General features: G+C 73.5%; 177 protein-coding genes and 7 pseudogenes. 101 read left to right on the forward strand and 83 right to left on the reverse strand.

From position 1 onward, the window contains the following. Nucleotides 1-890: 890 nt before the first annotated feature. On the reverse strand, nucleotides 891-1,574 hold the full coding sequence (locus FH609_RS17625) for a response regulator (protein ID WP_139668674.1): 684 nt from the start codon (nucleotides 1,572-1,574) through the stop codon (nucleotides 891-893). Next, on the reverse strand, nucleotides 1,571-2,764 hold the full coding sequence (locus FH609_RS17630; protein ID WP_139668676.1) for a sensor histidine kinase: 1,194 nt from the start codon (nucleotides 2,762-2,764) through the stop codon (nucleotides 1,571-1,573). The genes FH609_RS17625 and FH609_RS17630 overlap by 4 nt, the downstream gene beginning before the upstream one ends. 170 nt (nucleotides 2,765-2,934) lie before the next feature. Between FH609_RS17630 and FH609_RS17635 the strand changes: the two genes are divergently transcribed. After that, nucleotides 2,935-3,690, forward strand: a complete 756-nt coding sequence (locus tag FH609_RS17635; protein WP_226961765.1) for a hypothetical protein — start codon at nucleotides 2,935-2,937, stop codon at nucleotides 3,688-3,690. Between the two features lie 58 nt (nucleotides 3,691-3,748). On the opposite strand, the gene FH609_RS17640 is transcribed toward FH609_RS17635, so the two are convergent. The 3 genes from FH609_RS17640 to FH609_RS17650 all read right to left on the reverse strand — a co-directional run bounded on the left by FH609_RS17640 (nucleotide 3,749) and on the right by FH609_RS17650 (nucleotide 5,970). Next, the gene (locus FH609_RS17640; RefSeq protein ID WP_139668678.1) at nucleotides 3,749-4,321 is read right to left on the reverse strand and encodes a cob(I)yrinic acid a,c-diamide adenosyltransferase; all 573 of its coding nucleotides are present in this window, start codon (nucleotides 4,319-4,321) and stop codon (nucleotides 3,749-3,751) included. 22 nt (nucleotides 4,322-4,343) lie between these two features. After that, nucleotides 4,344-5,099, reverse strand: a complete 756-nt coding sequence (locus tag FH609_RS17645; RefSeq protein ID WP_139668680.1) for an ABC transporter permease — start codon at nucleotides 5,097-5,099, stop codon at nucleotides 4,344-4,346. An 85-nt stretch (nucleotides 5,100-5,184) separates the two neighbouring features. Then, nucleotides 5,185-5,970: an ABC transporter ATP-binding protein gene (locus FH609_RS17650; protein ID WP_139668682.1), complete on the reverse strand. Its 786-nt coding sequence runs from the start codon at nucleotides 5,968-5,970 to the stop codon at nucleotides 5,185-5,187. Nucleotides 5,971-6,052: 82 nt separating this feature from the next. On the opposite strand from FH609_RS17650, the gene FH609_RS17655 reads away from it, so the two are divergent. The 4 genes from FH609_RS17655 to FH609_RS17670 all read left to right on the forward strand — a co-directional run bounded on the left by FH609_RS17655 (nucleotide 6,053) and on the right by FH609_RS17670 (nucleotide 11,114). Continuing rightward, nucleotides 6,053-6,745, forward strand: a complete 693-nt coding sequence (locus FH609_RS17655; RefSeq protein WP_139668684.1) for a TetR/AcrR family transcriptional regulator — start codon at nucleotides 6,053-6,055, stop codon at nucleotides 6,743-6,745. A gap of 166 nt (nucleotides 6,746-6,911) precedes the next feature. Next, complete coding sequence (locus FH609_RS17660) at nucleotides 6,912-7,760, forward strand: 3-hydroxyacyl-CoA dehydrogenase family protein (RefSeq protein WP_139668686.1); 849 nt, start codon at nucleotides 6,912-6,914, stop codon at nucleotides 7,758-7,760. 473 nt (nucleotides 7,761-8,233) lie between these two features. Next, nucleotides 8,234-8,527: an STAS domain-containing protein gene (locus tag FH609_RS17665; RefSeq protein WP_139668688.1), complete on the forward strand. Its 294-nt coding sequence runs from the start codon at nucleotides 8,234-8,236 to the stop codon at nucleotides 8,525-8,527. A 229-nt stretch (nucleotides 8,528-8,756) separates the two neighbouring features. Next, nucleotides 8,757-11,114: an ATP-binding protein gene (locus FH609_RS17670; RefSeq protein WP_139668690.1), complete on the forward strand. Its 2,358-nt coding sequence runs from the start codon at nucleotides 8,757-8,759 to the stop codon at nucleotides 11,112-11,114. An 89-nt stretch (nucleotides 11,115-11,203) separates the two neighbouring features. Here FH609_RS17670 and FH609_RS17675 read toward each other — a convergent pair whose 3' ends face one another. The 3 genes from FH609_RS17675 to FH609_RS17685 all read right to left on the reverse strand — a co-directional run bounded on the left by FH609_RS17675 (nucleotide 11,204) and on the right by FH609_RS17685 (nucleotide 18,117). Beyond that, complete coding sequence (locus FH609_RS17675; RefSeq protein WP_139668695.1) at nucleotides 11,204-14,449, reverse strand: glycoside hydrolase family 78 protein; 3,246 nt, start codon at nucleotides 14,447-14,449, stop codon at nucleotides 11,204-11,206. 1,439 nt (nucleotides 14,450-15,888) lie between these two features. Continuing rightward, nucleotides 15,889-16,563, reverse strand: coding sequence for an endonuclease NucS (gene nucS / locus FH609_RS17680; protein ID WP_139668697.1), 675 nt, complete (start codon nucleotides 16,561-16,563; stop codon nucleotides 15,889-15,891). Nucleotides 16,564-16,614: 51 nt separating this feature from the next. Next, a complete protein-coding gene (locus tag FH609_RS17685; RefSeq protein WP_139668699.1) occupies nucleotides 16,615-18,117 on the reverse strand; it encodes a cation:dicarboxylate symporter family transporter in 1,503 nt (500 codons plus the stop codon). A 248-nt stretch (nucleotides 18,118-18,365) separates the two neighbouring features. On the opposite strand from FH609_RS17685, the gene FH609_RS17690 reads away from it, so the two are divergent. The 3 genes from FH609_RS17690 (at nucleotide 18,366) to FH609_RS17700 (ending at nucleotide 21,405) form a co-directional block, all read left to right on the forward strand. Further along, the gene (locus FH609_RS17690) at nucleotides 18,366-20,045 is read left to right on the forward strand and encodes a sensor histidine kinase (RefSeq protein WP_139668701.1); all 1,680 of its coding nucleotides are present in this window, start codon (nucleotides 18,366-18,368) and stop codon (nucleotides 20,043-20,045) included. Further along, nucleotides 20,042-20,794, forward strand: a complete 753-nt coding sequence (locus tag FH609_RS17695; protein WP_139668703.1) for a response regulator — start codon at nucleotides 20,042-20,044, stop codon at nucleotides 20,792-20,794. The genes FH609_RS17690 and FH609_RS17695 overlap by 4 nt, the downstream gene beginning before the upstream one ends. Before the next feature lie 218 nt (nucleotides 20,795-21,012). Continuing rightward, nucleotides 21,013-21,405 (forward strand): SCO5389 family protein, encoded by a 393-nt coding sequence (locus FH609_RS17700; RefSeq protein WP_139668705.1) that lies wholly within the window; start codon nucleotides 21,013-21,015, stop codon nucleotides 21,403-21,405. Here the strand turns inward: FH609_RS17700 and FH609_RS17705 are convergent. Next, nucleotides 21,366-22,472 carry an LLM class flavin-dependent oxidoreductase gene (locus FH609_RS17705; protein WP_139668985.1) on the reverse strand — a complete coding sequence of 369 codons (1,107 nt, stop codon included), beginning with the start codon at nucleotides 22,470-22,472 and terminating at the stop codon, nucleotides 21,366-21,368. The two genes, FH609_RS17700 and FH609_RS17705, sit on opposite strands and share 40 nt — an antisense overlap. A gap of 334 nt (nucleotides 22,473-22,806) precedes the next feature. On the opposite strand from FH609_RS17705, the gene FH609_RS17710 reads away from it, so the two are divergent. Further along, a complete protein-coding gene (locus tag FH609_RS17710) occupies nucleotides 22,807-23,127 on the forward strand; it encodes an ATP/GTP-binding protein (RefSeq protein WP_139668706.1) in 321 nt (106 codons plus the stop codon). A gap of 29 nt (nucleotides 23,128-23,156) precedes the next feature. On the opposite strand, the gene FH609_RS17715 is transcribed toward FH609_RS17710, so the two are convergent. From FH609_RS17715 to FH609_RS17725, 3 genes are read right to left on the reverse strand one after another with little or no spacing between them, the layout of a single operon-like run. Beyond that, nucleotides 23,157-24,212, reverse strand: a complete 1,056-nt coding sequence (locus tag FH609_RS17715; protein WP_226961766.1) for an ABC transporter permease — start codon at nucleotides 24,210-24,212, stop codon at nucleotides 23,157-23,159. Beyond that, nucleotides 24,209-25,342, reverse strand: coding sequence for an ABC transporter ATP-binding protein (locus FH609_RS17720; RefSeq protein ID WP_139668708.1), 1,134 nt, complete (start codon nucleotides 25,340-25,342; stop codon nucleotides 24,209-24,211). Before FH609_RS17720 ends, FH609_RS17715 begins: the two co-directional genes overlap by 4 nt. A gap of 15 nt (nucleotides 25,343-25,357) precedes the next feature. After that, the gene (locus FH609_RS17725) at nucleotides 25,358-26,467 is read right to left on the reverse strand and encodes a GlxA family transcriptional regulator (protein WP_226961767.1); all 1,110 of its coding nucleotides are present in this window, start codon (nucleotides 26,465-26,467) and stop codon (nucleotides 25,358-25,360) included. A 72-nt stretch (nucleotides 26,468-26,539) separates the two neighbouring features. Here FH609_RS17725 and FH609_RS17730 point away from each other — a divergent pair, with 72 nt between their 5' ends. Further along, nucleotides 26,540-26,890 carry a cupin domain-containing protein gene (locus FH609_RS17730; RefSeq protein WP_139668711.1) on the forward strand — a complete coding sequence of 117 codons (351 nt, stop codon included), beginning with the start codon at nucleotides 26,540-26,542 and terminating at the stop codon, nucleotides 26,888-26,890. 194 nt (nucleotides 26,891-27,084) lie between these two features. Next, entirely contained in the window at nucleotides 27,085-27,414 is a 330-nt protein-coding gene (locus tag FH609_RS17735) for a hypothetical protein (protein ID WP_139668713.1), read from the forward strand. Between the two features lie 308 nt (nucleotides 27,415-27,722). On the opposite strand, the gene FH609_RS17740 is transcribed toward FH609_RS17735, so the two are convergent. From FH609_RS17740 to mce, 5 genes are all read right to left on the reverse strand, one after another. Next, nucleotides 27,723-28,490 (reverse strand): ABC transporter permease, encoded by a 768-nt coding sequence (locus FH609_RS17740; RefSeq protein ID WP_139668715.1) that lies wholly within the window; start codon nucleotides 28,488-28,490, stop codon nucleotides 27,723-27,725. A 3-nt stretch (nucleotides 28,491-28,493) separates the two neighbouring features. Continuing rightward, complete coding sequence (locus FH609_RS17745) at nucleotides 28,494-29,459, reverse strand: ATP-binding cassette domain-containing protein (protein ID WP_139668717.1); 966 nt, start codon at nucleotides 29,457-29,459, stop codon at nucleotides 28,494-28,496. Nucleotides 29,460-29,595: 136 nt separating this feature from the next. After that, nucleotides 29,596-30,546, reverse strand: coding sequence for a cellulose-binding protein (locus tag FH609_RS17750; protein ID WP_139668719.1), 951 nt, complete (start codon nucleotides 30,544-30,546; stop codon nucleotides 29,596-29,598). A 242-nt stretch (nucleotides 30,547-30,788) separates the two neighbouring features. Further along, complete coding sequence (locus FH609_RS17755) at nucleotides 30,789-34,115, reverse strand: hypothetical protein (protein ID WP_139668721.1); 3,327 nt, start codon at nucleotides 34,113-34,115, stop codon at nucleotides 30,789-30,791. A 118-nt stretch (nucleotides 34,116-34,233) separates the two neighbouring features. Then, on the reverse strand, nucleotides 34,234-34,686 hold the full coding sequence (gene mce, locus FH609_RS17760; RefSeq protein ID WP_139668723.1) for a methylmalonyl-CoA epimerase: 453 nt from the start codon (nucleotides 34,684-34,686) through the stop codon (nucleotides 34,234-34,236). A 195-nt stretch (nucleotides 34,687-34,881) separates the two neighbouring features. On the opposite strand from mce, the gene FH609_RS17765 reads away from it, so the two are divergent. Both FH609_RS17765 and meaB read left to right on the forward strand, forming a co-directional pair. Further along, nucleotides 34,882-36,093 (forward strand): acetyl-CoA C-acetyltransferase, encoded by a 1,212-nt coding sequence (locus FH609_RS17765; protein ID WP_139668725.1) that lies wholly within the window; start codon nucleotides 34,882-34,884, stop codon nucleotides 36,091-36,093. Further along, on the forward strand, nucleotides 36,086-37,069 hold the full coding sequence (meaB, locus tag FH609_RS17770; RefSeq protein ID WP_226961768.1) for a methylmalonyl Co-A mutase-associated GTPase MeaB: 984 nt from the start codon (nucleotides 36,086-36,088) through the stop codon (nucleotides 37,067-37,069). The genes FH609_RS17765 and meaB overlap by 8 nt, the downstream gene beginning before the upstream one ends. 54 nt (nucleotides 37,070-37,123) lie before the next feature. On the opposite strand, the gene FH609_RS17775 is transcribed toward meaB, so the two are convergent. Next, nucleotides 37,124-37,906: a PepSY domain-containing protein gene (locus FH609_RS17775; RefSeq protein WP_139668727.1), complete on the reverse strand. Its 783-nt coding sequence runs from the start codon at nucleotides 37,904-37,906 to the stop codon at nucleotides 37,124-37,126. 140 nt (nucleotides 37,907-38,046) lie between these two features. Between FH609_RS17775 and FH609_RS17780 the strand changes: the two genes are divergently transcribed. Beyond that, complete coding sequence (locus FH609_RS17780) at nucleotides 38,047-38,730, forward strand: response regulator transcription factor (protein WP_139668729.1); 684 nt, start codon at nucleotides 38,047-38,049, stop codon at nucleotides 38,728-38,730. Then, complete coding sequence (locus FH609_RS17785) at nucleotides 38,723-40,282, forward strand: sensor histidine kinase (RefSeq protein WP_139668731.1); 1,560 nt, start codon at nucleotides 38,723-38,725, stop codon at nucleotides 40,280-40,282. The genes FH609_RS17780 and FH609_RS17785 overlap by 8 nt, the downstream gene beginning before the upstream one ends. 50 nt (nucleotides 40,283-40,332) lie before the next feature. Here the strand turns inward: FH609_RS17785 and FH609_RS17790 are convergent, their stop codons facing one another. Next, nucleotides 40,333-40,809, reverse strand: a complete 477-nt coding sequence (locus FH609_RS17790) for a MarR family winged helix-turn-helix transcriptional regulator (RefSeq protein WP_139668732.1) — start codon at nucleotides 40,807-40,809, stop codon at nucleotides 40,333-40,335. 133 nt (nucleotides 40,810-40,942) lie between these two features. Between FH609_RS17790 and FH609_RS17795 the strand changes: the two genes are divergently transcribed. The 3 genes from FH609_RS17795 to FH609_RS17805 all read left to right on the forward strand — a co-directional run bounded on the left by FH609_RS17795 (nucleotide 40,943) and on the right by FH609_RS17805 (nucleotide 45,347). Beyond that, nucleotides 40,943-41,287: a DUF3817 domain-containing protein gene (locus FH609_RS17795; protein ID WP_139668734.1), complete on the forward strand. Its 345-nt coding sequence runs from the start codon at nucleotides 40,943-40,945 to the stop codon at nucleotides 41,285-41,287. Nucleotides 41,288-41,499: 212 nt separating this feature from the next. Further along, nucleotides 41,500-43,326: a glycosyltransferase family 2 protein gene (locus tag FH609_RS17800; protein WP_139668736.1), complete on the forward strand. Its 1,827-nt coding sequence runs from the start codon at nucleotides 41,500-41,502 to the stop codon at nucleotides 43,324-43,326. Beyond that, a complete protein-coding gene (locus FH609_RS17805) occupies nucleotides 43,323-45,347 on the forward strand; it encodes a kelch motif-containing protein (protein ID WP_139668738.1) in 2,025 nt (674 codons plus the stop codon). Before FH609_RS17800 ends, FH609_RS17805 begins: the two co-directional genes overlap by 4 nt. Nucleotides 45,348-45,371: 24 nt before the next feature. On the opposite strand, the gene FH609_RS17810 is transcribed toward FH609_RS17805, so the two are convergent. Beyond that, a complete protein-coding gene (locus FH609_RS17810) occupies nucleotides 45,372-46,436 on the reverse strand; it encodes a glycoside hydrolase family 6 protein (RefSeq protein WP_139668740.1) in 1,065 nt (354 codons plus the stop codon). 166 nt (nucleotides 46,437-46,602) lie between these two features. Here FH609_RS17810 and FH609_RS17815 point away from each other — a divergent pair. From FH609_RS17815 to FH609_RS17845, 7 genes and pseudogenes are all read left to right on the forward strand, one after another. After that, nucleotides 46,603-47,109 (forward strand): annotated as a pseudogene (locus FH609_RS17815) (MarR family winged helix-turn-helix transcriptional regulator); the annotation flags it as partial. An 87-nt stretch (nucleotides 47,110-47,196) separates the two neighbouring features. Then, nucleotides 47,197-47,553, forward strand: a complete 357-nt coding sequence (locus FH609_RS17820) for a DUF3817 domain-containing protein (protein ID WP_139668742.1) — start codon at nucleotides 47,197-47,199, stop codon at nucleotides 47,551-47,553. A gap of 80 nt (nucleotides 47,554-47,633) precedes the next feature. Beyond that, nucleotides 47,634-49,343, forward strand: coding sequence for a methylmalonyl-CoA mutase (locus FH609_RS17825; RefSeq protein ID WP_139668745.1), 1,710 nt, complete (start codon nucleotides 47,634-47,636; stop codon nucleotides 49,341-49,343). Nucleotides 49,344-51,085: 1,742 nt separating this feature from the next. Continuing rightward, nucleotides 51,086-52,051 (forward strand): tetratricopeptide repeat protein, encoded by a 966-nt coding sequence (locus tag FH609_RS17830; protein ID WP_139668747.1) that lies wholly within the window; start codon nucleotides 51,086-51,088, stop codon nucleotides 52,049-52,051. 466 nt (nucleotides 52,052-52,517) lie between these two features. After that, a complete protein-coding gene (locus tag FH609_RS17835) occupies nucleotides 52,518-53,132 on the forward strand; it encodes a DUF6230 family protein (RefSeq protein ID WP_139668749.1) in 615 nt (204 codons plus the stop codon). Between the two features lie 107 nt (nucleotides 53,133-53,239). After that, nucleotides 53,240-53,788: a DUF6114 domain-containing protein gene (locus FH609_RS17840; RefSeq protein WP_226961769.1), complete on the forward strand. Its 549-nt coding sequence runs from the start codon at nucleotides 53,240-53,242 to the stop codon at nucleotides 53,786-53,788. Continuing rightward, on the forward strand, nucleotides 53,778-55,229 hold the full coding sequence (locus FH609_RS17845; RefSeq protein ID WP_139668751.1) for a hypothetical protein: 1,452 nt from the start codon (nucleotides 53,778-53,780) through the stop codon (nucleotides 55,227-55,229). The genes FH609_RS17840 and FH609_RS17845 overlap by 11 nt, the downstream gene beginning before the upstream one ends. 128 nt (nucleotides 55,230-55,357) lie before the next feature. Here the strand turns inward: FH609_RS17845 and pyk are convergent, their stop codons facing one another. From pyk to pta, 3 genes are all read right to left on the reverse strand, one after another. After that, a complete protein-coding gene (pyk, locus tag FH609_RS17850) occupies nucleotides 55,358-56,788 on the reverse strand; it encodes a pyruvate kinase (RefSeq protein ID WP_139668754.1) in 1,431 nt (476 codons plus the stop codon). Nucleotides 56,789-56,849: 61 nt separating this feature from the next. After that, nucleotides 56,850-58,076 (reverse strand): acetate kinase, encoded by a 1,227-nt coding sequence (locus tag FH609_RS17855; RefSeq protein WP_139668756.1) that lies wholly within the window; start codon nucleotides 58,074-58,076, stop codon nucleotides 56,850-56,852. Beyond that, nucleotides 58,073-60,241 (reverse strand): phosphate acetyltransferase, encoded by a 2,169-nt coding sequence (gene pta / locus FH609_RS17860; RefSeq protein ID WP_139668758.1) that lies wholly within the window; start codon nucleotides 60,239-60,241, stop codon nucleotides 58,073-58,075. The genes FH609_RS17855 and pta overlap by 4 nt, the downstream gene beginning before the upstream one ends. Nucleotides 60,242-60,491: 250 nt before the next feature. Here pta and FH609_RS17865 point away from each other — a divergent pair, with 250 nt between their 5' ends. Together FH609_RS17865 and FH609_RS17870 are read left to right on the forward strand one after the other, a co-directional pair. Further along, nucleotides 60,492-61,517 carry an ATP-dependent 6-phosphofructokinase gene (locus FH609_RS17865; RefSeq protein WP_122185114.1) on the forward strand — a complete coding sequence of 342 codons (1,026 nt, stop codon included), beginning with the start codon at nucleotides 60,492-60,494 and terminating at the stop codon, nucleotides 61,515-61,517. 150 nt (nucleotides 61,518-61,667) lie between these two features. After that, complete coding sequence (locus FH609_RS17870) at nucleotides 61,668-61,973, forward strand: hypothetical protein (protein WP_139668761.1); 306 nt, start codon at nucleotides 61,668-61,670, stop codon at nucleotides 61,971-61,973. A gap of 25 nt (nucleotides 61,974-61,998) precedes the next feature. On the opposite strand, the gene FH609_RS17875 is transcribed toward FH609_RS17870, so the two are convergent. Both FH609_RS17875 and FH609_RS17880 read right to left on the reverse strand, forming a co-directional pair. Next, on the reverse strand, nucleotides 61,999-62,946 hold the full coding sequence (locus FH609_RS17875; protein WP_139668762.1) for a serine/threonine dehydratase: 948 nt from the start codon (nucleotides 62,944-62,946) through the stop codon (nucleotides 61,999-62,001). Between the two features lie 9 nt (nucleotides 62,947-62,955). Beyond that, nucleotides 62,956-63,555 (reverse strand): Uma2 family endonuclease, encoded by a 600-nt coding sequence (locus FH609_RS17880; RefSeq protein ID WP_139668764.1) that lies wholly within the window; start codon nucleotides 63,553-63,555, stop codon nucleotides 62,956-62,958. Nucleotides 63,556-63,665: 110 nt separating this feature from the next. Here FH609_RS17880 and FH609_RS17885 point away from each other — a divergent pair, with 110 nt between their 5' ends. Then, on the forward strand, nucleotides 63,666-64,895 hold the full coding sequence (locus FH609_RS17885) for an amidohydrolase (RefSeq protein WP_226961770.1): 1,230 nt from the start codon (nucleotides 63,666-63,668) through the stop codon (nucleotides 64,893-64,895). 21 nt (nucleotides 64,896-64,916) lie between these two features. Here FH609_RS17885 and glgB read toward each other — a convergent pair whose 3' ends face one another. From glgB to FH609_RS17910, 6 genes and pseudogenes are all read right to left on the reverse strand, one after another. Next, nucleotides 64,917-67,091, reverse strand: coding sequence for a 1,4-alpha-glucan branching enzyme (gene glgB, locus FH609_RS17890; protein ID WP_139668766.1), 2,175 nt, complete (start codon nucleotides 67,089-67,091; stop codon nucleotides 64,917-64,919). A 97-nt stretch (nucleotides 67,092-67,188) separates the two neighbouring features. Next, nucleotides 67,189-68,694 (reverse strand): maltokinase N-terminal cap-like domain-containing protein, encoded by a 1,506-nt coding sequence (locus FH609_RS17895; protein ID WP_139668768.1) that lies wholly within the window; start codon nucleotides 68,692-68,694, stop codon nucleotides 67,189-67,191. Between the two features lie 214 nt (nucleotides 68,695-68,908). Beyond that, nucleotides 68,909-70,612, reverse strand: a complete 1,704-nt coding sequence (gene treS, locus FH609_RS17900; protein WP_139668770.1) for a maltose alpha-D-glucosyltransferase — start codon at nucleotides 70,610-70,612, stop codon at nucleotides 68,909-68,911. After that, nucleotides 70,599-72,644 (reverse strand): alpha-1,4-glucan--maltose-1-phosphate maltosyltransferase, encoded by a 2,046-nt coding sequence (locus FH609_RS17905; protein WP_139668771.1) that lies wholly within the window; start codon nucleotides 72,642-72,644, stop codon nucleotides 70,599-70,601. Before FH609_RS17905 ends, treS begins: the two co-directional genes overlap by 14 nt. A 503-nt stretch (nucleotides 72,645-73,147) precedes the next feature. After that, nucleotides 73,148-73,891 carry a pectate lyase gene (locus FH609_RS31730; protein WP_226961787.1) on the reverse strand — a complete coding sequence of 248 codons (744 nt, stop codon included), beginning with the start codon at nucleotides 73,889-73,891 and terminating at the stop codon, nucleotides 73,148-73,150. After that, nucleotides 73,889-75,712: pseudogene (locus tag FH609_RS17910) on the reverse strand (rhamnogalacturonan lyase); the annotation flags it as partial. The gene FH609_RS31730 and the pseudogene FH609_RS17910, both read right to left, overlap by 3 nt. 286 nt (nucleotides 75,713-75,998) lie before the next feature. Between FH609_RS17910 and FH609_RS17915 the strand changes: the two are divergent. The 6 genes from FH609_RS17915 (at nucleotide 75,999) to glgP (ending at nucleotide 84,679) form a co-directional block, all read left to right on the forward strand. Then, complete coding sequence (locus tag FH609_RS17915) at nucleotides 75,999-77,669, forward strand: ABC transporter substrate-binding protein (RefSeq protein ID WP_139668775.1); 1,671 nt, start codon at nucleotides 75,999-76,001, stop codon at nucleotides 77,667-77,669. A gap of 104 nt (nucleotides 77,670-77,773) precedes the next feature. Further along, on the forward strand, nucleotides 77,774-78,778 hold the full coding sequence (locus FH609_RS17920; protein WP_122184952.1) for an ABC transporter permease: 1,005 nt from the start codon (nucleotides 77,774-77,776) through the stop codon (nucleotides 78,776-78,778). Next, on the forward strand, nucleotides 78,778-79,731 hold the full coding sequence (locus tag FH609_RS17925) for an ABC transporter permease (protein WP_139668777.1): 954 nt from the start codon (nucleotides 78,778-78,780) through the stop codon (nucleotides 79,729-79,731). Before FH609_RS17920 ends, FH609_RS17925 begins: the two co-directional genes overlap by 1 nt. A 4-nt stretch (nucleotides 79,732-79,735) precedes the next feature. Continuing rightward, on the forward strand, nucleotides 79,736-80,863 hold the full coding sequence (locus FH609_RS17930; protein WP_139668779.1) for an ABC transporter ATP-binding protein: 1,128 nt from the start codon (nucleotides 79,736-79,738) through the stop codon (nucleotides 80,861-80,863). Then, entirely contained in the window at nucleotides 80,860-81,987 is a 1,128-nt protein-coding gene (locus FH609_RS17935) for an ABC transporter ATP-binding protein (protein ID WP_139668781.1), read from the forward strand. Before FH609_RS17930 ends, FH609_RS17935 begins: the two co-directional genes overlap by 4 nt. Before the next feature lie 124 nt (nucleotides 81,988-82,111). Next, nucleotides 82,112-84,679 (forward strand): alpha-glucan family phosphorylase, encoded by a 2,568-nt coding sequence (gene glgP, locus FH609_RS17940; protein ID WP_139668783.1) that lies wholly within the window; start codon nucleotides 82,112-82,114, stop codon nucleotides 84,677-84,679. Nucleotides 84,680-84,841: 162 nt separating this feature from the next. On the opposite strand, the gene FH609_RS17945 is transcribed toward glgP, so the two are convergent. Together FH609_RS17945 and FH609_RS17950 are read right to left on the reverse strand one after the other, a co-directional pair. Further along, complete coding sequence (locus FH609_RS17945) at nucleotides 84,842-85,762, reverse strand: hypothetical protein (protein WP_139668785.1); 921 nt, start codon at nucleotides 85,760-85,762, stop codon at nucleotides 84,842-84,844. Continuing rightward, nucleotides 85,759-86,196, reverse strand: a complete 438-nt coding sequence (locus FH609_RS17950) for a hypothetical protein (protein ID WP_139668787.1) — start codon at nucleotides 86,194-86,196, stop codon at nucleotides 85,759-85,761. The genes FH609_RS17945 and FH609_RS17950 overlap by 4 nt, the downstream gene beginning before the upstream one ends. A 27-nt stretch (nucleotides 86,197-86,223) precedes the next feature. On the opposite strand from FH609_RS17950, the gene FH609_RS17955 reads away from it, so the two are divergent. After that, complete coding sequence (locus tag FH609_RS17955) at nucleotides 86,224-89,391, forward strand: CHAT domain-containing protein (RefSeq protein WP_139668789.1); 3,168 nt, start codon at nucleotides 86,224-86,226, stop codon at nucleotides 89,389-89,391. A gap of 192 nt (nucleotides 89,392-89,583) precedes the next feature. Here the strand turns inward: FH609_RS17955 and FH609_RS17960 are convergent, their stop codons facing one another. Together FH609_RS17960 and FH609_RS17965 are read right to left on the reverse strand one after the other, a co-directional pair. Then, on the reverse strand, nucleotides 89,584-91,491 hold the full coding sequence (locus tag FH609_RS17960) for an ABC transporter ATP-binding protein (RefSeq protein ID WP_139668791.1): 1,908 nt from the start codon (nucleotides 91,489-91,491) through the stop codon (nucleotides 89,584-89,586). 12 nt (nucleotides 91,492-91,503) lie between these two features. Continuing rightward, entirely contained in the window at nucleotides 91,504-93,366 is a 1,863-nt protein-coding gene (locus tag FH609_RS17965) for an ABC transporter ATP-binding protein (RefSeq protein ID WP_139668793.1), read from the reverse strand. A gap of 169 nt (nucleotides 93,367-93,535) precedes the next feature. On the opposite strand from FH609_RS17965, the gene FH609_RS17970 reads away from it, so the two are divergent. After that, nucleotides 93,536-93,844: a hypothetical protein gene (locus FH609_RS17970; RefSeq protein ID WP_193317929.1), complete on the forward strand. Its 309-nt coding sequence runs from the start codon at nucleotides 93,536-93,538 to the stop codon at nucleotides 93,842-93,844. Nucleotides 93,845-93,933: 89 nt separating this feature from the next. Here FH609_RS17970 and FH609_RS17975 read toward each other — a convergent pair whose 3' ends face one another. Beyond that, entirely contained in the window at nucleotides 93,934-94,425 is a 492-nt protein-coding gene (locus FH609_RS17975; protein WP_139668795.1) for an ATP-binding protein, read from the reverse strand. 194 nt (nucleotides 94,426-94,619) lie between these two features. Between FH609_RS17975 and FH609_RS17980 the strand changes: the two genes are divergently transcribed. Beyond that, nucleotides 94,620-95,891: an AAA family ATPase gene (locus FH609_RS17980; protein ID WP_139668797.1), complete on the forward strand. Its 1,272-nt coding sequence runs from the start codon at nucleotides 94,620-94,622 to the stop codon at nucleotides 95,889-95,891. A 28-nt stretch (nucleotides 95,892-95,919) separates the two neighbouring features. Further along, on the forward strand, nucleotides 95,920-97,401 hold the full coding sequence (locus FH609_RS17985; protein ID WP_319789604.1) for a VWA domain-containing protein: 1,482 nt from the start codon (nucleotides 95,920-95,922) through the stop codon (nucleotides 97,399-97,401). A gap of 54 nt (nucleotides 97,402-97,455) precedes the next feature. Here the strand turns inward: FH609_RS17985 and FH609_RS17990 are convergent, their stop codons facing one another. Next, on the reverse strand, nucleotides 97,456-98,658 hold the full coding sequence (locus FH609_RS17990; protein WP_226961771.1) for a L,D-transpeptidase: 1,203 nt from the start codon (nucleotides 98,656-98,658) through the stop codon (nucleotides 97,456-97,458). A gap of 458 nt (nucleotides 98,659-99,116) precedes the next feature. Here FH609_RS17990 and glgX point away from each other — a divergent pair, with 458 nt between their 5' ends. Further along, complete coding sequence (gene glgX, locus FH609_RS17995) at nucleotides 99,117-101,315, forward strand: glycogen debranching protein GlgX (protein WP_226961772.1); 2,199 nt, start codon at nucleotides 99,117-99,119, stop codon at nucleotides 101,313-101,315. 16 nt (nucleotides 101,316-101,331) lie between these two features. Here the strand turns inward: glgX and FH609_RS18000 are convergent, their stop codons facing one another. Genes FH609_RS18000 through FH609_RS18015 form a run of 4 tightly spaced genes read right to left on the reverse strand, consistent with a single transcriptional unit; the run spans nucleotide 101,332 to nucleotide 104,499 of the window. Further along, complete coding sequence (locus FH609_RS18000) at nucleotides 101,332-102,072, reverse strand: ATP-binding cassette domain-containing protein (protein ID WP_139668803.1); 741 nt, start codon at nucleotides 102,070-102,072, stop codon at nucleotides 101,332-101,334. 14 nt (nucleotides 102,073-102,086) lie between these two features. Then, nucleotides 102,087-102,674 (reverse strand): AtpZ/AtpI family protein, encoded by a 588-nt coding sequence (locus FH609_RS18005; RefSeq protein ID WP_139668805.1) that lies wholly within the window; start codon nucleotides 102,672-102,674, stop codon nucleotides 102,087-102,089. Then, nucleotides 102,671-103,942, reverse strand: a complete 1,272-nt coding sequence (locus FH609_RS18010; protein WP_139668807.1) for a hypothetical protein — start codon at nucleotides 103,940-103,942, stop codon at nucleotides 102,671-102,673. The genes FH609_RS18005 and FH609_RS18010 overlap by 4 nt, the downstream gene beginning before the upstream one ends. Further along, nucleotides 103,939-104,499, reverse strand: coding sequence for a MarR family winged helix-turn-helix transcriptional regulator (locus tag FH609_RS18015; RefSeq protein WP_139668809.1), 561 nt, complete (start codon nucleotides 104,497-104,499; stop codon nucleotides 103,939-103,941). Before FH609_RS18015 ends, FH609_RS18010 begins: the two co-directional genes overlap by 4 nt. Nucleotides 104,500-104,548: 49 nt before the next feature. On the opposite strand from FH609_RS18015, the gene FH609_RS18020 reads away from it, so the two are divergent. Both FH609_RS18020 and FH609_RS18025 read left to right on the forward strand, forming a co-directional pair. Beyond that, nucleotides 104,549-106,024 carry an MFS transporter gene (locus tag FH609_RS18020; RefSeq protein ID WP_139668811.1) on the forward strand — a complete coding sequence of 492 codons (1,476 nt, stop codon included), beginning with the start codon at nucleotides 104,549-104,551 and terminating at the stop codon, nucleotides 106,022-106,024. Further along, entirely contained in the window at nucleotides 106,021-106,887 is an 867-nt protein-coding gene (locus FH609_RS18025) for an LLM class flavin-dependent oxidoreductase (protein WP_139668813.1), read from the forward strand. The genes FH609_RS18020 and FH609_RS18025 overlap by 4 nt, the downstream gene beginning before the upstream one ends. Nucleotides 106,888-106,977: 90 nt before the next feature. Here the strand turns inward: FH609_RS18025 and FH609_RS18030 are convergent, their stop codons facing one another. Beyond that, complete coding sequence (locus tag FH609_RS18030) at nucleotides 106,978-107,403, reverse strand: RDD family protein (protein ID WP_139668815.1); 426 nt, start codon at nucleotides 107,401-107,403, stop codon at nucleotides 106,978-106,980. A gap of 229 nt (nucleotides 107,404-107,632) precedes the next feature. Between FH609_RS18030 and FH609_RS18035 the strand changes: the two genes are divergently transcribed. Next, nucleotides 107,633-108,073, forward strand: coding sequence for an SUKH-3 domain-containing protein (locus FH609_RS18035; protein ID WP_193317930.1), 441 nt, complete (start codon nucleotides 107,633-107,635; stop codon nucleotides 108,071-108,073). A 200-nt stretch (nucleotides 108,074-108,273) separates the two neighbouring features. Here the strand turns inward: FH609_RS18035 and FH609_RS18040 are convergent, their stop codons facing one another. The 5 genes from FH609_RS18040 to FH609_RS18060 form a co-directional block, all read right to left on the reverse strand. After that, nucleotides 108,274-110,574: a 3-hydroxyacyl-CoA dehydrogenase NAD-binding domain-containing protein gene (locus FH609_RS18040; RefSeq protein ID WP_139668819.1), complete on the reverse strand. Its 2,301-nt coding sequence runs from the start codon at nucleotides 110,572-110,574 to the stop codon at nucleotides 108,274-108,276. Between the two features lie 83 nt (nucleotides 110,575-110,657). Continuing rightward, nucleotides 110,658-111,872, reverse strand: coding sequence for an acetyl-CoA C-acetyltransferase (locus FH609_RS18045; RefSeq protein WP_139668821.1), 1,215 nt, complete (start codon nucleotides 111,870-111,872; stop codon nucleotides 110,658-110,660). A gap of 77 nt (nucleotides 111,873-111,949) precedes the next feature. Next, nucleotides 111,950-113,092 (reverse strand): acyl-CoA dehydrogenase family protein, encoded by a 1,143-nt coding sequence (locus FH609_RS18050; RefSeq protein ID WP_139668823.1) that lies wholly within the window; start codon nucleotides 113,090-113,092, stop codon nucleotides 111,950-111,952. A gap of 11 nt (nucleotides 113,093-113,103) precedes the next feature. Continuing rightward, entirely contained in the window at nucleotides 113,104-114,417 is a 1,314-nt protein-coding gene (locus tag FH609_RS18055) for a CaiB/BaiF CoA transferase family protein (RefSeq protein WP_193317931.1), read from the reverse strand. 202 nt (nucleotides 114,418-114,619) lie between these two features. Further along, a complete protein-coding gene (locus FH609_RS18060) occupies nucleotides 114,620-115,840 on the reverse strand; it encodes a LacI family DNA-binding transcriptional regulator (protein WP_139668825.1) in 1,221 nt (406 codons plus the stop codon). Between the two features lie 221 nt (nucleotides 115,841-116,061). On the opposite strand from FH609_RS18060, the gene FH609_RS18065 reads away from it, so the two are divergent. From FH609_RS18065 to FH609_RS18080, 4 genes are all read left to right on the forward strand, one after another. Continuing rightward, nucleotides 116,062-117,369 (forward strand): extracellular solute-binding protein, encoded by a 1,308-nt coding sequence (locus FH609_RS18065; protein ID WP_226961773.1) that lies wholly within the window; start codon nucleotides 116,062-116,064, stop codon nucleotides 117,367-117,369. A gap of 66 nt (nucleotides 117,370-117,435) precedes the next feature. After that, nucleotides 117,436-118,338: a carbohydrate ABC transporter permease gene (locus tag FH609_RS18070; protein ID WP_226961788.1), complete on the forward strand. Its 903-nt coding sequence runs from the start codon at nucleotides 117,436-117,438 to the stop codon at nucleotides 118,336-118,338. A 2-nt stretch (nucleotides 118,339-118,340) separates the two neighbouring features. Beyond that, nucleotides 118,341-119,270, forward strand: a complete 930-nt coding sequence (locus tag FH609_RS18075) for a carbohydrate ABC transporter permease (protein WP_405378992.1) — start codon at nucleotides 118,341-118,343, stop codon at nucleotides 119,268-119,270. 131 nt (nucleotides 119,271-119,401) lie between these two features. Then, a complete protein-coding gene (locus FH609_RS18080) occupies nucleotides 119,402-121,225 on the forward strand; it encodes a glycoside hydrolase family 2 protein (protein ID WP_139668829.1) in 1,824 nt (607 codons plus the stop codon). Nucleotides 121,226-121,334: 109 nt separating this feature from the next. Here FH609_RS18080 and FH609_RS18085 read toward each other — a convergent pair whose 3' ends face one another. Further along, entirely contained in the window at nucleotides 121,335-121,727 is a 393-nt protein-coding gene (locus FH609_RS18085; RefSeq protein WP_139668831.1) for a hypothetical protein, read from the reverse strand. A gap of 483 nt (nucleotides 121,728-122,210) precedes the next feature. Here FH609_RS18085 and FH609_RS18090 point away from each other — a divergent pair, with 483 nt between their 5' ends. Beyond that, a complete protein-coding gene (locus tag FH609_RS18090; protein WP_193317933.1) occupies nucleotides 122,211-123,386 on the forward strand; it encodes a methyltransferase domain-containing protein in 1,176 nt (391 codons plus the stop codon). A 2,311-nt stretch (nucleotides 123,387-125,697) separates the two neighbouring features. Here the strand turns inward: FH609_RS18090 and FH609_RS32155 are convergent. Continuing rightward, nucleotides 125,698-129,366: a hypothetical protein gene (locus tag FH609_RS32155; protein WP_139668836.1), complete on the reverse strand. Its 3,669-nt coding sequence runs from the start codon at nucleotides 129,364-129,366 to the stop codon at nucleotides 125,698-125,700. 141 nt (nucleotides 129,367-129,507) lie between these two features. Further along, nucleotides 129,508-130,275, reverse strand: coding sequence for a FadR/GntR family transcriptional regulator (locus FH609_RS18100; protein ID WP_139668837.1), 768 nt, complete (start codon nucleotides 130,273-130,275; stop codon nucleotides 129,508-129,510). Between the two features lie 258 nt (nucleotides 130,276-130,533). Here FH609_RS18100 and FH609_RS18105 point away from each other — a divergent pair, with 258 nt between their 5' ends. The 3 genes from FH609_RS18105 to FH609_RS18115 all read left to right on the forward strand — a co-directional run bounded on the left by FH609_RS18105 (nucleotide 130,534) and on the right by FH609_RS18115 (nucleotide 133,874). After that, entirely contained in the window at nucleotides 130,534-131,427 is an 894-nt protein-coding gene (locus tag FH609_RS18105) for an SMP-30/gluconolactonase/LRE family protein (RefSeq protein ID WP_139668838.1), read from the forward strand. 4 nt (nucleotides 131,428-131,431) lie between these two features. Further along, nucleotides 131,432-132,547 (forward strand): zinc-binding dehydrogenase, encoded by a 1,116-nt coding sequence (locus FH609_RS18110; protein WP_139668839.1) that lies wholly within the window; start codon nucleotides 131,432-131,434, stop codon nucleotides 132,545-132,547. A gap of 94 nt (nucleotides 132,548-132,641) precedes the next feature. Next, complete coding sequence (locus FH609_RS18115; RefSeq protein ID WP_193317934.1) at nucleotides 132,642-133,874, forward strand: mandelate racemase/muconate lactonizing enzyme family protein; 1,233 nt, start codon at nucleotides 132,642-132,644, stop codon at nucleotides 133,872-133,874. A 54-nt stretch (nucleotides 133,875-133,928) separates the two neighbouring features. Here the strand turns inward: FH609_RS18115 and FH609_RS18120 are convergent, their stop codons facing one another. Continuing rightward, entirely contained in the window at nucleotides 133,929-135,401 is a 1,473-nt protein-coding gene (locus FH609_RS18120; protein WP_226961774.1) for a glycosyl hydrolase, read from the reverse strand. A gap of 351 nt (nucleotides 135,402-135,752) precedes the next feature. Between FH609_RS18120 and FH609_RS18125 the strand changes: the two genes are divergently transcribed. The 3 genes from FH609_RS18125 to FH609_RS18135 all read left to right on the forward strand — a co-directional run bounded on the left by FH609_RS18125 (nucleotide 135,753) and on the right by FH609_RS18135 (nucleotide 138,800). Beyond that, the gene (locus FH609_RS18125) at nucleotides 135,753-136,433 is read left to right on the forward strand and encodes a ThuA domain-containing protein (protein WP_139668841.1); all 681 of its coding nucleotides are present in this window, start codon (nucleotides 135,753-135,755) and stop codon (nucleotides 136,431-136,433) included. After that, nucleotides 136,430-137,572, forward strand: coding sequence for a Gfo/Idh/MocA family protein (locus FH609_RS18130; protein ID WP_226961775.1), 1,143 nt, complete (start codon nucleotides 136,430-136,432; stop codon nucleotides 137,570-137,572). Before FH609_RS18125 ends, FH609_RS18130 begins: the two co-directional genes overlap by 4 nt. Before the next feature lie 235 nt (nucleotides 137,573-137,807). Continuing rightward, nucleotides 137,808-138,800, forward strand: a complete 993-nt coding sequence (locus FH609_RS18135) for a glycoside hydrolase family 43 protein (protein WP_139668843.1) — start codon at nucleotides 137,808-137,810, stop codon at nucleotides 138,798-138,800. Between the two features lie 81 nt (nucleotides 138,801-138,881). Here FH609_RS18135 and FH609_RS18140 read toward each other — a convergent pair whose 3' ends face one another. Further along, on the reverse strand, nucleotides 138,882-139,775 hold the full coding sequence (locus FH609_RS18140) for an alpha/beta fold hydrolase (RefSeq protein WP_226961776.1): 894 nt from the start codon (nucleotides 139,773-139,775) through the stop codon (nucleotides 138,882-138,884). A gap of 122 nt (nucleotides 139,776-139,897) precedes the next feature. Between FH609_RS18140 and FH609_RS18145 the strand changes: the two genes are divergently transcribed. Both FH609_RS18145 and FH609_RS18150 read left to right on the forward strand, forming a co-directional pair. Continuing rightward, nucleotides 139,898-141,835 (forward strand): AfsR/SARP family transcriptional regulator, encoded by a 1,938-nt coding sequence (locus tag FH609_RS18145; RefSeq protein WP_139668845.1) that lies wholly within the window; start codon nucleotides 139,898-139,900, stop codon nucleotides 141,833-141,835. A gap of 102 nt (nucleotides 141,836-141,937) precedes the next feature. Next, nucleotides 141,938-142,162 carry a hypothetical protein gene (locus FH609_RS18150; RefSeq protein WP_139668847.1) on the forward strand — a complete coding sequence of 75 codons (225 nt, stop codon included), beginning with the start codon at nucleotides 141,938-141,940 and terminating at the stop codon, nucleotides 142,160-142,162. Nucleotides 142,163-142,214: 52 nt separating this feature from the next. Here FH609_RS18150 and FH609_RS18155 read toward each other — a convergent pair whose 3' ends face one another. Continuing rightward, the gene (locus tag FH609_RS18155) at nucleotides 142,215-143,120 is read right to left on the reverse strand and encodes a siderophore-interacting protein (protein WP_139668849.1); all 906 of its coding nucleotides are present in this window, start codon (nucleotides 143,118-143,120) and stop codon (nucleotides 142,215-142,217) included. After that, nucleotides 143,120-143,257, reverse strand: a complete 138-nt coding sequence (locus tag FH609_RS31140; RefSeq protein ID WP_193317935.1) for a hypothetical protein — start codon at nucleotides 143,255-143,257, stop codon at nucleotides 143,120-143,122. The genes FH609_RS18155 and FH609_RS31140 overlap by 1 nt, the downstream gene beginning before the upstream one ends. Nucleotides 143,258-143,310: 53 nt before the next feature. On the opposite strand from FH609_RS31140, the gene FH609_RS18160 reads away from it, so the two are divergent. Together FH609_RS18160 and FH609_RS18165 are read left to right on the forward strand one after the other, a co-directional pair. Then, nucleotides 143,311-145,152, forward strand: coding sequence for an ABC transporter transmembrane domain-containing protein (locus FH609_RS18160; RefSeq protein ID WP_139668851.1), 1,842 nt, complete (start codon nucleotides 143,311-143,313; stop codon nucleotides 145,150-145,152). After that, complete coding sequence (locus tag FH609_RS18165; RefSeq protein ID WP_226961777.1) at nucleotides 145,149-147,002, forward strand: ABC transporter ATP-binding protein; 1,854 nt, start codon at nucleotides 145,149-145,151, stop codon at nucleotides 147,000-147,002. The genes FH609_RS18160 and FH609_RS18165 overlap by 4 nt, the downstream gene beginning before the upstream one ends. Before the next feature lie 276 nt (nucleotides 147,003-147,278). Here the strand turns inward: FH609_RS18165 and FH609_RS18170 are convergent, their stop codons facing one another. Together FH609_RS18170 and FH609_RS18175 are read right to left on the reverse strand one after the other, a co-directional pair. Further along, nucleotides 147,279-148,079, reverse strand: coding sequence for an SAM-dependent methyltransferase (locus FH609_RS18170; protein ID WP_139668853.1), 801 nt, complete (start codon nucleotides 148,077-148,079; stop codon nucleotides 147,279-147,281). A gap of 114 nt (nucleotides 148,080-148,193) precedes the next feature. Continuing rightward, a complete protein-coding gene (locus FH609_RS18175; protein WP_139668855.1) occupies nucleotides 148,194-148,844 on the reverse strand; it encodes a TetR/AcrR family transcriptional regulator in 651 nt (216 codons plus the stop codon). A 103-nt stretch (nucleotides 148,845-148,947) separates the two neighbouring features. Here FH609_RS18175 and FH609_RS18180 point away from each other — a divergent pair, with 103 nt between their 5' ends. Next, nucleotides 148,948-149,598, forward strand: coding sequence for a class I SAM-dependent methyltransferase (locus FH609_RS18180; RefSeq protein ID WP_139668856.1), 651 nt, complete (start codon nucleotides 148,948-148,950; stop codon nucleotides 149,596-149,598). Nucleotides 149,599-149,669: 71 nt separating this feature from the next. Continuing rightward, nucleotides 149,670-150,044: a VOC family protein gene (locus tag FH609_RS18185; RefSeq protein ID WP_139668858.1), complete on the forward strand. Its 375-nt coding sequence runs from the start codon at nucleotides 149,670-149,672 to the stop codon at nucleotides 150,042-150,044. 48 nt (nucleotides 150,045-150,092) lie between these two features. Here FH609_RS18185 and FH609_RS18190 read toward each other — a convergent pair whose 3' ends face one another. The 5 genes from FH609_RS18190 to FH609_RS18210 all read right to left on the reverse strand — a co-directional run bounded on the left by FH609_RS18190 (nucleotide 150,093) and on the right by FH609_RS18210 (nucleotide 155,424). Beyond that, nucleotides 150,093-150,968: an SMI1/KNR4 family protein gene (locus FH609_RS18190; RefSeq protein WP_139668860.1), complete on the reverse strand. Its 876-nt coding sequence runs from the start codon at nucleotides 150,966-150,968 to the stop codon at nucleotides 150,093-150,095. After that, nucleotides 150,965-151,390 (reverse strand): hypothetical protein, encoded by a 426-nt coding sequence (locus FH609_RS18195; protein ID WP_139668862.1) that lies wholly within the window; start codon nucleotides 151,388-151,390, stop codon nucleotides 150,965-150,967. Before FH609_RS18195 ends, FH609_RS18190 begins: the two co-directional genes overlap by 4 nt. Nucleotides 151,391-151,606: 216 nt before the next feature. After that, nucleotides 151,607-152,626: a glycosyl hydrolase gene (locus tag FH609_RS18200; protein ID WP_139668863.1), complete on the reverse strand. Its 1,020-nt coding sequence runs from the start codon at nucleotides 152,624-152,626 to the stop codon at nucleotides 151,607-151,609. A 93-nt stretch (nucleotides 152,627-152,719) separates the two neighbouring features. Continuing rightward, entirely contained in the window at nucleotides 152,720-153,763 is a 1,044-nt protein-coding gene (locus FH609_RS18205) for a LacI family DNA-binding transcriptional regulator (protein ID WP_139668865.1), read from the reverse strand. A gap of 443 nt (nucleotides 153,764-154,206) precedes the next feature. Further along, on the reverse strand, nucleotides 154,207-155,424 hold the full coding sequence (locus FH609_RS18210) for an RNA-guided endonuclease InsQ/TnpB family protein (protein ID WP_139668867.1): 1,218 nt from the start codon (nucleotides 155,422-155,424) through the stop codon (nucleotides 154,207-154,209). On the opposite strand from FH609_RS18210, the pseudogene FH609_RS32440 reads away from it, so the two are divergent. Next, a pseudogene (locus tag FH609_RS32440) lies at nucleotides 155,385-155,474 on the forward strand (transposase); the annotation flags it as partial. The gene FH609_RS18210 and the pseudogene FH609_RS32440 sit on opposite strands and share 40 nt — an antisense overlap. A 93-nt stretch (nucleotides 155,475-155,567) precedes the next feature. On the opposite strand, the gene FH609_RS18220 reads toward FH609_RS32440, so the two are convergent. Then, a complete protein-coding gene (locus tag FH609_RS18220) occupies nucleotides 155,568-156,350 on the reverse strand; it encodes an SDR family NAD(P)-dependent oxidoreductase (RefSeq protein WP_139668869.1) in 783 nt (260 codons plus the stop codon). Between the two features lie 166 nt (nucleotides 156,351-156,516). Between FH609_RS18220 and FH609_RS18225 the strand changes: the two genes are divergently transcribed. Then, nucleotides 156,517-157,341 (forward strand): helix-turn-helix domain-containing protein, encoded by an 825-nt coding sequence (locus FH609_RS18225; protein WP_139668871.1) that lies wholly within the window; start codon nucleotides 156,517-156,519, stop codon nucleotides 157,339-157,341. A gap of 64 nt (nucleotides 157,342-157,405) precedes the next feature. On the opposite strand, the gene FH609_RS31145 is transcribed toward FH609_RS18225, so the two are convergent. After that, nucleotides 157,406-159,235, reverse strand: coding sequence for a protein kinase domain-containing protein (locus tag FH609_RS31145; RefSeq protein WP_193317936.1), 1,830 nt, complete (start codon nucleotides 159,233-159,235; stop codon nucleotides 157,406-157,408). Between the two features lie 639 nt (nucleotides 159,236-159,874). Here FH609_RS31145 and FH609_RS18245 point away from each other — a divergent pair. The 3 genes from FH609_RS18245 to FH609_RS18255 all read left to right on the forward strand — a co-directional run bounded on the left by FH609_RS18245 (nucleotide 159,875) and on the right by FH609_RS18255 (nucleotide 163,086). Next, nucleotides 159,875-160,123 carry a hypothetical protein gene (locus FH609_RS18245; RefSeq protein WP_139668873.1) on the forward strand — a complete coding sequence of 83 codons (249 nt, stop codon included), beginning with the start codon at nucleotides 159,875-159,877 and terminating at the stop codon, nucleotides 160,121-160,123. A gap of 93 nt (nucleotides 160,124-160,216) precedes the next feature. Beyond that, a complete protein-coding gene (locus FH609_RS18250) occupies nucleotides 160,217-160,960 on the forward strand; it encodes an ABC transporter ATP-binding protein (RefSeq protein ID WP_139668875.1) in 744 nt (247 codons plus the stop codon). Continuing rightward, nucleotides 160,957-163,086, forward strand: a complete 2,130-nt coding sequence (locus FH609_RS18255; protein ID WP_139668877.1) for a hypothetical protein — start codon at nucleotides 160,957-160,959, stop codon at nucleotides 163,084-163,086. Before FH609_RS18250 ends, FH609_RS18255 begins: the two co-directional genes overlap by 4 nt. A gap of 48 nt (nucleotides 163,087-163,134) precedes the next feature. Here the strand turns inward: FH609_RS18255 and FH609_RS18260 are convergent, their stop codons facing one another. Next, the gene (locus FH609_RS18260) at nucleotides 163,135-164,040 is read right to left on the reverse strand and encodes an MBL fold metallo-hydrolase (protein WP_139668879.1); all 906 of its coding nucleotides are present in this window, start codon (nucleotides 164,038-164,040) and stop codon (nucleotides 163,135-163,137) included. A 126-nt stretch (nucleotides 164,041-164,166) separates the two neighbouring features. Here FH609_RS18260 and FH609_RS18265 point away from each other — a divergent pair, with 126 nt between their 5' ends. Next, nucleotides 164,167-165,093 (forward strand): AraC family transcriptional regulator, encoded by a 927-nt coding sequence (locus FH609_RS18265; protein WP_139668881.1) that lies wholly within the window; start codon nucleotides 164,167-164,169, stop codon nucleotides 165,091-165,093. Nucleotides 165,094-166,333: 1,240 nt separating this feature from the next. Here the strand turns inward: FH609_RS18265 and FH609_RS18270 are convergent. From FH609_RS18270 to FH609_RS18280, 3 genes are all read right to left on the reverse strand, one after another. Beyond that, nucleotides 166,334-167,392 carry an ABC transporter permease gene (locus tag FH609_RS18270; protein ID WP_405379004.1) on the reverse strand — a complete coding sequence of 353 codons (1,059 nt, stop codon included), beginning with the start codon at nucleotides 167,390-167,392 and terminating at the stop codon, nucleotides 166,334-166,336. 67 nt (nucleotides 167,393-167,459) lie between these two features. After that, entirely contained in the window at nucleotides 167,460-168,986 is a 1,527-nt protein-coding gene (locus FH609_RS18275; protein ID WP_405379007.1) for a sugar ABC transporter ATP-binding protein, read from the reverse strand. 119 nt (nucleotides 168,987-169,105) lie between these two features. Further along, nucleotides 169,106-170,164 (reverse strand): sugar ABC transporter substrate-binding protein, encoded by a 1,059-nt coding sequence (locus FH609_RS18280; RefSeq protein ID WP_226961778.1) that lies wholly within the window; start codon nucleotides 170,162-170,164, stop codon nucleotides 169,106-169,108. A 501-nt stretch (nucleotides 170,165-170,665) separates the two neighbouring features. Here FH609_RS18280 and FH609_RS18285 point away from each other — a divergent pair. Beyond that, nucleotides 170,666-171,550 (forward strand): glycosyltransferase family 2 protein, encoded by an 885-nt coding sequence (locus FH609_RS18285; RefSeq protein WP_139668885.1) that lies wholly within the window; start codon nucleotides 170,666-170,668, stop codon nucleotides 171,548-171,550. Nucleotides 171,551-171,587: 37 nt separating this feature from the next. On the opposite strand, the gene FH609_RS18290 is transcribed toward FH609_RS18285, so the two are convergent. The 3 genes from FH609_RS18290 to FH609_RS18300 all read right to left on the reverse strand — a co-directional run bounded on the left by FH609_RS18290 (nucleotide 171,588) and on the right by FH609_RS18300 (nucleotide 174,274). Then, nucleotides 171,588-172,892, reverse strand: coding sequence for an MFS transporter (locus FH609_RS18290; protein ID WP_139668887.1), 1,305 nt, complete (start codon nucleotides 172,890-172,892; stop codon nucleotides 171,588-171,590). Nucleotides 172,893-173,031: 139 nt separating this feature from the next. Then, nucleotides 173,032-173,664, reverse strand: a complete 633-nt coding sequence (locus FH609_RS18295; protein WP_139668889.1) for a TetR/AcrR family transcriptional regulator — start codon at nucleotides 173,662-173,664, stop codon at nucleotides 173,032-173,034. 31 nt (nucleotides 173,665-173,695) lie between these two features. Further along, the gene (locus FH609_RS18300) at nucleotides 173,696-174,274 is read right to left on the reverse strand and encodes a sugar O-acetyltransferase (RefSeq protein ID WP_139668891.1); all 579 of its coding nucleotides are present in this window, start codon (nucleotides 174,272-174,274) and stop codon (nucleotides 173,696-173,698) included. Nucleotides 174,275-174,664: 390 nt separating this feature from the next. On the opposite strand from FH609_RS18300, the gene FH609_RS18305 reads away from it, so the two are divergent. The 8 genes and pseudogenes from FH609_RS18305 to FH609_RS18345 all read left to right on the forward strand — a co-directional run bounded on the left by FH609_RS18305 (nucleotide 174,665) and on the right by FH609_RS18345 (nucleotide 183,160). Beyond that, nucleotides 174,665-175,411 (forward strand): alpha/beta fold hydrolase, encoded by a 747-nt coding sequence (locus FH609_RS18305; RefSeq protein WP_405378995.1) that lies wholly within the window; start codon nucleotides 174,665-174,667, stop codon nucleotides 175,409-175,411. 8 nt (nucleotides 175,412-175,419) lie between these two features. After that, nucleotides 175,420-176,049 carry an SDR family oxidoreductase gene (locus FH609_RS18310; protein WP_226961779.1) on the forward strand — a complete coding sequence of 210 codons (630 nt, stop codon included), beginning with the start codon at nucleotides 175,420-175,422 and terminating at the stop codon, nucleotides 176,047-176,049. A 67-nt stretch (nucleotides 176,050-176,116) separates the two neighbouring features. Beyond that, the gene (locus FH609_RS31150) at nucleotides 176,117-176,632 is read left to right on the forward strand and encodes a hypothetical protein (RefSeq protein ID WP_193317937.1); all 516 of its coding nucleotides are present in this window, start codon (nucleotides 176,117-176,119) and stop codon (nucleotides 176,630-176,632) included. 230 nt (nucleotides 176,633-176,862) lie between these two features. Continuing rightward, nucleotides 176,863-178,002, forward strand: a pseudogene (locus FH609_RS18320) (ROK family transcriptional regulator); the annotation flags it as partial. An 851-nt stretch (nucleotides 178,003-178,853) separates the two neighbouring features. Next, nucleotides 178,854-179,783: an ABC transporter permease gene (locus FH609_RS18330; protein ID WP_226961780.1), complete on the forward strand. Its 930-nt coding sequence runs from the start codon at nucleotides 178,854-178,856 to the stop codon at nucleotides 179,781-179,783. Then, nucleotides 179,780-180,595 carry an ABC transporter ATP-binding protein gene (locus FH609_RS18335; protein WP_139668893.1) on the forward strand — a complete coding sequence of 272 codons (816 nt, stop codon included), beginning with the start codon at nucleotides 179,780-179,782 and terminating at the stop codon, nucleotides 180,593-180,595. Before FH609_RS18330 ends, FH609_RS18335 begins: the two co-directional genes overlap by 4 nt. Nucleotides 180,596-180,668: 73 nt before the next feature. Next, complete coding sequence (locus tag FH609_RS18340) at nucleotides 180,669-181,661, forward strand: aliphatic sulfonate ABC transporter substrate-binding protein (RefSeq protein ID WP_139668895.1); 993 nt, start codon at nucleotides 180,669-180,671, stop codon at nucleotides 181,659-181,661. Between the two features lie 26 nt (nucleotides 181,662-181,687). Next, nucleotides 181,688-183,160, forward strand: a complete 1,473-nt coding sequence (locus FH609_RS18345; RefSeq protein ID WP_139668897.1) for a sulfatase-like hydrolase/transferase — start codon at nucleotides 181,688-181,690, stop codon at nucleotides 183,158-183,160. Between the two features lie 27 nt (nucleotides 183,161-183,187). On the opposite strand, the gene FH609_RS18350 is transcribed toward FH609_RS18345, so the two are convergent. After that, nucleotides 183,188-184,096 (reverse strand): aminoglycoside phosphotransferase family protein, encoded by a 909-nt coding sequence (locus tag FH609_RS18350; RefSeq protein WP_139668899.1) that lies wholly within the window; start codon nucleotides 184,094-184,096, stop codon nucleotides 183,188-183,190. Nucleotides 184,097-184,417: 321 nt separating this feature from the next. Between FH609_RS18350 and FH609_RS18355 the strand changes: the two genes are divergently transcribed. Beyond that, nucleotides 184,418-185,314, forward strand: a complete 897-nt coding sequence (locus FH609_RS18355) for an aminoglycoside phosphotransferase family protein (protein ID WP_139668902.1) — start codon at nucleotides 184,418-184,420, stop codon at nucleotides 185,312-185,314. 46 nt (nucleotides 185,315-185,360) lie between these two features. After that, nucleotides 185,361-186,017 carry an aspartate/glutamate racemase family protein gene (locus tag FH609_RS18360; RefSeq protein WP_139668904.1) on the forward strand — a complete coding sequence of 219 codons (657 nt, stop codon included), beginning with the start codon at nucleotides 185,361-185,363 and terminating at the stop codon, nucleotides 186,015-186,017. Nucleotides 186,018-186,075: 58 nt separating this feature from the next. Here FH609_RS18360 and FH609_RS18365 read toward each other — a convergent pair whose 3' ends face one another. Then, on the reverse strand, nucleotides 186,076-186,468 hold the full coding sequence (locus FH609_RS18365) for a MerR family transcriptional regulator (protein WP_139668907.1): 393 nt from the start codon (nucleotides 186,466-186,468) through the stop codon (nucleotides 186,076-186,078). A 79-nt stretch (nucleotides 186,469-186,547) separates the two neighbouring features. Here FH609_RS18365 and FH609_RS18370 point away from each other — a divergent pair, with 79 nt between their 5' ends. Beyond that, nucleotides 186,548-187,660, forward strand: a complete 1,113-nt coding sequence (locus FH609_RS18370; protein WP_139668909.1) for an alkene reductase — start codon at nucleotides 186,548-186,550, stop codon at nucleotides 187,658-187,660. A gap of 177 nt (nucleotides 187,661-187,837) precedes the next feature. On the opposite strand, the gene FH609_RS31745 is transcribed toward FH609_RS18370, so the two are convergent. From FH609_RS31745 to FH609_RS18380, 3 genes are all read right to left on the reverse strand, one after another. Then, nucleotides 187,838-189,955 carry a YhjD/YihY/BrkB family envelope integrity protein gene (locus tag FH609_RS31745; RefSeq protein WP_226961781.1) on the reverse strand — a complete coding sequence of 706 codons (2,118 nt, stop codon included), beginning with the start codon at nucleotides 189,953-189,955 and terminating at the stop codon, nucleotides 187,838-187,840. Between the two features lie 8 nt (nucleotides 189,956-189,963). Further along, nucleotides 189,964-190,137 (reverse strand): hypothetical protein, encoded by a 174-nt coding sequence (locus FH609_RS31155; protein WP_193317938.1) that lies wholly within the window; start codon nucleotides 190,135-190,137, stop codon nucleotides 189,964-189,966. A gap of 92 nt (nucleotides 190,138-190,229) precedes the next feature. Continuing rightward, nucleotides 190,230-190,784 carry an Asp23/Gls24 family envelope stress response protein gene (locus tag FH609_RS18380; RefSeq protein WP_139668911.1) on the reverse strand — a complete coding sequence of 185 codons (555 nt, stop codon included), beginning with the start codon at nucleotides 190,782-190,784 and terminating at the stop codon, nucleotides 190,230-190,232. Nucleotides 190,785-191,077: 293 nt separating this feature from the next. Here FH609_RS18380 and FH609_RS18385 point away from each other — a divergent pair, with 293 nt between their 5' ends. From FH609_RS18385 to FH609_RS18415, 7 genes are all read left to right on the forward strand, one after another. After that, the gene (locus FH609_RS18385) at nucleotides 191,078-191,620 is read left to right on the forward strand and encodes an RNA polymerase sigma factor (protein ID WP_193317946.1); all 543 of its coding nucleotides are present in this window, start codon (nucleotides 191,078-191,080) and stop codon (nucleotides 191,618-191,620) included. Further along, nucleotides 191,611-192,339, forward strand: coding sequence for a hypothetical protein (locus tag FH609_RS18390; protein ID WP_139668913.1), 729 nt, complete (start codon nucleotides 191,611-191,613; stop codon nucleotides 192,337-192,339). The genes FH609_RS18385 and FH609_RS18390 overlap by 10 nt, the downstream gene beginning before the upstream one ends. Then, a complete protein-coding gene (locus tag FH609_RS18395) occupies nucleotides 192,336-192,758 on the forward strand; it encodes a hypothetical protein (protein ID WP_139668915.1) in 423 nt (140 codons plus the stop codon). Before FH609_RS18390 ends, FH609_RS18395 begins: the two co-directional genes overlap by 4 nt. 253 nt (nucleotides 192,759-193,011) lie before the next feature. Beyond that, a complete protein-coding gene (locus FH609_RS18400) occupies nucleotides 193,012-194,634 on the forward strand; it encodes an alkaline phosphatase D family protein (RefSeq protein ID WP_139668917.1) in 1,623 nt (540 codons plus the stop codon). 331 nt (nucleotides 194,635-194,965) lie between these two features. Continuing rightward, nucleotides 194,966-196,345, forward strand: coding sequence for a Bcr/CflA family multidrug efflux MFS transporter (locus FH609_RS18405; RefSeq protein WP_139668919.1), 1,380 nt, complete (start codon nucleotides 194,966-194,968; stop codon nucleotides 196,343-196,345). Then, complete coding sequence (locus FH609_RS18410) at nucleotides 196,342-197,409, forward strand: small ribosomal subunit Rsm22 family protein (RefSeq protein ID WP_226961782.1); 1,068 nt, start codon at nucleotides 196,342-196,344, stop codon at nucleotides 197,407-197,409. Before FH609_RS18405 ends, FH609_RS18410 begins: the two co-directional genes overlap by 4 nt. 1,423 nt (nucleotides 197,410-198,832) lie before the next feature. Beyond that, nucleotides 198,833-199,426: an ADP-ribosyltransferase gene (locus tag FH609_RS18415; RefSeq protein ID WP_139668921.1), complete on the forward strand. Its 594-nt coding sequence runs from the start codon at nucleotides 198,833-198,835 to the stop codon at nucleotides 199,424-199,426. 111 nt (nucleotides 199,427-199,537) lie between these two features. On the opposite strand, the gene FH609_RS18420 is transcribed toward FH609_RS18415, so the two are convergent. Further along, nucleotides 199,538-200,410 (reverse strand): dimethylarginine dimethylaminohydrolase family protein, encoded by an 873-nt coding sequence (locus tag FH609_RS18420; RefSeq protein ID WP_139669024.1) that lies wholly within the window; start codon nucleotides 200,408-200,410, stop codon nucleotides 199,538-199,540. 309 nt (nucleotides 200,411-200,719) lie between these two features. Between FH609_RS18420 and FH609_RS18425 the strand changes: the two genes are divergently transcribed. Then, nucleotides 200,720-201,412 carry a bifunctional DNA primase/polymerase gene (locus FH609_RS18425; protein WP_139668923.1) on the forward strand — a complete coding sequence of 231 codons (693 nt, stop codon included), beginning with the start codon at nucleotides 200,720-200,722 and terminating at the stop codon, nucleotides 201,410-201,412. A 112-nt stretch (nucleotides 201,413-201,524) separates the two neighbouring features. Here FH609_RS18425 and FH609_RS18430 read toward each other — a convergent pair whose 3' ends face one another. Further along, nucleotides 201,525-202,616 carry a hypothetical protein gene (locus FH609_RS18430; RefSeq protein WP_139668924.1) on the reverse strand — a complete coding sequence of 364 codons (1,092 nt, stop codon included), beginning with the start codon at nucleotides 202,614-202,616 and terminating at the stop codon, nucleotides 201,525-201,527. 128 nt (nucleotides 202,617-202,744) lie between these two features. Here FH609_RS18430 and FH609_RS18435 point away from each other — a divergent pair. Then, a pseudogene (locus FH609_RS18435) lies at nucleotides 202,745-203,473 on the forward strand (CDP-alcohol phosphatidyltransferase family protein); the annotation flags it as partial. Here FH609_RS18435 and FH609_RS31750 read toward each other — a convergent pair. Next, complete coding sequence (locus tag FH609_RS31750) at nucleotides 203,416-203,928, reverse strand: adenylyltransferase/cytidyltransferase family protein (RefSeq protein WP_139668926.1); 513 nt, start codon at nucleotides 203,926-203,928, stop codon at nucleotides 203,416-203,418. The pseudogene FH609_RS18435 and the gene FH609_RS31750 overlap by 58 nt on opposite strands. A 691-nt stretch (nucleotides 203,929-204,619) precedes the next feature. Between FH609_RS31750 and FH609_RS18445 the strand changes: the two genes are divergently transcribed. The 6 genes from FH609_RS18445 to FH609_RS18470 all read left to right on the forward strand — a co-directional run bounded on the left by FH609_RS18445 (nucleotide 204,620) and on the right by FH609_RS18470 (nucleotide 211,789). Next, entirely contained in the window at nucleotides 204,620-205,918 is a 1,299-nt protein-coding gene (locus FH609_RS18445) for a glycosyltransferase family 4 protein (RefSeq protein ID WP_226961783.1), read from the forward strand. Beyond that, nucleotides 205,915-207,666 carry a lipopolysaccharide biosynthesis protein gene (locus FH609_RS18450; protein ID WP_139668931.1) on the forward strand — a complete coding sequence of 584 codons (1,752 nt, stop codon included), beginning with the start codon at nucleotides 205,915-205,917 and terminating at the stop codon, nucleotides 207,664-207,666. Before FH609_RS18445 ends, FH609_RS18450 begins: the two co-directional genes overlap by 4 nt. A 224-nt stretch (nucleotides 207,667-207,890) precedes the next feature. Continuing rightward, nucleotides 207,891-209,108, forward strand: a complete 1,218-nt coding sequence (locus FH609_RS18455) for a hypothetical protein (RefSeq protein ID WP_139668933.1) — start codon at nucleotides 207,891-207,893, stop codon at nucleotides 209,106-209,108. Nucleotides 209,109-209,156: 48 nt separating this feature from the next. Further along, on the forward strand, nucleotides 209,157-209,543 hold the full coding sequence (locus FH609_RS18460; RefSeq protein ID WP_139668935.1) for a hypothetical protein: 387 nt from the start codon (nucleotides 209,157-209,159) through the stop codon (nucleotides 209,541-209,543). After that, nucleotides 209,540-210,688, forward strand: coding sequence for a PLP-dependent cysteine synthase family protein (locus FH609_RS18465; RefSeq protein ID WP_139668937.1), 1,149 nt, complete (start codon nucleotides 209,540-209,542; stop codon nucleotides 210,686-210,688). The genes FH609_RS18460 and FH609_RS18465 overlap by 4 nt, the downstream gene beginning before the upstream one ends. 30 nt (nucleotides 210,689-210,718) lie before the next feature. Next, nucleotides 210,719-211,789 carry a protein kinase family protein gene (locus FH609_RS18470; protein WP_139668939.1) on the forward strand — a complete coding sequence of 357 codons (1,071 nt, stop codon included), beginning with the start codon at nucleotides 210,719-210,721 and terminating at the stop codon, nucleotides 211,787-211,789. Here the strand turns inward: FH609_RS18470 and FH609_RS18475 are convergent. Further along, nucleotides 211,762-213,627: a bifunctional serine/threonine-protein kinase/glutamate ABC transporter substrate-binding protein gene (locus FH609_RS18475; RefSeq protein ID WP_139668941.1), complete on the reverse strand. Its 1,866-nt coding sequence runs from the start codon at nucleotides 213,625-213,627 to the stop codon at nucleotides 211,762-211,764. The two genes, FH609_RS18470 and FH609_RS18475, sit on opposite strands and share 28 nt — an antisense overlap. 443 nt (nucleotides 213,628-214,070) lie before the next feature. On the opposite strand from FH609_RS18475, the gene FH609_RS18490 reads away from it, so the two are divergent. The 4 genes from FH609_RS18490 (at nucleotide 214,071) to FH609_RS18505 (ending at nucleotide 221,099) form a co-directional block, all read left to right on the forward strand. After that, the gene (locus FH609_RS18490; protein WP_193317940.1) at nucleotides 214,071-218,786 is read left to right on the forward strand and encodes a DUF6531 domain-containing protein; all 4,716 of its coding nucleotides are present in this window, start codon (nucleotides 214,071-214,073) and stop codon (nucleotides 218,784-218,786) included. Beyond that, nucleotides 218,779-219,660 carry a barstar family protein gene (locus FH609_RS18495; RefSeq protein ID WP_226961784.1) on the forward strand — a complete coding sequence of 294 codons (882 nt, stop codon included), beginning with the start codon at nucleotides 218,779-218,781 and terminating at the stop codon, nucleotides 219,658-219,660. The genes FH609_RS18490 and FH609_RS18495 overlap by 8 nt, the downstream gene beginning before the upstream one ends. 148 nt (nucleotides 219,661-219,808) lie before the next feature. Next, nucleotides 219,809-220,771, forward strand: a complete 963-nt coding sequence (locus tag FH609_RS18500; protein ID WP_139668947.1) for an aminoglycoside phosphotransferase family protein — start codon at nucleotides 219,809-219,811, stop codon at nucleotides 220,769-220,771. A gap of 52 nt (nucleotides 220,772-220,823) precedes the next feature. Next, entirely contained in the window at nucleotides 220,824-221,099 is a 276-nt protein-coding gene (locus FH609_RS18505; protein WP_139668949.1) for a DNA-binding protein, read from the forward strand. An 80-nt stretch (nucleotides 221,100-221,179) separates the two neighbouring features. On the opposite strand, the gene FH609_RS18510 is transcribed toward FH609_RS18505, so the two are convergent. From FH609_RS18510 to FH609_RS18520, 3 genes are read right to left on the reverse strand one after another with little or no spacing between them, the layout of a single operon-like run. Continuing rightward, nucleotides 221,180-221,806: an O-methyltransferase gene (locus tag FH609_RS18510; protein ID WP_139668951.1), complete on the reverse strand. Its 627-nt coding sequence runs from the start codon at nucleotides 221,804-221,806 to the stop codon at nucleotides 221,180-221,182. A 12-nt stretch (nucleotides 221,807-221,818) separates the two neighbouring features. Continuing rightward, complete coding sequence (locus FH609_RS18515; RefSeq protein ID WP_139668953.1) at nucleotides 221,819-222,727, reverse strand: ATP-grasp domain-containing protein; 909 nt, start codon at nucleotides 222,725-222,727, stop codon at nucleotides 221,819-221,821. Between the two features lie 40 nt (nucleotides 222,728-222,767). Continuing rightward, the gene (locus FH609_RS18520; RefSeq protein WP_405378998.1) at nucleotides 222,768-224,411 is read right to left on the reverse strand and encodes a hypothetical protein; all 1,644 of its coding nucleotides are present in this window, start codon (nucleotides 224,409-224,411) and stop codon (nucleotides 222,768-222,770) included. 276 nt (nucleotides 224,412-224,687) lie between these two features. Between FH609_RS18520 and FH609_RS32445 the strand changes: the two are divergent. The 5 genes and pseudogenes from FH609_RS32445 to FH609_RS18540 form a co-directional block, all read left to right on the forward strand. Further along, nucleotides 224,688-224,849, forward strand: a pseudogene (locus tag FH609_RS32445) (hypothetical protein); the annotation flags it as partial. 78 nt (nucleotides 224,850-224,927) lie between these two features. Further along, nucleotides 224,928-225,086 (forward strand): annotated as a pseudogene (locus tag FH609_RS32450) (DapH/DapD/GlmU-related protein); the annotation flags it as partial. Nucleotides 225,087-226,392: 1,306 nt separating this feature from the next. After that, nucleotides 226,393-228,090, forward strand: coding sequence for a serine hydrolase domain-containing protein (locus FH609_RS18530; protein WP_193317941.1), 1,698 nt, complete (start codon nucleotides 226,393-226,395; stop codon nucleotides 228,088-228,090). A 36-nt stretch (nucleotides 228,091-228,126) separates the two neighbouring features. Further along, nucleotides 228,127-228,861 (forward strand): response regulator transcription factor, encoded by a 735-nt coding sequence (locus FH609_RS18535; RefSeq protein ID WP_139668961.1) that lies wholly within the window; start codon nucleotides 228,127-228,129, stop codon nucleotides 228,859-228,861. Continuing rightward, nucleotides 228,858-229,961 carry a sensor histidine kinase gene (locus FH609_RS18540; RefSeq protein ID WP_139668963.1) on the forward strand — a complete coding sequence of 368 codons (1,104 nt, stop codon included), beginning with the start codon at nucleotides 228,858-228,860 and terminating at the stop codon, nucleotides 229,959-229,961. Before FH609_RS18535 ends, FH609_RS18540 begins: the two co-directional genes overlap by 4 nt. Nucleotides 229,962-230,031: 70 nt before the next feature. Here FH609_RS18540 and FH609_RS32305 read toward each other — a convergent pair whose 3' ends face one another. Then, nucleotides 230,032-230,673 carry a winged helix-turn-helix transcriptional regulator gene (locus FH609_RS32305; RefSeq protein ID WP_319789606.1) on the reverse strand — a complete coding sequence of 214 codons (642 nt, stop codon included), beginning with the start codon at nucleotides 230,671-230,673 and terminating at the stop codon, nucleotides 230,032-230,034. Nucleotides 230,674-230,686 lie beyond the last annotated feature (13 nt).

Genomic DNA, 230,686 nt, shown 5'->3' on the forward strand with positions numbered 1-230,686 from the left:
GTTGCGGGACGGCGCCGTCTGCGGGCGGTGCGCCGCCGGCGCCCCGGCTGCGTCCGGCCTGGTCGCCTCTTCCGTTTGCGGAGGCCGGGACGTCGCGGCGTACCGCCGCTCCGATGCCCGGCGTCGACGCCCCCGAACGCCGCGCGACGGCCCGTCCTGCCGCTCGCCCTCCCGCAGTTGACCGGCCGTCGATGCTCACCGTCACGCCCGGGGGCGGGAACGCCGGGGCAGGAACACCGAGGGCGGCCGGCCGCCCCGCCCGTCGGCGGTGCGTGCCCCGCCCCTGCCGAAGTGGCTGCCCGCCCCCACCGACAGACACCCCGCCACCGTCGGTGAGCTGCTGTGGGCCCGGGCCAGGCCGGGGGCCCGGAGGCCTTCCCCGCTGGCGGTCACGCTGCGCGACGCCCCGGGCGTGCCCTAGCTGCCCCGCGTTGACCACGAGTTGGCACGCCTGGCCGAAGCCGGCTGCCGGTCGCCCAGACCCTGTCAGACGCCCAGGCGTTCGTCTCCGCGCAACCGAACTACCACGCCCCAACGCGCCCCGCCGACCCGCCTCTTTGGCTAACCGGCGCGCCCCGGCGGGCGCCCGCGCTCGGCTCGGTGTCTCCCGGCGTGCGTCCCCATGGCGTGCCTGCTTCGCGCGCCCGCGCTGTGTGCCGACGCTCCGCGCCGGGCAGCGGCCCGGCGGCGACCCCCGCACGGCAGCGGCCAGTCCACCCGCCAACTCGGTGCCCCATCCGCCCCGCCCGGGCGCCAGCCCGGGCCCCCGCCGGGCCGCACCGCCTGCCGGGCAGGCACGCCCCGCTGCCCGCGCGCCCGCGCCGCCCCGGCGGCCGGCGCGGCCGGCTGGCGCTCCCGCCCCGGCGGCAAGCCGCATCGCGGGCAGCCGCTCACCGGCTGCCGGGGAGGCGCAGCTCCTGGGCCAGCACGGCGGCCTGCACCCGGTTGGTGAGGGTCAACTTGCCCAGCAGCCGGCTGACATGGGTCTTCACCGTGGCCTCGGCCATGTGGAGTTGGTCGGCGATCTGTGCGTTGGACAGGCCGGCTCCGATCTGCTCGAGCACCTGCCGTTCGCGCGGGGTGAGGCAGGACAGCCGCTCGGCGGCCGGCGATGCGGCGGGCGCTGATGCGGCGGGCGGCGGGGGATCGGACGACTGCCGGGCGAACTCGGCGAACAGCCGGCGGGCGACCGCCGGCGCGACCGTTCCCTCTCCGGCGGCCACCGTGCGCACCGCGTTCAGCAGCGTCTCCATGTCGCTGTCCTTGAGCAGAAAGCCGCCGGCGCCGGCGCGCAGCGCGCCGAAGACGTACTCGTCGAAGTCGAAGGTGGTCAGCACCAGCACCTCCGCCAGCCGTCGTTCGACGATCTGGCGCGTGGCCGAGACGCCGTCGAGTCGGGGCATCTGGATGTCCATCAGTACGAGGTCGGGGCGCAGTTCGGCGGCGAGCCGCACTGCGGCCTCGCCGTCGGCCGCCTCGCCGACCACCTCGATGTCGTCGGCGCTGCGCAGGATCAGTACGAGGCCCTGGCGCACGGCCGCCTGGTCGTCGGCGACCAGCACCCGGATGGTCATGCGGTCGAGTGTCCTTCCACGAGGGGGAGTTCGGCGGCGACCCGCCAACTGCTTGTTCCCGTTGGTTCGTTGACCGGACCGGCGGCGAAGTTGCCATGGAGCAGCTCGACCCGCTCGGCCATGCCCACCAGGCCGCTGCCGGTGCCCGGCGCGCGGGAGGCGGTGTCCTGGCGGTAGGGGCTGGTGACGGTGACCGTCAGCCGTTCGTCCCGGTGGCCGAGGTGCACCTCGACCCGGCCGGGGGCCGCGTGCTTGACGGCGTTGGTGAGGGACTCCTGGACTATTCGGTAGGCGGCCAGCTCGACCGGGGCGGGCAGCCGCAGGTCGGCCTCGCGCTCGTCGCGGCCGACGAAGCTCAGCGCGCCCGAGGCGTCGCCCACGGCAGCGCGCTTCAGCAGGGCGTCGAGGCCGTCGAGCGTGGGGTTGGCCTCGGGGGGCCGCTCGGCGTCCGAGGTGCGGAGCAGCCCTATCAGCCGGCGCATCTCGGTGAGGCCCTGGGTGCTGTTCTCCCTGATCACATGGAGGGCCTCCAGGTTGGTCTCGGGCCTGCCCAGCGAGAGAGCCGCCGTGGAGTGGATGGCTATGGCGGAGAGGTGGTTGGCGACGATGTCGTGCAACTCCCTTGCCATGCGGGCGCGTTCGGTCGCGACCGCCTGCGCTCTGTCCATCTCGGCGAGCAGGGCCGTCTGCTCGGCGCGGAGCCGCTCGGCGGCCGCCTTGTCGCGGTACTCGCGCAGCAGGAGCCCCGTCCAGGACGGGGCCGCCGATATCCCGAAGAGGGCGGCGCCGAGGACGAGCGCCTCGGGCTCGCGCAGCCAGGCGAGGACGGCGACGGCGCCAGCGGCGCTGAACAGGGTGGAGCCGGAGACCACGGCCCGGCCGAACCGGGCGGGGCCGTAGAGCACCGCCGCGTAGATCACGTCGGTGAACATCACCAGCACCGGCAGCGAGCCGCCGGCGAACGCGTCGATCACCAGGGCCGCCGTGGCCACCGCGAGCGCCGTCCTGGGCAGGGTGCGGCGCCACACCTCGGCGGCGCAGATCACCAGCAGCCCGGGGAGGCGCAGCACCTCGGAGGTCTGGTACGGGTTGAACGTGTACAGCTCGAAGAGGATCGCGACCAGCCCCGTGACGAGGCCGGCCAACGCGATCCACAGATCGTGACGGTGCGGTCGCGGTGGTGCTGGCATGGTCTTATTCGAGCACGGACCCGGGCTGAGCGGGACCGTCGTCCGATCTACATCTAAGGATGCAGGGACGGCTGGGGGAATCGTCACTGAGGGTGACGTGCGGTGGGCTGACGGCGGCGATCCTTGAGGGGAACGTCTGTCCGGAGAGTCCGAGGGGGTGTGGGGCGATGATGGTGGGCCTGATCTTGGCCGCCGAGGTGGCCTTCTGGGTGGTGTTGGCCAGCGGCCTGGCGGTGCGTTACCTGCTGCGGATGCGGCGGCTGGGCGGGGCGCTGCTGCTGGGGGTGCCGCTGATCGATGTGCTGTTGCTGACGGCCACGGCCATCGATCTGCGGGGCGGCGGGGAGATGAGCGCCGGGCACGGCCTGGCCGTGTTGTATCTCGGCTTCACCGTTGGCTACGGGCACTATCTGGTCACCTGGGCCGACGGCCATGCCGCGCATCGCCTCGGCGGGGCGGCCAGGCCGGCGAAGCCGCCGAGGTACGGCATGGCCAGGGCGGGACACGAGTGGCGGCTGTGGCGGATGACGTTGGTCTCGGTGCTGATAGTCGTGACGGTCGCGCAGCTGCTGCGGTGGTTCATATCCGAGCCGGAGACGGACCGGGGCATGGTGGCGGTCCAGTTCGCCGCGCTGCGGGTGCTGGGCATCCACACGCTGATCGCTGTGGCCTACACGATCTGGCCCAAGCGACCCAAGCAGGGCGAGGAGTCCGCGCAGCCGGAGATCACCGGGGGGTTCGTGGAGAGCGGCGGCGGCTCCCCGGGCACCATGCGGCCCTCGGCGGGGTCTGTCCCACCCGGGGCGGCCGAGGCGGCCCGGGGCGTTGGGTGGGGGCAACGGCCGGCGGGGGACGCCGGGTTCGGCGGCTCGGCGGGCACCCCGCCGGGAGTGTGGCGGCGGTCGGACGCGGGAGGCGGCGGATGAGCGGGCGGGCCGGCGGGGCCGGCCGCGCGGGACGGCCTCGCCGGGGGATCGCCGGCGCTCAGCGGTTCTCGCCGGGCACCCAGAGCACGTCGCCGGTCTCCTTGTTGGCGGTCCTGGCGAGGATGAAGAGCAGATCGGAGAGTCGGTTGAGATAGGTGGCGGTGAGCGGGTTCATGGACTCGCCGTGTTCGTCGAGGGCGGCCCAGGTGGAGCGCTCGGCCCGGCGGACCACGGTGCAGGCCTGGTGGAGCAGGGCCGCACCGGGGGTTCCGCCGGGGAGGATGAAGCTGCGCAGCTTCTCCAGCGGGGCCAGGAAGCGGTCGCAGTCGGCCTCCAGGCGGTCGACATAGCTCTGCTCCACGCGCAGCGGCGGGTGCTCGGGGTTCTCCACGACGGGGGTGCACAGGTCGGCGCCGACGTCGAAGAGGTCGTTCTGCACCCGCACCAGAACGGTCCTCACGTCGTCGGGGAGTTGGCCGAGCGCCAGGGCCGTGCCGATCGCCGCGTTGGCCTCGTTGGCGTCGGCGTAGGCGGCGATGCGGGAGTCGGTCTTGGCAGTCCGGCTCATGTCGCCCAGCGCGGTGGTGCCGCTGTCTCCGGTACGGGTGTAGATCCGGGTGAGGTTGACCATGCCGGGAGCCTACTGCGCGCGGTCAGGCCCCGGCCGTGCGGAAGAGGCGGGTGCCGAGGGTGAGGGAGACGGCGGCCAGCAGCGCGGAGGCGAGGGCGCCCAGGGCGAGCGAGCCGTCTCCGTAGTCGCCGACGAAGGCGGCGCGGACGCCGTCGACGAGATAGCGGAAGGGGACGAAGTGCGAGACCACGTCCAGCCAGGCGGGGGCGAGGGCCATGGGCAGCAGGATGCCGGAGAGGAGCATGGCGGGCAGGTTGATGGAGTTGATCACGGGGGCGAACTCCTGGGCGGAGTTCACCCGCATCGCGAAGGCATAGGAGAGTGAGGCCAGGGAGAGCGCGAGGACGGCGACGAAGACGAAGCCGATCAACACCCCGAGCACGGGGGCGCGTAGGCCGAAGGCCACGCCGGCCAGCACCAGGACCAGCGACTGGACGAGCAGCATCGCCACGTCGCGCAGGACCCGGCCGAGCAGCAGCGCCGTGCGGCTGACGGGCGTGACCCGCATCCGTTCGACGATGCCGAGCTGCTTCTCGATGAGGATGCCGAAGCCGGCGAACGCCGCGCTGAAGAGGCCGAGTTGGATCAGCAGGCCGGGCACCAGGATCTGCCAGGAGTCGCCCTCGCGGCCCAGCGGGACGTCCTCCAGCAGTGGGCCGAAGAGACCGAGGAAGAGCATGGGTTGCATCAGCCCGAAGATCAGGCTGATGCGGGAGCGGAGGGTCTGGCGCGCATAGCGTTCGAAGATCAGTCGGGAGTCGGCGAGCACGGTGGTCATGGTCGTGTGGGCCTTTCGGCGAAGAGAGGCGGGACGGGATCGGGCCCGGCGTCGGGACGCGGGGGAGTGGTCGCGCGTGGGGCGTTCACACGGCGATCGGTGCGTCCTCCTCCTGGCGCGGTCCGTGGCCGGTGATGGCGATGAAGGTGTCCTGGAGGGACGCGTCGGGTGAGCCGCCGTACTGCTCCTTGAGGGCGGTGGGGGCTCCCTCGGCGACGATCTCGCCGTGGTCGATGATCACCAGTCGGTCGGCCAGCGCGTCCGCCTCGTCGAGGTAGTGGGTGGTCAGGAAGATGGTGGTGCCCTCCTGCCGCCGGATGCGGCGCACCAGTTCCCACAGGTCGGCGCGGCTGCCGGGGTCGAGTCCCGTGGTCGGCTCGTCGAGGAAGAGCAGCGCCGGCCGGTGGGTGAGGGCCATGGCGATGTCCAGGCGCCGTCGTTGGCCGCCGGACAGCTCCGAGCACTTGCGGTCCAGCAGGTCCGTCAGGTCCAGGTCGGTGGCCAGTTCCTCGGCCCTGGCCTCGGCCTCGGTCCGGCTGAGCCGGTAGAGGCGGCCCTGGAGCACGAGTTCGGCCCGGACCCGTTCCTGCGGGTCGAGTCCGCCGGACTGCGCCACATAGCCGATCTTCTGGCGCACCGCGCGGGGTTCGGTGGCCAGGTCGTGCCCGGCGACGGTCGCGCTGCCCCGGGTGGGGGTGAGCAGGGTGGTGAGCATCCGCAGCGTGGTGGTCTTGCCCGCGCCGTTGGGGCCGAGGAAGCCGAGGATCTCACCGTTCTCGATGGACATGTCGATGCCCCGGACAGCCTCGACGAGGCCGTGCTTGGTGGGGAAGGCCAGTGCCAGGTCGTGCGTGCTGAGGATCGGTGCCATGCGGGTCAGAAAACCAGAGAGGCTCAAAAAATGCAATCGCTCCAAGTTTTAAGTGAGCCAAGGCAACGCTACGATGGCGACCATGACCGGGTTGAGGGAACGCAAGAAGCGGCAGACCAGGCAGCACATCTCGGATGTGGCCACGGGCCTGTTCCTGGAGCGTGGTTTCGACGCCGTCACCGTCGCCGAGGTCGCCGAGGCCGCCGAGGTCTCGGTGAACACGGTCTACAACTACTTCCCGGCCAAGGAGGACCTCTTCTTCGACCGCGAGGACGAGATCGTCGACCGGCCGTCGGCCCGGGTGCGCCAGCGGCGCCCCGGCCAGTCCGCCGCCGAGGCGATCTTCGACGGGATGCGCGAGGACATGGACGAGCGCCCGGTCAACCTCGGCATGGTCGAGGGCTTCGAGCACTTCATGTCCGTCGTCACCAACTCCTCTTCGCTGATGGCGCGGCTGATGCGGATGCAGTTCAAGACCGCGTTCCACCTGGGGCGGACCCTGGCCGAGGAGGCCGGCTGCGAGCCCGACGACCCGCTGCCCGAGTTGGTCGCCGCCCAGCTGATGGCGGTGCACGCCAACCTCAACCAGACCGTCCGCCGCTGCGCCATGGCCGGTCGGACCGTTGACGAGGTCAAGGCGGAGCTGAGCCGGAGACTCGACATCAGCGAGCGGCTGCTCGGCCAGGAGGTGCGGGACTTCGCCCGCCGCCCCGCAGGCTCTGGCGCGGCCGCCGCCTCCGGCCCCGAGGCCGCCGGAGGCGATCGCGCCGTCTGACGGGCCGCCAGCGTCACGCGGTGTGGCCGGCGTCACGGCCAACGCCCGCCCGGCGTCCCGCCGGTACCACGCCGCCGTGACGCGTGTCTCTTCTCCCCCCACACCGGCCCCGTGGCGGCTAGGGTCTAGTCTCCCCGGAGTCGCCGTGTATCAAGGGAGATCACTCGTGGCCAGGAAGCTCGCCGTCGTCGGTGCCGGTCTGATGGGCTCCGGCATCGCCCAGGTCGCCGCTCAGGCCGGCTGGGACGTGGTGCTGCGCGACCTCACCGAGGACGCGCTGGCCAAGGGGCGACGGGCCATCGAGACCTCCCTCGCCAAGTTCGTGGAGAAGGAACGCCTCGAACAGGCGGCGGCGGACGCCGCGTTGACCCGGATCAGCACGACCACGGACCTCGACGCCGTGGCCGACGCCGAGCTGGTGGTCGAGGCGGTCTTCGAGGACGTCGACACCAAGCGTGAACTGCTGCGCACCCTGGACGGTCTGGTCAAGGACGAGGCCGTGCTGGCCTCCAACACCTCGGCCATCCCCATCACCAAGCTGGCCGCCGCGACCCGGCGACCCGACCGCGTGGTGGGCACCCACTTCTTCTCGCCGGTTCCCCTCATGGCGCTCTGCGAGTTGGTGCGCGGCCACCTGACCAGCGACCAGACCCTGGCCACGGCCCGGGAGTTCGCCGAGTCGACCGGCAAGACCGTGGTCGTGGTCGAGCGCGACGTGGCCGGCTTCGTCACCACCCGGCTGATCACCGCCCTGGTCATGGAGGCCGTCAGCCTCTACGAGTCGGGCGTCGCCTCGGCCGAGGACATCGACACGGCCTGCCGGTTGGGCTTCGGCCACGCCATGGGCCCGCTGGCCACCGCCGACCTCACCGGCGTGGACGTGCTGCTGCACGCCACGGAGAACATCCACCGCGAGTCCGCCGACGGCAAGTTCGCGCCGCCGGAGATCATGCGGCGGATGGTCGACGCCGGCAGCCTGGGCCGGAAGACCGGCCAGGGCTTCTACAGCCACTAGACCCCCGACGCGGATCTGGTGACAGATCCCGCCCGGGCCCACGCCATCCGCACGGGCCCACGCCACCCGCCCGGTGCGGCCATCCACCCGCCCCGGGAAGCCGAACGGCCGGCCGCCGCACCCCGGTTCGCCATCACCGTTCCGGGACGCGTGGCCCGCCGAACCCCCGCGCCGCACCCCCCACGCCGGGCCCCCACCGGGACCCGGCACCGAAGCCGGCGCCCGAATCCCCCACACCCACAGCGAAGAGCAGCGGAAGAGCCATCGCCACCATCAACGCACTCACCAGCACAGCAAGCACCCTCACCACCACCAGCACGCCCGGGTCCGCCGGCGCGGCCGGGGCCACGGTCACCGGCGGCGGCCGGACCCGGCCGGACGAGCGGAGCCACGGGGAGCGCCACCACGTGAGACGGCGCACCCTGCTGTCCTCCCTGTCGCAACCAGCCGCGCCAGCGAGCGGGGGAACGTACATGCACATCACGGGCGACCACGCCGAGTTGGTCGTCGGCGGGCGGTTGGACGTGCGCAGCGCGGCCGACGCCAGGAGCGCGCTGCACCGCGCCGTCGACTCCGGCGAGGGCGACCTGGTGCTCGACCTCGCCGGACTCGACGCCTGGGACGCGACCGGGCTCGGCGTGATCATGGGCGCCCACCGCAGGGCCGGCCGGGCCGGCCGTCGGCTGGTGCTGCGCGACGTCCCGCCCCGAATGCACCGGGTGCTGGTCGCCGCCCGGCTGCACCGCGTGCTGACCATCGCCCCCTGAACGCCGGGCCGAACGCCGCCACTGAACGCCGCCACTGAACGCTGCCACTGAACGCCGCCCCGCACGCCGGCCGTTCCGGCGGGGGCGGCGAGGGCGGCGCCGGGGCGCCAACGGGTCCCCGTTTCCCGTGAATTCGCCACACCGAGGTTCGTCCTGTCACACCCCACCGGTAGCGTGGGGTCATTCACCAGGCGGCGTCGCCGCACTCACTGCCGAGAGACTCTGACCCATGGACCTCAACCACCCCACGGACCCCGCCGACCGGCCGGCGCAGCGCAGCGGCGCCGGCGAAGGGTCGGGGCGGGCGGCCTGGCTGATCGCGGGCGACTTCCTGCTGACCATCAACCCCATCGACGGCAGCGAGATCGTGCCCTGCCCGCCCGGGCGCCGCCCGCTCGCCCCGCGCCGCGCGCCGGCTGCCGCCGGCGCCCCCGGGGCCGCCGGAGCCGCCGACGCCGAGCCGGGCCCGCCGCTGCTCGACCGCGAGGAGGAACGCGCCCATCTGCGCGCGCTGCTCGCCGGCGGCCGTTCCGTCCGGCTGACCGGCCCCTCGGGGGTGGGCCGCAGCGCGCTGCTGGCCGCCGTCGCCGAGGACTGCGCCACGCTGGCCCCCGACGGGGTGGTCCGGCTCAACGGCCACCGGCGCACCCCGAGGGACCTGCTGCACGAGCTGTACGCGGCCGTTCACCACGTCAGCAACTACCGCCCCGGGCCGACCGAGTTGTCCGCCGCGCTGCGGGAGATCGGCGCCGTGGTGGTGCTGGACGACGTGGAGTTCGGCGGGGCCGCGCTGGACGAGCTGCTCACCGCGACGCCCGAGTGCGCCTTTCTGCTGGCCCAGCGCCCCGAGGCGCCGGCGCCCGGCGCCAGCTCCGGCGTGGTCGACGTTCCGCTCGCCGGCATCGGCCCGGACGCAGGACGCCGGCTGCTGGCGCTGGCCGTCGCCCGCGAGTTGACGCCCGCCGAGGTCGAGTGGGCCGACGAGCTGGGCCGCGCCGGCGGCGGCCTGCCGCTGCACCTCGTGCAGGCCGGCGCGGTGCTGCGGTACCGCGCGCTCGGCGGGCGCGGCCCGCTGCCCTCGGCCGACGGCCTGGTCGGCGCCCTGGCCGCCGCGATATCCGAGGGCGCCAGGGAACTGCTGGTGATTGCCCTGGCGCTCGGCGGCGAGCTGCCCGACCCTGCGGCTCTGCCCGCGCTCACCGGCGACGGCGAAGCCACCGTCGCCTACACGGAGTTGGTCGACTGCGGCCTGCTCACCCGGGTCGGCCCCCGGCGGCGGCTGGCGCCCGGCGCGCTGGCCGCGCTGGAGGGCTCCGAGCTGGCCGCCGACGGCGCGGCCCGGATCGCCTCGCTCACCCGCCACTTCACCTGGTGGCTCAGCGAGGCGCAGGTCGCGGCCGAGGAGGCCGTGGCCCAGGCCGACGTGCTGCTCGCCGCACAACGCGCCGCCCAGCAGGCCGGGTTGGCCGCCGAGGCCACGGAGCTGGTCCGCCGCACCGCGCCCCTGCTGGCCGCCGGGCTGCGCTGGGGCGCCTGGGAACGGGCGCTGCGCACCGGGCAGGAGGCGGCCAGAGAAGCCGGCGCCGTCGCCCAGGAGGCGTACTTCCACCACGAGTTGGGCGTCCTCGCCATCTGCGAGGGCCAACTGGCCCGGGCCCGCGCCGAGTTGGAGGCGTCCACGGCGCTGCGCGGCGTGCTGTCCGACGCCGGCGGCGCCGTCGCCGGCCGCCGCGCGCTGACCCTGGTGGACGACCTGACCAGGCCGCCGTCCGCCCTGCCCGCGCACACCCCGCCCGCCGGCCTGCCCGCCGACCTCACCCAGCAGCCGCCGCCCGAGGTGAACGCGCCGCCCGCCGCCCACGCGCCCGAGCCGCCCGGCTCCACCGAGTTGACCCTGGTCATCCGGGGGCGCTCGCCCGAGGAGTCGGGCGCCACGCTGCGCCAGATGCTCGCCCGGGGGAACCGCCGCAACGCGGTGGCCACCGGCGCTGGCGCGCTGCTGGCCGCCGTGCTCGGCACGGTGGTCGCGCTGGGCCTCACCTCGGGCGACTCGGGGGACGACGCGGAGAACGTCACCCGCGACGACCCGGCCGCCTCGGAGGAGGACGCCCCGGTCACCGAGGAGACCACGCCCGAGGAGTCGGCCACCGAGGAGAGCGAGGAGCCGAGCGAGACGCCCTCGCCGACCGAGGAGACGTCCGAGGCCGAGCCGACCGAGCCCACCGACCAGCCGACCACGCCCGACCCGACCACCCCCCAGCCCACCACGCCGTCGGAGTCCGAGGGCTCGGGCGGGAGTTCGGGCGGCTCCGGAGGTTCCGGCGGCGACAGCGGCGGCGGGGACACCGACCCGCCGACGGACCCCACCGACCCGCCCACCGACCCGACCGACCCGCCGACGGACCCGACCGATCCGCCGACGGACCCCACGGACCCGCCGACCGACCCCACGGACCCGCCGACCGAAGGCGACGACGAGGGCACGGACGCCTCGCCCACCGCCACGGAGGAGGCCACGGAATCCGCCACGGAGCCGGCCACGCCGACGGAGTCCGCCGCACCCGGCGCCAGCGCCACCGCCGGCTGACGCCCCGGCCGCGCCGGACCGACCCACCGCCCGACCCACCGCCCACCGGGCCGCCGTTCAGCGGCGGCCCGGCGGAGCGGCGGCCGGGTTCAGCCCGCCGCCACGGCGAAGCGGTACCGACCCGAGCCCGTGGTGAAGACGGCACAGCCGTCCGCCATCCGCTCGAACGACGCGCCGTCCTGCTCGACCTGCTCACCGGTCTCCGCCGGCACCCACACCTCGGCCGTGGCGTTCACCGGCACCTCGACGTCCAGCGTGAACGTCCCGTCCCCGCCCAGCGCCCAGTGCGTCGCGACGATCCCGTACGGCGAAAGGAACCGCCCCGAGGCCGTGGTCACCCCGCCGCCGGGGCGCGGCCGGACGGTGACCACCCGGAAGCCGGGCGCGCCCGGCGCGATGCCGGCGACGGTGCCGTACAGCCACTCGCCGACCGCGCCATAGGCGTAGTGGTTGAACGAGTTCATGCCCGCCGTCTGGAACCCGCCGTCCGGCGTGATCGAGTCCCAGCGCTCCCACATGGTGGTCGCGCCGTTCGCGATCTGGTACCCCCACGACGGGAAGGCGTCCTGCTCCAGCAGCCGGTAGGCGACGTCGACGCGCCCCGCCTCGGTGAGCGTCGGCAGCAGCCTCGGGGTGCCGAGGAAGCCGGTGGACAGGTGGTCGCCCCGCGCCTCGACCAACTCCACCAGCCGCCCCAGCACCGCCGCCCGCAGCGCGGCACCGGGCAGCAGGTCCATCGAAAGCGCCAGCACGCAGCCGGTCTGGGTGTCGCCGGCGATCCGCCCGTCCGCCGCAACGAAGGCGGCGTTGAACGCGTCCCGCACCCGCGCGAACAGGTCGTCGTAGGGCGCGGGATCGTGCCCCAACACCCGCGCGACACCGGCGACCAGGGCAGCGGCATGGGCGAAGTACGCCGTGCCGATGACGTCCTTGGGCGTCTCGTCCTCGACGTTGAGCCAGTCCCCGTACCCCTCGGCCGGCCGCACCAGCCCCTCGCTGTGCTCGACGAGATAGTCGATCCAGGCGGTCATCGCCGGCCAGTTCTCCGCCAGCACCCGCTCGTCGCCGTAGGCGCGGTGCAGGCTCGTCGGAACGGTCACCCCCGCGTCGCCCCAGCCGGCCACGCCCAGGCCGAGTTCGTCCATGGCCGGCGCCACGTCGGGGAAGCCGCCCCGGTTGGGGCCCTCGGCGGGCTGCCCGTCGCGCAGGTCCGTCAGCCACTTGGTGAGGAACCGCGCGGACGCCATCACATAACAGGCGGTCGGCGCGAAGACGTTGATGTCGCCGGTCCAGCCCAGCCGCTCGTCGCGCGCCGGGGTGTCCGTCGGCACGGACAGGAAGTTGCCGCGCTGGCCCCAGGTGATGTTGCGGTGCAACTGGTTGACCATCTCCAGGTTGGTGGAGAACTCCATGGTGAACGGCGCCGCCGTGTGCGCCACCCGCCCGGTCACCGCCTCGGCGCCCGGGGTGCCGGGCAGGCCGGCGACCTCGACATAGCGGAACCCATGGAAGGTGAACCTGGGTTCGAAGACCTCCTCCCCGCCGCCCGCGAGGGTGAAGACGTCCTGGGCGCGGGCGGTGCGCAGGTTCTCCGTGTAGAGCCGGCCGTCCCGGTCCAGCACCTCGCCATGGCGCAGCGTGACCCGGGTGCCGGCCTCGCCCGTCACCCGCAGCCTGACCCAACCGACCATGTTCTGGCCCAGGTCGAAGAGGTGCACGCCGGGCCGCACCTCGGTGACGCTCACCGCAGGCAGCTCGCTCACCACCCGGGTAGGCTCGTCCACCATCCGGACGACCTCGGGCGTCGCGACCTCCGTCGGGACGACCGGACGCCAGGCTTGGTCGTCGAAGCCGGGCGCGTCCCAGCCGTTCACCTCCCGCCGCGCGTCGTACTCCTCCCCGTGGATCAGGTCCGCGACCAGCCAAGGACCGGTGGCCGCGCGCCAGGTGCCGTCGCTCGCGACTCGTTCCACGCGACCGTCCTGGTAGGTGACCTCAAGGACCGTGAGCAGCGAGGGCAGTTCGCCGTACCGCTGCTGACCGAACCACGCGATGTGCCCCGCGTACCAGCCGGGCGCCAGCGCGAAACCCAGCGCGTTCTCGCCCGCGCGCACCTGCTCCGTGACGTCGTACGCCTGGTAGGCGACCCGGCGGCGGTAGTCCGTCCAGCCGGGGGTGAGCTGGGCGTCGCCGACGCGTTCCCCGTTGAGCCGCGCCTCGTAGAGGCCGAGCGCCGTCGCATAGAGCCGCGCGCCGGCGACCGGGCCGGCGGGGAGCGTGAACGAACGGCGCAGCAGCACCGGCGAGCGCTGGGCGTGTACCTCACCCCAGGGGGCGCCTCCCCAGGGCGCGCGCGCCCGCACCGGCTGCCAGCCGTCCGGCTCGAACTCCGGCGCGCGCCACGCCTCGCCCGGTGGCTCGACGTCGGTGCTCAGCCAGTCGGCCTCGCCGGTGACCAGCCGGCGGCTGGTGCCGGCCCCGGTGGTCACTTCGAGAACGGCCAGCAGCCCCGCGGGGCCCGTCGTCGCGTTGCCGGCCTCGACGGCCAACGCGTTGCGGCCGGCGCGCAGTTCGGCGGTCACGTCGATCCGCGCCGGGTCGCGCCAGGCGTCCTGGCCGGCGACGATCGGGCGGCCGCCGACGGGCACGCCGTTGACCCAGGCGGTGAAGCCGTCGTCGGCGGCCAGCACCAACTCGGCCGCGGTGACCGGCCCGTCGTCGAGGTCGAAGGCGAGCCGCAGCCAACGGGTCGCCGCCGGCGCCTCGTCCGGGTCGCCCGGGAACCACACCCAGTGCGCGTCGCCGAGCGCGGGCGCGGCCCCCACCTCGGCCGGCACGGTGACCCACTCGGCGCCCCAGTCGTCGGCACCGCCGGGCCCGGTCTCCCACCAGGTCGGCTCGCTCCACTCGGAGGCGACGTCGTCGGCGTCCCAGACCCGCACCCACCAGTGGTACCGGCGGCGCGGCTCGGGCGGCGGCCCCGCGTAGGGGACCAGCACGGACTGGTCGGACGGCTGCTGGCCGCTGTCCCAGATGTCCGGGTTGTCGAGCAATGTGGGCGAACTGGCGACGCGGACCTGGTACGCGGTCTGCCGCTGGCCGCGCACGGCCGACTCCAACGTCCAGCTGAGCCGGGGCTGTTCGACGTCGAGGCCGAGGGGGCGGTCGGCGTACTCGGTGGTGGTGGAGGCGACGTGCAGCGGCTGCCCGCCGGGGCGCTGGCCGCTGGGCTCTCGGGGACGGGCGGCCGCCGCCGGGGTGAGCCCCGGCAACGGGGCCGCCGCCGTCGCGGCGGCGGCGGTAGTGGTCGCGAGGATCTGGCGTCTGCTGATCACATGCCCCTCCTGGGCGGATTTCTTGGGCGGAGTTCCTGGGCGGAGGATGGGGTGGCACGGTCTGTTGAAGCCGGTTAAAACGATTCATCCTGGCGTCAGTTGACCGTAGGGAGGGGCTGGGAGGCCGTCAAGGGGGTTCGCCTGCCGGCGGGGTTCGGGAGGTGGCGGGTTCGCCTGGCGGCGGGTTCGCCTGGCGGCGCGCCTCGGGAGGGGGGGCGCCTGCCGGCGGGGTTCGGGAGACGGGGTTCGCCTGGCGGCGGGGTTTGGGAGACGGGGGGTTCGCTTGGCGGCGGGGTTCGGGAGGCAGGGGGTGCGGGGAGCGGTGATGGTTCGGAAAGCCGGGGGCTGGCTTGCCGGCGGGGTGTGGAACGTTGGGCGGTTGGCTGGTGACGCGCCTCGGGAGGTGGCGGGTGCCGCCGAGGTGCGGGAGCGGCGATGGTTCGCGAAGTCGGGGGATTGGCTTGCTGGCGGGGTGTGGAGAGCCGGGTGGTTCGCTGGTAGCGGGTGTCGCCGGGGTGCGCTGGGCGGTTGGCTGGCGGGTTCGGCAGGTGGTGGGAGCCGGAACGGAGTTCATGGGTGGCGGCGGCGCCGGAGGGGCGGTGGATTTCGGGAGACGGGAGGTCGCGGGGGTTGCTCTGGCGGCGCGCCCCGGGAGGCGAGTTCTTCTGCTGACTGGCCGGCGGGTTCGCGGCGAGTGGTGGTGCTGCCGGGCATCGGCGAGGCGACGGTACGCCTGGTGGCGGGAGTTGGGGACTTGGCGTTGAGGGGTGCTCGGTGGTGCCGCACACGGCCAGGCGCGCGACCCGTCCCCGTCGATGCGAAAGCGCCCGCACCGAGGCGGGGCCCGACCCGCAGTGAGGCGGCACCTCCTGGGCGGACGCCTTCGGCAGGTGCTCGCGGCCGGAGGCACCCACCTCGTTGAGAAGTCCGTCGCGGATCGGCTCTCCGTTCGGATGCCGGGGCGGCCAACTCCCGTTCCCGGCCTGGCAAGCGCGTTCGCGTCACCGTTGCGGACGGGCCGCAGGGGAGCCGCGTGGGCGGAGCCTCGCTCGGTGGTGCCCGTTCGCGGGCCCCGCCCGCGCACGAAACGACGCATCGTGACCTGCCTGCGGCGAACCCACGTTCCCCGGGCCGCGCCGCCGGCGCGGTGCTCGGCACGGGGGACCCCAGCCGAGCCCCGGCGTGGCCAGCGCCTCCCCGGCCCGCGCCGCAGGCGCGAGGCCGCGCCCGCCCGCCGGCAGGCGCGGTGCCAAACCCGCGCGCCGCAGACGTGCCCGCCGCAGGCGGGACCCCCGGTACGGACCCGCGCCTCCCCGGCCCGCGCCGCAGGCGCGAGGCCGCGCCCGCCCGCCGGCAGGCGGACCCTCTCCCGGGCCTCGCCCACGGCGAGGCCCGGGCCCGCGCTGTCGCTCCCCGAAGCCCGCCGCAGGCGGGCCGCGTCAGAAGAGGCGCAGCTTGTCGTCCTCGATGCCGCGCAGGGCGTTGTAGTCGAGGGTGACGCAGCGGATGCCCCGGTCCGTGGCGAGGGTCCGGGCCTGGGGCTTGATCTCCTGGGCCGCGAACAGGCCCTGCACCGGCGCGAGATGGGGGTCGCGGTTGAGCAACTCCAGATAGCGGGTGAGCTGCTCCACGCCGTCGATCTCGCCGCGCCGCTTGATCTCGACGGCCACCGTGCCGCCGTCGGCGTCGCGGCCCAGGATGTCCACCGGGCCGATCGCCGTGGGGTACTCGCGGCGGATCAACGTCCAGCCCTCGCCGAGGGTTTCCATCCGGTCGGCGAGCAGTTCCTGGAGGTGAGCCTCGACCCCGTCCTTGATCAGGCCGGGGTCGACGCCGAGTTCGTGGGAGGAGTCGTGGAGAACCTCCTCCATGGTGATGATCAGCTTCTCGCCCGTCTTGTTGACCACCGTCCAGAGCTGGCCGCCGTCCTCCGTCTCCTCCTCCTTGAGGGTGCACGGCGGCGACATCCAGTTCAGCGGCTTGTAGGCGCGGTCGTCCGCGTGGACGGAGACCGAGTTGTCGGCCTTGACCAGGACGAGTCGGGGAGCCATGGGCAGGTGGGCGGTGAGCCGGCCGGCGTAGTCGACCGAGCAGCGGGCGATGACAAGACGCATGGGGGCAGCCTAGAGCCTGTCCCGGGCCGGCCTCGCCGCCCTCCCCGGCCGTCAGCGGGCCGTGGACTCGCCCACGGAGTCCGCCGGTTCGGCCCGTTCGGCCGGCCCGTCGGCCTGCTTGCCCAACCGGCCACCGCCCGCACCGTCGGAACCTCCCGCACCGTCGGAATCTCCCGCACCGTCGGAACCTCCCGCACCGTCCGGGTCCATCGCACCGCCGGAGGCATCCCCGTCGTCGACCATCGTCGACTCGTCGAACGGCAGCCGCCCGGCCAGGACCTCGCCCGCCCGTTGCCGGTCCAGCTCCCCGGTCCAGGTGCCGACCAGCACCGTGGCCACGGCGTTGCCCGCGAAGTTGGTCAGCGCCCTGGCCTCGCTCATGAAGCGGTCGATGCCGACGATCAGCCCGACGCCGTCGACCAGTTCGGGTCGGTGCGACTGGAGGCCGCCGGCCAGGGTCGCGAGGCCGGCGCCGGTGACGCCGGCCGCGCCCTTGGAGGCGATCACCATGAACAGCAGCAGGCTGATCTGTTCGCCCAGCGACAGCGGGTCGCCCATCACCTCCGCGATGAACAGCGAGGCCATCGTCAGATAGATCGCGGTGCCGTCCAGGTTGAACGAGTACCCGGTGGGCACGGTGATGCCGACCACGGGCTTGCTGACGCCCAGGTGTTCCATCTTGGCGATCAGCCGGGGCAGCGCGGACTCCGAGGAGGAGGTCGACAGGATCAGCAGGAACTCGCGGCCCAGGTAGCGCAGCAGGGTGAAGATGTTGACCCGGGCCACCGCCCACAGCAGCACGCCCAGCACCAGCGCCACAAAGATCACGCAGGTCAGGTAGAAGCCGACCATGATGACCGCCAGCGAGCGCAGCGCGTCCGCGCCGGTCTCGCCGATGACGGCGGCCATCGCGCCGAACGCGCCGACCGGCGCCGCCCACATGATCATCGCCAGCACCCGGAAGACCAGCTTCTGGAGGTGCTGCACGCCGCGCAGCAGCGGCTCCCCGGCGCGCCCCATCGTCTGGATCGCGAACCCGGTGAACAGCGCGATCAGCAGCGTCTGGAGCACCTCGCCCTCGGTGAACGCGGAGGCGAACGACGTCGGGATGATGCCCAGCAGGAAGTCCACGGTGGACTCGCTGGCCCCCTCGGCCTGGGCCGCGCCCGCCTCCCTGGCGTCCTGGGTGATGTCGAGCCCGGCGCCCGGCTCCAGGATGTTGCCGACCACCAGGCCGATGACCAGCGCGAACGCCGACATCACCATGAAGTAGCCGAGCGCGAGGCCGCCCACGGCGCCGACCTTGGCGGCCTTGCGGACCGAGCCGATGCCGAGCACGATGGTGCAGAAGATCACGGGCGAGATGATCATCTTGATCAGGTTCACGAAGCCGGTGCCCAGCGGCTTCAGCTCCACCGCGACGCCGGGGGCCACCAGGCCCAGGGTGACGCCGGCGACCACGGCCAGGATCACGAAGATGTAGAGGTAGTGCGTGCGGTCGCGCCGCCTTCTCGGCCCCGGAGGGGCGGGCGCGGGGGAGGACTTGGCAGCCACGGTGGGGGTCTCCTCGTCGTTGTGGAGTCGGCCTGAGGCACTGCGACTATCCAGGGGGACGTGACGCCCGTCACGGTTGCGTTCATTGAGTTCGCGGCGCCGGCGCGCGGAGTCCGCCGCGGCGGAACGGGAGTTCGCGGCGGCGGAACGGGAGTTCGCGGCGGCGGAACGGTGGCCAGCGTCCGGCGGCGCGAGCCGGCGGCGCCCGTGGGTTCCGGTGAACGCCCCGGCTGAGCACACTGTGCGCTATGGCTCTCCCCCGCCCGCGTTCGCTGGCCGGCCAGCTCTTCGCCATGCAGGTGCTGCTGGTGACGCTGGTGGTGGCCGGCTGCGCGGTCTTCACCTATCTCAACACCAGGGAACAGGCCGAGGAGGCGGCGCGCACCGAGGTCACCGTGGTGGCGCGCGCCATCGCGGACGCGCCGTCCGTGTTGGCCGCGCTCCGTTCCGAGGACCCGAGCGCCCGGCTCCAGCCGTATGCGGAACGGGTGCGCCTGGACACCGGGATCACCTTTGTCACGATCATGCGCCCCGACGGGGAGCGGCTGACCCACCCCAACCCGGAGCTGATCGGGCAGACCTTTATCGGCCACACGGAGCCCGCGCTGCGCGGCGAGACCTTCACCGAGTCCTACACCGGCACCCTGGGCCCCTCGATGCGGGTGGTCACGCCCGTCTGGGCGGACGGCGAGATCGTGGCGCTGGTGAGCGCGGGGCTGGCCGTCGAGACCATAGGGCGCCGGGTCGCCGACCAGGTCAGTGGCCTGCTGTTGGTGGCCGGCGGGGCGCTGGCGCTGGGCGCGGTGGGTACCTGGGCGGTCAACGTCCGGCTGCGTCGGCACACCCACGGCATGAACGCGGCCGAATTGAGCCGGATGTACGACTACCACCAGGCGACGCTTCGGGCGGTGCGGGAGGGGCTGCTGCTGCTGGACGGGGATGGCCGAATCGCGCTGGTGAACGACGCCGGTCTCGAACTGCTCGGGCTGCCGGACGAGCCGGTCGGCCGGGCGCTCTCGGAGCTGGATCTCTCGCCCGGTCTGGTGGCGGCGCTGAGCGGCGAACCGCCCGTGGTGGACGAGGTGTTGGTGACCGAGGAGCGGGTGCTGGTGGTCAACGCGGCGCCGGTCTCCGGCGGCAGCCGCCGCGGCACCGTGGTCACGCTCCGCGATCACACGGAACTCCAGGAGTTGGCGGGTGAGTTGGACTCGGCGCTGGCGTTCACCGATGCGCTGCGTGCCCAGGCGCACGAGGCGGCCAACCGGCTGCACGCCGTGGTGGCGCTGATCGAGCTGGGCCGGGCCGAGGAGGCCGTGGAGTTCGCCACCGCCGAGCTGGAGCTGGCGCAGGCCCTCACCGACCGGGTGGTGGACGCGGTGGCCGAACCGGTCCTCGCCGCCCTGCTGTTGGGGAAGGCGGCCCAGGCCAACGAGCGCGGCGTGGAGCTGCTGCTGACCGAGGACAGCAGGATCGACGACGGCGTGCTGCCCAGCGCGCTGCCGCCCAGGGACCTGGTGACCATCCTGGGCAATCTGATCGACAACGCGATGGAGGCGGCCATGGGCGCGGCGGTGCAGTCGGCGACGGGGGCGACGGTGGCGGACCGGGCGGGGGGCGCCGGCGCGCGGGTGGGCGATGTGCGCGCCGGCGCGCGGGTGTGGGTGCGGGCGCGGGCCGACGCGCACGAACTGCTGCTGGAGGTCAGCGACTCCGGCGGCGGCCTGCGCGGCGAGAGCGCCGAGGCTGCCTTCGACTGGGGCTGGACCACCAAGCCGGCGCGGGGCCAGGGTACCGGGGCGCGCGGCGTCGGCCTGGCGCTGGTGCGGCAGGCGGTGCGCCGCAACCGGGGCACGGTCGAGGTGGACCGCGCGGCCGGCGGCGGCGCCCGGTTCACGGTGCGGCTGCCGCTGCGGGTGGGCGTCGCATGACCGGGCCGGGAACGGGCGCCGGATCGGGTGCGGGGCCGGGCCAGGACCCGCCGCCGGTGCGGGTGTTGGTGGTGGAGGACGAGCCGCTGGCCGCCGAGGCGCACCGGGGCTATGTGGAACGGGTCCCCGGCTTCACGGTCTGCGGCACCGCGCGCTCGGGCGCCGAGGCGGCGCGGCTGGTGGCCGGCACCGGGGTGGACCTGCTGCTGCTCGACCTCTACCTGCCCGACGGCCACGGGCTGCGGCTGCTGCGGGCGTTGCGCGGCGCCGGGCACGGCGTGGACGTGATCGCGGTGACCTCCGCGCGCGACCTGACGGTGGTGCGGGAGGGCGTATCGCTGGGCGTCGTTCACTATGTGCTGAAGCCGTTCACCTTCGCAACGCTCCGTGATCGACTGGTGCGTTACGCGGCCTTCCGGCAGGCCGAGGGCGAGGCGGGCGGGCAGGAGGAGGTGGACCGCGCGCTAGCGACGCTGCGTTCGCCGGTGGCCGCCGCGCTGCCCAAGGGCCTGAGCCAGCCCACGCTGGAGGCGGTGATCGAGGCGCTGCGCGCCGCGCCGGAGGGGCTGACCGCCACGGTGGCCGCCGGACAGGTGGGCGTCTCGCGGATCACCGCCCGGCGCTATCTGGAACATCTGGTCACCACCGCCCGCGCCGCGCGCGCCCCCCGTTACGGAGGGGTCGGCCGACCGGAGTTGTGCTACCGCTGGCTGGATGAGGAGGGTGAGCGAGGGGTGGCGGAGTGGTAACCGGGTGAGGTCAGAGGCGTCTGCTATGGGGGAGATTCGCCGGATTCGACAGTGGCCAGTTATGTGCCCAATCCACTGACACCCACCCGTCGCGCGGCCTAACGTGAGCAAGGGGGTTCCACTCGAACGTGCGCACGCGGGTGCGGGGTTGGGGTGGTGGCAACCCCTCGGGCCAGTCCGCGCCAGACCCCGACCGGGGGTCACGAGAGGAGAAACTCATGTCGCTCGACGTCTCACCGGCGTTACTGGAACAGGCCGAGCGGGGCGAGGTGGACGAGAAGGAGTTCGTCGACTGCGTCCGGACGTCCCTGCCCTTCGCCTGGGACATGATCAGCAGTCTGGTGACCCGACTCCAGGTGGACGGCGGTGCGTTCGCCGACAACACGACACCACCACCGGACGAGCACGCGCGCGGGCAACTGCTGCGCGCGTTGGCCAGCGACGCCATCAGGGGTGCCCTGGAGCGGCACTTCGGCGTTCGGCTCGCGTTCCAGAACTGCCACCGGGTCGCCGTCTTCCCGCTCGACGGGTCGAGCGACGAGCGGCTCGCCCGGTTCACCTCGATCCGTGGTCAGATACTCAACCAGTCGCCGGAGTTGCGCGACTGCTGAGTGCCGCCGCCCACGGACGCACCGTTCGCTGCCGCCTTCCCCGCCTGACCGGGGAGGAGCGGCAGCACGTCGTCGGCGAGGCGGCGCACGTTCCGCTCGGTGCCCGCCAGCTCGCCCGAGCCCTCGACCAGCAGCGCGAAGCGGGTGATCCCGGTGCGTTCGCTGGTCAACGCCAGCCGGTCCGCGCAGAGTTGGGGATCGCCCACCGGGTGCAGCTCGCACAGCAGCTCGGTGTAGGCCAGCGGGTCCCGCATGGCGCGGGGCGCGCCGTCCAGCGTCTGGTGCGCGGCCAGCCCCTGCCGCAGCCAGCCCGGCAGCGCGCGGCGGATCGTCTCGACGGCCTCCGAGTGGCTGTCGCCGACCTGCCCCACGCCCGCCGCCACATGGTCGGCCGCCGCCACCGCCTCGGGCGGCACCCCGGCCTGGGCCGCCGACCGGCGCCAGAGCGCCACCATCTCGGCCTTCTCCGCGTCGCCGATGTGCATCCCCAGCAGCATGGGCAGCCCCCGCCTGGCCGCCAGCCGCACCGTATCGGGCGAGGTGCAGGCCACCACGACCGGCGGCGGATCGGCCCCCTCGGCCGAGCTGGGCACCACCGGCACCGAACGGAACCGGTACCGCGCCCCGTTGGCGTCCACCGCCGGCTGGGTCAGCCAGCGCAGCAGCAGGTCGAGTGACTCGGGGAAGTCGCGCTCCAGCGCCTCCCGGCCGGTGCCGAAGACCTCCAGGTCCACCCACGGGCCGCCGCGCCCCACGCCCAGCGTGAACCGCCCGCCCGAGGTCAGGTGGAGCAACGTCGCCTGCTCGCCGAGCGCCACCGGGTGCTGGGTGGACAGCACGCTGATCGCGGTGCCGACCCGGATGCGGCGGGTCCGGCCGAGCAGCAGCGCGGCGAGCGTGGTCGCCGAGGGGCACAACCCGTAGGGCACGAAGTGGTGTTCGGCCAGCCAGACGGTGTCGAGCCCGACCTCGTCGGCGACCTCGGCGGAGCGGACCGCCCGGTCGAGGGCCGCCTGCTGACTCTGCCCCGGGTACTGGCCGGCCAGCACAAATGTCCCTATCCGTATCGTCGACATGGCGTCCGCCCTCCTCGCGGCCCGGTCCGGGCTCGCCGTGACCTGCCTCGTTGCCGTTCTCCCCATGGGCCTTAACGCGTGACACGTGCCAAGGGCACGGGACGGCGGCAGGTTTTTCCGATGATCATCAATGGGCCTGGTCGGGGGCCCGCGTAAACTCGGTTGCGTAGCCGGCTCTCCCGCGCTCCACCGATCCGTCCCGCCGCACCCCCGCACCGGCGTTCTCGCTCCGCCTCGCCGGTCGGCTCCGGCAGTCGGCCCCTCGGCGCGCCACCCGGGCCGGCCACGCCGCAAGCCGAACCGCCGAGCCAGGTCGAGGTGTTCCGTGTCCCCGCGTCGCAACCGCCCGCGCGGTCGTCAACAGCCGCCGTCGGGCGCCGAAGGGCCCCGCGAGTACGGCCTGGAGCGCACCGACGAGTGGCGCGGCGAGGAGTGGGTGGTGCGCGGGATCACCGGGGCCTCGGCCGCCAAGCACTACCGCTGCCCCGGCTGTGACCAGGAGATCCCGCCCGGCGTCCCGCACGTGGTGAGCTGGCCCAGGCTGGGCGCGGTCGAGGACCGCCGGCACTGGCACCGCGCCTGCTGGAACGCGCGGGACCGCAGGGGCGCGCGGCCCCTGCGGTCCCGTAACGCGCCGCGCTACTGAGCCGCGCGGTCTCGTTCCGTTCGGCCGGGTCAGACGTCCGACGTGGTCAGCCGCGCCAGCGCGGCGATCATCGCGGCCGCCGTCACACCGGCCAGCAGCCCCAACATCGGCCAGCCGGTGGCCGTCTCCCCGATCATCGGGATGCGGAACAGCGAGGCCAGCCCGTTGAGCGGCGAGTACTCGATCAGCTTGTCCCGGAAGTCCCGCAGGCTGTCGCCCACCATGAACAGCGCGACCAGCAGCGGCACCAGCACCACGCCCAGCATGGTGGTGATCGCCCCCGCCGAGTGCCGCAGCAGGGTGCCGACGGACAGCGCCAACAGGCCCAGCAGCGCGACATAGAGCGAGGCCCCGACGGTCGCGCCCAGCCAGTGGCCGCCGCTGGCGACGACCTCGCCGTTCTCGATCGAGCCCTCCATATAGGGATCGTCGTAGTCGTAGGAGGGCACCACCTGGTCACTCAGCATCGAGGAGTGAATCAACGCGGTCAGCCCGGTGGCCAACAACGTGACGGAGAAGGCGAGAACGAAGAAGACCAGCGCCTTCGCGATCAACACCCGGGACCGCTGGGGGCAGGCGGTGAGCGTGGTCCTGATCATGCCGGTGCCGTACTCGGATGTGATCACCAGCACGCCCAGCGTGATCACGCACAGCTGCCCGAACATCAGGCCGAAGAAGCCGCCGGCCAGCAGCGGCATCCCCACGTAGTCCTCGGTGCTCAACGCGGCCGCGAAGGCCAGGCCGATGCCGACGGTCAGCAGCACCGTCAGCGCCAGCGTCCATACCGTGGAACGAACGGTCCGGATCTTGGTCCACTCCGAGGCGATGGCGTGCCCGAGGTGGGTGGTCACCACCGGGATCGGCGAACTGTAGCCGGGCCCCAACGGCTGCTGCCCGGGCGTCAACGGTGGCTGCCCCGGCCCGGGCGCCTGCGGCGGCGGGCCCAACGGCGGCTGCTGGGCCGGGAGTTGTCCCGGCGGGCCGGGCAGCTGGCCCTGCTGCGGGTGGGGCGGCGGAACGTGCGGCGGCGGCGTCGCCGGCGCGGACTGCGGGGCCTGCTGGGGCGGCGGGGGCGGAGTGCTCATCGGGCGTCCTCGGGGCGGAACGGGGCGGGGGACGTGGCCTGGTGCGGCACCGGCGGCGGGCCGGCCGGCACCGGGGCGCCCGGCGGGGGCGCGCCCCAGCCGGGTTGCGGCGGGGCGTAGCCGCCCGGCTGGGGCGGCCCGATCCCGACGACCGGCTCCTGGTACCCGCCGTACGGCGGCTGCGGCGGGCCCTGGAGCCCGGCGCGCTGGTCGGCGGTGGAACGGAAGTCGACCGCGCCCTGGGTCATCCGCATATACGCCTCCTCCAGCGAGGCGTGGTGCGGCGACAGCTCCCACAGCCGCACGTCGACCCGGTGCGCCAACTCGCTGATCCGGGGCAGCTCCAGGCCCGTGACCTTCAACGTGCCCTCCGGCTCGGCCACCACCTGCCCGCCGTCCTCGGTGAGCGCCCTGACCAGCAGATCGCGCTGCTCCTCCTCGCCGTCGGGCGTGCGCACCCGGGCGAAGCCGGTGGAGTTCTGCTCGATAAACGCCCGCACCGGCAGGTCGGCCATCAGCTGACCCCGGCCGATCACGATCAGATGATCGGCGGTCTGGGCCATCTCGGACATCAGGTGACTGGAGACGAACACCGTCCGACCCTCACCGGCCAGCCTGCGCATCAACTCGCGCACCCAGCGGATGCCCTCCGGGTCGAGACCGTTCACCGGCTCGTCGAAGAGCAACACCTGGGGGTCGCCCAACAGGGCCGCCGCGATGCCGAGTCGCTGCCCCATGCCCAGCGAGAAGCCCTTGGAACGCTTCCCGCCCACCTGCGTCAGGCCGACCACGTCCAGCACCTCGTCCACCCGGCGGGCCGGAATCCCCGACAGCTGCGCCAGGCACAGCAGATGGGCCCGCGCGTTGCGCCCGCCGTGCTTGGCGTTGGCGTCCAGCAGCGCGCCCACCTGCCGTGGCGCGTTGGGGAGTTGCCGGTACTGGTACCCGCCGATGGTCACCGTCCCGTTGCTGGGGGTGTCCAGGCCCAGAATCATCCGCATCGTCGTGGACTTCCCGGCGCCGTTCGGGCCGAGAAAGCCGGTGACCTTGCCGGGCTGCACCCGGAAGGTCAGGTTGTAGACGGCCGTCTTCGAGCCGAAGCTCTTGGTCAGGCCGGTTGCCTCGATCATCCTGCATTCACCCTGCTACTCGGGGCCCCGCGTCTCGGCCGACCCTAGTGGCAAACGCTCACGGTCCGGCAAAGCCTCTGTCCCAACCCCGCACCAGCCGCCGTCCCGTTCGCCCCCCGGCTCCGCGCGCTCGCCGAACGTCCTCCGGTAGGCACCGGGCGTCACGCCGAACGCGGCACGGAAGCGGCGCCGCAGGTTCACGGCCGAGGAGAGGCCGACCCGCACCGCGACGGCCTCCACCGGGAGGTCGGTCCGCTCCAGCAACGCCCGCGCCGCGTCGAGGCGTTGCCGCAGCAGCCACTGGCCGGGGCTGGTGCCCAGCTGCTCCTCGAACCGGCGCGCCAGCGTGCGCCCCGAGACGCCGGCGCGCGCGCCGAGCCGCTCCAATGACAGGGGCGCGTGCAGGTTGTCGAGCGCCCACTCCAACAACGGCGCCAACGAGGCGGGTGCCGCGCGCCCCTCCGGATACGCCGGCCGGACCGCGTACTGGAGCTGGCTGCCCTCGCGGTGCGGCGGCAGCACCATGCTCCGGGCGACCGCCGCCGCGTGGGCCGAACCGTGGTCGGCGCGCAGCAGATGCAGGCACAGGTCGATGCCGGCGCCGCTGCCGGCGCTGGTCGCGACATCGCCGTGGTCGACATAGAGCACGTCGGCGTCCACCCGCACCCTCGGGTACGCGGCGGCCAGTTGGGCGGTGCGCCGCCAGTGCGTGGTGGCCCGGCGCCCGTCGAGCAGGCCGGCTTGCGCCAGCACGAACGCGCCGGTGCAGATGGACACCACCCGCGCGCCCCGCGCGTGCGCCGCGCGCAACCCGTCCAACACCGCCTCCGGCGCCGTGGCGCCCGCCGGCAGCCAACCGGGCACGAGCACGGTGTCCGCCCCGCGCAACGCGTCCAGGTCCCGCTCGACCAGCACCGCGTGCCCGGCCGTGGTCCGCAGCGGCCCCGGCCGCTCGGCGCAGACCTCGAACGCGTAGCGCCGTGGCAGCCCCTCCCGCGCCGTGCCGAACACCTCGACGGCGCAGGCGAGTTCGAACGGCGAGTGCGGCTCGTTGAGCACCGCCACCACCCGGTGGAGGCGCCCGGCGGGCGCCGGCGCTGCTTGGGACATGGCGGGATCGGACATGGCTGGAATGTATCCAAGGGCGTCAATCACGACACTGCCGGGGCGGCGGCCCTTCGAAGCAGGGTGGACGGCATGAGTCACAGCATGGACAGCGAACCCGGCGACGACGGGCTCAAGAGCACGGTCCTGGTCGAGGACGTCGCCCCCGTCGAGATCGCCCCCGGCATCCTCCGCCGCCCCCTGCCGCGCACCGCGCACGCCGCCGGCTGGCTGATCGACTTCGGCCCCGGCACGGAGTGGCCCGAGGTCGACCACCACGCGACGGAGGAGCGCTACTTCGTCATCAGCGGCGAGATCATCGACGGCGGCGACCGCCACGGCCCCGGCTCCTATGTCGTCTTCGCGCCGGGCAGCAGCCACCGGCCCAGGTCGGAGACGGGCGGCCGGATGCTGGGCGTGACGGTGTTCTCTTCGGGGAGTTGAGCCCCCACCCGCCCGCCCCTTTGCCTGCGGCGCTTCCGGGAGGTTGTCGCTGAGGCGACTGCCGTCCTTTTTGTTCCCACCCGCCCGCCCTTTCCTGCCTGCGGCGCTTCCGGGAGGTTGTCGCGGCGGTGTCCGTTCCCCGTTCGTCTGCCGGAGCTGGCATCCTCGGTAGCGGCGGTGAGGGGGAGAGCATCATGGCACTGGTCCGCAAGGGAGCGCGCCGCATCGTCGTGGACGGCACGGCCTATCGCTGGCGACTGCGGCACCGGCCGAGCTACTGCCAGGGTCTCGCCTGGACGCCCCTGACGTTCGCGGTCGAGCACGCCGAAACGCCCGGGGCCACGCTCGTCGTGACCACGAACCAGCCGCACCCGAGCAACTGGTTCGACCGCGAGGCCCGTCCGGTCCTCCCGTCCGACGTGGCCCGCGCCGTCCAGCAGGCGCTCCGCGCGGGCTGGACCCCGACGGCCCCCGGCGTTCCCTTCCGCCTGGACTGGTCCGACGGGTTTGTGTCGTCGCCGTGAGGGTTTTTCGCCCCACCCACCCGCCCCTTTGCCTGCGGCGCTCCCGGGGGGTTGTGGCGGCGGGTGTCCGCCGTCCCGGTCGCTGCGGCGGTGAACGGTCCGCGTGGCTCGGGTCGTTGACCGCGGTGCGCCGGGGTCAACGCGGCGGCAGCCGGCCGCCGTTGCCGTGCCGCGCCTCGGCAGGGCCGCAGGCAAGAAAGGGTGGGCGGGTGGGAACAAAGACCCCGGCCGCGACGGCAGTCGCCTCGCCGACAACCTCCCGGAAGCGCCGCAGGCAAAGGGGCGGGCGGGTGGGGCGGAAAACCCCGTCACGCATCGCGCCTCCGCAGCACGAACCACCCCGCCGCCACCGCCGCCGCCACCCACGCCAGCATGATCAGCAGCCCGACCCACGGCCCGTACGGCCACCCGCCGTCGTCGATCACGGCCATCACGCGGGAGCCGGCCTGGTCGGGGAGGTAGTCGCCGACCTTCTCGGTCGCGGGCACGTTGGCCAGGATGCTGGAGATCATGAAGAAGAACGGGATCTGCACCCCGAATGACAGCAGCGCGCTGCGCAGCACCCAGGTCAGGCCCATCGCGAAGAGCGCGATCAGCCCCATGTAGAGGCCGGTGCCCAACACGGCCCGCAGCACGCCGGGTTGGCCGAGGTCCGTGCGGTGGTCGCCCAGCATCAGCTGGCCGAGCAGGAACGCCGCGAAGCTGGTCACCATGCCGACCGCCAGGGCCAGCGCCGTCGCCACCACGAGCTTGGCGGCCAGCAGTTCGCCGCGCACCGGCACCGCCGCCAGGGAGGCCCGGATCATGCCGGTGCTGTACTCGTTGGAGACCACCAGGATGCCGAACGCGATCATCGCCAGCTGCCCGAGCGAGGTCCCGGCGAAGCTGATGAACGTCGGGTCGAAGGTCAGCCGGTCCTCCCGGGACAGGTCGTCGAAGCCGCTGTTGAGCAGCGCGCTGATCAACATGCCCAGCGCGACCGTCACCACCAGCGCGCTGGCCAGCGTCCAGACCGTGGCCCGCACGGTGCGGATCTTCGTCCACTCCGACAGCAGCACCCGACGCGCGTGGGACACGGCTCAGCCTCCCCAACCCTGGCGGTTCGCGGCACCCCGGCGCCCCTCGGCGTCGTCGCCCGCCTGGTACTCGACGGACTGGCGGGTCAGCCGCATGAACGCCTCCTCCAACGAGGCCCGGTGGTGGCAGAGTTCGTGCAGGACCAGGCGGCGTTCGGCGGCCAGTTCGCCGACCGCGACGGTCTGGTCGCCCTCCAGGTCCAGCGCGCCGTCCGCGCCGGGCCCGGTCGCGGGAGTGGCGACGAGCCCGACGGAGTTCAGCGCGTCCATCAGCCGTTCCCGGTCGGGGGAGCTGACCCGCGTGTAGGAGCGGGCGTTCTCCTCGATAAAGCCCGCCATGGAGGTGTCGGCCAACAGCTGCCCCTGGCCGATCACGATCAAATGGTCGGCGGTCAGGGCCATTTCGCTCATCAAATGGCTGGAAACAAAGACGGTTCGCCCCTCTGCGGCCAGTCTCCTGATGAGATTGCGCACCCAGTGAATGCCTTCCGGATCAAGTCCGTTCACCGGTTCGTCGAAGATCAGAATGCGCGGATCGCCGAGCAGGGCGCTGGCGATGCCCAGGCGTTGCCCCATACCCAGCGAGAAACCCTTCGGCCGCTTGGCCGCCACCTCGCCGAGCCCCACCAGGTCCAGCACCTGGCCGACCCGCCGCCGGGGAATGCCGTTGCTCTGCGCCAGGCACAGCAGATGGTGGAACGCGGTCCGCCCCGGGTGCACGGCCCGGGCCTCCAGCAGCGCGCCGACCACGGTCAGCGGCTCGGTCAGCCGCGCGTAGGGCCGGCCCTCCACCAGCGCCCGACCGGCCGTCGGGTGGTCCAGGCCCAGGATCATCCGCATCGTGGTGGACTTCCCCGCGCCGTTGGGGCCGAGGAAGCCGGTGACCTGCCCGGGTCTGATCACGCAGGTCAGCTCCCGCACGGCGGTCTTCAGGCCGTACCGCTTGGTCAGTCCCGCCAGCTCGATCACGGTTCCGACGCTAGAACGGGCCGGGGCCCGCCGCCCGGTGGGGACGGCGGGCCCTGGCCCGTTGGGGTGAGCGGCCGCCGCTCAGCGGCGAGCGCGGCTCAGCGTGCGACAGCTCGACGGCTCAGCGGCAAGCGCCTCAGCGGGACTGCTGGGCGGGAACGCCCTGGCTCAGGCCCTCGTCGCCGTCGTCCGTGTCGCCCAGCGACGCGGCCGCCACCTGGGCGCCGGTCAGCGTGGCCAGCATCTCGCGGACGTTGGTCAGCTGGGCGTTGATGCTGTCCCTGCGGTTGGTCAGGGCGGCCAGCTCGCGCTCGGACTCGCTGCGGATGCGGTCGGCCTTGGCGTTGGCGTCCGCCACGATGTCCTCGGCCTGCCGCTGCGCGGTCTCCACCGTCTGACGCGCGCGGCGCTCGGCGTCGGTGCGGAGCTTCTCCGCCTCCAGGCGCAGCTGCTCGGCACGGTGCTCGATCTCCGCCAGCCGCTTCTCGGCCTTGGCCTGACGGGACGCCAGGTCGCGCTCGGACTGCTCGCGGCGCTTGGCCAGGTTGGTCTCGAAGTCGGCCGCCGCCTGGGCCGCCTTGGCGCGGGTGTCCTCGAAGAGGGCGTCCGCCTCCTCGCGCTTGGACTGGGCGTCCTTGTCGGCCTCGGCGCGGGTGGCCTGGGCCTCGCCCTTGGCCTTCTCGATGATCCGCGCGCCGTCCTCCTCGGCCTTCGCCCGGCGCTCCGCCGCATACGCCTCGGCGTCGTTGCGCACCTGCTGGGCCGCGCCCTCCGCCAACTCGCGGTGCTGCTCGGCCGACCTGCGGGCCTCCTCGCGCAGGTCCTTGGCCTCTTCTTCCGCGAGCCGCAGGATCTTCTCGACGCGCGCGCCGAGACCGGCGTAGGACGGCTCGGAGTCGGTGATCTGCGCCTGGGCGTTCTGCGTTTCGAGGTGCAGCTCCTCGATCCGCTTCTCCAGGGAGGTGATGCGCGCCAACGCGCCGTCGCGATCCGCGACGAGCTTGGAGATGCGGTCCTCCACCTGCCCGCGGTCGTAGCCACGCCGAACCAGCTCGAAGCCGAATGGGGAAGAGGAAGTGTCGCTCATGGGGTTCCTGTCGATTCAGACGGGTGAGTGAGTAGGGGATCGGGGCTTGGCGTTCTGCGCTTCGAGGTGTGGCTCCCAAGCATGGTGAATCAACGGTCGATTCGGTACGGGGTCCGTGCCCTCGGAGGCTTCATCCTAGGGGGCTTGCCGGCGTGTCTACGAGCGAATCCCGGCACTCCATGGAGAATGTTCGCCGCTTCCGCCCAATCGTGTGGCCCGAGCCGCACGCGCGATCGTCCGGCTCAGCCGCCCGGGCGTTTCCCGGCGGGCCGGCCCGGGCCGGCGCCGGCGCCGGCCGTGACCGAACCGGGCTGCCCCTTGGGGGACTTGGCGGGCCCGGCCGGTTTGGGCGCCTCGAAGGACTCCAACGCCTCCAACACGTCCTGCACGCGGGAGATCTCGGCGTTGATGTCCTCACGCCTGCGGGCCAGCTGCTCCAGCTCACGCTTGCCCTCCTCCACCATGCGGGTCGCCTCCCGCTCGGCCTGGACGCGGGCCTCCCGCGCCTCGGCCAGGGTGGCCGTCCGCTGTAGCTCCGTCTCCTTCAACAGCGCCTCCGCCTTCCGCACGGCGGCGATCCTGACCTTGCCCGCCTCGGCGTTGGCCTCGGCCATGATCTTGGCGGCGGCCTCCCTGGCCTCCTCGCGCTGCTCCTCGGCCGCGCGCATCAGCTTGTCGACGCGCTCGCCGGCGGCCCGCGCCTGCTCGGCGGACTCGCGCCTGGCCCGGTCGTGCAACTCCTCGACCTCGGCCTCGACCCGGCGGCGCAGCTCCTCGGCGCGCTCCCGGATCGCCGCCGCGTCCCGACGCGCCTCCTCCAGCAGGGTGTTGGCGTCCTCGCGGGAACGCTCCACCAGCTCGCCGCCGGACGCCTTCGCCTCGGCGAGCACCCGGTCCGACTCCTTGCGGGCGGCGGCCACCATGCCGTCGGCCCGCTTCTCCGCCTCGGCGGTGAGCCGCTGGGACTCCTCGGTCGCCCTGGCCACCAGCCGGTCCGCCTGCTCGGCGGCCTCGGTGCGGCGCCTGGCCGCGTCGGCCAGCGCCCCGTCCCGCACCGCCTCGGCGTCGGCCCGCACCCGCGCGGCCTCCTCCTCGGCCGCCCTGCGGGCCGCCTCGGCCTCGGCGATGGCCTCCGTGACGGTCCGTTCGGCGAGCGCGGCGGCGGCCTCCTTCTCCTCCGCCGACTCCCGCAGCACCCGCGCCGCCGCCTGCTCGGCCTCGGCCCGGTGGGTCGCGATCTCGGCCTCGGCCTCCTCGCGCAGCCCGGCCACCGAGTCCCGCACCTGCTGCGCCTTGTGCTCGGCCGCCGAGACCAGCGTCTCGGCCCGCCGCTCCGCCTCGTCGAGGCGGGTGCGCGCGGACGCCAGCAACTCCTCGCTCTGCTCGTGCGCCTGGGAACGCTCCTGGTGCGCGGCGTCCCTGGCCTCGGCCAGGAAGCTGTCGCCCTTGGCCCGCAGCCGGGCCGCCTCCTCCTGCGCCGCCGCCAGCGCCTCGGCCGCCTCGCTCGCCGTCCGCTCGGCCGCCGCCGCCGCGTCGGCCCGCGCCCGGTCGGCCGCCGCCGCGGCCTCCTCGCGCAGCCGGTCCGCCTCGGCCAGCGCCTCGCCGCGCAGCCGAACGGCCAACTCCTCGGCCTCGACCCTGGCCCGCGCCGCGTCCGACGTCGCCTCGGCCCGCAGCTGCTCGGCGGACCGCTCGGCCTGCTCGGTCAGCGACCTGACCCGCTCCGCCGTCTCGGCCCGCAGCGCCTCCGCCGCCTCGTGCGCCTCGGCCCGCAGCCGCTCCGCCTCGGCCCTCGCCTCGGTCAGCGCCTCCTCGGCCGCCGCCAGCCGCTCCCCGGCCTCGGTGCGCAGCCGCTCCAACTCGGCGGCCGCCGCCGCCCGTTCGAGCCGGCCGGCCTCCCTGGCCTCCTCGCGGAGCCGGGCCGCCGCCTCCTTGGCCTCGGCGATGGTCCGCTCGGCGTGGCCGGCCGCCTCCTCGCGCAGCTCCTCGGCCTCGCCGCGCGCCTTGCGGAGCGCCTGCTCGGCCTGGTTCCGCAGGGTGGTGGCGCGTTCGATGGCCTCGGTGCGGACCCGTTCGCTCTCCGCCGTGGCCGCCGAACGCAGCTCCTCGGCGTCCGTCCTGGCCTGCGCCAGCAGCTCCTCGGCGCTGGCCGCCGCCTGCTCGATCTGGGAGACCGTCTCGCGGCGGGCCTCCGCCCTGATCCGCTCGCCCTCCTCCACGGCCTCGGCCCGCAGCTGCTCGGCCTCGCCGCGCAGCCGCCGCGCCTCCTCCTGGAGTTCGACGGTCTTGGCCCGGTACTCCTCGGTGTCGTCCTGGGCGGCGCCGCGCAGCTGCTCGGCCGTCTCGTGCGCCTCGGCCCGCAGCCGGTCCGCCTCGGCCTCCGCCTCGGCGCGCAGCCGCTCGGCCTCCTCGGTGGCGGCCTTCGTCGTGGCCTTGGCCTCGCCCGCCGCCTTGTTCAGCACCTCCTCGGCGGTCCGCGCCGCCTCGGCGAGCTGCGCCGCGTACTCCTCGGCCGACCGGGAACGCGCCTCCTCGGCCGCCTCGGCGAGCAGCTGCTCCGCGCGCGCCTTCGCCTCGTCCAGCGCGTTCTGCGCCTCGGTCCTGCGGCGCTCGGCATCCGCCGTCGCCTCGCTGACCATCCTGGCCACCTCGGCCTTGGCGGTCGCGGTGCGCTGCTGGTAGACGGACTCGGCGTCCGAGCGGCGCTTCTCCGCCTCCTCGGCGGCCTCGGCCCGCAGCCGCTCGGCCTCCTCGCGGGCCAGCCGCAGCGCGGCCTCCGCCTCGCTCGCCCGCTCCTCGGCCTTCCGCACCAGCGCGGCGGCCTCGCGCCGGCCGGCGTCGGTCTCCTCGGCGGTCGAGCTGCGCAGCCGCTCGGCGTGCTCGGTGGCCTCGTCGGCCTGCGCCGAGGCGGCGGTGACCAGCCGTTCGGCGTCGGCGCGTGCCCGGCGCAGCAGCTCCTCGGCCTCGGCCCTGGCGGCCTCGGCGTCGGCCATCAGCCGCTGCCTGGCCTCGTCGGTCAGCCGGGCGGCCTCGGCCCTGGCCTGGCTGACGGTGCGCTCGGCCTCGGCCCTGGTCTCCTCGATCAGCCGCCTGGCCTGCGACTCGCTGCGGGCGCGCAGCTGCTCGGCCCAGGCGACGTTCTCGTTGACGTGGGACTCGACGGTGGAGCGGCGCTGCGCCAGCTCCTCGTCCAGCCGCTGCCGCCGGCCGACCGCCTCCGCGTGCAGCTCGGCCTCCATCCGGGCGCGCTGCTCGGCCTGCTCCTGAAGCACCCGCTGGGTGCGGGCCCGCGCCTCGCGCAGCTCGCGCTCGGCGTCGGCGCGCAGCTGGTCGGCCTGGTGCTGGGCGGAGCGCAGCACCTGCTCGGCGTGCGAGGTGGGGTCGCCGTAGACGGGGCGGACGGCCAGCATCCGGCGGACCTCGTGCAGCTTGGCGCGCAGCACCTCGACCTGGTAGCCGAGGTCGTCGGCGTGGTCGACCGCCTTGTCCCGCTCCTTCTTGAGCCGGTCCATCTCGGCTTCGAGTCGCGAGAGGTGGTCGTCAGCCTGGTAGGCGTCGTAGCCCCGCACCGTGCGGTCCCATCCGTCCCCTGGTCGTGGTAAAGCTGATCCGGTCGTCGGCGAACACGGGACGTGAAATTGCCCCAAAGCCCCGGCTGGGCCACTCTACCGGCCGGGGCGCCATGCGTCAGTGGGCCTCAGGTTCCGCACCGGTCACGGTCGGGGCGGGCGTGACGAGTTCGGTCAGCACGCCGTGGCAGTCCTTGGGGTGGAGGAACGTGATCCGCGAGCCCATCGAGCCGCGCCTGGGCTGCTCGTAGAGCACGCGCACGCCCTTGTCCCTGATCGCCTCGGAGTCGGCGTCCACGTCGGCCGTGCCGAAGGCGATGTGGTGCACCCCCTCGCCGTTCTTGGCCAGCCACTTGGCGACGGGGGAGTCGTCGCGGACCGGTTCGAGCAGCTGAATCCAGGAGGCGCCGCCGTCGTCGGTGCCGTTGATCCTGAGCATGGCCTCGCGAACGCCCTGCTCCTCGTTGACCTCGGAGTGGTACACCTCGAAGCCGTAGGTGGCGCGGTAGAACTCGATGGTGGCGTCCAGGTCGAAGCAGGCGATGCCGATGTGGTCGATGCGCGTCAACATGGTTCCAGTGCACAGGGGTTGGGGGGCGGCGCGCAACGTGCCCACGGTCACAGGTGGGCACCGATGACCCGGTTGGCCGGCGTCGGTAGATTGAGGTGAACAGTCGTTTACGTGGTCCACGGTGGTTGAACGCGGTCCACGCGGTCCACCCGGGGTTCGGCCGCCGCCGGCCCCGCACTGCGCGAGGAGAGCAAGATGACGGCATCCGCACAGCGTCGTTCGGTGATTGTCTCGGGCGCCCGCACCCCGATGGGCCGGCTGCTCGGCTCGCTGTCCGGGTTCTCCGGGGCCGAGCTGGGCTCGATCGCGATCCGGGCCGCGCTGGAGCGCGGCGGCGTCGCGGCCGAACAGGTCGACTACGTGATCATGGGCCAGGTGCTCACGGCGGGCGCCGGGCAGATCCCGGCCCGCCAGGCGGCGGTCGGCGCCGGCATCCCGATGACCACCCCGGCGCTCACGGTCAACAAGGTCTGCCTCTCCGGCCTCGACGCGGTGGCGCTGGCCGACCAGCTGATCAGGGCGGGCGAGTTCGACGTGGTGGTCGCCGGCGGGCAGGAGTCCATGAGCAACGCGCCCCACCTGCTGCCGGGCGGCCGGCGCGGCGTGAAGTACGGCGCGATGCAGGTGCTGGACGCCATGGCCCACGACGGGCTGACCGACCCGTTCGACGGGATCGCGATGGGCGAGTCGACGGAGGCGTTCAACGCCCGGCTCGGCGTGACCCGCGCCGAGCAGGACGCGGTCGCCGCCCTCTCCCACCAGCGGGCCTCGGCCGCGCGGAAGGACGGGCTGCTCGGCGAGGAGATCGTGCCGGTGACCGTCCCGCAGCGGCGCGGCGAGCCGCTGGTCGTCGACGCGGACGAGGGCATCAGGCCGGACACCACCGTGGAGTCCCTGGCCCGGCTGCGGCCCGCGTTCTCCGGGCCCGACGGCGAGGGCACCATCACCGCCGGCTCCTCCTCGCAGATCTCCGACGGCGCCGCCGCGCTGGTGGTCATGGAGCGCTCGCGGGCCGAGGCCCTCGGTCTGACCTGGCTGGCCGAGATCGGGCCGCACGGCAACGTCGCCGGCCCGGACAACTCGCTGCACTCCCAGCCGTCCCGCGCCATCGAGCACGCCCTGGACCGGGCCGGGCTCGCGGTCGACGACCTCGATGTGATCGAGATCAACGAGGCGTTCGCCGCCGTGGTTGTCCAGTCAATGCGCGACCTGGGCATCACCTCCGAACGAGTGAACGTGAACGGTGGCGCGATCGCCCTGGGCCACCCCATCGGCATGTCCGGCGCCCGCCTCGCGCTGCACCTCGCCCACGAGCTGCGCCGCAGGGGCGGCGGCACGGGCGTCGCCGCGCTCTGCGGCGGCGGCGGTCAGGGCGACGCGCTGCTGCTGAGCGCGCCACGTGACTGAGCGGGCCGGCTCCCCGGACGGCTCGTCGGACGAGGTGCGGGAGCTGGTGGCGCGCGCCAGGAGCGGCCAGGCGCGCGCCGTGGCCCGGCTGATCTCGATGGTGGAGAACGAGTCGGACCAACTCCGCGCGGTCATGGCCGCGTTGGCGCCGCACACCGGCAACGCCCGGGTCATCGGCCTGACCGGCTCGCCCGGCGTCGGGAAGTCCACCTGCACCTCGGCCCTGGTCGCCGCCTACCGGCGGGAGGGGCTGCGGGTCGGCGTGCTGGCCGTCGACCCCTCCTCGCCGTTCTCCGGCGGCGCCCTGCTGGGCGACCGGGTGCGGATGAACGACCACGCCCTCGACCCCGGGGTCTATGTGCGTTCCATGGCGACCAGGGGCCACCTCGGCGGTCTCGCCTGGGCCGTCCCGCAGGCGGTCCGGGTGCTGGACGCGGCCGGCTGCGGGGTGATCCTCATCGAGACGGTGGGCGTGGGCCAGTCCGAGGTGGACATCGCGGCCCAGGCCGACACCACGGTGGTGCTGCTGGCGCCCGGGATGGGCGACGGGGTGCAGGCAGCGAAGGCCGGCATCCTGGAGGTCGGCGACCTCTTCGTGGTCAACAAGGCCGACCGCGACGGCGCCGGCACCACCGTCCGCGAACTCCAGCACATGCTGGGGCTGGGCCCGCCCCGGGCGCCCGGCGAGTGGCGGCCTTCCGTGGTCCGCACGGTCGCCGCACGCGGCGAGGGCGTGGACGAGCTGGTCGCCGCGCTGGCCAAGCACCACGGCTGGCTGCTGGAACACGACGCGCTGGCCGCCCGCCGCAGGCGGCGGGCGGCCGGTGAGATCGAGACCATCGCGCTGACCGCGCTCCGTGGGCGGATGGCCGCCCTCAGGGGCGACCAGCGCCTGGGCGCGCTGGCCGCGCGGGTCCACGCCGGAGAGCTCGACCCCTACGCGGCGGCCGACCTGCTGCTGGAGGGGTTGCGTTAGGAGGGGCGGGCGGGTGGGAGACCAGCGAACCCCACGGGCGAGCACCCCGCACGGTCAGTCGTCAGTGCCGTCGTCGTCGCGGTCATCCCGGTCGTCGCGGTCGTCGCGACCGTCGTCGTCCCCGTCGTCGTCCCGGTCGTCGTCGTCGCGCTCGCTCTCCTGCGCCACGATGTCCCCGTTGGCGAGGCTGATGGACAGCTCGTGCTCCGTCCCGTCCTCGCCCCTCAGCTCCAACTCCCAGTGCCCGTCGTCCACGTCCGCCTCGCGGAGCGTCGCGCCGGTGTGCGACTCCGCCGTCGCGATGGCCGTCGCCGCGTCCGTGCTGGCCTCGGCCGCCAGCAGGCTGCGGGCCGCCGCGCGGTCGTCGTCCCCGTCGTCGTCCCGGTCGTCGTCATCGTCGTCCCCGGACCGGCCGGTGCGCTCGTCGAGGACCTCGTTGCCGTCCTCGCTGACCACGATCCGGTGCCAGGTCTCCGACTCGTCGTAGATCTCGATCTCCCAGCCGCGCGGCCCGTCGTCGTCCCGGTCCAGCTCGACCTCCGTGACCACCCCGGGCGCCGCCGACAGCGCCGTGGCCACCGCGCGCAGCGCGGCCGAGTCGCCGGCGGCGTCCCCCGCCTCGGCCCCCGCCTCGGTGGAGCCGTCGTCGCCGTCGTCGCCGTCGTCCGCCCCTTCGAGGCCGAGCGAGCCGCCGTCCCGCACCGACAGGTTGCCGCTGAGCGCCGCCGAGTCCGTCCGCTCCGTGTCGTTCTCCGCGCCCAGCGCGATCCCGGCCAGCGTGCCTCCGCCGATGATGGCTCCGGCAGCGGCCACCGCGACGATCATGTTGCGCTTCATGGTTCGTTCCTCCCCGATCAGGAATGTCCGTCCGCCGACGTTCCTCGCTGTCGACGTGCACCACCGTCGCGCACCGTTGCTGAAGCGGAGCTGAAGGCACCTGAAGAAGTCTTCAGCATCCGTTTGCGAAGCTGGACGACGTGCGCGTGCTGATAGTCGAGGACGAGAAGCGGCTGGCGATATCGCTGGCCCAGGGACTGCGGGCCGAGGGCTTCGCGGTCGACGTGGTGCACACCGGCACCGACGGGCTGCACCGGGCCACCGAGGGCGGCTACGACCTCATCGTGCTCGACATCATGCTGCCCGGCATGAACGGCTACCGCGTCTGCGCCGCGCTCCGCGCCGCCGGGGACGAGACGCCGATCCTGATGCTCACCGCCAAGGACGGCGAGTACGACGAGGCGGAGGGCCTGGACACCGGCGCCGACGACTACCTCACCAAGCCGTTCTCCTATGTGGTGCTGGTCGCCAGGGTCCGCGCCCTGCTGCGCCGGCGCGGCCGGGGCGCGGCGCCCGAGCTGCGGGTCGGGGACCTGGTGGTGGACCGTTCGACGCGCCGGGTCACCCGGGGGGACCGCGAGATCCCGCTGACCGCCAAGGAGTTCACGGTGCTGGAACGGCTCGCCGGGCGGGCGGGCGAGGTGGTCTCCAAGGCCGAGATCCTGGAGCACGGCTGGGACTTCGCCTACCAGGGCGACCCCAACATCGTGGAGGTCTATGTCAGCGCCCTGCGCCGCAAGCTCGGCCCCGGCCTGATCGTCACGGTGCGGGGCGCCGGCTACCGGCTGGTGGCCGGCCGAGGGGACGGCGACGGCCGTGGGTAGCGTCCGGGCGCGGGCGACGATCGGCGCGACGCTGGTGGTGGCGGTCGCGCTGGTCTCGGCCGGGCTGCTGCTGTTGTGGCTGCTGCGGGAGAACCTCCAGGAGCAGGTCGGCCTCCAGGCCGAGGTCACCGGCCGCGACGTCGCCGCGCAACTGGCCACCGGCCGCGCCCTGGACGACCTCGACCTGGACGTCGCCCGGCCGGTGCAGGTGGTGGACCGGGACGACCGGGTCTACCAGGTGAGCGACGACCTGGAGGAGATCACCGGCACCGGCGTCCCCGGCGTCACCCCGAACCCGCCGCCCCGCGACGGCGGCGACCAGACCGGCGGCTCGGACGGTTCGGGCGAGGGCTCCGGCTCCGACGCGGACGCGGACGCGGACGCGGACGCGGATGACGATGACGACTCCGACGACGACGATGACGGCGACGACTCGGCCGAGGACCGGGACGCCGCCGGGAACGACGACTCGTTCCCCGGCCCCGGCGAGCTGGACGAGGAGATCGGCCAGGTCACCGGCACCGCCGTGGTGGACGGCGAACGCGGCGACTACCTCTTCGCCGTCGTCGAGGTGACCACCCCCTGGGACGAGGACCTGATCGTCTACGCCGGCGCCCCGCTGGACGTGGAGCGGGCCGCGATCGACAGCGTGCGGACCTCGATGCTGGCGGGCGTTCCCGCGCTGCTCGCCGTGGTGGCCGGCGTGACCTGGCTGGTCACCCGCAGGGCGCTGCGCCCGGTGGAGGGCATCCGCCGGGGGATGGCGGACATCACCGCCTCCGAGGACCTGAGCCGGCGGGTGCCCGAGCCGGAGGCCAGGGACGAGGTGGGCCGGCTGGCCAGGACGACCAACGAGACGCTGGCCGCGCTGGAGGCGTCCGTCGAGCGGCAGCGCCGCTTCGTCGCCGACGCCTCGCACGAGCTGCGCAGCCCGATCGCCTCGCTCCGCACCCAGCTGGAGGTGGGCGCGGCACACCCCGAGCTGCTGGACCTGCCGGGCGCGGTGCAGGACACCGTTCGGCTCCAGGCGCTCGCCGCCGACCTGCTGCTGTTGGCCCGACTCGACGCCGGGGAACGGCCGTTGGGCTCGGTCGTCGAGCTGGCGCGGTTGGTCGACGAGGCCCTGGCGGAACGGGTCGGCGACCGGCACCCGGTGGTGGTCGCCGAGCTGGCCGACCTGCGGGTGAACGGCTCGCGCGGCCAGCTGGCGCGGGTGCTGGGCAACCTGCTGGACAACGCGCAGCGGCACGCGGCGGGCGGGGTGCGGGTCTCGCTGCGGTCGGCCGGCGGACGGGCGGTGCTGGAGGTGGGCGACGACGGGGAGGGCGTGCCGGAGGCGGACCGGGAGCGGATCTTCGAGCGCTTCGTCCGGCTGGACGACGCGCGCACCAGGGACGAGGGCGGGGCAGGGCTTGGCCTGGCCATCGCCAGGGACGTGGCGCGGCGCCACTCGGGCGAGCTGACGGTCGGCGCGGCGCCCGAGGGCGGGGCGCTCTTCACGTTGAGCCTCCCGCTGACCGAGGACCGCCAGCCGGCGGACGCCGCCGCCTGAGCGTGCCGCCCGGCGGCCCGGCCGGGCCTGGACCGTAGGCCCGGCCGGGCCTACGGTCTGCCGCGCCGCCGGTGCAGGTGCTCGGCGACCGGGCGCAGCGCGCGGTCCAGGGCGGCCAGGTCGCCGGGGGAGAGCAGGTCTATGAAGTGCTGCCGCACCGACTCCACATGGTGCGGGGCGACCTCCCGCATCACCGTCCAGCCCTGCTCGGTGAGGACGGCGAACAGCCCGCGCTTGTCCGAGTCGCAGTGCTCGCGCCGGACCAGCCCGGCCTTCTCCATGCGGGTGATCTGGTGGGACAGCCGGCTCTTGGACTGGAGGGTGGCGGCGGCCAGGTCGCTCATCCGCATCCGGTGGCCGTCCGACTCGGAGAGGTTGACCAGGATCTCGTAGTCGTTCATGGTCAGCCCGAACGGCTGGAGGTCGCGCTCCAGCTGGTGGGTCAACAGCCTGGTGACGTCCAGGTGGGTCCGCCACGCGCGCTGTTCCTCGTCGTTGAGCCAGCGGGTGCCGATGTCGGTGTCCATGGAACCGAACCCTAACCAAAGCCGCCGACCCCCGGCCCTTGATCGTCGAGGGGGCTGCCACAATGGTTTGTGCATCCGTTCACATGGATGGTCCACACCCGTCCCACCCCGGCTTCGAGAGGGCGCCCACCCCATGGACATCAAGACCCTGAAGGCCCTGCACCGGCTGCGCCTGGTGTCGGCCCCCGAGGCCGTCTCCTTCCTGCTGCTGCTGGTCTGTTCGGTGCTCAAGCGCACCACCGACTTCAACGCGGTGCCCGTCATGGGCGCGGTGCACGGGGTGCTGTTCATCGCCTATGTCCTGCTGTGGGCGGACGCGTGGAACCGCGCCAAGTGGTCGCTGGGGACGGCCGCCTGGTACTTCCTGATGTCGGTGATCCCGGTCGGCGGCTTCTTCGCCGAGCGGCGGCTGCGCCGTTCCCAGGACGACGCGGTGATCGCCGCCCGCGCCCGCAAGGAGGGCGTGGTCAACGCCTGAGCCCGGTCCCCCGGACCAGCCCGCCGATTTCCCGACCCGGCGACCGCACGACGGTCGCCGGGTCGCTCGCGTTCCCGGGGGCGCTCGTCGCCGCCGGGTCGCTCGCGGTCGCCCGGGTCGCTCGCTCGGACCGCTCCGGTTCGACAGGGCCCACTTTCTGACGTGTCGTTGATGTGTCGGATGGTGGCACCTGCCCCGAAAAGGAGGGTTCCGTGCGGTCTGAGCGGTATGACTACGAGGCCTACAGCCGCCTCGCCGGCCCGCTCACCGAGCCTGGGCCCGGGTACCGGGTGCGGTACCGGAGCCTGCTCGGGCAGGAGCCCCACCGAATACGCGCCACCCTGCTGATGACGCTGGCGCCGACACTGTCGTTGGTGCTGCTGCTGTGGCTGGTGTGGCCCAGCCACTGGACGGAGCGCAGCAACGCGCCGCTCTGGCTGCTGGTCGCCGACGCGGTGATGCTGGGCTGCATCGCGCTGATCGAGCTGTTCCGGCTGGTCAACGTGGTCTCCGTCGCGCACGCCACGATGGTGGCCAGGGACCCGGTCCCGGTGCTGCCGGAGGCCGGCACCCGGGTGGCGTTCCTCACCACCTTCGTGCCGGGCAAGGAGCCCCTCGCCATGGTGCGGGCGACCCTGGAGGGCGCCGTCCGGCTGCGCCACAGCGGCCCGCTGGACGTGTGGCTGCTCGACGAGGGCGACGCCCCCGAGGCGCGGGAACTCTGCGCCGAGCTGGGCGTTCACCACTTCACCCGGCGCGGCGTCCCGCACTGGAACCAGCCCAGTGGGCCGCACCGTTCGCGGACCAAGCACGGCAACTACAACGCCTGGCTCGACGCGCACGGCGAGGACTACGACTACTTCGCCTCGGTCGACACGGACCACGTTCCGCTGCCCGGCTTCCTGGAGCGGATGCTGGGCTACTTCCGCGACCCCGACGTGGCCTTCGTCGTCGGCCCGCAGGTCTACGGCAACTACGAAGCGCCGGTCACCAAGGCCGCCGAGAGCCAGCAGTTCCTCTTTCACGCGCTGATCCAGCGCGCCGGCAACCGCTACCGCTCGCCGATGTTCGTCGGCACCAACAACGCGGTGCGGATCGCCGCGCTGCGCTCCATCGGCGGGCTGTGCGACTCGGTCACCGAGGACATGGCCACCGGCTTCGAGCTGCACCGCACCGTCAACCCGGACACCGGCAACCGCTGGCGTTCCGTCTACACGCCCGACGTGCTGGCGGTGGGCGAGGGCCCCTCCTCGTGGACGGACTTCTTCAGCCAGCAGCTGCGCTGGTCACGCGGCACCTACGAGACGCTGCTGCGCCAGTACGGGCGCGGGCGCGGCCGGCACCGCCCGGGCAGCCTGCTCAACTACACGCTGATGCTGGCCTTCTACCCGATGGCGGCGATCACCTGGACGCTGGGCGTGCTGGGCTGCGTGCTCTATCTGACGCTGGGCGCCTCCGGCACCCAGGTGTCGTCATCCGTGTGGCTGATGCTCTACAGCGACGTGGCGGCGCTCCAGGTCGGGCTGTACGTCTGGAACCGGCGGCACAACGTCTCGCCGCACGAGCCCGAGGGCTCCTCCGGCACCGCCGGGATGCTGATGTCCGCGCTCTCCGCGCCGGTCTACGCCCGTTCGCTGCTGGACACGGTGCTACGCCGCACCTCCACCTTCGTGGTCACGCCCAAGGGCGGCGAGGCCAGCCCCGACCGGGCCGCGACGTTCCGCTGGCATCTGGGCTGGGCCGGGGCGCTGACCGTCGCGCTGCTGGTCTCCGTGGCGCTGGGCCACACCCATGTGGCCATGCGGACCTGGGCGTTGATCGCGCTGGCGGTCGCCCTGGCGCCGCCGGCCATCTGGGCCTGGACCAGCCGCGAGCCGACGCGCCGCACCCCGGGGCGGCACCGGGCCGCCGGGCCCTGGACCCGCCTGGGCACCGTCCGCCGGCCGCTGCCGGCCGAGCCCGGGCCCGCGACCGGGACCACCCCGACCGACCCCGGCGGTGAACGACCGCCCCGACGCCCCGTGGGAGCCGACGCATGAGCCGTGCACGACGCCGTCACCCCTACCGCCCCAGCCGCCGGCTGCGGAAGCTGGCCCTCGGCAGCGGGGTCACCCTGCTGCTGGTCGGCCTGAACGCGCCCGCCGCCGTGAGCTTCGCCCAGCAGCAGCTCCACGAGTACCGGATATCCCGCCCCGCCTACCAGGCGCGGTACGGCTCCTGGGAGGTGGTGGACGTTCCCGAGGAGTACCGCACCAACGCCATCCACGCGGCCCTGCTGCACACCGGCAAGGTGCTGCTGATCGCCGGCTCCGGCAACAACGAGGACCAGTTCGACGCCGGGACCTTCGACAGCATCCTGTGGGACCCGGAGGACAACACCTTCGAGAAGGTGCCGACCCCCGACGACCTGTTCTGCGCCGGGCACGCCCAACTCCCGGACGGCAAGCTGCTGGTGGCCGGCGGCACCCTGCGCTACGAGGTGCTGGGCGACGCGGTCACCCACGCCGGCGGGCCGATGCTGATCAAGAACGAGGACCCCGACCAGAGCCGCGAGTTCCCCCAGGGCACCCGGCTGCGCGGCCCCAACGGCCAGCTCTACGAGACGACCAACGCGATCACCGTGCCGGCCGCCGACAAGCGGGAGCGGGAACGGGAGCCCGCCGAGGACGCCGAGAGCGACGCCGGGGACGCCGCGAACGCCGAGGACGCCGCGGACGGCGGGGCGGAGATCACCATCACGGCGGGCGAGGAGCGGGTCTTCGTCAGCGCCGTGGAGGAGGGCGAACAGGGCGTCGTCGACGAGCCGGGCCAGTACGAGATCCTGGGCCTTGAGGGCGAGGACGCCCGCAACCTCTACGGCCTGGCCGCCGAACTCACCCTGGACGACCAGGACTTCCAGGGCATCGACGTGGCCTACGAGTTCGACCCGGTCGCCGAGCGCTATGTGCCCGTCGACCCGATGGCCGAGGCGCGCTGGTACCCGACGCTGACCACCCTCCCCGACGGCCGGGTGCTGACCGTCTCCGGGCTCGACGAGGTGGGCGAGGTGGTGCCCGGGATCAACGAGATCTACGACCCGAAGACCAAGACCTGGTCCGAGGCGCCCGAGCGCTACTTCCCGACCTATCCGGCGCTCTTCCTCACCGAGGGCGGCAAGATCTTCTACACCGGCTCCAACGCCGGCTACGGGCCCGCCGACGAGGGCCGGGTGCCGGGCATCTGGGACCTGGAGGACAACTCCTTCGAGGAGGTCGGCGGCCTCTCCGACCCCGACCAACTGGAGACCTCCGCCTCGCTGTTGCTGCCGCCGGCCCAGGACCAGCGGTTCATGGTGCTCGGCGGGGGCGGCGTCGGCGAGTCCGCCAAGTCCACCGAGCGGACCGCCATCGTCGACCTCACCGAGGAGGACCCGACCTACCGCGAGGGCCCCAGCCTGCCGCAGGGCACCCGCTACCTCAGCAGCGTGCTGATGCCGGACGACACCGTCTTCACCTCCGGCGGCTCCACCGACTACCGGGGGCGCGGCAGGAGCGACGTGTTGCGGGCGCAGTTCTACGATCCGGCGAAGGGCGCCTTCGTGCCGGCGGCCGACCCCACCGTGGGCCGCAACTACCACTCCGAGGCGCTGCTGCTGCCCGACGGGCGGGTGGCGACCTTCGGCTCCGACCCGCTCTACGGCGACAAGGACAACACCAGGCCCGGCGAGTTCGAGAAGCGCATCGAGGTCTACACCCCGCCCTATCTCTTCGACGGCCGCGAGGAGACCCGGCCGGCACTGGACGACGGGCCCCAGAGCGCCACGCTCGGCGAGACCGTCACCTTCGACACCGGGGACGCCGACCGGATCGCCACCGCCCGGCTGATGCGGCCCAGCGCCGTCACCCACACCACGGACGTGGAGCAGCGCTCCCTCCAGCTGGAGCTGGAACGCGCCGAAGGCGAGGTGCGGTTGGCGCTGCCCGAGGACCCCTCCCTGGTGCCGCCCGGCTGGTACATGGTCTTCGTCACCGACCGGGAGGGCACCCCGTCCGAGGCGAAGTGGATCAAGGTCGGGCCCTGAGCCCGCCGAACCCCCCACCGTCGCTCACTCCCGGGCGCGCTCGGCCAGCGCCAGCGCGTACTCCGGCCACCAGCGGCCGGGCTCGGGTCCGCCCCGGCACTCGCCGTCGGACTCGCCCGGCCGCTTCACCCACAGATAGGCGTCGACCAGCTCGTCCCCCGTGTCCGTCGTCGGCGGGGTGCCCAGGGCGCGGCCCGGCGGGTTGCACCAGCGCTCGTCGCCGCCCTCCTCCCAGGGCCCGTTGCCGTTGCGGCTGGTGTCGATGACGAAGTGCGCCCCGCCCAGCAGCCCGGACAGCTCCCGGCCGTAGGCCGTACTGGCGTCCGTGGTCTGGAAGTTGGAGACGTTGAGCGCGAAGCCGTCCGCGCGCTCCACGCCGGAGCCGCGCAGCGCCTCGGCGAGCCGGCCGACATCGGTGACCCAGTCCGGGTTCCCCGCGTCGAGGTAGACCCGGGTGCCCGGCTGCTCCCCGAGCCGGTCCACCGCGTCGGAGAGCAGCGCGTACCGGTCCTCGACATACATGGGCGCGGTGCAGCCGTCGAGGGTGTGCGGCACGGCGTCCGGCTCCAGGACGACGACGGCCTTCGCGTCCCCGATGGCGGAGGCGAAGGCGTCGATCCACTCCCGGTAGGCGTCGTCGCTGGCCGCGCCGCCCTCGGAGTACTGGCCGCAGTCGCGGTGCGGGATGTTGTAGGCGACGAGCAGCGCGGTGCGGTCCTCGGCGGTGGCGGCCTCGGTGATCCGCCGCACCTGGGGCCCCGGGTCCTCCTCGCCCGGCGGCCAGTGGGACAGCGGCCGGTCGGCGATTCGGCGCAGGGTGTCGGCGTCCTCGGCCCGCCCCGACTCCTCCCACTGGCGCACCTGTTGGGCGGCGGGGGAGTCGGGATCGACCCAGAACTCCGAGGAGTCCTCGGCGAGCGGGGCGCTCGACTCGCCCTCGCTCCCCGGTCCCGACGGATCGGCGCTGCCGGAGGAGCAGCCGAGGGCGAGCAGGGCGAGGATCAGGGGGAGGATCGGGAAGAGGCGGTTCAGGGCCAACGAGAGGGGCCGGCCGGGCCGGCGACGCGGTGCGGTGGTGGGGCTGGACATGTGCGTCATGGTGCCACGAGGGTCTGACAATCCGTGGTCGTGCGATCACGGAACGCGCCCTACGGTGCCGCCGCCTGTGGTCACCCGCTCGCCCCGGGTCACCGACCTGGGGCGATTCACCACAACGGCCGCACACCGCCCCGGCGTGCCGGGTAGGGTCGCTCCCGTGTCCAAGCCGCTCAGCCTCCCGTTCGACCCCATCGCGCGCGCCGACGACCTGTGGAAGCAGCGATGGGGCTCCGTCCCGTCCATGGCCGCGATCACCTCGATCATGCGGGCCCACCAGATCCTGCTCGCCGAGGTCGACGCCGTGGTCAAGCCGCACGGCCTGACCTTCGCCCGCTACGAGGCGCTGGTGCTGCTCACCTTCAGCCGGGCCGGCGAGCTGCCGATGTCCAAGATCGGCGAACGGCTGATGGTCCACCCCACCTCCGTCACCAACACCGTGGACCGGCTGGTGCGTTCGGGCCTGGTCACCAAGCGGCCCAACCCCAACGACGGCCGGGGCACGCTGGCCTCCATCACCGAGCGCGGCCGCGAGGTCTGCGACGCGGCGACCCGGGACCTGATGGCCGCCGACTTCGGGCTGGGCGCCTACGACGACGAGGAGTGCCGGGAGATCTTCGCCATGCTGCGCCCGCTGCGCGTGGCGGCCCGCGACTTCGAGGCCCCGGGCGAGGTACCGGTGGCCAGGGCCGGCGCCGACCCAGGGGAAGCCCCGCGCGCGGAACGACCGGAATGACCCGATAGGCTCGCCCGCATGAAGCGGAGTGTGCTCACCCGGTACCGGGTCATGGCCTATGTCACTGCGGTGATGCTGCTGGTCCTCGGCACCTGCATGGTCTTCAAGTACGGCTTCGACACCGGCGAGGGCCTGACCCTCGTGGTGTCCCAGGTCCATGGCCTGCTCTACATCATCTACCTGGTCTTCGCCTTCGACCTGGGGCAGAAGGCCCGCTGGCCGTTCGGCAAGCTGCTGTGGGTGCTGGTCGCCGGCTCCATCCCGTTCGCCGCGTTCTTCGTCGAGCCCCGCGTCACCGCCGAGGCGGAGCCGCTGGTGGAGCGCGACGACGACGAGGGCGTCGGAACCGGCGCCGAGGAGACGGCCCGCGCCTGAGCGGCGCGGCCCCCGGCCGGCGGAGACCGGTCGGGGCGCATCCTTGGACAGATAGTTGGACGTCCAAGTAAATTGGCGGTATGGACGCTGACGCCATCGAAGCGGGCCGCCGACGCTGGCAGGCCCGGTACGACGCGGCCCACACCAGGGACGCCGACTTCACCACGCTCTCCGGGGACCCCGTGGAGCCCGTCTACGGCCCCGCGCCCGGGGACAGCTACGCCGGCTTCGAACGGATCGGCTGGCCCGGGGAGTTCCCCTTCACCCGGGGGCTGCACCCCACCGGGTACCGGGGCAGGACGTGGACCATCCGCCAGTTCGCCGGCTTCGGCAACGCCGAGCAGACCAACGAGCGCTACCGCACCATCCTGCGCAACGGCGGCGGCGGGCTCTCCGTCGCCTTCGACATGCCGACCCTGATGGGCCGCGACTCCGACGACCCCAAGGCCCTCGGCGAGGTCGGCCACTGCGGCGTCGCCATCGACTCGGCCGCCGACATGGAGGTCCTCTTCCGGGACATCCCGCTGGGCGAGGTCACCACCTCGATGACCATCTCAGGCCCGGCCGTGCCCGTCTTCTGCATGTATCTGGTCGCGGCCGAACGGCAGGGCGTCGCGATCGAGACGCTCAACGGCACGCTCCAGACCGACATCTTCAAGGAGTACATCGCGCAGAAGGAGTGGCTCTTCCCGCCCGAGCCGCATCTGCGACTGATCGGCGACCTGATGGAGTTCACCGCCGCCCGCATCCCCGCCTACAAGCCGCTGTCGGTCTCCGGCTACCACATCAGGGAGGCCGGGGCGACGGCCGCGCAGGAGCTGGCGTACACCCTCGCCGACGGCTTCGCCTACGTGGAGCTGGGCCTCAGCCGGGGCCTCTCGGTGGACGAGGTGGCGCGCGGGCTGTCGTTCTTCTTCGACGCGCACATCGACTTCTTCGAGGAGATCGCCAAGTTCCGCGCCGCGCGCCGGATCTGGGCCCGCTGGATGCGGGACGTCTACGGCGCCACCAACGAACGCGCCCAGTGGCTCCGCTTCCACACCCAGACCGCCGGCGTCTCGCTGACCGCCCAGCAGCCGTACAACAACGTGGTCCGCACCGCCGTCGAGGCGCTGTCGGCCGTGCTGGGCGGCACCAACTCGCTGCACACCAACGCCCTCGACGAGACCCTGGCGCTGCCCAGCGAACGCGCCGCCGAGATCGCGCTGCGCACCCAGCAGGTGCTGATGGAGGAGACCGGGATCACCTCCGTCGCCGACCCGCTGGGCGGCTCCTGGTACGTGGAGCGGCTGACCGACCGGATCGAGGCCGACGCGGAACGGATCTTCGAGGAGATCGCCGAACGCGGCCGGCGCGCGCTGGCCACCTCGGGCGCGGCCGACCACCCGATCGGTCCGATCACCTCCGGGCTGCTCAGCGGGATCGGGGACGGCTGGTTCACCGGGCAGATCGCGGAGTCCGCGTTCCAGTACCAACAGGCGCTGGAGAAGGGCGACAAGCGGGTGGTCGGCGTCAACTGCCACACCGCTTCGGTGACCGACGAGCTGGAGATCCTGCGGGTCAGCCACGAGGTGGAACGCGAGCAGGTGCGGGTGCTGGCGGCGCGCCGCGCGGCCCGCGACGACGCGGGGGTGCGCTCGGCGCTGGCCGAACTGGTGCGGGTGGCGCGGGGCGAGGGCGACACCATCGCGCCGATGCTCGCGGCGGTGCGGGCGGAGGCGACGCTGGGGGAGATCTGCGAGGCGCTGCGCGAGGTCTGGGGCGGCTACACGGAGCCGGCGGGCTTCTGACGGTGCCCTGCCCTGCCCGGGCGGGTTTCGGGGAGCCGGCGCGGGGCGCGCTGCGCGCGCAGCGCGGGGCGGGGCCGCGGCGCTTCGCGCGCGGCGGGGCGGTGGCGCGGCGCCGCTGCGCGGCGCGTTGCGTGGGGCCCTGGCCGGGCGGGCGGTGCGGGTGCCGTTGCGCGGCGCTTCGCGCGCGGCGAGTTGGGTTGTGGGGCCGTGGGCCGTGGGCCGTTGCGCCTTGGCCGGGCGGAGCTTGCGGTGCGGTGAGGTGGTGCGGCATCCCGTGCGGCGCGTGGTGTGGGTCCCGTTGGGTTGCGCTTCGGGCCCGGCGGGGCCCTTGCCGGCGAGCCCGGCCGAGCGGGCGGTGCGTGTGCCGCGCGGCCGTTGGGGCACCGGTGGTGTCAGCTGCGGGTGGTTGGGGGCGGCACCGTGGTGGCGGCCCCTGGCCGGGGTGCCGGTGGCCCCCCGGGCCGGTGCCGCGCTCACGCGCGGGAGGCGGGGCGCGGGGCCGTTGCCCGTGGCCGGGGGCGCCTGCCGGCCACGGTCAGAGAATGCACCGCCCGGAGGCCGACCGCGCGGTGCCTGTGGCGGGCGCCGCGTCACGGAGTTGCGCCCGCCGGCAGTCGGCCGGCGCGACACTGGTGTCGCGCTCCGCGCGCGGAGTGGGGCGGTGCCCATGGCCCGTGACCCGGTGGCCCGGGTCGAAGACGCACCACCCGGGCGCCGATCGCGCAGTGCCTGTGTCGGGAGCCGCCCTGGTCGGGTGCCGTGCGGAAGCTCGGCAACGGGCGGTGGCGCGGGGGGCGTTGGGTACGTCGGGCCGGCCGGAGTTCGGGAACCGTTCGATCGGCCCGGGCCGCGCCGGAGCTTCCGCGCACGTCGGGTCCCGCAACACGCGGTGCCGCGTGGCACGTTGGGCCACCGGTTCCCCGACGGTGCCCTTCCCGGCCGGGTCACGACCGGTCCCTTTGGCGCGGGGTCCACTGCGGGTGCGGCGAGTTGAGGGCTGCGGTGCGCGTTCGGTCCGAGCCGCGCTCCGGTGGGGAGGGACGGACGACGTGGGTGGCGGCCGGCGGCAACGATGGGCGGATCGAGCGCCCCGCGTCTGGCGACTTCCGAACCCATCCGGGTCCCGGCGGGCGCGGATCTGCGACGCGTGGCTCCCGGCCATGGGGACTGCCCCGTGCGTGGCGCAACGCCGGTGCCGGGCCGGTTGACCTCCGGCCTGTCCGGCTGCCGGCGGGCGCAGCCCGAGGGGCGCAGGTCCGCGAGACGGTACCCGGGCGACGGGCACCTCCGTGCGCGGTGCGGCGCCGCGTTGGCCGGCTTCGGGGCGATGCGCCTTCGGCCCGGGCGCCGGTGGCGCGCCGCGCGCGGGAGTCAGGCGGCGCGCCCATGGGCCGTGAGCCGGTGGCGCCCCGGCCACGGGCCGCCACCCCCGCCCCCCGCGCGTGAGCGCGGCATCCGCGCCGCCCACCCGGCGGAGCCCGCCGCGCAGGGCCCCAACTCGCCGCGCGCACAGCACCGACCCGGCACCCGCACCGCCCGGCCCGCCGCACCGCCAGGCCCCGCCCGGCCGGTGTCCGCCCGGCCAGGGCCCCGCGCAGCGGCACCGGCCTCCGGCCGTTTCCGGTCCGGGCCACCGCCCCCGGTCCCGGCCGGCGGCCCCCCGGGCCGCTCGGCCTTCCCCGAAGGCCCGCCCGGCCAGGGCCTCGTTCCGGAACGCTCGCCGGAGGAGGGAGACTGGTGCCATGCAGCCACGCAACATGTCCATGAGCGGAGCCGTCGATCTCTCCGCGGTCAAGGCCGCGGCCGAGGCCAAGCAGAAGGCCGAGCAGGCCCGCGCCCAGCGGGCGGCCCAGCCGGACGCGCCGGCGGCCGCCGTCTCCCTGGTGATCGACGTCGACGAGGCGACCTTCGAGCAGGAGGTGGTTCAGCGCAGCGCCGAGGTTCCGGTCGTCATCGACTTCTGGGCCGAGTGGTGTGGGCCGTGTAAGCAGCTCAGCCCGGTGCTGGAGCGGCTCACCGAGGAGTACGCGGGGAGGTTCGTCCTCGCCAAGATCGATGTCGACGCCAACCAGCGGCTCTTCCAGCAGTTCGGGGTGCAGGGCATCCCGGCGGTCTTCGCGGTGATCGCCGGTCAGGCCCTGCCGCTCTTCCAGGGCGTGGCCCCCGAGCCCCAGGTGCGGCAGGTGTTGGACCAGTTGATCCAGGCCGCCGAGGAGCGCTTCGGCATCGTGGGTCAGCCCGTCGACCCGGAGGCGGCCGCCGCCGCCAGGGTGGCCGGGCCGGTGGAGCCGCCGGCGGACCCGGCGTTGGCGCACGCGCACGCGGCGCTGGACGCGGGCGACCTGAACGGCGCGATCCAGGCCTACGAGAACATCCTCGCCACCGAGCCGGGCAACACCGAGGCCGCGCTCGGGCTCGGCCAGGCGAAGCTGCTGGCGCGGGTGCAGGGGACGTCGGCCGAGCAGGCGCGGAAGGACGCGGCCGAGCGGCCCGAGGACGTCGAGGCCCAACTGGCCGTCGCCGACCTGGATCTGGTGGGCGGCCATGTCGAGGACGCGTTCAGCCGGTTGATCTCCACCGTGCAGCGCACGGCGGGCGACGACCGGGATGCCGCCCGGGTGCGCCTGTTGGAACTCTTCGACGTGGTGGGGCCCGACGACCCCCGGGTGGTCGCCGCGCGCTCCGCGCTGGCCCGGGTGCTCTTCTGAGCTGAACCCGACTCATCCGACCGACGGCGGCCGCGTTTTACCAAAACTTGGTAAATGTGGCCGCCGTCACATAGGGTGTGGACTCCCGGTAGACCAGGGGCGATTGAGGGGCATTGAGGCGCCTATGGGCGCTTTCTGACCCGACACCCTCCGTGGATGAACGGGCGCGATCCTCCCCGGTCTGCCATATCGCCATTACTGGCAAGTAACGAACCTCTTGTGTCCCGCCGTGAGATAGACCACGATCGGCGGGGCCGACTCGGCCACGCGTCGGCCGTGGTGTGTGACCCACCGCCCCCGCGGCGGGTGTCGTGCCGCGCAACCGAAGGCCGTCTCCCGGCGGCCAGTGGCTGTCACCGGAGCGCTGCTGCCGGGGACAACGCACCTCTCCCCTCCGGAGTTCCCGGGCGGTACACGCATCGACCGCCGGGTCCGAGGGAGATGTTCGTCCGAGAAGGAGGAAGTCATGGAGTCACAGGCTCGCGGCGGCACCAGATGGCGGCGTTTCGGTCTGGTCATGGTGCCGAGCGTGGCCGCTACCGCTGCGATAGGCGTCGCCCTCTCCCAGGGGGCACTCGCCGCCTCGTTCGCCGTGTCGGGGCAGCAGTTCAAGGTCAGCGTCGACCGGCTGGACGGTGAGGGCTTCGTTCAGTACGGGGCCATGGTCACCCCGGCCGGCGGGGAGGAGCGGCCGGTCGCGGTCTCCGCGTTCGACCACGCCACCATCAACAACCTGTGCCAGTCGGTGGTGTTGCCCGTCCCGTTCTTCGGCGACGTCACCGTGCGGATCGGCGCGGGTTCCGACCCGGACAACCCGGTCGAGGCGGACAACCTCTTCATCGACCTGGAGCAGTTGAACGCGGACGCCACCTTCACCAACATCGACATCGGTGTCGCGGCCGACCAGACGACCAAGGGCCCCACGCCCGAGGCCGGCGTGCTGCCGGGGTCGTTCGCGCAGCAGTCCGACCGCGCGGTGTTGAACGACGTGCGCCAGACCGCCTGGGCGACGTCGGCCGGCACCTTCAAGCTCAGCGATCTGAGCCTGTCCCTGCACCGGGGCGCGAACGAGTGCTTCTGACGGTCTGAACCGCTCCTGGGGCAGGGCGGAGGGCCTGTCTCTGCCCCGGAGGGGCACCGCCGTATCGTGCGTCCCGCCACTGAACCGCGCCAAGGGGAGTACGTGCCGTGAGCACCAACATCGATGTCGCACCCACCGAGTCGCTTGTCGCCCGGGGGCGGCTGGCCTTCCGCCGCTTCCGCTGGGGGCGGCCGTTCTGGGCCGGGTTGTTCACCATCGTCGCCGGGCTGCCCATCGCCTATCTCCCGTATGCCAACCTGACGTTGGGGCAGCTGACCATCCGGATGGCCACCACGGCGGGCGCGGGGTCGCTGGTGATCGGCATCCTGCTGGTGGTGTTGGGGCTGACGATCTGGTTCCAGCCGCAGGTGCGCATATTCGCCGGCGTGGCCGCGATCCTGCTGTCGCTGGTCTCGCTGGTCGTGTCCAACTTCGGTGGATTTCTGGTGGGTTTCGTCTTCGGCATGGTGGGCGGTGGCATGAGCATCGCCTGGATGCCGGGCGAGCCCGTGGCCTCGACGACGGACGAGGCGGACACCGCGGACCGGGAGCCTCCGGTCCTGACGCCCGGCACGGGCAGCGCGCTGGCCTCCTTCGAAGGCCCGGCGCGGGCCCACGGGGATGAACCGGGGAAGGGAAACCCACGTGCCGACTGAAGACATATCCGCCGCCGAGGGCGAGGCGGCGGCCCGGCTCGCCGCCTCGCGGCGGTCCCTGCTGCGCCGGCTGCACATGCCGGTCGGCAAGGCGATAGCCCTCGCCGCGATGCCCTCGGCCGCGCTGCTGGGCATGGGGTTCACCTCGCCGCTGGCGAAGGCCGACCCCCAGCCGGAGAACCCGTTCGCCGGGGAGGCGTGCGTGGAGATGCCGGACGAGCCGCCGGCGGGCGTGGAGGCCGAGGAGGCCGAGGAGACCGACGCCTCGTCGGAGGACGAGGGGGCAGCGGAGGCCGGGTCGGAGGAGCCGCCGGCCGAGGAGGCCGGGGGGTCCGAGGAGCCGCCGGTCGCCGAGGAGCCGGCCGAGCCGCCCGCCGACGAGGCTCCGGTGGCGCCGCCCGAGGAAGAGCCCGCGCCGGAGGAGCCGCCGGCCGACGAGGAGCCCGCCGAGCCGCCGGCCGACGAGGAGCCCCAACGGCCCAACCCCTGGGACCCGTTGGGCCTGGGCGAGGGCCTCGCCGAGCTGGGCGAGGGCGTCTGGGACCTGCTGACTCCGGGCGAGCGTGCCGAGTACGAACGGGCGCAGCGCGAGGCCGAGGCGGAGGCCGAGCGGCAGCGCCAGGCGGAAGCGGAAGCAGCGGCCGAGGCGGAGGCCGAACGCGAGGCGGCCGCCCGGGCCGAGGAGGAGGCGGAACGGCAGCGCCGCGAGGAGGAGCAGGCGGCGGCCGAGGAGGCCGAGCGGCAGCGACAGGCGGAGGCCGAAGCGGAAGCCGAGGCCGAACGCGAGGCGGCCGAACGCGAGGAGGCGGAGGCGGCGGAGCGCGAGGCCGAGGAGGCCGCCGAGGCGGAGCGGGAGCGCCGCGAGGAGGAGCGGGCGGCGGCCGAGGACGAGGCCGCCGAGGACGACCGGGAGATCGACGCGGACACGATCCCCGGCGCCGGCGAGCCGTTCCCCTGCCCCGAGGAGCTGCGGGTCCCGGGCGACGACGAGCAGACCGCGTTCACCCTGCCCGACGAGTCCTGGTACCTGGACGCCACCTATCTGACCCTGCGCGGCCTGAGCTACCACGGCGTGGTCAACGTGACGACGGCCAGCGGCAACGTCAAACAGGTGCTCAAGTTCACCGCCGACAAGCTGGACATCGGCGACCTGCACCAGATCGTCGACGCGCCGGGCGGCGTCCGCTACCACGTGGCGACCGCGCCCGGCTCCAACTCGACGTTCCGGGACGGCACGGTGACCATGTACACCGAGCGCCTGGAGGGCAACCTCTTCGGGGTGATCCCGGTGGTCTTCGACGCCGAGCACCAGCCGCCGCTCGACCTGCCGATCGCCCACTTCACCGACGTCTTCGTCACCCAGGCCGGGCAGTTCGGCGGCACCCTCTCGATGCAGGGGATGCACTCCTACACCACCGCGGACGGCCCCACCGTTCCCTGAGAGCCTCGGCCGACAGCCCCGAGGACAGCCCCGAGAGACCGCGACTCCCCGTCCCCACACGGCACATCCCCGCCGGCCCGCACCTCGGGCCGACGGGGATGTGCCGCGCAGGAGAGCGGTGAACGGGCTCAGGCGCCGCCGTGGCCGCCCAGGTGGTGAACCCGGACCATGTTGGTGGTGCCGGGCACGCCGGGGGGCGAACCGGCCGTGATGATCATGGTGTCGCCGGTCTCGTAGCGGTTGAGCCGGGACAGCTCCGCGTCGCACAGCTCGACCATCTCGTCGGTGTGGTTGACCAGCGGAACGACGAAGGTCTCCACGCCCCAGCTGAGCGTCAGCTGGTTGCGGGTCGACGCCTCGGTGGTGAAGGCGAGGATCGGCTGCACCGACCGGTAGCGGGACAGGCGGCGGGCGGTGTCGCCCGACTTGGTGAACGCGATCAGCGCCCGCGCGTCCAGGAAGTCAGCCATCTCGGCCGCCGCCCTGGCCACCGAACCGCCCTGGGTGCGCGGCTTCTTGCCGGCGACCAGCGGCTGGAGGCCGCGCGAGAGCAGCTCGTCCTCGGCGGCCACCACGATCTTCGACATGGTCTTGACGGTCTCGATCGGATAGCGCCCCACCGAGGACTCCGCCGACAGCATCACCGCGTCCGCGCCGTCCAGGATCGCGTTGGCCACGTCGGACGCCTCGGCGCGCGTCGGGCGGGAGTTGGTGATCATCGACTCCATCATCTGGGTCGCCACGATCACCGGCTTGGCGTTGCGGCGACACAGGTCGATCAGCCGCTTCTGCACCATGGGCACCTGCTCCAGCGGGTACTCCACGGCCAGGTCGCCCCGGGCCACCATCACCCCGTCGAAGGCGAGGACGACCTCCTCCATGTTCTCCACGGCCTGCGGCTTCTCGACCTTGGCGATCACCGGAACCCGGCGGCCCACCCGGTCCATCACCCGGTGCACGTCCCGCACGTCGTCCGCGTTCCGCACGAAGGACAGCGCCACCATGTCGGCGCCGAGCCGGAGCGCGAACTCCAGGTCCTCGACGTCCTTGCCGGAGAGGGCCGGCACGTTGACCGCGACGCCGGGCAGGTTGATGCCCTTGTGGTCGGAGATCACGCCGCCCTCGATCACGATGGTGCGGACCCTCGGGCCGTCCACCTCCAGCACCTGGAGGGAGACGTTGCCGTCGTTGATCAGGATCGTCTCGCCCTTGGCCACGTCGCCCGGCAGGCCCTTGTAGGTGGTGCCGCAGATCGAGCGGTCGCCGGGGACGTCCTCGGTGGTGATGGTGAACTCGTCGCCGCGCCGCAGCTCGACGGGTCCGTCGGCGAAGGTCTCCAGGCGGATCTTCGGGCCCTGGAGGTCGGCCAGCACCCCGATGGGGCGGCCCGTCTCCTCGCTGGCCTTGCGGAGTCGGTGGTACCGCTCCTCGTGCTCCTCGTGGCTGCCGTGGCTGAAGTTGAAACGGGCCACGTTCATGCCGGCGTCGATGAGCGCCTTCAGGTTCTCGAAGGAGTCGACGGCGGGGCCCAGGGTGCAGACGATTTTGGAGCGGCGCATGGAAGCGATCCTATCGTTTTGTTCCATGGTGGAATAATTTGCGGGCTCAGGTTAGCGGAGGTCAGGCGTTGACCAGGGCGAATGCCTGGGTGGCGATCTCCAGTTCCTCGTCCGTGGGCACCACGGCGACGGCAACCCGAGCGTACTCCGGCGAGATCAGGCGGGGGCCGCGAACGGCGGCGGTGTTCAGCCGTTCGTCGATCGCGAGCCCCAGGGCGTCCAGGCCGGCGACCGCCGCCGTTCGCACCCGCGTCGCGTTCTCCCCGACGCCGGCCGTGAACGCCACCGCGTCCACCCGGCCCAACACCGCGACATAGGCGCCCAGATACGACCGCAGCCGGTGGATGTACACGTCGAACGCCAGCCGCGCCCGCGTATCCCCGGCGTCCATCCGCCGCACCACCTCCCGCATGTCGTTGTCGCCGCACAACCCCCGCAGCCCGGAACGGGAGTTGAGCAGCTCGTCGATCTCGGCCACCGACATCCCGGCGACCCGGGACAGGTGGAAGACCACCGCCGGGTCGATGTCCCCCGAGCGGGTGCCCATCACCAGCCCCTGAAGCGGCGTCAGCCCCATCGAGGTGTCCACGCACCGCCCGCCGGCCACCGCCGCCGCCGAGGCGCCGTTGCCCAGGTGAAGGGTGATCACGTTCACCTCCTCGGGCCGCCGGCCCAGCAGTTCGGCGGTGCGGCGGGAGACGAAGGCGTGCGAGGTGCCGTGAAAGCCGTAGCGGCGGATGCGGTGCTCCGCCGCGACCTCCGCGTCGATCGCGTAACAGGCCGCGTGGTCCGGGATGGTGGTGTGGAACGCGGTGTCGAAGACCGCCACCTGCGGCACGTCCGGGTTGATCGCCAGCGCGGTGCGGATGCCGGCCAGGTTGGCCGGATTGTGCAGCGGGGCCAGCGGCACCAGCCGCTCGATCTCCGCCAGCACCCGCTCGTCCACCACCGTCGGCTCGGTGAACGTCCGCCCGCCGTGCACCACCCGGTGCCCGATCGCCGCCAGTTCGGGGGAGTCCAGGCCGAGCCCGTCGGCGGCCAGCTCCTCGCCGGCCGCGCGCAGCGCCGCCGCGTGGTCGGGCAGCGGCAGCTCGCGCTCCCTGCGCCCGCTGTCGCCGTCGCCGTCGCCGTTCGTTCCGGCCGGGGTGTGGACCAGCCGGCCCGGGCCGTCCTCGCCGATCCGCTCCACCAGCCCGGTCGCCAGCCGGCGGCCGGCGGGCATGTCCAGCAGCTGGTACTTCAGCGAGGAGGAACCGGAGTTGAGCACCAGCACCTGGGTGGCGTTCACGTTGCCGAGACGTCCTTTCGGGAGCGGGCGGCGGTCCTGGCCGCCGCCTCCTGGGCCTGGACGGCGGTGATCGCCACCGTGTTGACGATGTCCTGCACCAGCGCGCCCCGCGACAGGTCGTTGACCGGCTTGCGCAGCCCCTGGAGCACCGGGCCCACCGCGACCGCGCCGGCGGAGCGCTGCACCGCCTTGTAGGTCGCGTTGCCCGTGTTCAGGTCGGGGAAGACCAGCACCGTGGCCTGGCCCGCGACCTCGGAGCCCGGCAGCTTGGTCGCCGCCACGGACGGCTCCACCGCCGCGTCGTACTGGATCGGCCCCTCCACCAGCAGGTCGGGCCGGGCGGCGCGGACCAGCTCGGTGGCCTCCCGCACCTTGTCCACGTCCGGGCCCGAGCCCGAGGTGCCCGTCGAGTAGGAGAGCATCGCCACCCGGGGCGTGACCCCGAACTCGGCGGCCGTGTGCGCCGACTGGATCGCGATGTCCGCCAGCTGGGCCGCGTTCGGGTCCGGGTTGACCGCGCAGTCCCCGTAGACCAGCACCCGGTCGGCCAGGCACATGAAGAAGACCGAGGAGACGATCGCCGCGTCGGGCTTGGTGCGGATCACCTCGAACGCCGGCCTGATCGTCGCCGCCGTGGAGTGCGCCGCGCCGGAGACCATCCCGTCGGCCAGGCCCTCGCGCACCATCAGCGTGCCGAAGTACGAGACGTCCGAGACCACGTCGAACGCCAGCTCCTCGCTGACGCCCCGGTGCGCCCGCAGCCGCGCGTAGATCTCGGCGAACCGCTCCCGCAGCGGCGAGGTCACCGGGTCGACCACCCGGGCCACCGGGCCCGCGCCGTCGGCCGCGCCGTCGATCGCCTCGTCGGCGCCCAACAGGGCCAGATCCAGGCCCAGTTCGGCCGCCCGGCGGCGCACGGTCGCCTCGTCGCCCAGCAGCGTCAGGTCGCACACCCCGCGCCGCAGCAGCACCTCGGCGGCGCGCAGCACCCGTTCCTCGGTGCCCTCGGGCAGCACCACATGGCGGCGGTCGGTGCGCGCCCGCTCGATCAGGCCGTGCTCGAACATCATCGGCGTCACCCGGTCCCCGCGCGCCACCGACAGCCGCTCGGCCAGGCCCGCCGTGTCCACGTGCGTCTCGAAGAGGCCGAGCGCCAGCTCCGCCTTGCGCGGGGTCGCCGCCGTCAGCTGCCCCTCAAGCCCGGACAGCTCCGTCGCGGTCGCGAACGAGCCGGCCGCGACCGACAGCACCGGCGTTCCCGGCGAGAGGCGGGCGGCCAGCCGCAGCGTCGCCTCGTCCGGCCGGTCGCCCAGCGTCAGCAGCACGCCGGCGATCGGCGGCGAGCCGGCCGAGTGCGCCGCCAGCGCGCCCACCAGCAGGTCGGCCCGGTCGCCCGGGGTGATCACCAGGCAGCCCTCGGTCAGCGCGGCGAGGAACGTCGGCAGCGTCGCCCCGCCGAAGACGTAGTCCCGCACGTCCCTGGCCAGCCCCGCGTGGTCGCCCAACACCACCTCGGCGCCCAGCGCCCTGCTGACCTGCGCCACCGTCGGCGCCGCCAGCGTCGGGTCCTCCGGCAGCACCGAGAACGGAACGGGAAGGTGGCCGGCCAGCGCCGCCACCGTGGCGGGGATCTCGGCGGCCGGCACCCGGTTGGCGATCATCGCCAGCACGTCGCAGCCGAGCGCGGTGAACGCGTTGTGCGCGTTCCGCACCTCGGCCGCCGTCGCCTCGCCGTCCTGCGCCACGCCGGCGACGACGGGCAGCACGGGGGCGCCGAACTCGTTGGCCAGCCGGGCGTTGAGCGTCAGCTCGGCCGGCAGCTGGGTGTCCGCGTAGTCGGTGCCCAGCACCAGGACCACCTCGTAGGCGTCGGCCACCCGGTGGTACCCGCGCACCAGCTCGGTGACCAGCTCGTCCATCCCGCGCTCGGCCAGCAGCGCGGACGCCCGCTGGTAGCCCATGCCGACGATCTCCTCGGGCGGCTGGCCCAGCCGGTAGCGGGCGCGGAGCAGCTCCACCACCTGGTCGGCGCGGCCCTCGTGGGCGAGCGGCCGGAAGAGCCCGACCCGGTCCACGGTCCGCGTCAACAGCTCCATGACACCCAGCTCCACCAGCTGCCGGCCGTCACCCCGGCCGATGCCGGTCACATACACGCTGCCTGGCACAGGTCCCCTCCCGCTCCTTGTCGCTTTTGACCGTAACCCGGTCAGGAACGGACCCGCGCGCCGGGCCCTCGGGGGCTGCTCCGCCGGCCCCTCGGGCGGTGCTCCGCCGGTGCTCGTCGAGCGTTGGTCCGGGGTTCGGCCGGCGTTGGTCGCTGGACAGCCTCTCGTGAAACAATCCCGACGGCCCCGAAGGCGAGGCCGGTCACCCTCACCACCCAACCAGCGTCAAGCGAGGAAAGAGCGGTCCAAAATGCGCATCGGAGTTCTCACTGCGGGCGGCGACTGCCCTGGTCTCAACGCGGTGATCCGGTCGGTTGTGCACCGTGCCGTGGTGGATCGCCAGGACCAGGTGATCGGATTCGAGGACGGGTTCAAGGGCCTGCTCGAAGGTCGCTACCGCACGCTCGACATCAACGAGGTCAGCGGCATCCTGGCCAGGGGCGGCACCATCCTGGGCTCCAGCCGGCTGGAGCGGGCGCGGCTGCGCGAGGCGTGCGACAACGCCGAGCAGTTCCGGCACAAGCTCAGCCTGGACGCCCTGATCCCGATCGGCGGCGAGGGCACCCTGACCGCCGCCAAGATGCTGGCCGACGCCGGCATCCCCGTGGTGGGGGTCCCCAAGACCATCGACAACGACATCTCCGCCACCGACCGCACGTTCGGGTTCGACACCGCCGTCGGCGTGGCCACCGAGGCGATCGACCGGCTGAAGACCACCGCCGAGTCCCACCAGCGCGTCATGGTCGTCGAGGTCATGGGGCGGCACGCCGGCTGGATCGCCCTGGAGGCCGGGATGGCCGGCGGCGCCCACGGCATCTGCGTCCCGGAGCGGCCCTTCGAGGTCGACGCGATGTGCAAGATGATCGAGTCCCGCTTCGAGCGCGGCAAGAAGTTCGCCGTGATCTGCGTCGCCGAGGGCGCCCGGCCGGCCGAGGGCTCGATGCCCTACGAGCGTGGCGAGATCGACCCCTACGGGCACGAGCGGTTCACCGGCATCGGGACCCGGCTCGCCGCCGAGCTGGAGCAGCGGCTCGGCAAGGAGGCCCGGCCGGTGATCCTGGGCCACATCCAGCGCGGCGGCACGCCCACCGCGTACGACCGGGTGCTGGCCACCCGCTTCGGCTGGCACGCGGTGGAGGCCGCGCACCGGGGCGAGTTCGGCATGATGACGGCGCTGCGCGGCACGGACATCGTGATGACCCCGCTGGCCGACGCGACCGCCGAGCTGAAGCGCGTCCCGCAGAACCGGATGGACGAGACCGAGGCCGTCTTCTGACCCGAGGCGGAGTCCGTGCGGCGGGCCGATGGCATCGCACGGGTGTGACACCGAGAACGTGCCAAAAACCGGGAGTTGCCACTCCTTGGCACATCCCGGTTTTCGGCAAGTTTGCCGAGGCCGGGCAGGCTGGTGCGGCTGCTGGCCGACGTGACACCTCTGAGGGAACGGGCCGATCAGACGGACCTGTTCCGTGCCACCCGCCCCCTGGGCGTGATCGCGCCCAACGGAGTGCGAGCCGTGCTCGACGAGCTGACCGGGACCGCCGGAGGCGGTGAACGGGACGTCCTGATCACCGGGTCCTACGCGGCCAAGGCCGTGGCCCCGTCGGCCCGAGCCAACGGGTGTTGGACCGAGCTCGCCGTCCAGGCTCTCGCGGGGGACGTCCCGGAGTCCCGCGTGCGGGCGTTGGCGCCCCGCTATGTCGCCCGGCTGGGCGCCGGATCAGGCGCCTGAGGCCCTGCCCCCGCCACTCCGGCGGTCAGCCCGCCAGGTCCGAGGGGTCCGTGTTCGCGCCGCACAGCACCACGCACACCTCGCCGTCCGGCGGCGGCTTCGGCGCCCCGGCCAGCGCGGTGGCCGCCGCGTGCTCCACCGCGATCCGGTGGTCGAGCCACAGCCGGCGCCGGGTCGCGACGATCTCCTCGTCGGGCACCAACACCGAGCGCACATGCGGCTGTTGGGCCCACCACAGCGCGTCGGCCGAGACCCGGCGGGCGCCGAGGGAGTCGGCGGCCACCGAGGCGACGGGAACGTCCACCACCCGCCCGGCGGCCAGCGCCGCGTGCAGCGCCCGGCAGCGCTCGGGCTCCACGGCCACCACGTCGAGCCCGTGCTCGGCGGCCGCCGCCGCGACGCCCGCCAGCAGCCCGCCGCCGCCCACCGCGACCACCACCGTGGTCACCGAGGGCCGGGCGGCGACGATCTCGTCCACCAGCGTCCCGGCGCCGGCCGCCACCAGCGGCTGGTCGTAGGCGTGCGAGGCCAACGCGCCCCGCTCCGCGACGAACGCGGCGCACGCCTTCTCCGCCTCCGCGTACTCCGCGCCGACCTGCCGCACCTCGGCGCCCAGCGCCCGCAGCCGCGCCACCTTGACCGGCGGCGCCGTGGTCGGCGTGAACACCGTCGCCGGCACCCCCTCGCGCGCCGCCGCCCAGGCGGCGGCCAGGCCCGCGTTGCCGCCGGAGGCGATCGCGACGCCGGCCTCGGGCAGCCGGCCGGCGGCCCGGCGCGCGGTGAGGAAGTTCAGCGCGCCCCGCGCCTTGAACGACCCGGTGTGCTGGAGGAACTCCAGCGCGAACCAGGCCCGTTCACCCGCCGGCGCCAGCGCCACCGGCCGCACCCCGCCGGCGATCCGCTCCCCGGCCGCCCGCACATCCGCGTATCCCAGTGCCTTGTTCTCAGCGTTCCCAGCGTTCTCACCGCTCATCCCGCCAGCCTAGGCGGGCGGCCCCAGCAGGATGTCGGCCCCCACCTCGATCTTCTCGCCGACCGAGCCGACCGGGGCGACCGACTCCGGCAGGACGAAGGTCTCGCCCGGCCGGTAGGTGGACCGCGTCCGGTACTCGCCGTCCCGGGGATCGGTCAACAGACTCACCCGCCGCGCCCGCCGGTCCCCGATCAGATACACGGGAACGCCGGCCCGCGCGTAGGCGAGGGGCTTGGCCACGATGTCGCTGGTGAGGTTGCTTGAGGTGACCTCCACGACCATGCGGAAGACATGGGGTGCGTAGCAGTTGAACGCCACCAGGTGCTCCTTCACGTCCTCCTCCACGACCGCGAGATCGGGGACGACATAGTCGTCGCCGGAGGGGAGCCAGAGCCCGACACTCTGGACCACGTTGACCCCCAGGGTCTCCAGCGGCGCGAGGGCGAGCGTCAGTTGGGTGAGGGCACGCGCGTGCCCGAAGTCCGCGGGGAGATTCACAACCAGTCTTCCTTCGACAACTTCCGGGCGGTAGCCGGGCATGGTCTGGTACACCGTCTCGGCAAGATCCAGCAGCGACATGCTGTTCTTCCTCTCCGGACTCTCGGCCATGGGCCCTACCTCGATCCTGGAAGCGGTCGTTGGCGCCAGAATCGATTCTGCCAGCTCAGCGGGGGCGCGGGCCCGGGGCGCGCGCCGGGGTGGGTATAGGTTCGGGCGGCATGAACAGAGGTGTGGACATAGCGATCAGGTCCGGTTACGTGGTGCCGGTGGACGGCGAACCGATAACGGGCGGCACGGTGCTGGTGGTTGACGGGAGGATCGCGGCCGTGGGGCCGGACGCCGAGGTGGCGGTGCCGGACGGGGTGCGGGTGGTGGACGCCTCGGGCCGCTGGGTGCTGCCGGGCTTCGTCGAGGCGCACGGCCACATCGGGGTGCACGAGGAGGGCGAGGGCTGGGCCGGCGACGACACCAACGAGATGACCGACCCGGTCGGCGCCCGGATGCGGGCGTTGGACGCCATCAACCCGGCCGACCAGGGCTTCGCCGACGCGCTCGCCGGCGGCGTCACCAGCGCGGTGATCAAGCCGGGCTCGGGGAACCCGATCGGCGGCCAGACCGTCGCCGTCAAGTGCTGGGGCCGCACGGTCGACGAGATGCTGGTGCGGCAACCGGTCAGCGTCAAGAGCGCGTTGGGCGAGAACCCGAAGCGGGTCTACGGCGAGAAGAAGCAGCTGCCCTCGACCCGGCAGGGCGTCGCGGCCGTGATCAGGGACGCGTTGACGCGGGCCGACGCCTACCGCGCGCGCCGGGCGCGCGCCGAGGCGGACGGGGAGCCGTTCGAGCGGGACCTGACGCTTGAGGTGCTGGCGCGGGTGTTGGACGGCGAGCTGCCGTGGTGCCAGCACACCCACCGCGCCGACGACATCGCCACCGCGATCCGGCTGGCCGACGAGTTCGGCTACCGGCTGGTGATCAACCACGGCACCGAGGCCCATCTGCTGGCCGACGAGATCGCCCGGCGCGACATCCCGGTGATCAGCGGGCCGCTGTTCACCACGCGCTCCAAGGTCGAGGTGCGGCAGCGGACGTTGGCCAACCCGGGCATCCTGGACCGGGCCGGGGTGCGGGTCGCGATCACCACGGACCACCCGGTGATCCCGATCAACTTCCTGGTCCACCAGGTCACGTTGAGCGTCAAGGAGGGCCTGGACCGGGACCGGGCGCTGGCCACCATCACCACCAACCCGGCGGCCATCCTGGGCCTGGACGACCGGGTGGGCGCGCTCCGCCCCGGCCTGGACGGCGACGTGGTGATCTGGTCCGGCGACCCGCTGGACGTGATGAGCCGCGCGCTGCGGGTCTTCGTCGAGGGCCGCGAGGTCTACGCCTGGGACGAGGAGCGCCGCGCGGGCACGGTCGTCGACCCGTACTACCGCGAGTCCGTCTGACCGAACCCGGAGACGGCCGGCTCAGGCCGGGACGAGCCAGACCGTGGCCAGCGGCGGCAGCGTCGGGGTGACGCTGGCGGGCCGGCCGTGGCTCGGTGCCGTCTCGGCCTTGAGCGGCTCGGGGTTGGTGACCCCGCCGCCGCCGTAGCGGAGTTCGTCGGTGTTGAGGACCTCCCGCCAGGCGTCGGCGAGGCCCGGCACCCCGAGCCGGTAGCCGTGGCGGACCACGGCGGAGAAGTTGCTGACGGCCAGCAGCGGGGAGCCGTCGGCGGCGAACCGGAGGAACGCCAGCACGTTGTCGGTCGCCGCGTCGGCGGTGACCCAGGCGAAGCCGCCCGGGTCGGTGTCGCGCTCCCAGAGCGCGGGGGTGGCGCGGTAGCGCGCGTTGAGGTCGCGCACCAGGTCGCGCACGCCCCGGTGGTCGCCGGCGGCGACATAGTCGTCGGCGAGCACCCACCACTGCGGGCCCTCGGCCTCCGACCACTCGGCGCCCTGGGCGAACTCCTGTCCCATGAACAGGAGTTGCTTGCCCGGGTGGGACCACATGAACGCCAGATAGGCCCGCACGTCGGCCCGGCGGCGCCACCAGTCGCCCGGCGTCTTGGAGACCAGCGCGCCCTTGCCGTGCACCACCTCGTCGTGCGAGATGGGCAGGACGTAGTTCTCCGAGTAGGCGTAGTGCATGGCGAACGTCATCCGGTGGTGGTGCCAGGCCCGGTGCACCGGGTCCTCGCCCAGGTAGAGCAGGGTGTCGTGCATCCAGCCCATGTTCCACTTGAAGCCGAAGCCGAGACCGCCGTGGTCCGTTGCCCGGGTGACGCCGTCCCAGGCGGTTGACTCCTCGGCGACGGTGATCACGCCGGGGCAGCGGCGGTAGACCGTGGCGTTCATCTCCTGGAGGAACGCGACCGCGTCCAGGTTCTCCCGGCCGCCGTGCGCGTTGGGCAGCCACTGGCCGTCCTCGCGGCTGTAGTCCAGGTAGAGCATGGAGGCCACCGCGTCCACCCGCAGCCCGTCCACGTGGTACTCCTCGCACCAGTAAACGGCGTTCGCCACCAGGAAGTTCCGCACCTCGCGGCGGCCGTAGTCGAACTCCAGCGTGCCCCAGTCCGGGTGCTCGGCGCGGCGCGGGTCGGGGTGCTCGTAGCAGGGGGTGCCGTCGAACCTGGCCAGCGCCCACTCGTCCTTGGGGAAGTGCGCCGGCACCCAGTCGATCAACACCCCGATCCCGGCCCGGTGGAGGGCGTCCACCAGGTGCTTGAAGTCGTCGGGGCCGCCGAGCCTGGCGGTGGGGGCGTAGTAGCCGGTCACCTGGTAGCCCCAGGAGCCGCCGAAGGGGTGCTCGGCCGGCGGCATCAGCTCGACATGGGTGAAGCCCAGGTCCCTTACGTAGGCGGGGAGTTGCTCGGCCAGCTCGCGGTAGCCGAGCCCTGGCCGCCAGGAGGCGGGGTGCAGCTCGTAGATCGAGAGCGGCGCTGCGTGCGCCGGGCGCTTCGCGCGGGCGGCCAGCCAGTCGGCGTCGCCCCAGACATAGTCGCTGCGGTGCACGATCGAGGCGTTGGCCGGGGGGCACTCGGTACGGCGCGCGAGGGGGTCGGCGCGCAGGGAGTGCGCGCCGTCGGCGCCGAGCACGTCGTACTTGTAGAGCGCGCCGGCGTCCACGCCGGGCACGAACAGCTCCCACACGCCGCTGGAGCCGAGCGAGCGCATGGGCAGCTGGGTCGGGTCCCAGTGAGTGAAGTCGCCGGTGACGCGCACCCCGCGCGCGTTGGGCGCCCAGACGGTGAACCGGGTGCCGGCCACGCCCTGGTGGGTCATCGGGCAGGCGCCCAGTGCCTCCCACAGCCGCTCGTGCCGGCCCTCGGCGATCAGGTGCAGATCGAGTTCGCCGAGCGCGGGCAGGAAGCGGTACGGGTCGTCCGCCACCACCTCGGTGCCGTCCGGGTAGGCGACCACCAGCTGGTACGCCTCGGGCGCCGGGCCCGCGAGCAGCCCGGCGAAGAACCCGTCGCCCAGGTCTTCCAACGGAACGTCGACGCCGCCGGCGCGCACCGCGACCCGGCGCGCGAGCGGGCGCAGGGCGCGCACGAGGGTCCCGCCCTCGACCGGATGCGCCCCCAACAGCGCGTGCGGGTCGTAGTGCGCCCCGTCGAGCAACAGGGCGCGGTCCTGGGCCGAGAGCTTCACGGTGGGGATCTCCTTTGCGGCGGGCGGCCGTTGGGGGCGGGAGCGGGCGGAACGGGGCGGAACGCGCGGTACGGAAGGAACGAGGGGAGCGCGACGGCCGGCGGGGTCAGGCGTCGGCCTCGGCCAGCCGCCGGATGGCCATCATCGGCACCGGCAGCCAGGACGGCCGGTGCCGCGCCTCGTAGAGCACCTCGTAGATCGCCTTGTCCGTCTCGTAGGCCAGCAGCAGCTCCCGCTCGGCCAGCGGGTTCTCGCCGCCGGCCGCCGCGTAGCCGGCGCAGAACGCCGCCCGGTTGGCGCGCGACCACTCGGCCGCGCCGGCGCGCCCGCGCACCCGGTGCTGGCAGGCCGCGTAGTCGAAGGACCGCAGCATCCCCGCCACGTCGCGCACCGGCGGCCCCGGCTCCCTGCGGTCGGCCAGCGGCCTGGCCGGCTCGCCCTCGAAGTCGATCACCGTCCAGTGGGTGCCCGCCGGCTGCCCCGGCCGGTCGGCGGTGAGCACCTGGCCCAGGTGCAGGTCGCCGTGGAGCCGCTGGACCCGCGCCCGTCCGCCGCGCGCGGCGTGGTCGGCCAGCGCGGTGTAGCCCCGGCGCAGGCCCTCGCGGTAGGGGCGCAGCGCGGAGACCGCCTCGACGGCGTGGTCGAGCCGTTCGATCATGCCCAGCGCCAGGCCCTCCAGGCGGCGCCCGGTGAGCAGGTCGGTGGGCAGCGCCTCGGCGAGCGCCGCGTGCACCTCGGCCGTCGCCCGGCCCAGCGCGTGCGCGGCCGGGGTGAAGTCGGTGCGCTCGGCGAGCGAGCGCTGGGCGAGCTGCCAGCCGTCGGTCGAGCCGGCGAGGAACGGCTGGAGCACGCCCAGGGTCAGCGGCTCGTCGGGGGCGTCGGGCAGGATGGCCTCGAACCAGGCGGCCGGCGCCGGCACCCGGGCGCAGCCGGCGCCGGCCAGCGCGCGCGGCAGTTCCAGGTCCGGGTTGATGCCGGGGGAGACCCGGCGGAAGAGCTTGAGGATGTGGGCGTCGCCGAAGACCACGGAGGAGTTGGTCTGTTCGCCGGTGAGCACCCGGGCCGGCAGGCCCGAGGGGATCACGGTCCCCTGGGCGCGGCCGAAGGAGAGGCAGCCCAGCCGGCCCGGGGTGCGCAGCCGCTCCAGCAGCAGCCCGGCCAACCGCGGGTCGTGGAGCGCCTCGTAGACCGCGCGCCCGCGTAGCGGCCCCTCGGTGGGGCGGCCGACGAGGGCCGGGTGGAGCGCGTCGGGCAGCGCGGGCCGCACGCCCAGCAGCAGTTGGTAGCAGTCGCCCGTCGGGGGCGCGGCGTGCCCGGCGCCCGCCGGCGCGGACGCGTCGTCGCGCGCCGGTCGTGCGCCGGCGCGCACCAGCAGATGGAGCAGCCCAGGGCCGGGGCCTGAGCTGCCGCAGGGCAGCAGCTCGGTCGCCGAGATCAGCGTCAGCTCCCCGATGGGGCGGCCCTTGCCGGCGAACCAGCGTTGTTCGGGAAGCCAGTTGGCGAGCAGCCCGGTGAGGGAACGCAACAGCGCGCTGCCCTGTGCCTGCTGGGCGCGCGCCTGGCCTTGGGAGACGGATGCCTGAGCGGTCCGGGGGGCGGAACTATCCGACATGTCGTCCTTTCCCCGGGCATGAGATATGTCACGAAGTGTCCCGGATTGAGGCCTGAGTTGCCTGGTCGTGCGGGACGTGTCGTGCAGGAACGACCGTGCGGGTGAGGGCCCCACATCGGGCCCTCACTCAACGGTAGGCCCTGGCCAATGCCCTGCCAGGGAAAGGCTTCCCCCAGCAGGCTGGGGGTAAGCCCGTCCGGCGCCCTTCTACGCCTTATGACTCGGAGGCTTTACGCAGCCGAAACCAGTAGAAACCGTGACCCGCCAGGGTCAGCAGATACGGGAGTTCACCGATGGGCGGGAACCGCACCCCGCCGATCAGCTCCACCGGCACCCGGCCCGTCCAGGGCCTCAGATCCAGCTCGGTCGGCTGCGAGAACCGGGAGAAGTTGTTGACGCACATCACCAGGTCGTCGCCGTGCTCCCGCAGATACGCGAGCACCGCCGGGTTGGACGACGGCAGCTCGGTGTAGCTGCCGAGCCCGAACGCCGGGTTCTGCTTGCGGATCTCCACCATCCGCCGCGTCCAGTGCAGCAGCGAGGCCGGGGAACTCATCGCCGCCTCGACGTTGGTCACCTGGTACCCGTAGACCGGGTCCATGATCGTCGGCAGGAAGAGCCGCCCCGGATCGCAGGACGAGAAGCCGGCGTTGCGGTCCGGCGTCCACTGCATCGGGGTGCGGACCGCGTCCCGGTCGCCGAGCCAGATGTTGTCGCCCATCCCGATCTCGTCGCCGTAGTACAGGATCGGCGAGCCGGGCAGCGACAGCAGCAGCGCCGTGAACAGCTCGATCTGGTTGCGGTCGTTGTCGAGGAGCGAGGCCAGCCGCCGCCGGATGCCGATGTTGGCACGCATCCGCGGGTCCTTGGCGTACTCCGCGTACATGTAGTCGCGTTCCTCGTCGGTGACCATCTCCAGGGTCAGCTCGTCGTGGTTCCGCAGGAAGATCCCCCACTGGCAGCCGGCGGGGATCTGCGGGGTCTTGGCGAGGATTTCCGAGACCGGATAGCGGGACTCGCGGCGCACGGCCATGAAGATCCGTGGCATCACCGGGAAGTGGAACGCCATGTGGCACTCGTCGCCGCCCTTGTCGTAGTCGCCGAAGTAGTCGACGACGTCCTCCGGCCACTGGTTGGCCTCGGCGAGCAGCACGGTGTCGGGGTAGTGGGCGTCGATCTCCGCGCGCACCCGCCTGAGGAACGCGTGGGTGGCAGGAAGGTTTTCGCAGTTGGTGCCCTCCTCCGCGTAGAGGTAGGGCACCGCGTCCAGCCGGAACCCGTCGATGCCCAGGTCCAGCCAGAACTTGAGCGCCGAGATCATCTCCTCCTGGACCGCCGGGGACTCGTAGTTGAGGTCCGGCTGGTGGGAGAAGAACCGGTGGAAGTAGTACTGCTTGCGGACCGGGTCGAAGGCCCAGTTGGAGGACTCGGTGTCGACGAAGATGATCCGGGCGTCCCCGTACCCCTTGTCGTCGTCGGCCCAGACGTAGTAGTCGCCGTAGGGTCCTTCGGGGTCCCGGCGGGACTCCTGGAACCAGCGGTGCTGATCGCTGGTGTGGTTCATCACGAAGTCGATGATGACCCGCATCCCCCGCTGGTGTGCGGCGTCCACGAACTCCACGAAGTCCGCCAGGTCACCGAACTCGGGCAGCACGTCGGTGTAGTCGGAGACGTCGTATCCGCCGTCGCGCAGCGGGGACTTGAAGAAGGGCGGCAGCCACAGGCAGTCCACGCCGAGCCACTGAAGGTAGTCAAGCCTCGCGGTGATCCCCTTCAGATCACCGACACCGTCACCGTTGCTGTCCTGGAAGGAGCGGACGAGGACCTCGTAGAAGACCGCGCGCTTGAACCACTCGGGATCACGGTCGCGGGCTGGCGTGTCCTCGAAGGTGTCGAGGACCGGCTCATTGACGCTCATCGTTGGGTGACCCTCCGGTCTGTGAGGACGGTCGCAGGGCCAAGATGTGAGCTGACGAGGCGTACGCATCCGCACGGCCCGGCTCAAGCCGCACATAGTTGTCCCTGCCCCAGTAGTAGGTCGTCCCGGTGAGCTGGTCGCACACCGGGAAGGGCTCGGCGCCACCTTCCTGCGCGGGCGTGAGGCCGCACCCCTGGAGTTGCTCCATATCCAACGAGACCGTCGCTTCGTGGGTGTGGTGTGGATCGAGGTTGACCACGATCAGCACGCAGTCGGCCTGAGGTGTCCGCGTCCGCTTGGAGTAGGCCAGGATGTGCTCGTTGTTCGTGCGGTGAAAGTGAAGATTCCGAAGCTGCCGCAGCGCGGGGTGGCGCCGCCGGAGCGCGTTGAGCAACGAGACGAGCCCCGTGATGCTCTCCCCCCGCTCCTCCGCGCCGGCCCAGTCGCGGGGGCGCAGCTGGTACTTCTCCGAGTCGGCGTACTCCTCGCTGCCGGGCGCCGCCGGCGCGTTCTCGCACAGCTCGTAGCCGGCGTACATGCCCCAGGTGGGGGAGAGCGTCGCCGCCAGCACGGCCCTGGTCTGGAACGCCGGCCGGCCGCCCTCCTGGAGATAGGCGTGCAGGATGTCCGGCGTGTTCACGAAGAAGTTGGGCCGCATATACGAGGCGGCGGGACCGCTGAGTTCCGTGAGGTACTCGGTGAGTTCCTCCTTCGTGTTGCGCCAGGTGAAATACGTGTAGGACTGCTGGAAACCGATCTGCGCCAGCGTGTGCATCATCGCCGGCCGGGTGAACGCCTCGGCCAGGAAAAGCACGTCCGGATCGGTCCTGTTGATCTCCGTGATCACCTTCTCCCAGAACACCACCGGCTTGGTGTGCGGGTTGTCCACCCGGAAGATCCGCACGCCGTGCGCCATCCAGAACCGGAGAACGCGCAGCGTCTCCGTGACCAGGCCACGGAAGTCCTGCTCGAAGGAGATCGGGTAGATGTCCTGGTACTTCTTCGGCGGGTTCTCGGCGAACGCGATCGTGCCGTCGGCGCGCCGCGCGAACCACTCCGGGTGCTCCTTCACCCACGGGTGGTCCGGGCTGCACTGGAGCGCGAAGTCCAGCGCCACCTCCAACTCCAGCTCCCTGGCCCGCGCCACGAAGGCGTCGAAGTCGTCCAGGGTGCCCAGGTCCGGGTGGACCGCGTCGTGCCCGCCGTCCGGCGAGCCGATCGCCCAGGGGGAGCCCACGTCGTCGGTGCGCGCCGACAGCGCGCCCCCGCGCCCCTTGCGGAACGCCGTGCCGATCGGGTGGACCGGCGGCAGATAGACCACGTCGAAGCCCATCTGCGCGATGGCGGGCAGCCGTTCGGCCGCCGTGCGGAACGTGCCGGAGACCGGCGGCTGGTGCGGGCGCACCCGGGCGCCCTCGGAGCGCGGGAACATCTCGTACCAGGAGCCGAAGAGCGCCCGCTCCCGCTCCACCACCAGCGGCATCGGCCGCGAGGCGCTGACCAGTTCGCGCAGCGGATGGGCCGTCAACACCTCGACGACCTCGGCCGACTGCGCCGCCGCCAGCCGGGTGGCCGGCGGCAGTTCGGCGTCCACCAGCGTGTCGGCCGCCAGCAGCACCGCCTCGCGCCCGTCGTTCTTGGGCACGCCGGTCGCCGCGCGCCGCAGCAGCTCCGCGCCCTCCAGCAGGGTCAGCTCCACGTCGACGCCGGCCGGGACCTTGATGGCGGCCCGCTGCCGCCAGCTGGTGACCGGGTCGCCCCACGCCTCGACGGCGAACGTCCAGCGGCCCTCGCGGTCCGGGGTCACCTCGGCGCCCCAGCGGTCGAGCCCCGGCTGGAGTTCGCGCATCGGCAGCCAGGGGCCGCCGCGCCCGCCCGGGTCGCGCAGCACGACGTTGGCCCCGACCGCGTCGGGTCCCTCGCGGAAGACGGTCGCCGAGACCAGGAAGGTCTCGCCCGGGACGGCCTTGACGGGGCGGCGCCCGCAGTCAACGCGCGGCTGGACGTCAAGGACAGGGATACGACCGATCATGTGGGGATCACCTGGATGCGTCGGGGGCGGGCTTTTTCCCTCGCCGGGAGGGAACTTCGTCCTTTGTATCTGCTGGACCGCTGAATGGCGGGTTTCGGGCATGGCCGCTCCGGTGCGCGTTCACTCGTGTGGGGGGTGCCGTGTGGCAAGCCTGCCCACCCTGGGGGCCCGAACAATCCGCTCTTCGATGACCGGCGCGTATCCACTCGTTAAATCTCTGGGAACTGGCCCGAAGATCAGTTGATGTCGGCTACACGGGGTGGCATTGCGGGCGGAACAAAGGCCGGGGCGAAACGTGCGACGAAACATGCGACAAGAGCTGCGACAAAACGTGGGAGACGCGCCCACGGGACGCCCTTCACCGAACGTGAAAAAACCGGCCCCCACCTGCGGGAAACAGGCGGGGGCCGGCGTGGGAGCGATTCCGCGAACGGGCCCGGGGCACATTCCCCCGGTTTACCCGGGGTAACGCGCCGGGGGCCGCGCGGGCGGTCGCGGCCGGGTCACTGGTAGGAGATGTCGGACTCCGAGTAGCGGCAGTACGTCCCGTCGGGCCCGTCGCCTGACTCCTCCGGCTCGTCGCCCGAGTCGTTGCCGATGTACCGCTGACAGGGCACCAGGTCCCCGTCGTCGCCGATGACCGTGATGGCGCGGAGGGTGGCGGTGTCGCCGTAGTTCTCGTTGATCCCCACCAGCCGGGAGGCCGGCGCGGTCACCTCGACGCCGTCCAGCACCACCGAGCGCTGGTACTGGCTGGAGCAGTTGCCGCACGAGCGGTAGAGGGTGGTGAAGTCCTCGGCGGCGAAGTCGGTGACGGTCAGTTCGCCGCCGCCGTTGTGCTGGAACACCTTGTCGTCGCCGCCGCGCGCGGCCCCGCCCGAGACGGTGAACGTCGAGCCCTCGCCGCCCCGGAACGTGGCGGCGTCCTCGCCGATGTCCTCCCACCAGACGCGGTTCAGCGCGCAGCTGCCCGCGCAGTGCACGCCGTCGGCGCCGGGCGAGCCGATGATCACGTCGTTGAGCGAGCCGCCCTCGGCCACCTCGAAGACCGGCAGCTGGTCCTCGCCCTGCCCGCCGTCGCCCAGCCCGGGGCCCGGGACGTAGCGGGCGTTGCCGCCGTCGAAGTCGCCGTCCACCTCGATGGTCTCGTTGACCTCGATCTCCTCGGTGGCCTCCGGCCAGTCGACGGCCGAGGCGCCCGTTTCCGTGCTCGCCTGGGTCCGGGCGTCGGCCGCCGCCGCGTCCAGCGCGAAGCTGGGGTGCGGGGGCTGGTTGTAGGCGGTGTTCTGCCACGCGACGCCGGTCCGGTACTGGCGGTCCTCCATCAGCGAGGGGAACGTCAGGTCCGTGGGGATGTCGGTGGAGTAGATCCGTAGCGCGTTGTTGTCCGAGGTGCGCCAGATGACCTCCTCGCGCCAGTCGCCCAGAATGTCGGCCGACAGGACCGGGGTGGCCTTGGTGCCGTTGTTGGACGAGACGCCCTCGGCGGTCAGCAGCCGCTCGTCGCCCTCGGGGCTGTACTTGTCGATGTGGGTGCCGTCCAGCAGTTCGCGGGTGGCGTCACCGTCCCACCAGACCAGGAAGTTGGTGCTGGAGGGCTTGGGCCCTATCTCGTCGCCCGCGAGGTTCCGCAGCCCGCCGACCGAGCTGGACCAGAACTCGGCGCCCGGGTTGTCCGCCCAGATGTCGCCCGCGACGCCGCGCCCGTTGTCGGCGCCCGCTTCGGTCTCCCACTGGACCTCGCCGTTGGCCGGGTCGATCAGCAGCGAGGACGGCTGGCTGCTGGACTCGGAGACCTTGAAGTACTCCAGGCCCTCGTTGGTCGGGTCGAAGTCGCCCAGGTGCTGGGCGTCGCCGTGCCCGGTGCCGGTGGACCACATCGGGCTGCCGTCGTCGTCGACGGCCATCGCGCCGTAGACGATCTCGTCGTTGCCGTCGAGGTCGACGTCGCCGACGGACAGGCTGTGCGAACCCTGCCCGGCGTACTGGTTGCCCGCCTCGTCGCTGTCGAAGTACCAGCGCTGGGTCAGCGACTGGCCGTCGAAGTCCCAGGCGGCCAGCGTGGAACGGGTGTAGTAGCCGCGCGCCATCACCACCGACGGGTTCTCGCCGTCGCCGCCGAGGTGGGCGGTGCCGGCCAGGAAGCGGTCCACGCGGTTGCCGTAGTCGTCGCCCCAGTCCGCGACGTTGCCGCGCGGCGGTGCGTAGTCCACGGTGTCCACGGCCGCGCCCGTCGCGCCGTTGAACATCGTCAGGAACTCGGGGCCGGCCAGGATGTAGCCGCCGGAGTTGCGGTGGTCGGCGCCCGCGTCGCCGATGACGGTGCCCTCGCCGTCCACGGTGCCGTCGGCCGTCTTCACGGCCACCTCGGCCGCGCCGTCGCCGTCGTAGTCGTACACCTGGAACTGCGTGTAGTGCGCGCCGGCGCGGATGTTGGGGCCGAGGTCGATCCGCCACAGCCGCTCCCCGTCGAGCGTGATGCCGTCCAGATAGACGTTGTCGGTCACGCCCGACTGCGAGTTGTCCTTGGCGTTGTCCGGCTCCCACTTGAGGACGAGGTCCAGCTCGCCGTCCCCGTTGAGGTCGCCGACCGAGGCGTCGTTGGGGTGGTGCCCGTCCGACGGCCGGTCCAGCGGGATGTCGGTCTGCGCCCGCGGCATCGCCAGGGCCTCGTCGGCGGCCATGGTCTCCACGCCGTCGGCGACCGTGGCCAGGGAGTAGCTGGCGTCCGAAGGCGCGCCCTCGTCCAGGTAGTTGGTGACCCCGGTCAGCGGCTCCTCGGTGATCCGGGTGCCGTCCCGGTAGAGGTGGAACGCCACGTCCTCCGGGTCGGCGGCCAGCGAACGCCAGCTCACCAGGTTGCCCTGGTCGCCGCCGACGCTGACCAGGCCCCGGCCGAGCCCGCCCGGGCTCCGGTCCGCCGCCGCTTCGGCCGCGCCACCGGCCTCGGTCTCGTCGCTGGCCTGCGCCAGAGCGGTGACGCCGCCGGCCGCCAGCACGCCGGTGAGGGCGGCGGCCAGCAACGTCCTTCGGCGCCGTGTTGATCGTGCGCGATGAGGGGAAGGCACGAGGGACTCCTCGGTGTGGGGGAACTCCAATGGACACCTCCCGGTGGCCGCCGGGCGGCGCGAGGTTGCCGCGCCTGGTGAAAAACTTTCGGCCGCGCCCGCCGCCGGGGCGTCGAACTTCCGGCTGAACTGCGCCTTTTGTGCGGTTTACGCGCCAAGTCTCAGCTCGGTATCGCCGGGCTTGACGATGTTCACAGCCAAATTCCCGCGCAGTAATGTGCCCTCCACCGGACAGGGCCTAGACCACTACCCCTTCACCACCGCCCCGACCCTCTGAGGTGGATCAATGCGCATAGCAAGACCCCGCGCCGCGAGGATGTTCGTGGCCGCCCTGGCGATCGGACTGATCGCCAGCGGCTGCGCGAGCGACCGCGACAACGAAGAATCCGGCGGCGACTCGGAGGTGTTCGTCTTCGGCGCCGCGGGTGACCCGGCGGCCCTCGACCCCGCGTTGGGCAGCGACGGCGAGACCTTCCGCGTGACCCGGCAGGCCTTCGAGACGCTGCTGGAGCACGAGCCGGGCGGCACCGAGCTGGTGCCCGGGCTGGCCAGGGAGTGGTCCTCCAACGAGGAGGGCACCGAGTGGACGTTCCAGCTCCAGGAGGGCGTCACCTTCCACGACGGCGAGGCGCTGACGGGCGAGGTCGTCTGCCAGAACTTCGACCGCTGGTACAACTGGGCCGGCACCTACCAGAACACCACGCTCTCGTACTACTACCAGACCGTCTTCGGCGGCTTCGCCGAGAACGAGAGCGAGGACACCCCCGAGCCCAACTACGTGGGCTGCGAGGCCCCCGACGAGCTGACCGCCACCATCACCGTGGCCGAGCCGTCCGCCAACTACCCCGGCGGCTTCTCGCTCCAGGCGTTCGCCATGCACTCGCCCAAGTCCCTTGAGGCGTACGCCGCCGACAACCCCAGCGGCGAGGGCGAGGACATCACCTTCCCCGCCTACAGCCAGGAGGCGGGCGACCTCGCCGGCACCGGCCCGTTCCGCATCACCGAGTGGAACAAGGGCAACGGCGAGGTGACGCTGGAGGCGTTCGACGACTACTGGGGCGAGACCAAGCCCGGCGTCGACGAACTCGTCTTCCGCACCATCCCCGAGGAGTCGGCCCGCCGTCAGGCGCTCCAGGCCGGCGACATCCACGGCTTCGACCTCGTCGCCCCGGCGGACGTGCGGACGCTGGAGGACGAGGGCTTCCAGGTCCCGGTCCGTGGCGTCTTCAACATCCTCTACCTGGGCATCACCCAGGACAAGCAGCCCGCGCTTGCGGAGCTCCCGGTCCGCCAGGCCATCGCGCACGCCCTGGACCGGCAGAACATCGTCGACACCCAGCTGCCCGAAGGCGGCGTGCAGGCCACCCAGTTCATCCCGGACACGGTCGCCGGCTACTCGGAGAACGTGCAGACCTACGAGCACGACCCCGAGCTGGCGCAGCAGCTGCTCGCCGAGGCCGGCGCCGAGGACCTGACCGTGGAGTTCTGCTACCCGACCGAGGTGACCCGCCCGTACATGCCGGCGCCCGCCGACATCTACGAGCTGCTCCGCGCCGACCTGGAGGCGGTGGGCGTCACCGTCGAGCCCAGGCCGCTCACCTGGAACCCGGACTACCAGGAGGCCACCAGGTCCGGCGGCTGCGACATCTATCTGCTCGGCTGGACCGGTGACTTCAACGAGGCCTACAACTTCCTCGGCACCTGGTTCGACGGCTACCAGCAGGAGTGGGGCTTCGAGAACGAGGAGATCTTCGACCTGCTGACGGAGGTCCGCCAGGAGCCGGACGTCGCCGCCCGCGAGGCCCTCTACCAGGAGGCCAACGAGGCGATCATGGAGTTCCTGCCCGGCGTGCCGATCTCCAGCTCGCCGCCGTCCATCGCGTTCTCGCCCGATGTCAACCCGCCGACGGTCTCCCCGCTGACCCAGGAGAACTTCGCCGAGGTTTCCTTCAAGTAGCCCCAGCGGGCTCGGGGTTCGTTCGCCCAGCCGCCCGGCCACGGGACCCGTGGCCGGGCGGCGCGCTTCCCCCGTGGAGATGAGAAAGAAAGGGGAGCCCCTCGGTGCTCCGTCTCGTCGTCCGCAGGCTGTTGCAGCTGATACCCACGCTGTTCGGCCTGACGGTCCTCCTGTTCATCTGGATTCACCGGCTGCCCGGTGGCCCCGCCTGGGCGCTGCTCGGCGAGCGCGGCAACGAGGCGGCCCGCCGCCAGATCGAGGAGCAACTCGGTCTCGACGAGCCGCTGTGGGTCCAGTACGGCCGGTGGTTGCGCCGGCTGCTCCAGCTCGACCTCGGTAACTCCATCAAGACCGGCCAGCCGGTCTGGGAGGAGTTCACCCTGCGCTTTCCCGCCACCGTCGAACTCGGCCTCACCGCCCTGGTGTTCGCCGTCGTCATCGGCATCCCCCTCGGCTACTTCGCGGCCCGCCGCCGGGGCAGCTGGCTGGATGTCACGGCCGTCTCCGGCTCGCTGGTGGGGATCTGCGTTCCCGTCTTCTTCCTCGCGATGATCCTGCGCTCGATCTTCGCCGTGAACCTGGGCTGGCTGCCCAGCGGCGGCCGGCTCACCACCGGCATCGACGCCACCGACGTCACCGGGTTCGCCGTCCTGGACGGCCTGTTGACCGGCGAGTTCGACGCCTCCTGGGACGCCGTCCAACACCTGATCCTGCCCGGCCTGGCGCTCGCCTCCATCCCGCTCGCCGTGGTCGTGCGGATCACCCGGGCCAGCGTCCTCGAAGTGCTCAGCGAGGACTACGTCCGCACCGCCGAGTCCAAGGGCCTGCGCAAGAGCGTGGTGCGCGGCCGGCACGTGCTGCGCAACGCGCTGCTGCCGGTCGTCACCACCGTGGGCCTGGTCACCGGAAGCCTGCTCTCCGGGGCCGTGCTGACGGAGTCCGCGTTCTCCTTCGGCGGGATCGGCAGCTTCATCCGGCAGGCGATCTCCGACCGTGACTATCCCGTGCTGATGGGCTTCATCCTCTTCATCGCCCTGGTCTATGTGCTGATCAACCTGCTGGTCGATCTCACCTACGGGCTGATCGACCCGAGAGTGCGGGTGAACTGATGGCCACCAAGACCGAGAAGATCGACCGGCTGGCCGAACTCACCGCGCAGCGCGAGACGGTGACCGGCGGCAGCCTGTGGGTCGAGGCGTTCCGCCGGCTGCGGAACAGCAAGATGGCGCTGATCGGCGTCGGCATCATGGCCGTCTTCGTGATCATCGCGCTGATCGGGCCGTGGATCGCGCCGCACAACCCGACCGCCCAGCTCTGGCGGAACGAGGTCTTCACCAACCGGGGCGAGTTCGTCGGGCCCCGGGGCGAGAACTGGCTCGGCCTGGACCACCTGGGCCGCGACCAGCTGTCCCGGATGCTGGTGGGCGCCCGACAGACGCTGCTCGTCGGCGTCGTCTCCACCGTGCTCGGCTTCGCCCTCGGCGCGCTGATCGGCGGCGTCTCCGGCGCGGCCCTCTCGTTCGGCGGCCGGGCCGGGCAGCGGCTCGACACCGTGCTGATGCGGTTCATCGACATGATGCTGGCGATGCCCTCGCTGCTGCTGGCGGTGAGCATCGCCGCCGTGATGGGGCAGAGCCTCACCACGGTGATGATCGCGGTGGGCGTGGTGCAGGTGCCGATCTTCGCGCGGCTGCTGCGCGGCTCGATGCTCGCCCAGGCCAACGCGGACTACGTGCTGGCCGCCCGCGCGCTCGGCGTGCGCCGGCGGCGCGTGGTGCTGGGCCATGTGCTGCCCAACTCGCTGGGCCCGGTCATCGTACAGTCCACGCTGGCCCTGGCCACGGCCATCATCGAGGCCGCCGCCCTGTCCTATCTGGGCCTGGGCAACCCCGACGCGGCGCAACCCGAGTGGGGCGTGATGCTGGCGCAGGCCGAACGGTTCTTCGACGAGGCACCGTTCATGGCGATCTGCCCGGCCCTCGGCATCATCGTCACCGCCCTCGGCTTCACCCTGCTGGGCGAGGCCATGCGGGAAGCACTCGACCCGAAACTGCGGAGCTGATCCCATGCCCCTGCTTTCCGTGGACGAACTGAAGGTCACCTTCGCGGGGCACGGCCGCCGCGCGACCACCGCCGTCTCCGGCGTCTCCTTCGACGTGGACGAGGGACAGGTCGTCGGCCTGGTCGGCGAGTCGGGCTGCGGCAAGAGCGTCACCTCGCTCGCCCTGATGGGCCTGCTGCCCGCCAAGGGCGTGCGCGTCGAGGGCCGCGCCGACTACCGGGGCACCGACCTGCTGTCGCTGTCGCCGTCCCGGCTGCGCGACCTGCGCGGCACCCAGCTGGCGATGATCTTCCAGGACCCGCTCTCCTCCCTCAACCCGGTCGTCCCCATCGGCGTCCAGGTCACCGAGATCCTCAGCCGGCACCGGGGGCTGCGCGGCCAGGCCGCGCGCGACGAGGCGGCGACGCTGCTCGACCGGGTCGGCATCCCCGACCCTAGGCGGCGGCTCAAGGAGTACCCGCACCAGCTCTCCGGCGGGATGCGGCAACGCGCGTTGATCGCCATGGCGGTGGCCTGCGCGCCCCGGCTGCTGATCGCCGACGAGCCGACCACCGCGCTGGACGTCACCATCCAGGCCCAGATCCTGGAACTCCTCAAGGAGTTGGTCGACCAGCAGGGCACCGCGCTGCTGATGATCACCCACGACCTGGGCGTGGTCGCCGGGCTCTGCGACGAGGTCAACGTGCTCTATGCCGGCAAGGTCGTTGAGTCCGCCGACCGGCGCACGCTCTTCGCCGAGCCGGCCCACCCCTACGCGCACGGGCTGCTCAACTCCATCCCCCGGCTCGACGCCCCGCGCGGCCAGCCGCTCAACCCCGTGCGCGGCTCCATCAACGACCAGATCGCCTGGTCCGACGGCTGCGCCTTCGCGCCCCGCTGCGACTTCTACACCCTCGACTGCCTCCAGGGGGCGCCGGAGCTGGGCCCGTTGCACGGTTCGGAAGGTTCGGACGGTTCCGACGCTGCCGCCGGCCACCAGGTGCGCTGCGTCAACCCGGTGCGCGAGCCGCTGGCCGTCACCACCCTCGCCGAGGTCGGGGCCGGCGGCGATCCGCCGACCGAGGCCGCCACGGCGAAGGCCACGGCGAAGGCCGCGCCGAAGACCGCACCGAAGGAGGAGACCTCCGAATGAGCCTGCTGGAACTGAACGAGGTCAAGGTCCACTTCCCGGTCAGGCGCGGGGTGTTCTTCGACCGCCTGGTCGGGCACGTCTACGCCGTCGACGGCGTCTCGCTCACCATCGAGGCCGGCCAGACCTACGGCCTGGTCGGCGAGTCCGGCTGCGGCAAGACCACCCTGGGCCGGGCCGTGCTGCGGCTCAACGACATCACCTCGGGGCAGGTCGTCTTCGACGGGACCGACCTGGCGGCGCTGCCCGCCGAGGAGATGCGCCGCTCCCGGCGCCGCCTCCAGATGGTCTTCCAGGACCCGCTGGGCAGCCTCAACCCCCGGCAGAACATCGAGTCGATCCTCGCCGAGGGCATGGCCGCGCACGGCATCGGCGCCGACCGCGCCGAGCGCCGCGCCCGGATCGTCGAGGTCCTGGAGAAGGTCGGGCTGCCGGCCGACGCGCTCTCCCGCTACCCGCACGAGTTCTCCGGCGGGCAGCGGCAGCGCATCGGCATCGCCAGGGCCCTGGTCCTGGAACCCGACCTGATCATCTGCGACGAGCCGGTCTCCGCGCTGGACGTCTCCATCCAGGCCCAGGTCATCAACCTGCTGGAGGAACTCCAGGACTCCCTGGGCCTCACCTATCTGGTGATCGCCCACGACCTGGCCGTGGTCCGGCACATCTCCGACGTCATCGGCGTGATGTACCTGGGCGCGCTCGTCGAGGAGGCGCCCAGCGACCAGCTCTACGCCGAGCCCCGCCACCCCTACACCCGGGCGTTGATGTCGGCGGTGCCGGTGCCCGACCCCGAGGTGGAGGACACCAGGGAACGCATCCTGCTCCAGGGCGACCTGCCGTCCCCGGCCAATCCGCCGACCGGCTGCCGCTTCCACACCCGCTGCCCCTGGCGGCAGCCGGAGCGCTGCGACACCGAACGGCCCGCCCTCGTCGAACTGGCCGACGGGCACCGGGTGGCCTGCCACTACGCGGCCGAGATCGCCGACGGCACGCTCCGGCCCACCCGGGAGCTGGCCGAACGCATCCTGCCGGAGGACGAGCCGATCGGCGCGCCCGCCACCACCGGGGCCGACGAGGCCGACGAGCCGGAGGGCGCGGCCGGCACCGCACCCGTCGAGGCCGGCTGACCGGCCCGAGGCGAGCCCGCAGCCGCGCACCCGGCTGGTCCCCGGGGGTGGTTGTCGGCGGCGATCCAGCTGAATCAGCCGGAATCCGCCGCGACCGCCCCCGGGGCCCGGCTACGGTCGAGGGGTGAAGGCCATCCGTCGCTTCTCCGTACGTCCCGTCCTTCCCGAACCCCTCCGACCCCTCCAGGAACTGGCCCGCAACCTCCGCTGGTCCTGGCACCCCGAGACCCGCGACCTGCTGCGGTCCGTCGACCCCGACGGCTGGACGTCCGGCGGCGAGGACCCGGTGCGACTCCTCGGCACCGTCACCGCCGGCCGGCTCGCCGCGCTCGCCGCCGACCGCGGCTTCCTGCGCCGCCTCGGCGTGGCCGTCGAGGACCTGCGCGACTACCTCACCGAACCCCGCTGGTACCAGCAGACCGACGCCCGCGCCGGCGGCGAACTGCCCCGCGCCATCGCCTACTTCTCCCCGGAGTTCGGCATCACCCCCGCGCTCCCGCAGTACTCCGGCGGCCTCGGCATCCTCGCCGGCGACCACCTCAAGGCCGCCAGCGACCTGGGCGCCCCCCTGATCGGCGTCGGGCTCCTCTACCGGCACGGCTACTTCCGGCAGAGCCTCTCCCCTGACGGCTGGCAGCAGGAGCACTACCCCGTCATCGACCCGCACGAGCTGCCGCTCACCCCGCTCCTGGAGGCCGACGGCAGCCGCGCCCGGGTCAGCCTCGCCCTCCCCGGCGGGCGCACCCTCACCGCGCAGATCTGGCAGGTCCAGGTCGGCCGGGTGCCGCTGCTGCTCCTCGACTCCTCCGTCGCCGAGAACGGCCCTGCCGAACGCGACGTCACCGACCGGCTCTACGGCGGCGGCAGCGAACACCGCCTCCTCCAGGAGATGCTGCTGGGCATCGGCGGGATGCGCGCGGTGCGCGCCTTCTGCCGCCTCACCGGGCACGCCGAGCCCGAGGTGTTCCACATGAACGAGGGCCACGCCGGCTTCCTCGGCCCCGAACGGGTGCGGGAGCTGGGCGAGCTGGGCATCGGCTTCGACGCCGCGCTCCGCGCCGTGCGGGCCGGCACCATCTTCACCACCCACACCCCCGTCCCGGCCGGCATCGACCGGTTCGCCGAGGACCTGGTCGCCCGCCACTTCGGCGAGGGCGGCGAGCTGGCCTCGCTCGACCTCCAGGCGCTCCTCGGCCTGGGCCGCGAGCCGCTGGGCGCGGCCGCCCCCGGCGGGCAGCCGGTCCGCGAGGGCGAGCCGGCCCCGTTCAACATGGCCGTGCTCGGCCTGCGCACCGCGCAGCGCTGCAACGGCGTCTCCACCCTGCACGGGCACGTCAGCCGGGGCATGTTCGCCGGCCTGTGGCCCGGGTTCGACGCCGAGGAGGCGCCGATCGGCTCGGTCACCAACGGGGTGCACGCGCCCACCTGGACCGCCGACGCCACCCGCAGGCTCGCCGAGGGCAGCCGCAGCGACACCGAGCTGTGGGAGCTGCGCCGCTCGCTGCGCGAACAGCTGGTGCACGACGTGCGGGCCCGGCTGCGCGCCTCCTGGCGCCAGCGCGGCGCCGGGCAGGCCGAACTCGGCTGGGTCGACGAGGTGTTCGACCCCGACGTCCTCACCCTGGGCTTCGCCCGCCGCGTCCCCTCCTACAAGCGGCTGACGCTGATGCTCCAGGACCCCGACCGGCTCAAGGCGCTGCTGCTGCACCCCGAACGGCCCGTGCAGATCGTCGTCGCCGGCAAGGCCCACCCCGCCGACGACGGCGGCAAGCGCCTCATCCAGGAGCTGGTCCGCTTCGCCGACGACCCGGCGGTCCGCCACCGGATCGTCTTCCTGCCCGACTACGGCATGGGCATGGCCCGTTCCCTCTACGCCGGCTGCGACGTCTGGCTCAACAACCCGCTGCGCCCGCTGGAGGCGTGCGGCACCTCGGGGATGAAGGCCGCGCTCAACGGCTGCCTCAACCTCTCGGTGCGGGACGGCTGGTGGGACGAGTGGTTCGACCCGGACTTCGGCTGGGAGATCCCCACCGCCGACGGGGTCGCCGCCGCCGAGCCCGAACGCCGCGACGCCATCGAGGCCGCCGCGCTCTACACCCTGCTGGAGCAGCAGGTCGCGCCCTGCTTCTACGACCGGGGCGTCAACGGGGCCGGGCTGCCCGGGCGTTGGCTGGAGATGGTCCGCGCCACCCTGGACCGGCTGGCGCCCCGGGTGCTCGCCGAACGGATGCTGCGCGAGTACATCACCGGCTACTACGCGCCGGCCGCCGCCGCCCACCGGGCGATGACGGCCGAGGCCGCCGGCGAGCTGGCCGCCTTCGCCGAACGCGTCACCCACGAGTGGCCCGGCGTCGCCGTCGAACACGTCGAACCGGGCAACGAGCCGCCGACGCTGGGCGGTTCGGTGTCGCTGCGGGTGCGGGTCGCGCTGGGCGGCCTGGAGCCGTCGGCCGTCGAGGTGCAGGCCGTCACCGGCCGGGTCGACGGCGACGACACGCTGGCCGAGCCCGGCTACGTCCCGCTGAAGGCCACCGGCGGACCCGACCTGGCGGGGCGCTGGACCTTCGAGGGCGAGCTGACCCTCAACCGGCCGGGGCCGTTCGGCTACACGGTGCGGGTGCTGCCCGCGCATCCGTTGCTGGCGCACCGGGCGGAGCTGGGGTTGGTGGCGGCGGCGGCTCCGCCTGGGTGACGGGTTCTCCGCCCCACCCGCCCGCCCCTTTCGCTGGCGCGATGGCCCGGCGGCGCTGTGTCTGTGCGGCGCCGTCGGGGCGACGCTGCGCGGGCCCGGGGTGGGTTGGTGTGTGCGGCGCCGTTGGGGTTGCTGTTCTTGTTCCCACCCACCCACCCTTTTTCAGATGTCCTTCCGCAGGTGGTGGGTTATCCGCCGGCCGGTGGGGGCGCGGAGCGGCCCCTCGTAGGGGAGGCCGAGGGCCGTGGCCAGGTCGCGGGCGTGGAGGTCGACCGCCGACTCGGCCAGCGCGCAGAACGCGTCCATCGCCGCCCGGCCCCGGCGGATGCCGACCGTGAACGTGGTCGCGGCGACCAGCAGCGCCGGCCACCACCAGGCGGCCAGCGCCAGATACAGCAGCGACCAGGCGACGAGTTGGGCGGCCGCGTCGTAACTCCGGCGCGCGGTGCGGAGTTCCGCGCGGGTCTCCTCGGGCACCAGCAGCCACAGCCGGGGCCAGGCCGCCGCCAGGTCCAGGCCGTAGGCGGTGAGGACGCGCCGGTCCGCCGCGTCGACGCGGTCGCCGATCCAGGTGGGGCGCCGGGGCGGGACCAGGCAGATCCGGTCCCGTTCCGCGACGCGCCGCGCCGGCTCAGCGTCGTCCGGTCCCGCGCCGCCCGGCGGGAGGGCGGCGCGGGTCGCGGCGTGCCGGCGCCACGCCTCCCTGGCCCGTTCGTCCGCCGCCGCCCAACGGGCCGCTCGACGTTCGCGGAGCCGCGTCGCCAGCCGGCCCAGGCCGCGCGGCCAACTCCCCAGCCAGAGCCGGTCGACCGCGCCGCCCAGCGCCCGGACCAGGAGCCCGGCGCCGGTGGCGAGGAGCACGGTGCCGGCGGCCACGGCCAGGGCGGCGCCGAGGGACCGCTCGTCGGGGCTGGCCGCCAGTTCGTCGATCCGGTCGATGACCGCCGGCAGGTCGTACCAGCGGGCATGGCCCAGGACCGCGCCCGTTCCAGCGGCGCCCAGGAAGAGCAGCCCCGTCGGCACCAGGTAGCTGAGCCAGCGGGTGACGAGGGTCTTGCCCAACTCCGACAGCAGGGCGTTCATGTCGGCGGGGGGAGGTGCCGCAGGGGGAGGGCGTGGAGTCGGCAGTGGCGCGGCACCTCGGGCGGGTCGTCGAGCAGCACCGCGCGGGGGCAGCGGCCGACGGGGCAGACCAGCGCGGCCGGGCCCGTCGGGTGGCCGGGCGTGGGCGGGATGCCGCCGATGCCCGCGCCCCGGGTGATGCCGGTCAGGCCGCCGGCGATGCCGGCGCGGCGCAGCAGGCGGTGGAGTTCGCGCTCGGCGGCCGCGATGTCGCCGCCCTCGCGCAGCGCGGCGAGGACGCGTTCCGCTTCGCCGCCCGCCCCTGCGGCCGTGGTGAGGGCGCGGATCTGCTCCAGCTCGGCGCAGATCCGGCCGAGTGTCGTCCGCGTGGACGCCGGGTCTTCGCCGTTCGACGCCGTGGTTCCGGCCACCCGCTGTTCCCCCTCCCCGATCACGGCAGGTGATGGAATGATAGTCGGGCCGTGAACGCGCCGTCTCCGGCGGCGGGTTACCTTCCGGGGCTCTGGGGGTGGGAGATGTTCGGCCGGTGGCGGCGCCGTCGGGGTCGGCCGCGCGGGGGCGGGGACGACGAACTGCCGCAGACGCGGCTGCTGGTGGCCACCATGATGTTCGGCGGCAGGCCGAACGAGCGCGACGTCGAGGAGCTGCGGAACATCGCGCTGCGGCGGCCCGTCAATTTCGCCGGCACCAGCGACCCCGTCGCGCTGATGGGGGTCATCGCCGCGTTGGGCGGGGAGCCGGTCGCGCACTTCTCCGTGGGTGCCGCGTCGCCGGGGCCGACGGAGCGGGGCGGCGTCGCCAGCGCCGAGGAGATCGATGCCATCGGCCGGGCCGAGGCCCTGCACGAGCGCTTCGACGCCACGCACGACCCGCGCCACCTCGACGCGGCGGAGGTGCTCTTCACGCTGGTGCTGCGCACGGAGCCCGTCGCCGAGGTGCGGGCCGCCGCGTTGAACGGTCTGGGCAAGTGCCGGTGGTCCCGCTACGAGGCGTTCAGCGAGCGGGCCGACATCGACGAGGCCGTGGACCGGCTCCGCGAGGCGCTGGCCGTCGTGCCGGCCGGCCACCGCATGGTGCCCGCGCTGCGCGCCAACCTCGCCGGCGCGCTCTTCGTCCGCTGGGACGTCGCCACCCGGACCGACGACCTCGACGAGGGCATCGCCGAGATCCGCGCCGCGCTGGACGCCACCGGGCCGGCCGACGCGATCCTGGTGTCCCGCCTGAACTCGCTGGGCATCGCACTGTCGAAGAAGGGCTCCGCCCTCGGCGACTCCTCCGCGCTCGACGAGTCCGTGGACACGCTGACCCGCGCGCTGCGCGCCGGGCGGGCGGCGGGCGAGGCGGCGTCGGCCGCTGCCGCCGCCTCCAACCTCGCCGAGGCGCTGCGCCTGCGCCACGGCCTCGTCGACGGCGACGACCCCGAGGACCTGGTCACCGCCGCCGAACTGGCCCGGGAGGCGCTGGCCGCCACCCCGCCGTCCGACCCGCTGTGGGCGCGTTACCAGTCCAATCTCAGCGTGGTGCTGATGTCGCTCTACCTGCTCCGGCGGGAGGCCGCCGACCTCGCCGAGGGCGTGGCCGCCTCGCGCAGGGCGCTGGCCGCGACCCCGGAGCGGCACCCGAACCGGGTGGAACGCCTCGGCGTCCACGCCCAGTTGACGCGGCTGGAGTTCGATCGGTCCGCCGGCATCGACCACACCGTCGACGTCAACCTCTCTTTGACCCCGCCGCCCGAGCTGCCGGACCACCTCTCCCGCGCCAGCCTCGACCTGCTGCGGGCCGCCGTTCGCGCCGCCGAGGAGGCCGCCGCCGCGACCCCCCGGGGCCACAGGCAGCACAGTGCCAACCGGCTCTTCCTCGCCTCGGTCAGATTCCTACGCGATGTGACCACCGGCGTTCCCGGTCGGTTCGGTGACGATCACGACGAGACGGTGCGCGATCTCGCCGCGCTCGCCGTCGATGTCGCGGCGCCGACCAGCCAGCGGGTGTGGGCGGCGCGGCAGTGCGCGGCGGCCCGGCTGATGACCGCTATGACCAGCACCGGCGAGGCGTCGGCCGCCGCCGGCAGGGACGCGCTGGCCGCGTTCGGCCTCGCCACCGAACTGCTGCCCCGCACCGCCACGCCGTCCCTGCCCCGGGCCGACCGGCAGCGGCTGTTGGCGCGGTTCGCCGGGCTCGCGCGGGACGCCGCCGCCTGCGCGCTCCGCGTCCTGGACGCGGACCCGGGCGCCGCGCTGCGGCTGCTGGAACACGGCCGGGGCGTGCTGATCGGCCAGGCCATCGACGCCCGCGACGACCTGACCGAGCTGCGCGCCGCGTACCCCGAACTCGCCGACCGCTACCAGCAAATGTGCCGCGCGCTGGACCGCCCCGAGGACGCCTCGTTCCTCTCACCCGGCGGCGGTGTTGTCGGCGGCGGTGCCGGCGGGGCGCCGCTGGCGGGGGAGGACCGGCACGCGCTGGCCGCCCAGCGGGACGCCCTGGCCGAGGCCGTGCGCCGGCTGCCGGGCTTCGCCGGCTTCCTGCGCCCGCCGGCACCCGAGGAGTTGGCGCGCGCCGCCGCCCCGCACGGGCCCGTCGCACTCGTCAACGTCAGCGGCCTCGGCAGCGACGCGCTGCTCGTCCAGGACGGCCGGGTGTGGTCCGTTCCGCTGCCGGACGTTCACTACGCGGAACTGCTCGGCACCGCCCGGGACTTCGCCGAGAACGTGCGACGCGCCGGCGACACCGCGCTGCCGTTGGCGGAGCAGGCGGCGGCCCAACGGGAGGTCGTCGCGATCCTCGGCTGGCTGTGGGAGGCGGTGGCCGAACCGGTCCTGACCGCGCTCGGCCTCACCGGCCCGCCGCCCGAGGGGCAGCCGCCGCCCCGGATGTGGTGGATTCCAACCGGGCCACTGGCGGCCTTCCCGCTGCACGCCGCCGGGCTGCCCGACACCCCGGGCGCCAGCACGCTGGACCGCGTCGTCTCCTCCTATGCCACCACCGTCCGCGAGCTGCTGTGGGCCCGCGCCAGGCCGGTGGTCGGGGAACGTTCCCTGCTGGCGGTCGCGCTGCGCGATGCCCCGGGCGTGCCCCAACTGCCCCGCGTGGACTACGAGTTGGAACGCCTGGCCGAACGGCTGCCGGTCGCCCAGGCCCTGTCGGGCGCCCAGGCTCGGCACGGCGCGGTGCTGTCGGCGTTGCCCGATCACACCTGGGCCCATATCGCCTGCCACGCGGTCAGCCCCGCCACCGCCTCCGCCGGCGGAGAGCTGCTGCTGTACGACCACGAGAGGCGGCCGCTGAGCACGGCGGACATCGCCCGACTGCGCCTGGAACGGGCCGAGTTGGCGTATCTCTCGGCCTGCGACACCGTGCGCGGGCACGAGGCGCTCGCCGACGAGGCCCTGCACATCGCCGGCGCCTTCCACTCGGCGGGCTTCCGGCATGTGATCGGCACCCTGTGGCCGGTCGACGACGAGGAGGCGGCGGAGATCGCCGACGCGTTCTACGCCGGGGTGGCGAGCGGCCACACCCTCGGCGACGCCTCGGGCGCCGCCCGCGCCCTCCACGAAGCGGTACGCGCCCGCCGCGCGGAGCACCCCCACACGCCCACCCTCTGGGCGGCCCACCTCCACTACGGCGCGTGAAGAAGGGGCGGGCGGTGCTCAGCCATCGCGCCAGCGAAAAGGGGCGGGCGGCTGGGGTCAAAGACCCCAGCCCGAAGATCGCCGCACCAATACCCACCGCCCAAACCATCGCGCAGCGATCACCGCCGCACCACCCCCCGCCGCCGGGCCACCGCGCCAGCGAAAAGGGGCGGGCGGGTGGGGCAGGGAACCCTACACAAGCGACTCCCGCCACGCCCGGTGCAGATCCGAGAACCTCCCCGCCCCCGCGACCAGTTCCGCCGGCGCCCCGTCCTCGACGACCCGCCCCTGTTCCATCACCAGCACCCGGTCGGCGATCTCCACCGTCGAGAGCCGGTGCGCGATCACCAGCGCCGTCCGGTCGCGCAGCACCGTCACCATCGCGTCCTGGACGGCCCGTTCGCCGGGGATGTCCAGCGAGGACGTCGCCTCGTCGAGGATCACCACCGCCGGGTCGGCCAGCAGCACCCGCGCGAACGCGACCAGCTGCCGCTGCCCGGCCGAGATGCGGCCGCCGCGCTTGCGGACGTCCGTGTCGTAGCCGTCGGGCAGCTCCTCGATGAAGGTGTGCGCGCCGATCGCGCGGGCCGCCGCCTCGATCTCCTCGCGGGTGGCGTCGGGCTTGCCCAGCGCGATGTTCTCCGCGACCGTGCCGGAGAACAGGAACGCCTCCTGCGTCACCATCACCACGCCGCGCCGGAGTTCGGCCATGCTCAGCCGCCGCAGGTCCGTCCCGTCCAGCAGCACCCGGCCCTCGGTCGGGTCGTAGAACCGGGCGAGCAGCTTGGCCAGCGTGGACTTGCCAGCGCCGGTCGCGCCGACCAGCGCCGTGGTCTCGCCGGCGGCCAGCCGCAGCCGGAAGCGGGGCAGCACGTCCCCGCCGGTGCGGTAGGCGAACCGCACGTCCTCGAAGAGGACTTCGCGGCCCGGCCGGTCGGTGGGCCGTTCGGGCAGGGCCACCGGGTCCTCGGGCTCGGGCACGTCGGGCCGCTGGGCCAGCAGCCCGGAGATCTTGTGGAGCGAGGCGACGGCCGACTGGTAGCTGTTGAGCAGCATGGCGAACCGGTCCAGCGGGTCGTAGAGCCGCCGGATGTAGAGCGCGCCGGCGGCCAGCGCGCCCAGCTCCATCTCGCCGGCCCGCACCCGCTGCGCTCCCCAGAGCACGATGCCGGCGACCGAGACCGCCGCGATCAGCCGGGAGAGCACGACGAAGCGGCACATCTCCAGCAGGGTGTCGCCGTTGATCCGCTCGTGGTGGCGGTTGAGCCGGTCGAAGGAGACGTCGTTGGCCGCCTCCCGCCGGAACGCCTTCACCGGGCGGATGCCGTTGACCGTCTCGGTGAACTTCACGATCACGGCGGCGATCGCGGTGGAGCGCTCGTTGAACTTCTCCCGCGAGCGCCGCCGGTAGCTGCGCACCAGGAGCGACAGCGGGACGAACGAGAACACCGCCGCCGCGCCCAGCCCGGCGTCCAGATAGAAGAGCAGGCCGCCGATGTAGGTCAGGGAGACCAGGATCAGCAGCATCTCCTGGAGGCCCTCGTTGAGCAGCTCGCGCAGCGACTGGACGTCGCTGGTGGAACGGGAGATCAGCCGGCCCGAGGTGTACCGGTCGTGGAAGTCGAGGCTGAGCGCCTGCGCGTGCCGGTAGATCCGGCCACGCAGGTCGAGCAGCACGTTCTGGTTGACCCTGGCGGAGACCATGATGAACAGCGACTGGAGCACGCCGGAGCCCAGCGCGCAGAGGAGGTAGGCGACGGCGACCGCGATCAGCGGGCCGTTGTCGTTGTCGCGCAGCGCCGGCACGCCGGAGTCGATGGCGTAGGCCACCAGCAGGGGAACGGCCTGCACCGCCGCCTGTTGGGTGAGGAGCAGCAGCGCGGCCAGCGCCACCCTGGCCCGGTGCGGGCGCAGCAGGGAGAGCAGCAGCCGGCGGGAGGCGCCCTTCGGCGCGGGCAGTTGGTCGTCCGCGTAGGCGTCGGCGACCTCAAGTGGTTCGAGTGGTTCGAGGGCCTCGTCGGGCTCGGCGAGGCGGGCGGGGGCGTCGGGGTCGCGGTCGTCGGGTTGGTCGGTGTCCTGGTCGGTGAGCTGGGTGGTCATCGGACGGGCGCCTTACGCGGTTCGGGACGGGGCGGTCAGCGAGCCGCCGTTGGACTCTCGGTCCCGGCCCTGGGAGAGCTGGGACTCGCCGGTCATCAGCCGGCGGTACTCGGCGTTGTCGCGCAGCAGTTCGGTGTGGGTGCCCACGGCGGCCACCCGGCCCTCGGAGAGCAGCGCGACCCGGTCGGCCAGCTGCACCGTGGAGGGGCGGTGCGCGACGACCAGGGCCGTGGTGTCGACGAGAACCTCGCGCAGCGCGGCCTCGACGCGGGCCTCGGTGTGCACGTCGAGGGCGGAGAGCGGGTCGTCCAACACCAGGAAGCGGGGCTTGCCGACGACGGCCCGGGCCAGCGCGAGGCGCTGCCGCTGCCCGCCGGAGAGGCTCAGGCCCTGCTCGCCGACCTCGGTCTCCAGGCCCTCGGGCAGGGCCCTGACGAAGCCGTCGGCCTGGCTGACGCGCAGCGCCCTGGCCAGCTCGGCCTCGTCGGCGTGCTCCGCGCCCATCAGCACGTTCTCCGCGACCGAGGCGGAGAAGAGCGTGGGCTCCTCGAAGGCGACGGCGATCCGGGAGCGCACCTCGGCGCGGGAGAGGGTGGCCGTGTCCACCCCGTCGAGGGTGATCCGGCCGGAGGTGACCTCGTGCAGCCGGGGCAGCAGCGCGAGGAGCGTGGTCTTGCCGCTGCCGGTGGCGCCGACCAGCGCCATGGTCTCGCCGGTGCGGACGTGCAGCGTCACCCCGTCGAGCACGGGCGGGCTGCCGGGCGGGGCGTCGGGGTAGTGGAAGACGACGTTCGTGAGGCGGATGCCGTCCCCCGGGGTGCCGCCGTCCCCGGCGGCGGGGGTGGCCGGCGTCGGCTCGTCGGGAATCTCGGTGTCCAGCACCTCGAAGTACCGGTCCGTGGCGGTGGCCGCCTCGTTGCACAGCGCCAGCAGGAAGCCCATGGACTCCACGGGCCAGCGCAGCACCATGGCCGTGGCCATGAACGCGACCAGCGTGCCGGCGGTCAGCTCGCCGTCGGCGACCTGGGAGACGCCCAGCACCAGCGCGGTGCCCAGGAACAGCTCGGGCAGCGCCAGGATCACCAGCCAGATCCCGGCCAGCAGCCGCGCCTTGTACAGCTCGGTGTCCCGCAGCTCCCCGGAGAGCAGGCGGAACGCGCGGGCCTGGCTGCGGTGCCGGCCGAAGCCCTTGATGATGCGGATGCCGAGGATGGACTCCTCGACGACGGTGGTCAGGTCCCCCATCTGGTCCTGCGCCCGGCGGGCCACCAGGGAGAACCGCCGCTCGAAGAGCGCGCACAGCACGATCAGCGGCACCACGGGCAGCACCAGCACCAGGCCGAGCGTCCAGTCCTGGACGAGCAGTACGCCGAAGCCGATGAGGATGGTGGTGCTGTTGACGATGAGGAACGTCAGCCCGAACGCCAGGAACATCCGCAGGAGTTGGAGGTCACCGGTGGCGCGGGAGAGCAGCTGCCCGGTGGGCCAGCGGTCGTGGAAGGTGACGGGCAGCCGCTGGAGGTGGCGGTAGATCGCGTCCCGCATGTTGGCCTCGACCCTGGCCAGGGGGCGGGCGACCAGCCAGCGGCGCAGACCGAAGAGGGCCGCCTCGGTCAGCCCGACGAGCAGCAGCACCACGCCGCCCCACCACACGCCGCCTGTGTCCCCCTCGGCGACCGGGCCGTCCACCATCCACTTCAGCACCAGCGGCATCACCAGGCCCATGGAGGCGGCCACGACGGCGACCCCGGCGGCGCTGAAGACGCGGCCCCTGGCGGGCCGCACATAGGGCCACAGCCGCAGCAGGGCACGGACGACGGAACGTTTTCGGTGGGGGACGGTGGTCGCGGCGGGGGAGGTGGCTGTGGCAGACATCGCCTCCGAGCCTACGAGCTGGCACTGACAACGCCCACGGGTTTTCGACCTAGGTCCTGCGGCCGATGCCACCCGTGACACCCCGTCTGTCCTGCGGATTCGCCGATCCGGCGGGCGCGGGGGCCGGCTCGGGCGCACGGTGTCAGTGGGGGCGCCTACTGTGGCCCGCATGAGTCATCAGGTTGAGCTGCGCGAGCTACAGGCGGCGCTGCGGACCGCCTCCGACGTCGCCTTCGACCAGGAGCCGCCGGCCGGGGAGCAGGCGGCGGTGTTGGTGGACGCGCTGCGTCGGGCGCTGGTCGCCGCCCAGGCGCTGACCGAAGGTCCGGGGGAGACGGGCTGCCGGGAGCATCCCAGGGGCGCGGTCGATCCGCTCTACGGGGACCCGGAGGACCCGCTGCCGCCGGGGTGGGGCCGCTGTCTGCTGTGCAACGACCGCCGGCGCCGGGCCAGCACCCGCCGGCGGCCGGGGCGTTGAGGTCGTTCCCCGGCGGCCGCGCTCCCGGGCGGGGGTGTCAGCGGTGCGGGTCGGCGGTGCGGGTCGGCGGTGCGGGTCGGCGGTGCGGGTCAGCGGTGCGGGGTGCGCATCTCGAACCAGACGGACTTGCCGTGCGGCAGCAGGTCCACGCCCCAGCGGTCGGCGAGGGTGTCCACGAGGAAGAGGCCGCGCCCGCTGATCACCTCCATCTCCCGCACGGGCAGCAGCGCGGGCAGCGCGCGGGAGGGGTCGCGCACCTCGACGCGGACCCAGCCCCTGCGCCGCCTGATCCGCAGGCCGAACTCGGCTGCCCCGGCGTGCTGGACGGCGTTGCCCACCAGCTCGGAGACGAGCAGCACCGCGTGCTCCGTCAGCTCCTCGGGGAGCAGCCAGCGGGCGCCGAGCTGGCTCCGGGTGAGCCGGCGGGCGCGCCCGGCGGACGGGGGCTCGGAGGGCAGCAGCACCTCGGCGAGGGAGGGGTCGTCGGGGCGGGGGCGGGGCGGGGGCGCTTCGCGGTCGGCGAGGTCGGTGAGGTCGGTCTCTTCGAGGTCGCTCGTGGGGACGTCCGCCGGTGCAGCCATGTGCTCCATCATGGCCGCGCGTGCCGGGTGCGCGTGCCGTTTCGCGGGAACTGCCCCCGCTCCGGGGCGCGTTGCCAGCGCGGTGTGGCGCGCGCCGGCGCACGCGTGCGAGCCTCGGTGCGCCCCGTGGCGGGCCGCGCCGCGTCGTAGGTTGGGGCGTGGCGGGGCGCGAAGGGTGCGAGGGCAGGGAGTTGATGTTGACGACGAGCGGGCAGGGCGCGGCGGAGGCGGCCGAGGCGGCGGGCGGGTCCGAGGCAGCCCAGGCGGCGGGCGGGTCCGAGGCGGCGGAGACAGCGGGGCGGCTGCGGGCGGTCTGTGCGGAGCTGTCGGACCGCTTCTACGAACGGGCCGACGTGGTGCGGACGTTGCTGGTGACGCTGCTGGCCGGGCAGCACTCGCTGCTGCTGGGTCCGCCGGGGACGGCGAAGTCCGAGCTGGCGAGGGAGCTGACCGGCCGGATCGAGGGGGCGGCCTACTGGGAGATCCTGCTGTCGAAGTTCACCGCGCCGACCCGGATGTTCGGCCCGGTGGACGTCGCGGCGCTGGCCAGGGGCGAGTACCGGCAGGTCTTCGAGGGGCGCGCGACGACCGCGCATGTCGCGTTCGTCGACGAGATCTTCAAGTGCTCGACGGCGGCCCTCAACGAGACGCTGGGCTTTCTCAACGAGCGGATCTACCACCCGGAGAACGGCGGCGAACCGATCCGCTGCCCGCTGATCGGGGCGATCACGGCGAGCAACGAACTGCCCGGCGGGGAGGACACGGCCGCGATCTACGACCGGCTGCTGGTGCGGATGGAGGTCGAGTATCTGGCCGACCCGGCGAACTTCGCCGCGCTGGTGCGCTCCGCCGTCAGCCGCCCGGAGCCGCCGCGCCGGACCACGGTCACGCTGGCCGCGCTGCGGGACGCGGTGACCGGGTTCGTTCCGGCCGTGTCCGTTCCCGATGAGATCGTGGACGCGGTGTGCACGTTGCGGTCCGCGCTGCGCCGCGAGGAGTTGATCGCCTCCGACCGCCGTTGGCGGCAGTCGATCGGTCTGCTCCAGGCGTCCGCGTTTCTGGACGGCCGCGCGGCCGTGGCCGCGTCCGATCTGTCGGTGCTCTCACACGTGCTGTGGGACTCGCCGGCGCAGCGGCCGACCGTCGAGCGCGAGGTGCTGCGGCTGGTCCACCCGGACGCCAGGGAGGCGCTCGATCTGGCCGACGCCATCGACGAGTTGGAGGTCCAACTCGACGCGATGGCCGGGCAGTCCAGGGAGGCGCTCAGCGAGTGGGTCATCAAGAACGCGCACAACAGGCTGGCCAGGGCGGGCAAGCGGCTGGAGCGGCTGCGCGCTGAGGCGCTGGCCGCCGGCCGTTCCACCGCCGCCATCGACCGGGTGGCCACCCGCCAGCGCGCCGTCCGCGCCCGCGTCCTCACCGAGGCGCTGGGCATGGACGCGAGCATGGTCAGGGCGCAGCTCTGAACGGCGGGGGCGGGGCGTGAACGGGGGCGTGAACGGGGGGCACACCGGGGTCGTGGTCGCCGACCGGTTCGACCTGGTCGCCTGGCGCGACACCCTCGCGCAGTCGGCCGGACTGCGCGCGCTGGCCGAGGAGTTGGGCGCGGAGCCGGGCGGCGCCGGGGGTGTCGTCGACTTCGCCGACCTGCTGGCCGACGCGTTCCTGGCCGCCTACAAGGCCAACCCCCGGCTGCGCGAGCCCGGCGAGATGGCCCCGTCCCGGCTGGGCCAGCACCGGGCGGTCGGCGCGCTGGTGACCACGCCCGGCTTCGCCGAGCTGCGCCGGGAGACCGCCGGCGACCCGTATGCCGCCGCCATGGCCGTGCTCGCCCAGGCCCCCGCGCTGCGCCGGATGCTGGCGCGGCCGCCGAAGGCCCCGGAGCCGGACCGGCCGCGTCCGGCCTCGGCCGCCGCCGCCCGCGCGGCAGAGCCGGCCGAGCCTGCCGCACCGGCCCAGCCCGCCGAGCCCGCGTCGTCGGCCGCCGAGCCGGGGGCGGCCCCCGAGCCCGGCGCCGCCGCGCTCCGCGTCGCGGCGCGCGAGGCGGCGGCGCGGGCCGTCGAGGCCGTGCGCGCCGAGTCAACGCTGATGCGGGCGTGGGGCGTTGGCCCGGGCGAGCTGGCGCGGATGTCGTTCGAGCGGCGCGCCAGGCTCGCCGAGCGGCTGCGCGCCGGCCGGCTCGCGCCCTGGGCCGAGCTGATCGGCCGCTTCCGGCGGATGGCGAGCGGCGAGGCGGCCCGCCGGGTGGCGGGCGACGCCGGCGAGCTGGTCGGCGTCACCCTCGGCGACGACCTGACCCGCGTCATCCCCTCCGAGCTGGCCAACCTCGGCCTGCCGGAGCTGCGCGCGGTCTTCGCCGCCCGGTACGCGGCGGGCGAGTTGATGCTCTACGAGGGTCTGGCCGAGCGGGCCACCGGGCGGGGCGCGATCGTCGCGTGCGTGGACACCTCGCACTCCATGTACGAGGCGGGGCCCGGCGGGGTGACCAGGGAGGCGTGGGCCAAGGCGTGCGCCCTGGCGCTGCTGGACCAGGCGCGCCGCTCCCGCAGGGACTTCGTCGGCGTGCTGTTCTCCTCGGCCGACCGGCTGCGGGTCTTCCGCTTCCCGGCCCGGCGGCCGGCCGCGATCGGGGATGTGCTGGACTTCGCCGAGACGTTCCTCGGCGGCGGCACCAGCTACCAGGCGCCGCTGTCGGCGGCCGGGGCGCTGCTGGCGGAGGAGTTCGAGGACGCGGGCCGGGCGCGGGGCGACATCGTGTTGCTCACCGACGACGAGTGCGGCGTCACCGACGAGTGGCTGCGCGGCTGGCGGGAGGACAAGCGGCGGCTGGGCTTCCGCCTCTTCGGCGTGGCCGTCGGCGCCCCGTCCGACGCGGCGGGGGAGGGCTCGGTGCTGGCGGCGCTGTGCGACAACCTCAGGTCGGTCGGTGACCTGACGGATGTGCGCGCCGCCGCCGACCTGTTCCGGGTGATCTGACGGGTTCGGGCGCGACCCGGGCCGGCGGGCCCCCGGTCACGCCCGAACCGGGGGTCACTGGCCGGCGCCCCAGTCGGCCCAGTCCATGTTCCAGCCGTTGATGCCGTTGTCCGGGGCGATCACGTCGTCCTCGGAGTTGATCACCTCGACCACGTCGCCGATCATCGAGTTCTCGTAGAACCAGGCGGCGTCGGTGTCCGGGTCGCCCGCGCCCTGGCGGTCCTCCAGGCCGACGCAGCCGTGGCTGACGTTGTCGCTGCCGAAGGTGGCCGAGGACGCCCAGTAGTTGCCGTGCACGAAGGTGCCCGAGGTGGACAGCCGCATGGCGTGTGGAACGTCCGGGATGTCGTATTCACCGCCGAAGCCGACCGTCGCCCCGTCCATCCGGGTCTCCTTGTGCTTCTCGGTGATCACCATCTTCCCGTTCCAGGTCTCGGTGCCCGGCGCGCCTGCGGTGATGGGAACGGTGCGCAGCACCTCGCCGTCCCTGACGACCTCCATCGTGTGCGCGGCGGCGTCCACGGTGGAGACCTGGCTGCGGCCCACGGTGAAGGAGACGTCCTCGCGGAGCGTGCCGAAGACGCCGTCGGCGCCCTCAACTCCCCGCAGCCGGAAGCGGATCTCCACCTCGGTGCCCGGCTCCCAGTACTCCTCGGGCCGGAAGTCGACCCGCTGGTTGCCGAACCAGTGCCCGCGCACCTCGACCGGCGGCTCGGTGGTGATCTGGATGGCGTCCCTGACCTCGGCGGTGTTCTCGATCGCAGTGTCGAAGGTGACGGACAGCTCCATCCCGACGCCCACCTCGGAGCCGTCGGGGATGTTCCAGTAGCTGGAGAACGTCGCGTCGGCCGCCACGGTGGTGAACGTCGCGGTGGCGGTCTCGGCCTCCCCGTCGCCGTTCTCGCCGACCGCCGTCACGGTGTACTCGGCGCCGTTGGCCAGCGCCTCGCTGGGCGCCCAGGCGTCGGCCTCCTCGGTCAGTTCGCCCGCGACCTCCTCGCCCTCGGGCCCGGCCACCGTCACCTCGGTGAGGGTGCCGCCCTCGGCGGTGACCGCCAACTCGCCCTGGGTCGGCACGTCCACCGCGCCGTCCTCCGGTGCGATGGCGATGGCCACGGCCGCTGCCGGGCTCTCCTCCTCGGACGGCTCCTCGCCGCCACCGCCCCCGCCGCCGCACGCGCTCAGCGCCAGCAGCAACGCCCCCAGCAGCGCGCCCGTTCCGACGGCGCCTCTCCGTCTCCCGCTCCCCGCTCGCACGCCCCGTGCTCCCCTCCACGACCCCGAAATTGTTGATCAGGTAATCACATGAACACCCGTGAGACGGGCGCGGAACTGTCACCGTTCCGTCGCAGTTCACGCCGGGGCGCGCCGCCGCCGTTCGCGCCGGGTGCCGGACCCGTTCACGCCGGGGCGCGCCGCCGCCGTTCGCGCCGGGTGCCGGACCCGTTCACGCCGGGGCGCGCCGCCGCCGTTCGCGCCGGGTGCCGGACCCGTTCACGCCGGGGCGCGCCGCCTCGCGCGCCCCGGCGCGTGGGCCCGCGCCCCGATCCCGCCCCCCGCGCTCGCGTCGCCGCGAGCGCCGGCCGGGACAAGCCATGGCAAAATGCCGTAATCCCGGACCGTGGCGGAGTCGACGGCCAACACCGTCCCGCCAGCACGTGCGGGCCGCCCTGGAACCGGGAACCATCCGGGTCAAAGACATATGGAGGGCGCCCGTGTCCCTGGCACCTGAGCACACGAGGACCGACGTCTGGCCCGGCCACCCACAGCCCCTCGGCGCCCGCTTCCGGGTCGGCCCCGACGGCACTGAGGGCACCAACTTCGCCCTGTGGGCCGGCGGCGCCGAGGCCGTCGAGGTCTGCCTCTTCGACGAAGAGGGGCGCGAGACCCGCTGCCACCTGGAGGAGTTGACCCACGAGATCTGGCACGGCTTCCTGCCCGGCGTCCGCCCGGGCCAGCGCTACGGCTACCGGGTGCACGGCCCCTGGGACCCGTTCGCCGGCGCCCGTTGGAACCCGGCCAAGCTGCTGCTCGACCCCTACGCCCGCGCCGTGGACGGCGAGTTCGCCCTCCCCGACGAGGTCTACGGGCACCACCGCCACCACCAGCCGCCCGAGTTGGCCGACACCGTACGGGACGACCACGACTCGGCGCCGTTCGTGCCCAAGGGCGTGGTGGTGCACGACACCGACACCTGGGTCGACGACCGCCGGCCCAAGACGCCCTGGGCCGACTCCGTCATCTACGAGCTGCATGTGCGCGGCTTCACCATGCGCCACCCCGGCATCCCGCCCGAGCTGCGCGGCACCTACGCCGGCCTCGGCCACCCGGCCGCCGTCGAGCACCTGGTCCAACTCGGCGTCACCGCCGTGGAGTTGCTGCCCGTTCACCAGTTCGCGCACGAGGACCACCTGCTGCGCAGGGGCCTGGTCAACTACTGGGGCTACAACTCCATCGGCTACTTCGCCCCGCACGCCGCCTACAGCGCCTCGGGCACCAGGGGCCAACAGGTCGGCGAGTTCAAGAACATGGTCCGCGCGCTCCACCAGGCCGGCATCGAGGTCATCCTCGACGTCGTCTACAACCACACCGCCGAGGCCGGCGAGGGCGGCCCGACCCTCTCGCTGCGCGGCATCGCCAACCCCGGCTACTACCGCCTCGCCGAGGACCCGCGCCACTACACGGACTACACCGGCTGCGGCAACACCCTGCACGTCGTCCAGCCCCAGGTGCTGCGGCTGATCACCGACTCGCTGCGCTACTGGGTGCAGGAGATGGGCGTGGACGGCTTCCGCTTCGACCTGGCCGCCGCGCTGGCCCGCTCCTTCCACGACGTGGACATGCTCTCCCCGTTCCTCGCGGTGATCGCCCAGGACCCGGTGCTGCGCCGGGTCAAGCTGATCGCCGAGCCCTGGGACGTGGGCGACGGCGGCTACCAGGTGGGCGCGTTCCCGCCGCTGTGGACGGAGTGGAACGACCGCTACCGCGACACCGTCCGCGACTACTGGCGCGGCGCGCTGCCCGACGTGCGCGACCTCGGCTACCGGCTCTCCGGCTCCAGCGACCTCTACGCCTGGGGCGGCCGACGCCCCTATGCCTCGGTCAACTTCATCACGGCGCACGACGGGTTCACCCTGCGCGACCTGGTCTCCTACGAGCACAAGCACAACGAGGCCAACGGCGAGGACAACCGCGACGGCACCGACGACAACCGCTCCTGGAACTGCGGCGTCGAGGGCGAGACGGACGACCCGGCGATCAACGCGCTCCGCCGCCGCCAGCTGCGCAACATGCTGACCACGCTGCTGCTCTCGACCGGTGTGCCGATGCTGGTGGCCGGCGACGAGTTCGGCCGCACCCAGGGCGGCAACAACAACGGCTACTGCCAGGACAACGAGGTCGGCTGGGTGGACTGGTCGCTGCCCGACGACCCGACCTGGCGCCCGTTGCTCGACCTCACCCGGCGCCTGATCCGGATGCGCCGGGAGCATCCGGTGCTGCGCCGGCGCGCGTTCTTCTCCGGGCGCCGGCAGGCCCCGGCCGGGATAAGGGACCTGGGCTGGTTCACCGCCGACGGCAAGGAGATGACCGAGGAGGACTGGTACGCGCCCAGCCGCACCGTGGCGATGTACCTCTCGGGCCGCGACATCCCGCAACGCGACGAGAAGGGGCGGCCGGTGACGGACGTCAGCTTCCTCGCCGTGCTGCACGCCGGCGACCAGCCGCTGGACTTCCCGCTCCCCGGCCCGCCCTGGGGCTCCGTCTACCGGCTGCTGCTGGACACCTCACGCGAACGCCAGGACGTGGCGCCCGACTCCACCCACCTCGGCGGAACGATCCTCCGCGTGCCGGAGCGCTCCGTCCTGCTGCTGCGCGTCGAGCCGGCCGACCCGGAGATCCGGGCGGGCGCGTAGCGGCTGGGCGCCGTCCCTACGCGTCGGCCGGGTCGCCGAGCAGCGCCGTGTAGGCGCCCTCGGCGGCCCGGCCGGGCGCGGTGCCGGCCGGGGCGTGCCGGAGGAACGAGTCGGTGGTCCCGGTGTGCAGCACGCGGCCGCCGTCGAGCACGGTCACCTGGTCGGCCTCCTCGGCGAGGTCGGCCACGTCGTGGGTGGACACGAGGATGTGCACCTCATCGCGGAGCGCGGCCAACAGGTCGCGGAACACGCGCCGTTGGCGCGGGTCCATGCCGGCCGTCGGCTCGTCCAGCAGCAGCACCCGCGCCTCGTGGACCAGCGCGGTGGCCACGCCGACCCGGCGCAGCTGCCCCCCGGACAGCCGCGACGTCCGCTCGCCGGCCCGGTCCGCCAACTCGACGCGCGCCAGCGCCCGTTCGGCCCGCGCCCAGGCGTCGCTCCGCGACATGCCCTTGAGCCAGCCGACATAGGCCACATACTCCCGCGCGGTGAGGGAGGGCAGCGGCGTAATCGCCTGCGGCATCCACGCCACGGCCCGCCGGTAGGACGGGGACCCGTAGGCGAGGTCGCCGAGGGAGACCGTCCCCGCGCGCGGCGCGAGCGCCGAGGCGGCGAGCTTCAACAGCGTGGACTTCCCCGCGCCGTTGGGACCCAGCAGCACCGTCAACCCGTCCGGCAGCCGGTAGTCCAGCTTCTCGATCACCGGCGGGCGGCGCCTGCGGTAGCCGTAGGTCAGGGCGGAGAGTTCCAGATTCATATGCCCCTCCTCGTTCATATGCCCCTCCTCGGGCCTCGGTGGTGAACGGCCACGGCGGCGAGCAGCAGCGCGACGGTGGCGAGTGCGGCGTGGGCGGCGCCGCTCGGTTCGGGGACGACGGTCCACGGATAGGGGTCGTTCGGCCTTCGGAAGCCGAGCAGCACCACGGTCATCAGCCAGGTCAGCGGTGCGAGGATGGCAGCCTGCCCGGCGAAGGGGCGCAGCAGGAGCAGCAGGCTGACGAAGAAGACCGTGTTCCGGCCCGCCGCCCTGACCGCGTCCGCGTCAAGCCACCACCCCAGCAGCAGGCAGACGACGACCGAGGCCGCCATCACCAGCCCGACCAGGGCGGTGTCCATCCGACGCACCGGGCGAACTCCCGTGTCCTCGGCGGCCGGCAGCCGCGAGTCCAGGCACAGGGCGAGAAGCGCCACCAGCGGGATCGGCGCGAACAGCATGATCCTGGTCTCGCTGCTGCCCGAGACACTGAACGACGGCAGCCCCGCCGTGTTGTCCCGCAGCACCAGCGCCAACAGCGCGAGCGACGCCAGGCCCAGCGGCAGCAGAACGTGGGCCCGCCGGGCCCGCCACCACCAGCTCACGCGCTCGCCTCGCACGCCGCCCGCGTCGCCTCGTGGTACCAGCGCAGCTGGGTCTCGTCGGGCTCGGCCAGCACCCCGTCGACGATCTCGCGCAGCAACTCCCGTTGCGCGTCGTCCACATAGGGGTCCCGGTCGAGGAACGCCCAGAAGGTCTCGGCCACGCCGGTGCGTTCGCTCGCCCACAGCAGGACGGACCGCTCGGCGCGCGGCTCCGGAAGGTAACAGGGGAAGTCGACCGCCTCGGTCACCATCCGATAGCGAACGGTGCCCTGCCGTTCGCCGCTGGTGAGCCCGAGCCGCCAGGTCTCCTCGGTGGACGCCACGCCGCGGCGGCCGTCGGTCAGGGAGTCCGTCACGGTCTCGGGCGGCTCGGCTATGCCCACCGCGACAAGCGCGTCGAGCGCCCCGACCACCTCCGTCCGCACGGCCTCGATGTCGCCGACGGTCGCCTCCGGCATACAGACCCGGGGCGCCTGGCCCGCGCAGGTCATGGGCGCGGCGTCGATCCGGAGCGGGTCGGTGGTCCAGTCGCGGGTCATGGCGTGGGCGACCCCGACGCCGGCCACCAGCACCGTCAACGCCATTGCCACGCTCAGCAGTTGACGTAGCGGCAGCCACAGCGCCGCGACGGCCAGGGCGAGGGCGACGGTCGGCAGCGCCTGCGCCACCAGCGAGCCGACGGTCGCCGTCTCGCCGAACTCCAGGGTGACGCCGTACTGCCCGAGCGTGTAGCGGCGCCAGGGCACGTCCGTGGCCCGGGACGTCGCGACCACCAGCCACACCAGGACCGCCAGCACGGGCGCCGCCACCACGGCCGGCACCCGCAGCCCGACGGCGAAGCCGACGACGGCGTGTGCCCCGCAGAGCACCAGACCCAGCACCAGCGGGCCGAGGCTCACCGGCGTCGGCACCACGCCGGCCCGCGCCAGGGCGAGGGTGACCGGCAGACACAGCATCAGCCAACCCAGGCCGACCACCGGCAGCAACACCTGCGCGGCGACCAGATAACGGGACCGCGCCGGCGCCAACTCCCAGACCGCCGCCCGCCGCAGCCGCCCGCTCTCCCACGCCCCGAGCGCGGCGGTCACGCCGTAGGCGAAGGCGTAGGCCACCTCCAGCGGCGCGGACACGAGCGTCGGCGCCCAGCCGTAGTCCTGCCGGAAGGCGTTCTCCTGACCGACGGCGACGTAGTAGAAGAGGATCAGCCCCAGCGCCAATGGAGCGACCCACAGGGCGCTGCTGGTGCGCAGCAGCGTGCGTAAGTTCACGGATTCCTCTCGTCCCGTCCTGTCATCCCGGCGACGGTCGCCGTTCGCCCGCCCGCGCTAGTCGCCGTCGCTGGCCCGCGCCTCGGCGGTGGCTCCCCGGTCGTCCCCCGGTCGTTCTGGTCGTCGGCGGCGAGGACGCGGGCGAGCAGTGCGGTGAGCGTGGCGAGTTCGGCGTCGGTCAGCGCGGCGAACTGCGCGCGTTCGACCTCGCCCGCGATCCGCACGAGTTCGGCCGTCAGGCGCGCGCCCTCCGCCGTGTGCCGGACGAGTTGGCGGCGGCGGTCGTCGGCGTCGCGTTCCCTGACGGCCAGGCCGGCCCGTTCGAGGTGGTCGAGGTAGCCGACCAGGTGGCTGCGGTTGAAACCCAGCCGGTCGGCCAGCTCGTGCTGGGCGGTCGGCCCGAGGTCGCGCAGGGCGGCGAGCACGGCGAAGTGCGGCAGGCGCAGCCCGTGCGCGGTCAGCTCCTCGACCAGCGGCCGGTTCCCGATCCGCCCGACATGGGCGGCCAGATACGACGGCAGGCCGAGCAGGGTGGGCGGGCGGCGGCTCTCGTTCATTCCCGCATCGTACTCACCCGGAATCGTGTCATCATGTAATGATGTCGCTATGAAGCATTCTGCGACGCCACCCCGCCCGGCCTCCCGCTCGACATCCGGTTCCACCACGGGAGCCTTCGCCGCCCTGCTGCTGGCGGTGCTGTCGTTCTCCCTGCTCCAGACGTTCGTCGTCCCCGCGCTTCCCGAACTGCGGGCCGACCTCGGCGCCGACACCACGACCGCCTCGTGGGTGATCAGCGCGTTCCTGGTCAGCTCGTCGGTCGGCACGGTCATCCTCGGCCGGCTCGGCGACCTGTTCGGCCGCCGGCGGCTGATGCTCGTCAGTCTCGGCATCCTCGCCCTGGGCTCCCTGCTCGCCGCCCTGTCCGGCTCGATCGGCGTGCTCATCGCCGCCCGGGCCGTGCAGGGGCTGGGCGCGGGGACCTTCCCGCTCGCCTTCGGGCTGGTCCGCGAGACGTTCCCGCGCGAACGGGTGCCGGTCGTGATCGGCACGATCAGCGCCGTCTTCGGGATCGGCTTCGGGCTGGGGCTGGTGCTGCCCGGCCCGCTCATCGACGCGTTCGGCTGGGAGTCCCTGTTCTGGGCGTCCCTGATCCTGGTCCTGGTCGCGGCGGCCGCGGTGCTGGCGTTCATCCGCGTGCCCGCCCAACTCGCCCGGGGGCGCGTCGACATGGCGGGGGCCGCGCTGCTGTCGGTGGCGCTGGTCGCCCTGCTGCTGGCGATCAGCCAGATACGCGTCTGGGGCACGCTGCCCGTCGTCGTCCTGACCGGCGTGGCCGTGGCGGCCTTCGCGGCGTTCCTCGTCCTGGAGAACCGGCTGACCGCGCCGCTGATGAACCTGACCATCCTCCGGCGACGGCCCGTCGTCGCCGCCAACCTCACCGCGTTGATCATCGGCTTCGGGATGTACGGCGCGTTCACCCTCGTTCCGCAGCTCGTGCAGACGCCGCCCTCGGCCGGCTACGGGTTCGGCGCCTCCACCACCGAGGCCGGCCTGTATCTGCTGCCCATGGCCGTGACCATGCTGTTCGCCGGGCCGCTCGCCGGCCGGCTCGGGCCGGGGCTGGGTTGGACCAACGCGCTCGTCGTCGCCTGCCTCGTCGGCGCCGCCGGGTTCGGCCTCCTCGCCGCAGGACGCGACGTCGGCTGGGCGATCGCGACCGGCGCCGGCGTCATCGGCGTCGGCATCGGGTTCGCGTTCTCCGCCCTCGCCAACGTGGTGGTGGCGGCCGTCGAGCCGCACGAGACGGGCGAGGCCACCGGCGTCAACACCATCGTCCGCACCATCGGCGGCGCGTTCGGCGCCCAGGCGGCGGCGGCCATTGTCACCGCCGACACGCTGCCGGGGAGCGGCATCCCCGAACCCGCCGGCTACACCGTCGCGTTCGCCGTCTCGGCGCTGGCGCTCGCGGCGGCGGCGCCGGCCGCGCTGATCGGGAGGCGGCGCGGGGGTGGGAACGGTGGGAACGGCGCGGGCGCGCCGGGCGCCAGCGCCGGCGCGGAGCACGAAGGGGTCGCGCGGTGACCGGCCTCGGGCCCGGCTACGGGCACGAGCCGCTGTTCGGCGTCATCCTGACCCCCGACGCGCACCGCCCCGAGCGGGTCGTCGACCTCGCCCTGCACGCCGAACGGGTCGGGCTCGACGTCGTCAGCGTCTCCGACCACCCGTACCAGCCGGGGTTCCTGGACGCCTGGACCCTGCTGAGCTGGATCGCGGCGCGGACCCGGCGGGTGAACGTCCTGCCGAACGTCGCGAACCTGCTGCTGCGGCCGCCGGCCGGAACGGCCCGCGCGGCGGCGTCACTCGACGCCCTCAGCGGCGGCCGGGTCGCGTTGGGGCTCGGCGCCGGCGGGCACGGCGAGGCCATCCACAGCGAGGGCGGGCCACGGCTGACCGTTGGCGAACGCGTCGACGCGTTCGCCGAGGCCGTGCGCGTCGTCCGCGCCCTGGCCACGCCGGGGCCGCCGGCCACCCTCGACGGCCGGTACCACCGCCTGCGGGAGGCGGTGCCGGGGCCGCCGCATCCGCGGCCGATCGGGCTGTGGATCGGGGCGGTCGGGCCACGGATGCTCCGCCTCGTCGGCCGGCTCGGAGACGGCTGGCTCCCGTCCGCGACCCGGGTCCCGCCTCACGCGTTGGACGCCGGCCACGCCCGCATCGACGAGGCGGCCCGCGCCGCCGGCCGCGACCCGTCCGCCATCAGACGGCTCTACAACATCCCCGCCCCGCCGGGGGTCCAGGCCGGCACCGGCCCCTGGGCCGACCAACTCACCCGGATCGCGGTGCGCCACGGCATCAGCGGCTTCCTGCTCTTCAGCGACGAGCGCGCGACGATCTCCCGCTTCGGCGAGGAGGTCGCGCCCCGCGTCCGGAAGGCGCTCGCCTGACCCACTCGCCCGCCCCGCTCGCCACACGGCCCCAACGCCGTTGGCCGCGCCGGCCGTTGGTCCCCGGACGCCTGGGGGCCGGCGGCCGGCTCAGACGCGGTAGGTGCCGTCGTTGGCGTAGCCGCGCAGGTCGCGGCGGCGGACCGTGCGCAGGCCGGCGGCCTCACCCACGCCGCCGCCGTCCTCGGCGATCGCCATCACCGCGAGAAACGCGAAGCCCAGCAGCCACCGGCCGATCGACCGCCAGAACCCGGGCCGGCCGCCGTCGTTGACCCGGACCACGCGCAGCGCCCACAGCAGCTTGCCGAGGCTGGCGCGGGCCAGCCACATGCCGAACACATGGTTGACGAACGAGAAGCCGAACGCGCAGCCGACGAAGGCCACCACGAAGGTGACGTTCCCCAGCACGTCCGGCTCCACGGCCATCGCACCGCCGACCCCGGCGCCCAACGCCAACAGCACATCGGTGCCGGTCGCCAGCACCAGCCACCCCTCGCCGGCCTCCCTCGCGGTCATGCCAACGCCCCCGTTCCCCGTCGTTCCGTTCCCCCGAAGCCCAACGCCCCGTTCGTTGCCGGGAATCTACGGGACCGCCCCCGACAGCCCGGCACCGGCCACGTCACGGAACGACGACAACCGGCCCCTGGGCACCGCCCGTTGCCGAACAGCGGCGCCCGCCGGACCCGCGATGGAACAATGGTCCACCGGCACCATTCACGCGAGGAACAGCGACGGGGCGGTCACGATGACGCGTGCCTCACAGAGGTGGTCGGAGTCCACGGACCGGACCCTCCGCGCCGCCGGCTGGTTCCCCGGGCGGCGGGTGGAGACGGCGATGTGGGAGAGCGTTCTGGAGGAACGAGGCGGGTTCACAATCCACCCGGCGGCCCGGGTTTTCCTCCGGGAGTTCGGAGGGTTGGAGGTCCGGGAGCGTGGCCCGGGAATCAGCGCGATCAGGGCGGACTTCCAGATCGATCCCCGCATGGCCGAGTGGGACGAGGAGATCTTCGATGTCCTGAGCGAGGAGGCCAGCACCTCTCTCTATCCCCTGGGAATGGCGGGGCGCCGCAATCTCTATCTGGGGATGGCCGCCGACGGCAGGGTGTTCCTGGGGATGGACGAGGCTTGGGAGTTCGCCGATTCCGGGGACAGGGCGTTGGAGAAGTTGGTGGAAGGCATCAACTGACCAGAATCACCGGCGCGATTCCGTGGGGTACTTCGCGCCGAGACGGGTGAGCAGGCTCTGGACAAGCTGATCGTGGGCTACCGGTGAATCGCGGCCCGGGCCGTCCCGCCCGCCGGCCGCCCCGCCGCCGGCGGGACCCCGCCGCCGGGGCCGCGCTCGCGGCCTCGGCGGCCTCGGCGGCCCCGTTCCGCTCCCCGGCGTCAGCCGGTCTCGTCCGTGAAACGACCTCCCTCGTCCGCGAGTTGGCGCAGCCGCGCCGGCGGGGTGAAGCGGTCGCCGTACCGCGCGGCCAGCGCCTCCGCTCGGGCGACGGCGCCGGCCGGGCCGCCCGGGAAGCCGTTGAGGTACTGGAGGATGCCGCCGGTCCAGGCGGGGAAGCCGATGCCGAGCAGCGAGCCGACGTTGGCGTCGGCCACCGAGGTCAGCACCCCCTCGTCGAGACAGCGCACCGCGTCCAACGCCGGGGCCATCAGCAGCCGGTCGATCAGGTCGGCGAACGGCGGCGGGTCGCCCGCCTCGGCCGCCGGCCGGGCGAAGTGTGCGCGCAACCCCGGCCAGAGGCCGGCCCGTTCGCCGTCCTCGTCGTAGTCGTAGAAGCCGGCGCCCGCCGCCCGGCCGGTGCGGCCGAACTCGTCCACCATCCGGTCCAGCACCGCGTCGCCCGGGTGCGCCCGCCACTCCCCGTCGGCCTCCTCGACCGCGCGGCGGGTCTCCTCCCTGATGCGGCGCGGCAGCGTCAACGTCAGCTCGTCGAGCAGCGCCAGCACCCTGGCCGGGTAGCCGGCCTGGGCCGCCGCCTGTTCGATCGAGGCGGGCGCCACGCCCTCGCCGACCATGGCCAGGCCCTCGGTCAGGAAGTGGCCGATCACCCGGGAGGTGAAGAAGCCGCGCCCGTCGCGCACCACGATCGGGGTCTTGCCGAGCGCGCGCACCAGGTCGAACGCGCGGGCCAGGGCCGTCTCGTCGCTGCGGGCGCCGACGACGATCTCGACCAGCGGCATCCGGTCGACCGGCGAGAAGAAGTGCAGCCCGACGAAGTCCTCGGGGCGGCGCACGCCCTCGGCGAGCTGGGTGATGGGCAGCGTCGAGGTGTTGGAGCACAGCAGCGCGTCCGGCGCCACCACCTCCTGCACCTCCTGGAAGACCTTCCGCTTGAGCGCCGGGTCCTCGAAGACGGCCTCGATCACCACGTCGCAGCCGGCGAGTTCGGCGATTTCGGCGGTCGGGGTGATCCGCGCCAGCACCTCGTCCCGGCCCTCGGCGGTGAGCCGGCCGCGCCCCACGGCCTTCTCCAACGTGCCGCGCACGGCGTCCCGTCCGCGCTCGGCCGCCTCGGCCGAGACGTCGCGCAGCACCACCTCAAGACCGGCGGTCGCGCAGGCGTGCGCGATCCCGGCGCCCATCATCCCCGCGCCCAGCACCGCGACCCGGCTCGCGTTCCGCGCCGGCACGCCCTGCGGCCGGCTGCGACCGGAGTTGACCGTGCGCATATCGAAGAAGAACGCCTGGATCATGTTCTTGGCGGTCTGGCTGACCACCAACTCGGTGAAGTAGCGCGCCTCGATCACCCCGGCGGTCTCCACGTCCACCTGGGCGCCCTCGACGGCCGCCGCCAGGATGTCGCGTGGCGCCGGGTAGGGCGCGCCGGCCAGCCGCTCGCGCAGCCGGGCGGGGAACGCCGGCAGCTGGGCGGCGAGCTTCGGGTGGCTCGGGGTGCCGCCCGGCAGGCGGTAGCCGGGCTCGTCCCAGGGCTGCGCCGCCTCCGGGTGCTCCTCGATGAACGTCCGCGCGCGGGCGAGGAGTTCGGCGCGGTCGGCGGCGATCTCGTGCACCAGGCCGACCTCGACGGCCTGCCGTGGCCGGTAGCGCTTCCCCTCCAGCAGCACCTTGGTCAGGGCGTCCGCCAGGCCCAGCAGCCGCACCGTGCGCACCACCCCGCCGCCGCCCGGCAGCAGGCCGAGCGTCACCTCGGGCAGCCCGAACCTGGCCTTGGGCGCGTCCAGCGCGATCCGGTGGTGGCAGGCCAGCGCGATCTCCAGGCCGCCGCCGAGCGCGGTGCCGTTGAGCGCGGCGACCACCGGGCGGCCCAGCGTCTCCAGGGCGCGCAGCGCGCGCTTGACCCGCAGGCTCCTCGCGAAGACCTCGCCGGCCTGCTCGGGGGTGGCGGCGAGCAGGTCGTTGAGGTCGCCGCCGGCGAAGAACGTCTCCTTGCCCGAGGTCACCACCACGCCCCGCAACCGGTCGCGTTCGGCGACCAGTTGGTCAACGGAGTTCTCCAGGGAGTCGATGAACGCCGCGTTCATGGTGTTCGCCGACTGCATCGGATCGTCCAGGACCAGGGTGACGATCCGGCGGCCCTCCTGGCCGTCGCCGGCGTCCCCGGGGGACGGGTCGTCCCACTCCAGGCGGACGGTGTTCCGTGCCGGCTCGGTGACGGACGCCGGCTGCGCCGACTCCTGCGGCCCGGGCGGCGTCGCGGGTGCGGACGGGGTGGTCGACATGGCGGGCAACTCTCCTCGAACGGGGGAACGGTGGCGGGGGGTGCGGGCGATGCGGGTGGCGCGGGCCGCGCGGGGCGGCGTGGTCAGAGGCGTTCCAGCACGGTGGCCACTCCCATCCCGCCGCCCACGCACAGCGTGGCCAGCCCGTACCGCCCGTCCCTGCGCTCCAACTCGTCCAGCAGGGTGCCCAGGATCATCCCGCCCGTGGCGCCCAGCGGGTGCCCCAGCGCGATGGCGCCGCCGTTGACGTTGACGATGTCGTGGCTGAGCCCCATCTCGCGCACGAAGCGCAGCACCACGGCGGCGAACGCCTCGTTGATCTCCACCAGATCCAGGTCGGCCACCGTCAACCCGGCCTTGTCCAGGGCCTTCCGGGAGGCGGGCGCCGGCCCGGTCAGCATGATCGTCGGCTCGGAGCCCGAGACGGCGGCCGAGACCACCCGGGCCCTGGGCCGCAGCCCGAACCGCTCGCCGACCTCGCGGGAGCCGACCAGCAGCAGCGAGGCGCCGTCCACGATGCCCGAGGAGTTCCCCGCGTGGTGCACATGCTCGATCCGCTCCAGCCAGTGGTACTTCTGGAGCGCCACCGCGTCGAACCCGCCCAGCTCCCCGACGGCGGCGAACGACGGCTTGAGCTTCGCCAGCGACTCCACCGTGGTGCCGGGCCGCAGGTGCTCGTCGCGGTCCAGGACCAGCAGCCCGTTGCGGTCCCGCACCGGGACCACCGAGCGGTCGAAGCGGCCGTCCTTCCAGGCCGCCGCCGCCCTGGCCTGCGACTGCTCGGCGTAGGCGTCCACATCCGCCCGGCTGAAGCCCTCGACCGTGGCGATCAGGTCGGCGCCCACGCCCTGCGGGGCGAAGCCGGTGGTGTAGTTGGTCATCGGGTCGTGCGCCCAGGCGCCGCCGTCGGAGCCCATCGGCACCCGCGACATCGACTCCACGCCGCCCGCCAGCACCAGGTCCTCCCAGCCCGAACGGACCTTCGCCGCCGCCAGGTTGACCGCTTCGAGCCCGGAGGCACAGAAGCGGTTCTCCTGGACGCCGGCCACCGTGTCCGGCAGCCCGGCGGCCAGCGCCGCGGTGCGCGCGATGTCCGCGCCCTGGTCCCCGAGCGGGGTGACGACGCCCAGCACGATGTCGTCGATCGCGGCCGGGTCGAGGTCGGGGAAGCGGCGGCGGATCTCGTCGATCAGCCCGACGACCAGGTCCACGGGCTTGACCTCGTGGAGCGAACCGTTGGCCTTGCCGCGCCCGCGCGGGGTGCGGACGGCCTCGTAGACATAGGCTTCGCTGCTCAACGTCGTTGTCCTTTTCTGCGCGGGTTCACCGGCGGGTCTCCTGGGTGGGCGGTCCCTCAACGGGAGGGAAACGGGGGTCAGTTGAGCAGCGAGCGGCCGATGATCTCCTTCATGATCTCCGTGGTGCCGCCGAAGATCGTGCCCACCCGGCTGTCCGCGAAGGCCCGCGCCACCCGGTACTCGGTCATATAGCCGTAGCCGCCGTGCAGTTGGAGGCAACGGTCGGTCACGCGGTTGGCCAGCTCGGTCGCCCACCACTTGGCCATCGAGGCGTGCGCGGTGTCCAGCGCGCCCGCGTTGTGCTCCGTCACGCAGCGGTCGACGAACGTCCTGGTGACCGCGCACTCGGTGGCCAACTCGGCGATCTGGAACCGGACATGCTGGAGTTTCGCCAGCGGCCGGCCGAACGCCTCCCGCCGCCTCACGTACTCGACGGTCTCCGCCAGCACCGCCTCGGCCACCGCGATCGCGCCGACCGCGATGGTCAGCCGCTCCTGCGGCAGCCGCTCCATCAGATAGGCGAAGCCCCGGTCCGCCTCGCCCAGCAGGTTCTCCCGGGGGACGACCACGTCGGTGAACGACAGCTCGGCGGTGTCCTGGGCGTGCAGGCCCAGCTTCTCCAGGTTCCGGCCGCGCTCGAAGCCGGCCATGCCGCGCTCCACCACCAGCAGGCTCAGGCCCCTGGCGCCGCCCTCCGGGGTGGTCCTGGCCGCGACGATCACCAGGTCGGAGAGGATGCCGTTGGAGATGAACGTCTTGGCGCCGTTGAGCAGATAGTGGTCGCCCCGGTCCTCGGCCCGGGTGCGGATGCCCTGGAGATCGGAACCCGCTCCCGGCTCGGTCATCGCGATGGCCGCGATGGTCTCACCCGAGCAGAACCCGGGCAGCCAACGCCGCTTCTGCTCGTCGGTGGCCAACTCGGTCAGATACGGGCCCACGATGTCGTTGTGCACCCGGAAGCCGGGACCGGTCGCCCCGACCCGCGCGAACTCCTCGGCCAGCACGGTCGGGAAGCGGAAGTCGGGCGTGCCGCCGCCCCCGTACTCCTCGGGCACGGCCAGGCCCAACAGCCCCTGCCGGCCGGCCGCCTGCCACACCGAGCGGTCCACCACGCCCGCCCGCTCCCACCGCTCGTGGTGCGGCAGCACCTCGCGCTCCACGAAGGCGCGCACGCTCGCGCGGAACGCCTCGTGTTCCGGCTCGAAGATCTCCCGACGCATGACCTGTGACCTCAGCCTTCCGCAGCTCTCGGCAGGTGGTGCTCCGCGTTCCCGCTCCCGCCCCTGTCCTCGTTCGGGTCCCCGTTCGAGTCCCCGCCTGGCGAACGGGCCGCGCCGTCCGGACCGTTCCCGCGACCCGAAGCATTCGCGGGGCGCGCGCCGGCGCCCGCTCCCGTCGCGCCCGCCCCCGGCGCTCGTGCGGGGCGCGCGAGCGCCGGGACGCCCCAGTCCTCCGCCACCTCCGCCGTGTGCGCGCCCGGCGCGGCCGGCGGCCGGCGCAGCGCCCCCGGCGTGCGGGAGAAGCGGGGCGCCGGCGCGGGCTGGGTCAGCCCGCCGGGCGCCACCAGCGTCCCCCGGGCCGCCAGATGCGGGTGGGCCGCCGCCTCGCGCAGCGAGAGCACCGGCGCCACACAGGCGTCCGTGCCCTCGAAGACCGCCGCCCAGGCGTCCCGGTCCCGCTCCGCGAACCGCTCGGCGATCACCGCCCGCAGCTCGGGCCAGCGGCGGACGTCGGCGCGGTCGGGCGCGTGCGCAGGCAGCGGCAGCAGCCGAGCGAACTCCGCGTAGAACCGTTCCTCCAGCGCGCCCACCGCCATCCAGCCGCCGTCGGCCGTGGCGTAGACCGCGTAGTACGGGCAGCCGCCGTCCAGCAGGTTGCCGCCCCGGGCGTCCCGCCAGGCGCCCGCGCCCAGCATCCCCCAGAGCATCGCGCCCAGATGCGCGGCGCCGTCCACGATCGCCGCGTCCACCACCTGGCCAGCGCCGCCGCGCCCCACGTGCAGCAGGGCGGCCAGCACCCCGCTGACCAGGTAGAGCGAGCCGCCGGCGTAGTCGCCCAGCAGGTTGGCCGGGATCGCGGGCGGCCCGTCGGCCGGGCCGATCAGGCCGAGCGTGCCCGCCGTCGCCAGATAGCCGATGTCGTGCCCGGCGCTGCCGGCCAGCGGCCCGTCCTGGCCCCAGCCGGTCATCCGCCCGTACACCAGCCGGGGATTGCGCCCCAGCGCCTCCTCGGGCCCGACGCCCAGCCGCTCGGCCACCCCCGGCCGGAACCCCTCCAGCAGCACGTCCGCCACCGCCGCCAGGTCCAGCACGGCGGCCGCGCCCCCGGGCGCCTTCAGATCCACCTCGACGGAGCGCTTGTTGCGGTTGGTCACGTCCAGCGCCGGGTCGATGCCGAGCGGCTGCCCGCCGGGCCGGTCCACGCGGACCACGTCGGCCCCGAGGTCGGCCAGCAGCATCGCGGCGAACGGCGCGGGCCCGATGCCCGCAAGCTCCACCACCCGCACCCCGGCCAGCGGCCCAACTCCCGCGCTGCTGCTGGTCATCGGGCTCCCCGGCGTCGGCGGACGGCGGCGTCGGCGCCATCTCGTCCCGCGATGTTACGAACGAGTAGCGTGCCGCGCAAGGCGCTCCCGGCGCCGGCGACGCCCCGACGCCGGCGCGCCACTCGCCCCTCGCGCCAGCCCTCGCGCCGGCGCGACGCCCCGACGCCGGCCGGGCGCCCGCGCCCGGCGCACGCCCCGCGCGTCAGTCGCCGGCGCGCGGCCCTGGCACGGTGGACTTCCGCGCGCCCGAGGTCGACTCGCGGATCACCAGCCGGTGCGGCACCACCCGCTCGTGCGGCGGCTGCACGCGCCCGGCGCGCGCCCTGGCCGGCGAACCGGCCGGCGCCGCCGCCCCGTTGACGCCCCCGTGCGCCGGCGCCGCGCCGTTCATGCCCGGCGCACCACCAGCGGCGCCCGCCGGCGCACCATCCGCCGACACGCTCCCCGGCGCATCCGCCGGGCCCCCCGCCCCCTGCCCCCGCGCCTCCGCGATGCGCCCGATCAGCAGCGCCACCGCGACGGCGGCGATCTCCGCCTTGTCCGGTGCGACCGTGGTCAGCGTGGGCACGCTGTACCGCCCCGCCTCCACGTCGTCGAAGCCGACCACCGCCACGTCCTCGGGAACCCGCAGCCCCCGCTCGTGCAGCGCGCGCACCGCGCCGATCGCCATCTGGTCGTTGAGCGCCAGCACCGCGTCCGGGGCGAGCCCGTCGGTCAGCGCCCTGTGTGTCGCGGCCGCCCCGTCCGGCGTGGCGAACTTCGCGACGGGCACCACCAGTTGGGGATCGAACGGGACCCCGGCCGCCGCCAGCGCCGCCCGGTGGCCGCGGGTGCGGACCTCGGCCGTGCCCTCGCTCTCGCCGTCGAAGCCGCCCACCACCAGGATGCGGCGGCGGCCCAGCTGAAGCAGGTGCTCGGTGGCCTCGCGCGCGGCGGCGGCGTTGTCGATCGCCACGTGGTCGGCGCAGCCGGCGCTGAGCTTCTCGCCCAGCAGCACGGTGGGAAGGGCGCCGCTGCGGCTCCTCAGATCCTCGTCGACGAGGGCCAGCGGGCTGAGGATCACGCCGTCGGCGAAGTCCGAGCCGAAGCCGTCGAGCGCGGACAGCTCGTGCTCGCGGACCGCCCTGGTCTGGTGGACCAGCACGGTCAGCCCGTTGCGCTCGGCCTCGGCGACGATCAGGTTCGCCAACTCCGCGAAGTAGGGCAGGTCAAGCTCGGGAACGACCAGCGCGATGATGCCCGTTCGGCCGCGCCGCAGGTGGCGTCCGGCGAGGTTGACGCGGTACCCGAGGTCGTCGATGGCCTGCCGCACGACGCGGCGGGTGCGCTCTGAGACATGCACGTAGTCGTTGATGACGTTGGACACGGTTTTCTCGGAAACACCCGCGCGCAGCGCCACGTCCTTGATCCTGGGCCTCGCCAACCCAAACCTCCCTAGCCGCCCCGATCGTACCCGTCGCACCCGCCGTCCTGACCGACCGGTCGAACAGTGACCTTACGTGCGGAAACTCCAACAGAAAGAAACTCTTAGCAACCTCTTTACACATCTTGTTACATCGATGTAAGACGTACCAACAACCCAGCGTCGGGTGGGAAAGGTGCGAAATGAGCTTTGATCATTCCGGACATGGTGGCCGGTTCCGGATGGGGCGTCGAGGGTTTCTGCGGCTGGGCCTCGCCGGGGCGGGCGCCCTGGCGGCGCCGAGCGTGCTTGCCGGCTGCGCCTCGCCGGCGTCCCCCTCCGGCTCCTCGTCCCTGCGGGTCTGGGACCTGTTCTCCGGCGGCGACGGCGTGTTGATGGACGAGATGCTCGCGACCGTGACCTCCGGGCCCGACCCGTTCGACGTGGACCGGACGATCCTCGAATGGGGGCCGTCCTACTACACCAAGTTGGCGATGGCGGCGGCCGGCGGGCGCGCGCCCGAGGTGGCGGTGCTGCACCTTTCCCGGCTGGCCGGATACGCGCCAGGTGGCCTTCTCGAACCTTTTGACCTCGATGTCCTGGCCGAGTTCGGCGTCACCGAGCAGCACTTCGCGCCGGCGGTGTGGGAGCGGGCCAAGTGGGAGGGCGAGGTCTACGCCATCCCCCTGGACACCCACCCCTTCATCGTCTTCTACGACAAGGAGATCGCGGGCGCCGCCGGGCTGTTGGACAGCGACGGCGAACTCGCCCCGATCGGCTCGCCCGAGGCGATGTTCGCGGCCAGCGAGGCGCTCGCCGCCGAACAGGGCGGCACCGGCGTCCTGTTCGGGCACGTCGGCGACCAGGCCCAGTGTTGGCGGATGTTCAACGGCCTCTACGCCCAGACCGGCGCGACCTGGGAGCTGCCGGACGGCGGCGAACCCCGCGTCGACGCGGACGCCGCCGTGCGGGCGTTGACCTTTATGACCGAGTTGTTCGACGGGCAGCGCAACCCCAACAACCTGGACTACGCCGGCGCCATGGCCGCCTTCCAGGGCAGCAGGGGCGCGATGATCTTCTCCGGCGAGTGGGAGCTGCCCAACCTGCGCATCACCGACCGGCCCCTGGGCGCCGCCCCGTTCGTCCAGATCTTCGACCAGCCGGCCGTCAACGCTGACTCGCACAGCTATGTCCTACCCCGTCAGGAGCGCGTTGACGAGGGTCGGCGTCGGGAGGCGCACCGTTTTGTCGCCACCATGCTCAAGGCCAGCTACACCTGGGCCTCCGCCGGCCATATCCCCGCCTACCAGCCGGTGATCGAGGACGAGCGCTACGCCGAACTCGACCCCCAGGCCTCCTACGCGGGCGCCGCCGAGGTCGCGGTGCTCGACCCGCCGAACTGGTTCGCCGGCTCCGGGTCGAACTTCCAGAACCAGATGACCCAGCCGATGACGGCGGCGTTGATGGGCAACATGTCGCCCGAGTCGGCGGTGGAGCAGATGATCAGCGCCTCCCAGTCCATGCTCGACGATCCCAACCCGGTCGCGTGACGGAGACAAGGAGTTTCTGACGTGAGCACCACCGCTTCGCGTGCCAACGCGCCCGACGACAGCGCGATATCCCCGTCCGCCAGCACCCCGCCCCCGGTGGCCAGGCGCGGCCGGGCCCGCTCCACCGGCTGGGTCTTCGTGCTGCCCTTCGCGGTCACGTTCGTGCTCTTCATGGTCTGGCCGATCGTCCAGGGCCTGTGGATGAGCTTCACCGACGAGTCGCTGACCCTCAGCGGCACCGACTTCGTCGGCTTCGACAACTACGCCGAGGCGTTCGCCGACCCCGACGTGTGGAGCAGCCTCGGCAACACCGTCTTCTTCACCGTGATCACCGTGGTCCCGCTGGTCGTCGTGGCCCTGGCCATGGCGCTGCTGGTCCACTCGGGCCTGGCCGGCCAGTGGGTGTGGCGGCTGGCGTTCTTCGCGCCGTACCTGCTGCCGGTCAGCGTCGTCACCATCGTCTGGAGCTGGCTCTACCAGCCCGACCTCGGCATGGCCAACCAGGCGTTGGACAAGCTGGGCATGGAGCCCATCGGCTGGCTGTCGGACGAGGCGTTCGCCATGTGGTCGATCGCCGCGTTGACCGTCTGGTGGACGGTCGGCTTTAACTTCCTGCTGTATCTGGCCGCTCTCCAGTCGATTCCCGACCAGTTGCACGAGGCCGCCGCGCTGGACGGCGCCGGGGCCTGGCGCCGGCTGTTCTCCATCACGCTGCCCCAGCTGAACCGCACCACCGCGCTGGTGGCGATGCTCCAGGTGCTCGCCTCGCTCAAGGTGTTCGACCAGATCTACATCCTGACCAAGGGCGGGCCCAACAACTCCACCCGGCCGATCCTGGAGTACATCTACGACGTCGGCTTCACGGGCTACCGGCTGGGCTACGCCTCCGCCATCTCGTACCTGTTCTTCGCCCTGATCATCATCATCTCCATCGCCCAGCTGCGGTTCTTCCCGCGACAGGAGGGCTGACCGTGTCCGCGACGACCACGCGTCCCCGTCTCCACCCCGCCGGAGGCCCCCTGGGCCGGCGCCCGCGCCGCCCGAAGGCCGACGACGAGAGCACGCCGCTGCTCCTCGGCCACGGCCGGCTGCCCAAGTTCCTGGCCAGCGGCGCCCTGGTGATCTTCGCGCTGCTGTGGCTGCTGCCGTTCGTCTGGGCGATCGCCACCTCGTTCCAGAAGGAACAGGACGTCGCCACCCCCGGGTTCAACCCGATCAAGGGCGCGCTCACTCTGGAGCCCTACCGGGTCATCCTCGATCGCGGCAACGTGCCGATCTGGGCGTTCAACAGCATCCTGATCGCCACCCTGGTCACCGTGATCACCATCGTGATCTCCACGCTGGCCGCCTACGGCCTCTCCCGTGGCACCTTCCGCGGCCGGAAGCTGCTGCTGGCCGTCACCGTCTCCTCGATCATGGTCCCGCCGCAGCTGCTCATCGTGCCGCTGTTCCAGGAGATGCTGGCGCTCAACCTCGTCGACACCTACTGGGCGGTCATCCTGCCGCAGGTGGTGGCGCCGATGATGGTCTTCATCCTCAAGCGGTTCTTCGACGGCATCCCCCGCGAGCTGGAGGAGGCCGCCCGCATCGACGGCGCCTCCGACCTGCGGGTCTTCTGGTCCGTCGTGCTGCCGCTGTCCCGGCCGATCGTCGCCGCCGTCTCGGTGTTCGTCTTCATCGGCGCGTGGAACAACTTCATGTGGCCGTTCATCGTCACCAACGACCCGGCCCTGATGACGCTGCCCGTCGGCCTCGCGACCGTCAAGGACGCCTACGGCGTGGTCTACGCCCAGTCCATGGCCTCCGCGCTGCTCGCCGCCGCGCCGCTGATCATCGTCTTCCTCTTCTTCCAGCGCCGCATCGTCAAGTCCGTGGCCACCACGGGCCTGGGCGGCACCTGACCGTCGGGCGCGCCATGGAAGGGGAACGGCCCCCGGAACCGTCGGGGGCCGTTCCCGCGCCCGCCACTACGAGCACGACCCGCGCGCTGCGGAGCCTCGCAGCGCGAACAACCCATCTCACTGGAGTCTCTGTGCCTTCCCCCTCCGCCATCCCGCGGCCCGAGTACCCGCGGCCGCAGTTCGTCCGTGGCGACTGGCTCAATCTCAATGGCACCTGGCAGTTCGAGTTCGACCGTGGCGACAGCGGTATCGAGCGCGGAGTGCCAGAACGTGACCTCAACGGCGAGATCATCGTTCCCTTCTGCCCGGAGTCGGAGCTTTCCGGCATCGGCGAGACCGACTTCCTCGAAGCCGTCTGGTACCGGCGCACCGTGACCGTCCCCGCCGACTGGGCCGGCCGCACCGTGCTGCTGCACTTCCAGGCCGTGGACTACGACACCACCGTCTGGGTCAACGGCACCGAGGTGGTCCGCCACCGGGGCGGGTTCACCCCCTTCACCGCCGACCTGGGCGGCGTCGCCCAGCCCGGCGAGGAGATCACCATCGTGGTGCGGGCCAGGGACCCCAAGTCCGGCCCGCAGGCGCGCGGCAAGCAGGCCATCCGCTACGCCAACACCGACTGCCACTACACCCGCACCACCGGCATCTGGCAGACCGTGTGGCTGGAGCCGGTCGCCGCCGACCACCTGAAGCGGCCCCGGATCACCCCCGACCTGGCCGGCTCCGCGTTCCACCTGGAGCTGCCGCTGACCGGCAACAAGCCCGGCTACCAGGTGCGCGCCGTCCTCAGCGACGCCGCCGGCGAGGTGGCCTCCGCCACCGCCCGCGCCGACCTCGACCTGGCGCCGCGCCTCCACCTGCCCGTCCCGGCCGACCGCCGCCGGGTCTGGTCCACCGACGACCCGCACCTCTACGACCTGAAGCTCGAACTCCTCGACGCCGACGGCACCGTGGTCGACAGCGCCACCAGCTACGCCGGGCTCCGCTCCGTCGGCATCGACGGCAAGGCCATCACCATCAACGGTAAGAAGGTCTTCCAGCGGCTGGTCCTCGACCAGGGCTGGTACCCCGACGGCCTGATGACCGCGCCCAGCGACGAGGCGCTGGTCCGCGACATCGAACTCTCCCTGGAGGCCGGCTTCAACGGCGCCCGGCTGCACCAGAAGGTCTTCGAGGAGCGGTTCCTCTACCACGCGGACCGGCTCGGCTACCTGGTCTGGGGCGAGTTCGGCGACTGGGGCTGCAACGTCGGCGGCCACGCGAACGACCGGCAGCAGCCCGACGCCTCCTATGTCTCGCAGTGGCTGGAGGCCGTCGAGCGCGACTACTCCCACCCGTCGATCGTCGGCTGGTGCCCGCTGAACGAGACCTTCCAGGAACTGGGCGACCGGATCACCCAGCTCGACGTCATCACCCGGGGCATGTTCCTGGCCACCAAGGCCATGGACACCACCCGCCCGGTGCTGGACGCCTCCGGCTACTCGCACCGGGTCCCCGAGACCGACGTGTGGGACTCCCACAACTACGAGCAGGACCCGGCGAAGTTCGCCGAGCAGGTCGGCGGGCTGAGCAAGGGTGAGCCGTACGCCAACTTCCACGAGGCCGACAAGCCGTGGTCGCTGCCGTACGCCGGACAGCCGTACTTCGTCAGCGAGTTCGGCGGCATCTGGTGGTGCCCCGAGACCGCCGCCGAGGCGCGCGGCGACGACCGCGCCGAGTCCTGGGGCTACGGCGACCGGCCGCGCGACGAGGAGGAGTTCCAGACCCGCTTCGCCGGCCTGACCGGCGTGCTGCTCGACGACCCGGACATGTTCGGCTACTGCTACACGCAGCTGACCGACGTGTTCCAGGAGCAGAACGGCGTCTACCGCTTCGACCGGTCCGTCAAGCTCGACGTCGAGCGCGTCCGCGCGGCCCAGCTGCGGCCGGCGGCCATCGAGGACGGCGAGGACTGACCGCACCGACGGTCCTCGTCCAACCCGGGCCCGCCCCCCGCTCGGGGGGCGGGCCCGGCGCGGGGCCGTGGGCGCCCTGGGGGCGCCCGACGGCGGGTGTCTGTTCGGCTCAGCTGATCCAGTGCCTGAGGCGCGGGCTCAACTCGACGTCGTGCCGGGCGCGTTCCAGCTGCGGCCCGCTCACGGTGACGCCCTGCCGGGCGAGGAGCGCCGCGAGCGCGCCCCAGTGAGCGGCGGCCATCTCCGCGTGCGTCTCGCCCTCGACGGGCTCGTCCGGCCCGACGACCGTCCGCGCGTCGGCCTCGATGTCCTCGACGGTGAGGAACGCGCGGACGTCTGCGCCGCCCGCGCTCATGGTCCACCCCCGGTCGTCCAACAACACCACCCGCCGCCCGTCGGACAGTTCGGCCTCCAGCCGGGCATCCACGGACAACTGCCGGGCGGTGCTGTGTCCGGCGTTGAGTTCGACGAACGTGACGAGGCGGGCGAGGGTGGCGGACACGGGGGTCTCTCCTGGGGTGGTTCGGGTTCGGTGAGGGTAGTCGGTGGGTGGGGGCCTTCCGGGGGGCGCGGCGGGTTGGTGGCCGGAAGCCCTCTGGTTCTACCTCACCGAGGCCGACGCCACGACGTCCGCTCGCTAGGCTGAGACGAGAACTTTCGGATGCCCCAAGGGGTGGTGTTTGGAGAGGGTTTGGCCGCTATGTCGTGTTCTCTGAAAGTGAGTAAAAACCGCTTCCCCCGCCGATAAAACCCCAGGTCATCTCCTCTGCTCCCCGCACGCGCGGGGATGGTCCCCACTCGTCGCGGTGCTTTCGGTCCGCGCTCCCCTGCTCCCCGCACGCGCGGGGATGGTCCTCGAGACCCACAGGCGTGGGCGAGGCTCGGGCGCTGCTCCCCGCACGCGCGGGGATGGTTCCCTTATCGCGTGCTCCCGCACCCGGACTTACGTTGTGTGCGGAAGCGTTCACCACGGGAGGTCGGTCACGTGAACACCATCGCCGCCGAGGGCAGTGCGATGGAACAACTCCTCGCACGGGTGGCCGAGTTCCTTGGCCGCCCGGTCTCGCCCGAGTGGGAGAACGCGTTCCGGGCGGTGCCTCGGCACCGCTTCCTGCTGGATCGGATCTGGCTGCGGGACGGGCACGGCGGCTACGACATCTGCGACCGGGCCGCGCAGCCAACGCGTTGGTGGGCGGCCGCCCATGCCGACGCGCCCGTAGTGACGCACGTGCTCACGGAAGCCGACGGAACGCGGTGCCCCCTGTCGTCGGCCTCGGCCCCGGGAACGGTTGTTGCCATGCTCGAAGCGCTCGACGTGCGGCCCGGGACCCGCGTGCTGGAGATCGGAACGGGCACCGGCTGGAACGCCGGCCTGCTCGCCTCCCGGGCCGGCGACGCCGAGGTCGTCACCGTAGAACTGGACCGCGAACTGGCGGAACGCGCCCGCGCCACGCTCGCCGCCGTCGGGCGGAGCCCGCGCGTCGTGCACGCCAATGGTGCGGAGGGTTGGCCGCCCGGGGCGCCCTACGAACGGGTCGTGGCAACCTGCTCCGTGCGCCGCGTTCCCCGGCCGTGGCTGGACCAACTCGCCCCCGGCGGACGCCTCGTGACCCCATGGGCCTCAGCCTGGTGCGCCTATGGCACGGCGGTGGTGGAACGCGATGAACGCGGCATCGTCATGGGCCGCTGGCGCCCCGGCGGCTCCTACATGCCGCTACGCGCCCCCGGCGCGCGCCCCGAGGAACGACCGCCCGACACGCACCCGGAACGCGCCCCCGCCGAACCCACGGAGCTGTCCCCCTGGGCGGTGGCTGGCGAGGACTACCAGGCCCAGTTCGTGATGGGGCTGCTGGTGCCGGGCGTCTGGCACGCGTGGGAAGCGGGTAACCAACGGGCGGGCACGCACGCGACGTTGTGGGTGCGGGCGGAGAACGACCCATCCGCCGCCCTGGTGGAGGTGGCGGCCGGAACCGGCCACACGACGGTTCGCCAGTCCGGCCCCCGCCGCCTGTGGGACGAGATCAGCGCCGCTTACGGCTGGTGGCACGCCGCCGGCTCCCCGGACATGCCACGCTTCGGTTTCACCTGCGGCGGGGACGGCACCACGACGGCCTGGCTCGACACCCCGGAACGGCAGCTCCCGGAGCCGACAACTCGCTAGTCTGGAATGAACTTCGGATGTCCCAAGGGGCGTTGTTTGGAGAGGGTTTGGCCGCTATGTCGCGTTCTCTGAAAGTGAGTAAAAACAGCCCCCCCTCGCCGATAAAAGCCCAGGTCATTTGCTCTGCTCCCCGCGCACGCGAGGATGGTCCCGCCCCTCCTCCACCTCGATGCCGACCGATGTCCTGCTCCCCGCGCACGCGAGGATGGTCCCATGGACGAGCCCTGGGCGTGGACGACGGCATCGCTGCTCCCCGCGCACGCGGGGATGGTCCCTCCGACTACGCGCGGTTCTGTGCGGCCGCGAGCTGCTCCCCGCGCACGCGGGGATGGTCCCCTGTCGAGCGTCAACCACGGCGGATTGTCGTCTGCTCCCCGCGCGTAGGGACAGTTCCCGCAGGGGGCTCTCTTTTGGATCTTCGTGGGGCGGTGAGGGGTGAACGGGGTGGGGTGGGTGCGGGGTTTGTCTGCGGGTCGGTGGCCGGTGCGGGGCAGCCCGACTGGTCGTCGTCGGTCGACGAGGCTTGTTGTGTGGTGGTTGGGGTTGTGGCGCGGGCTACGACGCCGGGCCTAGATGGCGGACGATCGGCCGGGTGCGGGCGTAACGAATGCCGGCAGGAGGCTGGCTGGGAGGGGGGCGCGGCTTCCGGGAGGTGGAGTTTGTTGCCGTCGGGGTGGTCGGTGATGGCGGTGCGTGCCCTCCGGGCGCGGGGACCGCGCCGAGTTCGAGGGCCGGCCGGCGGCTGGGGGCGTGCGTGGCGCGCACCGGCTTCGCCGGCCTGCCCCGGCATGTCGCCCGTCTCGGATGTGGCGGATCGTCGGGCGACTCGCAGGCAGGTGCTGGTTCTGTGTTGGGCGGGCGGTGGGTGGTGGGGTTCGGTCAATGACCACGCTGCCGCGCGAACAAAGTCTGCCGTCTTGGTAGTCCGCGCGCCGTCGACTTCCGGGCAGGGGGGTGGGGGACTCTTTTTCTAGGTGCCCGTTTGGAAGTGAACAGTTCGTTCAACGACCCAGGGTCGCAGGGTCCACCCGGCAGGCGGGGGTGCCCCGTTCGGATCGTTGGTGAAGCCGCACTGCCGCGAAGTTCCGGATGGGACGTCCTGTATCTCTCTGTGACTCGGCAGTCTGCTCCCTGGCACGTGGGGTGTCAGGCCCAGGGTTACGCCCGAGTGAGGCGGGTGTCCGGCCCCCTGTCACCGCTTGACGCACTCGGCGGTCTTGTCCCACGGACGCGCTGTTCGGAGGGCGACGGTCCACGTCTCGGCAGGCCGTTTCCGGGGGGTCGTCGTGTTCCAGCGTCAGTCGCTGCGCGCGGTACCGCGAACTGCGTCAACCGAGCGGTCCAGTCCGCAGTCGGTTCTGCCGCCACCACGGTCGCCTTCGGGAGTCGGGAGATGAGGGTGGGTCGGCATGAATGAGCCCTGCCCGGGCTTGGACCGGGCCGCTTGTCGTGAGGCGTACACCTGTGTCACGAGGGTGTCGTCCTCGTAGATCCGTGCGGGCCTGGGTGATTGAACGATCTGTTTGCTTCCAGACGGGCACCTATAAAAAAGGTCCCCCCACCCCCCGCGCGCCCGCCTTCGGGAGTCGACGGCGTGCGGACTATTAAGACGGCAGGCGATGTTCGCGCGGCAGCGTGGTCGTTGACCGAAGCCACCAATGACCATCCGCCCACCACAGGACCGATACCGACCCCTCGATAAGCCCGACGATCGGTCACGTTCGAGACGGGCGACATGCCGGGGCAGGCCGGCGAAGCCGGTGCGCGCTACGCACGCCCCCAGCGGCCGGCCGGCCCTCGAACTCGGCGCGGTCCCTGCGCCCGTGGGGCACGGTCGCCATTCCCGGCCACCCTTGGCGGCAATGAATTCCACCTCCCGGAAGCCGCGCCCCCCTTCCCAGCCAGCCTCCTGCCGGCATTCGTTACGCCCGCACCCGGCCGATCGTGCGCCATCTAGGCCCAGCGTCGTGGTCCGCGCCAGAGCCTCCACCACACCGCAGGGTCTCGTTGACCAACAAACGACCAGTCGGGCTGCCCCGCACCGGCCACCGGCCCGCAGACAAACCCCGCACCCACCCCGATATCGTGGCTAGCGTCAGGCGGTTGGGCCCACCGGGAAGGGTTTTGTCCATGGTGCCGGTTTCCGTGAAAGTAAGTAAAACCCGCCCACCCCGCCGATAAAACCCCAGGTCAGCTCCTCTGCTCCCCGCGCCCGGCGCGGGGGCCCCGGCTACGCCGGTGGCCCCCGGCCCCCGCCGGGCGGTTCCGCGCTCCCCCCATGGCCGCCGGCGGCGCCGGCGGCCTGCCGCCGTTACCCCTCCGTCAGGAGCACCGTCGCGACTCCGAACGGCCTCAGTGGCAGCGTGAACCCGCCGTTCTCCGTCAACGGCAGTGTCTCCAGGGGGCGTTCGTCCGCCGTGCAGCGCAGCGCCGACGTGGTGCCGGTCGGGCGGGGGAGGGTGATCTCCCGTTCCTGGCCGGTGAGTTCCTGGACGCGGAGCAGCAGCCCTTCGCGGGTCCTGGACGCGGCGACCGTCGCGTGGATGCCGTCGGGCAGCGGCAGGTCGAACAGCGTTCCGGTGGTGGGGAGTTGCGCGGGGCCGTGGGCGTGGCGGTCGAGGCGGGTGATCTCGGAGGCCAGCAGGCCGTGGCGCAGGCCCTGGCCGAAGGCGGTGGCCCGCGCCGGGTCGAAGCTGGCGACCGGCGTGAACGCGTACCGCAGGGTCAGCGAACCGTCCTGGCTGGGCGGCGTGTTGGTGGGCCAGTAGTTGTTCATCACCCAGGAGAGTAGCGTTCCCGAGGCCGGTTCGAACCGCGTCGGCCAGGTGCCGCGCACGATGTCGCCGACGGCGAACAGCGGCACGTCGGCCGAACTCCACACCACACCTGGCCCGTTGGGGCCGCCGTCGGTGACGGCGACGCCGTACTGGGTGGTCAGCCACTCGTAGCAGGCGCCGGGCGTGTGGTCGATGGCCGGGTTGATCCAGCCCTGTTGGCGGTCGTAGTGCACGGTGGGCCGCTCGGCGGCGAAGGGGAAGGCGACATAGACCGACTCCTTGGCCAGCACGGCCTCCTTCTCCAGCGAGACCGTGACCTCCACCCGGTCGTCCTCGTCGCGCAGCAGGATGTCCAGGGTGACGGCGGGAACGCTGGGCGCGCTGCCGACCCAGCGCAGCCGGTGGCCGTCGTGGGTGCGGCGCACGCCGACGGGGCGCATGGTGGCGGGGGTGACCGCCAGGGCGGGCGGGGGAGCGGGCGGCATCCGGTCGCCGAGGGTGGTGGGTCCGGCGGCCGTGGGCCGGGGCGTGGTCAACGCGGGGTCGGGCCCGTGGTGATGCCCGTGGTCATGGTCGTGGTCGTGTGCGTAGGGGCCGTCGGCGTCGCCCCGGGTGAGGTGGTCGGGGCCGTCGGCGGCGTAGAGGAGCTGGCCCAACCGCCAGTCCGAGTCGGGGCCCAGGACGGGACGGCCGGTGGCGCGGTGCGTCAACCCACGGACAAGACCGGTGTGTTGGTCGAACGTCAGCTGCCAGCGTGGCGTGTCGAGCCGTTCCGGCAGCGCCTCGAACGGTTCCTCGACGACGGGCAACGACGTCTCGCCCGCCGCCTGTTGGGCGCCGCCCGGGCCGACCTCGGCGGTCGGGCCGGTGAGGGAGAGCACCCGCCAGCCGAACGCCGGCACCTCGGGGACGGACAGCCGCAGCCGGCGGAGCCCCTTGCTGTGGGTGGCCAGGACCTCGGCCGCCAGTGGGCCCTCGGGCCCGAACACCACGCTGTCGCGCGGGAGTTCGACGACGACCTCGCCGGCCGTGGCGCGCGGCCCCGGGTTGCCGACGAGGAGGGAGGGGCCCTGCGTGCTGACCAGGTCGCCGAGTTGGCTCAGCGCGCGGCGGATCTCGTCGAGCGCGGCGCGGTGCGCCTGGTGAACGCGGGTGCGCTTCCAGTCGAGTTGGTCGTGGCCCTGCTCGCCCTCGGGGTGGGCGTTGGCGTGCGACCAGGTGAAGGTGTGCTCGGCGCCGTAGAGCGCGTTGTCCCACGCGGCGTCCAGGCTGTCGACGCGCGGCGCCAGGCCCGGGCCGACGCGCGCGACCAGCGCGCTCAGCGCCTCCGCCGCCGGCAACAGGCTCTGGGTGGTGCGGTGTTCGGCGGTGAGGGTGGCGGCGGTGCCGGCGCCGTCCTCCCAGTAGCTGCCGCCGTCGCCCCGGTGGACGGGGAGCCGGTCGGCGAGCGGCCGGACGGCGTCCAGGTAGTCGGGGAGGGTGGACACGACGAGCCGGGGCCATTCATACGCGGCGTTCCAGCGTTCGACGAAGCCGTGGTCGCCGTCGGCCAGGTCCTCGTTGTCGGCGTGGGTGCCGATCAGGGCGAGGTCGTGGGGCAGGTAGTCGGGCCGTTCGTAACGGGCGAGGTAGCGGTCGAACGCCTGGGCGCCGCCGGCGAGGGTCTGCGGGTCGGCGGCCATGAACCGCAGCTGGGAGTAGGAGTCGGCGAAGTGGGTCAGCACCCGGGTGCCGTCGGTGCCCTCCCACAGGAACGGCGACTGAAGGTGGAGCAGGTCGCTGTCGGCGTTGCTGCCCCGGCCATGGTTCATGATGCCGACGAAGCCGTCCAGGCCGAGCTCCGCGAGTATCCCGGGAAGCGCTGCGCTGTAGGAGGGGACGTCGGTGAGGTTGGCGTGCCGCACCGGCACGTCGTGTTCGGCGCGCAGCCGGGCGGCCGTGGTGGCGGCGCGGTAGCACTCCTCCAGGGAGGCGAGGCCGGAGAGGAAGAGGCTGTGGAACGCGTTGACCGCCATCCGCCCCTCGCGCAGCGCGGCCAGCACCCGTTCGGCGCGTTCGGTGTTCCGGCTGGCCAGGTACTCGGAGATCACCACGGCGCCGTCGACGCTGTAGGCGAAGTCGGGGTCGCGCTCGTTGATGGCCAGCGCGCGGTCGAGGTTGCGGTTGTGCAGCTCGATGACCTTGCCCTGGTAGTCGGTGAAGCCGATGTCCAGGTGGACATGGGGGATGAGGTGGAGGGTCCACTTGCGGGCCGGCGTCAGCTCGTTGACGAACGGTTCCCCGTCGTCGAGCCGGACCTCGGCGGACACCGGGCCGCCGTCCTCGGCGAACTCCGGTATGGGGAAACGGAGATGGAGCTGGCCGAAGTCCCGCGCGCCGGGCTCGTCCGGGGTGCCGACGGCCGGCAGCGGCAGGTGGCGGGTGTGCGGGCCGACCCGCACCTCGGCGGCGGCCGGCGCCGGCCGGCCGGGCGCCAACGCGACGGTCAGCTCCAGGAGTTCGTGTGAGGCGCCGTCCTCGGCAACGTAGAACGGGGTGGCCCGCAGCTCGGCGCTCGCGGTGGTCGGCGGCGCCTCGGCCGGCGTGAGCCGCAGGCAGTCCCAGGTCAGCCCGCTGCCGAACCAGTGCCCGTACTGCTCGTGGTACGGGCGGCGCTCCTCGGCCGGCGGGCCCTGGTCGTCGAGCCCGTCGGGCACGGCCGTGGTGATCGAGAGCCGGTGTCGGCCGGCGGCCAACCAGGCGGCGGGCAACGGTACTTCGACGCGGGCATGGCCGTTGATGGGCGACTGGCCCCAGACCTCGGCCCGGTCCTCCCGCACCACCTTCGGCCGGAAGCCGCCCCGGTGGCGGCCGTCCAGCTCGATCGCCAGATCGGGGCAGGGGCCGTGCGAGGCGAAGAGGAACAGCTCCAACAGGTAGCCGTCCGGCGGCCGTTCGTTCCCGGCACCCTCGGACGAGCCGGCTGCCGTGGCCTCCGGCACGGTGAAGTCGATGTCGATGCGGTGGCCGCGCCAGCCGCCGTGCGCGTCGAGCGGGCCCGGGTGGAACGCGGGCCAGTCCCTGGCCGGTTCATGGACGCCGACCTCGAAGGTCAACGCGTTGCCGTCCTTCGCCGACCAGGCGCCGGAGAACTGGTGAGGACCGCGCCCCGGGGTACCGATGGACCAGAGGGGGGCCGGGGAGGCGGGGGGTGTTTTGTGCATGGCTGTGCTCCATGGGCGAAGTGGTCGGGTTCAGGAATATCGTGAATATCGTGCGGGGGCGAGGGAGTTCGCGCCGGGGTGGGAACGCCCACCCCGCTCCGGGCGCGGCGCGGGGGCCAACGCCCCGCGCGTGGCCGTTCGTTACCGCTCGTTGGCCATCAGCCGGTGCATCTCCCGCTGGGCCACCAGGTCGAGGGGCCGGTCGAGGTCGGCGCCGTAGTGGTCGAGCGCGACCTGGAGGTGCGCGGCGATGGCCCGTTCGGCCCCGGCGGCGTCGCCGGCGGAGATCGCGTCGACGATCTCCCGGTGGTAGGGCACGCCCTTCCGGTGGACCGTGGGGTCGGCCAGGCTGCGCATCATCAGCTCGAAGCACATGGTCCTGATCGAGGCGAACATGGTCTCGATCACCGGGTTGTGCGCGGCCGCCGCCACCGCGCTGTGGAAGTCGACGTCGGCCCGCGCCCGCGCCAGCAGGTCGTCCGCCCGCTCGAACCGGGTCAACGCCTCCCGGATCAGCGCCAGATCCTCCGGCGTGGCCTTCTCCGCCGCGCTCCGCACGGTGCGCTGCTCCAGCATCAGCCGGGCCTCGATCACATCGCGCGGGGTCGGCCGCCGCCGGCGGTAGATCGTGTCGATCGGCCCGAGGTCGGCCGCCTCGGTCAACTGCCGGACGAACGCGCCCCGTCCGGCCTGCACCTCGATCAACCCGCGCTCCTCCAGGCCGCGCAGCACCTCGCGCACCGCCGGCCGGCTCACGCCGTGTTCCTCGGAGAGGCGGCGCTCGGACGGCAGCTTGGTGCCGGGGGCCGCCTCGCCGGAGAAGATCAACGTCTCCAGGTGGCGGGCCAGCTCGGCCCTGGTGATCGTCCGCACCGGACGCTCGGCGTCGGTCGGGCGCGGCGGGTTCATGGTCCCAGCCTAACGACGGCGGTGACGGCGGTGGCAACGGCGGTGGCAACGGGCGGGCTGCCGGCGGGGTTCATGGTGCGGCGCACATCCTCGGCGGGGGTTCGGGCAGGGTTCGGGCGGGGTTCGGTGAGTTCGGGAGCGTCAGGTGCGTTCGGGATGGTTCGGGGCTTGTTTCAGTCTGCCCCGACAGAGTAGAACTGGTCAGAGCGGTCAGACCAGATGTCGGCGCAAAGAGATCCCAGAAGGGACGCGACAGCGATGGCGCACGCCACACAGATCACCGAGCCCCTGTGCGAACACGGCGAGGGCCCCGTCTGGTTCGACGGCTGGGGCGGCCTGCGCTGGGTGGACATGCTCGCCGGCGACGTGCTCGCGCTGCGCGCGGACGGCGCCGTGGACCGCGCGCACGTCGGCCAGGTCGCCGCCCTGCTGCGCCCGCGCCGCGCCGGCGGCACCCTGTTCGCGCTGGAACGCGGCTTCGCCACGCTCCCCGGCACCGGCGACGCCAGCTGGGACGGCCTCCATCGCGGCGCCACCCCGAAGGAGTGGGGCCCCGAGCTGTGGTCGGACCCGGGGCTGCGGCTCAACGAGGGCGGCTGCGACCCGCAGGGCCGCCTCTGGTGCGGCTCGATGGCCTACGACGAGGGCCCCGGCCGGGGCCGGGTCTACCGGCTCGACCCGGACGGCACCGCCGTCGAGGCCGCCGCGTTCGGCCAGGTCACCATCTCCAACGGCCTCGGGTTCAGCCCGGACGGCTCCCTCGCCTACTACGTCGACTCCGCCACCCGCCGGATCGATGTCCTCGACCACGACCCGGAGCGCGGCCCGCACGGCCGCCGCCCGCTGGTCCAACTCCCCGACGGCGTGGGCGATCCCGACGGCCTGGCCGTGGACGCCGAGGGCCACCTCTGGGTCGCCCTCTGGGGCGGCGGCGCCGTGCACCGCTACGCGCCCGACGGGGCGCTGGCCGGGGTGGTCGAACTCCCGGTGCCCCGGGTGACGGCCTGCGCCTTCGGCGGCCCGGGCCTGACCACCCTCTTCGTCACCACCTCGCGGCTGGCGACCGACACCGCAGCGCACCCGTCGGCCGGCGCCGTCTTCGCCGCCGAGGTCGGCGTCGCCGGCCTGCCCACGCTGCCCTACGGAGGCTGAACCCATGGCGCACCAGGCACCCGCACCGCAACCCCCGTCGCCCGGGGACCCGTTGGGGTCCGCCGGCCCGTTGATGCGCGCCGCGCGCTGGCACGCGCGCGGCGACGTGCGCGTGGACCGGATTCCGGTGCCCGAGCCGGGCCCGGGGCAGGTGCGGGTCCGGGTCGAACTGTGCGGGATCTGCGGCTCGGACGTGGAGGAGTACCGGCACGGTCCGGTGACCGTTCCCGTGGACCGGCCCAACCCGCTGACCGGCGGCGGCGCGCCGCTCACCCTCGGCCACGAGATCGTCGGCGTCGTCGAGTCGTTCGGCCCGGGCGCCGGCGGCGGCCGGCTGCGGGTCGGCGACCGGGTGGTGCCGGACGTGGTCCTGGGCTGCGGGAGTTGCTACTGGTGCGACCGGCACCAGGAGGGGCTGTGCCCGAACGGCGCGGTCATCGGGCAGCACACCGACGGCGGCCTCGCCGAGTATGTGGTGGCCGCCGAGCGGACCTGCGTGCCGGTGCCGGCGGGCGTTCCCGCCGAGGTCGCGGCCCTGGCCGAGCCGGCGGCGGTCGCGGTCCGCGCGGTCCGCAAGCTGCCGGAGCCGGCGGGGAGTTGTGTGCTGGTGCTCGGCGCGGGAACGGTCGGCACCCTGATCCTCCAGGCCGCGCGGGCGGCGGGTGCCGCCCGGCTGATCGCCGTCGACCCGTCGGCGGAGCGCCGCTCCGTCGCGCTGGCCGCCGGCGCCGACCTCGCCGTCGCGCCCGAGGAGGCGACCGAGGCCGCCCGCGCCGCCACCGACGGGCGGGGCGCGGACGCGGTGTTGGAGTGCGCCGGCGTGCCCGGGGCGCCCGCCGCCGCCGCGCGGCTCGCGCGCCGGGGCGGCACGGTGGTGCTGGTCGGCTTCCGCGCCGCCGACGAACCGATCCCGCTGCTCGACGTGGTCCTCGGCGAACTCCGGCTGCTGGGCTCGGCGGCGCACCTGTGGGACGAGGACGTCGCGGCGGCCGTCGCCATGTTGTCGGCCGGGGTACTGGACGCCGAGGCGCTGCCGCGCACCGTGATCCCGCTGGACCGGCTGGTCGCCGACGGCTTCGAGGCCCCGCCGGGCGGCCACAAGGTGCTGGTCAGGCCCTGATCCCCGGCGCGACCACCCGCGAGGGCCGCGCCGCCCGCAGCGCCCCGCGCCGCCCCCTGCGAAGCCCCGCACGAAACGAGAGACGAGAAACGCCATGCGCATCACCGCCCTGGAGACCGTGCGCCCCACGCTCCAGCCCAACGTCCTGTTCGTCCTGCTCCACACCGACGATGGGCACACCGGCCTGGGCGAGGCGTTCATCGGGGCCCGCGCCGTCGAGGCGTACCTCCACGAGACCGCCGCCCCGATCCTGCTGGCCGCCCCCGACATCGGCCCCGAGCGCGCCGCGAAGCTGCTCGCGCCCTACGCCGGCTACCAGGGCGGCGGCGTCGAGGTGCGCGGCAACGGCGCCGTCGACCTCGCGCTGTGGGACCTGCTCGGCAAGCGCGCCGGGCTGCCGCTCGCCGCGCTGCTCGGCGGCCCGGTCCGCGACTCCGTTCCGGTCTACAACACCTGCGCCGGGCCCGGCTACATCCGCACCTCCACCCGCCAGGAGTCCGCCAACTGGGGCCTGCCGGGCGCCTCCCGGGACAGCCCGGACGCGGTCCCGGACGCCGCGCACCGCTACGAGGACCTGGACGCGTTCCTCACCCGCCCCGCCCAACTCGCCCGCGAGCTGTGGGACTCGGGCCTGCGCGGCATGAAGGTCTGGCCCTTCGACCGGGCCGCCGAGGAGACCGGCGGCAACGAGATCACCCGCGCCGGCCTGCGCTCCGGGCTGCGCGTGCTGGAGCGGATACGCGAGGAGGTGGGCGCCGACATGCGGCTGATGATCGAGCTGCACGGCCTGTGGAACCGGCCAGCCGCCACCGACATCCTGCGCGCCGTCCAGGAGTTCGCGCCGTTCTGGGTCGAGGACCCGCTCCGCCCGGACGCCGTCGACGCCGTGGTCCGGCTCGCCGAGGACACCGGCGCGCCCATCGCCACCGGCGAGACGCTCGTCGGCCGCCGGGGCTTCGCCGAGCTGCTGCGCCGGGGCGCGGTCCAGTTCGCCACCGTGGACGTCCAGTGGACCGGCGGGCTGACCGAGGCGCGCCGGGTCGCCGGCCTCGCCGACCTGTACGGGGTGCCGGTCGCGCCGCACGACTGCACCGGCCCGGCCACCCTCGCGGCCTGCGTCCACCTGGTGTGTTCGCAGCCCAACGGCGTGATCCAGGAGACCGTGCGCGCGTTCCTGGCCACCTGGTACCCCGAGCTGGTCACCGGCCTGCCCGAGGTGCGCGACGGCCGGATCGTCGCGCCGGAGGCCCCGGGCCACGGCGTCGCGCTCCGCCCCGAACTGCTGCGCGCGGGCGCGGCTGCGACCCGCGCCGTCAGCCGCGCGTGACGGCGACGGCGCGCCCCCGACCGTTCGAGGACGCGCCGCTCACCGTCGACCCGCTCAGCGGCCGTGGTTCTTGAAGTCCCCGACCTCGTCGAGGGTGATCACGTTCGGGTGGCTGTAGACGTGCTCCAGGTGCTCGCGCGAGTTCCACACGCCGTCGGTCAGGAACTCACCGGCCCAGGTCACGAACCAGCTCCAGTCCGCCTGGTACGCCTCCAGCAGGTCGGGGTCGGGGATCGGGCCGCACTCGGTGAGCGCCACCAGCTTGCGGTCCTGGCCGAGTTCGACCAGCTTGTCGTAGGTCGCGCTGAGCGGGCCGTAGTCGCCGGCCGGCGGGTAGGAGTCGGCCGACACGATGTCCACCACGTCGTCGCCCGGGTACCACTCGGGCTCGACGGAGTTCCAGATCCAGAGCAGGTTGTCCAGGCCGTGCACCTCGGTCATCCGCTGGTACATCAGCCGCCACAGCTCCTTGGCCGGCTCGGGACCCTTGGCACCCCACCAGAACCAGCCACCCTCGGCCTCGTGCAACGGCCGCCACAACACCGGGATGTTGGCGTCCTCAAGGCGCTGCAACTCGGCCGAGATGGCGTCGATGTCACGCAGCAGCAGTTGATAGTCCTCGGAGGTGGGGTCGGCCAGCGCGGCCTCGACGTCGAAGGTGGTGGCGTCGGTGTAGAAGCCTCGGTACCACTCGCGGCCCGGCTCGTCGATCAGCCCGCTGGGCGCGTTCCAGTGCCAGACGAACGTGGTGATCCCGCCGCGTTCGTCCCAGGCGAGGGCGTTGTCGACGTCCACGCCCACGGTGCCCCGCTCGACCCGGCTGGGCGAGTAGTCCATCATGTCGAGGCCCGCGATGGCCGGGGTGGTGCCGAGGTTCTCCTCGATCCACTCGATGGAGGCCATGTCCTGCTGGCCGCTGAGGATCGACTCGCCGTAGTGGTCGGTGAGATAGGCCAGCAGCGAGCGGGCCTCGGGCGAGGCGTCGGGGTTGACCGGCTCGCCGGTGACCTGGTGCGGGGGCCGGTCGGGTGCCGGCGCCAGGCTGATGGCGTCGATCTCGTACCAGCCCCAACCGCTGCGCAGCGTCACGGTGTTGGCGCCCGGCTCCAGCAGCACCCGGCCGGCGGAGACGGTGGTGAACTCGGCGCTCTCCGGCAGGGTGATCTCGCCCATGCCCGAGCCGTTGAGCTGGAGCACGGTGTTCTTCTGGCCGTTGGGCGTGCGGTAGTGGAGGGTCAGGTCGTGCAGCCCGCCGGGGCTGTCGGGGATGGTGAGGGTGACCTGGTCGTTCTCCTCGTCGAAGCCGGTGACATAGCCGGTGCCGGAGTGGCCGGGCGCGGTGTTGTCGACGTTCACGCCGACGAGTTCACCGTCCTCCGCCTCGTAGACCTCGGCCGCCGCCTCGGCGGGGGCCGCGTCGCTGACGCCCTCCTCCTCGGCGGTCGCCGCCGGTGTCCCGGCGGTGACCGCCAGGCCCAGCGCGGCGAGACCGGCCAGACCGCCTCTGACCAGCGTTCGCATTCTCATTGCATGGCTCCCTGTCCCGTTGGGGCTCGCACGATGAACAGATGGCTGAATCACGGTGGTTGGGGAGCGCTCCCACGCATCATTCGAGCGCACCCGAAGAGGGCATGTCAATCGAGGGGAACGGTTTACCTCCGGCGGCCCGGCGGGGCGACCGGCCGCTGCCGGAGGGTGGTCGGACGGTCGGCTCGGGTAACCGTTTTCCAAACCATATGTGCCCTTTGTCACAACGGCTTCTCCGGCCTCGTCACCGCCGCGACGGAAGGGGAAGGATGGCCGGGTTGCCCCTCGTCGGGCGCCCTCGGACATGGCGCGGCGCGGGGCTCGTTCACGCTCTCGCCGAACGGAGTTCGCATGTCCACCGTCGAAGCCCCCCGCCGGGCCCTGGTGATCCGGGGCGGGTGGGAGGGCCACGCGCCCGTCGAGACCACCGACCTGTTCCTGCCGTTCCTGCGTGAACAGGGCTTTGATGTGACCGTTTCCGACAGCCTGGATGCCTATCTGGACGCGGAGGCGCTGGCCGCGACCGATCTGGTCGTCCAGTGCTGGACCATGGGCGAGATCAGCCAGGAGCAGTCGGCCGGGCTGGCCGCCGCCGTCCGGGCCGGCACCGGGCTGGCCGGCTGGCACGGCGGGATCTGCGACGCGTTCCGCGCCAACACCGGCTACCAGTGGCTGACCGGCGGCCAGTTCGTGATGCACCCCGCCAAGTGGCTGGACCACACCGTGGACGCGCGGCCCGAGCGCGCCGACCACCCGGTGCTCGCCGGCCTCCCCGGCCGCATCCCGCTCCACACCGAGCAGTACCTGGTGCACACCGCGCCCGACGTGGACGTGCTGGCCACCACGACCTTCGCCGCCGACGACCCGGACGTTCCCGACGAGGCCAGGGGCGTCACCTGCCCCGCCGTCTGGACCAGGGACTGGGGCCGGGGCCGGGTCTTCGTCTCCACGATCGGCCACAAGCTGGACGACCTCACCGACCCGACCGTGCGCACGCTGACCGAACGGGGGCTGCTGTGGGCGAGCCGGTGAACGAGAGCCCGTCGGGCGCGGACGTGAACGCGCCAACTCCGTTGCGCGTCGGCATCGTTGGCGCCGGCGCCATCAGCGGCCAGTACCTGCGGTACTTCGACGAGCACGGTGCGGCCGCCGGCGTGCGCCCGGTCGCCGTCGCCGACCTGGACGCCGCCCGGGCGGAGAAGGCCGTGGACGGCCGCGCCGGGGTGCGGGCGACCACGCCCGACGAGGTGTACGCGGCGGACGACGTGGACGCCGTCCTCAACCTGACCGTGCCCGCCGCCCACGCCCCCGTGGCGCTGGCCGCCATCGCCGGCGGCAAGCATGTCTATGGCGAGAAGCCGCTGGCCTCCACCGTCGAGGAGGGCCGCCGGATGCTGGACGCCGCGCGCGCCGCCGGGGTGCGGGTCGGCGCGGCGCCGGACACGGTGCTGGGCCGGGGCGTGCAGACCGCGCGGGCGCTGGTGGACGCGGGCCGGATCGGCCAACCCGTCGCCGCCACCGCGTTCTTCGCCTGCCCCGGGCACGAACGCTGGCACCCGGACCCGGACTTCTACTACCTGCCGGGCGGCGGCCCGCTCTTCGACATGGGCCCCTACTATCTGACCGCGCTGGTCCACCTGTTGGGGCCGGTCGAGGCGGTGACGGGCGGCGCGGTGCGCAGCGGAACGGAACGGGCGATCGGCTCGGGTCCGCGCGCGGGCGAGCGGTTCCCCGTCGAGGTGGCCACCCATGTCACCGGCGTGCTGCGGCACCGGGGCGGCGCGGTGAGCACGGTGGTGATGAGCTTCGACACCGTGCGCCACGAGTTGCCGAGGATCGAGGTGCACGGCACGGAGGGCAGCGTCTCGGTGCCGGACCCCAACACCTTCGAGGGGCCGGTGCGGCTGGCGACCCGCGCGGCGGGGGAGTGGGCGGACGTTCCGCTCAGCCACGGCTACGCCGCCGCCGGGCGCGGGCTTGGCCTGGCCGACCTGGGCCGCGCGGTGCGCACCGGCGGCCGGGCGCGGGCCGACGGCGAGGTCGCGCTCCATGTGCTGGAGGTGATGGAGGGCCTGCTGCGCGCCGCCGAGGAGGATCGGGTGGTCGCCGTGGCCGGCGACGTCGAACGCCCGGCGCTGGTGCCCGAGTCCGCGCTGGTCGCGGCCGACTGACGCGGCAACCTGCCCGTCCCGTCCGCCCGTTGCCCCGTTCACCTGGGGCAACGGGCGGACGCGCGTGGGGCGTTGACCGGAGGCGGGCCGGTCACGGGTATGGACAGGCGGTGGGCGGGCGTGTTGTTCTGTGGCCGGCCGTGTTCTACAACGTTGGAAAACGTTCGCTGGTGCTCGACCGTGACCGTGCTCGATCCCGAGACTGACCAACTCCGTTCCCCCCAGGAGCCGCACCATGTCCCGGAAGAACCCGAACAACCCGCTCTCCTCGCCGGACCGCCGTTCCACCCGCCGCGCGCTCACCGCCGCCGGCGCGCTGGCGCTGGCCGCGCTGGTGCCGACCGCCCCCACCGCCCAGGCCGCCGCCGCGCCCCAGCTCGTCATCGACACCGACTTCCCCGACCCCGATGTGGTCGTCGCCGACGGCGCGTTGTGGGCCTACGCCACCAACGCCGCCGGCGGCAACGTGCAGACCGCCAGCGCGCCCTCGCCCGAGGGCCCCTGGACCCGGCAGGCGGACGCGCTGCCCGTCCTCGGTGACTGGGCGCGCACCGGCCTGACCTGGGCGCCCGAGGTGGCGCGCCAGCCGGACGGCAGCTATGTCATGTACTACACGGCCCGGGACGTCGCCTCCGACCGCCAGTGCATCGGCACCGCCGTCTCCGACACCCCGGCCGGCCCGTTCACCCCGGTCGGCGAAGGGCCGCTGGTCTGCCCGGCCGACGAGGGCGGCGCCATCGACGCGACGACGTTCACCGACGACGACGGCGCCCCGTACCTGCTGTACAAGAACGACGGCAACGCGGTCGGCGTCGACACTTGGATCTATCTCCAGCAACTCACCCCGGACGGCCTCGGGTTCGCCGGCGACCGGGTGCCGCTGCTGCGGCAGGACCGCCCCGAGGAGGGCGGGCTGATCGAGGCGCCGACGCTGGTCAAGCGGGACGGCAGCTATGTGCTGTTCTACTCGGCCGGCTTCTTCGGCGACGGCACCTACCACACCGGCTACGCCACCGCGCCCGCGCTCACCGGCCCCTTCACCAAGTCCGACGAGCCGCTGATGAACACCGAGAACACCGGCATCGTCGGCCCCGGCGGCCAGGACGTCATCCCCGGCGAGAACGGCGACTGGCTCGCGTTCCACGGCGTGCTCTCCGAGGACCCGCTGGTGCGGGGCATGTATGTGACCCCGCTGCACTGGGACGGCGCCACCCCCTCCATCGACTGACGGGCGCTCGACTGACGGGCGAATCGGATGCCCAACGGGCCGGGCCCGCCGACCCGTTGGGCGCTCGTTCGCGCGGGCGGCTCAGCGGGCCAGCAGGTCTCGGACCGCCCCCGCGATCTCGTCGGGCGCCTCCTCGGCCATGAAGTGCCCGGCGCCGGTCAGCCGGTGGTCCAGGTCCGGCGCCCACGCCCGCCACACCCCGGCGGCGTCGTAGCCGAGTTGGGAGCCCCAGTCCTGCTGGATCACCGTCACGGGCATGGCCAGTTGGGAGCCGGCGTCCAGGTCCGCCCGGTCGTGCGCGATGTCGATGCCGGCCGAGGCCCGGTAGTCCGCCACGATCGACGGCACCGCCCCGGCGCTCGCCCGCAGATAGGCGGCCCGCACCTCCGCCGGCAGCGCGGCCGGGTCGCCGGCCCAGGCGTCGAGGAACGAGCCGAAGAACGCGTCCGCGCTGCGGGCGATCATCGTCTCCGGCAGGCCCGGCGGCTGCGCCATCAGAAAGAGGTGGTAGCCGACGGCCGCCGAGACGCCGTGCAGGACGTTCCACATGTCGAGCGTCGGCACGATGTCGAGCAGGCCCAGGTGCGTGACGGTCTCCGGGTGGTCAAGGCCGGCCCGGAACGCGACCAGGGCGCCCCGGTCGTGGCCGACGAGGGCGAACCGCCCGTGGCCGAGCGCCGCCGCCAGGGCCACCACGTCGGCGGCCATGGCGCGCTTGGCGTAGACGCCGGGGTCGGTGGCCGCCGGCTTGTCGCTGGCGCCGTAGCCCCGCAGGTCGGGACAGATCACCGTGTGCTCGTGCGCGAGGCGCGCGGCGACATGCCGCCACATCAGGTGGGTCTGCGGGAAGCCGTGCAGCAGCACGACCGGGCTGCCGGCGCCGCCGACGGCGGCGGCCAGCCCCACGCCGTCGGCGCCGGGCAGGCGGAGATGGTCGAACCCGGGGATGGTGGGGTCGGGCATGGCGGGCGTCATGCGGGGCGTCCTCTCGGATCGGGAACGGGCGAGGACGAGCCTGGGCGACGGCGATCAGCAACGGATCAGCGGCCGAGCGGCACGGCCGGGCGCGGCCGGCGCCGGTCGGTGAGGATGGGGCCATGCGCATCGACGTGCTGGGCGCCGTGCGGGCCCTCCGCGACAACGGCGAGCCGGTCGACCTGGGCGGGCCCCGCCATCGCGAGGTGCTGGCCCGGCTGGTCGCCGCCGAGGGGCGGCTGGTCACCACCGACACCCTCGTCGACGACCTGTGGACCGAGCCGCCGGCCCGCGCCGTGGGTGCCCTGCGCACGTTCGTCGCCGCGCTGCGCCGCGCCATCGAACCCGACCGGCCGCCCCGCGAGCCGCCGCGCGTCCTGGTCACCGAGGGCCCCGGCTACGCGCTGCGCCTGCCGCGCGCCGACGTGGACGTCCACCGGTTCGAGGACGCCCTGGCCCGCGCCCGGCGCGAGCCCGAGGCGGTCGGGGACCTCGCCGAGGCGCTCGCGTCCTGGCGCGGACCCGCCTACGCCGACGTGCCGGACGCGGCATGGGCCCGGCGCGAGCGGGCCCGGCTGGAGGAGCTGCGGCTCGCGGCGGTGGAGCTGCGGGCCCGGCTCCTCCTCGACGCCGGCGAAGGGGCCGAGCTGGTCGCCGAGTTGGGCGCCCAGGTCGCCGAACACCCGTGGCGCGAGCCGGCCTGGGGCCTGCTGGCCCGCGCGCTCCACCGGGCCGGCCGCCAGGCCGACGCGCTGGCCGCCCTCCGCCGCGCCCGCACGATGCTCGTCGACCAGCTCGGGCTCGATCCGGGCGCCGAACTCCGGCGCCTGGAGGCCGACATCCTGGGCGGGGCCGTGCCGCCCGACGGCGCGCGCACCGCCTGGGCCGGGCCCGGGGTCCGGCTCGGCCCGCGCACCACCGTGGACCTGGCCCGCACCCTCGCGCTGGCCGGCGGCGGCGCCCTCGTCCGGTCGCGGCGCGACCGGCTCGCCGCGATCCGGGCGGCGGAACGCACCGGAGACCTCGCCCTGACCGCGCGGATCATCGGCGCCTACGACGTGCCTGCGCTCTGGAGCCGCGCCGACGACCCCGAGCAGTCCCGCGCCGTCGTCGCCGCCGCCGAACGCGCCCTCGCCGCGCTCGGCCCCGAAGGGCCCGCCGAGCTGCGCGCCCGCCTGCTGGCCACCGTCGCCGTCGAGAGCCGGAGCGCCGACCTGTCCCGGCCCGAACGGGACCGCGCGCGGCGGGCGGCGCGGGCCGCCGAGGCGCTGGCGCGCGAGCTGGCCGATCCCGCGCTGCTGGCGTTCGCCCTCAACGGGCTGGCCCTCCAGGCGTTCTCCCACCCCGGCCTCGCGCCCGAGCGGGACCGGATCGGCGCCGAGATCCTGGACCTGGCCACCCGGCACGAGCTGCCGAGCTTCGCCGTGCTCGGCCGGCTCCTCCGCCTCCAGTCCGCCTCGGCCCTCGGCGACCTCGACGCGGCGACCGCGCACGCCGAGGCCGCCGAAGGGCTCGCCGCCACCGCCGAGTCGCCCCTCGTTCCCGTCCTCACCGGCTGGTTCCGCGCCCGGGCCACGGCCGCCCGCAGCGCCGAACCCGGCGGGCCGAACGCCGCCGAGGCGGCGGCCCGGTACCGCGCCGCCGAGGACGCCCTCGCGACGGCCGGGATGCCGGGGCTGCGCCGTGGCCTGTTCCCGCTCGCCCTGCTGGGGCTGCGGCTGCTGCACGACCGGCCGGCGCCCGCCGACCCGCGCCTCGACTGGGGCCCTTACCTGCCCTGGGCCCGCCCCCTCCTGCTGCTCGCCCAGCACCGCGACGCCGAGGCGCGCGCCGCCCTCGCCGCCGCGCCCGAGCCGCCGCACGACCACCTCCAGGAGGCGCTGTGGAGCCTGACCGCGCGGGCCGCCGCGCGGCTCGGCGAGCCCGGCGTCGCCGCCCGCGCCGCGACGGCGCTGCGCCCCGCCCGGGCCGAACACGCCGGCGCCGCCAGCGGGTTGCTCACCCTGGGCCCGGTGGCGCGCTACCTCGCGGAGGCGGAGGCGTGCGCCGGAACGGGATAGGCGAACGCGCGCCGCGCGCCGCCGGTTGGCTGGCGTTGGCGCCGGCGCGCTCCGGGTGCAACGATGCTCCCCGTTCGCCCCTCACGCACCGGGAGCCCAGCGATGGTCGCCGTCCTCGTCATCGTCGTACTCGTCCTGCTGGTCGTCCTCGGCGTCTGGATCGGCATCAGGCTGGACGGCTGGCGCCCCCCGCGCCTGCCGCGCGGCCGCAAGCACTGCCCGTCCTGCGGCAACCTCTGGTCCACCGTGGTGGAGTCCGACAACCGCCTCAACGGCTACCGCGAGTGCCGCGCCTGCCACTACACCTGGGACCCGCAGGGGAGTTGACGACGAGGCTGACGGGCCGTCAGGTGGCCGCCCCGGCCCTGGGCGGCCGTGCTCACAGGCCCAGCCTCTCCAGCTGCGCGTGGTAGTCGTCCGTGATCTCCTCGATGTCGCGGCTCTCGTCGTCCCACATCCGGTAGAGCCGGGTGCGGGTCTCCTCGTCCAGCGCCTCCCAGCGCTGCCGCAGCTCCTCGGCCCGGTGCGTCCAGTAACCGACCGTGGTGTAGGTGCCGTTGGGGAGTTTCCGCTCGTGCCGCAGGTTCTTGCGGACGGCCCGCATCACGCCCGTCTCGCCGGCGAACCACAGATACCCCGGCTCCTCGGGGAGTTCCAGCTCACGGATCACCGCGTCAAGACGCGACGGCGTGTGCCCGTTGCCGGCGTAGAGCCACTCGACGGTCAGCTCGGCCTCGTCGCGGGCCGGATCGCCCAGCGAGATCGACTGCCGGTGGCGCGGGTCGAGGACCTCCAGCACCACCCGGGTCCGCACCCCGGGCGGGGTCTGCTCCACCAGCCGGGCGGCGGCCGGCAGCCCGGCCGCGTCGGCCACCAGGATCTGCCAACGGGCCTCCGCCGGAAGCTCGTAGAGCCCGGTCGGCGAGGTCATCCCGACCACGTCGCCCGGCTTCGCGGCCAGCGCCCACGCGGCGGCCACACCCCCGTCGTGGACCACGAAGTCGATGTCCACCCTGCCGGCGGCGGCGTCCACGGAACGGATGGTGTAGGTCCGCATCGGCGCCGGACGCTGCTCCTCCTCCCAAGCCCAGCCGCCGCGTTCGGTCGCCTGCGGCAGTTCGGGCTCGGTCTCGCCCTCGTGCGGGAAGAACAGCCGGACGTACTCGTCGCCCACGCCCGTCGTCGGATAGCCGGCCAGGTCGGGGCCGCCCAGGGTGATCCGGGCCATCCCCGGCGTCAGCCGGCGGACGGCGGTGACCAGCGCGCGGTGAATGGTGAGCGACATCAGCCCAACAGCTCCTTCTCTGCGACATCGAGGAACACCATGAACGCCGTCTGGCCGCCGGGCGACCCGAAGAACATCTCCATCAATCCTCCTGGCAAAGGGACCACCGACTCCGGCCGGTTGGGGATGAGCGACATGGTGCGGGGTAGCTCCATTGAGCCGTCGATTAGGTAAGGCTTACCTTAGCCCAATGTCCGAAGTGCTGTCATCGTCCCCCGCGAGCGCGCCCCCGCCGCCCCCACCACCCGCCGTAAGCCCGCCCGCCGTAAGCCCGTCCGCCGAAACCCCGGGCGACGTCATCCGGCTCGCCCTCTTCCGCGACCGCAGGGGCCTGTTGCTCCTCGGCGGCGCGGCCGGCCTCAGCGGCCACCAGATCGGCGAGGCCCTCGTCCCCGTCGCCATCGGCTGGGCCATCGACTCCGGGATCGTCGCCGGCGACACCGGCGGCTTCCTGCGCGATCTCGCGCTGCTCGCCCTGCTGTTCGCCGGGCTCACGTTCTCCTGGCGGTTCGGCTACACCTGCCTGACGCGCGCCACCCTCTACGGCGCGCACGCCCTGCGCCAGCGCGTGGTCGGCCGCGCCCTGCACCCCGGCGGCGCCGCCGAACGGCGCGCGCCCGGCGTCACCACCGCCATCGCCACCTCCGACACCGGCCGCGTCGGCGGCTTCTGTTGGACCGTCAGCGAACTGGTCTCGGTGCTCGCCGCCATCGTCACCAGCGCCGTCGCGCTGCTCGCGATCTCGCCCGCGCTCGGCCTGATCGTGCTGCTCGCCACGCCCCTCTCGCTGCTGCTGATGCAGCTGGTGTCCCGCCCGCTGGAGCGGCGCAGCGGCGCCGAACAGGCCGCCGCCGCCACGGCGGAGGGCCTGGCCACCGAGTTCGTCTCCGGCGTGCGGGTGCTCAAGGGCGTCGGCGCCGAGGACGAGGCCGCCCGCCGCTACGCCACCGCCAGCCGCCGCTCCCTGGAGGCCGCCGTCCGCGCGATCAGCGCCAAGGCCGGCTACTACGGGGTGAGCGTGGTCTTCTCCGCGCTGCTCACCTCGGTGATCGCGCTGGTCTCCGGGCTGCGCGCGCTGGACGGCGAGATCGGCGTGGGCCAGCTGGTCGCGGTCGTCGGCCTCGCCCAGTTCATCCAGCAACCCATGGCCCGGCTGGGCGTGTTCGGCATCGAGCTGGCCCAGAAGCGCGCCTCGGCCCGCCGGATAGCCGACCAGCTGACCACCCCGCCGGCCGTTCCCGTTCACCACCAGGCCACGGACGCGCGCCCGTCCTCGGACGAGGAACGCCCGCCCGCCGGCGCCCCGTTGACCTCGGAGCCGGCCCCAGAGCGGGCCTCCGAGCCGGGCCCAGAGCCAGCCCCCGCGCTGCGCATCACCCCCGGCCCCGAGACCCGTTGGCCCGCGCTCACCGTCGCCGCCGGCCAACGCGTCGGCCTCGTCCACGACTCACCCGACGAGGCCGCCGCGCTGGTCGCCATCCTCGCCCGCCGCGCGCCCGTCGAACCCGGCCGGTTCGCCGTCGGAGGAACGGAGTTGGCCACCCTCGACCCCGAGACGGCCCGCGCCCGCCACGTCCACGCCCAGGGCGGCTGGGCCCGCGTGCTGCCCGACACCCTGCACGACAACGTCGTGCTGGACGCCCCGCTCGACGCGGACACCCTCGCCGCCACCGCCGTCGACGAGGTCGCCGGGCTCCTCCCCGACGGCTACGCCGAGCGCCTCACCTCCGGCGGCGCCACCCTCTCCGGCGGCCAGCGCCAACGCATCCTGCTGGCCCGCGCGTTGCACACCAGCCAGCCGCTGCTGGTGCTCCACGACCCCACCACCGCGCTGGACGCCGTCACCGAGTCCGAGGTCGCCGGGGGCCTGGCCGGCGTCACCGGCCGCGCCGTGCTGCTGGTCACCACCAGCCCCGCGCTGCTCGCCGTCTGCGACACCGTCGCCGCCCGCATCGACGGCGCCTGGACCGTCGCCCCCCACCCCCGGCTCCTGACGGAGTCCGCCGCCTACCGGGAGTTGATCGGCGCGTGAGCACCCCCCAGGACCACGAGAGCACCACCCCCACCGACCCCAGCACGGACCAACGGCCGGATGCCGACGACGCGTTGCTGCTGCCCATCGCCGACGCCCGCACCACCCGTCGGCAGGCCGCGCGGCGGCTCGCCCGGCGCCCGTTCGCGCTGCTCGGCGTCGCCGCGCTCTTCGTCGCCGCCTCCGTCTGCGGCCTCGCCGCCCCCGCCCTGCTCGGCCGGATCGTCCAGGCCGTCACCGAGGACGAGTCGGGCGGCGTGGTGCTCGCCTGCGCCGGCGGCATCCTCGCCGCCGGCATCGCCGCCGCCGTGCTCGGCCGCCTCGCCCACGCCTGGCTGGCCAGGCTCCTCCAGTCCGCGCTCGCCGAGCTGCGCGAGGAGGCGTTCCGCACCGCGATGGGCATCCCCCAGGCGCGGCTGGAGAAGGCCGGCGTCGGCGACGTCGTCTCCCGCGTCTCCGGCGACGTCGAGGCCGTCGGCGAGGCGGTCGGCGGCGTGCTGCCCGTCTTCACCGCAGCCGGCTTCACCATCGTTGTCACCGCCGGCGGCCTGGCCGTCCTCGACCCGAGGTTCGCGCTCGCCGCGCTGGTCGCCGCGCCCGTCCAGGTGCTCGCCACCCGCTGGTTCCTGCGCCGCTCGGGCCCCGCCTACCGGCGGCTGCGGATCGCCGAGGGCCACCGCACCGGCGAACTCGTCGAGGTCTTCACCAGCGAGGAGACCATCGTCACCACCGGCCGCTCCGCCCGCCACACCGAGCGCGTCGCCCGCGCCTCCGAGGACGCCATCGCCCCGGCGCTGCGCGCCACCCGCATCATGGCCACCTTCTGGAACAGCCTCAACGGGGCCGAATTCGTCGGCCTCGCCTCGGTGTTGGCCGTCGGCGCGCTCCTCAGCTCCTCCGGTACGGTCACCGTCAGCGCCGCCACCACCGCCGCGCTGCTCTATTTCCGGCTCTTCGATCCGATCGGCGTGGTGCTCTCCGAGTTCGACGCGCTGCAACGGGCCATGGCCGGGCTCAGCCGCCTCGTCGGCGTGGTCAGCGTCGCCGACCGCTACGCCACCCGCGCCACCGAAGCGCAACGCGCCGCCCAACGGGCCCGCACGCCCGCCCGGTTGACGCTGGAGAACGTCAGCTTCGCCCACGCGCCCGACCGCCCCGCCGTGTCCGAGGTCTCGCTCACCGTCCACCCCGGGGAACGGATCGCCGTCGTCGGCGCCTCCGGCTCCGGCAAGTCCAGCCTCGCCGGGCTGGTCGCCGGCATCCACACCCCCGACGCCGGCCGCGTCCTCCTCGACGGCGAGCCCGTCGTGCCGGGCGCGGCGGCCGAGGCCGGGGTGCTGCTGGTCACCCAGGAGGTGCGGGCCTTCGCCGGCACCGTCGCCGACAACCTCCGCCTGGCCGCGCCCGAAGCGCCCGACGCGGAGCTGGACGCCGCGCTGCGCGCGGTCGGCGCCGACTGGGTCCACGACCTGCCGGACTCCACCGCCACCAGGATCGGCCCCGACGGGCTCGAACCCAGCAGCGAACGCGCCCAGCAACTCGCCCTGGCCCGCGTCGTGTTGGCCAGGCCCCGGGTGCTCGTCCTGGACGAGGCGACCGCCGAGACCGGCGCCCGCGCAGCCCGCGCCCTGGACCGCGCGACGGCCAACGCCATCGGCGACGCCAGCGCGCTGGTGATCGCGCACCGTCTCACCCAGGCCGAGACGGCGGACCGGGTGGTGGTGATGGACCACGGCCGGATCGTCGAGGAGGGCCCGCACGCCGACCTCCTCGCCAAGCGCGGCACCTACGCCCGCCTCTGGCACGCCTGGACCACCCGCACGACGACCAACGGCGCGCCCGTGGCGTGACCGGGGGCCGCCCGGGCCGGCCGGCGATTCCTTGGCGCCGGCCGGCCCGATCCGGTGCGGACCGGTGCCGGCCGGGCAGCGTCAACGGACGCCGGACGGACGCCAACGGACGCCGGACGGACGGGACTTCGCGATGACCGCCGTGCACCGCGCCAAGGAATCGCCGGCCGGCCGGCGACCCGTGGGAACGCTGGGCCGCGGCGCCGCCACCCGCGCGGCACCGCCTCGGCGGCGCCGAACCAGCGGCGCCGCACACCCGGGGCCAGCCGCCAGGCGTTACGGCTTGAGCCCCACCGCCGCCCACATCGAGACCAGCGCCGCCAGGTCGCCCTCCACCGCCTCCCGTTGGGTCTCCTCGTCCGGCCGCCACAGGTGCGGGGGAACGATGCCGGGTTCGACCAGCTCAAGCCCGTCGAAGAAGCCCAGGATCTCCTCCCGGCTCCGCGACTGCGCCGCCATCCCGCCCTGCCGGTAGATCTCCTCGACCCGCAGCATCACCGAGGCGTCGAAGTCGTGCGTGCCGTGCGAGAGCACCAGCGCCGAACCCGAGGGGAGCGCGTCCACCAGCGCGGCCACCACCTCGCGCGCCCCCTGCTCGTCGGGCACGAAGTGCAGCAGCGCGACCAGCGACAGCGCCACCGGCCGGTCCCGGTCCAGCACCGCGAACGCCTCGTCGAGAATGCGGGTGTGGTCCGTGGCGACATCGGCCTCCACATAGGCCGTGCGGCCCTCGGGCGTGCTGCGCATCAGCGCGTCCGAGTACGTCAACACCAGCCGGTCCTTGTCGACATACACCACCCGCGCGGCGGGGTCCACGGACTGAGCGACCTGGTGCAGATTGGGCTCCGTCGGGATGCCCGTTCCGATGTCGAGGAACTGACGCACCCCCCGTTCGCTCAGAAACCGCACCGCACGGTGCATGAACTGCCGGTTGGTCCGCGCCGCCGCCCGCGCCCCCGGCCAGACGCCCAGCACCGTGTCGCCGGCCTGGCGGTCTATCGCGTAGTGGCTCTTGCCGCCCAGGTAGTAGTCATAGACCCGGGCGGTGTGCGGCACGTCGTATGTCGGTAACTGCATGATCCCCAACTCGCCTCGCTCCCGCGCTCCTTCGCGCGCAGACGCACACGTACCCCGCCGGGAACCGTTCAGTCAACGGTTCCCGCGCAACGGTGCCCCGGGCCGGGCGACCGGCTAAGCGACCGGCTGGGCGGTCAACTGCGCGGTCAGGGCGTCGACCGCCCACTCCTCCCACCGCTCCTGCGACCAGCCCCGGTCGCGGACGAACAGCAGATACAGCTCGGGGGAGAGCAGCCCGAACAGCACGTCCGCCGCCGCCTCCACGGTCAGCCCCGGGCGCGCACCCGGCTTCCCGACCAGCGCCTCAGCCGCCGCCCGCTGCACGGTGAGGCGGGGGTCGGGCCCCTCGGGCCACTGCGCCGCGATCTCCGGATCGGTCGCCGCGGCCGCCGCCATCATCGGCGTGATCGGCGCGACGCGCGCCAGGACCGCGCCCGTTCCCCGCGCGTGGAGCCGCAGTTGCCCGGCCGCCGTCGGCGCGGCGCACGCCTCGCGGAACCACGGCCGGTCCATCGTCGCGACCGGCTCCGCGTCGCCCGCGATGGAGGTGTCGACGACGTCCTTGTAGAGCGCGCGCTTGTTCCCGAAGACGAAGTAGACGGTCTGCACCGCGACGCCCGCCCGGTCCGCGACCTCCCGCAGGCTGGTCGCGCCATAGCCCCGCTCGACGAACAGCTCGCGCGCCGCCGCCACGATCCGCTCCCGCGTCCGACGCGTCCGCTCGGCCCGCCCGTCCCGCTTCCCGGCCGTCCCGGTCTTGTCCATGCCGGAAGTCTAGGTCTAGGGTCTGTTTCTGTAGTCGAACACTAGAGTCTCACTACAAAAAGATGGAGAGGGCCAACCACCCATGAACCGGAGCGGATCAGCGATGAATCAGGACCACGCCGAACGGGACCCCGCCGAACGGATCACCGCCGCCGAAAAGGCCCAGGAGGTCGCCGTGCGGCGGGAGTTGGAGGAGTACTACCGCGCCGGCCGGCCGCCCTGGGACACCGGGGTGACCCCGCCCGAGCTGGTGGCCCGCGTCGAGGGGCCGGCCGCCCTGCCGCCGGGACGCGCCCTCGAACTGGGCTGCGGCACCGGCACCAACGCCGTCTATCTGGCCCGCCACGGCTGGCGGGTGACGGCCGTCGACCTGGTCGCCAGCGCCGTCCAGCGGGCCCGGGTCAAGGCCGAGGCCGCCGGCGTCGACATCGCGTTCCACCACGGCGACGCCACCCGCCTCGACGCCGGGTGCGCGCCGGGCCCGTTCACCCTCTTCTTCGACCTGTCCTGCTTCTGCGGCATCCCGCCGCACCGCCGCGACGCCTATGCCGCCGTTCTCAGTCAACGGGCCGCGCCGGGAGCCGAGTTGCTGATGTTCGGCTACGGGCCTGGCGCGCTCGACGACGTGTTCTCCGGGGTGACCGCCGACGAGCTGCGCGACCGCTTCGCCGGCTGGGACCTGGCCGACGTCACCCCCGGCACCAACCCCGTTCCCACCTTCTGGTTCACCCTCCGCCGCCGCGCCCACGACTGACGCGTCGGGCGGCGCGGCCCGCGTCCCGAAATTCCCGGCCGCGCCCCGCACGCCGTGCCATGATCCCGGCCATGCATCGCAGCCGCCTCCACGTTGTCCTGATCGACACGCCACCCGAGACCTCCGACGCCGAACTCGCCTTCTGGGGTGCCGCGTTGGGCCGCCAGCCGGTGCCCGAGGAGGGCACGCCGTTCGCCACCCTCACCCGGCTGGCCGGCGGGGAACTCCTCGCCCACCAGCGCCTGGGGGAGGGCGAGCCGCGCATCCACCTCGACCTGGAGTCCGACGACGTGGCCGCCGAGGTCGCCCGGGTCGAGGCGCTGGGCGCCACCCGCATCGGCGAGCACGACGGGTGCGTGCACCTGCGCGACCCGGCCGGTCTGGTCTTCTGCGTGGTCCCGGTGCAGAGCGAGGACTTCGCCGAGCGCGCCACCACCTGGCCCTGACCGACACCGGGATCTGACGGGCCCCCGGCCGGCGGGCGCTGCCGCGCCTCAGCCGGTCGGGCCGCCCCGCCCGACCGGCGCCCTGCGGTAACCGTGCTCCTCCGGGCCGCCCCTGAGGCCGGGGACCGCCGACGGCCAGCCCCAGAGGAGTTCGCCGGTTGGGCTGACCCAGGGCTCGTCGAACGGCGGCGGCTCGACGCCGGCCCCGCCCGTCGTCAACCGCCGGGCCACCGCCGCCAGATACGCGTCGAACGAGTCCCAGGAGCGCTCCGGCGAGAAGTCCCCGCCGCCGTCGTGCCCGACCAGCGTCATCCGCCCCCGCGTCGGGCCCGGCCGGCCGTCGATCGTGTCGAGGTCGCCCTGGAAGTGCGCCACCGGCACCCAGCGCGGATGCCAGAACAGACATCCGTCCGCCGCCAGCGGCCCCTCGCCGCCCGCGCCCGCGTCCGCGCCCGCGCCCGCGTCCGCGCCCGCGTCCGCGTCCTCGGCCTCGTCCTCGGCCTCGTCCGCCAGGAACTCGGCCCGCACCCGCATCTTCAACTCCCACTGGTCCACCACCCCGGCCGCCGACAGCGGCCGCAGGTCGGGCAGCACCCACACGTCCGGGTCGGCGCCGTCGTGGCGGAGCAGCGAGGCGGCCAGGTCGGCGGGGAGCGGGAAGCCCAGCGTCCCCTCGGCGGCGGCCAGCGCCGCCGGGTCGGCGCCCGCGTTCAACCGGCCCAGGCTGCCCGGTGCGTGGGCGGCCAGCCAGCCGTCGATGAGGTCCCAGGAACGGTGAATGGAGACGGCGAGTTCGTCGGTCATCCCCTCATCGTCGGCCATCCCCCACGACGAACGCCGCCCCGCCCGGCCGACGAGCTGTGCCGCCGGCCGGCGGACGCGGAGCGTCGCGCCGAACTGGCCGGCCAGGTGTTCGGCGATCACTCCTTGATCTGTCGCGTATTGCAGTTCGTGGGCGTCGTGTCGTTGGCACCGTCCACGGTGCAGACTCTCAGGTAGTAGTAGATGTCCTCTTTGATGTCGTACTGGAAGTGGGCGATGGTGCTGTCGGCACCTGTTCCGTCGTAGGCCCAGTCCAGTCGCTCCCCGTTGACATGGCGCAGCTCCCCCCGCACGCCATGCCCGTCCGCCTCGACGTCCCAGACGAAGAAATGATCACCGTCGTCCCTGAACGTCATCGCTCCGACGACGGTGCCGCCGTTCCACGAGCAGACGTAGTACCCGCAGTCGGCAGCCATTGCCGTTCCCGGCGCAGCGGCGACCAGACCCGCTCCTAACAGGCAGACAACCGAGGCGCCCGCAGTCCGACGCCTGAGCGCCGCGACGAACTTCTTCGTGCGTGTCATGGTGACTCCCGAGGACCAGAGGAACAGCCAGCGAGCCGTCTGCTCGCTGGACGATGCTGTTCGTCTCACCCGTACGACACCGCGGCGCTCCGAGATGTGACACGCGTGCGGCGCCGAACGCCTGAATGCCCGACCGCCTGAACGCCGCCGCCCCGCCCGGCCGAGAGCGCGGCCGGACGGGGCGGTCGATTCCCCTGCGAGCAACTCAACGACGGACTAGGGCAGTTGCACCTCCCCCTGGTTCAGCGTGCGGGGGTGGAAGTACGCAGCCTGGATCTCCTCGTTGGTGTTGTCGCCGCGCAGTTGCTCGGACCAGACCATGAAGTAGCTCCACTCCGGCTGTGCGTCGAGCATCGAGGGGCTCGGCACCTTGCCCATCTCGGCGATGGCGAACGGCCGGTCGCCGGCCAGGGAGCGGATCTGCTGGTAGTCGCCGTTGCTCGGCAGGCCCTTGTACCAGACGTCGAGCGAGACCACCTCGACATACGCGTCGCCCGGGTAGTACGCGTCCCAGCCGCCGGCCGGGTTGTCCTGGATGTTCCAGACCCAGATCAGGTTGTCCAGCCCGTGGTTGTCCACCAGGTAGTCGTGGGTGATCTGGAAGAGTCGCGAACTGCCGCCCTGGCCGGGCCGGTTGCCCCACCAGTTCCAGGACTCGTTCATCTCGTGGAACGGCCGGAAGAGCACCGGCACGCCCGCGTCCTTCAGCTGCTGGAGGTAGGGCGCCACGGCGTCGAGCCGGTTGAGCCACTCCCGGTGCAACCCGCTGCCCTCGGTGACCAGTTCGTTGAACTGGGCGTCGGAGATGTTCGACTTGACGCCGCCCTCGAACTCGCAGGAGGCGCCGCCGGTCGGCGGGCAGGCGTGCCAGGTCAACGCCACGAGGGAGCCGTTGTTCCACTCGGTGATGGCCTGGTCGATCACGGACTGCCGGTTGGCGATGTCCTCGGCGCGGAACATCAGGTCGCCGCCCCACAGGCCCGGGTACTGGCCGGTGACGTCGTGCACCTGCTGGGTGTACTGGCTGGGCTGGCTGGCCGGCTCCTTGTTGTGCTGGCCGGAGACGATGTTCGAACCGCTGATGGAGTTCAGGTAGTTGATCACCTCCTGCTTCGGGGTGGGCGGGAACGCCGGCGCGCTGCCGGCCCCGTTGAGGGCGAGCGCGCCGACCGCGACCAGGGCGGTCAGCAGGATCAGCAATCGTTTTCTGGCGAGCGGGATGATAGACGTGCGCATGACAAATGGACCTCTCTGTGCGGGGGTTGAGGGTCGATCGGGTGGTGTGATGCGGTGGTGCGGTGGTGCGGCTTTCTTCTGTGGACGCGCCGCTCAGCGGGGTGGCGGGCCGGTGGAGCCGCGCGGGGTGAAGACGGGGGTCGGCATCTGCCGGGCGGTGATCCGTTCCCCGCCCAGCACGTCGTAGAGGGCGCGGGCCACCTCCGCGCCGAAGTGGTGAACGTCGTGGCTCATCGCCGACAGGGTCGGCCGGGTCAACTGGCAGAGCTGCGAGTCGTCCCACGCCAGCAGCGACACGTCCGCCGGCACCCGAAGCCCCATCTCGGCGGCGACGGACAGCGCGGCGACGGCCATCAGGTCGTTGTCGTACAGGATCGCGGTGGGTCGGTTGGCGGAGGCCAGCAGGGAACGCGTCGCCCGCGCGCCCTGTTCGCCGGAGAAGTCGGTGGCCAGCTGCCGCCCCTCGTCCAGCCCCAACTCCCTTACGGCGGCGGCGAAGGCGGTCGCCCGGATGGCGCTGTGCCCCAGCTCCGCCGAGCCGCCGACCCGCGCCAGCCGCCGGTGCCCCAGCGCCGCGAGATAGCGCACGCACTCGGTGACGGCGGTCCCGTCGTCCGTCCACAGCGCGGCGAACGAACCGGTCAACGACGGGTGGCCGACCGCGACCGCCGGCATCCCCAACTGGGCGAGCACCGGCACCCGTGGGTCCTCGCGCCGGAAGTCCACCAGCACCGATCCGGCGATCTGGCCGGAACGCCACCAGTGCCGCTGGAGGTCCAACTCCTCGTCGATGTCCCGCACCAGGCGCAGCAGCAGGGCGCTGGAACGCTGGGTCAGCACGCTCTCGATGCCGGAGATGAACTCCATGTAGAAGGGCTCCAGGCCGAGTTGGCGCGCCGGCCGGCAGATGGCCAACCCGACGGTGCCGGTGCCCCGTTCGCCCAGCGCCTTCGCCGAACGGTTCGGCTCCCAGCCCATCTCCCGTGCGACGGCGAGGATATGGGCGCGGGTGCTCGCGGAGACGCCGGGCTTGTCGTTGAACGCCAGGGAGACCGCCGCGCGCGAGACGCCGGCCCGCGCGGCGACGTCCCTGATCGTCAGCCGCGCGGTGCCGTGCTCCTCGCGTGAACCGGTCATCGGTGGCCGTCCCTTCGCGGTCGGTGGGGGTGGTGCGGCGGGCTGTTGGTGCGGCGGGGATCGAACGGGGCGGCCTGGGCCGCCCGTCCGGTGGGGGTGGCGCTTAACGTAGACGCGTTTCCCGGCCGCCGTCCATAGCCCGGTCCAGTCGATTCGGGCCCGATTTCAGGCCGTTCACCTGCGGGATTACTGAACCTTTACTCAACTTGTGACGCCTCTGGACAAGGCCGCCCGGCGGCCCGCACAGTGTCAGGCTGGCCCGTTAGGTCTGGACCAGGCTGCGGGTCGGGCCGGCGGAGGCGCCGCAGGACGGCGGACTTAGACGGACTTAGCCGTCGACGCGGTGGCGCCCGTCCCCGCTCTGCCCGGGGCGCGCGACACCAGCCGGAGGCGTCAGTTGGTCCGTTGACATCCTCGCCGTCCTGAAGGACGGCGATTCCCGCCTACCGCGCCGTTGAGGGCTGCGGTGTCGGGTGGGTTCCTGCTTCGCTGCGCGGTGCCGGGACGAGTCCCGGTCTTACCTGCGCTCCACAGGCTGGCACGGCCAGTCCGGCCGCCTTGGCGACGTTGACCGCCGCGTTGATGTCCCGGTCCAGGACAGCCCCGCAGCCCCTGCACGTCCACACACGGACGTGCAGCGGCTTCGGGCCGTCTTTCACGCCGCACTGCGAGCACACCTGAGACGTGGGCTCGAAGCGGCCGATCTTCACGAAGGTGCGCCCGTACCGTGCGGCTTTGTACTCCAGCATGGTGACGAACGCCGACCATCCGGCGTCGTGGACGGACTTGGCCAGGCGCGTGCGGGCGAGTCCCTTCACCGCCAGGTCCTCCACGGCGACCGCTTGGTTCTCGCGGATCAGCCTGGTGGAGAGCTGGTGGTGGAACTCGCGGCGTGCGTCGGTCACCTTCGCGTGAGCGCGGGCGACCTTCAGCCGGGCCTTGTTCCGGTTGCGGGAGCCCTTCTCCTTGCGGGAAAGGTTCCGCTGTGCCTTCTTCAGGCGCTTCTCGGCCCGGCGCAGGAAGCGCGGGCTGTCGACCTTCGTCCCGTCGGAGAGGACCGCGAAGTGCCCGAGCCCGAGATCGATGCCCAGCTCGGGCACGACCTCGGGAAGGACTTCCTCCGGACCGGTCTCCACGACGAAGCTCGCGAAGTACCTGCACGCGCTGTCCTTGACCACCGTCACCGTCGAGGGCACGGCAGGCAGCGTCCGCGACCACTTCACCTTGACGTCGCCGATCTTCGGCAGGCGCAACTTCTGCCCCGGCGTGATCGACCAGCGGGCGTTCGCGGTGAACCGGACCGACTGCCGCGTGTCCTTGCGGGACTTGTACCGGGGTGTGCCCATGCGGGGGCGCTTGCCCTTGAGCCCGTCGAAGAAGTTCCGGTACGCAGTGTCCAGATCGCGCAGAGACTGCTGGAGGACGACCGCCGATACCTCGCCGAGCCACGCCCGCTCGGGCCTCCGCTTGGCCTCGGTGATCAGCGACTTCGACAGGTCACCGGTCTTCGGGAACGGCAGGCCTTCACTACGGGCGGTCTCCCGAGCGCGGAGCGCGTCGTTGTAGACCACCCGCGCGCACCCGAACGCCCGCGCCAACGCGCTGCGCTGACCGGCGCTCCTGGTCCGGCTCGTACTTCGCCGGTTCCGTCGACGGCGCACCGCCCAGCATCGTGAAGCAGTACATCGAACAGCAGAACCGGCCGCTCTGACCTGAGCTGAGGCCAACAGTGCGGATCCATGCACACAGCTGAGATCAGAACAGCTCTCAGATTCGCTTCACCACCGGGCTGAAGCCCGACACACTACGAACAGTCCCGGTAGCGGGTGGCCAGGGTCGTGCTCTGGCCGGCGAAGGCGGCGAGGTCGGCGGCGAAGACGGCTTCGAGGAGCCGGTAGTCCTCGACGCCGGGGGCGCTGACGGTCTCGCCGAGTTCCAGGCCGCGCAGGGCGCCGGTGACGACGTCGGCGGCGCTCATGCGCGGGACGGCGCTGAGGTCCATGCCCTGGACGGAGTGGAACTCGGTGGCCACCACGCCGGGGCACACGACATGGACCCGGACGCCGGAGTCCTCGACCTCGGCGGCCAGGGTCTGGGTCATGGCGACCAGATGCGCGAGGGCTCCGGCGTAGACGGCGCGGCGCGGCAGCTGGGAGGCGTCGGCGGGGCCGGAGAAGGCGATCATCCCGGCGACGTTGACGATGGTCCCGCCGCCCCGCTGCCGCATCCCGCCGACGGCGGCACGCATGAGCTGGGTGGGGGCCAGGACCTTGACATTGACCAGTTCGCGGGCCCGGTCGGCGGGCAGGTCGGCCAGCGGCATGTAGTGGGCGACGCCGGCGTTGTTGACCAGCACGTCCAGCGGCTCGGTGGCGCAGAGCGACGCGACGGCGTCGATGCCGTCCTCGGTGGACAGGTCGGCGGCGACCGTGCGCACGGTGACCTCGGGGTGTTCCGAGGCGAACGCGGCAAGCCGCTCCCGGCGGCGGCCGACGACGATCAGGTCGTAGCCGTCGGCGGCGAAGCGTTCCGCGAATTCCCTTCCGATGCCGGAGGTGGCGCCGGTGACGAGGGCGAGCTTGCTCATGCGGGTATTCCTTTTCGGTTTCGGTATTCCGGCTCTTTGCGGCCGGAGCACGGGATCGGTAACGCTTCGATCCTTGCCCCGGCCGGTGCGCCGAGCCAGTTCCCCGGTTATCCAGGGGAGTGACAGGGCCCCCTCTCGCGGCCCGGAAACGACCTAACGTGGAGGGATGAGCGAGGAACGGAATCTGCTGGGCGAGTTTCTGCGCGCCCGGCGTGAGCTGGTGACTCCGGAAACGGCGGGGATTCCCGTCGTGGGCGTGCGCCGCGTGCCGGGGCTGCGCCGCGAGGAGGTGGCCATGCTCGCCGGCATCAGCGCCGACTACTACCTGCGCCTGGAGCGCGGCCGGGACCGCCGGCCGTCCCCGCAGGTCCTGGAATCCCTCGCGCGGGTGCTGCGGCTCGACGAGGACACCCGGGCCTATCTCTTCGGGCTGATCGCCGACGGGCCCCGCCGCCCCCGCCGCCGGCGTCGCGAAACCGTGCCGGCCAGCACCGCGCGCTTTCTCGCGCTGCTGCCCGTTCCCGCCTTTGTCGAGGGACGCTATCTCGACGTCCTGGCCGCCAACCCGCTCGCCACGGCGCTCTCCCCGCGCCTGGCGACCGGTGGCAACCGGCTGCGCGACGTGTTTCTCGACCCCGAGGAACAGCGCCTCTTTCCCGACTGGAAAGGAGCGGCGGCGGCGCTGCTGGCCGGCTTTCGCGAGGCCGTGGGAACGGACACGGACGATCCCCGCTGCATCGAACTCGTCGGGGAACTCTCCCTCGCCAGCCCGTACTTCCAGAGACTCTGGGCCCGCCACGACGTCCGGCCCCGGGGCGGCGCCACGGTGTGCTTCCACCATCCGCAGCTCGGGGACATCACCCTCAGCCGGGAGAAGCTGCACATCACCGGAACCGACGGCCTGATGCTCGTCGCCTTCCACGCCGCCCCCGGCACGGCCGACGCCGACAAGCTGGCCCTCCTCCGCTCGACGGCCGAGGAACGGCGCTGAGCCGGAGACCCTCTCCGCCCCGGCCCCCGCCCGGTCGCTCGATCACCGCCGCGCCCGCGCTCGCTCAGTCGCGCGGGCGGGCCGCCTGGAGGGTGGTGAGGCGGCGGACGAAGAGGATCGTGACGACGGTGGTGGGGACGACGAGCAGGTGAAGGCCGAGGTTGACCCAGGTCAGCGGCTCGAACTCGTACCAGAAGGCGTGCTCGTCCACCAGGTAGTTGGGGTCGCAGCCGTACTCCTCCCACACCCGACACACCTCGGTCGACGCGCTGTCCACGGTGACGGTCTCGGTCCAGGGGAACCAGAACAGCGGCCAGGTCAGGAAGGTCGCCAGCCACAGGGCCCACCAGGTGTTCAGGAGCCCCGCCGGTGCCATCCGGCCGTCGGGCCGGGGTGGACTGGACGCGTGCCAGACGTCGTTGGCGATCTGCTTGGGGAGGAACAGGTTGCCCAATGGGACGAACCAGTTGGTCACCGCCGTGCGGGTGCGGTAGCGCAGGCCGCCGGGGACGAACCGTTCGGCCGTGACGCGCACCTGGTGGAACCACAGCAGCCAGCACACGATCAGCCCCACGCCCGCGAGGGTGCGGGCGGCCAGCAGCAGGTACGCGATGGTCTCGTGCTGCCTGATCCACAGGTCGCCGATGTCGCCTACGGCGTTCCCCTCGCCCTCGTCCCGGCTGATGAGCCACAGATGAACGGCGCTGGCGAGGGTGACCAGGGTGAACTGCGTCAGCATCACATAGAGGACGCCGCTGTAGGTGTGGGTCGTGGACCAGCGGCCGGCCCTGCGGCGCTCGTCAACGAGCAGGCGAGGGGCGGGCGTTGGGGCGGTGACCGCCGTGGGGGCCGGAGTGGCGGCCGGCGTGGTGGTCGGGGCGGAGGCCGGTGTGGCGGCCGGGGTGGCGGTCGGCCCGGTGGCAGGGACGGTGGGCGGCGGGGAAACGGAGCGGTGTGCCGTTTCGGTTGGGGCATCGGGTGGCGGCGTGGCGGGCGGCCGGGGGTCGTCGTGTTCCAGGAGGCGTACGGCCTCCTGGCCGAGCCGGGCCAGCACCTCGGGCGGCAGCCAGGGGCCGGCAGGCGGAGAGGCGTTCCGGTTTCGGAGTTCGGCCGGTTTCGGGCGGTCGGCCGGGGCCTTGGCCAGGCAGCTGGCGATCAGCTCGCGCAGCGGCGCGGGAACGCCGGAAAGGTCCGGCTCCTCGTGCACCACCCGGTAGAGCAGCACGGCCGGTTGGCCGCTCTCCGCGTGGAACGGCAGCCGCCCGGTCGCGGCGAACGCCAACACCGCGCCGAGCGAGAAGACGTCGCTGGCGTCGGTGAGGCGTTCGCCCCTGGCCTGTTCCGGCGACATGAAGCCGGGCGAGCCGATCACCCGGCCGGTGGCCGTCACGCTCCCGGCGGTCGAGAGATCGAGGGCGCGGACGATGCCGAAGTCGATCACCCTGGGGCCCTCGATGGTCACCATGATGTTCGACGGCTTCAGGTCACGGTGCACCAGGCCGGCCCCGTGGATGGCGCCCAGCGCATGGCACAGGCCGACGGCGAGGGCGGTCACCGCCTCGGCCGGCAACGGGCCGTACTCGTCCACGACCTGTTGGAGCGTGAGCCCGGCGACATACTCCGTGGCGACCCAGGGCAGCGCGGCGTCCGGGTCGGCCGCCAGCACGTCGGCGGTCCACCGGCCGCCGACCCGTTGCGCGACGGCGGTCTCCCTGGCGAACCGGCGGCGGAAGTCGGGGACGTCGGCGAACTCGGCCCGGATCGTCTTCACCGCCACCATCCGCCCGCGCGGCGACCTGGCCAGGAAGACCACGCCCATCCCGCCCTCGCCCAGCCTCCCGAGCAGCCGGTAGTCGGCGATGCGCTCGGGATCGTCTGCCCGCAGCGGCTGCATGGCCGGTTCCTCCCCCTGTGCCCGTCGACCCCGTCGGGCCCCTGCGCCCCCGGTGGCGGGGCCACCCTAACTCGCGTGTGAGCGGGGGCGGTTGTGCGTGAGCCCCATCGGCCATGTGACTGCGCGTGAGCCCAGACCACACTGATCCCTCGTGCACGTGGAAGTGTGGCCGTGTCGTCGACCGACGCCGAGTCGCGGAACCTACGAAGGTGCTGAGCGACCTGTCCGCGTACTTCCTTCGCTGGGCCTGGGCCGGTGCCCTGTGGCCGAGGTGCGAGCAACAGGCATCGATTTTGTACGCGCACTCGACGGGGCGACCGCAAGGGGGCGATCACTGACCGCACATCTGACTAGCAGATGTAGCTCAGGTGTCTCTCACCTTGCGGTTGTGAATCCACTCGATGACGGTTTGGTGCTCTTAATCCACGATTCAACTGGGTTAAGCCAATCGCTGGCGCAAAGTTGATCAGGCCGTTGCAGCACCCGGTGACGGTGGGCACACTCAGAGCGCTCAATTCTGTAATGGACATGTTTAAAGGGCTTTCATGCGTAAGCGTCAAGTGTTGGTGACTGGTGCAACGCTTCTGACTCTCTTCTTCGGCGCTCCACAAGCGGCGAGCGCGTTGTACAGCTACAACGGTGACGACCACACGAACGACTACGAAAAACCGCAAGCGCATACGCACGTGTGACAACGAGGCTGACAGCACCGGCGTGAAGGGCGTCTACGAACTCACCAACGGAGAGCGGGACAGCGTTCGGGACGACGATGGCGCCAACGGCATCTGCGCGCACGAGGGCTCCGGGGGGCGCACCATTTCCGGGCACCAAACCTGCGAGACGCCCGACCTGTGGCCGGACAACTGCGGGAACTGGCAGCGGTACTGAAACACTCTCGCCCATCGGGCCCGCCGGTGCATCTGTCACCGGCGGGTCTGTAACGCGAGCCGGCACTCATGCGACGGAGAACAGGCAGGCGAAATGGCGAAACGGAGAACGTCTCCGGCGGGCGGCCGCGCCGCGACGGCGGAGCAGGTAGTGCGGGCGCGCGGGGTGGTCGTCGAGGTGCCGGGGCGGCGGCTGGCCGACGGGCTGGAGTTGGCGGTGGCACCGGGGGAGTCCGTCGCGCTGATGGGGCCCTCCGGTTCGGGCAAGACCACCGTGCTCAACACCCTCGCCGGCCTGGTCCGCCCCGCCGCCGGCACGGTGGAGATCGGCGGCGAGCCGATCGGCGACGCCACGCCCGACCGGGCGGCGGCGATGCGGCTGACCGGAATCGGAATGGTGTTCCAGTTCGGCGAACTGATGCCGGAACTGGACGTGTTGGAGAACGTGGCGCTGCCCGCCGCGTTCGCCGGCCTGGACGAAGCGGCCGACCGGGCCCGGCGGCTCCTCGAACGGGTTGGCCTGGTCGGGTTCGAGGAACGCGCACCGGAGGAGTTGTCCGGTGGCGAGGCGCAGCGCGCCGCCATCGCGCGCGCCCTGGTGTGCGCGCCCCGGCTGGTGCTGGCCGACGAGCCGACCGGCGCGCTGGACGAGGCCAACGCCCGCCGTGTCACCGCCGTGTTGCTGGACGCCTGCCGCGCGGCGGACGCGGCGCTGGTGGTGGCCACCCACGACCCGGCCGTGGCGGCGGCGATGGACCGCACCCTGCTGCTGCGCGACGGCCGCCTCCACCCGCTACCCGCTCCCACGACGGAACCGGCGCCGGCGGCGGACCGGTGAGGCCGTGGCGGACAACGACCCGGCTGGCGCTGCGACTTGCCTACGCCCGACACCCGCACCAGCGGCTCCGGGTCGTGCTGCTGGGCACGGTCGCTGCGGTGACCGCCGTGACCGCGCTGTTCACGGCCGGGGTGCTGCACACCCTGGCGGAGGAGCGGCAGCGCTTCGACGACCGGACGGTGCGGTACGCGGAGCCCGCCTCCGGGTCCGCGTTGCGCGTCGACCGCCGTGACGACACCTGGGGGCTCACCCAGTTCCCCGTGGTGTGGCTCGATCCCGCCGACGCCGAGAGCCCCGAGGCGCTGCCGCCCGGGATGGCCGGCTGGCCGGAGCCCGGCGGCTGGGTCATCTCGCCCGGCCTGGCCCGGCAGGCGGCCGACCACCCCGAGCTGGCCCAACGCTTCCCCGACGCCGAGGTGTTGACCGACGAGGGGGTGTTGCACCCGGAGGAGCTGCTGGCCTACCGCCGCGTCCCGGCCGACGGGGCCCTGGGCCCGGTGGCGGTGGACGCCACCGGGTTCGGCGGCCCCGGGCCGACGATCGGCGACGACGCCGAACTGGACATCCCGGCCATGTCCCTGGCCCTGGCCGGCTTGGTCGGCCTGCCGGCGCTGCTGTTGGCGGCGGCCGGCACCGCCGTCTCCGCGCCGCTGCGCGCCAACCGGCTCGCGCTGCTGCGCGCGCTGGGCGTGCCCGCGCGGCGGCGCCGGGCGCTGGTGGTGCTGGAGGCCGGGGCCGTGGCGGGGCCCGGGCTCGCGCTGGGCGCCCTGGCCTGGCAGGTGACCGCGCCGCGCCTCGACCGCGTTCCGCTGGTGGACCGGCCGGTGGTGCCCGGCGCGCTCGCGCCCCCGTGGTGGTCGGCCGTGCCCGTACTCCTGCTGCTGGCCGCCGCGTTCGCGTTGCTCGCCGTCGTGACCGAAAGTCGCCGGCGCGAGGACCACCACGCCGCGCTGCCGCGCCCCCGCGCCCGCCGGCCGCGCATGAGCGCGCTGCGGATCGCGCCCGCGCTCGCCGCCGTCGCGCTGCTGGCCGCCGCCGCGCTGCGGGACGGCCGCCTCGCGGCGACCTCGACGCTCGCCGGCGTGCTGCTGCTCGCGGCGGGCGTCCCGTTGACCCTGCCGCTGCTCGCCCGCCGGGTCGGCGACCGGCTCGCCGGCCGAACGGACCGCCCCGGCCGTGTCCTTGCCGGCCGCCGCCTCCAGTACGACCCGCGTTCCGCCGTCCGCCCGCTCTACGGCATCGCGGCGCTCCTCGTCATCGCGCCGGTCGTCGCCGCCTGGATCGGCACCGCCCGCGACATCGACCCGCCGCCGCGCCCCGACCCGGCGATCCAGGCGTTCGAGGTACGCGGCGCGCTGGGTCACGCCGATCCCGACGCGCTGCTGCGCGAGCTGCCGGGGGCGCTGGCCGCGCCGGTGACGGTCCAGCCGGGGCCCGGCAGCAGCGCGGTGGTGCGCCTGGCAGCCGGCTGCCGGGAACTGGCGTCACTGCTGCGGGAGTCGGCCTGCACGGAGGACGGCACGCTCGCCGGGCCGGCCGAGCGGCGCGTCGGCCTGCTGGCGGCGGGCACCGCCGAGGTGTCCGTCGTGCGCGAGGAGCCGCAGGTCAACGCCCAACTCAGCGAAGAGAGCACGCTGTTGGTGCTCACCCCGCGCACGGCCGACGCCGAGAACGCGCTGCGCGCCGCCGCGCTGGCCCAACCGGCCGCGCTGAGCGTCCTGTCGGAGGCCGACGACCAACTCCAGGAGTCGGAACTCGTACCCTGGGTCCTCGGCGGCATCGCCCTCTTCAGCGCGCTGGTCTTCCTGCTGTTGGCCACCGGGCTGATCGACCGCACGGCGGTCGGCCGGCGCGGCACCTGGCTGCTGATCGCGATCGGCCTGACCCGCCGAAGGATTCGCGTCATCAACCGCCAGGAGTTCCTGGTCGGTTACGGGGTCGTGGGCGGCACGGCGCTGGTCGCGGGCGTGGTGGCCTGCCTCGCCTGGACCGGACTCGACTCCGCCGTCGACTACCCGCTCGCCGCCCACGCCGCGATCGCCGCCTCGGCGGCGGGCCTGGCGCTGGCCGGCCTCCTCGACACCCGCCTCACGACCGAACCGGAGCACTTCTCCGGGCCCGGCTGACCCCGCCCCTGGCCGGCGGTCCGCCCGCCCCCGTGCCGTCCGTGGCGGTCAGGCCCACGCGCCCAGCGTGAACGAGTCGCCCGTCCGGCGGACCTCCACCGCGCCCCGGCCGCCGAAGTGCGCGGGGATGAGCAACTCCCGTTCATCGGCGGCCCGGTGCAGAATCCGGCGGCGGCTGGCCGCCGACCGTGCCGGGTCCAGGCAGGCGGCGCTGGCGCAGTCGGGCTCCAGGATCTGCACCGGGCTGTGCAGCAGGTCCCCGACGAAGACCGCCCGGTCGCCGCCGGAGGTGAGGCGCAGCACGGACGAGCCGGGGGTGTGGCCGGGCGCGGACTCCAGCGTGAGGTGGTCGTCGACGCGGTGGTGCCCGTCCCACAGCACCGAGAGCCCGGCGCGGTGGATCGGCGCGACGCTGTCCGCGTAGATCAGCCGGTCCACCGGCTGCCGCCCGTTCCCGCCCGCGCCGTCCGGCCCGAAGTGGGCGTCGTCCGCCGCCGGGATGAGGTAGCGGGCGTTGGGGAACGTCGGGACCCACTCGCCGTTCTCCTCCCGGGTGTTCCAGCCGACGTGGTCGACATGGAGATGGGTGTTGATGACCGTGTCGACTTCGTCGGGGCGCACCCCGGCCGCCGCCAGGAGGTCGAGGAAGTCGCCCTCGCACCGGTGGAACGGCGGCATCCCCGGCCGCTCCCGCCCGTTGCCCGCGCCCGTGTCCACCAGGACCGTCCGCCCGCCGCAGCGCAGCACCCAGGTCTGGAGCGCGAGCACCGCCCGCCCGCCGGCCGGCTCCCAGTGGTCCGGCGCCAGCCAGCCCGCGTTGTCCCGCCACACATCGGCCCCGACGCCCGGGAGCAGCGCGGCCGCCGGCGCGAACGGCCGGTGCCACTCGACGAGTCGCAGGATCTCGACGTCCCCGAGCACCATGCGCCGTACCCGCGTGTTCTCTTCGGTCATGGCCTCGACCGTAGGAGCGCGGAACGCGTCGCTCGATGCGCGTGGGGCGCGAGAAGATACGCGTGCGGCTCAACCTCCGTGCGGTGGCGGGGCGTTGCGGGTGTGCGCCGGGCCTACCCTGCGGGGATGGACGTGGTGAGCGACGCGATAGCGGCCGTGCACCTGGGGCACCCGGCCTTTCACCGGGTGCGGGCGAGCGGGCGGTGGCGCGCCCGGCGCGAGCCGTTCCTGGGCGCCGGCTGCTATGTGGTCCTCGGCGGTGGCTGCTGGCTGGTGCCCGACGGCGGCGGCGTGCCGGTGGCGCTCGGCGCGGGGGACGTGGCGCTGCTGCCGCACGGCACCGGCCATCTGATCGCCGACGCGTCGGCCGGCGCCGCCGGCCCCGAAGTGCGGGGGAGTGCCGTGTCGTTCGGGCGCTGGCTCGCGCAGGCCAGCACGGGCGGCGGCGCGTTCGAGGTGCTGTGCGGCACCTACCGGCTGGACTGTAGCCGCCTGCACCCGCTGATGGCCGAACTCCCCGAGGTCCTGGTGTTGCCGGCCCGGTCGGGTGAGCACCCCGAACTCCGTTCCGTCGTCGACCTGTTGGCCGGTGAGTTGGACGAAAGGCGGCCCGGCTCGGGTGTCGCGCTGCCCAGCCTGCTGGACCTGCTCCTGGTGTATCTCGTCCGCTCCTGGATGGCCGAGGCGAGGAGCGGGGCCTGGCCCCGGGTCCTGGGCGACCCGGTGACGGCCGCCGCCCTGCGGGCCCTGCACGCGGAGCCCGCCGCGGCGTGGAGCAACGAGCGGCTCGCCGCCGTCGCCGGGGTCTCGCGCGCCACCCTGGCGCGCCGGTTCGCGGCCCTGGTCGGCCGGCCGCCGATGGCCTATCTGACCTGGTGGCGGCTGATCCTCGCCGCGACCCGGCTGCGGGACACGCGGGACACCCTCGCCGCCGTCGCCGCCCGGGTCGGCTACGCCAGCCCCTACGCGCTCTCGCACGCGTTCCGCCGGGAGTTCGGCACGACGCCCGGCCGCTACCGGACGGCGGAACGGGCGGTGCGCCAGCCTCGTTGAGTCGCTGGCCGCAGGGTTTCCGGACCGGGGGCGGCCCGGTCCGGGCCGGACCGGCCCGGACCTGGGTCTTCGTGGATCAGGGAGCGGGCTTGGGGTGGTGCCCGGTCTGTCTGCGGGCCGGTGGCCGGTGCGGGGCAGCCCGACTGGTCGCCGTCCCTCGACGAGGCTCGTTGGGTGGGGGTTGGGGTTCTGGCGCGGGCTACGACGCTGGGCCTAGATGGCGCACGATCGGCCGGGTGCGGGCGTAACGAATGCCGGCAGGAGGCTGGCTGGGAGGGGGGGCGCGGCTTCCGGGAGGTGGGGTTCGTTGCCGCCGGGGATGGTGGGTGATGGCGACCGTGCCCTCCGGGCGCAGGGACCGCGCCGAGTTCGGGGGCCGTTTGGCCGCTGGGGGCGTGCGTAGCGCGCACCGGCTTCGCCGGCCTGCCCCGGCATGTCGCCCGTCTCGGACGTGACCGATCGTCGGGCGGCTCACGGGGGCGGTGCCGGTGGTTCTGGCCAGCCGGCGGTGGGTGTTGGGTTCGGTTAACGACCACGCTGCCGCGCGAACATCGCCTGCCGGTGTGGTAGTCCGCGCCTTGTCGGCTTCCGGGCAGGGGGGGGGTGGGGGTCTCTTTCTGTAGGTGCCCGTCTAGAGTTGAACGATCTGTTCACTTCTAAACGGGCACCTAGAAAAAAGGTCCCCCACCCCCCGCGCGCCCGCCTTCGGAAGTCGACGGCACGCGGACTATCGGAACGGCAGACGATGTTCGCGCGGCAGCGTGGTCATTGACCGAAGCCTCAACCCACCGCGCCTTCAAACGACGACCGGCACCGTCCCTTTCAGTCGTCCGATGATCGGTCACGTCCGAGACGGGCGACATGCCGGGGCAGGCCGGCGAAGCCGGTGCGCGCCACGCACGCCCCCAGCCGCCGGCCGACCCCCGAACAAGCCGCAGTCCCCGCGCCCGGAAGGCACGCACCGCCATCACCCACCACCCCTGGCGGCAACGAACCCCACCTCCCGGAAGCCCCGCCCCCCCTCCCAGCCAGCCTCCTGCCGGCATTCGTTACGCCCGCACCCGGCCGAACGTGCGCCATCTAGGCCCGGCGTCGTGGTCCGCGCCACATCCCCAACCCCGGCAATGAGTCTCGTCAACGAACCAACGGAGCAACGGGCTGCCCCGCACCGGCCACCGGCCCGCAGACAAACCCCGCACCCAACACACCACCGTTCCACGAAGATCCACACGAGACGGGCCTAGTCCTGCGCCTTCCCCGTCGTGATGCGGGACATCACCAGCGCGAGGAGGATGATCGAGCCGTTGAGGGCGTCGATCCACTCGGCGGGGACGCCGCCGAGGGTGAGCACGTTCTGGATCATGAACAGCAGCAGGATGCCGGTGAACGCGCCGAAGAGGCTGCCCCGGCCGCCGGAGAGGCTGACGCCGCCGATGACGGCGGCGGCGAACACCGTGAAGATCGCCCCGTCGCCCTGCGCCGCCGCCACCGAGCCGAGCCGGCCGGAGAGCAACAGGCCGCCGAGCGCGGCCAGCAGGCCGGCGACCACCAGCACCACGGCGACCGTGCGGTGGGTGCGGATGCCGGCGGCGCGGGCCGCGTCCTCGTTGCCGCCGATGGCGTAGAGGGAACGGCCGAAGCTGGTGTAGCCGAGCACCGCGATCCCGATGGCGAACAGGGTCAGGCAGAGCCAGACGGAAACGGGCAGCCCCAGCCACTGGGTGGTCCCCAGATAGCTCATGGAACGCGGCAGTTGGAAGAACGTCTGACCGCCGGAGATCCCGGTCAGCGTGCCGCGCAACATGATCAACATGCCCAGCGTAACGATGAAGCCGCTCAGCCCGAAGCGCACGATCAGCAGTGCGTTGACCAGGCCGATCGCCACCCCGACGGCCAGGGTGACCGGCACGGCCAACGCCCCGGGCAGCAGGTCGAGGCCCTGTCCGGCCTCGCTGACGGTGAGCCAGGCGGCGACCCCGGGGGCCAGCCCCATGGTCGACTCCAGCGACAGATCCATCTTCCGCACGATCAACACCAGTGCCTGCGCCAGCACCAGAAGGGCGATCTCGGACATGGTCTGAAGGATGTTGATCAGGTTCTGGCGTTGGACGAAGACCGGGTCGACGATCCACCCGGCGATCGCCACCGCCACGATGGCCGGGACCAGCGCGAACTCCCGCAGCCTGGCCATCGGTATCCGGCCACCGAGCAGCCGGGGCGCCCGCCCGCCCGACGGGGAGGGCGGCGCCCCCGCGCGGTCGGCGGCCAGCACGGAACCCGGCGCGGCGGGCTCGGACACGCGGGGCTCGGGCGAGGCCGGCTCGGACGAGGCCGGCTCGGGCGCTGCGGGCCCCGAGGCCACGGGCTCAGGCATTGACGTGTACCCCTTCCATGGCGGTGACCAGTTCGTTGTCCGTCCAACCGGCGGTGAACTCCGCGACCAGCCGGCCCCGGAACATCACCAACACCCGGTCGCAGAGCGCCAGATCGTCGAGTTCGTCGGAGGCGATCAGCACGCCGGTGCCGCCGGCGGCCACCTCCTCGGCCTTGCCCAGCAGGAAGTCCTTGGACCGCACGTCCACCCCGGCCGTCGGGTTGATCAGCACCAGCAGCCGGGGCCGGTTGGCCAGGGCCCTGGCCATCACCACCTTCTGCTGGTTGCCGCCGGACAGGCCGGAGACGGCCAGCCCCGGACCCGGGGTCTTGATCGCGAGCTGGCCGATCATCTCCCGGGCCAGGGCGTCCCGTTGCCGCACATCGATCAGCCCCCTCGGACCCAACCGATCGGGAACGGTCAGGGTGGCGTTGTCCGCGATCGTCATGTCCGGAACGAGACCCTGGTGGTGGCGGTCCTCCGGAACGAACCCGACGCCGGCGGCCAACGCGGCCGGCACATCCCCTGGCCGGGGCCGCCGCCCGTTCACCTCGATCGTTCCGACGTCGGCCGCCCGCAGACCGGAGAGGGTCTCCGCCACTTCGATCCGGCCGCTGCTCGCGGCGCCCGCCAGGCCCACGATCTCCCCGGCGCGCACCGTGAACGACAGCTCCGCGTAACGGTTCGCCAGCCCGAGCCCCTCGACGGTCAGCACTGGCGACGCGTCGGCCGGCGGGCCGCCGGAGCGTTCCCGCAGGTGGCCGGTGGGCGCGGCGACCTCCTCGCCGGTCATCGCGGCCACCAGCTCGTGCTTGGGCAACTCGGCCACCGGCGCGGTCAGGATGTGCCGGGCGTCCCGGAAGACCGTGACCGTGTCGCAGAGGTCATAGACCTCCTGGAGGTGGTGGCTGATGAACAGGAACGTCACACCCCTCTCGCGCAGCTCCCGAATCCGGGCGAAGAGCCGGCCGATCGCCGCCGCGTCCAGCTGCGCCGTCGGCTCGTCCAGCACGATCAGCCGCGCCCCGCCCGACAGCGCGCGGGCGATCTCCACGAACTGCCGCTGCTCGACGCTCAGTTCGCCGGCCAGCGCGTGCACGTCCGCCGCCACGCCCCACTCGTCCAGCAGCGCCCGCGCCCGCCGGCGCAGCGCCCGCCAGTCGACCAGCCCGAGCCGGTTGGTCGGCTGCCGGTGCAGAAAGAGGTTCTCGGCCACCGTCAGCCCGGGGATCACCGTCGACTTCTGGTAGACGCAGGCGACCCGGCTCCGCCACGCCTCCCGGTCGGCCAGCCGGGGCGCCGGCCGGCCGTGGAAGCTGATCTCGCCCTCCTCCGGGCGGACCAGGCCGGTCAGGATCGACACCAGCGTCGACTTCCCGGCCCCGTTCCGCCCGACGAGGGCGTGCGTCTCGCCGGCGGCGACGCTGATCCCGGCCCGGTCCAGCGCCACCGTCGAGCCATAGCGCTTGGTCACCCCGGCCGCCCGCACCGCCGCCGCCCGCACCGCCACCGCCCGCACCGCCGTCGGCGGCACATCCGCCGACGGCCCCGTGTCGCCGGACCGCGCGTTCTCCACCCTCACCGCCCCTTTCGTCGCTGTTGCCGCGAGAGATCCAGTCAACCGGCCGCCGGCCTGCGTCAGTTGGCGTTGTTGCCCCAGAGCGAGTCGTCGTCGAACGGCAGGCTCTCCACCCCGCCGTAGGTGCCGCCGTCCCTGGTCACCAGCGGCGCCGGCAGCTGGTCCTCCAGCACGCCCTCGCGCACCTCGACGATCTCGCTGCCGTGGTCGGTCGGCCCCGGCTCGAAGGTCTCGCCGTCCAGCGCGGCCCGCAGATAGCGCAGCGCGTGCTCGGCGTAGAGGTCGGCGGGCTGGGAGACGGTGGCGTCGATCCGGCCCTCGCCGATCAGCTGGAGTTCCTGCGGGATGCCGTCGTTGGAGACCACGAAGACGTGCTCCGGATCGTCCGGTGGCACCGCCATGTTCAGCTGGTCCAGCACCTGGAGCGTGCCGGAGAGCGCGAAGCTGGCCTGCATGTAGACGCCTCGCACGTCCGGGTGCGCGGTGAGCGTGGTCTGGAGCTTCTGCGCGGCCGTCGCCGCGTCCCAGTTGGTGGCCTCGCCGAAGACCTGGATGTCCGGGTAGTTGGCGGCCATGCACTCGTTGAACGCCTCGGTGCGGTCCCGGCCGTTGATCGAGGCGAGGTCGCCCTGGAGCATCACGACCTTGCCGGCGCCGTCGAGTTGGGTGCCCAGATAGTGGCAGGCCTGCTCGCCGTAGGCGCGGTTGTCGGCCCGCACCACCATGAACACCTCCCCCTCGTCGGGCCGGGTGTCCACGGTGACCACCGGGATGTCCCGTTCGGCGAGGGTCTGGAGCACGGGCGCGACCGCCGCCGTGTCCTGCGGCGCGATGGCCACCCCGTCCACGCCCTGGCTGACGAAGGTCTGCACGTTGGAGGCGAGCGTGGCCACGTCGTTGCCGGAGTTGGTCGTCTTCATGTCGAGGCCGAGTTCCTCGGCGTAGCGGGGCACGTAGTCGATGTAGGAGTTCCAGAAGTCGGTGTCCGACCTCGGGTAGTCCACGCCGATGGTGCTCCCGCCCGCGCCCCCGCCGCCGCCCGTGTCGTCGGCGCAGGCGGTCAGCAGCGCGGCGGACAGCACGAGGATGCCGGCCAGCCTGGTGGTACGGAGCTTCACGTCGTTCTCTTCTCCTTCGGACGGGCGCGTGGTCGCCCGGGGGCGGCGCGGCGCGCGGCGTTCCAGCGCTGACGAGCCGCTGACGAGCCGTTGACGGGCCGTTGGCGCGGCGCGCGCCGCCAACGGCGGCGCGGCACGGAGGACTTGACGGCGGTGGGGGAGGCGATGGGGGTGTGGACGCGGGAGTGGGGGACGCGGGGTGGGGGAGGGCCGCGCGGGAACGCGACCTAGACATGGGATCGTTTTATAGACCCCGCGCGGTGCGCTGTCTATGGGGCGTGCAAAGCCCATGACGAAATGCCAGCTCACAGCGGTGTACCGGATTTCGGGCCGCACGGGTGGGCGGGCAAGTGACCCTATGTCTGCGGCCGTTGGGCCGGAACGGCCGCAACGGCCACGGAACGCCTCCCGGAACGTTCTAAGGTGGGGCATCCCCCGGCCTACGGGGTGGTGAACGGCAGGCGTACGCGCGGCGGCGCGCGCGACGGGAGGCAGCGGTAGATGGACGTGAGTGACCCCCGGCGGGACGAGCGACCCACCGTCGGCGTGGTGGTGTTGACCATGAACGACCGCCCGCGCGAGATGGCCGAGGCGCTGGCCTCGCTGCGCGCCCAGCGCGGCGTCGAGCTGGACATCGTGGTGGTCGGCAACGGCTGCGTCCCCGAGGGCGTCCCCGACGGGCTGCGCACCGTCTCCCTGCCGGAGAACGTCGGCATCCCCGAGGGCCGCAACGTGGGCGCGCGCCATGCCGCCGGCGAGTACCTGGTGTTCTTCGACAACGACGCGGTGCTGCCCACCGTCGACGCCCTCGCCCGGCTCGCCGCCACCCTGCGCGCCGACCCCGAACTCGCCTATGTCCAGCCGAGGATCGCCGACCCCGACGGCACCACGCTCCGCCGCTGGGTGCCCCGGCTGCGTTCCTCCGACCCGGAGCGCGGCGGGGTCGCCACCGTGATGGCCGAGGGCGTGGTGCTGGTGCGGCGCTCCGCCTTCGAGGAGGTCGGCGGCTGGCCTGGCCACTTCTTCCTCTTCCACGAGGGCATCGACCTCGCCTGGCGGCTGTGGGACCACGGCTACACCGGCCGCTACACGCCGGAGGTCGTCGTCCACCACCCGGCGACCAACCCGGCGCGGCACGACGGGTTCTACCGCCTCACCGCCCGCAACCGGGTCTGGCTCGCCCGCCGCAACCTGCCCCGGGTGCTGGTCCCGTTCAACCTGGCCAGCTGGCTGCTGCTCACCCTCGCCAGGACGCGCGGCCACGCGCTGCGGGTGTCGTTCCAGGGCTTCGCCGAGGGTTGGCGCGGTGGCTACGGCCGCCGCGCGCCGATGAGTTGGCACACGGTCCGCCGTCTCACCAGGGCCGGCCGCCCGCCGCTGGTGTGACGCGGTGCGCCGGCCGGTGCCGGGGCCGCCGTCGGGCTCACCTGGCGCGGGCCGCCGCGCTGTCCGTGCCGGTGCCCGCTTCGCTGCCGGTATCCCCGCCGTGCACCGGGTCGTCCGTGCGGCGCGTGTCGAGGATGCCCGAGGTCGCCAGCAGCGCCAGCCCCGCCACGGGAACCAGCACCAGGCCAAGCCGGATCGACTCCGCGTCCGCGATCAGCCCGATCACCGGCGGCGACACCAGGAACCCGACCCGCAGCAGGAACGCCGCCACCGTGATGCCCGCCCCCGGCCACAGCCCGGGAATCTCGTCCGCCGCGTGGAACGCGGCCGGAATGATCGTCGCTATCCCGATCCCGCACAGCCCGAAGCCCAGCACCGTCGTCGGCACCGAGGGCCACAGCAACGCCACGCCCATGCCGACCAGCACCAGCAGGCCGCCGATCCTGGCCGTGGCCCGGTCGCCCAGCCGGTGCACCACCCGGTCGCCCAGGAGCCGGGCGACGGTCTGCGTGCCCTGGAGCGCCATGAACGCCATCCCGCCGATGAACGGGCTCGAACCCAGCTCGTTCTGAAGGTAGTTGGAGCCCCAGGACGCCGGCGCGTCCTCGATCACGGCGGTCGCCGCCGTGATCAGGCCCAGCAGCGCGAACGCCATCAGCACCGGCCGCCGCAGCCAGCTCCGCCGCCCGGCCGCGCCGTCCGCGCCGGCCGCCCCGTTCGTTCCCTCCGTTCCGTCGGCCCCGTTGCCCGGCGCGCGCTCCGCGTCCTCGGGCCCCGGCAGCAGGAACCGGGAGCTGGTCAGCGCCGAGCCCACCGTCAGGGCGCCCACGATCGCGAGATGAACCGCCAGCGACAGCCCGAGCTGGGCCGCGCCGGCGCCGGCTATCCCGCCGACCACCGCGCCCACGCTCCACAGGCCGTGGAAGGAGTTGAGGATCGAACGCCCGTAGCGCCGCTGGACGCGCAGGCCGTGGGCGTTCATCGCGACATCCGTGATCGCGTCCAGGCTGCCGGCCAGGAAGAGGCCCAGGCAGAGCACCGCGAAGTTCGGCGCCGTGCCGACCAGCAGGATGTTGAACCCCATCAGCAGCTGGCTGACCACCGCCGTGCGGGCCGAACCGTACCGCTTGATCAACGGGCTGGCCGCGAGGCCGAGGACCAGCGCGCCCAGCGGCATGGCCGCGATGGCGGTGCCCAGCGCCGCGTTGGACAGGCCGAGGTCGGACTTGATCTCGGGGTAGCGGGGGACCACGTTGGCGAAGAGGAAACCGTTGGTGAAGAACAGCGCGGCGACCGCGCAACGCGCCCTGACGGGGCGGTCGGTGGCGGTGAGGGAGGACATGGCTCTCTTTCCGGGCGTGCTGGGGCGTACTGGGGTGGTGGGTGGGCGGCTGGGGGCGTACTGGAGTTGTGTGCGGGCGCGTGGCGGCGCGCTGGATGCTCTGGGGTGGTGTGGGAGTGCGAAGGGGCGCGACCTGCGGTCAGCGCGCGGCGGTTCCGCCGGGGCTCGTTCCACCGGGGCCCGTCGGGCCCGTTGGGCCCGTACGCTCGGCCCCTGCGGTGATCCGGGCGATCGCCTCCACCGTCAGCGCCCGGTCGTGCGGTTCGGTCTCCAGCGCGCGGTGGATGGCCAGCCCCTCGATCAACGCGTCCAACTGCCGCGCGGTGGCCGGATCGAAGTGCCACTCCAGCGCCACCCGGCTGCGGCGCATCCACTCCCGGGTCAACTCCCGGAAGGCCGGCTTCCGCGCCGCCAGCGTGTACAGCTCGTGGGTCAGCACGACCGCCCGCTGGTTGCCCTCGTCCCCCCGGGAGAGGTGGTGCACCAGATCGGCCACGGCCTCCCTGGCCTCGGCGACGTTCCGGGCCGCGCCGAGCCGCTCCTCGAACAGGGCCACCACGGTGTCGGCGAAGCTGGTGAACGCCTCCCGCAGTAAGGCGTCCATGCCGTCGAAGTGGTACGTCATCGAGCCCAGCGGCACCCCGGCCCGCGCCGCGACCCTGCGGTGCGAGGTCCCGGCGACGCCGGACTCGGCGATCACGTCGAGGGCCGCGCGCACAATGCGGTCCCGACGGTCCGGGTCGTGCCGACCGAACGGCGTCGTCGCCGTCACGGCCGGGGCCCGGGGGGCACGCGGGAGCGGATCACAGCGACCTGATCACACGGGCGGGGCTGCCGAGGGCGAGCACATCGGCCGGAATGTCCCGGGTGACCACCGCGCCGGCGCCGATCACCGAGTTGTTCCCGATGGTGACCCCGGGCAGGACGATCGCCCCGCCGCCCAGCCACACGTTGTCGCCGATGGTGATCGGCTTGGCCGCCTCCAGCTTGTCCCGACGCGGCCCCGGATCCAACGGGTGGATGGGGGTGAGGAGTTGCACGTTGGGGCCGAGCTGGCAGTCGGCGCCGATGGTGATCGGGGCGACGTCCAGCGCGGTCAGGTTGTAGTTGATGAAGGTGCGGTCGCCGACGGAGAGGTAGCTCCCGTAGTCGACGAACAGCGGTGGCCGGATATGGGCGTCCGCGCCCAGGGAGCCGACCAGCTCCCTGACGATCGACTGGGCGCCCTCGATGTCGGTGGCGTAGGCCGCCGCGTACTCCCCGGCCAGACGGACCGCACGCTGCTGGGCCGCCAGGATTCTGGGGTCGTCGGCGACATAGAAGTCCCCGGCGAGCATCCGCTCCAGGTTGCTGCGGTCATCACCCGCGAAGTAGTCCGTCACGCGCCCGACACTACACCTCGGGTGTACGAACGTACACCCGCTCTGACCTGTGACTTCCCTCGCGGAAGCCCTCCGGGCACCGACCCGGGACCACGCCGCCCACCGCCCACGCGGGGGGCGCGCCGCCCGCGCCCTCCCCGCCGGGGGGCACTGGCGGGCGAACCGGCACTCCATAGGGTGGATGACCTGCCGCTTCGGCCTTGGGGCCGCTGCCGGTCGGGGCGCGGGTGGGTCCCGTGGTCACCGCGCGCGGTGACTTCGTGGCCGTCGACGCCGGGCCGTCGACGCCCGGCCGGCGACGGCCGACGGGCACGCGGGGACCGTGCTCCTGGTGCCCGGGTTCATGGGCAGCAAGGAGGACTTCCTGCCCCTGCTCGCGCCCCTGAGCCGGTGCTCGCGCCCCTGAGCCGGGCGGGATTCCGCGCGGTGGCCATCGACGGTCGCGGCCAGTACGAGACGGCTCAGCTCCACCGGCCCGGCTCGTTCGCGTCGTCCGGCCCTTCCACGTCGCCCGGGGCGTACGCCCTCGACCAACTCGCCGAGGATCTGGCCGCGTTGGCGCGGGCCCTGGGGGACGGGCCGGTGCATCTGCTGGGGCACTCCTATGGCGGGCTCATCGCCAGGGCCGCGCTGCTGCGCGGCCGGGGGAACACCGCCCGCTGGCGCTCCCTGACGCTGATGAACTTCGGCCCAGGCGCCGTGGCGCCCGCCCAGCGGGACCGGCTGCGGCTGCTGCTCTCGGCGCTCGACTCCATGACGCTCGCGGACATCTGGCCCTTTCTGGGGAACGACGCCCCCGACGTGCCCTCCCACGTTCCGTCCGAGGTGCGGGACTTCCCGCGCGTGCGGTGGCTGGCCAACGACCCCGCCCAGGTGCGGGCCGCCGCCGGGCAGCTCCTCGAAGAGCCCGACCGCAGCGCGGAGTTGGCCGAGCTGGACACCCCGGTGGCGGTCGTCTCCGGCAGCCCCGACCTCACCTGGCCCCCGGAGGGCGTCGCGCGCATGGCGCACGCGCTGGGCGCGCGGCTGATCACGGTGCCGGGCGGCGGGCACTCGCCGAACGTGCACGCGCCCGAGCGGACCGCGACGGCCCTGGTGGACTTCTGGCGCTCCCTGCGGGCCTCCCGCGCCTGTTGATCCCGGGGGTGCTCCCCGGGCCGGGGCCGGTCCGGCGAGGAAATTCTGCCGCCTGCGAGGCGGACCTCGCCGACCCCACCGCCCCCGCCCGGCTCCTCGACGCGGCCGAGGAACTGCTCGGCCCGGTCGACATCCTGGTCAACAACGCCTCCGGGTGGGTGCAGGACTCCTTCGCCGCCGGCCGGCCCGACGCCGTGGGCCGGACCTCCGGGCCGGTCACCCCCGAGACCGTGGCCCGCCAGTTCGCCGTGGACGCCCACGCGCCTGCGCTGCTGATCGCCGAGTTCGCCCGCCGGCACCGCGAGCGCGGCGCCTACTGGGGCCGGATCGTCGGCCTGACCTCGGGCGGCGGCGAACTCGGCTTTCCCGGCGAGGTTTCCTACGGCGCGGCCAAGGCGGCCCAGACCCACTACACCCTCTCCGCCGCCGCCGAGTTGGCGCGCCAGGGCATCACCGCCAACGTGGTCCACCCGCCGGTCACCGACACCGGCTGGATCACCGACGAGGTCAGGGCCTTCGTCGAGAACAGCACCACCCACTTCCACGTGGCCGCGCCCGAGGAGGTCGCCGAGACCATCGCCTTCCTGGTCTCCGACGAGGCGGCCCTGGTCACCGGCAACCTGATCACCCTGCGCTGAACGGGCCGACGGCGTCGGCCCGTCGCGGGACGAGGAACCGGCCTCCGGGCGGGATCGTCCCAGGTTCATGAGCCGAAGAACGGGCAGAAGAACGGGCACGAGGGGCGCGGCCTGGGCGCTGGGCGCCGCCGTCGGGGCGTCGCTGCTGGCCGGCTGTGGCGAGGCCGAGGGCGGGGCGCCGGCGGCGAACACCGGGGCGCCGGCGGCCGGTTGGGACGAACCAGCCGACTACACCTACACCTGGGCCTCCTACGAGAGCGCCTGCGGCGGGGAGTCCGCCGGCTCCTGGACGATCACCGTGGAGAACGGCGAGGCCGTCGCGAAGGAGCCCCTTGACGAGGTGGCGCGCGGAATGTCCTGGCCCGAGGGCGCGCCCACCATCGCCGAGGAGCACGACATCGCGCTCGGCGTGCGGGCGGACGGTGCCTATGACCGGGTGGACATCGCCTATGTCGAGAGCGGCCCGGACGAGGGCCGCCCGACCAGCGTCCACTACCTGGATCGGCCGGGCGAGGGCGACGACCCGTCGTACGCTGGCGAGGAATCCTGCGTCGAGTTCAACGACTTCACGCCCGCCGACTGAACGACCACCGAGCGCCGCCGACCCCCGAACGCCCGGCTGTGAACGCGGTGTTGCGACCGTGTCGCGTTGCCGGAATGTTATGAACGGTCCTCGTTCGTCGCTGTCGGCCAGCTCTCCCACGGGGTGCGCGCGGCACGCTTCGCGGGGGTTTGTGAACGGCGTATGGCGCCGTGTGCCAGCTTTTTTCCGGACCGTTGACGTAAATATTCGGCCGCCGCAGGCTGTCCGGCATGAATCCACAGGACACCCCGCTGACCAGGCTGCGGGCGGGTCACGAACGGTCGGTGCTGGAACTGCTGCGCCGTCACGGGCCGCTGACCCGGGCCGCCCTCGGCCGCCACAGTGGGCTCTCCCGCACCACGCTCTACGACATCGTGGGCAGCCTGGTCGCGCGCGGCGCCGTGGTCGCCGCGCCGCCCGGGGCGGGGGAGCGGCGGCGCGGGCGGCCGGTGGAGACGCTCAGCCTCAACCCCGACGCCGGGCTGGCGATCGGCATCGACTTCGCCCGCCGGGCGGTCCATGTCGCGGCGGTCAACGTCGCGCACGAGCCGATCGGCTCGGCCAGCGCCCCGCACCCGGCGCGGCTGCCCTGGGTGGAACGGGTCGCGCTGGCCGAGCGGCTGCTCGGCTCCCTGGCCGGCGGCGCCCTGCGGCTGGACGCGCTGGACGCCATCGGGCTCGGCCTGGTCGGCCCGGTCTCCCAACAGGACGCCATTGATGGCGAGTTGGAGCCCGTCAGGCTGCTGCGCGAACGGTTCGGAGTGCCGGTCCTGGTCGACAACAACACCCGGCTCGCCGCCCTCGCCGAGGCGACCTGGGGCGCGGGTGCCGGCGCGCCCGACGTGCTCTACCTGCGGCTCTCCCACGGCGTCGGCGGCGGCCTGGTGGTGGGTGGCACGCTCCACCGGGGCCCGCGCGGCCTCTCCGGCGAGTTCGGGCATGTCGTGGTCGAGCCGGGCGGCCGGGCCTGCGAGTGCGGCGGCGTCGGCTGCCTGGAGACGGTGGCCTCGCTGGGCGCGGTGCTGGAGGCGTTCCACGCCGAGGTTGGCGGCCCCGCCCCCGACCTCGACCGGCTGCTGAACGCGGCCCGCTCCACTGACGAGGGTCCCGAAGTCGCCGTCGCACGGGCGGTGTTGGCGGAGGCGGGCGAACGCGTCGGCGCCGTGCTGGCGGCGGCCTGCCAGGTCGTCGGGCCCGGACTCGTCGTGCTCGGCGGCGAGTTGGCTCGGGCCGGCGAGGCGTTGACCGCGCCGGTCCAACGGGCCATCGAGGCGCGGGTGATGCCGACCTCGCGCCGCCATGTCGCGCTGCGCCGCGCGACGTTGGGCGAGGCGGGCGGGGCGCTCGGCGGCATCGCGCTGGTCCTCCACGGGGCGGCCTCGCCTGGCGGCGAGGCCGCGAACGGACCGGGTCGGGGGCCCCTGGGGGCCCCCGACGGGGCCCTTGCCGGGCGGAACGGGACCGCGCCGGCCGGCGGCCCCGGCCCCGCTGTCCGGGATGGCGCGTCACTGGACGATGCGGTGCTCCCCGCCGGGCGGGGCGATGCCTCTTCGGCCGGCGGTGCCCCGGGCGAACGTGGTGCCGAAGTCAGGCTCGGCGGAGTCGCGTTGACGTCCTCGCGCGGAACCTCGACCCCGGGGCCCGCCCCCGGTGGCGTCCCGCCAGCTTCCCCGGCCGCCCCGGTCTCCCCGGCCCCGCCGGCTTCTCCGGCTGTGCCGGTCTCCCGGGCTGTGCCGGTCTCCCCAGCTGTGCCGGCTTCTCCGGCTGTGCCGGTTTCCCTGGTCTCCCAGGCTGTGCCGGCCGCGCCGGCTTCTCCGACCCTGCCGGCTTCCCCGGTCTCCCGGGCTGTGCCGGTCTCCCCGGCCCTGCCGGCTTCTCCGGCTGTGCCGGTCTCCCGGGCCGCGCCGGTGTTTCCGGCTGTGCCGGCTTCCCCGGCCCTGCCAGCTTCTCCGGCCGCGCCGGCTTCTCCGGCCGCGCCGGCTTCTCCGACCCTGCCGGCTTCCCCGGTCTCCCGGGCTGTGCCGGTCTCCCCGGCCCTGCCGGCTTCTCCGGCTGTGCCGGCCTCCCCGGCCGCGCCGGTGTTTCCGGCTGAGCCGGCCGTGCCGGCTGCCGGCGCGGCTCCCGTTCCCGCCGGCAAGGCGCTCCCCGTCGGCAAGGCGTCCCCCGCCGGCAAAGCGCTCCCCGTCGGCGAGGCGTCTGCCAGCAAGGCACCGGTGACGTGGTGAGCCAGATACCCAACTCCGCCGCCTCCGGCAACTCCACCGCCCCTGGCGCCGACCCCGCCACCCCTGGCGCCGACCCCGCCACCCCTAACGCCGGCCCCGCCGCCCCCGGCGGCGGCGCTAGCGCCACCACCGCCACCACCGCCCGCGGCGACGCCCCCGGGGCGGCGCCGCGCTCCCGCCGCCGCCTCCGCGGCGCGCTGCTCAACCTCGTCGCGCTCGTCCTCGGCCTCGCGCTCTGGGCCGCGCTCGCCGCCGCCAACGTCGAGAGCCTGCCGGGGCCGGCCGAAGTCGGCCGTCGCTTCGGCGAGTTGGCCTCCGACGGAACCCTCGCCGAGGACGCGCTGGCCAGCCTGCGCCGCGTCTTCGTCGGCTTCGCGCTGGGCACCCTCGCCGCGATCCCGGTCGGCTTCCTGATGGGCTGGTACGCCGTCGCCCGTGGGCTGTTGGAGCCGTGGGTGCAGTTCTTCCGCACCATCCCGCCGCTGGCGCTGATCCCGCTCGCCGTCGTGCTGATGGGCATCGACGAGACGCCCAAGATCTTCGTGATCTTCCTGGCCGCGTTCCTCTCCAGCGTGGTGGCGACGCTCCAGGGCGTGGTGGACGTCGACCGCACCCTGATCAACGCCGCCCGCGTGCTGGGCGCGCGGGACCACACCATATTCCTGCGGGTGGTCATCCCGGCCTCGACCCCGTTCATCCTGGTCGGGATGCGGATCGGCCTCGGCTCCGCCTGGGCGACCCTGGTCGCGGCCGAACTGATCGCCGCGCAGGAGGGGTTGGGCTTCCGGATGCAGCAGGCCCAGCTCTACTACGACCTGCCCACCATCTTCGTTGGCCTGATCTCCATCGGCGTGCTCGGCCTGCTGATGGACCGGCTGCTGCTGTTCGCCGAGCGTCGCCTCACCGGATGGCAGGAACGCCGATGAACGCCCCCGTGAATACCGCCAAGCCCACGGCTACTCCCCGGATCTCGTTCCAGGAGGCCAGCAGGACCTATCCGTTGGGCCGCGAGACGCTCACCGCCCTGGACCGGGTGTCGCTGGACATCGCCGACCGCGAGTTCGTGACCGTCGTCGGCCCGTCCGGCTGCGGCAAGTCCACCCTGCTCGGCATGGCCGCCGGGCTGGTCGAACCGACCGGCGGGCGCGTGCTGGTGGACGGCGAACCCGTCACCGGGCCCGGCCCCGACCGGGGCGTGATCTTCCAACAGTACGCGCTCTTCCCCTGGTTGACCGTGCGCGGCAACGTCGAGTTCGGGCTGCGGCTCCAGCCGCTCGGCGCCCGGGAGCGCCGGGAGCGCGCCGAGCGGGCCATCGCGCTGGTGGGCCTCGCCGAGTTCGCCGACGCGCTGCCCCGCACGCTCTCCGGCGGGATGAAGCAACGCTGCGCCATCGCCCGCGCCTATGCCGTCGATCCCCGGGTGCTGTTGATGGACGAGCCGTTCGGCGCGCTGGACGCGTTGACCCGGGTCCAGCTCCAGGACCAGTTGCTGGACACCTGGGGCCGGCTCAGGCGCACCGTGCTGTTTGTCACCCACGATGTCGACGAGGCGGTCTATCTGGGCAGTCGGGTCGTGGTGATGGCCGCCCGGCCCGGCCGCGTCCACCGGGTCATCGACGTGGACCTGCCCTATCCGCGCACCGAGGAGGCGCGGCTCTCCCCGGAGTTCGCCGCGCTGCGCAACGAGGTCTGGCACGCCGTCTACCACCAGCCGCCCGCGCCCCGCGCCCCGGCCTGAGCCGGCCGCGCGCCCTCCCGTTCCCCCCGAGAACCCCAACCCCGAACACCGAAGCCACCAAGGAAGCCCCGCCATGCGCGCACCCCGTCGAGGAACCGTCGCCGTCACCACGTTGCTGCTGCTCGCGGCCACCGCCACCGCCTGCGGCGGGGAGGACGAGTCCGGCGGCGACTCGGACTCCGCCGACCGGATCAGGTTCGGCTACATCAGCGACTACAACGGCGCCAGCCTGCTGGCCGTCGCCGACGAGCAGGACCTGTGGGAGAAGTACGAACTCGACCCGCAGACAACGGTGTTCACCAACGGACCCATCCAGATCCAGGCGTTGGGCTCCGGCGATCTGGACTTCGGCTACATCGGCCCCGGCGCCATGTGGCTGCCCGCCAGCGACCGGGCCGAGGTGATCTCGATCAACACCCTCGCCTACGCGGACCGCGTCATCGCCCAGCCCGGCATCACCTCCGTCGCCGACCTGGCCGGCCGGAAGGTCGGCGTCCCGGAGGGCACCTCCGGCGAGATGGTGCTGGGCCTGGCGCTGCGCGAGGCCGGGATGACCACCGACGACATCGAGGTCGTGCCGATGGACCCGGCCACCGTGGTCTCCGCGTTCGCCTCCGGGCAGATCGACGCCGCCGGCATCTGGTACCCGCTGATCGACACCATCAAGGAGCAGGTGCCCGAGCTGGTGGAGGTCGCCAGCACCCGCGACTTCCCCGACGACTCCTTCCCCACGGCGTTCGTCGCCGGCAACGACGTCGACGAGGACGTCGCCACCCGCGTCGTGCGGCTGCTCCAGGAGGCCAACGACTGGCGTGCCGCGCACCCCGACGAGACCATTCAACTCACCGCCGAGCTGCTGGAGATCTCGCCCGAGGCGATGGCCGCCGACGCCGCCAACATCGAACTCCTGTCCACCGACGAGCTGTTGGCCGCCACCGAGGACGGCACGGCCGGGCAGTGGCTGGACGGCCTTGCCGAGTTCTTCGTGGAGACCGACAAGTTGGAGTCCGTGCCGGCCTGGGACGACTACTACAACGCCGAGCGCTATGTCGAGGCCGCCCGATGAACGACGGCCCGAATAGCATCCGTCCGATGAACGTGCTCTTCCTCATGACCGACCAGCACCGGGTGGACACTCTCGGCTGCTACGGCAACCCCACCGTCGCCACCCCGCACCTGGACCGGCTGGCCGCATCCGGCACCCGCTTCGACCGCTTCTACACCCCGACCGCGATCTGCACCCCGGCCCGGGCCAGCCTGCTCACCGGGCAGGCCCCGTTCCGCCACCGGCTGCTGGCCAACCAGGAGCGGAACGTCGGCTATCTGGAGGACCTCTCCGACGACGTCTTCACCTTCCCCGCCGCCCTCGCCGAGCGTGGCTACCAGCTCGGGCTCGTCGGCAAGTGGCACGGCGGGACCGAACGCAACGCCGCCTCCTACGGGTTCGCCGGCCCCGACCTGCCCGGCTGGCACAACCCGGTCGACCACCCCGACTACCTCGCCTACCTGGCGGAACGCGGCCTGCCCGGCTACCGGATCAGCGAGCCGATCCGGGGCACCACGCCCAACGGCAACCCGGGCAACCTGCTGGCCGCCCGCCTCCACCAGCCGGTCGAGGCGACGTTCGAGCACTACCTGGCGACCCGCGCCATCGAGATGCTGGAACGGTTCGCGGCCGACGGGCGCCCGTTCTACCTGGCCACCCACTTCTTCGGCCCACACCTGCCCTATCTGCTGCCCGACGCCTACTACGACCGCTACGACCCGGACCGGGTCCCACTGCCGCCCTCGGTCGCCGAGACCTTCGAGGGCAAGCCGCCGGTGCAGCGCAACTACAGCGCCCACTGGACGTTCGACACCCTCCCGACCGAGGTCAGCCGCAAGCTGATCGCCGTCTACTGGGGCTATGTCACCCTCATCGACGAGCAGATCGGGCGCATCCTGACGCGGATGGACGAGCTGGGACTCGCCGACGAGACCTCGGTGTTCTTCACCGCCGACCACGGCGAGTTCACCGGCGCCCACCGGCTCCACGACAAGGGGCCGGCGATGTACGAGGACATCTACCGAATACCCGGCATCCTCCGGGTGCCGGGCGGACCGCCGCAGACGAGGAACGAGTTGGTCAGCCTCACCGACTGCACCGCCACCATCCTGGAGCTGGCCGGCGCCGACCCGACCCCGGCCACCGACAGCCGCTCCCTGCTGCCCCTGGCGCGCGGCGAACACCCCGACTGGCCGGGGGAGTTGCTCGCCGAGTTCCACGGGCACCACTTCCCCTACCCGCAGCGCATGATCCTCGACGACCGCTACAAGCTGGTCGTCAACCCCGAGTCCGTCAACGAGCTGTACGACCTGCACGCCGACCCGCACGAGCTGACCAACCGCTACGAGGACCCCGAACTACGCGCCGAACGGCGCCGGTTGGTCAGGCGGCTCTACGACCTGCTGCGGGAGCGCGGCGACAACTTCTACCACTGGATGACCCCGATGTACGACATCGGGGAGCTGGACCACGACCCCACTCTCAGCGCCTTCGAACCCGAGGGCCCGGCCGCGCCCTGACCGACCGTCAGCGACGGCCGGCCCGTTTCAGCCCGCCCGCCGGTGGTCGGCGAGCACCTCGCCGATCACATGACGGGAGTTGGCGGCCAGCGCCCGATTGGTGATCCGGTAGTAGGGCAGCTGGATCAACGCGACGGACAGCGCCCAGGCCCGCCCGCGCAGCCAGGTCGCCTCGTCCGCGCCCACCGCCGCGCGGAACGCGCCGCGCGCCCCGGCGGGCAGCAGGTTCCAGGCCACCAGCAAATCAACGGTCGGGTCGCCCACCCCGACCCCGCCGAAGTCGATCACCGCGCTCAGCCGGCCGTCGTCGCTCACCAGCACGTTCCCCGGCGAGATGTCGCCGTGCAGCCAACGGTCGGGACCGGCGTACCCGGGCAGCGCCAGCGCCTCCTCCCACACCGCCGTCGCCGCCGCCACGTCCAACGACTCGGCGCCGGGCGGCAGTTCGGCCAGCTGCCGCAGCGCGTCCCGGGTCTCGGCGTCCCGTTCCGCCAATGGCACGCCCCGCCTGGCGCGCGGCGCCCCCGGCCGCGGCTCCACCGACCGCAGCGCCCGCACAAACGCCCCCAACTCCCCGGCCAGCCGCTCCGGTTCGACCACCCGGCCGACCTCCGGATTGTGCCCGGGCAGCCAGCGGTGCACCGACCAGCGCAGCGGATAGCCCTCGGCCGGCTCGCCCACCTCCAGCGGAACCGGCACCGTCACCGGCAGATGCGGTGCCAGCAGCGCCGGCCACCGCGCCTCCGCCTCGACGGCCGCCCCGGCCCAGGGGGCGCGCGGCAGCCGCACCGCCAGGGCCTCGCCCAGCCGGAACATCGCGTTGTCCGTGCCCGACGACGCCACCCGCCGGACCGGCAGCCCGGCCCAGCGCGGGAACCGCGCCGCGACCAGCCGCGCCACCAGCCCCTCGTCGAGATCCAGCTCGTCCTCGTGCATCCTGCCGCTCCCCGCGACCGGCGCGGCGCCCGCCCCGCCCCGCGCGCCGCCGTCTGCGCCGCCGTCTGTGCTGCCGCTCGTGCTGGCGTCCGTGCTGCTCTTCGGCCCCATCGGCCCCTCGACTCCGTGCTGTTGATCGTTTCCGCTCGGCCCCCGCCGCCCCATCCGAAACGCCGGCCCCGCCCGCTGTCCACCGGTTTTCGACCCGGGCCCGGGCCGACGACGGCGCGGAAACCGCTGGACAGCGGTCCTTCCCACTCGCTTGGATCGGCCATCGCGCCCCGGGGGACCGGTCCACCGGGCGAGGAGGGAACCGCACCCGTGTCATCCGCACCACCCGAAACCCCGGCCGTCGACCCCGCGTTGGCCCGCCGACTGCTGGCCGGGGCGTTCCCCCACTGGGCCGAACTGCCGCTGCGACCGGTCCGCCCCGGCGGCTCCGACCACCTCATCTACCGGCTCGGCGACGACCTCTCCGCCCGCTTCCCCCGGGGCGACTGGTCGGCGGGACAGGCCCGCAAGGAGGCCCGCTGGCTGCCGCTGATCGCGCCCCGGCTGCCGCTCGCGGTGCCCCAGCCCGTCGCGGTCGGCGAGCCGGCGCACGGCTATCCCTGGCACTGGTCGGTCAGCCGCTGGCTCGACGGCGAACAGGCCACGTTCGAGGCGCTCGCCGACCCCGAGGACAGCGCCCGCCAGCTGGGCGCGTTCCTCCGCGCGCTCCACCGGCTGCCGCCGGCCGAGGCGTTGCTGCCAGGACACGACCAACGGGAGCTGGCCCGGGGCACGTTGGCCGAGCGGGACGCCTCGACCCGACAGGCCATCGCCGCCGTCGGCGACACCTTCGGCGCGGCCGCGCTCACCGAACTGTGGGACGCCGCGCTGGCCGTGCCCGCCTGGCCGGGGCCGCCGACCTGGGTGCACGGCGACTTCCACGCCGGAAACCTGCTGGTCACCGACGGCCGGATCAGCACCGTCATCGACTTCGGCGGCCTGGGCCTGGGCGACCCGGCGGCCGATCTGATCGTCGCCTGGACCCTGTTGACGGCCGAGACCCGGCCGCACTTCCGCGCCGCCGCCGGGCTGGACGACGCGACCTGGCTGCGCGGCCGGGGCTGGGCGCTGGCCACCGGCCTCAACGCCTACCACAGCTACGCCGCCACCCGCCCGGACGTGGCGCGCGCCACCACCTACCAGATCACCGAGACACTGCGCGGCTGACCGGCCGGCGACCCGCCACGCCCGGCTCCGGGGTTAGGCTCGCGGCGTGATCGGCTTCCTGCACACCGCGCCCACGCACACCGCCACCTTCCAGCAGATTCTCGACCAGGTGGTGCCCGGCGTGCCCGCGACCCACCTGGTGAACGAGGCACCGCTGGCCCGGGTGCGGGAACACGGCCCCGACGCGGTCGTGGTCGCCCAGGTGCGCGAGGGCCTGGAACAACTCGCCGCGCGCGGCGCCGAGTTGATCGTCTGCACCTGCTCCAGTCTGGCCGGCCTCGCCGAGTCCCTCGGCCCGGAGGCGGGCGGCCCGCTGCCCGTGCCGGTGCTCCGCGTCGACCGCCCGATGGCCGAGGCGGCCGTGCGGGCCGGCCGCCGCATCGGCGTCGTCGTAGCCACCGCCTCCAGCCTCGAACCGACCAACGCCCTGCTCAGCGAGTGCGCGGTGGCGGCCAGCCGCGAGGTCGAACTGGTCGCCGCGCCCTGCCTGGACGCGTGGGAGCTGTTCACGGCGGGCGACCACGACGGCTACGCCCGCCGGATCGCCGACCACGCGCGGCGGCTGGCCGCCGAGGTCGACGTGGTGGTGCTGGCACAGGCATCCATGACGCCGGCCGAAGCGCTGCTCGCCGACCTGCCGGTGCCCGTGCTCACCACGCCGAGGCCGGCCGTCGAGGAGGCGGCGCGCCGCGTCGGCGGCTGAGCCGGCCGCAACGGACCCACACCGGCCGCCGCACACCGGCCGCCGTGGCCGAGGCCGCTCAGGCGGCCCGTTCCCCCTCCCGAGCCTCCGGGGAATCGCCGGTGGCGGCGTCGATCACCTGGTCCAACACCTCACGCGTCGACTCCAGTTGCGCGATCATCCGGTCCAACCTGGCCCGTTCCACCGCCAGATCGGCCAACAGCCACGGCGTGGCGACCTCCGAGGGGCCACCGTCCTCGTCCCTGATGCAGGGCAGCAGCTCCACGATCTTGGCGCTGCACAGCCCGGCGGCGAACAGCTCCTGCACCCGGATGACCCGGTGCACCGCCCGCTCCGGATACCGCCGCTGCCCACCGGAGGTGCGCTCCGCCGCGAGCAGCCCCTGCTGCTCGTAGTAGCGCAGCGAACGTTCGCTGACCCCGGTGCGCCGGGCCAACTCGCCGATACCCATGCGTCGTTGAGGATTCCCCTCGTACGAACCGGCGGCCGGACTTGAACCTGACACCGGTGTCACCTCCTACCGTCCCGGCATGACGAACACCACCGCGAACGCCACGCTCCTCGCCCCCTATTCCCCGCGCCACTCCCCGGGCGGAATCACCCTGCCCAACCGCCTGGTCATGGCCCCGATGACCCGCTACCGGGGCACCGAGGACGGCCGCCCCCAGCCCATCGTCGCCACGTACTACGCCCAGCGCGCGAGCGCTGGGCTGATCGTCACCGAGGGACTGTGGCCCAGCGCCAGGGGGCAGAGCGGCTGGCGGATTCCCGGCCTCGCCACCGCCGAACACGCCGCCGCCTGGCGCGCCGTGACCGACGCCGTGCACGCGGCCGGCGGCCGGATCTTCGCCCAGCTGATGCACGGCGGCCGGCTCGGCCACCCCGAGGGCCGCATCGACGGCAGCCTGCCCGCCGGGCCGTCCATCGTCACCGCCCCCGAAAAGATCGTGCTGCGCGACGGCAGCCGCCAACCCGCCGCGCGACCACGGGAGATGACCGAGGACGACATCGACCTCGCCGTCGCCGACCATGTGACCGCCGCCCAACTCGCCGTCGGGCCGGCCGGGTTCGACGGGGTGGAGATCCACGGCGCCAACAGCTACCTGTCGCACCAGTTCCTCGCCGACAACACCAACCTGCGCACCGACCGCTGGGGCGGCTCGCCGGCGAACCGACGGCGCTTCCCGCTGCGGCTGGTCCGCGCGGTCGCCGACGCGGTGGGCGGCGCCCGCGTCGCGCTGCGCCTCTCGCCGGGCAACCCACAGTTCGGAATGGCCGAATCCGACCCGGGCCCGGTCTACCGGCCGCTGGTCGAGGCGCTCAACGAACTGGGCCTGGCGTACCTCCATCTGACCGACAACGACCGCTACCCGGCGCTGGCCGACCTCCGCCCGCGCTGGTCGGGCACGCTGGTCGCCAACGTCGGCGAGAACGGCCCGCCCACCACCCGCGAGCAGGGCGAGGCGCTGGTCTCCACCGGCCGCGCCGACCTCGTCTCCTACGGCCGCGCGTTCCTGGCCAACCCCGACCTGCCGGCCCGCTTCGCCGCCGGCGCCGAGCTGAACGAGGTCGACCCCACACACCTGTACGGCTGGGGCCCGGAGGGCTACACGGACTACCCCTCCCTGCCTCCGGCGGTTTAGGGGAGCGCCCCACGCGCGGGGGCCTCCGGCGGTTTTGTGGTGAGGGGCGCCGCGCGCCTGCGGCAAGAGTCTTCGGCGGTTGGGGGGTGTGGGCGTGGCGGCTGTGGCGCGGGGGCGGTGTGCGCCTTCGACCTGGGCGCCTCCGGCGGTTGGTAAATGGGGGGCGTGCGGGGTGGGTTAACGGATGGCGGCCGAGGGTGGCCGTTCGGCCGGGGTCGTGTCCGGCGGGAACGGGGGAGGGGGAGCGTGACGGGGGAGCGGCGGAACGGCTGGCCAACCGGGCGCTAACGAGAGCGGGTTGGTCTCCGGCGGAGTGGGTTCGACGTTCGCTCCGGGCGCCGCCCGCCGGCCGTTCGCGTGGTCTTCGAACGAGCGGGGCGGGTGGTTCGGCATCGGGGGGATGCCCTGCATCGCGTCGCCCGCGTCGCCCGCGTGCGCGGGTGGCTCGGCCCGGGTGCCCCCAGGCCGCGCCGTTCCGTGCCCGTTGACCTCCCGGTGGGCACCGCCCGAACCGTTCGATCCGAACCCGCCGTCGGCGCCCCCCGCGCCGTTGGCGTTCGGCGGCGTCCCGTTCCACTCGCTGACACCGCTCGCGCTGGCCATCCCGCCCACGCCGGGCAAGCCGGCGGCCTCCGCCGCCCCCGCGACTTCGCCGTCAGCCTGCCCGGCGGCGCCGTCGCGACGCGCCACACGTCCCGCTGCCTGCGTTACCCCGCCCGCGTCGGGGCCGCTCACCTCATCCACCCCGGGCACCCGCCCGGCGGCCTGTGCCCCGCCGACGCCTCCCGCGCCGGTGGCTTCCGTGCCCGGCATCTCACCTGCGGTACCGGTCTCGCGGTTGCTCACCGCACCAGCGACGCTCGACGCCGCTCGTCCGTCGGCGTGGCCGGTGCCTCCCGCGCTGCTGGCTTCCACACCGTCCATCTGGCCTGCGGTGCTCACCGAGCGAGCGGCGCCCGGCGCTGTACGTCCGTTGGCTTGGCCGATGCTTGCCGTGCCGGTGGTTTCCGTGCCCGGCACCAGCCCGGCGGCGCGTGCCTCGCCGCTGCCAGCCGCGTCAGCGGTGTCCGCACCTGGCATCTCAGCCGCGATGCTCGCCTCGCCGGTGCTTCCGGCACCTCCCCGGGGCCCCGCGCCAGCGGTGCCCGGCGCCGCTGGTCCGTCGACCCGGCCGGTGCTCGCCGCGTCAGCGGTGTCCGGCGCTGTACGTCCGTCGGCTTGGCCGATGCTTGCCGTGCCGGCGGCTTCCATGCGGGGCACCCGCCCGGCGGCCTGTGCCTCGCCGGTGCTTCCGGCACCTTCCCGGGGCCCCGCGCCAGCGGACGTCGCGCCAGCGGCGGCCGCGCCGGCCGCCTCGTGGGCGGCAACACCCGCCGCGCGCTCGCCGGCGCTGCCGGCGGCCTCGGCGGCCGCGCCGGCGGCCGCCTCCCGAGGCGCCGCGCAAGCGGATAGCTCCGCGTTGAACTGGGCGCCGGCGAGGAGGGCCAGGTTGGAGACCCAGAGCCAGACCAGGAAGACCACGATCCCGGCGAGCGAGCCGTAGAGCCGGTTGTACGTCGGCACATGCGACGCGTACAGCGCGAACCCCGCCGAGGCGACCAGCCACAGCAGCACCGCCAACGCCCCGCCGGGCAGCGCCCGGTGCGGCGCGCGGGAGGACTCGGGGCCGGTGCGGAAGACCACCATCACCAGCATCGCGACCAGCGCCACCAGCAGCGGCCACTTGAAGACCGTCCACGCCGTGCTGCCGCCCTCACCCAGGTCCAGCACCCGCCCGATGGCCCGCACCGCCTCGCTGGTGAGGATCAGCACCGCCGCGCTGGCCACCAGCAGGCCCAGCAGCCCGAGCGCGGTCAGCGTGGTGCGCGGGATGGCCCGGATCGGCGGCCGGCGGTCGGCCACGCCGTGCATCGCGTGCAGCACCCGGCGGAAGATGCTCAGGTAGTTGTACGCGGCCAGCACCGCGCTGGCCACGCCCACCACGATCAACACCCAGGCGGCGGAACGCTGTTCGGTGACGTCGGTCAGGGCGGTGTAGACGTCCTTCCGGGAGTTGGAGGGAACGAGCGCCGAGACGTGGCCGATCAGCTCCGGCCCGGCCGCCGGGTGGGCCATCCCGATCAGCGAGAGCGCGACGAAGAGGGTGGGGAAGACGGCCAGCACGGAGTAGTAGGTGAGGGCGGCGGCCCAGTGGTCGATGTCGTCGCGCCACAGCGACACGGGGGTGCGCCGGAGGGCCAGCCACCAGCGGCGGCCCCCGGCGCGTTCCGTCCGTTCGTTCTCAGCCCGACTCACCCGCTGGTTCACCTGGTCGCAGCCTCCACCACCTGGGCCAGCCAGATGGCCAGCCCCGCACACATCGCGGTCAGCGCCGGCAGGCGCCGCTGGGACCAGTGTCCCCGGTCGCCGACCGCGCCCGCACCACCACCGGCCTCCCGGTGGTCTCGTCGGCCGCTCTCACCACGCGTCTCCGCCATGACCGCTCCCTGCCCTCGATCCGCTGTGCCACGCCCACGGTCACCCGTCGGCCCGCCGTGGCCCGCCGCCGGGCCGGCCGGGCCGGGGGTGCTCACTGCACCCTGGGCTCGTCCTCGTGCAGCTCCTCGTCGGGCAGCCGAACATCGACGATCGCGATGTTGACCTCGATCACCTCAAGTCCGGTCATCCGTTCCACCGCCGCGATCACGTTCTCGCGCACCTCGCGCGCCAACTCGCTGACCGGGACGCCGTACTCCACCATCACGTCGAGGTCGATCGCGGTCTGCCGCTGGCCGACCTCGACCTTGACCCCGCGCGAGACCTGGGCGCGGCCGCCGGGAACGCGGTCCCGCACGGCGCCCAGGGTGCGGGAGAGGGTGCCGCCGAGGGCGTGCACGCCGGGCACCTCGCGGGCGGCCATTCCGGCGATCTTCTCCACGACCCCGCCGGCGATCGAGGTGCGGCCCCTGGTCGGGGCCGGCTCCTGGCTGCCGGAGGCGCCCTCGCTGACGGTGGTGTCGCTGTCGCGCTGCCCGCCGCCCGTCGCCTGCTGGCGGGGCAGCCGCTCGTCCGGCTGGTCGCCCGCCCGCTCTCGCTTGTCCTGGGTGGCGTCAGCGCCGCTGTGGGAGGCTGTCCTGGTTGCCATGGCCTGCCTGCCTTTCGTCGGTTCGCCGCGACCGACTGTCCGGTCGCGCTCACGCCTGGTAGGACACCGGATTACCGGAAACGTCACGCACGTTCTTCGGGACCGCTGTGTTTCGGCCATGGTGCGCCCCCGGGCGCTTCGGGTAAAGCCGGGCGCGAGGAGGCGTGACGTGCCAGTGAGGAGCAGGGGTGGCGATCGAGGCGGACCCGTGGGCCGAAGCCGAGGCCGAACGGCCTGACGCGGAACGGCCCGACCCGGCGGACGGGGAGGAGGCCGACGCGGACGACGACGCGCTGCTGGTGGCCCGGGCCAGGGAGGGCGACGAGGCGGCCTTCGAGGCGCTGGTGCACCGCCATGGCCCGGTGCTGCTGCGGCTCGCCGGGCAGCTGCTGGGCGGGCGCGCGGGGGCCGGCGGTTCGGCGGACGCCGAGGACGCGGTGCAGGATGCGTTCGTCAGCGCATGGCGGCGGCTGCCGGAGTTCCGGGGCGAGGCCGCGTTCCGCAGCTGGATGTACCGGATCGTCACCAATCGCTGTCTCAATCTGCTCCGTGCCCGTCGCCCCACCGCCCCGCTGGACGCGGTCGCGGAGCCGGCCGCGCCCGAGGCGCGTGCCTCGCCGGCGCGCACGGTGGAGAACCTGGCGGCGGTGCGCGCGCTGCGCGAGGCGCTGGGTGGGCTCTCGCCCGAGCAGCGGGCGTGCTGGGTGCTGCGGGAGTTCCACGGGCTGGCCTACGAGGAGATAGCGCGGGCGGTCGGCATCACCCAACAGGCCGTTCGGGGACGGCTCTTCAGAGCCAGGCGTTACCTGATGGAGGCGATGGAACCATGGCGCTAGAGGGAGCGGGCGCCCCCGGCGGCGACGAGGAACGCGGCCGGGCGGAACGCGGCCGGGCGGAAGGCGGCCGGGCGGAAGGCGAAGGCCGGGAACGTGAGGCTGAGCGGGGGCCCGAGGAGGAGGTGCTGGCCTGCGGCCGGTCGCTGGCCGAGCTGTGGGAGGCGTGGGACGAGGGCAGGGCCGGGAGCGATCCGCATGTCCGCGACTGCCCCTCCTGCCGCGCCGCGCTCGCCGAGCTGCGGGCGCTGGGCGAGGTGGTGGCGGCCACCCGCGCGGAGGAGGAACGGGCGCCCGAGACCGGCGGGTTGGCCTCCCGGGTCACCACGCGGGTGATGGAGATCGTCCGGCTCGAACTGCGGCCAGGACGCACGTTGCCGCTGGGCGAGCCGAACGAGGACGCCTGGATCGTGGAGGCCGCCGTCGCCCGGGTCTTTCGGGAGGCGGTCGAGGAGTTGGACGCGGTGCGGGTGGGCAGCTGCCGGATCGCGCCGGTCGGGCGGGTCGCGCCGGGGGAACGGCCGCCGCGCGGGCCGGTGGCGGTGCGGATCGAGGTGGTGGCCGGGCTGCGGTGGACCGTGCCGGAGCTGGCCGATGCGGTGCGGGGGCGCCTGGCGGTCGCGGCCGACGAGGAGTTGGGCCTGGAGGTGCGCACGGTGGACGTGCATGTGTTGGATCTGACGGACGCGCTGCCCGGCGGCGCTCGGCGGCGGCTCCGATGAGCGGCGACGGGGCGCGGGGCGGGAGCGCGCGCGGCGAGGGCGCGCGGGGCGAGGGCGCGCGGGGCGAGGGCGCGCGGGGCGAGGGCGCGCCGGGCGCGGCCGCGCTTCGCGAGGTGGTCGGGTTCGCGGTGCGCCGGGTGCCGGGGGTGGCGTTCCCCGCCTCCGGCATCGCCGGGCTGCTGCGCGGGCGGGCCGCCGGCGGGCGGCGCGCCGGCGCGGTGCGGGTGGAGCCGCTGCCGGGCGGCGGCTGGCGGATCGAGGTGGCGGTCGGGGTCGCGCGCGGCCATCGGGCCGTTGACGTGACCCGCGCGGTGCGGCGCGCGGTCACCGAGGCGGTCGCCGCGCGGGCGCCAGGCCCGTCGCCCGGGCAACCGGCCGGCCCGCTGGGCGTCACCGTGACGGTCACCGGCATTACCTGAGGTTCGCCGGAACGCGGGTTTGCCGACCGCCCCCGCCGGTTCGCGACCGAACGGCGACCGCTTCCGTTCGCCGGCCGACCGCCGGCGACCGTTCCGCCGCGCCAGGGAACGGGCGGCGCAACTCGCGTTGAACGGAACGGAGTTCGCCCGTGGCTCGGGCGTCGCCCGCCGGCCAGGGTGCGGTCATCGGATCGCCAGCCGGGCGCCCGGCCCAGGTCAGCCGCCCTTAGAGCGCGCTCGCTGCACTCGGGGCATGACGCAGATTCCGTCCCCCACCGAGGAACTCCGAGCCGCCGCGCGCCAGTTGAACCGCCGCCGCTTCCTGACCGTGACGGGTGCCGCCGCCGCGATCGCCTTCGCCGTGAACCTGCCGAACACCGCCCAGGCCGCCCCCGCCGCCGACGGATCGGCGCTGCCCGACGACCCGTTCACCCTCGGCGTCGCCTCCGGCGACCCGCTGCCCGACTCCGTGGTGCTGTGGACCCGGCTCGCGCCCGATCCGCTGGCGCTGGACGGCGGGCTGCCGGCCGAGCCCGTCGAGGTCGCCTGGGAGATCGCCACCGACGCCGAGCTGACCCGCGTGGTGGACTCCGGGACCGCGACCGCGCACCCCGAGTTCGCCCACAGCGTCCACGTCGAGGTCGCCGGGCTCAACCCCGGCACCACCTACTACTACCGCTTCACCACCGGGAGTTGGGCCTCCACCACCGGCCGCACCAGGACCGCGCCCGCGCCCGACGCGCTGCCGGCCGCCGTCCGCTTCGGGCTCGTCTCCTGCCAGCGCTACGACCAGGGCTTCTACACCGCCTACCGGCACCTGGCCGCCGAGCCCGAGCTGGACGCGGTGCTGCACCTGGGCGACTACCTCTACGAGTACGCGGTCAACGCGACCGCCGGCGTGCGCGGCACCGCCATGCCCGCGCACCTCAACCGGGAGACCCGCACCCTGGAGGACTACCGGACCCGTTACGCCCTCTACCACTCCGACCCCGACCTCCAGGCCGCGCACGCCGCCCACCCGTTCATCGTCACCTGGGACGACCACGAGGTGGACAACAACTACGCCGGCGCGATCTCCGAACAGGACGACCCCGCCGAGGAGTTCCTGGTCCGCCGCGCCGCCGCCTACCGCGCCTACTGGGAGAACATGCCGCTGCGCCGGCCGCAGCTGCCCGAGGGCCCCGACCTGCTGCTGCACCGCCGGCTGCACTACGGCCGCCTCGCCCAGCTGGACATCCTCGACACCCGGCAGTACCGGGACGACCAGGCGCACGGCGACGGCTGGAAGCTGCCCGGCGACGAGGCGGCCGAGCCGGACCGCACCCTGCTGGGCGCGGCTCAGGAACGCTGGCTGGCCGACGGCTGGCGCGCCTCGGACGCGGTGTGGAACGTGCTGCCGCAGCAGGTCACCGTCGCCCGCCGCCGCAACCAGCTGGCGGGCCCCTGGCCGCTGTCGATGGACTCCTGGGACGGCTATCCGGCGGCCAGGGAACGGCTGTTCGCCGCGGCCGAGGAGGCCGGCGTCGAGAACCTGGTGGTGTTCACGGGCGACGTCCATGTGCACTACGCCTTCGACCTGAAGGCCGACTGGGACGACCCCGACTCCCGCACCCTGGGCGTGGAGCTGGTCACCACCTCGATCGCCAGCGGCGGCGACGGCGCGGCGCGCCCCGACAACTGGGCCGCGCTGACCGGCGCCAACCCGCACCTCCGCTTCTACGACGGGCGGCGCGGCTATCTGGTGGTCACCCTGGACGAGGCCGAGGCGCGCGCCGAGTACCGGGTCGTGGACCGGGTCACCACGCCGGGCGCGGCGGTGGCGACGGCGGCGACGTTCGTCTCCCGCGCGGGCGACCCGGGCCTGCGCGAGGTCTGACGCCGGTCCCGGGCTCTGTGGGGCGGGCTCTGTCGGCCGGGCGCCCCGGGCTCACCCCGGGTGGCCCAAACCTCAACGGCGGGAAGTGAGACGTGTTTCACTTCCCGCCGCAAAGGCCCAGCGGGCGGTCGGCGAGGCAGAGTTGACGGCGGGACCGTTCCCGGCCGCCGGCTTCCCGCACGGCGCTGGCCAGCGGAAACGGTCAAGCGGACGGCGCGGTTCCGGCGTTGTTTCCACGCCGGGAACGCGTCATTCGTCCGGCCGTAATCGAGAGGCGGCGACCCCGGATCGTGGGATGATTGGATCGTCCTAACGATTCCCGGAGAGGTGCATGACTCAGCTCGGCCAAAGCCCAACGGCCGTACCAGGTTCCGACGTTCGCCCCCCCAACGCCCCCGAGATATCCACCGGAGCCACCCCCGGGATATCCGCCGCCGCCCTCCACCCGCCGGCCCCCGCGCCGCAGGCGTCCCAAGCGCCGCAGCTCAGCAAGCGCCGCAAGGCCGGCCTACTGATCGTCCTGATCCTGGGCAGCCTCTCCGCCCTCCCGCCGCTCTCCATCGACATGTACCTGCCGGCCCTCCCGGAGGTCGCCGACTCGCTGGGCACCGGCGCGTCCACCGTGCAACTCACCCTCACCGCCTGCCTGTTGGGCCTCGGCCTCGGCCAGCTGGTGGTGGGTCCCATGAGCGACCAACTCGGCCGCCGCTGGCCGCTGATCGTCGGCATGGCCTGCTATGTGGTCGCGTCCGTCGCCTGCGCCTTCGCGCCGACCGTCGAGATCCTCACCGCCTGCCGGCTGGTGCAGGGCCTGGCCGGCTCGGCCGGCGTGGTGATCGCCCGCGCCATCGTCCGCGACCTCTACTCGGGCGTCGCGATGGCCAGGTTCTTTTCCACGCTCATGCTGGTCTCCGGCGTCGCGCCCATCCTGGCGCCCGTCTTCGGCGGCCAGTTGATGCGGTTCACCGACTGGCGCGGCATCTTCCTGGTGCTGGCCGTCACCGGCGTCATCCTGATCGCCGTGGTCATCCGCTGGCTGCCCGAGACGCTGCCGCCCGAGCGGCGCGACAGCGGCGGCGTGCCCGCCGCGCTGCGGGCCATGGGCGGGCTGTTCAGGGACCGCGTCTTCACCGGCCACCTGCTCGTCGGCAGCCTGGTGTTCGCGGCGCTCTTCGCCTACGTCGCCGCCTCCCCGTTCGTCGTGCAGGAGATCTACGGCGCCTCGCCGCAGACCTACAGCATGGTGTTCATGGCCAACTCCATCGCGCTGGTGCTGATGAGCCAGGTCAACGGGAAGATCCTCGTCGGCCGGGTCTCCGTGCACCGGATCATGACGACCGGACTGGTCCTCATCACCCTCTCCGCCGTCGCGCTGCTGGTCATGACCACCGGGGTGTTCGGCGAGGCGAACCTGCTGGCCATCTCCATCGGCCTGTTCTTCCTCATGGGCTCCATGCCGCTGGTGCTGCCCAACGCCAACTCCGAGGGGCTGGACCGCACCCCGCACGCGGCCGGCGCGGCCTCCGCGCTGCTGGGCGCCACCCAGTTCTTCGTCGGCGCCGCCGCCTCCCCGCTGGTGGGCGTCGCGGGCGAGGAGACCGCCGTGCCGATGGCCGTCGTCCAACTGGTCGCGGTGCTCGCCGGAGCCGTCGCCTACGTCGCCCTGTGCCGGCCGAAGCGGTCCGCCGCCCGGCCTACACTTCCCGGGTGACCAGCACCTCCGACCAGCTGCGCGCCGCGCTCGACGGGCTCCTCGACGGCCTGCCGCCCACCCGGGCGGCGGGTGCCGTCGAACGCCTGATGGCCGGGTACCGGGCGAAGACCCCGGGCCCGGCCCCCGAGCTGCGCGACCGGGCGGACGCCGTCGCCTACGCCGCCTACCGGATGCCGGCCACCTTCGAGGCGGTCGCGGCGGCGCTCGCCGCCCTCGCCGCCCGGCTGCCCGGCTGGGTGCCGGCCGAACACCTCGACCTCGGCGGCGGAACGGGCGCCGCGACCTGGGCCGCCGCCGGCGTCTGGCCGGGCGAACGGCCCACCCTCGTCCTCGACCGGGCAGGGCCCGCGCTCGACCTCGGCCGCGAGCTGGCCGGCGCCGCCGGCGCCCCGGCGGCCGTGCGCGGCGCGCGCTGGACCCGCCACGCCATCGGCGTGCCCCTGGCGCCGGCCGAACTGGTCACCGTCTCCTACGTGTTGAACGAACTCCCCGAGAAGGAACGCGACGCCGCCGTCGACGCGGTCGCCGCCGCAGGACGCGCCGTGGTCCTCGTCGAACCGGGAACGCCCGACGGCTACCTCCGCATCCGCACCGCCAGGGACCGGCTGCTGGCCGCAGGGCTCACCGTGCTCGCGCCCTGCCCGCACGGCGCGGGCTGCCCGCTGACCGTCGGCGATGACTGGTGCCACTTCGGCGCCCGGGTCACCCGCTCGGCGCTGCACCGGCGGGTCAAGGGAGCGGAACTGCCGTACGAGGACGAGAAGTTCGCGTATGTCGCGGCCTTCCGCGACCCGCCCCCGACGGCCACCCCCGCCGAACCCCGGGTGATCCGCCGCCCCCGCCAACGCAAGGGCCAGGTCCTCCTCGACCTCTGCGCCCCCGACGGCGCGACCCGCGCCCTCACCATCACCAAGCGCCACGGCACGGACGCCTACCGCCGGGCCAGGGACACGGCCTGGGGCGACGCGTACCCCTTGCCGGGGGACGGGGGAGCGGCGGTCCCCTCGCCGGGGGGTGCCGGAGCGGCGGGGCCCTTGCCGGGAGGTGCCGGAGCGGCGTAGCCGCGCGCGCCGGCCTGGCGGGCCGGGCTGGCGGCCGCCGGGGCGCGCTTCCGCCGACACGGGGTGCGGGGGCTGCGCGGGCGCGGGGGGAGCGGGGTGCGGGGCCGCCGGGGTGGTGGCGGTGCTGCCGGGATGGCGGCGCGGTGCTGCTGGGGTGGCGGCGGTGCTGCCGGGGTGGTGGCGCGGGGCCGTGGTGGAGGCGGGGCCGCTGGGGTGGGGTCCTGGCTTCGCCAGGGAAGGTTCCCTCGCCGAGAGGTACGTCCGGCCGTGCGGGCCCGGCCCCCTGAGACCGATCGACCCGCCGCGTTCACCCCTGCCGGAGCGGTGATTCTTCGATGCGCTTGGCCGGTCGCCGGCGACAGCCGGGCCGGAGCGGTCCTCCGTTTCTGTGAGAACCGGGCGACGCCGGCAATTCATCCGGAGCACCTCTCCGACCCTGTCGGGGCCATGAGTCGGTGGTGCTTCAACCGGAGCGCTTCTCCGGTCTCGTCGGGCCCGGGCCGTCGGCGGTGGTTCAACCGGAGCGGTTCTCCACTCTTGTGTGGGCCGGGTGCTGGCGGCAAGGGGACCGGAGCGCCTCTCCGGTCTCGTCGGGCCCGGGGCCGCTGGCGGTGATACAACCGGACCAGCTCTCCGGTCTCGCGCGGGCCGGGGCGCCGCCGGCCGCCGGACCGGACTGGCCCTCCGGTTTACGTCGGAGTCGGTCGCCGGCGACCGCTGAGTCGGAGTGCCTCTCCGGTTCCGCCCGGCCCGGGTTCGGTGCCGCCTCAGCCGGAGTAGTTCTCCGGTTCGGTTTGCCGTCCGTCGTCAGGCTCGCCCCTGCCGGAGTGGTTCTCCGCTCTTGCGGGAACCGGGCGCCGCCAGCAGGCGTACCGGAGTGGGTGTCCGGTTTCGTCGGGGCCGGTCGCCGGCAGCGGTGGAGGCGGAGTGGTTCTCCGGTCTCGCCCGGCGCGGATGCCGGTGGCGGTTCTGCCGGAGCCGTTCTCCGGTTCCGTTGTGAGGCGGCGGTGCTGGAGGGCCGTCCGTGTCTGCGGCCGCGCCCGGCGGCGGCTGCGCCGGAGCGGCTCTCCGGTTCCGGCGCTGGTCGCGTTCGCCCTGCCGGGCCCCGGCTCGGGACCTGTCGCCGGGGACGGCTCGGCGGTGCCGCAGGGCCGGCCTGCGCCGGAGTCCTGCCCGCCGCAGGGCCAACCACTTCTGCCGCGCCGGTCAACCATTCGCAACCGGCGTGCAGGCGTTCAACCCCACCCACGAAACAGCCCGAATCCATCCGGAGAACCCCGCACCCCACCCCCGGCGGATGGGCCCCCAGGCCCATCCGGCCTCCGGTAACTGCCAGCGGCAACCGTCGTGTTGGCGCCGCGCCACGCCGTCGTTCGGGGGACATTGCGGGGGTTCGGCCCCCGCGCCCGGCCAGGGTACGGGCATGTTCTGGAAGCGCATCCTCCGCAGGACCGCAGCCCTCGCCCTCCCGCTCGGGCTCCTGCTGACCCCGATCTCCCTCACCGCCGCGCCGGTCGCCAGTGCCGCCGTCGCCTGCCCGACCGTCAACGACCCGCTCCATGCCGCCAACAACGACAACGTCGACGTGGAGCGGATCAGCCCCGACCCCGCCTACCGCACCGACTGCCGCCAGCTCTACCGAGCAGACGGCCGGGCCCCGGACGTCGTTTTCGCCGAGGGCTTCGAGCCGAGGGACGTGGTGAACGGGCAGTACGACCTGGAGCAGTACGTCCTGGTCAACCAGCCATCGCCGTTCGTGAGCACGTCGTACGACCACGACCTGTACAAGGACTGGGGCTCGGCGCGCTTCAACTACTACATCGACGCGCCCGGCGGGATCGACGTCAACGCAACCATCGGCGACCAGCACCGCTGGGCGGACCAGGTCGAGGTGGCCTTCCCGGGTGGCGTCGCCACGGAGTTCATCGTTGGCGCCTGTCCCATCGACCGGGACACCAGGACCGAGGTCATGGCCGACTGCGTCGACAACCCGCACTACGAACCCTGGCGCGGCTGAGCGACGCCTCCGCCGCACCCCCGCCGCACCCTCGCCGCCCCCGCTCCGCCCCGCCCGCCGGGTTCGACCCGGCGGGCGGGAAGCGGGGAAACGGAGAACCTCACCGCCTCGTCAACGCAGCTCCGCCGTACAGCACTTGACGTTGCCGCCCGCCTTCAGCAGCTCGGACAGGTCGACCGGGACCGGTTCGAAGCCCCGTTCCCGCAGTGGTTCCAACAGCCCGACGGCGGCCTGCGGCAGGACCACGTGGTGGCCGTCGGAGACCGCGTTCAGGCCGAGCGCCAGCGCGTCCGCCTCCTCCGCGACGATCGCGTCGGGGAACAGCCGCCTCAGCACGGCCCGGCTGCCCGGGGAGAACGCCCCCGGGTAGTACATGACCGTGCTCCGCGCCGGCCCGCCCCCGTTCCCGCGCGCCGGCCCGTCCCCGTTCCCGTGCGCCGGCCCGTTCCCGTGCGCCGGCCCGTCCTCGTCACCGTTCCCGCCGTCGTCCAGCACGCACAGCGCGGTGTCCAGGTGGTAGAAGCGGGGGTTCACCAGGTCGAGCGCGATCACCGGGCGGCCGAAGAACTCCTGCGCCTCCTGCGGCGCCAGCGGGCTGGACCGGAAGCCGTGGCCCGCCAGCAGCCACCGGTCCGTCACCGCGAAGTCGCCCTCGCCCTCGTTGGTGTGTTGAGCGCGTTGAAACTCCGCGCACCCCCGCTCGCGGTGCCACTCCTCGTGCACCGTGGCCTCGCCGTACCGCTCGGGATGGGCGAAGCGCGCCCCCAACACCCGGTCCTCCAGCACCAGCCCGCCGTTGGCCGTGAAGACCAGGTCGGGCAGGTCCGGATGCGGGGTCAGCTCGTCCACCGTGTGGCCGAGCGAGCGATAACAGTCACGTAGATCGCTCCACTGGGCCATGGCCAGTCGGACATCGACAGGCTTGCTCAGGTCCATCCACGGATTGATCGAATACGTGACCCGGAAGTGCTCCGGAGGACACATCAGATAGCGACGGGGTCGGTACACAGAGGCTCCTTGTGGGTGAAGGGCCGCTTGGAAGAGGTGCGTGAAGCACTGCGGTGAGCACAGTGTGCCCAGCCCCGAAGCCGTTCACCCGGCCTCCCCCGATTACCCATCCGGGCCGGGGACAGGGCAGGATGAGCGCCAACCCGGAGGAGCCCTCAGCGGGTCCAGGGAGGTCCCGAAGGGACCGGTGGAGACCCACGGGGACCCGAGGGACGGCTGAGGAATAAGGCCGGTCCTCCGAACGCTGGTCTGCTTACGGGACGGAAGTGAGGCGGTAAGCACCTGATGGCACGCGAGAGCAGATTTCCCCGCTGGTTGCGTCGTGGTGGTCGAGGTGCCGGCGGTGAGGCCGCCGCGCAGGCCCGTGAGGAGTCGCTGCTCGCCGTCGCCAGAGCGGGGCTGCCCGTCGCCCCGGCCGCGCACCCGCAGGGCTACGGCTGTTCCTGTGCCAGGATCGGCTGTCCCACACCGGCGCGGCACCCGGTCTCCCTCACCTGGAACGCGGAGGCCACCACGGACGCCGAGCAGGTGCTGCGCTGGCTGCGCGCCGACCCCGAGGCCAACTTCGTCACCGCCACCGGCCGCGTCCACGACGTGCTGGACGTGCCGCTGGCGGCGGGCCTGGAGGCGCTGGAACGTTTGGCCGCCGACGGCATCGAGCTGGGCCCGGTGGCCGTCGCCGACCCCGACCGGATGCTGTTCTTCACCGCGACCAGAGGCACGCCCGACGACGAGGACGAGTGGTGGCCGTGCGAGCTGGACTGCCACCCCGAGACCATGGACGAGCACCCAGGGCTGCGCTGGCACTGCCGGGGCAGCTATGTCCTGCTGCCCCCGGCCCGGCTCACCGAGGAAGGCGGAGAGGGTGTCCGCTGGTTGCGCGGCCCGGAGCATCCGCTGCCCGACCCGCTGGCCCTGCTGGAGACCCTCACCGACGCCTGCGCCAGCCACCACCGCGAACCGGCCTGGCCCAACTGACCGAAAGCCTGGCTGGCCCAACTGACCGGCCGGAACCGGAAGGGGGCGAGGCCGTCGGCCCCGCCCCCTCGTTCCGCTCCTGCGGCTCGTTCCGCTCCCGCCGCGCCGTGCGCTACTCGCCCAGCGCGTTGAAGACGCCGCCCATCCGGGCCCGCAGGTCGACCGGGTCCTCGCCCTCCGGCACATAGGCGGTGAACGTGGCGTACCGCTGAAGGGTCACCGCCCGGGTGGCGGTCCCCTGCATCAGCGGCTGCACCAGTTCCTCGATCACGGGCGTCTGGCCCTCGGCCCAGGTCCGCTTCTCGTCCATCCGCATGGTGAACAGCACCAGCGCCCCGCCGTCGGCCGTCCGCACGGCGAACGTGGGGTGCTCCTTCTCCTCCTGCGGAACGTCCGCGTACTCGATGCCCACGGCCGGGTCATTGGCCCACTCGTCGCGGGTCGCCAGCACCTCGGAGGTGTGGGGGCCGCCGAGGAACGAGCCCTGCCCCTCGGCGAGGTAGGTCGCATAGGTCTCACCCAGCTCGCTGGGGATCACCGACAGGCCGGTGCTCTCGCTGGAGATCTGGATCTCCTCCAGGAAGCCGTCCTCGTCCTCCGCGAACTCCGGGATCGCCGACGGCTGGAGCACCGAGAGGTAGCGCGCCTTCCACGGCTCGTCCACGCTGTCGCGGGAGAACGTCATCAGCCAGCGGTAATCGCTGTCCTGGATCTCGGTGTCCACCATGAAGAACTTGGGCCAGCCGGCCTGCTGCGGGATCAGGAACCGGGGGTTGACCGGGGTCAGGCCCCCGTCCTCCTCGGTGGACTCCTCCTCGGCCGTCCCGTTCTCGGCCGAGCCCTCCTCGCCCGTCTCCTCCTCGGGCGGAGCCTCCCCGCCTGTCTCCTCCTCGGGCGGGGCCTCCTCGCCCTCCTCGGCGGCCTGGTCCTCGGCCAACGCGCCCTGGGCGATCAGCGCGGCACCGTTGATCTCCGCGAGCGCACCCGCTTCCACCGTCGCGTTCAACTCGGCGTCGTACGTTCTCCGCGCCTCGTTGGTGACCTCGAAGTAGTGCTCCAGGACCTGTTCGGCCTCGTTCTCGGTGGCCGCCGGCACCACGGCGGTCTCGCCGTGCACCGTCATGCAGCCCGACAGGGACGCCACCGTGGCCAGGCTCACCAACAGCCCCGCCGTGGTTGTCGTCAGTCGTGCGCGCAGCCGCATCTCCTCGGCCCTCCCCGTCGTGTGTCGCTCCGGCCCAGGCATCGTATCCGTGCCGGCGGCGCGCGCGTGCGTCGGATGCCGACGCGGGGCCTGGGAGCGGGCCCGCGTGCCGTGGGAGGATGCCGCCCATGGTGGGGACGGGGCGAACCTTGGGGTACGGGGCGGCCGTTGCGCGGCTGGCCGAGGCGCAGAAGACCGCCAAGGGCGTGTCCCTGTACTCCCGTTACGTCAACCGACCGGTCGGCCGCCGGCTGGCGGCCGCCGCCTACCGGCTGGGCCTCGGCCCCAACCAGGTCACCCTGCTGAGCGCCGCCGTCAGCGGCGCGGCCCTGGCGGCCGTCGCGCTGGCGCCGCCCTCCTGGGCGGTGGGGGTGGCCGTGTGGTTCGGGCTCTTCCTCGGTTTCGCGCTGGACTCCGCCGACGGTCAACTCGCCCGGCTGCTGGGCCGGTCGAGCCCGGCCGGCGAGTGGCTCGACCATGTGGTGGATCTGGCCAAGATCACCGCGCTGCACGCGGTGGTGCTGATCGCGTTCCATCGCCACTTCGAACTTCCCGGCGGCGGCTGGCTGTTGCTGCCGCTGGGCTTCCAACTCGCCCATCTGCTGATCTTCTTCGGCGGGCTGCTCACCGAGCAGCTGCGCCGGAACGCGCCAGGGCCCGCCGGCGGGCCGGTGCCCGGGCCGTCCCGGCGGCGCGCTGTGGCGCTGCTGCCGGTGGACTACGGAACGCTGTGCCTGCTGTTCGTGCTGCTGGGCGACGAACGCGCGTTCCGCTACGGCTATGCCGTCCTGGCCTGCGCCTACGGCCTGTTCTGCGCGGGCTTCTCGACGCGCTGGTTCCGCGCGCTCTCGGCGCTCGAGGCGCCGAGGCCGCCGGTTCCACCGACCCCGCCGGTTCCGCCCAACGCCTCCAGCGCGCCCCGCAGTTGAGTGCTGGAGGTGTGCACGGTGTACGGGAAGTAGACGATCCGCACGCCCACCGTGGCGAAGTCGCGCTCCAACTTCTGGCCCTTGGGCGTGCCGCGCCAGTCGTCGCCCTTGAACAGCACGTCGAACCGGACCTGTTGCCAGGTCTCCAACTTGTCCGGAACAGTCTCCACGAACGCGGCGTCCACGTAACGGATGCTGCGCACGATCTCCAGCCGCTCCACCAGCGGGATCACCGGCGGCCTGCCCTTGGCGAGCGTCGCCATCTCGTCGGAGACCACGCCGGCCACCAGGTAGTCGCAGCGATCGCGTGCGTGCCGAAGGATGTTGAGGTGCCCCACATGGAAGAGGTCGTAGACCCCCGGTGCGTAGCCCACGGTCTGCATGACGCCCGAACCCCCCACTGGCCGGTCACCGCTTCCCCGGCACCCTAACCCGCGCCCCCGCCCCCCGGGCCCGGAACGAACGGGTTGGCGGGAACGGAGCGGTGCTCCGGAACGGGAGGAGCCGGCCGGCGGATCGGAGTGGCGTTCCGCAACGGCGTGGGTCGGGCCGGACAAGTGGATCGGCGCTCCGGATCGGCGTAGATGGGGCCGGGTAAGTGGAGCGGTGCTCCGGATCGGTACGAACCACCCAGCGGAAACGGAGTGGCGTTCCGGAACGGTGCGGATGGGATGGGCAAGCGGAGCAGTGCTCCATATCGGCGGGAACCGACCGGCCGAAGCGGAGCGGCGGTCCGTATCGGCGTGGGTCGGCCGGATATGTGGATCGGCGCTCCGGATCGGCATGAACCGCCCCGCAGGAACCGGAAACGGAGCAGCGCTCCGAAACGACACCAACCCCCGGCCGGAACGGAGCGCTGCTCCGTTTTGCGTGAACCGGCCCGGTGACGGGGCGGGTTGGCGCGTTCCCGGCCCGACGCCTTCCGCCCGTCCGGAAGCTGACGCGTGGTCGTGCCCCACCCGTGACGCGCGGATAGGCTGTGCGCCACCGCTGCCAGGGAAGACCACCGCTGTCCCGGGGGCAGAAGACCGCCGCAGGGCGGGAGCTGCCACGGAGGCGGAGAAGAGGAGCGTCGTGAGCGACCCGCAGGCCCCCGGTGGCGAACGTCTGCTGCTGGTGTCCACCAACTACGCCCCCGAACAGGCCGGAATCGGCCCCTACGCGACCCAGCTCGCCGAGCACTGGGCCGCCGAACGGGACGCGGAGGTCCATGTGTTGGCCGGGCTGCCGCACTACCCGGCCTGGCGCGTCGACCCCGCCTACCGGGGGCGTTGGCGGCTGGTCGACGAGCGCGCAGGCGTGCTGGTCCACCGCCGTCGGCACTATGTCCCGGCGCGGCAGAGCGCGGTGCGGCGCGCCGCCTACGAGGGCAGCATTCTCGGCCACGGGCTGCTCGCCCCGCCCCGGATCGCCCGGCCCGACGCGGTGGTCGCGCAGGTGCCCAGCCTGGCCGGCGGGTTGCTCGCCGCGCGGTTGGCGCGGCGCCACGGCGTTCCGTTCGTGCCCATCGTCCAGGACCTGATGGGCGCGGCCGCCGCGCAGAGCGGCATCGCGGGCGGCGGGCGGGTCGCCGCCCTGGCCTCCGGCGTCGAGCGGCGGATGCTGGCCGGCGCCACCCTGGTGGGCGTCATCCACGAGTCGTTCCGGGAACGGGTGCGCGCCCTGGGCGTGCCGGCGGAACGGGTGCGCCTCGTCCCCAACTGGTCCCATGTCACGCCCCCCACGCGCCCCCGCGCACACACCCGCGCGCGGCTGGGCTGGCCGCCCGGGCAGACCGTGCTGCTGCACTCCGGCAACATGGGCCTCAAGCAGGGCCTCGACGTGCTGATCGACGCCGCCAGGCTCGCCCCCGAACTCCGCGTGGTGCTGATGGGCGACGGCTCCTGTCGCGCCCAACTCGCAGAGCGGGCCGCTTCGTTGCCCAACGTCGACCTGCTGCCGCCGGCCGACGAGGCGGAGTTCCCCGAGATCCTGGCCGCCGCCGACGCGCTGCTGGTCACCCAGCGGGCCAGCGTCCTGGACATGAGCGTGCCCTCCAAGCTCACCTCCTACTTCGTCGCCGCCCGCCCGGTCATCGCCTCCGTCGCCGGCAACGGCGGCACCGCGCAGGAGCTGCGGCGTTCCGCCGGCGGCCGGCTGGTGCCGCCCGAGGACCCGGCCGCGCTGGTCGCCGCCGCCCGCGAACTGGTCGCCGACCCCGTCGAGGCCGACGCCATCGGCGCCAGGGGAGCCGCCTACGCCGCCACCCACCTCTCCCGCGCCGCCGGCCTCACCCGGATCTCCGCGCTGCTCGACGAGGCCCTGGCCGCGCACGCGCCGGCGCGCGTCCGCACCGCGCGCCCGGCGCTTCCGCCCCGGGGAGCGCCGGCGTGAGCGCGGTCGCGGTCGCGGGCGCGGAGCGCGCCGCCCAGCCCCAGCAGCCCTGGGACGAACCCGACCTGCTGCGCGACCAGTTCCGCCAACTGCTGCGCTACCGCGCCCTGATCATCTGCGGCATCCTCATCGGCCTGGCCGGCGGCGCCTGGCTGGGCCTGACCGCCAACGAGAGCTACGTCGCCACCAGCGAGGTCAGCCTGCGCACCCCCACCACCGACCCGTTCGCCGGCACCGCCGCCATGGACCGGGTCGCCATGGGCTCCGAACGCCGCACCGCCGTCAGCGACATCGTCGCCGAGCGCGCCGGCCAGACCCTCGGCACCGCAGAGAGCCTGGGCCGCCTCAAGCGCGGCCTGGCCGTCACCAACCCGCCCAACACGCAGGTGCTGCGGTTCGCCTACACCGCGAACGACCCCGAGGTCGCGGCCCAGCGCGCCAACGCGTTCGTCACCGCCTACCTCGCCAACCGGCAGGCCGACGCGGACGAGACCATCGCCCAGAACGTCGCATCCCTCGAAGGCCAGCGCGAGCCGCTGCTGGAGCGCCGCGACCAGCTCCAGACCGAGGTCGACACCCTCGTCGAGGGCACCGCCGCCTACGACCTGGCCGTCGCCGACCTCTCCCAGGTCGTCGGCCAGATCGCCGAACTCAACTCCGACATCAGCGCGTTGCGCGCCCTGGACACCACCGGCGGCCGGGTCATCACCGAGGCCACCCCGCCCACCTCGCCGGCCGGGCCGGGGCTGCCGCTGCTGCTCGGCCTGGGCTATGTCGTCGGCATCGGCCTGGGGCTGCTGGCCGCCTGGGTGCGGCTGGTCTTCGACCCCACTGTCCGCACGGCGGGCGACGTCACCCGCGCGCTGCGCGCGCCGGTGCTCGGCGTGCTGCCGCGCGCCGGGCGCGTTCCCGACCAACTCCTCGCCGAGGGCCGGCTCGCGGAGGAGTACCGTTCCATCGCGTTCCGCCTCGCCTACGACGAGACCTTCGCCCAGCGCCGCCGGCTGCTGGTCGTCGCCCCGCGCGGCGGCATCGAGACGCCGCTGGCCGCCGCCGTCAACATCACCGCCGCGTTCGCCGAGATGGGCATGAACGCCCTGCTCGTCGAGGCCGACCTGCGCACCCCCACCCTCATCGAGCAGCTGCGGCACGCCGACGGCGTCCGCCCCGGCTGGGCCCGCACCCCGGGCCGCGCCGAGGGCGGCGGCTGGCCGGCCGGGATGCGCGTCCCGATAGACGCGGGGGAGTCCGGCATCTTCGACCTGGTCCCGGGGCGCCGGGTGCGCAACGTGCCGCGCGCCCTGACCTCCCCGGCCGCCACCGAACTCCTGGGCCACGCCGACGCCCGGGGCTCGGTGGTCGTGGTGCTCGCGCCGCCCGTCCTCTCCTACGCCGACGCCATCGCGTTGATCGACCGCGTGGACGGCGTGCTGGTGGTCTGCGACCCCGGCGAGGTGCGCCGCGAGGACCTCGCCCGGGTCCGTGAACTCGTCGTCGGCGCCGGCGGGTTGCTGCTGGGCGCCGTGCTCCACTCCTGGGGCAACGGCTCCGAGCACACCCGTGGCCAGACCGAGACGCCGCGCGACGCGCCGGCTGCCGCGCCCGCCCCACGGGCCGCGCCCGGCGGCCCCACGGGCGCCCGCCGCAGCCCCGCCCCCGACCGGGGCGAGGGCAACTCCGAGACCATGGGCCTGCGCGTGCTCAACCCCGCCGAACTGGAGGACGGCAGCAACGACCCCCGCCCCTGACCCACGCCCCGGACCATCCCGCACCGACCCACCTACGGCGCGCGCCGCCCGGCCGCGCCGGCGCGCACCACCCCGTGTGCCATCCCGCGCACCCCGGCGCGCAACCCGATCGCCCGCCACCACCCACTGACCCCCGCAGTGAGCAGAGAAAACACCCAGTGAGCAGAGAAAACGGCGCCTCGCCCCGCCCGGCCGGCCCCGCCGAACCCCCGACACCCCCGTCCGTGAAGAGCCCCCGCACCTCCCTCACCTCCCTGGCCGCCGTCGCCGACCAGGGCGTCGCCGCCCTCACCAACATCGCCGTGGTGATCGTCGCCGCCCGCCAGTCGACGGCCGACGACTTCGCCTCCTTCGCCGTCGTCTACACCGTCTTCGCCGTCCTCCTCGGCGCCACCGGTGCCTACGTCGGCCAGCCCCTGGTGCTCCGCCGGGGCGCCAACTTCACCCTCAACCGCCACTGTTGGGACGCCGCGACGTTCACCCTCGCCGGCTCCGCCGCCCTCGGCGCGGTTCTGGCGCTGGCCACGTTCGCCCTCCCCGGCGGCACCGCCGCCGGCCTGGCCGCGCTCGGCCTGGTCCTGCCGATCGTCCTCACCCAGGACGTGCTCCGCTACGCCTGCTCGCTGCTGGGCATACCCCAACTCGCCCTGACCGTCGACACGTTGCGGCTGGCGGTCGTCGTTCCCGTGCTCGCGGCCCAGCCACACGGCTCGGGGCCGGGACAACTCGTCCTCGCCTGGGGCCTGTCGGCGCTGCCCGCGCTGCTGCTGGCCGCCGGGCTGCTCGCCTGGCGCACGCGCGAGGTGCGCGGCATCCGCCCGGCACGGCTGCTCGGCCACCGCCACCTCGGGCGGCGCTTCGTCGTCGAGTTCGGCGTCGGCAACGCCGCGTCCCAACTCGCCATCATCGGCCTGGGGTTGATAGCCAACCCGCTGGCCGTCGGCGCGCTGCGCGGCGCCAGCACGCTCTTCGGGCCGCTCAACGTGCTCTTCAACGCCGCCACCGGCTTCGGCCCGCCGCTCCTCAACGCCCGCCCCGGCGCCCACCGTCAGGCCCGCGCCGCCCTCGCCGCCGGCGCCACCCTGGCCGTCACGGCCCTGGTGTGGGCCACGGTCCTCACCGTTCTCCCCGACACCATGGGCCGCGAACTCCTCGGCGCCACCTGGGACTCGGCGTCCGAGATCCTCACCGCCACCGGCGGCCAGTACGCGTTCATGGCCCTGGGCACCTGCGCGCTGCTCCTGCTGCGGGTGCTGACCCCGCGCGCGACCCTGCCCATCCAGCTGGTCTTCTCCGCGTTCTCCGTGGTCGCCCTGCTCGTCGGCTACGCCACCGGCGGCATCCTCGGCGCGGCCTGGGGCCTGGCCATCGGCTCCGCCGCGAAGGCGGCGGCGGCCTGGCTCCGCGCGGCGCTGGAACTCCGCACGGTGGTGCGGAGTTGACGGGAGGACCCTTGGGCAGGGCGCACGGGATGGGGGGAGGGCGGCCGGATGAGCGGCAGCAGTGTGTCCTGGATTCCCCGGTTCTTCGATCTGGGCTACCGCATCACGTTCGCCCGCCGCATCGCACCGCGCGAACTCCTCTCCCGCATGGGCGCTGACCCGGGCTCCCCGCGCCGGTACACGGCGATCGAGGCGGCCCTGGCGCAGCGAGGGGTGGCGACAAGCCACTGGGTGGCCCGCGCCGGGCTGCACCGGGGATGGGCTTACTGGGCCTATACGGCGAAGCGAGCGCTGTTGCCGTCCGAACCGGAGAGGTTCGTCAACGGGGACGAGGTGAGCCTTACCGTGGCCGCGCAGAGATTCGGAACGGTCCTCCCCGCGCGTGGGATGGTCGAGTCCGAACGTCTCCTCTCCGCCGTGGTGGGGTGTCCATGACCGTTTCCGGAAACGAGGGCCCGCACCTCACCCCCTGGGCGCGGTGGGCCATCGATCTGTTGGTGGCGGACCGGGACGCCGAGGCGCGGACGCCGCTGCGTCGCTTTCCGCTGGCCGCCCCGGCGGACGGGCCCCCGGGGCCGGCGCTGTACCTGAAGGACGAGTCGCGGCGGCCCACCGGCAGCCTCAAGCACGGGCCGGCCCGAGAGCTGCTGCTCACCGCGCTGCGCGCCGGCGAGATCGACCGGAGCACGCCGCTGTTCGAGGCGACCAGCGGCAACATGGCCGTGGCGCAGGCCCACTTCGCGCGGCTGCTGGGCCTCCCGTTCACCGCCGTCGTTCCGGAGAGGGCCTCCGCCGCCAAGCGGCGCCGCATCGAGGAGCATGGCGGTCGCTGCCATCCCGCCGACCCGCCGCTCGCCGTCTACGAGAAGGCCGACCAGTTGGCCCGCGCGGCCGGCGGCCACTACCTCGACCATCTGCGCCGCGTCGGCGCGGCCCTCGACGCGGCGAACGCGGCGCAGGCGGCGGAGAGGGACTCCGGTCTGGCGGGCGAGATCCTGCGCGACCTCGACGAGGCGGGGCTGCCGGCGCCCGCCTGGATCGTGGTGGGCGTCGGCAGCGGAGCCACCTCCCGCGCGATCGGCCGCCGGCTGCGCGCGCGTTCCCTGCCCACCCGCCTCGCCGTGGTGGACCCGGAGAACTCCTCCTATTTCCCCGGCTGGGCCGGCGGCGTCCTCGACTACAGCACCGGAATGCCCTCGCGGATCGAGGGCATCGGCCGCCCCAGGATGGAGCCCGCCTTCGACCCGGAGGTGGTGGACCTGGTCATCCCCGTTCCCGACGCCGCCAGCGTGGCCGCGATGCGCCACCTCCACGCGGTGACCGGGCTGCGGGCCGGCCCCTCCTCCGGCGCCTGCCTCTGGGGCGCGTTCCACCTCGTCGACCGGATGCGCCGGGACGGCGGCGGGGACGCCGGGCCGGTCGTCGCGCTCGTCGGCGACGCCGGAGAGCCGTACCGGGACACCTACTACGACGACGCGTGGACCGAGGCCAGGGGCTGGCGGCTGGCCGATCCCCTCGCCCGGGCCGAGCCCTTCACGCGCGGCGACGGTTGGCGGCCCGCCACCCCGCCCCAACGATGAACGGACCCCCTTCATGAATGGACTGCCTTCGTGAACGGCCGCGACGCCCGCCTCGCCGCCCACGCCGCCGTCTCCACCTCCCTCGCGCTGTGCGGGGACCGGGAACTGCGCGAACGGGTCAACGCCGCCCCGCCGTTGGGCTCCGGCATCGGCGGGACCTCGGCGCTGCTCGACGTCGAGGGGACGCCCGTCTTCGTCAAGCAGGTGCGCCTCACCGACATCGAAAGGCGGCCGGAGAACGTCCACTCCACGGCGAACCTGTTCGCGCTGCCGGCGTTCTGCCACTACGGCATCGGCACCGTCGGCAGCCCGGGCCTCGGCGCCTGGCGGGAGTTGGCCGTGCACGTCATGACGACGAACTGGGTGCTCGCGGGGGAACACGAGGGCTTCCCGCTGACCCACCACTGGCGGGTGTTGCCGGCCGAGCCCCGGCCGCTGCCCGAGGAACTGGCCGACGTGGAACGGGCGGTGGCCTACTGGGGCGGCGGAACGGAGATCCGCCGCCGGATCGAGGCGCTCCGGGACTCCTCCGCGCGCCTCGTCCTGTTCCTGGAGTACCTCCCGGAGACGCTGCACCACTGGCTGGACGAACGGATCGCCGCCGGCGGCACGACGGCCGAACGGGCCTGCGCCATGGTGGAACGAGAGCTGGATTCCGGGATCTCGTTCATGAATGCCCAGGGGCTGCTGCACCTCGACGCCCACTTCGAGAACATCCTGACCGACGGGCGGCGGCTCTACTTCGCCGACTTCGGGCTCGCGCTCTCCTCCCGCTTCCAACTCGCCCCGGACGAGGCCGACTTCCTGCACCGGCACCTCAGCTACGATCGCCGCTATGCCGCCACCTACCTGGTGAACTGGCTGTCCGTCGCACTCTACGGGCATCCGCCCCCGGAAAGGGCCGCGTTCGTACGCGCCTGTGCGAGGGGAGACGTACCGGAGAACGTCTCCGCCGGTGTGGCGGCGCTCCTCGCCCGACACGCGCCGGTCGCCGAGGTGATGGGGGAGTTCTTCCGCCGGTTCCGGCAGGAGAGCCGGGCGACGCCCCTTCCCCCGGAGAACGTCTCCGGTACTCACAGCTCCGGCGGGCTCGGGTCGTAGTCGGCCACGCCGGTGAGATGGGCCTGAAGGGCCGCCTCCCACGAACCGTCCTCGATCATCCGGGACAGCGCCGCGTTGATCTCGTCGCGGAGCTCCGTCTCGCCCTCGGGAATCCCTATCCCGTACTGGTAGTCCGTGCTCAGCCCGAGGCCGGCGAGGCGGTAGTCGCCCGCGTTCTCCGCGCGGGTGGCGTAGCTGACCAGCAGGGCGTCGTCGTTGGTCAGGGCGTCCACCCGGCCCTCGTCGAGGGCGGCCAAGCACTCGGTCCAGGTGTCGGCCTCCTCCAACTGGACCCCGGGTGCCAGGCCGTCCCGCACGTTCAGCGCCGAGGTGCTGCCGGTGACCGAGCACAGCGTGAGGTCGTTGATGGCGGCGACGTCGGCCACCTCGTCGTCCGCGCGGATCAACAGGTCCTGGTGGGCGGTGAGATAGGGGCCGGCGAAGTCGACGACGGCCTCCCGGTCCTCGGTGATGGTGTAGGTGGCCACGACGAGGTCCACCTCGCCCCGCCGCAGCAGGTTCTCCCGGTCGGCGGCTGGGGCCTCGACCCAGTCGATGTCGTCCTCGTCGAAGCCCAACTCGGCGGCGACATAGCGGGCGACCTCCACCTCGAAGCCGCTCAGCTCGCCGTTGACGTCCTGGACGCCCAGGCCGGGCTGGTCGAACTTCACGCCGACGGTCAGCCTCCCGCCGTCGCCCCCCTCCCCGTTGTCGTCCCCGCTCCCGTCCCCGTTGCCGCTCGGGTCCTCGCCGCCCTCGCCGACCCCGCCCTCGTCCGATGACTCGTCCGGCGACTCGACCGGGGACTCGCCGGCCGCCCCGCCGTTCCCGCCGTTCCCGCTCTCGCCGTCCGGGAGCAGCCACAGCAGCAGCGCCACCGTGAGGCCGCCGGCCGCCAGGCCGCCCACCGCCAGCAGGGGCGGGCGCCGGCGGCGCGTTGCGGGCGGATGCGCCGGATGCGCCGGATGCGTCGGTGGCGGTGGAGGCGCCGGCACCGCGCTTTCGAGCAGCCGCCGGTATGGCGGGTATTCGGCGAGCGCGAACGAGACCGCGCAACGCCGAACGATCTCCGCCGGGTCGGGGCGGTCGCCCGGCTCGCGCGCCACGCAGCCGCGTATCAGCTCGGCGAGGCGAGGCTCGACGCCCTCGACGTCGACCTCCCCGTGCACCACGCGGTAGCTGACCACCGGCCACTCGCCCGCGCCGTACGGCGGGCGGCCCGTCGCGGCGGCCGCCATTGTCGCGCCGAGCGCGAACACGTCGGCGGCCGGCCCCGCCGGACCGCCCAGCAGCACCTCGGGCGCGGTGTAGCCGACGGTGCCGGGCGTCTGGCCGGTGTGGGTCAGCACGGTGTGCTCGGCCGCCCTGGCGATCCCGAAGTCGATCAGCTGCGGGCCGCCGGGGGACAGGATGACGTTGTGCGGCTTGACGTCGCGATGGACCACGCCGTGCGCGTGCACGGCGGCCAGCGCCTCCGCCAGGGCCGCGAACAGGCCGACGCACAGGGCCGGTTCGAGCGGCGTGCCGCGCGAGGCGCGCAGCAGGGTGGGGCCCGGGACGAACTCCGTGGCCAGCCAGTGCGGCGGCGCGTCCAGCGAGGCGGCGACCAGGCGGGCGGTGTAGGGGCTGCGCACCGCGCGCACGGTGGCCACCTCGCGGCGGAACCTGGCCAGGACGCCGCTGTCCTCCGCGATGTCCTCGCGGATCACCTTGATCGCGACCTGCATCCCACCCGGCGAACGCCCCAGATACACCCGCCCCATCCCGCCGCTGCCCAACCGCGCGAGCAGCGTGAACTCACCCAGCCGCCGGGGGTCTTGATCACTCAGTGGCTCCACGGCACCACTCTGACAGACGCCACCGACAACGGTAGCCGGTACCGGGGTGGAGGACGTCCGGAGCGTTTTCGGGGGCTGGCGCGTCTAGACGCGTGAGTCCTATGTCTGGGGCCGGTGGTCAGGCATGAGGAGAGGGTGTTCAGGATCATGTTGTGACGCAAGACCTGAACACCCTGTTGACCGCACTGGTACGTGAAGATCGACGACGAGATCGGACGGATCCGGTGGATCGGCAGACCGCCGCGTCTGAGTGACTCCGAGCTCGTCTGCCTCGCAGTCGCGCAGGTCCTACTCGGCTTCCTCTCCGAGGCACGCTGGCTGCGATTCGCCCACGAACACCTGTGCGGTATGTTCCCCTACCTCCCTCAACTGTGTGAGCGGCAGTAGCCCCGTTCGTCGATCTTCGGGCTGGCCAGGGCTCAGGGATCGGCATGCCGGCGGGGGTGCTGCTGACCGCGATGCTCGACCGCGAGCCGCACCTGGCCCGCGACCGGCCCGGACTGCTGCTGATCGCGGACAAGGGCTTCGCCTCCCAAGAGTTCGAGGCGGATCTGGCCTGGCAGGGTGTCACGCTGCTACGGCCGTCGTTCAAGCGGGAGAAGGCCCGACCGGGCGAGCCGTTACTGAAGTCGGTCCGCCCACTCATCTCTAGATTAGTGTCGGTAGGGGCAGGGCCGAACGCGGAGGGGGAGGGCAGTGGGATGGCGCGTCCGAGTGACTGGTCGCCGGTGGATATGGATCGGGACCCGACGCCGGGGGACCCGGATGAGGTGCGGGATCTGGCGGATGATCTCCAGGAGTTCGCCGACGATGTGGGTGAGGCGTTGGGGAAGATCCGGGGGTTGGCGTCCGAGCGCGCCGTTTTGGACTGGGCGGGGTTGTCGGCTGATGCGTTTCGTTCGGAGTTCGAGGGTGTGCCGGACAATCTGACCAAGTTGGAGGATTCGTACGCCCTTTGTGCTCAGGCGCTGCATACCTACTGGCCGAAGTTGCAGACGGCGCAGGGGATGGCGGATCGGGCGGTCTCGGCGCAGGCGGATCTGGCGTCGGCCCAGTCGGCGTTGGGGGACGCACAGGACTGGGTCGGCCGGGCCGGAGATGAGGCCGAACGTCTCCAGCGGGAGGGGGAACGCGACAACGTTGAGCCGCCGGATGAGGCGGATGTTCGTGCGGCGGCTCGGGATCAGCAGGCGGCGGAGGCGGCGGCCGGTGCGGCGCGGGGGCGGGTGGACGATGCGGAGGAGCGTCTGTCGGCCGCGCGTCAACTGGCTTTGGATGCGCAGGAGATGCGGGAGGAGGCGGCGCGGGTCTGTGCGCAGGGCATCGAGGAGGCGTCCGATGCCGGTATTCAGAACCGGAAGTGGTGGGAGAAGGCGATCAAGTGGGTGACCGACAACTGGGACACCATTGTCGAGGTCTGCAAGGTGATCGTCGCCGTCCTCGGCATCGTGGTGATGATCATCGGAGGGCCGTTGGCCTGGGTGGTGTTGGCCGCCGCCCTGGTCGTGCTCGCGGACACGTTGATCAAGTACGCCAAGGGTGAGGCGGGTCTGCTCGATGTCGCGTTCGCGGCATTGGACTGCATTCCGGGCATGAAGGGCCTGACCACCCTGGGCGGACTGGCGCGCGGACTCCGGGGTGTGGCCTCGACCGGGCTGCGGGGTCTGCGGCAGGGCGCGTTGCGGCTGGGCCGGTGGACCCGGGGCGACGGTATCCCGATGAACGGGCGCAACGCCTGTGGTGACCCGGTGGATGTGGCCACGGGCGAGCTGTTGATGTCGGCGACGGATGTCGAACTGCCGGGCGTGCTGCCGCTGATCATCGAGCGGCATCACATCTCGTCCTATCGGGCGGGGCGTTGGTTCGGCTCGTCGTGGGCGTCCACCTTGGACCAGCGCCTGGTGTTGGACGAGCATGGGGCGCGGTTGTTCACCGCCGATGGGATGACGTTGCTGTATCCGCGTCCGATCCCGGGTGAGCCGGTGTTTCCGGTGGAGGGGCCGCGTTGGTCGCTGTCCTGGGACGGCCAGCCCGAGGCGCCGATGAGCGTGCACCAGCGGGAGACCGGACACACTCTCCACTTCGCCGCCACCCCCGGCCGTCCCGGGGCGGAGCTGCCGTTGATCGCGGTCACCGACCGCAACAACAACCGCATCCAACTCGCCTACGACAACACCGGCGCGCCGACCGACATCCATCACTCGGGCGGCTATCACCTCGGCATCACCACCACAGACGGTCGGGTCACCGCGCTGACGCTGCTGAGCGACCCCGATGAGCCGACTCTGCTGGCCTACGGCTACGACACCGCCGGGCTGCTGGCCGAGATCACCAACTCCTCGGGCCTGCCCCTGAGGTTCTCCTATGACGAGCACGCGCGGATGTCCCGTTGGGAGGACCGCAACGGCTACTGGTACTCCTACGCCTACGACGAGCAGGGCCGCTGCGTCTATACCACCGGCACCGACCGGGCGTTGGAGTACCGCTACGCCTACGACGAGGCGCACCGCACGGTCGTCACCGACTCGCTTGGCCACGACACGGTCTACCAGTTCAACGACTCCTTCCAACTGACCTCCCAGACCGACCCGTTGGGCCACACCACCACCCACACCTGGGACCGCTACGACCGCACCCTCACCACCACCGACCCCCTCGGCCACACCACTCGCTACGAACACGACGACCACGGCAACGTCACGCTCATCACCCATCCCGACGGCAGCCAGGCGCGCGCCGAGTACAACGAGTTCCAGCAGCCCACCACGATCGTCGATCCAACCGGTGCGGTCTGGCAGCAGTCCTACGACGCCAGTGGCAATCGAACGGTGCTCCTCGAACCCACCGGCCATCGCACGCGGTACACCTATGACGAGCATGGCGGCTTGGCCACGATCACCGACGCACTCGGCCAGCGCACCCTCATCTACTGCGACGCAGCCGGGCAATTGATCACTGTCACCGATCCGACCGGCGCTGTGACGCGCTACGACCGGGACTCCTTTGGGCGGGTCATCCGCCTCACCACGCCCCTGGGAGATGTCACCGAGATGGCGTGGACCCGAGAGGGGAAGCCTCGCCTTCGGCGCAGTTCGCTCGGCTGGGAGCGTGCATGGGACTACGACGCGGAAGGGAATCTCGTTGCCCTGAGAGACGAAAACGGTGGGATCACCCTTTTCGAGTACGGGGTCTTCGATTTTCCTGTCGCTCAGGTCGATCCTGACGGGGCCCGTCACGAGTTTGTGCGGGACACCGAACTCCAGTTGACTCGAGTCATCAATCCACAGGATCTCTCCTGGGAGTATTCGTACGACCCTGCCGGTCGCCTGGTCAGAGAAGCGGACTTTGACGGGAGAGTAATTCGCTACAGCCATGACGCTTTGGGTCGAGTGGTATCCAGAACGAATGCGGTAGGTCAAGAGGTCACCTACAGGCGTGATCCGCTCGGGGAAATAATCGAAAAGTCGATGTCGGACGGTCGGCGCATCGCCTACGAGCACGACCGTGCCGGCCGAGTGGTGCGGGCTACCGCGCCGGGCACTGAGCTGGAACGTATTTATGATGCTGTGGGACGACTGCTCGATGAGACGGTCAACGGGCGGAAACTCTCCCTCAAGCGTGACCCGCTCGGCGAGTTGCTGACCCGAACTACTCCTACGGGAACTCAGAGCGCGTGGACCTACGACCCCGCCGGGCTCCCGGTCACCCTCCTCGTCTCGGGCCACAGGGTTTCCTTCGGGTATGACGCGAGCGGTCGCGAGACCGTTCGCCAAGTGGGAAGCCTTGCCATGAACCGCTCCTGGGACGCGGACGATCGCCTCGTCCGCCAATCCCTCTCCGGTGCGAGCAAGGACCTGATCAGTCATCAATCCTTCACGTATCGCCCGGATGGATACCTTACCTCCATGCTCTCTCGCGGTTCGGGAGAATCGACCTTCACCCTGGACGCCTTGGGGCGGGTCACTTCGGCGATGGGGCCGGGGGACCGGTTCGAGCGGTACGCATACGACCCCGCTGGTAACCAGGCCCACGCCGAGTGGTCTTCTGAAGTCAGCGCGAGTGGCAACGGGCGGGGCGCCCGCCAGTACGAGGGCACCCTCCTCAAGAAGGTGGGAGGAACGCGATACGAGCACGATGCCGCAGGTAGACCAATCCTTCGGCAGCACAAGCAACTTTCGGGTGCAACTCGAACCTGGCGATACGCGTGGGACGCCGAGGATCGCCTGGTCGAGGTCGTTACCCCGGAGAGAGTCCGCTGGCGCTACGTGTACGACGCATTCGGCCGACGAACAGCGAAACAGAGGATCAGCGAGGACGGCCACACTGTTGCCGAACAGATCGACTTCACCTGGCACGAGTCAACTCTGATCGAGCAGTGCGCTGTTGGGAATGATGGCCGTCGTGTGGCCACCACCTGGGAGTACGGTGGAAACCAGCCGATTGTCCAGAGTGAGCGCGTACTTGTTGCCCCCGGTCCCGACGGCGAAATGTGGCAGGACGGGGCCGAAACCGATCGGCGGTTCTACGCGGTCGTCGCGGACCTGGTCGGAACTCCCAGTGAACTCGTCGACGAAGCAGGAGAAGTAGCCTGGCGGTTGCGGAAGAACGTTTGGGGAGTCCCGCTAGACGCGACCGAGCAGCAGGCCTCGACCCCTCTGCGGTTCCCCGGTCAGTACGCGGACGCTGAGACGGGTTGGCATTACAACTTTCATCGGCACTACGATCCGATGACAGCGCGCTATGTGACTCCTGATCCCCTTGGGCTGGCGCCCGCGCCGAATGTCTTCACTTATCCGCACAACCCGCATACCTGGAGTGACCCACTTGGGTTGGCTGCGCATCCCCAACGGCCGAGGCGGCTGTCCGACCCCAACCCGGTTCCTCGGCCAATAAGGGAGCAGTACGAGGAGATCCGGGCCGGCCGTGGCACCCCACGGCTAGACAACAACGGGGTGCAGAAGATATGGAGCGGCAATCGCTCAAACGTCCCGCCGGCAGTGGGGCGCAGGTGGGGCGGGTCGACAGAGTGGGAGGTTCCCGGAGCCCCCAACAACCAGTGGAGGATTCTCCAGAATCCCCGCGGTGAACTCGGGTACACAACCGACCACTACAGATCCATTAAGCTTTTCCCTGCCCCCTGGTACCCCGAAGGTGGCTGACGACCCGAAGGAGAACAACGGCATGACGGATCGGTCGTTCGTGCCCCCGCAGGATGACCTGCCGGCGTTCGCGCTTGCCGGCGAGGATGCGAGTGAACTCGGCACATTCCGGAAGCTGTCGGGATTCTTCACTGGCACGGAAAGCGCCTACGAGGAATTCGAGCGCTGGGGCGAGGAGCGCGGAGGACGGATCACCTTCGAGATCGATGACCTCCGTCCGCCTCCCACCGGAGCACGGCTGTTGACCGGCAGTGACCTCAACTCGCACGTGGGCAACCTGCTGTTGAACATTGAGGGGCGCACGGGCGAAACGATCGGCACCTACCATGTGGCGGCGTGTGAGGTGCTGTCGAGAAGTGCGCAAGCCGACGGAACCTGTCGTTTGTTGCTTGCCGGAGAGGTTGGTTCCCTCCCGCACCACCGAGCGCTTTCCGTGTGGATGGCGTGGCGTTCGGGACCGCCGGTCGAGCTACGGCACTGGGTCGCTATTCCGCCGGGGCAGCGGGAGGGCTGGGTGGAGGTCGCGTCTCTGTACCAGGGGGGCGGACGGCAGGACCGAGGGGACGGCCAGCACCATCGCGACGTGATTCGTCTGCCGGGGAAGGACATCGAGGATCTGGCGAGCTTCTTCTGCGCCCTGGGAGAAGCGGTAAACGGGCCCGGTGGCTACTTTGGCAGCAACCCCATGGCACTTGAGGACTGCCTGTTGGGCGGCTATGGCCTCACGCCGCCCTGCTCCATCCTCTGGGAGGACTCCTCCGTGGCACGACGCCACCTCGCGCGGCGAGTGATGACGGGCGCCGGCGAGGCCACGTACTTCGAGATTCTTCGCGACACTCTGGAACGTCACCAGGTGCGTCTCGTCCTGGAGTGACTGCCGGGGTGGGCCGCTGCCGTGGGCGGCCGCAATGGAGTTGGCGATCGGGGATGAGCCGGGGTTCGATGAGGATGCCCCGCTGCGGGACGCCCGGGGGCCGGGCGCCCCGCCCCGGCACGCCGACCCGACCACCCGAGGTGCCCGCATGAGCCGCCCCCGTCCGCCGATCGAGGTGCCCGCCACCCTGGCCGCCGCGCATGTCACGCACTTCGGCGCCGCCGGCCGCGCCTGGACCGCCGGGCTGCCGGCGCTCGCCGAACAGCTTCTGGAACGTTGGGCGTTGACGCCGGACGGCCCGGCGGCCAGCGGGGCCGTCGCGCTGGTGCTCCCCGTGTTGCGCGCCGACGGCACGGCCGCCGTGCTGAAGCTCCAGCCCGTCGACGAGGAGACCGGCGGTGAACCCGCCGCGCTGCGCGCCTGGCGCGGCGAGGGCGCGGTGCGGCTCCTGGAGCACGACCCCGAGACCGGCACGATGCTCCTCGAACGCCTCGACGCCACCCGCTCGTTGGCGACCGTGCCCGACGCCGACGAGGCGCTTCGGCTGCTCAGCGAACGCCTCGCCCAGCTCACCGCCACCCCCGCCCCGCCCGGGCTGCGCCGCCTCGCCGACATCGCCGCCGACCTGCTGCGCCGCGCCCCCGCCGCACGCGAGCACGCCGGCGATCCGGCGTCGCGCGCGCTGCTCGACCACTGCGCGGGCGCGCTCGCCGAGGTGCTGCCGGACGGCGCGGGCGACCGGCTGCTCCACTGGGACCTGCACTACGGCAACGTGCTGGCCCCGCTCCCCGACGGCGACCGGCGCGCCGACTGGTTGGCGATCGACCCCAAGCCGCTCGCCGGCGACCCGGCGTTCGAGCTGCTGCCCGCGCTCCACAACCGTTGGGAGGAGGTGACCGCCATCGGCGACGTGGCGCGAGCGGTGCTGCGCCGCTTCGACCTGATGACGGAGATTCTTGGGTTGGACCGCGACCGCGCGGTGGCCTGGACGCAGGCCCGCATCCTCCAGAACCTGCTCTGGGAGATCGAAAGCGGCCACGACGGACAGTCCTCGCACGCCGCGCCGGATCGCCGCGTCGCCGAGGTGCTGCGAGACCGGCCGCGCCGATGACGGCCTCGAGATGCGCGCCCCGCGATGACCGCCCCGAGATGAGCACCCCGCGATGAGCGCGTCGCGCGGCGAACGGACCGACCTGGGGGCGGAGATCGAACGCCGCCTGCGGCTCCTGCTCGCCGACCCCGGCAGTGCGGCCACCTCCGCCGACTGGGCGCTGGCGGAGATGGCGGGAAACGCGCCGGAGTTGGCGGATGACGCTGTGTGGACCGCGCTGGACCGCCTGGCCGGCGCGGACCTGCCGGCCGCGCCCGCGACCCCGCTTCACGGGAGCGCCGACTACGAGGCGTGGCTGGCCGAGTTCCTGGATCGGTCACGCCCCTGAACGGGTGCGCTTCGGTGGAGGCGCCGGGCGCGGGGCCGCTGTCGGGTCCCGATGCCGGCGGGCGGCCGGCTCGCCGGTGGTCACGCGCTCGGGAGGCGGGTGCCGACGATCACGGCGAGGTCGGGGGCCAGCCGCAGTTCGGTGGCGCGGAGCTCCGGATGGGCAAGCCAGTGCAGTCGGGCCGCGTCCGGCGCCCCGTTGAACCGGGGCGGCCAGGTCGTGGCCGGGGTGAAGTCGTCGATCACCACGGTTCCGCCGGGCGCCAGCAGCCGCGCGGGATCGGCGGCGCTCTCGCCGGCCGCCCGTCCCGCACCGCCCCCCTTCGCCTGGCCCCCGCCGTCGAGCACCAGCAGGTCGTACGGGCCCCGTTCCTCGACGCGCCGCCAGTCGCCGTGCAGGATCTCGACCCGGTCGTCGTCCCGGAAGACGTCCCGGGCGACGCCGGCCCGCCCCCGGTCCCGTTCCACGCTGGTCAGCCGGGTGCCCGGGCGCGCGCCCGAGGCCAACCAGGCGAGGCCGACGCCACAGCCGGTCCCGGTCTCGCCGATGGCGGTCGGCGCTCCCGCCGCCAACAGCTGGAGCAGGCGGCCCTGTTCGGGCCGGCAGGAGAACGCGAACCCGTTCGCGCGAGCCGCGTCGAGGGCCCGCCGGACCAGCGACGGCAGCGCGTCACCGGCTCCATGGGCCCGGGTGCCGTGCAGGGCCATGCGCCGCGCCCCTCACTCCGCCGGGGCGAAGAGGGCGGCCAGCTCCTCCGGGGCGACGGCGGGGTGGCGGTCGCTGACCTGGGCGTCGCCGACCTCGATCACCCGCCAGACCCCGTCGCTCCGCAGCGCCACATCCGTGGTGACCAGGGAGCAGCCCAACGCCCCCACACAGGACGCCAGTTGGTTCAGCGTCGGGGCCGGTACCGCGGGGATGGCGGGGTCCTCCGCGTCCGGGTGGGGCGTGAGCAGGCGCGGCTCGCCGTCGCGCCACCAGACGCGGACCTCGGGCCCCGTGAACGTCTCGAACGCCCGCAGCACCACTCCGCCGGCGAGGAACTCGCCCTGCAACGCGACCAGTTCGGCCACCACCCGGCGCAGCCCCGCCGGGTCCCGCAGGTCGGGAACGTGGCAGGCGGTGTCCCACTCGTGTTTGCGGGACTTGACCCAGTCCTTGACGATGCCCGCCCCGGCCGGCAACTCGGCGGCCAGCCGCGCCAGTTCCGCCTCGGCCGGGACCTCCCCTGGCGCACACGCCAGCCAGCGACTGGCCGGCGTGTGCGCCGCGAACACCCCGTACCAGCCCGGGAGTTGGTGGGCTGAACGGTACTGGTCCGGTGTGGTCAGCAGCTCCGCGCCGCGCGCCGCCAGCGCCACGGCCAGCGCCGCGTAGTCGTCGACCGGGATCATCCACCCCCGGTACCGGGCCGCCCCCAGCCCGCGCGGCACGCGGGCGACGGCCCCGGCCGCGTCGCCGGCCAGCAGCGCGTCGTGGTCGATCAGCGCGACCGTGCCGCCGCGTTCCCGCACCGCGCGGGCCTCGGCGGCGAAGTGCCCGTCCGTCCGGCGGGGGTTGAGCGGATCGCACGGGAACAGCACCTGGGGCGGCAGGCTCGGTCGCGGCACCTGGGTCTCCTCGGTCATGCCGCCCAGCCTAGGAAATCCGGCCAGGAATGCGGACCGTTCACCGCAGCTCGGATCGGCGGGAAGGGCGGAAGGTGGTGACCAGCGCCAGGCACAGCAGCGCGATGCCGATGCGGCCGGACGCCTGGAGCAGCGAGCCGCGCAGCAGGATGAAGCTGTAGCCGGCGAGCACCGGCACCACCACGGCCAGCACGTTCCCCGGCGAGGGGTCGTCCACGGTGCGCCGCACGTAGCGGCGGTCGGTGCGGGCCGCCAGGTAGCCGATCGCGGCGAAGCCGGCCGTCATCCCCAACGGGCCTAAGTCCAGCCACAGTTCGGCCCACAGCGGGGAGGAGAGGTTGGCGCTGTCGGTGCCCATCCAGCCGCCGACCAGGAAGCCGGTGTCCTCCGGCTTGTCGCTCCACACGCCGCGCGGCACGAAGAACAGCGCGGCGCCCGCGAGTTGCTCGCCGTAGGAGTGCCCGTGGCCGTCGCCGGCGAAGGTGACGGTGTTGGCGAACATGTTCAGCTGGTCGTAGTCCTTGACCACCAGCGGCTCCAGGACGGAGTCCGTCTCCAGTGGCCGCCGCGCGTCCTCGTCGTAGCGGAACCGGTCGGTGAACGGGAAGACCAGCAGTGCCACCGCCAGCCCCACCGCCAGCGCGGCCCGGTACATCACCGGGCTGCGCGGGAAGATGGTGAACAACAGCGCGAAGAGCACCGTGAGGAACCAGTAACGCGGATTGGAGATGGGGTTGTTGACGATCGCGTTGAGCACCAGCAGCCCGGCCCACGGCAGCACCACGGCCGGCCGGCGCCGCGCCGCGCGCGAGGTGACCAGCCAGCGGGTCAGGAAGAGCAACGCCAGCATCGCCGGCACCGTTCCGAAGCCGCGCAGCAGCGCGCTGCCCGCCTCCCCGCCGCCGTCCGCCCCGTCGGCCGGCGCGCCCGTCGCCTCGGCGAGGCTGGCGCTGATCTCCTGACGACTCGTGAAGAACACGCCGGGGCCACCGAGTTGCACGATCAGCAGGCCGCTGGCCACGTACGCGAGCAGCACCAGCAGCGCCAGCCGCCCCCGATGCACGCTGGCCGGCCGGCCCCGCTCCCTGCCCAGCGGGCGCAGCCGCGCCAGAAGCGCCCCCACGTCGAAGGCGACCATGCCGCAGAGCACCAGCGCGGTGGCCAGCTGGGTGTCCTCGCGCGGGCCGAGCACGGGCGTCGGGTCGCGGCCCAACACGCTCTGCGCCAACGGCGCGATGCCCATCGCCAGATAGCCGAAGAGCCAGAAAGCGCCCTGGATCAGCCGCCGTCGGCCGGACAGCACCATCGCGCACAGCCGCACCCCGGCGTAGCAGGCCACCACCAGCTGGAGCCAGAACGTCGTGTCCCGCAGCCCGATGCCCGGCTGTGCGGCGACGGCCAGCGGCAGCGCGACCACCACGGTGGCGATCAACGGGACCGACAGCGGCCGGGAGAGCACGGCCCGGCGCGGCACCTCGATCGCCACCCGTTCTCCCCTCGGCCGGCGGGCCCCCGCGACGGAGGGCCAGTCTAGGCGGGCGGCACTCGGGCAGGGGCCGTTCCGGCGGCGGTGCCAGCGCGGGCGGAACGGCCGGGTGTGGACGGGAACGAACGGGCGGGGGACGATGCGGGCGGAAGCACCGCCCAGCGCAGAGGTTCGTTCACCGCCATGTCTCCGCACCATTCCGCCCCGGCCGAAGCGAACACCGACCCCACCGACCACCGCGACCAGCCCGCCCCCACCGACCAGCCCGACCCCGCCGACCAGCCCGACCCGGTCCAGGAGCCCGACCGCCCCGACGACCCGCGCCTGCTGGACTACAACGCCTGGCTGTTCTGGGAACGGGCCGACGAGGAGCGGCGGGCGGCCCAACGGGCCCGGCAGCGCGCCGTGTTGGCGGCGACCGACCCGGCCGGCGACAGCGCGATCGGGGACCGCACCTTCCTCTCTGAGCTGGCGATGGTCCAGCCGACCGCCCTCCGGCTCGGCGCCCGCTGCTATGTCGCGGCCCACGCCTATCTCACCGGCACGGTCACGGCCGGCGACGACTGCACGGTCAACCCGTTCGCCGTGGTGCGCGGCACGGTGACGCTGGGCGACGGGGTGCGGATCGGCGCCCACGCCTCGATCCTCGGGTTCAATCACGGGATGGCGCCCGACCGGCCCGTCTTCCGCCAGCCGACCAGCGAACGCGGCATCGTCGTCGGCGACGACGTGTGGATCGGCTCCCACGCCGTGCTGCTGGACGGCGTCACCGTCGGCGCGCACGCGGTGATCGGCGCCGGCGCCGTGGTCACCCGCGACGTCCCGGAGTGGGCGGTGGTCGGCGGCAACCCGGCGCGGGTGATCCGCGACCGGCGCGCGCCGGGCCGGTCGCGCCGCGACGAGCGGGCCGAACTCGGCGCCCGACTCGCTGAGTTCGCCGACCGGGCCCGCGCGCAGGCCGACGCCGTGGTGGCCCGCGTCTGGGAGCCGGACGCGACCGCCCCGGACGGCACCCCCACCGGCCGCTACCTGGACGCCCCCGACGCGCCGCCCACCCTGCGGGCGCACGCCGACGCCGTCGAGATCCTCGCCCTGCTCCACGGCCGGGCCCCCGCGCAACTGCCGGCCGCCGAACACGTCCGGCGGCTGCGCCAGGGGCAGGACCCGACGACCGGCCTGACGGCGGGGCTGAGTGAGACGGGCCGGCACGGCCCGCCGCCCGCCGGCTTCGGTGCCGACGGCGACGCCGACTACCACGTGCTGAGTCTGGGCTACGCGCTGGACCTGCTGGGCTCCTCGTTCGCCCACCCCGTGGGCGCGGTCGCCGCGCTCGACGCCGACGAACTCCGCCTCGTGCTGGCCGAGTTGCCCTGGCGGAACCGGGGCTGGGGCGCGGGCGCCGGGGTGGACGCACTGGGCACCGCGCTCTACTGGAACCTGTCGCTCGACCCGGCGGGACCCGACCGCGCCCGAGGCCAACTCGACGTGCTCTTCGGCTGGTTGCTGACGCACTGCCGGCCGGGGACCGGGCTGTGGAGCGAGGAGCGGGCGGCCGACGGGCTGCTCCAGCCGGTCAACGGCTACTACCGGGCGGCGCGCGGCTCGTTCGCCCAGTTCGGGCTGCCGGTGCCGTATCCGGAGCGGGTGGTCGACACGGTGCTGCGGCACGCCGCCGATGCCCGCCACTTCGGGCCGGGGCGCACCACGGCGTGCAACGTCCTCGACGTGGCGCACCCGCTGTGGCTGGCCGCGCGGCAGGTGCAGGGCCACCGGGCGGAGGAGGTCGCGGCCTGGGCCGCCGGCCAGTGCGGCCCGCTGCTGGAGCGCTGGGTGGACGGGGCGGGCTTCCCGTTCCGCCAGCCGCCGGCCGCAGGGCCGGCCGGGCGGGAGGACCGGCCCGGGCTCCAGGGCACCGAGATGTGGCTGGCCACCCTCTGGTACCTGGCCGACCTGGTGGGCGTCGCCGAGTCCCTCGGCTACCGCCCGGCCGGCGTCCACCGCCCCGAACCGGTGGTCCAGCTGGGTTAGTTGACCACCCACGATGCTCCGCCCGGCGGCGCCGCGCCCGTTCACCTCAGGTTCGCACCCCGCTTCCTACCGTCGCCCCATGGAACGAAGCGAACCACGAGCCGCACGTGAGGGACTACGGGCACGGCGCCGCCGCCGGTGGCGCGCGGCCATGGCAACGGCCGGTGTGCTGGCGGTCGTTGGGGCGGCGCTCGCCGGGTGCTCCGCGACGGCGGACTCCGACGACACGGCCGCCGGCGGCCAGCCCACCGGCGGGCCGAACGCCGCCAGCTGCCCGCCCGCGCTGGACGCCGCGCTCGGCGCCTGGGCCGAAGCCGGCTTCAGCGGCGGCGTCGCCGTGCTGGACGGCGGCACCCCCGAGTGCCTGGCCGCCTACGGGACGGCCGACCGGGAGCGGGACCAACCCGTCACCGTGGACACGGTCTTCGCCCTCGGCTCGGTGAGCAAGGCGTTCACCGCAGCCGCCGTGCTCGACCTCGCCGACGCCGGCGCGCTCGCCCTGGACGATCAGGCCGGCGCGCTCCTGCCCGGCCTCGAAGGGCCGGCCGCCGCCGTCACCGTCGAACAACTCCTGCTCCACACCGGCGGGTTGACCGGCCATGTCGGCGAGGACCACCGCCCGCTCACCCGCGCCGAGGCGATCGCCGCGCTCAACGCGGCCGAGCCCGCGTTCGCGCCGGGCACCGACTTCCGCTACAGCGACGCCAGTTACACCCTGCTGGCGCTGATCGTGGACGAACGGTCCGACCGCGGCCACCGCGCCCATCTCGCCGAGGAGATCCTGCCGCTGCCCGACGGCACCGTGGCCGGCGGCTTCTGGGACGGGGAGCCGGCCGCGCCGGGCCCGCGCGCCGTGGGCTACGGCGAGAACGGGCCGAGCGAGCAGCGCGGCGACTTCGCCGGCCCGCACTGGGCGCTCGCCGGGTCGGGCGATCTGGCCGCGACCACCGGGCAGTTGGCGGCCTGGACGGACGCCCTGTTCACCGGCGAGCTGCTGTCGCCCGAGTCCACCGAACGGGTCGCCACGCCCGGCTTCGAGCACGGCGACGGCGGCGCCGAGACCCCGGGCTGGGTCGCCCTGGACGCCGAGGTCTTCGGCGCGCCGGTGCTGGCGGTCGCCGGCGGCGGCAGCGCGACCGGCCAGGACGTGGCCGTCGCCTGGCTGCCCGAGCGGGAACGCGCGGTGGCGATCGCCTCCAACACCCAGGAGATCACGGCCGAGGAGCTGATGCGCGCGGTCGGCGAGGCGCTGCTCACCGGGGGGACGCCGCCCGCCCCCGAGGGGCCGGCCGCCGAGGTCGACCCGGCGGAGCTGGCCGCCGTCGCCGGCCGCTACCGGCTGCCGGACGGCGGAACGTTCGAGGTCGCGGCGGGCGAGGACGGCCTTGAGGTCACCCCGTTCGGCGCCGAGGCGGTGGCCGCGCTCCACCCGCCGGGCGGCGGCTTCACCGCCGACGACCTGGCCGCGCACGAGCGGGCCGTGGCCGGCCTGCTGGCCGGGGACACGCCGGAGGGGCGGGAGGAACGCGCCCTGCTGGAGGAGGAGTTGGGGCCGATCGGGGACGTGACCTTCGAGGGCACCGTGGTCGCCGGCGGGGAGCCGCGCACCTATGTGACGGTCGTCGGCGGCGACGCGACCCTCACCCTCTGGTACGCGCTGGACGAGGGCGGCGCCGTCGCGGGCGCCGAGGGTCCGGCGAGCCCGCCGTCGCTGACGCTGCTGCCCTCGGCCGACGGCGGCTACCGCCCCGTCGATCCCGCCGGCGGGGCGCCCGAGGTGACGGCGACCTTCGGGGACGGCACGCTCACCCTCGAAGGCCCCGCCGGCTCCGTCACCGCCACCGGCTGAGACGCCCGGCCGGGACCGTTGGGGGAGACTCACGCCATGCGCATCCTGCTGCTGGAGGACGACGAGGACCTGGCCGACCTGGTGGCGCTGGGCCTGCGGAACGCGTCCTACGCCGTTGACCGCGCCGCCACCCGCGCCAAGGCCGAGGAGCTGCTGGCCGTCACCGCCTACGACGTGGCCTGCCTGGACCTGGGGCTGCCCGACGGCGACGGCCTCGACCTGCTGCGCTCGCTCGGCGGTAACGGTGGCGACGGCGGTTCCCGCGACGGCGGTTCCCGCGACGGCGGTTCCCGCGACAGTAGTGGCCCGCAACTGCGCCGGCCGGCGCGGGTGTTGCTGCTGACCGCCCGGGACGCGGTCGCCGACCGGGTGGCCGGGCTGGACGCGGGCGCGGACGACTACCTGGTCAAGCCGTTCCACTTCGCCGAACTCCTGGCCCGGCTGCGGGCGTTGGCCCGCCGGTCGGACGAGCGCGGCGCCGTGCTCGGCGTCGGAGACCTGACGCTCGATCAGGCGACGCACGAGGTGCGCCGCGCCGGCCGCGAAGTGCGCCTGACCACAAGGGAGTTCGCGCTGTTGCGGTACTTCCTGCACCGCCCGGGGGAGGTGCTGTCCGCCGAGGAGTTGCTGGAGCACGTGTGGGACGCCAACGCCGACCCGTTCACCGGCTCGGTCCGGGTGATCCTCAGCCGGCTGCGCCGCAAGCTGGGCGAGCCACCGTTGATCCACACCGTGACCGGCGCCGGCTACCGGCTGCGGGAGGCGCCGTGAGGTGGTGGCGTTCGCTGCGGGTGCGGCTGGCCGTGCTGGGCTTCCTCGCCGGCTATGTGCCGGTGCTGCTGCTCTTCGGCGTGCTGCTGGTCACCGAGACGGAGAACGTCGAGCAGATCGACGGCGGAGTGGTCCGGGTCGACGGCAGGGACGATGCCGACGCCGGGGACGATGCCGGGGCCGGGGCCGGGGCCGGGGCCGGGGCGGAGGGCGGCAGGTCGCCCTGGGTCGGCTGGACCGTGGTGGCGCTGGGCCCGGCGGCGGCCGGCGTGGCCTGGTGGTGGGCCGGCCGCGTGGTGCGGCCCATCGAGGGCATCCGACGGGTCGCCGAGGAGATCGAGGAGAGCGACCTCAGCCGCCGCATCGCGCTGACGCGCGGCCCCGGCGAGGTCGTGTCGCTGGCCGCCAGCTTCGACGCGATGCTGGGCCGCTTGGAGGCCGCGGCCACCACCCAGCGGCGCCTCGTCGAGGAGACCAGCCACGAACTCCGCGTCCCGCTCTCGGTGTTGGTGACCAACGCCGAGGTGCTGCTGGCCCACCCCGAGCCGGATCTCGACCTGCTGCGCCAGGGACTGGCCCGCTCCCACCGCGCCGCCGAGCGGCTGGGCGCGGTCATCGACCAGCTGCTGGTCGAGGCCAGGGGCCGGGCCAGGACCCTGGACCGGGCGCCGGTCGACCTCGCCGCGCTGGTGCGCGGGGTCGTCGAGGAGGCGTCGGTGCTGGCCGAGGCGCGCCGGATGGCGCTGCGGCTGGACGCGCCCGAGCGCGCGGTGTGCGCCGTGGACGGCCCCACGGTGCGGCGCGCGGTCGCCAACCTGGTGGACAACGCGCTCCGTTACGCCCCCGCCGGCACGCCCGTGTGGGTGGCCGTCGAACTGACGCCGACCGAGGCGAGCGTGACCGTGACGGACCGGGGCCCCGGCGTTCCCGAGGAGCAGCGCGAGCGGATCTTCGAACGGTTCTGGCGCGGCCGGCCCGACACCGAGGGCAGCGGCCTGGGCCTGCCCATCGCCCACCAGGTCGCCCAGGCCCACGGCGGCCGGGTCACCGTCGCCGACGCGCACCCGGGCAGCACCTTCCGCCTGACGCTGCGCCGTTGACCGACGGACCGCGCCGTTGCGCGACCGCGTGCCGGGCCGGCGGACGGGCCGCGACGTGCGGCCGGGTGTCTCAACGGGCGGCGACCGGCGACCCGGAGTCGTTCTCCGTTTCCCTGCCGAGCCCGGACTCGTTCTCCGTTTCGCTCCTCGAACCGGACCCGTTCTCCGTTTCGCTCCTCGAACCGGACCCGTTCTCCGTTTCGCTCCTCGAACCGGACCCGTTCTCCGCTTCGCTCCTCGAACCGGAGTTGTTCTCCGTTCCGCTCCTCGAACCGGAGTTGTTCTCCGGTTCGCGCGCGGAGTCGGACTGGTCCTCCGTTTCGCTTCCGCTCTCGCGGCGGTCGAGCAGCGCCGGCATCTCCCGTTCGATGTGGTCGATCAGGGCCAGTAGATGGTCCGCCGTGCTCTCGCCGAGCGGGGTCAGCGAGTAGTTGACCTTGGGCGGCATCACGGCCAGCACCTCGCGCGCCACGAAGCCGTCGCGCTCCAACGCCTGGAGCGTCTGGGCCAGCATCTTCTCGCTGACCCCGTCGATCCGGCGGCGCAGGTGGTTGAACCGGGCCGGGCCCTTCTTGCGCAGGCCCGCCATGACCAGCACTCCCCACCGCCCGGTCAGGTGCTCCAGCACCTCCCGGGACGGGCAGTCCCGGGCGAAGACGTCATAGGCCAGCCGCTCGGCCTCGCGCTCTTCCTCCGGAGTGATCGCGTTCATGGCCCACCTCCCT

Origin of the sequence: Streptomyces sp. 3MP-14 (assembly GCF_006334905.2) — a bacterium.
GTDB classification, from domain to species: domain Bacteria; phylum Actinomycetota; class Actinomycetes; order Streptomycetales; family Streptomycetaceae; genus Streptomyces; species Streptomyces triticirhizae.

Excerpts from the sequence above, each read along its gene's own strand:
- FH609_RS31150 (WP_193317937.1), top strand. The coding sequence starts at position 176,117 with ATGAGCCGAAGAACGGGCAGAAGAACGGGCACGAGGGGCGCGGCCTGG.
- FH609_RS17765 (WP_139668725.1), top strand. The coding sequence starts at position 34,882 with ATGACGGCATCCGCACAGCGTCGTTCGGTGATTGTCTCGGGCGCCCGC.
- FH609_RS18500 (WP_139668947.1), top strand. The coding sequence starts at position 219,809 with ATGAGCCGCCCCCGTCCGCCGATCGAGGTGCCCGCCACCCTGGCCGCC.
- FH609_RS18425 (WP_139668923.1), top strand. The coding sequence starts at position 200,720 with ATGGCACGCGAGAGCAGATTTCCCCGCTGGTTGCGTCGTGGTGGTCGA.
- FH609_RS18035 (WP_193317930.1), top strand. The coding sequence starts at position 107,633 with ATGACGCGTGCCTCACAGAGGTGGTCGGAGTCCACGGACCGGACCCTC.
- FH609_RS18115 (WP_193317934.1), top strand. The coding sequence starts at position 132,642 with ATGCGCATCACCGCCCTGGAGACCGTGCGCCCCACGCTCCAGCCCAAC.
- FH609_RS17730 (WP_139668711.1), top strand. The coding sequence starts at position 26,540 with ATGAGTCACAGCATGGACAGCGAACCCGGCGACGACGGGCTCAAGAGC.
- FH609_RS17725 (WP_226961767.1), bottom strand. The coding sequence starts at position 26,467 with ATGTCCGATCCCGCCATGTCCCAAGCAGCGCCGGCGCCCGCCGGGCGC.
- FH609_RS17735 (WP_139668713.1), top strand. The coding sequence starts at position 27,085 with ATGGCACTGGTCCGCAAGGGAGCGCGCCGCATCGTCGTGGACGGCACG.
- FH609_RS18040 (WP_139668819.1), bottom strand. The coding sequence starts at position 110,574 with ATGTCGACCACCCCGTCCGCACCCGCGACGCCGCCCGGGCCGCAGGAG.
- FH609_RS17965 (WP_139668793.1), bottom strand. The coding sequence starts at position 93,366 with ATGTCTGCCACAGCCACCTCCCCCGCCGCGACCACCGTCCCCCACCGA.
- FH609_RS18415 (WP_139668921.1), top strand. The coding sequence starts at position 198,833 with ATGTTCTGGAAGCGCATCCTCCGCAGGACCGCAGCCCTCGCCCTCCCG.
- FH609_RS18055 (WP_193317931.1), bottom strand. The coding sequence starts at position 114,417 with ATGACCAGCAGCAGCGCGGGAGTTGGGCCGCTGGCCGGGGTGCGGGTG.
- FH609_RS17805 (WP_139668738.1), top strand. The coding sequence starts at position 43,323 with ATGAGCCGTGCACGACGCCGTCACCCCTACCGCCCCAGCCGCCGGCTG.
- FH609_RS17790 (WP_139668732.1), bottom strand. The coding sequence starts at position 40,809 with ATGGACACCGACATCGGCACCCGCTGGCTCAACGACGAGGAACAGCGC.
- FH609_RS18250 (WP_139668875.1), top strand. The coding sequence starts at position 160,217 with ATGGCGAAACGGAGAACGTCTCCGGCGGGCGGCCGCGCCGCGACGGCG.
- FH609_RS17875 (WP_139668762.1), bottom strand. The coding sequence starts at position 62,946 with ATGAGCGGTGAGAACGCTGGGAACGCTGAGAACAAGGCACTGGGATAC.
- FH609_RS18020 (WP_139668811.1), top strand. The coding sequence starts at position 104,549 with ATGAAGCATTCTGCGACGCCACCCCGCCCGGCCTCCCGCTCGACATCC.
- FH609_RS18220 (WP_139668869.1), bottom strand. The coding sequence starts at position 156,350 with ATGAGCAAGCTCGCCCTCGTCACCGGCGCCACCTCCGGCATCGGAAGG.
- FH609_RS31750 (WP_139668926.1), bottom strand. The coding sequence starts at position 203,928 with ATGCAGACCGTGGGCTACGCACCGGGGGTCTACGACCTCTTCCATGTG.
- FH609_RS18030 (WP_139668815.1), bottom strand. The coding sequence starts at position 107,403 with ATGACCGCGAGGGAGGCCGGCGAGGGGTGGCTGGTGCTGGCGACCGGC.
- FH609_RS18120 (WP_226961774.1), bottom strand. The coding sequence starts at position 135,401 with ATGAGAATGCGAACGCTGGTCAGAGGCGGTCTGGCCGGTCTCGCCGCG.
- FH609_RS17715 (WP_226961766.1), bottom strand. The coding sequence starts at position 24,212 with ATGAGCACTCCGCCCCCGCCGCCCCAGCAGGCCCCGCAGTCCGCGCCG.
- FH609_RS18160 (WP_139668851.1), top strand. The coding sequence starts at position 143,311 with ATGTCCGAAGTGCTGTCATCGTCCCCCGCGAGCGCGCCCCCGCCGCCC.
- FH609_RS17635 (WP_226961765.1), top strand. The coding sequence starts at position 2,935 with ATGGTGGGCCTGATCTTGGCCGCCGAGGTGGCCTTCTGGGTGGTGTTG.
- FH609_RS18430 (WP_139668924.1), bottom strand. The coding sequence starts at position 202,616 with ATGCGGCTGCGCGCACGACTGACGACAACCACGGCGGGGCTGTTGGTG.
- FH609_RS17970 (WP_193317929.1), top strand. The coding sequence starts at position 93,536 with ATGAGTCATCAGGTTGAGCTGCGCGAGCTACAGGCGGCGCTGCGGACC.
- FH609_RS18065 (WP_226961773.1), top strand. The coding sequence starts at position 116,062 with ATGGGGCGTCGAGGGTTTCTGCGGCTGGGCCTCGCCGGGGCGGGCGCC.
- FH609_RS18530 (WP_193317941.1), top strand. The coding sequence starts at position 226,393 with ATGGCAACGGCCGGTGTGCTGGCGGTCGTTGGGGCGGCGCTCGCCGGG.
- FH609_RS17830 (WP_139668747.1), top strand. The coding sequence starts at position 51,086 with ATGCAGCCACGCAACATGTCCATGAGCGGAGCCGTCGATCTCTCCGCG.
- FH609_RS18460 (WP_139668935.1), top strand. The coding sequence starts at position 209,157 with ATGAGCGGCAGCAGTGTGTCCTGGATTCCCCGGTTCTTCGATCTGGGC.
- nucS (WP_139668697.1), bottom strand. The coding sequence starts at position 16,563 with ATGCGTCTTGTCATCGCCCGCTGCTCGGTCGACTACGCCGGCCGGCTC.
- FH609_RS18265 (WP_139668881.1), top strand. The coding sequence starts at position 164,167 with ATGGACGTGGTGAGCGACGCGATAGCGGCCGTGCACCTGGGGCACCCG.
- FH609_RS18285 (WP_139668885.1), top strand. The coding sequence starts at position 170,666 with ATGGACGTGAGTGACCCCCGGCGGGACGAGCGACCCACCGTCGGCGTG.
- FH609_RS18505 (WP_139668949.1), top strand. The coding sequence starts at position 220,824 with ATGAGCGCGTCGCGCGGCGAACGGACCGACCTGGGGGCGGAGATCGAA.
- FH609_RS17625 (WP_139668674.1), bottom strand. The coding sequence starts at position 1,574 with ATGACCATCCGGGTGCTGGTCGCCGACGACCAGGCGGCCGTGCGCCAG.
- FH609_RS17825 (WP_139668745.1), top strand. The coding sequence starts at position 47,634 with ATGGACGCTGACGCCATCGAAGCGGGCCGCCGACGCTGGCAGGCCCGG.
- treS (WP_139668770.1), bottom strand. The coding sequence starts at position 70,612 with ATGAGCGTCAATGAGCCGGTCCTCGACACCTTCGAGGACACGCCAGCC.
- FH609_RS18510 (WP_139668951.1), bottom strand. The coding sequence starts at position 221,806 with ATGGCCCTGCACGGCACCCGGGCCCATGGAGCCGGTGACGCGCTGCCG.
- FH609_RS18125 (WP_139668841.1), top strand. The coding sequence starts at position 135,753 with ATGTCCACCGTCGAAGCCCCCCGCCGGGCCCTGGTGATCCGGGGCGGG.
- FH609_RS17975 (WP_139668795.1), bottom strand. The coding sequence starts at position 94,425 with ATGGCTGCACCGGCGGACGTCCCCACGAGCGACCTCGAAGAGACCGAC.
- FH609_RS32305 (WP_319789606.1), bottom strand. The coding sequence starts at position 230,673 with ATGAACGCGATCACTCCGGAGGAAGAGCGCGAGGCCGAGCGGCTGGCC.
- FH609_RS17665 (WP_139668688.1), top strand. The coding sequence starts at position 8,234 with ATGCACATCACGGGCGACCACGCCGAGTTGGTCGTCGGCGGGCGGTTG.
- FH609_RS18135 (WP_139668843.1), top strand. The coding sequence starts at position 137,808 with ATGTCCCGGAAGAACCCGAACAACCCGCTCTCCTCGCCGGACCGCCGT.
- FH609_RS17905 (WP_139668771.1), bottom strand. The coding sequence starts at position 72,644 with ATGATCGGTCGTATCCCTGTCCTTGACGTCCAGCCGCGCGTTGACTGC.
- FH609_RS18370 (WP_139668909.1), top strand. The coding sequence starts at position 186,548 with ATGACGAACACCACCGCGAACGCCACGCTCCTCGCCCCCTATTCCCCG.
- FH609_RS18390 (WP_139668913.1), top strand. The coding sequence starts at position 191,611 with ATGGCGCTAGAGGGAGCGGGCGCCCCCGGCGGCGACGAGGAACGCGGC.
- FH609_RS18335 (WP_139668893.1), top strand. The coding sequence starts at position 179,780 with ATGAACGCCCCCGTGAATACCGCCAAGCCCACGGCTACTCCCCGGATC.
- FH609_RS17980 (WP_139668797.1), top strand. The coding sequence starts at position 94,620 with ATGTTGACGACGAGCGGGCAGGGCGCGGCGGAGGCGGCCGAGGCGGCG.
- FH609_RS18345 (WP_139668897.1), top strand. The coding sequence starts at position 181,688 with ATGAACGTGCTCTTCCTCATGACCGACCAGCACCGGGTGGACACTCTC.
- FH609_RS31140 (WP_193317935.1), bottom strand. The coding sequence starts at position 143,257 with ATGTCGCTCATCCCCAACCGGCCGGAGTCGGTGGTCCCTTTGCCAGGA.
- FH609_RS18465 (WP_139668937.1), top strand. The coding sequence starts at position 209,540 with ATGACCGTTTCCGGAAACGAGGGCCCGCACCTCACCCCCTGGGCGCGG.
- FH609_RS17895 (WP_139668768.1), bottom strand. The coding sequence starts at position 68,694 with ATGTCGGATAGTTCCGCCCCCCGGACCGCTCAGGCATCCGTCTCCCAA.
- FH609_RS17695 (WP_139668703.1), top strand. The coding sequence starts at position 20,042 with ATGACCGGGCCGGGAACGGGCGCCGGATCGGGTGCGGGGCCGGGCCAG.
- FH609_RS18365 (WP_139668907.1), bottom strand. The coding sequence starts at position 186,468 with ATGGGTATCGGCGAGTTGGCCCGGCGCACCGGGGTCAGCGAACGTTCG.
- FH609_RS17795 (WP_139668734.1), top strand. The coding sequence starts at position 40,943 with ATGGACATCAAGACCCTGAAGGCCCTGCACCGGCTGCGCCTGGTGTCG.
- FH609_RS18380 (WP_139668911.1), bottom strand. The coding sequence starts at position 190,784 with ATGGCAACCAGGACAGCCTCCCACAGCGGCGCTGACGCCACCCAGGAC.
- FH609_RS17700 (WP_139668705.1), top strand. The coding sequence starts at position 21,013 with ATGTCGCTCGACGTCTCACCGGCGTTACTGGAACAGGCCGAGCGGGGC.
- FH609_RS17935 (WP_139668781.1), top strand. The coding sequence starts at position 80,860 with ATGAGCCTGCTGGAACTGAACGAGGTCAAGGTCCACTTCCCGGTCAGG.
- FH609_RS18145 (WP_139668845.1), top strand. The coding sequence starts at position 139,898 with ATGCGCATCGACGTGCTGGGCGCCGTGCGGGCCCTCCGCGACAACGGC.
- FH609_RS18350 (WP_139668899.1), bottom strand. The coding sequence starts at position 184,096 with ATGCACGAGGACGAGCTGGATCTCGACGAGGGGCTGGTGGCGCGGCTG.
- FH609_RS17930 (WP_139668779.1), top strand. The coding sequence starts at position 79,736 with ATGCCCCTGCTTTCCGTGGACGAACTGAAGGTCACCTTCGCGGGGCAC.
- FH609_RS17640 (WP_139668678.1), bottom strand. The coding sequence starts at position 4,321 with ATGGTCAACCTCACCCGGATCTACACCCGTACCGGAGACAGCGGCACC.
- FH609_RS18140 (WP_226961776.1), bottom strand. The coding sequence starts at position 139,775 with ATGACGCCCGCCATGCCCGACCCCACCATCCCCGGGTTCGACCATCTC.
- FH609_RS18515 (WP_139668953.1), bottom strand. The coding sequence starts at position 222,727 with ATGACCGAGGAGACCCAGGTGCCGCGACCGAGCCTGCCGCCCCAGGTG.
- FH609_RS17655 (WP_139668684.1), top strand. The coding sequence starts at position 6,053 with ATGACCGGGTTGAGGGAACGCAAGAAGCGGCAGACCAGGCAGCACATC.
- FH609_RS18105 (WP_139668838.1), top strand. The coding sequence starts at position 130,534 with ATGGCGCACGCCACACAGATCACCGAGCCCCTGTGCGAACACGGCGAG.
- FH609_RS17925 (WP_139668777.1), top strand. The coding sequence starts at position 78,778 with ATGGCCACCAAGACCGAGAAGATCGACCGGCTGGCCGAACTCACCGCG.
- FH609_RS18175 (WP_139668855.1), bottom strand. The coding sequence starts at position 148,844 with ATGGACAAGACCGGGACGGCCGGGAAGCGGGACGGGCGGGCCGAGCGG.
- FH609_RS18290 (WP_139668887.1), bottom strand. The coding sequence starts at position 172,892 with ATGTCCTCCCTCACCGCCACCGACCGCCCCGTCAGGGCGCGTTGCGCG.
- FH609_RS18200 (WP_139668863.1), bottom strand. The coding sequence starts at position 152,626 with ATGCGCACGTCTATCATCCCGCTCGCCAGAAAACGATTGCTGATCCTG.
- FH609_RS17720 (WP_139668708.1), bottom strand. The coding sequence starts at position 25,342 with ATGATCGAGGCAACCGGCCTGACCAAGAGCTTCGGCTCGAAGACGGCC.
- FH609_RS32155 (WP_139668836.1), bottom strand. The coding sequence starts at position 129,366 with ATGCACAAAACACCCCCCGCCTCCCCGGCCCCCCTCTGGTCCATCGGT.
- FH609_RS18535 (WP_139668961.1), top strand. The coding sequence starts at position 228,127 with ATGCGCATCCTGCTGCTGGAGGACGACGAGGACCTGGCCGACCTGGTG.
- FH609_RS18400 (WP_139668917.1), top strand. The coding sequence starts at position 193,012 with ATGACGCAGATTCCGTCCCCCACCGAGGAACTCCGAGCCGCCGCGCGC.
- FH609_RS18100 (WP_139668837.1), bottom strand. The coding sequence starts at position 130,275 with ATGAACCCGCCGCGCCCGACCGACGCCGAGCGTCCGGTGCGGACGATC.
- FH609_RS31145 (WP_193317936.1), bottom strand. The coding sequence starts at position 159,235 with ATGCAGCCGCTGCGGGCAGACGATCCCGAGCGCATCGCCGACTACCGG.
- FH609_RS17885 (WP_226961770.1), top strand. The coding sequence starts at position 63,666 with ATGAACAGAGGTGTGGACATAGCGATCAGGTCCGGTTACGTGGTGCCG.
- FH609_RS17865 (WP_122185114.1), top strand. The coding sequence starts at position 60,492 with ATGCGCATCGGAGTTCTCACTGCGGGCGGCGACTGCCCTGGTCTCAAC.
- FH609_RS18000 (WP_139668803.1), bottom strand. The coding sequence starts at position 102,072 with ATGAATCTGGAACTCTCCGCCCTGACCTACGGCTACCGCAGGCGCCGC.
- FH609_RS31155 (WP_193317938.1), bottom strand. The coding sequence starts at position 190,137 with ATGGCGGAGACGCGTGGTGAGAGCGGCCGACGAGACCACCGGGAGGCC.
- FH609_RS18340 (WP_139668895.1), top strand. The coding sequence starts at position 180,669 with ATGCGCGCACCCCGTCGAGGAACCGTCGCCGTCACCACGTTGCTGCTG.
- FH609_RS18170 (WP_139668853.1), bottom strand. The coding sequence starts at position 148,079 with ATGCAGTTACCGACATACGACGTGCCGCACACCGCCCGGGTCTATGAC.
- FH609_RS17915 (WP_139668775.1), top strand. The coding sequence starts at position 75,999 with ATGCGCATAGCAAGACCCCGCGCCGCGAGGATGTTCGTGGCCGCCCTG.
- FH609_RS17945 (WP_139668785.1), bottom strand. The coding sequence starts at position 85,762 with ATGAACGCCCTGCTGTCGGAGTTGGGCAAGACCCTCGTCACCCGCTGG.
- FH609_RS17835 (WP_139668749.1), top strand. The coding sequence starts at position 52,518 with ATGGAGTCACAGGCTCGCGGCGGCACCAGATGGCGGCGTTTCGGTCTG.
- FH609_RS17820 (WP_139668742.1), top strand. The coding sequence starts at position 47,197 with ATGAAGCGGAGTGTGCTCACCCGGTACCGGGTCATGGCCTATGTCACT.
- FH609_RS18260 (WP_139668879.1), bottom strand. The coding sequence starts at position 164,040 with ATGACCGAAGAGAACACGCGGGTACGGCGCATGGTGCTCGGGGACGTC.
- FH609_RS17690 (WP_139668701.1), top strand. The coding sequence starts at position 18,366 with ATGGCTCTCCCCCGCCCGCGTTCGCTGGCCGGCCAGCTCTTCGCCATG.
- FH609_RS17645 (WP_139668680.1), bottom strand. The coding sequence starts at position 5,099 with ATGACCACCGTGCTCGCCGACTCCCGACTGATCTTCGAACGCTATGCG.
- FH609_RS18150 (WP_139668847.1), top strand. The coding sequence starts at position 141,938 with ATGGTCGCCGTCCTCGTCATCGTCGTACTCGTCCTGCTGGTCGTCCTC.
- FH609_RS17960 (WP_139668791.1), bottom strand. The coding sequence starts at position 91,491 with ATGACCACCCAGCTCACCGACCAGGACACCGACCAACCCGACGACCGC.
- FH609_RS17750 (WP_139668719.1), bottom strand. The coding sequence starts at position 30,546 with ATGAGCGACACTTCCTCTTCCCCATTCGGCTTCGAGCTGGTTCGGCGT.
- FH609_RS17810 (WP_139668740.1), bottom strand. The coding sequence starts at position 46,436 with ATGTCCAGCCCCACCACCGCACCGCGTCGCCGGCCCGGCCGGCCCCTC.
- FH609_RS17650 (WP_139668682.1), bottom strand. The coding sequence starts at position 5,970 with ATGGCACCGATCCTCAGCACGCACGACCTGGCACTGGCCTTCCCCACC.
- FH609_RS18520 (WP_405378998.1), bottom strand. The coding sequence starts at position 224,411 with ATGGTGCGGAGACATGGCGGTGAACGAACCTCTGCGCTGGGCGGTGCT.
- FH609_RS18155 (WP_139668849.1), bottom strand. The coding sequence starts at position 143,120 with ATGTCGCTCACCATTCACCGCGCGCTGGTCACCGCCGTCCGCCGGCTG.
- FH609_RS18015 (WP_139668809.1), bottom strand. The coding sequence starts at position 104,499 with ATGAACGAGAGCCGCCGCCCGCCCACCCTGCTCGGCCTGCCGTCGTAT.
- FH609_RS18205 (WP_139668865.1), bottom strand. The coding sequence starts at position 153,763 with ATGACCGGTTCACGCGAGGAGCACGGCACCGCGCGGCTGACGATCAGG.
- pyk (WP_139668754.1), bottom strand. The coding sequence starts at position 56,788 with ATGCGCCGCTCCAAAATCGTCTGCACCCTGGGCCCCGCCGTCGACTCC.
- FH609_RS18050 (WP_139668823.1), bottom strand. The coding sequence starts at position 113,092 with ATGCGTCGGGAGATCTTCGAGCCGGAACACGAGGCGTTCCGCGCGAGC.
- FH609_RS17670 (WP_139668690.1), top strand. The coding sequence starts at position 8,757 with ATGGACCTCAACCACCCCACGGACCCCGCCGACCGGCCGGCGCAGCGC.
- FH609_RS18185 (WP_139668858.1), top strand. The coding sequence starts at position 149,670 with ATGCATCGCAGCCGCCTCCACGTTGTCCTGATCGACACGCCACCCGAG.
- FH609_RS17880 (WP_139668764.1), bottom strand. The coding sequence starts at position 63,555 with ATGGCCGAGAGTCCGGAGAGGAAGAACAGCATGTCGCTGCTGGATCTT.
- mce (WP_139668723.1), bottom strand. The coding sequence starts at position 34,686 with ATGTTGACGCGCATCGACCACATCGGCATCGCCTGCTTCGACCTGGAC.
- FH609_RS18420 (WP_139669024.1), bottom strand. The coding sequence starts at position 200,410 with ATGTGTCCTCCGGAGCACTTCCGGGTCACGTATTCGATCAATCCGTGG.
- FH609_RS18405 (WP_139668919.1), top strand. The coding sequence starts at position 194,966 with ATGACTCAGCTCGGCCAAAGCCCAACGGCCGTACCAGGTTCCGACGTT.
- FH609_RS18110 (WP_139668839.1), top strand. The coding sequence starts at position 131,432 with ATGGCGCACCAGGCACCCGCACCGCAACCCCCGTCGCCCGGGGACCCG.
- FH609_RS18395 (WP_139668915.1), top strand. The coding sequence starts at position 192,336 with ATGAGCGGCGACGGGGCGCGGGGCGGGAGCGCGCGCGGCGAGGGCGCG.
- FH609_RS18225 (WP_139668871.1), top strand. The coding sequence starts at position 156,517 with ATGAGCGAGGAACGGAATCTGCTGGGCGAGTTTCTGCGCGCCCGGCGT.
- FH609_RS18195 (WP_139668862.1), bottom strand. The coding sequence starts at position 151,390 with ATGACACGCACGAAGAAGTTCGTCGCGGCGCTCAGGCGTCGGACTGCG.
- FH609_RS17630 (WP_139668676.1), bottom strand. The coding sequence starts at position 2,764 with ATGCCAGCACCACCGCGACCGCACCGTCACGATCTGTGGATCGCGTTG.
- FH609_RS18180 (WP_139668856.1), top strand. The coding sequence starts at position 148,948 with ATGAATCAGGACCACGCCGAACGGGACCCCGCCGAACGGATCACCGCC.
- FH609_RS17775 (WP_139668727.1), bottom strand. The coding sequence starts at position 37,906 with ATGAAGCGCAACATGATCGTCGCGGTGGCCGCTGCCGGAGCCATCATC.